The sequence below is a fragment of the Arthrobacter sp. 10T425 genome, assembly GCF_056393985.1.
The window spans coordinates 1-226,788 of record NZ_JBFTGZ010000002.1 but is presented as its reverse complement, the minus strand read 5'-3'; the positions used below and the strand labels follow the sequence as shown (position 1 = coordinate 226,788).

General features: G+C 68.0%; 206 protein-coding genes, 1 tRNA gene and 1 pseudogene (1 of these 208 only partly in view). 96 read left to right on the top strand and 112 right to left on the bottom strand.

The window, feature by feature from the left end; all coding sequences use genetic code 11:
- From adhP to AC1DDH_RS03270, 4 genes are all read right to left on the bottom strand, one after another.
- On the bottom strand, positions 1-974 hold the 5' portion of the coding sequence (gene adhP, locus AC1DDH_RS03285) for an alcohol dehydrogenase AdhP (protein ID WP_476954905.1). It extends 37 nt beyond the left edge of the window; only the first 974 of its 1,011 coding nucleotides appear in the window; the start codon lies at positions 972-974; its stop codon lies beyond the left edge, outside the window.
- A gap of 163 nt (positions 975-1,137) precedes the next feature.
- On the bottom strand, positions 1,138-2,661 hold the full coding sequence (gene exaC, locus AC1DDH_RS03280; protein WP_230008636.1) for an acetaldehyde dehydrogenase ExaC: 1,524 nt from the start codon (positions 2,659-2,661) through the stop codon (positions 1,138-1,140).
- 144 nt (positions 2,662-2,805) lie between these two features.
- Complete coding sequence (locus AC1DDH_RS03275) at positions 2,806-4,185, bottom strand: GAF domain-containing protein (RefSeq protein ID WP_476851253.1); 1,380 nt, start codon at positions 4,183-4,185, stop codon at positions 2,806-2,808.
- Between the two features lie 115 nt (positions 4,186-4,300).
- A complete protein-coding gene (locus tag AC1DDH_RS03270) occupies positions 4,301-5,746 on the bottom strand; it encodes an FAD-dependent oxidoreductase (RefSeq protein ID WP_230007477.1) in 1,446 nt (481 codons plus the stop codon).
- Positions 5,747-5,897: 151 nt separating this feature from the next.
- Here AC1DDH_RS03270 and rarD point away from each other — a divergent pair, with 151 nt between their 5' ends.
- From rarD to AC1DDH_RS03250, 4 genes are all read left to right on the top strand, one after another.
- On the top strand, positions 5,898-6,902 hold the full coding sequence (gene rarD, locus AC1DDH_RS03265) for an EamA family transporter RarD (protein ID WP_476859354.1): 1,005 nt from the start codon (positions 5,898-5,900) through the stop codon (positions 6,900-6,902).
- A 93-nt stretch (positions 6,903-6,995) separates the two neighbouring features.
- Entirely contained in the window at positions 6,996-7,400 is a 405-nt protein-coding gene (locus AC1DDH_RS03260) for a DUF7793 family protein (protein ID WP_476954842.1), read from the top strand.
- Positions 7,387-8,919 carry a putative bifunctional diguanylate cyclase/phosphodiesterase gene (locus tag AC1DDH_RS03255; protein ID WP_223913729.1) on the top strand — a complete coding sequence of 511 codons (1,533 nt, stop codon included), beginning with the start codon at positions 7,387-7,389 and terminating at the stop codon, positions 8,917-8,919. Before AC1DDH_RS03260 ends, AC1DDH_RS03255 begins: the two co-directional genes overlap by 14 nt.
- A gap of 59 nt (positions 8,920-8,978) precedes the next feature.
- Positions 8,979-9,800, top strand: coding sequence for a class I SAM-dependent methyltransferase (locus AC1DDH_RS03250; protein WP_476954841.1), 822 nt, complete (start codon positions 8,979-8,981; stop codon positions 9,798-9,800).
- Here the strand turns inward: AC1DDH_RS03250 and AC1DDH_RS03245 are convergent.
- Entirely contained in the window at positions 9,767-10,639 is an 873-nt protein-coding gene (locus tag AC1DDH_RS03245) for a universal stress protein (protein ID WP_223913727.1), read from the bottom strand. The two genes, AC1DDH_RS03250 and AC1DDH_RS03245, sit on opposite strands and share 34 nt — an antisense overlap.
- 192 nt (positions 10,640-10,831) lie before the next feature.
- Between AC1DDH_RS03245 and AC1DDH_RS03240 the strand changes: the two genes are divergently transcribed.
- On the top strand, positions 10,832-11,590 hold the full coding sequence (locus AC1DDH_RS03240; RefSeq protein ID WP_476954840.1) for an AMIN-like domain-containing (lipo)protein: 759 nt from the start codon (positions 10,832-10,834) through the stop codon (positions 11,588-11,590).
- Positions 11,591-11,754: 164 nt separating this feature from the next.
- On the opposite strand, the gene gabT is transcribed toward AC1DDH_RS03240, so the two are convergent.
- On the bottom strand, positions 11,755-13,119 hold the full coding sequence (gene gabT, locus AC1DDH_RS03235; RefSeq protein ID WP_223913725.1) for a 4-aminobutyrate--2-oxoglutarate transaminase: 1,365 nt from the start codon (positions 13,117-13,119) through the stop codon (positions 11,755-11,757).
- Positions 13,120-13,196: 77 nt separating this feature from the next.
- Positions 13,197-14,627: a gamma-aminobutyraldehyde dehydrogenase gene (locus AC1DDH_RS03230; RefSeq protein ID WP_476855624.1), complete on the bottom strand. Its 1,431-nt coding sequence runs from the start codon at positions 14,625-14,627 to the stop codon at positions 13,197-13,199.
- A gap of 146 nt (positions 14,628-14,773) precedes the next feature.
- Between AC1DDH_RS03230 and AC1DDH_RS03225 the strand changes: the two genes are divergently transcribed.
- The 5 genes from AC1DDH_RS03225 (at position 14,774) to AC1DDH_RS03205 (ending at position 22,362) form a co-directional block, all read left to right on the top strand.
- Positions 14,774-16,216, top strand: a complete 1,443-nt coding sequence (locus tag AC1DDH_RS03225; protein WP_079550035.1) for a PucR family transcriptional regulator — start codon at positions 14,774-14,776, stop codon at positions 16,214-16,216.
- Positions 16,217-16,384: 168 nt separating this feature from the next.
- Positions 16,385-17,677, top strand: a complete 1,293-nt coding sequence (locus tag AC1DDH_RS03220; RefSeq protein WP_476954839.1) for an MFS transporter — start codon at positions 16,385-16,387, stop codon at positions 17,675-17,677.
- Positions 17,674-18,354 (top strand): FadR/GntR family transcriptional regulator, encoded by a 681-nt coding sequence (locus AC1DDH_RS03215; RefSeq protein ID WP_476947147.1) that lies wholly within the window; start codon positions 17,674-17,676, stop codon positions 18,352-18,354. The genes AC1DDH_RS03220 and AC1DDH_RS03215 overlap by 4 nt, the downstream gene beginning before the upstream one ends.
- 341 nt (positions 18,355-18,695) lie before the next feature.
- Positions 18,696-19,565 (top strand): polyphosphate kinase 2, encoded by an 870-nt coding sequence (gene ppk2, locus AC1DDH_RS03210; RefSeq protein WP_476954838.1) that lies wholly within the window; start codon positions 18,696-18,698, stop codon positions 19,563-19,565.
- 28 nt (positions 19,566-19,593) lie between these two features.
- Entirely contained in the window at positions 19,594-22,362 is a 2,769-nt protein-coding gene (locus tag AC1DDH_RS03205; protein ID WP_476954837.1) for a cation-translocating P-type ATPase, read from the top strand.
- Positions 22,363-22,456: 94 nt separating this feature from the next.
- Here the strand turns inward: AC1DDH_RS03205 and AC1DDH_RS03200 are convergent, their stop codons facing one another.
- Positions 22,457-22,993 (bottom strand): hypothetical protein, encoded by a 537-nt coding sequence (locus AC1DDH_RS03200; protein WP_476851241.1) that lies wholly within the window; start codon positions 22,991-22,993, stop codon positions 22,457-22,459.
- A 257-nt stretch (positions 22,994-23,250) separates the two neighbouring features.
- Between AC1DDH_RS03200 and AC1DDH_RS03195 the strand changes: the two genes are divergently transcribed.
- Both AC1DDH_RS03195 and AC1DDH_RS03190 read left to right on the top strand, forming a co-directional pair.
- Positions 23,251-24,090 (top strand): DUF1206 domain-containing protein, encoded by an 840-nt coding sequence (locus tag AC1DDH_RS03195; RefSeq protein ID WP_476859347.1) that lies wholly within the window; start codon positions 23,251-23,253, stop codon positions 24,088-24,090.
- 113 nt (positions 24,091-24,203) lie between these two features.
- Positions 24,204-24,785: a hypothetical protein gene (locus AC1DDH_RS03190; RefSeq protein ID WP_476954836.1), complete on the top strand. Its 582-nt coding sequence runs from the start codon at positions 24,204-24,206 to the stop codon at positions 24,783-24,785.
- Between the two features lie 25 nt (positions 24,786-24,810).
- Here AC1DDH_RS03190 and AC1DDH_RS03185 read toward each other — a convergent pair whose 3' ends face one another.
- The 12 genes from AC1DDH_RS03185 to AC1DDH_RS03130 all read right to left on the bottom strand — a co-directional run bounded on the left by AC1DDH_RS03185 (position 24,811) and on the right by AC1DDH_RS03130 (position 38,589).
- Positions 24,811-25,812, bottom strand: coding sequence for a DNA topoisomerase IB (locus AC1DDH_RS03185; RefSeq protein WP_476855618.1), 1,002 nt, complete (start codon positions 25,810-25,812; stop codon positions 24,811-24,813).
- A gap of 185 nt (positions 25,813-25,997) precedes the next feature.
- Positions 25,998-27,473, bottom strand: coding sequence for an FAD-dependent oxidoreductase (locus tag AC1DDH_RS03180; protein WP_223913717.1), 1,476 nt, complete (start codon positions 27,471-27,473; stop codon positions 25,998-26,000).
- A gap of 88 nt (positions 27,474-27,561) precedes the next feature.
- On the bottom strand, positions 27,562-28,848 hold the full coding sequence (gene cobA, locus AC1DDH_RS03175; RefSeq protein ID WP_476954835.1) for a uroporphyrinogen-III C-methyltransferase: 1,287 nt from the start codon (positions 28,846-28,848) through the stop codon (positions 27,562-27,564).
- A 123-nt stretch (positions 28,849-28,971) separates the two neighbouring features.
- Positions 28,972-29,268 carry a putative quinol monooxygenase gene (locus tag AC1DDH_RS03170; protein WP_476851235.1) on the bottom strand — a complete coding sequence of 99 codons (297 nt, stop codon included), beginning with the start codon at positions 29,266-29,268 and terminating at the stop codon, positions 28,972-28,974.
- Between the two features lie 200 nt (positions 29,269-29,468).
- Complete coding sequence (locus tag AC1DDH_RS03165) at positions 29,469-30,407, bottom strand: ABC transporter permease (protein WP_476954834.1); 939 nt, start codon at positions 30,405-30,407, stop codon at positions 29,469-29,471.
- Positions 30,397-31,122, bottom strand: a complete 726-nt coding sequence (locus AC1DDH_RS03160) for an ABC transporter ATP-binding protein (RefSeq protein ID WP_018775157.1) — start codon at positions 31,120-31,122, stop codon at positions 30,397-30,399. Before AC1DDH_RS03160 ends, AC1DDH_RS03165 begins: the two co-directional genes overlap by 11 nt.
- A 44-nt stretch (positions 31,123-31,166) precedes the next feature.
- Positions 31,167-32,342, bottom strand: a complete 1,176-nt coding sequence (locus tag AC1DDH_RS03155; protein ID WP_476851234.1) for an ABC transporter substrate-binding protein — start codon at positions 32,340-32,342, stop codon at positions 31,167-31,169.
- A gap of 284 nt (positions 32,343-32,626) precedes the next feature.
- Positions 32,627-34,066: a sulfate adenylyltransferase subunit 1 gene (locus AC1DDH_RS03150; protein WP_476954833.1), complete on the bottom strand. Its 1,440-nt coding sequence runs from the start codon at positions 34,064-34,066 to the stop codon at positions 32,627-32,629.
- Positions 34,066-35,133: a sulfate adenylyltransferase subunit CysD gene (cysD, locus tag AC1DDH_RS03145; RefSeq protein ID WP_476954832.1), complete on the bottom strand. Its 1,068-nt coding sequence runs from the start codon at positions 35,131-35,133 to the stop codon at positions 34,066-34,068. Before cysD ends, AC1DDH_RS03150 begins: the two co-directional genes overlap by 1 nt.
- Positions 35,130-35,915: a phosphoadenylyl-sulfate reductase gene (locus AC1DDH_RS03140; protein ID WP_476954904.1), complete on the bottom strand. Its 786-nt coding sequence runs from the start codon at positions 35,913-35,915 to the stop codon at positions 35,130-35,132. The genes cysD and AC1DDH_RS03140 overlap by 4 nt, the downstream gene beginning before the upstream one ends.
- A gap of 50 nt (positions 35,916-35,965) precedes the next feature.
- A complete protein-coding gene (locus tag AC1DDH_RS03135) occupies positions 35,966-37,711 on the bottom strand; it encodes a nitrite/sulfite reductase (RefSeq protein ID WP_028276668.1) in 1,746 nt (581 codons plus the stop codon).
- 131 nt (positions 37,712-37,842) lie between these two features.
- Complete coding sequence (locus tag AC1DDH_RS03130; protein WP_230007832.1) at positions 37,843-38,589, bottom strand: sirohydrochlorin chelatase; 747 nt, start codon at positions 38,587-38,589, stop codon at positions 37,843-37,845.
- Positions 38,590-38,650: 61 nt separating this feature from the next.
- On the opposite strand from AC1DDH_RS03130, the gene AC1DDH_RS03125 reads away from it, so the two are divergent.
- Both AC1DDH_RS03125 and AC1DDH_RS03120 read left to right on the top strand, forming a co-directional pair.
- The gene (locus tag AC1DDH_RS03125) at positions 38,651-39,316 is read left to right on the top strand and encodes a trimeric intracellular cation channel family protein (RefSeq protein ID WP_476954831.1); all 666 of its coding nucleotides are present in this window, start codon (positions 38,651-38,653) and stop codon (positions 39,314-39,316) included.
- A gap of 20 nt (positions 39,317-39,336) precedes the next feature.
- Positions 39,337-39,765, top strand: coding sequence for a hypothetical protein (locus AC1DDH_RS03120; RefSeq protein ID WP_243181967.1), 429 nt, complete (start codon positions 39,337-39,339; stop codon positions 39,763-39,765).
- Positions 39,766-39,938: 173 nt separating this feature from the next.
- On the opposite strand, the gene AC1DDH_RS03115 is transcribed toward AC1DDH_RS03120, so the two are convergent.
- The 4 genes from AC1DDH_RS03115 to AC1DDH_RS03100 form a co-directional block, all read right to left on the bottom strand.
- Positions 39,939-40,634: an endonuclease domain-containing protein gene (locus tag AC1DDH_RS03115; protein ID WP_476954830.1), complete on the bottom strand. Its 696-nt coding sequence runs from the start codon at positions 40,632-40,634 to the stop codon at positions 39,939-39,941.
- A gap of 635 nt (positions 40,635-41,269) precedes the next feature.
- Entirely contained in the window at positions 41,270-42,370 is a 1,101-nt protein-coding gene (locus tag AC1DDH_RS03110; protein WP_230007829.1) for a polyprenyl synthetase family protein, read from the bottom strand.
- A 9-nt stretch (positions 42,371-42,379) separates the two neighbouring features.
- Positions 42,380-43,774 carry a geranylgeranyl reductase family protein gene (locus tag AC1DDH_RS03105; RefSeq protein WP_476887309.1) on the bottom strand — a complete coding sequence of 465 codons (1,395 nt, stop codon included), beginning with the start codon at positions 43,772-43,774 and terminating at the stop codon, positions 42,380-42,382.
- A 12-nt stretch (positions 43,775-43,786) separates the two neighbouring features.
- On the bottom strand, positions 43,787-44,578 hold the full coding sequence (locus AC1DDH_RS03100) for a demethylmenaquinone methyltransferase (RefSeq protein WP_476954829.1): 792 nt from the start codon (positions 44,576-44,578) through the stop codon (positions 43,787-43,789).
- A 153-nt stretch (positions 44,579-44,731) separates the two neighbouring features.
- Here AC1DDH_RS03100 and AC1DDH_RS03095 point away from each other — a divergent pair, with 153 nt between their 5' ends.
- The 4 genes from AC1DDH_RS03095 (at position 44,732) to AC1DDH_RS03080 (ending at position 49,140) form a co-directional block, all read left to right on the top strand.
- A complete protein-coding gene (locus AC1DDH_RS03095; RefSeq protein WP_476954828.1) occupies positions 44,732-46,138 on the top strand; it encodes an isochorismate synthase in 1,407 nt (468 codons plus the stop codon).
- A gap of 268 nt (positions 46,139-46,406) precedes the next feature.
- Positions 46,407-47,360 (top strand): ABC transporter substrate-binding protein, encoded by a 954-nt coding sequence (locus AC1DDH_RS03090; protein ID WP_476954827.1) that lies wholly within the window; start codon positions 46,407-46,409, stop codon positions 47,358-47,360.
- 35 nt (positions 47,361-47,395) lie between these two features.
- Positions 47,396-48,367, top strand: coding sequence for an amino acid ABC transporter permease (locus AC1DDH_RS03085; protein WP_476851222.1), 972 nt, complete (start codon positions 47,396-47,398; stop codon positions 48,365-48,367).
- Positions 48,364-49,140: an amino acid ABC transporter ATP-binding protein gene (locus AC1DDH_RS03080; RefSeq protein ID WP_028276658.1), complete on the top strand. Its 777-nt coding sequence runs from the start codon at positions 48,364-48,366 to the stop codon at positions 49,138-49,140. Before AC1DDH_RS03085 ends, AC1DDH_RS03080 begins: the two co-directional genes overlap by 4 nt.
- Positions 49,141-49,221: 81 nt before the next feature.
- On the opposite strand, the gene menD is transcribed toward AC1DDH_RS03080, so the two are convergent.
- From menD to AC1DDH_RS03060, 4 genes are all read right to left on the bottom strand, one after another.
- Positions 49,222-50,955 carry a 2-succinyl-5-enolpyruvyl-6-hydroxy-3-cyclohexene-1-carboxylic-acid synthase gene (menD, locus tag AC1DDH_RS03075; RefSeq protein ID WP_476954826.1) on the bottom strand — a complete coding sequence of 578 codons (1,734 nt, stop codon included), beginning with the start codon at positions 50,953-50,955 and terminating at the stop codon, positions 49,222-49,224.
- The gene (gene argS, locus AC1DDH_RS03070) at positions 50,952-52,787 is read right to left on the bottom strand and encodes an arginine--tRNA ligase (protein ID WP_476859329.1); all 1,836 of its coding nucleotides are present in this window, start codon (positions 52,785-52,787) and stop codon (positions 50,952-50,954) included. Before argS ends, menD begins: the two co-directional genes overlap by 4 nt.
- A 186-nt stretch (positions 52,788-52,973) precedes the next feature.
- A complete protein-coding gene (locus AC1DDH_RS03065; RefSeq protein ID WP_476954825.1) occupies positions 52,974-55,070 on the bottom strand; it encodes a PhoX family protein in 2,097 nt (698 codons plus the stop codon).
- A 158-nt stretch (positions 55,071-55,228) separates the two neighbouring features.
- Positions 55,229-56,266, bottom strand: coding sequence for an o-succinylbenzoate synthase (locus tag AC1DDH_RS03060; protein ID WP_476954824.1), 1,038 nt, complete (start codon positions 56,264-56,266; stop codon positions 55,229-55,231).
- A gap of 360 nt (positions 56,267-56,626) precedes the next feature.
- Between AC1DDH_RS03060 and AC1DDH_RS03055 the strand changes: the two genes are divergently transcribed.
- The gene (locus AC1DDH_RS03055) at positions 56,627-57,685 is read left to right on the top strand and encodes a phosphatase PAP2 family protein (protein WP_476954823.1); all 1,059 of its coding nucleotides are present in this window, start codon (positions 56,627-56,629) and stop codon (positions 57,683-57,685) included.
- A gap of 60 nt (positions 57,686-57,745) precedes the next feature.
- Here the strand turns inward: AC1DDH_RS03055 and AC1DDH_RS03050 are convergent, their stop codons facing one another.
- From AC1DDH_RS03050 to AC1DDH_RS03030, 5 genes are all read right to left on the bottom strand, one after another.
- Positions 57,746-58,252 (bottom strand): hypothetical protein, encoded by a 507-nt coding sequence (locus tag AC1DDH_RS03050; protein WP_476855601.1) that lies wholly within the window; start codon positions 58,250-58,252, stop codon positions 57,746-57,748.
- A 228-nt stretch (positions 58,253-58,480) separates the two neighbouring features.
- On the bottom strand, positions 58,481-59,695 hold the full coding sequence (locus AC1DDH_RS03045) for an MFS transporter (RefSeq protein ID WP_476954822.1): 1,215 nt from the start codon (positions 59,693-59,695) through the stop codon (positions 58,481-58,483).
- A gap of 38 nt (positions 59,696-59,733) precedes the next feature.
- Positions 59,734-60,471 (bottom strand): GAF and ANTAR domain-containing protein, encoded by a 738-nt coding sequence (locus AC1DDH_RS03040; RefSeq protein ID WP_476954821.1) that lies wholly within the window; start codon positions 60,469-60,471, stop codon positions 59,734-59,736.
- 36 nt (positions 60,472-60,507) lie between these two features.
- Complete coding sequence (locus tag AC1DDH_RS03035; RefSeq protein ID WP_476855598.1) at positions 60,508-61,794, bottom strand: MinD/ParA family ATP-binding protein; 1,287 nt, start codon at positions 61,792-61,794, stop codon at positions 60,508-60,510.
- A gap of 117 nt (positions 61,795-61,911) precedes the next feature.
- A complete protein-coding gene (locus AC1DDH_RS03030; RefSeq protein ID WP_459385497.1) occupies positions 61,912-62,727 on the bottom strand; it encodes an MBL fold metallo-hydrolase in 816 nt (271 codons plus the stop codon).
- A gap of 231 nt (positions 62,728-62,958) precedes the next feature.
- Between AC1DDH_RS03030 and AC1DDH_RS03025 the strand changes: the two genes are divergently transcribed.
- On the top strand, positions 62,959-63,594 hold the full coding sequence (locus AC1DDH_RS03025) for a TMEM175 family protein (protein WP_476954820.1): 636 nt from the start codon (positions 62,959-62,961) through the stop codon (positions 63,592-63,594).
- A gap of 49 nt (positions 63,595-63,643) precedes the next feature.
- Here AC1DDH_RS03025 and AC1DDH_RS03020 read toward each other — a convergent pair whose 3' ends face one another.
- The 3 genes from AC1DDH_RS03020 to pdhA are packed head-to-tail and all read right to left on the bottom strand — an operon-like array spanning position 63,644 to position 67,568.
- Complete coding sequence (locus AC1DDH_RS03020) at positions 63,644-65,227, bottom strand: dihydrolipoamide acetyltransferase family protein (protein ID WP_476954819.1); 1,584 nt, start codon at positions 65,225-65,227, stop codon at positions 63,644-63,646.
- A gap of 2 nt (positions 65,228-65,229) precedes the next feature.
- Positions 65,230-66,342, bottom strand: coding sequence for an alpha-ketoacid dehydrogenase subunit beta (locus AC1DDH_RS03015; RefSeq protein ID WP_476954818.1), 1,113 nt, complete (start codon positions 66,340-66,342; stop codon positions 65,230-65,232).
- Complete coding sequence (gene pdhA, locus AC1DDH_RS03010) at positions 66,339-67,568, bottom strand: pyruvate dehydrogenase (acetyl-transferring) E1 component subunit alpha (protein ID WP_476887298.1); 1,230 nt, start codon at positions 67,566-67,568, stop codon at positions 66,339-66,341. The genes AC1DDH_RS03015 and pdhA overlap by 4 nt, the downstream gene beginning before the upstream one ends.
- 159 nt (positions 67,569-67,727) lie before the next feature.
- Between pdhA and AC1DDH_RS03005 the strand changes: the two genes are divergently transcribed.
- Positions 67,728-68,192: an Lrp/AsnC family transcriptional regulator gene (locus tag AC1DDH_RS03005; protein WP_026537452.1), complete on the top strand. Its 465-nt coding sequence runs from the start codon at positions 67,728-67,730 to the stop codon at positions 68,190-68,192.
- Here AC1DDH_RS03005 and galU read toward each other — a convergent pair.
- The 7 genes from galU to paaA all read right to left on the bottom strand — a co-directional run bounded on the left by galU (position 68,189) and on the right by paaA (position 74,078).
- A complete protein-coding gene (gene galU / locus AC1DDH_RS03000; protein WP_476870391.1) occupies positions 68,189-69,079 on the bottom strand; it encodes a UTP--glucose-1-phosphate uridylyltransferase GalU in 891 nt (296 codons plus the stop codon). The genes AC1DDH_RS03005 and galU overlap by 4 nt on opposite strands.
- Before the next feature lie 98 nt (positions 69,080-69,177).
- Positions 69,178-69,957 carry an enoyl-CoA hydratase/isomerase family protein gene (locus tag AC1DDH_RS02995; protein ID WP_476870390.1) on the bottom strand — a complete coding sequence of 260 codons (780 nt, stop codon included), beginning with the start codon at positions 69,955-69,957 and terminating at the stop codon, positions 69,178-69,180.
- A gap of 41 nt (positions 69,958-69,998) precedes the next feature.
- Complete coding sequence (gene paaE, locus AC1DDH_RS02990; protein ID WP_476870389.1) at positions 69,999-71,225, bottom strand: 1,2-phenylacetyl-CoA epoxidase subunit PaaE; 1,227 nt, start codon at positions 71,223-71,225, stop codon at positions 69,999-70,001.
- 15 nt (positions 71,226-71,240) lie between these two features.
- Positions 71,241-71,825 carry a 1,2-phenylacetyl-CoA epoxidase subunit PaaD gene (gene paaD, locus AC1DDH_RS02985; RefSeq protein WP_476859407.1) on the bottom strand — a complete coding sequence of 195 codons (585 nt, stop codon included), beginning with the start codon at positions 71,823-71,825 and terminating at the stop codon, positions 71,241-71,243.
- Positions 71,826-71,836: 11 nt separating this feature from the next.
- Positions 71,837-72,733, bottom strand: a complete 897-nt coding sequence (paaC, locus tag AC1DDH_RS02980; RefSeq protein ID WP_476947260.1) for a 1,2-phenylacetyl-CoA epoxidase subunit PaaC — start codon at positions 72,731-72,733, stop codon at positions 71,837-71,839.
- 20 nt (positions 72,734-72,753) lie between these two features.
- A complete protein-coding gene (paaB, locus tag AC1DDH_RS02975; protein WP_079554945.1) occupies positions 72,754-73,056 on the bottom strand; it encodes a 1,2-phenylacetyl-CoA epoxidase subunit PaaB in 303 nt (100 codons plus the stop codon).
- Entirely contained in the window at positions 73,053-74,078 is a 1,026-nt protein-coding gene (paaA, locus tag AC1DDH_RS02970) for a 1,2-phenylacetyl-CoA epoxidase subunit PaaA (RefSeq protein WP_476859315.1), read from the bottom strand. Before paaA ends, paaB begins: the two co-directional genes overlap by 4 nt.
- A gap of 104 nt (positions 74,079-74,182) precedes the next feature.
- Here paaA and arfB point away from each other — a divergent pair, with 104 nt between their 5' ends.
- Positions 74,183-74,605 (top strand): alternative ribosome rescue aminoacyl-tRNA hydrolase ArfB, encoded by a 423-nt coding sequence (gene arfB / locus AC1DDH_RS02965; protein ID WP_476855587.1) that lies wholly within the window; start codon positions 74,183-74,185, stop codon positions 74,603-74,605.
- A 126-nt stretch (positions 74,606-74,731) separates the two neighbouring features.
- Positions 74,732-75,355 carry an arsenate reductase/protein-tyrosine-phosphatase family protein gene (locus tag AC1DDH_RS02960; RefSeq protein ID WP_476954817.1) on the top strand — a complete coding sequence of 208 codons (624 nt, stop codon included), beginning with the start codon at positions 74,732-74,734 and terminating at the stop codon, positions 75,353-75,355.
- Between the two features lie 53 nt (positions 75,356-75,408).
- On the opposite strand, the gene AC1DDH_RS02955 is transcribed toward AC1DDH_RS02960, so the two are convergent.
- A complete protein-coding gene (locus AC1DDH_RS02955) occupies positions 75,409-75,735 on the bottom strand; it encodes a hypothetical protein (RefSeq protein ID WP_028277742.1) in 327 nt (108 codons plus the stop codon).
- Positions 75,736-76,112: 377 nt separating this feature from the next.
- On the opposite strand from AC1DDH_RS02955, the gene AC1DDH_RS02950 reads away from it, so the two are divergent.
- The 6 genes from AC1DDH_RS02950 to AC1DDH_RS02925 all read left to right on the top strand — a co-directional run bounded on the left by AC1DDH_RS02950 (position 76,113) and on the right by AC1DDH_RS02925 (position 85,133).
- On the top strand, positions 76,113-77,108 hold the full coding sequence (locus tag AC1DDH_RS02950; protein ID WP_476954816.1) for an LCP family protein: 996 nt from the start codon (positions 76,113-76,115) through the stop codon (positions 77,106-77,108).
- Positions 77,109-77,182: 74 nt separating this feature from the next.
- Positions 77,183-78,280 carry an LCP family protein gene (locus AC1DDH_RS02945; RefSeq protein WP_476947128.1) on the top strand — a complete coding sequence of 366 codons (1,098 nt, stop codon included), beginning with the start codon at positions 77,183-77,185 and terminating at the stop codon, positions 78,278-78,280.
- A gap of 27 nt (positions 78,281-78,307) precedes the next feature.
- Positions 78,308-80,524, top strand: a complete 2,217-nt coding sequence (locus tag AC1DDH_RS02940; RefSeq protein ID WP_476954815.1) for a S9 family peptidase — start codon at positions 78,308-78,310, stop codon at positions 80,522-80,524.
- 245 nt (positions 80,525-80,769) lie between these two features.
- Positions 80,770-81,552 (top strand): peptidoglycan-binding protein, encoded by a 783-nt coding sequence (locus AC1DDH_RS02935; RefSeq protein ID WP_476954814.1) that lies wholly within the window; start codon positions 80,770-80,772, stop codon positions 81,550-81,552.
- A gap of 7 nt (positions 81,553-81,559) precedes the next feature.
- Positions 81,560-84,121 carry a hypothetical protein gene (locus tag AC1DDH_RS02930; RefSeq protein WP_476954813.1) on the top strand — a complete coding sequence of 854 codons (2,562 nt, stop codon included), beginning with the start codon at positions 81,560-81,562 and terminating at the stop codon, positions 84,119-84,121.
- A gap of 385 nt (positions 84,122-84,506) precedes the next feature.
- Positions 84,507-85,133: a dihydrofolate reductase family protein gene (locus AC1DDH_RS02925; protein WP_476954812.1), complete on the top strand. Its 627-nt coding sequence runs from the start codon at positions 84,507-84,509 to the stop codon at positions 85,131-85,133.
- A 162-nt stretch (positions 85,134-85,295) separates the two neighbouring features.
- Here the strand turns inward: AC1DDH_RS02925 and AC1DDH_RS02920 are convergent, their stop codons facing one another.
- On the bottom strand, positions 85,296-85,859 hold the full coding sequence (locus tag AC1DDH_RS02920; RefSeq protein ID WP_223913678.1) for a GNAT family N-acetyltransferase: 564 nt from the start codon (positions 85,857-85,859) through the stop codon (positions 85,296-85,298).
- A gap of 60 nt (positions 85,860-85,919) precedes the next feature.
- On the bottom strand, positions 85,920-87,089 hold the full coding sequence (locus AC1DDH_RS02915; RefSeq protein WP_476954811.1) for an acetate kinase: 1,170 nt from the start codon (positions 87,087-87,089) through the stop codon (positions 85,920-85,922).
- Between the two features lie 205 nt (positions 87,090-87,294).
- Between AC1DDH_RS02915 and AC1DDH_RS02910 the strand changes: the two genes are divergently transcribed.
- Positions 87,295-87,573: a hypothetical protein gene (locus AC1DDH_RS02910; RefSeq protein WP_476954810.1), complete on the top strand. Its 279-nt coding sequence runs from the start codon at positions 87,295-87,297 to the stop codon at positions 87,571-87,573.
- A gap of 44 nt (positions 87,574-87,617) precedes the next feature.
- Here the strand turns inward: AC1DDH_RS02910 and pta are convergent, their stop codons facing one another.
- Entirely contained in the window at positions 87,618-89,729 is a 2,112-nt protein-coding gene (gene pta / locus AC1DDH_RS02905) for a phosphate acetyltransferase (RefSeq protein ID WP_476954809.1), read from the bottom strand.
- 91 nt (positions 89,730-89,820) lie between these two features.
- Here pta and AC1DDH_RS02900 point away from each other — a divergent pair, with 91 nt between their 5' ends.
- The 7 genes from AC1DDH_RS02900 (at position 89,821) to gad (ending at position 97,032) form a co-directional block, all read left to right on the top strand.
- A complete protein-coding gene (locus tag AC1DDH_RS02900) occupies positions 89,821-90,372 on the top strand; it encodes a hotdog fold thioesterase (RefSeq protein ID WP_476870379.1) in 552 nt (183 codons plus the stop codon).
- A 16-nt stretch (positions 90,373-90,388) separates the two neighbouring features.
- On the top strand, positions 90,389-91,717 hold the full coding sequence (paaK, locus tag AC1DDH_RS02895; protein WP_476870378.1) for a phenylacetate--CoA ligase PaaK: 1,329 nt from the start codon (positions 90,389-90,391) through the stop codon (positions 91,715-91,717).
- A gap of 31 nt (positions 91,718-91,748) precedes the next feature.
- Positions 91,749-92,354, top strand: a complete 606-nt coding sequence (locus tag AC1DDH_RS02890; protein WP_028276376.1) for a TetR/AcrR family transcriptional regulator — start codon at positions 91,749-91,751, stop codon at positions 92,352-92,354.
- 69 nt (positions 92,355-92,423) lie between these two features.
- Positions 92,424-93,284, top strand: a complete 861-nt coding sequence (locus AC1DDH_RS02885; protein ID WP_476954808.1) for a DUF427 domain-containing protein — start codon at positions 92,424-92,426, stop codon at positions 93,282-93,284.
- A gap of 266 nt (positions 93,285-93,550) precedes the next feature.
- On the top strand, positions 93,551-94,927 hold the full coding sequence (locus tag AC1DDH_RS02880) for a chloride channel protein (protein ID WP_476954807.1): 1,377 nt from the start codon (positions 93,551-93,553) through the stop codon (positions 94,925-94,927).
- Entirely contained in the window at positions 94,920-95,621 is a 702-nt protein-coding gene (locus tag AC1DDH_RS02875; RefSeq protein ID WP_476954806.1) for a hypothetical protein, read from the top strand. Before AC1DDH_RS02880 ends, AC1DDH_RS02875 begins: the two co-directional genes overlap by 8 nt.
- Before the next feature lie 31 nt (positions 95,622-95,652).
- Positions 95,653-97,032 (top strand): glutamate decarboxylase, encoded by a 1,380-nt coding sequence (gene gad, locus AC1DDH_RS02870; protein WP_476855571.1) that lies wholly within the window; start codon positions 95,653-95,655, stop codon positions 97,030-97,032.
- A gap of 41 nt (positions 97,033-97,073) precedes the next feature.
- On the opposite strand, the gene AC1DDH_RS02865 is transcribed toward gad, so the two are convergent.
- A complete protein-coding gene (locus AC1DDH_RS02865) occupies positions 97,074-97,955 on the bottom strand; it encodes a helix-turn-helix transcriptional regulator (RefSeq protein WP_476850185.1) in 882 nt (293 codons plus the stop codon).
- 297 nt (positions 97,956-98,252) lie between these two features.
- On the opposite strand from AC1DDH_RS02865, the gene AC1DDH_RS02860 reads away from it, so the two are divergent.
- The 4 genes from AC1DDH_RS02860 to AC1DDH_RS02845 all read left to right on the top strand — a co-directional run bounded on the left by AC1DDH_RS02860 (position 98,253) and on the right by AC1DDH_RS02845 (position 100,996).
- Positions 98,253-99,134 carry an aldo/keto reductase gene (locus AC1DDH_RS02860; RefSeq protein WP_476954805.1) on the top strand — a complete coding sequence of 294 codons (882 nt, stop codon included), beginning with the start codon at positions 98,253-98,255 and terminating at the stop codon, positions 99,132-99,134.
- Between the two features lie 18 nt (positions 99,135-99,152).
- Positions 99,153-100,181: an aldo/keto reductase gene (locus tag AC1DDH_RS02855; RefSeq protein ID WP_476947120.1), complete on the top strand. Its 1,029-nt coding sequence runs from the start codon at positions 99,153-99,155 to the stop codon at positions 100,179-100,181.
- Positions 100,182-100,253: 72 nt separating this feature from the next.
- Complete coding sequence (locus AC1DDH_RS02850) at positions 100,254-100,586, top strand: carboxymuconolactone decarboxylase family protein (protein ID WP_476850188.1); 333 nt, start codon at positions 100,254-100,256, stop codon at positions 100,584-100,586.
- 8 nt (positions 100,587-100,594) lie between these two features.
- Positions 100,595-100,996 (top strand): (R)-mandelonitrile lyase, encoded by a 402-nt coding sequence (locus AC1DDH_RS02845; protein WP_476870370.1) that lies wholly within the window; start codon positions 100,595-100,597, stop codon positions 100,994-100,996.
- Between the two features lie 182 nt (positions 100,997-101,178).
- Here AC1DDH_RS02845 and AC1DDH_RS02840 read toward each other — a convergent pair whose 3' ends face one another.
- Together AC1DDH_RS02840 and paaZ are read right to left on the bottom strand one after the other, a co-directional pair.
- Positions 101,179-101,586, bottom strand: coding sequence for a VOC family protein (locus AC1DDH_RS02840; RefSeq protein WP_476855566.1), 408 nt, complete (start codon positions 101,584-101,586; stop codon positions 101,179-101,181).
- A 189-nt stretch (positions 101,587-101,775) separates the two neighbouring features.
- Positions 101,776-103,878 (bottom strand): phenylacetic acid degradation bifunctional protein PaaZ, encoded by a 2,103-nt coding sequence (gene paaZ / locus AC1DDH_RS02835; RefSeq protein WP_476954804.1) that lies wholly within the window; start codon positions 103,876-103,878, stop codon positions 101,776-101,778.
- Between the two features lie 165 nt (positions 103,879-104,043).
- Between paaZ and AC1DDH_RS02830 the strand changes: the two genes are divergently transcribed.
- Together AC1DDH_RS02830 and AC1DDH_RS02825 are read left to right on the top strand one after the other, a co-directional pair.
- A complete protein-coding gene (locus AC1DDH_RS02830; protein ID WP_476859296.1) occupies positions 104,044-104,460 on the top strand; it encodes a PaaI family thioesterase in 417 nt (138 codons plus the stop codon).
- A gap of 234 nt (positions 104,461-104,694) precedes the next feature.
- Complete coding sequence (locus AC1DDH_RS02825; RefSeq protein WP_476954803.1) at positions 104,695-105,984, top strand: globin domain-containing protein; 1,290 nt, start codon at positions 104,695-104,697, stop codon at positions 105,982-105,984.
- A 109-nt stretch (positions 105,985-106,093) separates the two neighbouring features.
- On the opposite strand, the gene AC1DDH_RS02820 is transcribed toward AC1DDH_RS02825, so the two are convergent.
- On the bottom strand, positions 106,094-108,637 hold the full coding sequence (locus AC1DDH_RS02820) for a hypothetical protein (protein WP_476954802.1): 2,544 nt from the start codon (positions 108,635-108,637) through the stop codon (positions 106,094-106,096).
- Between AC1DDH_RS02820 and AC1DDH_RS02815 the strand changes: the two genes are divergently transcribed.
- A complete protein-coding gene (locus AC1DDH_RS02815) occupies positions 108,636-109,013 on the top strand; it encodes a hypothetical protein (protein WP_476954801.1) in 378 nt (125 codons plus the stop codon). The two genes, AC1DDH_RS02820 and AC1DDH_RS02815, sit on opposite strands and share 2 nt — an antisense overlap.
- Before the next feature lie 11 nt (positions 109,014-109,024).
- Here the strand turns inward: AC1DDH_RS02815 and AC1DDH_RS02810 are convergent, their stop codons facing one another.
- Positions 109,025-109,762 (bottom strand): tyrosine-protein phosphatase, encoded by a 738-nt coding sequence (locus AC1DDH_RS02810; RefSeq protein ID WP_476954800.1) that lies wholly within the window; start codon positions 109,760-109,762, stop codon positions 109,025-109,027.
- Positions 109,763-109,915: 153 nt separating this feature from the next.
- Between AC1DDH_RS02810 and AC1DDH_RS02805 the strand changes: the two genes are divergently transcribed.
- Complete coding sequence (locus AC1DDH_RS02805; protein ID WP_476954799.1) at positions 109,916-110,752, top strand: SGNH/GDSL hydrolase family protein; 837 nt, start codon at positions 109,916-109,918, stop codon at positions 110,750-110,752.
- Here AC1DDH_RS02805 and AC1DDH_RS02800 read toward each other — a convergent pair.
- The 6 genes from AC1DDH_RS02800 to AC1DDH_RS02775 form a co-directional block, all read right to left on the bottom strand.
- Positions 110,749-111,372 carry a GNAT family N-acetyltransferase gene (locus AC1DDH_RS02800; RefSeq protein WP_476872906.1) on the bottom strand — a complete coding sequence of 208 codons (624 nt, stop codon included), beginning with the start codon at positions 111,370-111,372 and terminating at the stop codon, positions 110,749-110,751. The genes AC1DDH_RS02805 and AC1DDH_RS02800 overlap by 4 nt on opposite strands.
- 32 nt (positions 111,373-111,404) lie before the next feature.
- Entirely contained in the window at positions 111,405-112,277 is an 873-nt protein-coding gene (locus AC1DDH_RS02795) for a 3-hydroxyacyl-CoA dehydrogenase family protein (RefSeq protein ID WP_476870365.1), read from the bottom strand.
- A 2-nt stretch (positions 112,278-112,279) separates the two neighbouring features.
- Complete coding sequence (locus AC1DDH_RS02790) at positions 112,280-113,089, bottom strand: enoyl-CoA hydratase/isomerase family protein (RefSeq protein ID WP_230012431.1); 810 nt, start codon at positions 113,087-113,089, stop codon at positions 112,280-112,282.
- A complete protein-coding gene (locus tag AC1DDH_RS02785; RefSeq protein WP_476954798.1) occupies positions 113,089-114,300 on the bottom strand; it encodes a thiolase family protein in 1,212 nt (403 codons plus the stop codon). Before AC1DDH_RS02785 ends, AC1DDH_RS02790 begins: the two co-directional genes overlap by 1 nt.
- Positions 114,301-114,409: 109 nt before the next feature.
- Positions 114,410-115,087, bottom strand: a complete 678-nt coding sequence (locus tag AC1DDH_RS02780) for a pentapeptide repeat-containing protein (RefSeq protein ID WP_476954797.1) — start codon at positions 115,085-115,087, stop codon at positions 114,410-114,412.
- Positions 115,087-115,560 (bottom strand): SRPBCC family protein, encoded by a 474-nt coding sequence (locus AC1DDH_RS02775; protein WP_223913648.1) that lies wholly within the window; start codon positions 115,558-115,560, stop codon positions 115,087-115,089. Before AC1DDH_RS02775 ends, AC1DDH_RS02780 begins: the two co-directional genes overlap by 1 nt.
- A 175-nt stretch (positions 115,561-115,735) precedes the next feature.
- On the opposite strand from AC1DDH_RS02775, the gene AC1DDH_RS02770 reads away from it, so the two are divergent.
- The 3 genes from AC1DDH_RS02770 (at position 115,736) to AC1DDH_RS02760 (ending at position 117,734) form a co-directional block, all read left to right on the top strand.
- The gene (locus tag AC1DDH_RS02770; protein WP_043435744.1) at positions 115,736-115,912 is read left to right on the top strand and encodes a CsbD family protein; all 177 of its coding nucleotides are present in this window, start codon (positions 115,736-115,738) and stop codon (positions 115,910-115,912) included.
- A 102-nt stretch (positions 115,913-116,014) separates the two neighbouring features.
- Positions 116,015-116,788 carry a dienelactone hydrolase family protein gene (locus AC1DDH_RS02765; RefSeq protein WP_476954796.1) on the top strand — a complete coding sequence of 258 codons (774 nt, stop codon included), beginning with the start codon at positions 116,015-116,017 and terminating at the stop codon, positions 116,786-116,788.
- Between the two features lie 88 nt (positions 116,789-116,876).
- Positions 116,877-117,734 carry a prephenate dehydratase gene (locus AC1DDH_RS02760; protein ID WP_223913646.1) on the top strand — a complete coding sequence of 286 codons (858 nt, stop codon included), beginning with the start codon at positions 116,877-116,879 and terminating at the stop codon, positions 117,732-117,734.
- Between the two features lie 45 nt (positions 117,735-117,779).
- On the opposite strand, the gene AC1DDH_RS02755 is transcribed toward AC1DDH_RS02760, so the two are convergent.
- Complete coding sequence (locus tag AC1DDH_RS02755; protein WP_476855554.1) at positions 117,780-119,693, bottom strand: FAD-binding monooxygenase; 1,914 nt, start codon at positions 119,691-119,693, stop codon at positions 117,780-117,782.
- Between the two features lie 249 nt (positions 119,694-119,942).
- Here AC1DDH_RS02755 and AC1DDH_RS02750 point away from each other — a divergent pair, with 249 nt between their 5' ends.
- Genes AC1DDH_RS02750 through AC1DDH_RS02725 form a run of 6 tightly spaced genes read left to right on the top strand, consistent with a single transcriptional unit; the run spans position 119,943 to position 126,455 of the window.
- A complete protein-coding gene (locus AC1DDH_RS02750) occupies positions 119,943-121,448 on the top strand; it encodes a fumarylacetoacetate hydrolase family protein (protein ID WP_476954795.1) in 1,506 nt (501 codons plus the stop codon).
- Positions 121,441-122,142: a GntR family transcriptional regulator gene (locus tag AC1DDH_RS02745; protein ID WP_026537409.1), complete on the top strand. Its 702-nt coding sequence runs from the start codon at positions 121,441-121,443 to the stop codon at positions 122,140-122,142. Before AC1DDH_RS02750 ends, AC1DDH_RS02745 begins: the two co-directional genes overlap by 8 nt.
- A 56-nt stretch (positions 122,143-122,198) precedes the next feature.
- Positions 122,199-123,713: a 5-carboxymethyl-2-hydroxymuconate semialdehyde dehydrogenase gene (gene hpaE / locus AC1DDH_RS02740; protein ID WP_476954794.1), complete on the top strand. Its 1,515-nt coding sequence runs from the start codon at positions 122,199-122,201 to the stop codon at positions 123,711-123,713.
- A 48-nt stretch (positions 123,714-123,761) separates the two neighbouring features.
- The gene (gene hpaD, locus AC1DDH_RS02735; RefSeq protein ID WP_028276400.1) at positions 123,762-124,850 is read left to right on the top strand and encodes a 3,4-dihydroxyphenylacetate 2,3-dioxygenase; all 1,089 of its coding nucleotides are present in this window, start codon (positions 123,762-123,764) and stop codon (positions 124,848-124,850) included.
- Between the two features lies 1 nt (position 124,851).
- Positions 124,852-125,637, top strand: coding sequence for a 2-oxo-hept-4-ene-1,7-dioate hydratase (gene hpaH / locus AC1DDH_RS02730; RefSeq protein WP_476954793.1), 786 nt, complete (start codon positions 124,852-124,854; stop codon positions 125,635-125,637).
- Positions 125,622-126,455 (top strand): aldolase/citrate lyase family protein, encoded by an 834-nt coding sequence (locus AC1DDH_RS02725; RefSeq protein ID WP_476954792.1) that lies wholly within the window; start codon positions 125,622-125,624, stop codon positions 126,453-126,455. Before hpaH ends, AC1DDH_RS02725 begins: the two co-directional genes overlap by 16 nt.
- Positions 126,456-126,560: 105 nt before the next feature.
- Here the strand turns inward: AC1DDH_RS02725 and AC1DDH_RS02720 are convergent, their stop codons facing one another.
- Positions 126,561-128,018: an amino acid permease gene (locus tag AC1DDH_RS02720; RefSeq protein WP_476954791.1), complete on the bottom strand. Its 1,458-nt coding sequence runs from the start codon at positions 128,016-128,018 to the stop codon at positions 126,561-126,563.
- Between the two features lie 269 nt (positions 128,019-128,287).
- Positions 128,288-129,970: an ABC-F family ATP-binding cassette domain-containing protein gene (locus AC1DDH_RS02715; protein ID WP_476954790.1), complete on the bottom strand. Its 1,683-nt coding sequence runs from the start codon at positions 129,968-129,970 to the stop codon at positions 128,288-128,290.
- 186 nt (positions 129,971-130,156) lie between these two features.
- On the opposite strand from AC1DDH_RS02715, the gene AC1DDH_RS02710 reads away from it, so the two are divergent.
- From AC1DDH_RS02710 to AC1DDH_RS02685, 6 genes are all read left to right on the top strand, one after another.
- A complete protein-coding gene (locus tag AC1DDH_RS02710) occupies positions 130,157-130,918 on the top strand; it encodes a CPBP family intramembrane glutamic endopeptidase (protein ID WP_223913638.1) in 762 nt (253 codons plus the stop codon).
- A gap of 178 nt (positions 130,919-131,096) precedes the next feature.
- Positions 131,097-132,326: a S1C family serine protease gene (locus AC1DDH_RS02705; RefSeq protein ID WP_476850209.1), complete on the top strand. Its 1,230-nt coding sequence runs from the start codon at positions 131,097-131,099 to the stop codon at positions 132,324-132,326.
- A 39-nt stretch (positions 132,327-132,365) separates the two neighbouring features.
- On the top strand, positions 132,366-132,806 hold the full coding sequence (locus tag AC1DDH_RS02700; protein WP_476870353.1) for a VOC family protein: 441 nt from the start codon (positions 132,366-132,368) through the stop codon (positions 132,804-132,806).
- 21 nt (positions 132,807-132,827) lie between these two features.
- Entirely contained in the window at positions 132,828-133,796 is a 969-nt protein-coding gene (locus tag AC1DDH_RS02695; RefSeq protein WP_476954789.1) for a 1,4-dihydroxy-2-naphthoyl-CoA synthase, read from the top strand.
- A gap of 23 nt (positions 133,797-133,819) precedes the next feature.
- Entirely contained in the window at positions 133,820-134,965 is a 1,146-nt protein-coding gene (locus tag AC1DDH_RS02690; RefSeq protein ID WP_476954903.1) for an AMP-binding protein, read from the top strand.
- Positions 134,966-135,038: 73 nt separating this feature from the next.
- Positions 135,039-135,920, top strand: coding sequence for a 1,4-dihydroxy-2-naphthoate polyprenyltransferase (locus AC1DDH_RS02685; protein ID WP_028276409.1), 882 nt, complete (start codon positions 135,039-135,041; stop codon positions 135,918-135,920).
- Between the two features lie 194 nt (positions 135,921-136,114).
- On the opposite strand, the gene AC1DDH_RS02680 is transcribed toward AC1DDH_RS02685, so the two are convergent.
- Complete coding sequence (locus AC1DDH_RS02680) at positions 136,115-136,438, bottom strand: DUF4229 domain-containing protein (RefSeq protein WP_476855547.1); 324 nt, start codon at positions 136,436-136,438, stop codon at positions 136,115-136,117.
- Between the two features lie 129 nt (positions 136,439-136,567).
- Here AC1DDH_RS02680 and AC1DDH_RS02675 point away from each other — a divergent pair, with 129 nt between their 5' ends.
- Positions 136,568-136,996 carry a PLD nuclease N-terminal domain-containing protein gene (locus tag AC1DDH_RS02675; RefSeq protein ID WP_476855546.1) on the top strand — a complete coding sequence of 143 codons (429 nt, stop codon included), beginning with the start codon at positions 136,568-136,570 and terminating at the stop codon, positions 136,994-136,996.
- Positions 136,997-137,403: 407 nt separating this feature from the next.
- Entirely contained in the window at positions 137,404-138,393 is a 990-nt protein-coding gene (locus AC1DDH_RS02670) for a hypothetical protein (protein WP_476954788.1), read from the top strand.
- Between the two features lie 876 nt (positions 138,394-139,269).
- Here AC1DDH_RS02670 and ccsB read toward each other — a convergent pair.
- Genes ccsB through AC1DDH_RS02645 form a run of 5 tightly spaced genes read right to left on the bottom strand, consistent with a single transcriptional unit; the run spans position 139,270 to position 144,231 of the window.
- Positions 139,270-140,388 (bottom strand): c-type cytochrome biogenesis protein CcsB, encoded by a 1,119-nt coding sequence (ccsB, locus tag AC1DDH_RS02665; RefSeq protein ID WP_476855544.1) that lies wholly within the window; start codon positions 140,386-140,388, stop codon positions 139,270-139,272.
- On the bottom strand, positions 140,388-142,175 hold the full coding sequence (gene resB, locus AC1DDH_RS02660; protein WP_476954787.1) for a cytochrome c biogenesis protein ResB: 1,788 nt from the start codon (positions 142,173-142,175) through the stop codon (positions 140,388-140,390). The genes ccsB and resB overlap by 1 nt, the downstream gene beginning before the upstream one ends.
- Positions 142,175-142,930 carry a cytochrome c biogenesis CcdA family protein gene (locus AC1DDH_RS02655; RefSeq protein WP_028278104.1) on the bottom strand — a complete coding sequence of 252 codons (756 nt, stop codon included), beginning with the start codon at positions 142,928-142,930 and terminating at the stop codon, positions 142,175-142,177. Before AC1DDH_RS02655 ends, resB begins: the two co-directional genes overlap by 1 nt.
- Before the next feature lie 12 nt (positions 142,931-142,942).
- Complete coding sequence (locus tag AC1DDH_RS02650; protein WP_476850216.1) at positions 142,943-143,563, bottom strand: TlpA family protein disulfide reductase; 621 nt, start codon at positions 143,561-143,563, stop codon at positions 142,943-142,945.
- Positions 143,564-143,565: 2 nt separating this feature from the next.
- Complete coding sequence (locus AC1DDH_RS02645) at positions 143,566-144,231, bottom strand: histidine phosphatase family protein (protein ID WP_243182124.1); 666 nt, start codon at positions 144,229-144,231, stop codon at positions 143,566-143,568.
- A gap of 213 nt (positions 144,232-144,444) precedes the next feature.
- Here AC1DDH_RS02645 and AC1DDH_RS02640 point away from each other — a divergent pair, with 213 nt between their 5' ends.
- From AC1DDH_RS02640 to AC1DDH_RS02630, 3 genes are all read left to right on the top strand, one after another.
- The gene (locus AC1DDH_RS02640) at positions 144,445-144,993 is read left to right on the top strand and encodes a YceI family protein (protein WP_028278101.1); all 549 of its coding nucleotides are present in this window, start codon (positions 144,445-144,447) and stop codon (positions 144,991-144,993) included.
- 218 nt (positions 144,994-145,211) lie between these two features.
- Positions 145,212-145,907, top strand: coding sequence for a hypothetical protein (locus AC1DDH_RS02635; protein WP_476954786.1), 696 nt, complete (start codon positions 145,212-145,214; stop codon positions 145,905-145,907).
- A 212-nt stretch (positions 145,908-146,119) separates the two neighbouring features.
- The gene (locus AC1DDH_RS02630; RefSeq protein ID WP_476954785.1) at positions 146,120-147,076 is read left to right on the top strand and encodes a Yip1 family protein; all 957 of its coding nucleotides are present in this window, start codon (positions 146,120-146,122) and stop codon (positions 147,074-147,076) included.
- Between the two features lie 65 nt (positions 147,077-147,141).
- Here the strand turns inward: AC1DDH_RS02630 and AC1DDH_RS02625 are convergent, their stop codons facing one another.
- Positions 147,142-147,837 (bottom strand): redox-sensing transcriptional repressor Rex, encoded by a 696-nt coding sequence (locus AC1DDH_RS02625; protein ID WP_476954784.1) that lies wholly within the window; start codon positions 147,835-147,837, stop codon positions 147,142-147,144.
- 74 nt (positions 147,838-147,911) lie between these two features.
- Positions 147,912-148,184 (bottom strand): glutaredoxin family protein, encoded by a 273-nt coding sequence (locus AC1DDH_RS02620; protein WP_476954783.1) that lies wholly within the window; start codon positions 148,182-148,184, stop codon positions 147,912-147,914.
- 129 nt (positions 148,185-148,313) lie between these two features.
- Between AC1DDH_RS02620 and AC1DDH_RS02615 the strand changes: the two genes are divergently transcribed.
- Entirely contained in the window at positions 148,314-149,132 is an 819-nt protein-coding gene (locus AC1DDH_RS02615; protein WP_476954782.1) for an HAD family hydrolase, read from the top strand.
- 225 nt (positions 149,133-149,357) lie between these two features.
- Here the strand turns inward: AC1DDH_RS02615 and AC1DDH_RS02610 are convergent, their stop codons facing one another.
- The 3 genes from AC1DDH_RS02610 to AC1DDH_RS02600 all read right to left on the bottom strand — a co-directional run bounded on the left by AC1DDH_RS02610 (position 149,358) and on the right by AC1DDH_RS02600 (position 151,198).
- Positions 149,358-149,456: a 30S ribosomal protein bS22 gene (locus tag AC1DDH_RS02610; protein WP_003792170.1), complete on the bottom strand. Its 99-nt coding sequence runs from the start codon at positions 149,454-149,456 to the stop codon at positions 149,358-149,360.
- A gap of 205 nt (positions 149,457-149,661) precedes the next feature.
- The gene (locus AC1DDH_RS02605; protein ID WP_018775046.1) at positions 149,662-149,883 is read right to left on the bottom strand and encodes a helix-turn-helix domain-containing protein; all 222 of its coding nucleotides are present in this window, start codon (positions 149,881-149,883) and stop codon (positions 149,662-149,664) included.
- Positions 149,884-150,082: 199 nt separating this feature from the next.
- Entirely contained in the window at positions 150,083-151,198 is a 1,116-nt protein-coding gene (locus AC1DDH_RS02600) for a 3-deoxy-7-phosphoheptulonate synthase (RefSeq protein WP_476954781.1), read from the bottom strand.
- A 396-nt stretch (positions 151,199-151,594) separates the two neighbouring features.
- Between AC1DDH_RS02600 and AC1DDH_RS02595 the strand changes: the two genes are divergently transcribed.
- Positions 151,595-152,941 (top strand): alpha-hydroxy acid oxidase, encoded by a 1,347-nt coding sequence (locus AC1DDH_RS02595; RefSeq protein WP_476954780.1) that lies wholly within the window; start codon positions 151,595-151,597, stop codon positions 152,939-152,941.
- 103 nt (positions 152,942-153,044) lie between these two features.
- On the opposite strand, the gene AC1DDH_RS02590 is transcribed toward AC1DDH_RS02595, so the two are convergent.
- Positions 153,045-153,608, bottom strand: coding sequence for an ArsR/SmtB family transcription factor (locus AC1DDH_RS02590; RefSeq protein WP_476954779.1), 564 nt, complete (start codon positions 153,606-153,608; stop codon positions 153,045-153,047).
- 81 nt (positions 153,609-153,689) lie between these two features.
- Complete coding sequence (locus tag AC1DDH_RS02585; protein ID WP_476855537.1) at positions 153,690-154,913, bottom strand: acetoin utilization protein AcuC; 1,224 nt, start codon at positions 154,911-154,913, stop codon at positions 153,690-153,692.
- A gap of 118 nt (positions 154,914-155,031) precedes the next feature.
- On the opposite strand from AC1DDH_RS02585, the gene AC1DDH_RS02580 reads away from it, so the two are divergent.
- The gene (locus AC1DDH_RS02580) at positions 155,032-156,462 is read left to right on the top strand and encodes a TrkH family potassium uptake protein (RefSeq protein ID WP_476954778.1); all 1,431 of its coding nucleotides are present in this window, start codon (positions 155,032-155,034) and stop codon (positions 156,460-156,462) included.
- A 40-nt stretch (positions 156,463-156,502) separates the two neighbouring features.
- Entirely contained in the window at positions 156,503-157,141 is a 639-nt protein-coding gene (locus AC1DDH_RS02575) for a potassium channel family protein (protein WP_374208249.1), read from the top strand.
- 85 nt (positions 157,142-157,226) lie between these two features.
- Here the strand turns inward: AC1DDH_RS02575 and proC are convergent, their stop codons facing one another.
- The 7 genes from proC to AC1DDH_RS02540 form a co-directional block, all read right to left on the bottom strand.
- Positions 157,227-158,060: a pyrroline-5-carboxylate reductase gene (gene proC / locus AC1DDH_RS02570; RefSeq protein WP_476850224.1), complete on the bottom strand. Its 834-nt coding sequence runs from the start codon at positions 158,058-158,060 to the stop codon at positions 157,227-157,229.
- A gap of 488 nt (positions 158,061-158,548) precedes the next feature.
- The gene (locus tag AC1DDH_RS02565) at positions 158,549-159,850 is read right to left on the bottom strand and encodes an RNA polymerase sigma factor (RefSeq protein WP_476954777.1); all 1,302 of its coding nucleotides are present in this window, start codon (positions 159,848-159,850) and stop codon (positions 158,549-158,551) included.
- Positions 159,851-159,871: 21 nt separating this feature from the next.
- Positions 159,872-160,213, bottom strand: coding sequence for a YciI family protein (locus tag AC1DDH_RS02560; protein WP_028277719.1), 342 nt, complete (start codon positions 160,211-160,213; stop codon positions 159,872-159,874).
- A gap of 114 nt (positions 160,214-160,327) precedes the next feature.
- Positions 160,328-161,332: a Ppx/GppA family phosphatase gene (locus AC1DDH_RS02555; RefSeq protein WP_476850226.1), complete on the bottom strand. Its 1,005-nt coding sequence runs from the start codon at positions 161,330-161,332 to the stop codon at positions 160,328-160,330.
- Positions 161,333-161,424: 92 nt separating this feature from the next.
- Entirely contained in the window at positions 161,425-161,868 is a 444-nt protein-coding gene (locus AC1DDH_RS02550) for an SseB family protein (protein ID WP_028277718.1), read from the bottom strand.
- 115 nt (positions 161,869-161,983) lie between these two features.
- Positions 161,984-164,722 (bottom strand): type I DNA topoisomerase, encoded by a 2,739-nt coding sequence (topA, locus tag AC1DDH_RS02545; RefSeq protein ID WP_476855534.1) that lies wholly within the window; start codon positions 164,720-164,722, stop codon positions 161,984-161,986.
- Between the two features lie 236 nt (positions 164,723-164,958).
- Positions 164,959-165,660 carry an ArsR/SmtB family transcription factor gene (locus tag AC1DDH_RS02540; protein WP_476855533.1) on the bottom strand — a complete coding sequence of 234 codons (702 nt, stop codon included), beginning with the start codon at positions 165,658-165,660 and terminating at the stop codon, positions 164,959-164,961.
- Between the two features lie 79 nt (positions 165,661-165,739).
- Here AC1DDH_RS02540 and AC1DDH_RS02535 point away from each other — a divergent pair.
- Positions 165,740-167,005, top strand: a pseudogene (locus AC1DDH_RS02535) (MFS transporter); the annotation flags it as partial.
- Positions 167,006-167,116: 111 nt separating this feature from the next.
- Here AC1DDH_RS02535 and AC1DDH_RS02530 read toward each other — a convergent pair.
- Together AC1DDH_RS02530 and AC1DDH_RS02525 are read right to left on the bottom strand one after the other, a co-directional pair.
- Positions 167,117-168,796, bottom strand: a complete 1,680-nt coding sequence (locus AC1DDH_RS02530; RefSeq protein ID WP_476954776.1) for a DUF7059 domain-containing protein — start codon at positions 168,794-168,796, stop codon at positions 167,117-167,119.
- A 91-nt stretch (positions 168,797-168,887) separates the two neighbouring features.
- On the bottom strand, positions 168,888-169,667 hold the full coding sequence (locus tag AC1DDH_RS02525) for a MerR family transcriptional regulator (RefSeq protein WP_476954775.1): 780 nt from the start codon (positions 169,665-169,667) through the stop codon (positions 168,888-168,890).
- A gap of 192 nt (positions 169,668-169,859) precedes the next feature.
- Between AC1DDH_RS02525 and AC1DDH_RS02520 the strand changes: the two genes are divergently transcribed.
- Positions 169,860-170,318, top strand: coding sequence for a hypothetical protein (locus AC1DDH_RS02520; protein ID WP_223913613.1), 459 nt, complete (start codon positions 169,860-169,862; stop codon positions 170,316-170,318).
- A gap of 110 nt (positions 170,319-170,428) precedes the next feature.
- On the top strand, positions 170,429-170,974 hold the full coding sequence (locus AC1DDH_RS02515; protein ID WP_476872256.1) for a DUF6023 family protein: 546 nt from the start codon (positions 170,429-170,431) through the stop codon (positions 170,972-170,974).
- A 34-nt stretch (positions 170,975-171,008) separates the two neighbouring features.
- Here AC1DDH_RS02515 and trhO read toward each other — a convergent pair whose 3' ends face one another.
- Positions 171,009-171,902, bottom strand: coding sequence for an oxygen-dependent tRNA uridine(34) hydroxylase TrhO (trhO, locus tag AC1DDH_RS02510; protein ID WP_028277710.1), 894 nt, complete (start codon positions 171,900-171,902; stop codon positions 171,009-171,011).
- A 117-nt stretch (positions 171,903-172,019) separates the two neighbouring features.
- Here trhO and AC1DDH_RS02505 point away from each other — a divergent pair, with 117 nt between their 5' ends.
- Together AC1DDH_RS02505 and AC1DDH_RS02500 are read left to right on the top strand one after the other, a co-directional pair.
- A complete protein-coding gene (locus tag AC1DDH_RS02505; protein ID WP_223913610.1) occupies positions 172,020-172,712 on the top strand; it encodes a GNAT family N-acetyltransferase in 693 nt (230 codons plus the stop codon).
- Between the two features lie 162 nt (positions 172,713-172,874).
- Complete coding sequence (locus AC1DDH_RS02500; RefSeq protein ID WP_476855528.1) at positions 172,875-175,301, top strand: DEAD/DEAH box helicase; 2,427 nt, start codon at positions 172,875-172,877, stop codon at positions 175,299-175,301.
- A gap of 155 nt (positions 175,302-175,456) precedes the next feature.
- Here AC1DDH_RS02500 and AC1DDH_RS02495 read toward each other — a convergent pair whose 3' ends face one another.
- The 8 genes from AC1DDH_RS02495 to ssd all read right to left on the bottom strand — a co-directional run bounded on the left by AC1DDH_RS02495 (position 175,457) and on the right by ssd (position 182,993).
- Positions 175,457-175,933 (bottom strand): Rv3654c family TadE-like protein, encoded by a 477-nt coding sequence (locus AC1DDH_RS02495; protein WP_476954902.1) that lies wholly within the window; start codon positions 175,931-175,933, stop codon positions 175,457-175,459.
- Positions 175,933-176,403, bottom strand: coding sequence for a TadE family type IV pilus minor pilin (locus AC1DDH_RS02490; RefSeq protein WP_476859265.1), 471 nt, complete (start codon positions 176,401-176,403; stop codon positions 175,933-175,935). The genes AC1DDH_RS02495 and AC1DDH_RS02490 overlap by 1 nt, the downstream gene beginning before the upstream one ends.
- A complete protein-coding gene (locus AC1DDH_RS02485; RefSeq protein ID WP_476850273.1) occupies positions 176,400-176,726 on the bottom strand; it encodes a DUF4244 domain-containing protein in 327 nt (108 codons plus the stop codon). Before AC1DDH_RS02485 ends, AC1DDH_RS02490 begins: the two co-directional genes overlap by 4 nt.
- 250 nt (positions 176,727-176,976) lie before the next feature.
- Positions 176,977-178,683 carry a hypothetical protein gene (locus AC1DDH_RS02480; RefSeq protein WP_476954774.1) on the bottom strand — a complete coding sequence of 569 codons (1,707 nt, stop codon included), beginning with the start codon at positions 178,681-178,683 and terminating at the stop codon, positions 176,977-176,979.
- Positions 178,684-179,022: 339 nt separating this feature from the next.
- Complete coding sequence (locus tag AC1DDH_RS02475) at positions 179,023-179,634, bottom strand: type II secretion system F family protein (protein ID WP_476954773.1); 612 nt, start codon at positions 179,632-179,634, stop codon at positions 179,023-179,025.
- 16 nt (positions 179,635-179,650) lie between these two features.
- On the bottom strand, positions 179,651-180,385 hold the full coding sequence (locus tag AC1DDH_RS02470; RefSeq protein ID WP_476954772.1) for a hypothetical protein: 735 nt from the start codon (positions 180,383-180,385) through the stop codon (positions 179,651-179,653).
- A gap of 161 nt (positions 180,386-180,546) precedes the next feature.
- Positions 180,547-181,887 (bottom strand): TadA family conjugal transfer-associated ATPase, encoded by a 1,341-nt coding sequence (locus tag AC1DDH_RS02465; RefSeq protein ID WP_476954771.1) that lies wholly within the window; start codon positions 181,885-181,887, stop codon positions 180,547-180,549.
- Positions 181,884-182,993, bottom strand: coding sequence for a septum site-determining protein Ssd (gene ssd, locus AC1DDH_RS02460; RefSeq protein WP_476887251.1), 1,110 nt, complete (start codon positions 182,991-182,993; stop codon positions 181,884-181,886). The genes AC1DDH_RS02465 and ssd overlap by 4 nt, the downstream gene beginning before the upstream one ends.
- Before the next feature lie 134 nt (positions 182,994-183,127).
- On the opposite strand from ssd, the gene AC1DDH_RS02455 reads away from it, so the two are divergent.
- Both AC1DDH_RS02455 and AC1DDH_RS02450 read left to right on the top strand, forming a co-directional pair.
- Positions 183,128-184,870 carry a bifunctional 3'-5' exonuclease/DNA polymerase gene (locus tag AC1DDH_RS02455; protein WP_476850243.1) on the top strand — a complete coding sequence of 581 codons (1,743 nt, stop codon included), beginning with the start codon at positions 183,128-183,130 and terminating at the stop codon, positions 184,868-184,870.
- Positions 184,871-184,950: 80 nt separating this feature from the next.
- Positions 184,951-185,274 carry a YegP family protein gene (locus AC1DDH_RS02450; protein ID WP_308288883.1) on the top strand — a complete coding sequence of 108 codons (324 nt, stop codon included), beginning with the start codon at positions 184,951-184,953 and terminating at the stop codon, positions 185,272-185,274.
- Between the two features lie 85 nt (positions 185,275-185,359).
- On the opposite strand, the gene AC1DDH_RS02445 is transcribed toward AC1DDH_RS02450, so the two are convergent.
- The 3 genes from AC1DDH_RS02445 to AC1DDH_RS02435 form a co-directional block, all read right to left on the bottom strand.
- Positions 185,360-186,040, bottom strand: coding sequence for an NUDIX hydrolase (locus tag AC1DDH_RS02445; protein ID WP_476954770.1), 681 nt, complete (start codon positions 186,038-186,040; stop codon positions 185,360-185,362).
- Positions 186,037-186,807, bottom strand: coding sequence for an endonuclease III (gene nth / locus AC1DDH_RS02440; protein ID WP_230008030.1), 771 nt, complete (start codon positions 186,805-186,807; stop codon positions 186,037-186,039). Before nth ends, AC1DDH_RS02445 begins: the two co-directional genes overlap by 4 nt.
- A gap of 96 nt (positions 186,808-186,903) precedes the next feature.
- A complete protein-coding gene (locus AC1DDH_RS02435) occupies positions 186,904-188,376 on the bottom strand; it encodes a hypothetical protein (RefSeq protein WP_476872249.1) in 1,473 nt (490 codons plus the stop codon).
- Positions 188,377-188,807: 431 nt separating this feature from the next.
- Here AC1DDH_RS02435 and acs point away from each other — a divergent pair, with 431 nt between their 5' ends.
- The 3 genes from acs to AC1DDH_RS02420 all read left to right on the top strand — a co-directional run bounded on the left by acs (position 188,808) and on the right by AC1DDH_RS02420 (position 192,707).
- Positions 188,808-190,838, top strand: coding sequence for an acetate--CoA ligase (gene acs / locus AC1DDH_RS02430; RefSeq protein WP_476872248.1), 2,031 nt, complete (start codon positions 188,808-188,810; stop codon positions 190,836-190,838).
- Between the two features lie 202 nt (positions 190,839-191,040).
- Positions 191,041-191,517 carry a type II 3-dehydroquinate dehydratase gene (aroQ, locus tag AC1DDH_RS02425; protein ID WP_230009056.1) on the top strand — a complete coding sequence of 159 codons (477 nt, stop codon included), beginning with the start codon at positions 191,041-191,043 and terminating at the stop codon, positions 191,515-191,517.
- Positions 191,518-191,519: 2 nt separating this feature from the next.
- Complete coding sequence (locus AC1DDH_RS02420) at positions 191,520-192,707, top strand: DUF2332 domain-containing protein (protein WP_476954769.1); 1,188 nt, start codon at positions 191,520-191,522, stop codon at positions 192,705-192,707.
- Positions 192,708-192,758: 51 nt separating this feature from the next.
- Here the strand turns inward: AC1DDH_RS02420 and AC1DDH_RS02415 are convergent, their stop codons facing one another.
- Complete coding sequence (locus tag AC1DDH_RS02415; RefSeq protein ID WP_476850249.1) at positions 192,759-193,943, bottom strand: MarP family serine protease; 1,185 nt, start codon at positions 193,941-193,943, stop codon at positions 192,759-192,761.
- Between the two features lie 215 nt (positions 193,944-194,158).
- Between AC1DDH_RS02415 and AC1DDH_RS02410 the strand changes: the two genes are divergently transcribed.
- The gene (locus tag AC1DDH_RS02410) at positions 194,159-194,836 is read left to right on the top strand and encodes a Crp/Fnr family transcriptional regulator (protein ID WP_011693220.1); all 678 of its coding nucleotides are present in this window, start codon (positions 194,159-194,161) and stop codon (positions 194,834-194,836) included.
- 390 nt (positions 194,837-195,226) lie between these two features.
- On the opposite strand, the gene AC1DDH_RS02405 is transcribed toward AC1DDH_RS02410, so the two are convergent.
- The 3 genes from AC1DDH_RS02405 to AC1DDH_RS02395 are packed head-to-tail and all read right to left on the bottom strand — an operon-like array spanning position 195,227 to position 196,903.
- Positions 195,227-196,138: an NUDIX hydrolase gene (locus AC1DDH_RS02405; RefSeq protein WP_476954768.1), complete on the bottom strand. Its 912-nt coding sequence runs from the start codon at positions 196,136-196,138 to the stop codon at positions 195,227-195,229.
- A 16-nt stretch (positions 196,139-196,154) separates the two neighbouring features.
- Complete coding sequence (locus AC1DDH_RS02400) at positions 196,155-196,745, bottom strand: RidA family protein (protein ID WP_230008409.1); 591 nt, start codon at positions 196,743-196,745, stop codon at positions 196,155-196,157.
- A gap of 2 nt (positions 196,746-196,747) precedes the next feature.
- A complete protein-coding gene (locus tag AC1DDH_RS02395; protein WP_003797879.1) occupies positions 196,748-196,903 on the bottom strand; it encodes a DUF4177 domain-containing protein in 156 nt (51 codons plus the stop codon).
- Positions 196,904-196,940: 37 nt separating this feature from the next.
- On the opposite strand from AC1DDH_RS02395, the gene AC1DDH_RS02390 reads away from it, so the two are divergent.
- From AC1DDH_RS02390 to AC1DDH_RS02370, 5 genes are all read left to right on the top strand, one after another.
- The gene (locus AC1DDH_RS02390) at positions 196,941-199,232 is read left to right on the top strand and encodes a transglycosylase domain-containing protein (protein WP_476887245.1); all 2,292 of its coding nucleotides are present in this window, start codon (positions 196,941-196,943) and stop codon (positions 199,230-199,232) included.
- Between the two features lie 3 nt (positions 199,233-199,235).
- Positions 199,236-200,183 (top strand): metallophosphoesterase, encoded by a 948-nt coding sequence (locus AC1DDH_RS02385; RefSeq protein WP_476954767.1) that lies wholly within the window; start codon positions 199,236-199,238, stop codon positions 200,181-200,183.
- Positions 200,184-200,530: 347 nt separating this feature from the next.
- Positions 200,531-202,354 carry an ABC transporter ATP-binding protein gene (locus AC1DDH_RS02380; RefSeq protein WP_476887244.1) on the top strand — a complete coding sequence of 608 codons (1,824 nt, stop codon included), beginning with the start codon at positions 200,531-200,533 and terminating at the stop codon, positions 202,352-202,354.
- Complete coding sequence (locus tag AC1DDH_RS02375; RefSeq protein ID WP_476954766.1) at positions 202,351-204,276, top strand: ABC transporter ATP-binding protein; 1,926 nt, start codon at positions 202,351-202,353, stop codon at positions 204,274-204,276. The genes AC1DDH_RS02380 and AC1DDH_RS02375 overlap by 4 nt, the downstream gene beginning before the upstream one ends.
- Positions 204,277-204,404: 128 nt before the next feature.
- Positions 204,405-204,481 (top strand) — tRNA-Pro (locus AC1DDH_RS02370).
- Positions 204,482-204,704: 223 nt separating this feature from the next.
- Here the strand turns inward: AC1DDH_RS02370 and AC1DDH_RS02365 are convergent.
- Positions 204,705-204,923, bottom strand: coding sequence for a hypothetical protein (locus AC1DDH_RS02365; protein WP_018776166.1), 219 nt, complete (start codon positions 204,921-204,923; stop codon positions 204,705-204,707).
- A 131-nt stretch (positions 204,924-205,054) separates the two neighbouring features.
- On the opposite strand from AC1DDH_RS02365, the gene AC1DDH_RS02360 reads away from it, so the two are divergent.
- A complete protein-coding gene (locus AC1DDH_RS02360) occupies positions 205,055-206,320 on the top strand; it encodes a helix-turn-helix domain-containing protein (RefSeq protein WP_459385576.1) in 1,266 nt (421 codons plus the stop codon).
- Positions 206,321-206,353: 33 nt separating this feature from the next.
- Here AC1DDH_RS02360 and AC1DDH_RS02355 read toward each other — a convergent pair whose 3' ends face one another.
- A complete protein-coding gene (locus tag AC1DDH_RS02355) occupies positions 206,354-207,367 on the bottom strand; it encodes a phosphoribosylaminoimidazolesuccinocarboxamide synthase (RefSeq protein WP_476954765.1) in 1,014 nt (337 codons plus the stop codon).
- Entirely contained in the window at positions 207,364-208,674 is a 1,311-nt protein-coding gene (gene purD, locus AC1DDH_RS02350) for a phosphoribosylamine--glycine ligase (RefSeq protein WP_476855508.1), read from the bottom strand. Before purD ends, AC1DDH_RS02355 begins: the two co-directional genes overlap by 4 nt.
- A 714-nt stretch (positions 208,675-209,388) precedes the next feature.
- Here purD and AC1DDH_RS02345 point away from each other — a divergent pair.
- From AC1DDH_RS02345 to AC1DDH_RS02335, 3 genes are read left to right on the top strand one after another with little or no spacing between them, the layout of a single operon-like run.
- Positions 209,389-210,978, top strand: coding sequence for a molybdopterin-dependent oxidoreductase (locus tag AC1DDH_RS02345; protein ID WP_476954764.1), 1,590 nt, complete (start codon positions 209,389-209,391; stop codon positions 210,976-210,978).
- 36 nt (positions 210,979-211,014) lie between these two features.
- On the top strand, positions 211,015-212,031 hold the full coding sequence (locus AC1DDH_RS02340) for an asparaginase (protein ID WP_079555582.1): 1,017 nt from the start codon (positions 211,015-211,017) through the stop codon (positions 212,029-212,031).
- 13 nt (positions 212,032-212,044) lie between these two features.
- On the top strand, positions 212,045-212,464 hold the full coding sequence (locus tag AC1DDH_RS02335; protein ID WP_476954763.1) for a sterol carrier family protein: 420 nt from the start codon (positions 212,045-212,047) through the stop codon (positions 212,462-212,464).
- A 70-nt stretch (positions 212,465-212,534) separates the two neighbouring features.
- Here AC1DDH_RS02335 and AC1DDH_RS02330 read toward each other — a convergent pair whose 3' ends face one another.
- From AC1DDH_RS02330 to AC1DDH_RS02315, 4 genes are all read right to left on the bottom strand, one after another.
- A complete protein-coding gene (locus tag AC1DDH_RS02330) occupies positions 212,535-213,296 on the bottom strand; it encodes an SDR family oxidoreductase (RefSeq protein WP_476850259.1) in 762 nt (253 codons plus the stop codon).
- A gap of 175 nt (positions 213,297-213,471) precedes the next feature.
- Positions 213,472-213,789: a hypothetical protein gene (locus tag AC1DDH_RS02325; RefSeq protein ID WP_476850260.1), complete on the bottom strand. Its 318-nt coding sequence runs from the start codon at positions 213,787-213,789 to the stop codon at positions 213,472-213,474.
- 62 nt (positions 213,790-213,851) lie between these two features.
- Positions 213,852-214,157, bottom strand: a complete 306-nt coding sequence (locus AC1DDH_RS02320) for a hypothetical protein (RefSeq protein WP_223913587.1) — start codon at positions 214,155-214,157, stop codon at positions 213,852-213,854.
- A gap of 154 nt (positions 214,158-214,311) precedes the next feature.
- Positions 214,312-216,099 (bottom strand): glycoside hydrolase family 15 protein, encoded by a 1,788-nt coding sequence (locus AC1DDH_RS02315; RefSeq protein ID WP_476850261.1) that lies wholly within the window; start codon positions 216,097-216,099, stop codon positions 214,312-214,314.
- Between the two features lie 90 nt (positions 216,100-216,189).
- Here AC1DDH_RS02315 and AC1DDH_RS02310 point away from each other — a divergent pair, with 90 nt between their 5' ends.
- Positions 216,190-216,930 (top strand): DUF72 domain-containing protein, encoded by a 741-nt coding sequence (locus AC1DDH_RS02310; protein ID WP_476954762.1) that lies wholly within the window; start codon positions 216,190-216,192, stop codon positions 216,928-216,930.
- A 91-nt stretch (positions 216,931-217,021) separates the two neighbouring features.
- Positions 217,022-218,089 carry an App1 family protein gene (locus AC1DDH_RS02305; RefSeq protein WP_230010202.1) on the top strand — a complete coding sequence of 356 codons (1,068 nt, stop codon included), beginning with the start codon at positions 217,022-217,024 and terminating at the stop codon, positions 218,087-218,089.
- 21 nt (positions 218,090-218,110) lie between these two features.
- On the opposite strand, the gene AC1DDH_RS02300 is transcribed toward AC1DDH_RS02305, so the two are convergent.
- A complete protein-coding gene (locus tag AC1DDH_RS02300) occupies positions 218,111-219,649 on the bottom strand; it encodes a GH1 family beta-glucosidase (protein WP_476954761.1) in 1,539 nt (512 codons plus the stop codon).
- Positions 219,650-219,772: 123 nt separating this feature from the next.
- Between AC1DDH_RS02300 and AC1DDH_RS02295 the strand changes: the two genes are divergently transcribed.
- Complete coding sequence (locus AC1DDH_RS02295; protein ID WP_230007698.1) at positions 219,773-220,321, top strand: TspO/MBR family protein; 549 nt, start codon at positions 219,773-219,775, stop codon at positions 220,319-220,321.
- 26 nt (positions 220,322-220,347) lie between these two features.
- Here AC1DDH_RS02295 and AC1DDH_RS02290 read toward each other — a convergent pair whose 3' ends face one another.
- The 3 genes from AC1DDH_RS02290 to AC1DDH_RS02280 all read right to left on the bottom strand — a co-directional run bounded on the left by AC1DDH_RS02290 (position 220,348) and on the right by AC1DDH_RS02280 (position 221,696).
- Complete coding sequence (locus tag AC1DDH_RS02290) at positions 220,348-220,737, bottom strand: hypothetical protein (protein WP_230007693.1); 390 nt, start codon at positions 220,735-220,737, stop codon at positions 220,348-220,350.
- 93 nt (positions 220,738-220,830) lie between these two features.
- Positions 220,831-221,196, bottom strand: coding sequence for a J domain-containing protein (locus tag AC1DDH_RS02285; protein WP_476954760.1), 366 nt, complete (start codon positions 221,194-221,196; stop codon positions 220,831-220,833).
- A gap of 71 nt (positions 221,197-221,267) precedes the next feature.
- The gene (locus AC1DDH_RS02280; protein WP_290370254.1) at positions 221,268-221,696 is read right to left on the bottom strand and encodes an Hsp20/alpha crystallin family protein; all 429 of its coding nucleotides are present in this window, start codon (positions 221,694-221,696) and stop codon (positions 221,268-221,270) included.
- 137 nt (positions 221,697-221,833) lie between these two features.
- Here AC1DDH_RS02280 and AC1DDH_RS02275 point away from each other — a divergent pair, with 137 nt between their 5' ends.
- Entirely contained in the window at positions 221,834-222,121 is a 288-nt protein-coding gene (locus AC1DDH_RS02275) for a MerR family transcriptional regulator (protein ID WP_230007695.1), read from the top strand.
- A gap of 6 nt (positions 222,122-222,127) precedes the next feature.
- Here the strand turns inward: AC1DDH_RS02275 and AC1DDH_RS02270 are convergent, their stop codons facing one another.
- On the bottom strand, positions 222,128-222,910 hold the full coding sequence (locus AC1DDH_RS02270) for a phosphatase PAP2 family protein (protein ID WP_230007696.1): 783 nt from the start codon (positions 222,908-222,910) through the stop codon (positions 222,128-222,130).
- A gap of 235 nt (positions 222,911-223,145) precedes the next feature.
- Between AC1DDH_RS02270 and AC1DDH_RS02265 the strand changes: the two genes are divergently transcribed.
- The 3 genes from AC1DDH_RS02265 (at position 223,146) to AC1DDH_RS02255 (ending at position 226,379) form a co-directional block, all read left to right on the top strand.
- Positions 223,146-224,804: a purine-cytosine permease family protein gene (locus AC1DDH_RS02265; protein WP_476954759.1), complete on the top strand. Its 1,659-nt coding sequence runs from the start codon at positions 223,146-223,148 to the stop codon at positions 224,802-224,804.
- A complete protein-coding gene (locus AC1DDH_RS02260) occupies positions 224,801-225,967 on the top strand; it encodes a cyclase family protein (protein ID WP_476872233.1) in 1,167 nt (388 codons plus the stop codon). The genes AC1DDH_RS02265 and AC1DDH_RS02260 overlap by 4 nt, the downstream gene beginning before the upstream one ends.
- A gap of 202 nt (positions 225,968-226,169) precedes the next feature.
- Positions 226,170-226,379: a hypothetical protein gene (locus AC1DDH_RS02255; RefSeq protein WP_028276129.1), complete on the top strand. Its 210-nt coding sequence runs from the start codon at positions 226,170-226,172 to the stop codon at positions 226,377-226,379.
- Between the two features lie 136 nt (positions 226,380-226,515).
- On the opposite strand, the gene AC1DDH_RS02250 is transcribed toward AC1DDH_RS02255, so the two are convergent.
- Positions 226,516-226,788: enolase C-terminal domain-like protein (locus AC1DDH_RS02250; RefSeq protein WP_476872833.1), on the bottom strand; the 273-nt coding region annotated here is incomplete at its 5' end.

The window sequence follows — 226,788 nt, the reverse complement described above, 5'->3', positions numbered from 1 at the left end:
TGCTTCATCTCGTCAAGAACGGCGTTGACCTCGGAGAGTTCCCTCGTGGAGACCGTGGGGTGGATCTTGCCCTGGGCGTAGAACTCGAGCGCTTCCTCCAGGTCCTGCCGGGTGCCCACGATGGAGCCGCGGACCGTCAGTCCCTTGAGCACAATCTCGAAGATCGGCGCCGGGAAGTCCCCCGGCGGCAGGCCGTTGAACACGATCGTTCCGCCGCGCCGCGCCATCCCGATGGCCTGCCCGAATGCTGACGGGTGCACTGCCGTGACCAGGACTCCATGGCATCCTCCGGTTTCGCGCTGGATGACTTCGGCCGGGTCTTCGTGCAGGGCATTGACCGTCAGCTCGGCGCCGTGCTTCTTGGCCAGGGCCAGCTTGTCATCGGCGATGTCCACCGCCGCGACCCGCAGGCCCATCGCCACGGCGTACTGGACGGCGATGTGGCCGAGGCCGCCGATGCCGGAGATGGTGACCCACTGGCCCGGCCGGGCCTCGGTCATCTTCAGGCCCTTGTAGACGGTCACGCCGGCGCAAAGCACCGGAGCCACCTCGACGGGGTCCGAGCCGGCCGGGATCCTGGCCGCGAAGCGGCTGTCGACCAGCATGTACTCGCCAAAGGAACCGTCCACGCTGTAGCCGGCGTTCTGCTGGGCCTCGCACAGGGTCTCCCAGCCGGCGCGGCAGTACTGGCAGTCGCCGCAGGCTGACCAGAGCCACGCGTTGCCGACGAGGTCGCCGATGGCCAGGTCCGTGACGCCCTCACCGAGGGCGACGACCTCGCCGACGCCTTCGTGGCCGGGAATGAACGGCGGTGACGGCTTGACCGGCCAGTCGCCCTCCGCGGCGTGCAGGTCGGTGTGGCAGACGCCGGTGGTCAGCACCTTGACCAGTGCCTCACCGCGGCCCGGCACGGGAACGGGGAGGGTCTGGATCTGGAGGTCCTTGCCGAATTCGGTAACTACCGCGGCTTGCATTGTCGTCGTCGTCATTGTCGTCGTCATGGCGAAATCCTTGCGTCATCAAACTTGGGTGTGGCTAAAGGGCGTGTGCAGTGAGCCGGCGTCCCTCCGTGTAGGTGCACAAGTGGTGCGGGCGGGGCGGATCATGCGCGATCCGCCCCGCCCGGGTCAGTGCGGCTTAGAAGAAGCCGAGCTTGTTCTCGTTGTAGCTGACCAGGAGGTTCTTGGTCTGCTGGTAGTGGTCCAGCATCATCGAGTGGTTCTCGCGGCCGATGCCGGAGGACTTGTACCCGCCGAACGCGGCCCCTGCCGGGTAGGCGTGGTAGTTGTTGACCCACACTCGGCCGGCCTGGATCTCGCGGCCGGCGCGGTAGGCGACGTTGCCGTTGCGGGACCAGACGCCGGCACCGAGGCCGTACAGGGTGTCGTTGGCGATGCCCATGGCGTCGTTGTAGTCGCTGAAGCGGGTCACGGAAACAACCGGGCCGAAGATTTCCTCCTGGAAGATCCGCATCTTGTTGTGGCCCTCGAAAATGGTGGGCTGGACGTAGTAGCCGCCGGCCAGGTCTCCGGGCATTTCGGCCCGGGCACCGCCGGTGAGCACCTTGGCGCCCTCCTGCTTTCCGATGTCAATGTAGGAGAGGATCTTTTCCAGCTGGTCGTTGGAGGCCTGGGCACCGAGCTGGGTTTCGGTGTCCAGCGGGTTGCCCTGGATGATTTTCTCCACCCGGGCCACGGCGTCGGCCATGAAGGATTCGTAGATGTCTTCCTGGATCAGGGCGCGCGACGGGCAGGTGCAGACTTCACCCTGGTTGAAGGCGAAGAGCGTGAAGCCCTCCTGGGCCTTGTCGTAGAACGCGTCGTTGGTGTCCGCGACGTCGTTGAAGAAGATGTTCGGGCTCTTGCCGCCAAGCTCCAGCGTGACCGGAATCAGGTTCTGGCTGGCGTACTGGCTGATCAGGCGGCCCGTGGAGGTTTCGCCGGTGAAGGCGATCTTGCGGATGCGGGGGCTGGAGGCCAGTGGCTTGCCGGCCTCGACGCCGAAGCCGTTGACCACGTTGAGGACACCGGCCGGCAGCAGGTCGCCGATGAGTTCCATCAGCACCAGGATCGAAGACGGCGTCTGCTCGGCCGGCTTCAGGACGACGGCGTTGCCGGCGGCGAGGGCCGGGGCGAGCTTCCAGACGGCCATGAGGATCGGGAAGTTCCAGGGGATGATCTGGCCGACGACGCCGAGCGGCTCGTGGTAGTGGTAAGCGGTGGTGTCGTCGTCGAGCTGGGACAGCCGGCCCTCCTGGGCGCGGACGGCGGAGGCGAAGTAGCGGAAATGGTCGGCGGCGAGCGGAATGTCGGCGTTGAGGGTCTCGCGGATCGGCTTGCCGTTGTCCCAGGACTCGGCGACGGCGAGCATCTCGGTGTTCTCATCGATCCGGTCGGCAATCTTGTTCAGGATCGCGGCACGCTCGGCCACGGAGGTCTTGCCCCAGGACGGTGCAATCTTGTGGGCGGCATCCAGCGCCAGTTCGATGTCCTCGGCGGTGCCGCGGGCCACCTCGCAGAAAGCCTTGCCGGTCACCGGGGTGATGTTCTCGAAGTACTGTCCCTTGACCGGCGCAACCCACTCGCCACCGATCCAGTTTTCGTAGCGGTCCTTGAAGGTGACCTTCGAGCCCTCGGTTCCGGGCTGGGCGTAAACAGTCATTGCTAGCTCCTTTGCTGTGCAAGATGGGGGGCTGCAAGGCGCTTCCGGCCCCCGTTGCACCCAGCGTAGGCGCGTGAAGGTTGCAGTCAGGTTGCAACCGGAGTGAGCCAGGTCACTGCGGGGCATTCCGGCGGTCCGCGACGGTCAGGCGCTTAGCTCGCGGTCCAGCCGTTCCAGATCGGCGACGACGGCGGCGCGCTTGGGCGAGCGCGGCGCCAGCAGCTTCAGCGCGGCGATGCGGACGTCGACGTCGTCCTTTGCTTCGGGCAGCGCGGCGTATTTCAGGAGCGATTCCGCGCTGCCGTCCGTCAGCAGGGCCTCGCGCATCAGCGCGGAGACCCTGGCCCGCAGCTCCACGATGCCGGGGGCCTCGGAGCGGGGCAGCACGGCGCCGCGGTAGATTTCCAGCGCTATCCGGTGGGCGCCGCGCTGCAGGCAGTCCAGCACCTGTCCGGCGTCGGGGACCAGGTCCAGCGGCAGCCGGTAGGGGCGTGATTGCGGCACGGCATCGGGGTTGAGCTGCTGAAGTACCTTGCGCAGCCGCACCATCTCGGCGCGCAGCGTCATGGTGGAGGCGTCCCCGGGGTACAGGAGGGCGCAAAGCTCCTCGGCATTCAGCCCCGCCGGGTGGGTGCTGAGCAGGGCCAGGATCTCGCTGTGCCGGGCGGACATGGCCACGGTGCGGCCGTCAATGCTGAGCAGGGCCTGGTCGCGGCCGAGCAACTGGAGGCTGTTGCGGTAGAGGCTGCTGGCGCCCGGTCCCCCGGCCGTTTTCGGCGTCGAGTTCCGCCGCCTGGACGGCGAGGACTGGCCGGCGGCGGCCAGCTGCAGCCGCTCGACCCGCAGATGCGCCTGGGCCGCGGCGACCGTCGCCTCTACCAGCGACAACGTATGCGGGGCCACGGCCGACTCCGTGCCGGTGATGTCCACAACCCCCAGCAGGGCGCCGGAATCCGGATCGTGGAACGGCACCGCCGTACAGCTCCACGGATGCACGGAGCGCTTGTAGTGCTCGGCGCCGGAGATCTGGATTCCCCGGCCCAGGGCCAGCGCGGTGCCGGGGGCGCTGGTGCCGACCGTCGCCTCGGACCAGTCGGCGCCCGGGACGAACATCATGCCCTCGGCCCGGCGCTGCAGGGCGGCGTCCCCTTCCACCCAGAGGAGCCTGCCGACCTCGTCACCCACGGCTACCAGCATTCCGCTGTCGTGGCTGGGCAGGACCAGGAGCTTGTGGATCACGGGCATGATGGCGGCCAGGGGGTGCTGGCGGCGGTATTCTTCGAGTTCCTCGCGGTCCATGGCCAGCGGCGCCTCGGGGTTGTCCGGGTTGGCCTGCAGCCGGACGGAGCGCTGCCACGATTCCTGAATCAGGGTGCTGATCCCGGGCAACTGCAGGCCCTCGGAGAACGCCATTCCACGGGAATCCAGCTGCTCATGGCCCGCGCTGGCATATTGCTGGCGCAGCGCTGCGGTGACTCCGCCTGCCGGCGGCAACAGTGCTGCGGGATGGACCAGTTTCCTCATTGAACTCCCACCGGACGGGCTCGACGGCGTGCCGAAGGCCGCCTCGTCCGGCCCAGTCTAGTTCCGCGCGGGGCGTTTGGAAACGCACCGGCCTGCCGCCTCAGGCTGTCACAGCCTAGCCGCGGGAAATCTCGATCATGTCCTCGCGCGGCACCACCTTGATGCGCTCCCGTTCGATGCCGTTGGCGGACTCCGCCGCGGACCACTCGGCGCCGAGGGCGAGCTCGTGGGCATCGAGCTTGATCCACCCTTCCCACGTGGTGTACTCGATGCCGCGCTCCTGGAGCAGGTCGATGATGGCCTGCGGGTCCGGGTTCTGCGCCGGCGGCAGCGTCAGCCGGTCCTCCAGCAGGAAGCCGATGGTCTCCAGCGCGTCGCCCTTGGTGTGGCCGATCAGCCCGACGGGGCCGCGCTTGATCCAGCCCGTGGCGTAGATTCCGGGCACGGGGTTGCCCTCGGCGTCGAGCACGCGGCCGCCTTCGTTCGGGACGACGCCGCGGCGGGCATCGTATTCCAGCTCATCCAGCGGCGAACCGTGGTAGCCGATCGCGCGGTAGACGGCCTGGACCGGGTAGTCGAGGAACTCACCGGTGCCCTTGACGTTCCCGGTGCCGTCCAGCTGCATGCGTTCGAACTTGATGCCGGCGACCTTGCCGGGGTTCGCGGCGTCGTCTGTTGTTCCATAGATTTCGACGGGGCTGTGCAGGAAGTGCAGGTGCAGCCGGCGCGAGGACGGTTCCTCGGCCTCGGCGTGCTCCTCGACGAGCCAGTTCGTGAGGGTGTTGACCATGGTCCGGATCTGGTTGTTGCTGCGAATGGCCTCGTCCGAGGCCTCGTCGAATTCGAAGTCCTCTGGATACAGGACGATGTCCACGTCCTTGGCGTGACTGAGTTCGCGCAGCTCCAGCGGCGTGAACTTCACCTGGGCCGGGCCGCGGCGGCCAAACACGTGGACGTCGGTGACCGGCGAATCCTTGAGCGCCCGGTAGACGTTGTCCGGGATTTCGGTGACCAGGAGTTCATCGGCGTGCTTGACCAGCATGCGGGCCACGTCGAGGGCCACATTCCCGTTGCCGATCACCGCAATCTCCTTGGCCTCCAGCGGCCAGTCCCGCGGCACATCCGGGTGGCCGTCGTACCAGGAGACGAAGTCGGCCCCGCCGAAGGATCCCTCCAGGCCGATCCCGGGAATATCCAGGTCCGCGTCCTTGATGGCGCCGGTGGAGAAGATGACGGCGTCGTAGAACGCGCGGAAGTCATGCAGCGTCAGGTCCCGGCCATAGGTGACGTTGCCGAGGAACCGGATGTCGCCGCGGTCCAGGACCTTGTGGAGCGCGTTGACAATGCCCTTGATCCGCGGATGGTCGGGAGCCACTCCGTAGCGGATGAGGCCGTAGGGCGCCGGATACGCCTCAAAGAGGTCGATGCTGACCTGGAAGTCGCCGTCCTTGACCTCATTGGACTTCGTCAGGATGTCCGCGGCGTAGACACCGGCCGGGCCGGCGCCAACAATCGCGACACGGAGGGGACGGGAGGATGTGGATTCGGCCGAGTTGGACACCGGGAGCCCTTCTGAGTCTTAGGGACAGCGCCAGTAGACACAGCGCACAGGCCCCCATTCTAAATGTGACCGGCCCGGTCGCGCTCCGATTGGCAGGAATAGGCGCCGCGCAGGTGGTGTTATTGGTCTTGTGTCTAAGCCCGAAGGATCATTGTCCCCCGCCCCATTGACAGCGCCGGCCGGCCCGGCCGCTGGGGCGGGGCCGGCGCCGGCCCGGCCGGGCGGACCGGCACCGGTGGACAAGGACACGACGGCGGGAATCCTGTTCGGTATCGGCGCCTACGGGCTCTGGGGGTTGCTGCCCCTGTACTTCTACGTCCTGCATCCGGCCGGCGCGGTCGAAATCGTCGCCAACCGGGTGGTCTGGTCCCTCCTGTTCTGCGTCCTGCTCATCACCGTCACACGGTCCTGGCGGGTGCTGGCTGCTGCTTTCCGGGACCGCACGGTGATTGGGCCGCTGTCCATCGCCGCTGCCCTGATCGCGGTGAACTGGCTGACGTACACCTACGGCGTGACCACCGGCCAAGCCGTCGAGGCCTCCCTGGGCTACTTCATCAACCCGCTGGTCTCCGTATTGCTGGGGGTCTTCGTCCTGAAGGAGAAGCTGCGGCCGCTGCAGTGGGCCGCCGTCGGCATCGGCTTCGTGGCCGTCGGGGTGCTGACGGTCTCCTACGGCAAGCTCCCCTGGATAGCACTGACGCTCGCGCTGAGCTTTGGCCTGTACGGATTCGTCAAGAAGCGCGTGGGCCCGCGGGCGGAGGCGATCACAAGCCTCACTGTGGAGACGATCGTCCTGGCGCCTGTAGCTGCGGCCACCATGATCTTCCTCGCGGTCAGCGGGTCGGCAACTCTGGCCGGAAACGGTGCGGGCCATTTCTGGCTGCTGGTGGCGTCGGGCGTCATCACCGCGGTGCCCCTGCTGTTCTTCGGCGCGTCCGCCCGCCGTCTGCCGATGACCACGATCGGGCTGCTGCAGTACTTCGCGCCCGTCCTGCAGTTCATCGTGGCGCTCGTCGTGTTCAAGGAAACCATGACACCTGACCGGTGGGCCGGTTTCGGCGTCGTCTGGCTGGCGCTGCTGGTACTGACCGTGGACATGCTGCACACGGCCCGGAAGAACTCCGTGACCCGGAAACGGGCCCGCGCCGCCGCCTAGCACTACCGGCCCCGGCGGGTTGGCGGCCCGCTTACCCCTGCCGCCGTGCGTTAGTGTCATCATGAAGGGGACATGTCGGGGCGAAATTGAGGATTGCTGGTGCCACAAGAGGATCGTGAAACTCAGGGCGGGCGCGACATCTCGTCCGTGGACTTCGACAGCAACGGCATCTTGCGCCTTCAGTGGGCCCGCGGCGTGGTGATTGATGCCCCCAACGCCCAGCTGGCCATGGATCGTGTCAATGAGTTGTGCGGCGGCCGGCCCACGCCGCTGCTGATCGACATGGCCACCACGGAGTCCGTCAGCCGGGCCGCCCGGGCCGTGTTCGCCAAGCACTGCGACGCCTCGGCAATCGCGCTCCTCGGCTCCTCCGCCGTGGACCGGGTCCTCGCCAACTTCTTCCTCGGCGTCAATTCCGCGCCGGTTCCGACACGCTTTTTCACCAACGGTGAAGAGGCGGTCCGCTGGCTGACCTCGCAGGGCCATGACGGGGCGTGATGATGACCGCCGCCTCGAGGACCTCGTGGACGGCATCGTCGTACTGTCCTCGGGCGATCTGTCGAACCGGCTGCCGGTCTCACCGGCCCGGGACGGGATAGACGCAGTCACCACCGGCATCAACCTCCTGGCCGAAGAGCTTCAGAGCATGTACGAGGACCTGGAAGTCCGGGTCGCCGAGCGGACCGCGCTCCTGGAGGCGGCCAAAGCCGAACTCCGGCGCGTCATCAACACCGATGAGCTGACCGGCCTGGCCAGCCGCTCGCTGCTGCAGGAAAAAGTGGCCGAAGCCGTTGCCGGGGCCGGCACGGGACGCCAGCCGGCCCTGATCCTGATGGACCTTGATTCCTTCCGGCTCATCAACGACAGCCTCGGCCACGCCGCCGGGGACGCCGTGCTGCGCGAGACGGCCCTGCGGCTTAGCGCCGCGGCCGGACCGGGCCACTTGATCGCGCGCCTCAGCGGCGATGAATTCGCGGTGCTCGTCGCGGACCAGGACACGGAGTCCGTGCTGCAGACCGCTGCCCGGCTCGGCGAATCACTGAAGGACAGAATCGTTGCCGGCGGTGTGGCGGTCGCCCTCACGGCCGGCACCGGTGTCCGGCTGGGGGAACCGGGCCTGCGAAGCGAGGAACTCATCCGCGATGCCGACATCGCCATGCACGAGGCCAAGAAACGCGGCAGGGACACCCTCCTGGTGTTTTCCGCGGCCATGCACGAGGCCGCCAAGCAGCGGGTCCACCAGGTGGCGGAGCTGCGGACGGCACTGGCGATGGACCAGCTCGAGCTGGAGTACCAGCCCATCATGGACCTGCGCACCGGAGCGATCGCCGGCGCCGAGGCCCTGATCCGCTGGCGCCACCCCGCCTTGGGCCTGCTGGGGCCGGATACCTTCCTCGACGCCGCCGACGAGGCCGGGCTCACCGTGGAAATCGGCCACTGGGTGCTCCGGAACGCCATCGCACAGACCGGCCGCTGGAAGTCAGATCCGGGGCTTTCCGCGGACTTCAGCACGCACATCAACCTCTCCCCCGCGGACCTGCACCACGTCGATCTGGCACCCTACGTCGAAGGCCTGCTGGCCCAGCACGGCGTCGAGCCCCGCCATATCTCGATCGAAATCACCGAAACCGCGATCATGCGCGGCGGCCCCGAGGTGGCCGCCACCATGCAGTCACTCAATGACCTCGGCGTCCGGATCGAGATCGACGACTTCGGCACCGGCTATTCCTCCATCAGCTACCTGCGCACGCTCCCCGCCGCGCAGGCGAAGATCGATAAGTCCCTGCTCGACGGGCTGACCACGGACCGGCAGCAGGAAACCTTCGTCGCCGCCATCCTGCAGCTGATCCATTCGGCCGGGCTGGGCGCCGTCGCCGAAGGCATCGAGGACAGGGAGCAAGCCAACAGGCTGCGGCAGCTGAACTGCGAATTCGGCCAGGGGTATTTCTTCAGCCGCCCGCTCCCGGTAGCGGACATGACGGACCTGCTCGGGCACAGAGACGGCGCGGTCGCGTGAGCGTTCCGGCGGGCAGACGCAAAACAGAAACACGCAAGACAGGAAAACGCGTGCACAGGGTGGCAGACACTGTCCGGCTCGCAGCCAGGGTTGCCGCGCTCTCCCTGCACCGTCCCAGCCGCCCGGACCGGCGCTGGGATGCCTTCTGGCGCGGCGTGTCCCAGGGGTCCCTCCGGGAACCGGTCATCTGGGACGCCGCCCCGGGCGCCGGGAACGAAGAGATCCGGCACCACCTGCAGGTGATGGCCGGCGCGATGGACACCAGCCTTCCGGTGATCGATCTCGGCTGCGGGAACGGCACCATCACACGGCGACTCACCGCCATCTTCGCCTCGGTCCTCGGCGTCGACGTCTCACCCCAGGCCGTGGCAGCCGCGCATTCCGCGCAGCCGCAGGTCGCGGGCCTCAGTTTCCGGAGCCTGGATGCCACGCAACCGGCCGCGGCGGCTGCGCTGGCGCGCGAACTCGGCGACGCCAACGTCTTTGTCCGCGGCGTGCTCCATGTCCTCAGCCGGCGTCGGCAGGCACGCCTCGCAGGCTCCATCGAAGCGCTCCTGGGCACCCGGGGCAGGATCTACCTCGTCGAAACGAACGTCCCGGGCGGCGCCCTGAGCTACCTGAGGGAACTCGGCGCCACCGGCAAGCGGATCCCGGGACCGCTCCGCCAGGCCATTGCCTCGTTGCCGAAACCGGGCCACTTCGGTGCCGGGCAACGCTCCCGCGTGTTTCCCCCGGACTGCTGGACCCTCATCGCGGAGGGACCCACCGTCCTGAAGACGGTGCCGATGGAGGCCGGTGGACCGCCCAGCAACATTCCCGCGTATTGGGCGGTCCTGGCCCCGGGGCCTCAGACCTCCGGGAAGGCATCCACCCGCTGGTAGTCGCGCGGGACCACGACCATGGGAACGGGGAGCGCCCGCAGCACCTTGAAAGCCGTGCTGCCAATGAACAGTTTGTGCTTCTCCGCCAGGCGGGAGGACCCGACGATCATGACCTCGCCGTCGTCCCATTCCAGGTCATCGATCGCTTCCTCGATCGTGCGGCCGTGGGCGACCTCCACGCTGACGTGGTGGCCCTCCGGCAGGCGGTGCGCGGCGGCAGCGAGGACGGTGTTGGCGTGGATGTGGGCGGCGTTGACGTTCTCCCCGCCGTCCCCCTCGACGTCCAGTTCCACGAGGGAAACCAGCCGAAGCGGCACCCCGCGGCGCTCGGCGGATTCGATCGCGACGTCGATCGCCGCCTCCGCTCCGACGCGCTGGCCCACCGCGAGGGTCAGACGCGTGATGGCTTCGGTATGGCGGTAGCCGCGCGGCGCCAGTGCCACCGGAACCGGGGCAGCGTGCAGCAGGGCGTTGGCCACGTTGCCCACGGTATGGCGCTTGAACAGGCCGCTGCTGGCGGCACCCACCACGATCAACCCTGCCCTGTACTCGAGTGCGGCCTCAATGAGGCCGGCCGCGAACGATTCTGCCTGTCGGACATGGAAGTGCGCCTCCAGCCCCTCAGGGACCAGTTCCATTCCCTGGCGTTCCGCTGAGCGGATCTGCTGCTCCGCGGCGCTGACCTGGTTTCCTTCCGGATTCATCGCCACATAGGGCGTGTGCCGATCCACCACATAGACCAAGTCGAGATGCGCTCCCTGCGCGCGGGCCATGGCTGAGGCCAGGGCAACGGCGTCCGCACCACGTTCGGTGGGTGTATAGCCGACTACGTATCGCATGTATGAACCCCTTTTGGGTCTGGGGCAGATGCCAGCTGCGCCCCGGGGGTTCCGGGCGACGTCGGCCGGTCTGCGTTCCTGCAGTGGATAGGAACGACTCTAGTCCAGCGGAACCTCAAAAAGGTGGTGACTTATTACCCTGACCAGCACAATCTTCCGGACCTACGCTGGAATGGTCGAGGGGAGCGCACCATGGACGCCATTCGCAACGGACGGACGCGGGCCGCGGGACTGGGAACCCTGACGCTCCTGCTGGTCCTGACTGCCTGCACGCCGCCTGCCCCGCAGCCTTCCGCCGGCAGCCAGCCGCCGTCGCAGTCCCCGACCGCCAGCCCGTCGCCGTCGGCAACCGGGGATGCCGACGAAACGGCACCGCCGCAACCAGGCGACAAGGTGATCTCCTCCACGGTCACCCACGACTGGTCCGTGCCGGGGCCAACCACCCCGTTCCACACGGACCACAAGAACCCTGTGCCGATCGCGCCCCCGCCGGCGGCACCGCTGCCGACGCTGGCCGCCATCGGCGCGGGCCAGCACCCCTCCGACGCGCCGCCGTACGACCAGTTGAGCTTCCGGTTCACCGGTGGCTTCCCCAGCTACGACGTCGAAATGGTCCCCGAACTCGTCGCCGACGGCAGCGGCCTGCCCATCCCGATGCCGGGCACGGGAACCCTCCTCGAGGTGACCTTCCGCGGGGCCCAGTCACACACCGCGGACGGCACGGCCAGCACCGTGACCAGTGCGCCGCCGCCGGCAATCGGATACCAGGCGCTCACCAGCTACGCGCCGGCCGGGGACTTCGAGGGCGTGCTGAGCTACGGGATCGGCGTCGGCCGTCCGGTGGGCACGATTCCGGAAACGAAGGTGCGGGTCACTGAGGTGGAGAAGATCGAGCAGGGCCAGCACCTGTACGTGGTGGCGATCCAGCTGGACGCGACCGCCTGGAAGTAGGACCGGATGCAGGGCCCGGATGCAGGGCCGGACAAGCCAGGGCCGGAAACAGCGGAGGAGCCACGGACAAGGTGTCCGCGGCTCCTCCGCTGTGTCGCCCGTTTTCGGGTAGCACCGGCTCGCCGGGAAAGGATCGCCTTCCCGGCAGCTCATTGGGCCTTGGGCTAGGCGTTGGCCTTAATGGCCGCGGCCAGGACCCCGAGGCCGTCCAGCAGCAGCTCGTCGCTGATGACCAGCGGCGGCAGCAGCCGGATGACGTTGCCGTAGGTGCCGCAGGTGAGGATGATGACACCCTCCTTGAGGCAGGCTGCGGCGACGGCCTTGGTCAGCTCCGGGTTCGGCTCCTTGGAACCGGCCTGGACGAGTTCAATGGCCAGCATGGCGCCGCGGCCGCGGACGTCACCGATCACCGAACCGTCAGCAAGCTCAGCGGCGAGTTCGCGCAGCTTGCCGAGGGCGATCTCTTCAATGTGCTTGGCGCGGCCGTTGAGGTCGTACTGCTCCATCGAGCCGATCGACGCCAGCGCTGCTGCGCACGCCACCGGGTTGCCGCCGTAGGTGCCGCCGAGGCCGCCCGGGTGGACGGCGTCGAGGAGATCGGCGCGGCCCGTGATGGCGGAGAGCGGCATGCCGCCGGCGATGCCCTTGGCCATGGTGATGATGTCCGGGACAACACCTTCGTGGTTCACGGCGAACCATTCACCGGTGCGGCAGAAGCCGGACTGGACCTCATCGGCGATGAACACGATGCCCTTGTCCTTGGCCCAGTCCGCCAGCGCGGGCAGGAACCCGTCGGCGGGGACAATGAAGCCGCCTTCGCCCTGGATCGGTTCGATGATGATCGCGGCAACCTGCTCGCCGCCAATCTGCTTCTCGATCATGGTGATGGCGCGCTTGGCGGCCTCGGCACCGGTGATTTCCGGGTTTTCCTCGCGGAACGGGTAGCTCATCGGCATGCGGTAGACCTCGGGCGCGAACGGGCCGAAGTTGGTCTTGTACGGCATGGCCTTGGCGGTCAGCGCCATGGTCAGGTTGGTGCGGCCGTGGTAGGCGTGGTCGAATGCGACGACGGCGTCCCGGCCGGTGGCAAGGCGGGCCACCTTGACGGCGTTTTCGACCGCCTCGGCGCCGGAGTTGAACAGCACCGTGCGCTTTTCGTGGTCGCCCGGGGTGAGGCGGTTCAGCTGCTCGGCGACGGCGACATAGCCCTCGTACGGCGTGACCATGAAGCAGGTGTGGGTGAAGTGCTCCACGGCTTCCTTCACGGCGCCGACGACGGCGGGGTCCGAGGCGCCGACGCTCGTCACGGCGATGCCGGAGCCGAGGTCAATGAAGGAGTTGCCGTCGACGTCGTGGATGATGCCGCCGTCGGCGTCGGCCACGAAGACCGGGACGCTGGACGCGACGCCGGCGGCGACGACCGCCTTGCGGCGTTCGGTCAGGGCGACGGACTTGGGGCCCGGGAAGTCGGCCTGGACGCGGCGCTTCTGCTCGAGCCGGTAGGTGATGTCATGTGCGGTGGTGGTCATGGGAAGGCCTTCCTAAGCGTGCGGTTGAGGCGCGCGAGTTATGCGTCAGGTTGAGTTAGCAGCGTTATGCGTCGGCGTTATGCGTCGAGCGCACTCATGACGTGCTTGATGCGGGTGTAGTCCTCCACGCCGTACATGGACAGGTCCTTGCCGTAGCCGGACTGCTTGAAGCCACCGTGCGGCATTTCGGCGGTGAGGAGAATGTGGGTGTTGATCCAGACTGCGCCGAAGTCGAGGTCGCGGCTCAGGCGCATGGCGGTTCCGTGGTTCGTCGTCCAGACGCTCGAGGCCAGGGCGTAGTCGACGTCGTTGGCCAGTTCCACGGCCTCGTCCTCGGTGCTGAACTTCTGCACCGTGATGACCGGGCCGAACGTTTCCTTCTGGACGATGTCATCGCTCTGCTTGGCGCCGGTGACGATGGTGGGCTCGAAGAAGAAGCCCTTCTCGCCCGCGCGGTGGCCGCCGGTCTCGATCTTGCAGTTGGCCGGCAGGTGCTCGACAACTGAGGTGACCGCGTTGAAGTGGTTGACGTTGTTCAGCGGGCCGAAGTAGTTGTCTTCGTCGTTCTGCGAGCCGGTGTGCAGGGTCTTGGTGTGCTCCACCATGGCGGCGACGACGTCGTCGTGCACCGAATCCTGAACCAGGACGCGCGTGATGGCCGTGCAGTCCTGGCCGGCGTTGAAGAAGGCGAACTCGGCGATCGCCGCGGCGCTCTTCTTGATGTCGGCGTCGGCGAACACAATGGCCGGGGCCTTGCCGCCGAGTTCCAGGTGGGCGCGCTTGAGTCCCTTGGCGGCACCCGAGGCGACAGCGATGCCGGCGCGGACGGAACCGGTGATGGAGACCAGGCCGGGGACCTTGTGCTCGACCATCATGGCGCCGGTTTCGCCGGTGCCCAGAACAACGTTCAGGACGCCGGCCGGGAAGATCGCACCGGCGAGCCGGGCCAGCACCAGGGTGGACTCGGGGGTGGTGTCCGAGGGCTTGAGGACCACGGTGTTGCCGGCGGCCAGGGCAGGCCCGATCTTCCAGATGGCCATGAGGAACGGGTAGTTCCAGGGGGCTACCTGCGCAACGACGCCGATCGGCTCGCGGCGCACGTAGGAGGTGTGGCCTTCGAAGTACTCGCCGGCGGACTTGCCTTCCATGATGCGGGCGGCGCCTGCGAAGAAGCGCAGCTGGTCGGCGCCCGCGGCCACTTCCTCGGAGGCGATCAGGGAGCGGACCTGGCCGGTGTTGCGGTGCTGGGCCTCCACGAGCTCGTCGCTGTTGGCCTCGACGGCATCCGCCAGCTTGAGCAGCATGAGCTGCCGCTGCCCGGGCGTGGTGTGCTTCCAGGTCTTGAACGCGTTCTTGGCTGCCGTCATGGCGGCGTCGACGTCGGCCTGCACCGAGATCGGCGCCTGCGCCACCACGTCACCGTTGGTGGGGTTCACGATGGGCAGCAATCCTGTGCCGGCGGGGGTGACAAACTCGCCGTTGATGAAGTTCTGCAAGGTTTGAACCACGGTGTACAACCTCTTTCTTACTGCCAATGACGGATGTGTGACTGGTCACGAGCCTATGCCAGCAGGTCAAGGCAGGGAATAGGCACCTGCACACCATCCCCGCAGAACTTTAGTGCGCTTGACCAGCACCCGGCTATCCTGAATCCATGGCCATTTCACTCGCAGCCCTACTGGGAGTTCCGTCCCTGAATCTCACCAAGGCCGGACTCGCCGAAACCACCTGGCACCAGGACATTCTTTGGGTGGCCGTCACCGAACAGGAGGATCCGCAGCGGTTCCTCAATGGCGGCGAACTGATCCTGACGACCGGTATGCGGCTCAAAAGTGCCGCGGAGCAGCGCCGGTTTGTGCGTCAGGTCCAGCGGGCAGGCGCGGTGGGCATCGGGTTCGGGGTCGGCCTGACGCACGACGCCGTTCCGCCGGCCCTGATCGCCGAAGCGAACCGGTGGGGGCTGCCGGTGGTGGAAGTGCCCTACGAGACACCGTTCATCGCGATCGGAAAGCTCGTGGCCGACGCCCAGTCCGCGGACCACCTGGTCAAGCTTGAGCGGCTCATCGCCGGGCACCAGATCCTGGCCCGCGCCCTGCTGACGGGCGGCGGCCTGGCCGAGCTCCTGAAACACCTGGGGTCGATGCTGCGCACCGAGATCGTCCTGACCCAGTTCACCGCCCAGCTGTACAACAGTGTTGCGGGCCACCCGGCGCCCAAGGCCGAGGGCTGGGCGTCCTATCCCATCCCCACGGGACGCCGCGATGCCTGCACCCTGTGGGTGAAGCAGCCGTTCGAGGACACGGGCATCGTGGGCTACGCCCAAAACCTGATCAGCGTTGAGCTCAACAACATGGTCAAGCAACGGCAGGCGCAGCGGGCGCTGGCGGGCCAGGTCCTCGACGACGTTATCCACGGGACGCTGGAGGCGTCCGAAGCCACCCGCCGTCTGGCCGGCGTCGGCATCAACAGCACCCGCAAGAACGTGGTCCTGCTCGCCGAATCGGCCGCCCACCAGAAGCAGCTGGGCAGCTCTTCGCTGCCCCAGCCGCTGGCCGCGGCTGTCGGCTCCGTCGTCGGGAAGGACCTCGTGGTGGTGGTGGCCGACGACGGCAGCGGCGCGAGCGCCCTTGCCCGCAGCCTCAGCGACCACCTCGCCGAGGCCGGGATCCATGCCACGATCGGCATAGGCGGGGCGTACACCAAGCCCAACGGCCTGCGCTGGAGCTATTTCGAGGCCCGTGACGCGGCCAGCCACGGGCTGCCGGTCAACGAGCCCGAGCGGCTGAGTCTGACCTCGCTGCTGCTCGCGAGCGAGGACGTTCCGCTGGCGGACATGGCCAACGAATCACTGAACCCGCTGCGGGCCTTCGACGCGGCGCACGGCGCCGAACTCATGGCCACGCTGGAAAGCTACCTCGGCAACAACGGCTCGGTGGCGGCCGTCGCCGAGGAACTGACGCTGCACCGCAATACGGTCCGCTACCGGCTGGCGCAGATCACCGAACTCACCGGATACGACCCCGCGCAGACAGCGGACCGGGTGCAGCTCTGGCTCGCGCTCGCGGTGCAGCGGCTCAGCGCCCGGCATCCGCGCTGACGGCGCTGACCGCGCTTCCAGTCCGGCCCGCAGGCAACGCGGGGTCACTTAGCGCCCATTGAGCGGCCCGGGATGGGCGCTAAGTGACCCCGCGTTGCTTTCTGTCACCTGCAGAGATATTCGCCACTAAAGGCTGAGACTCAAACATCAAACGTCTAACCTTTAGCTATGGCTAGCAGCACGGCGGTTTCCGCACTTTCCCAGACAGCTCCACCCGGCGCGGTCCGCCCGCGGGGCGTGATCGTGGCCGGCGTCGTGGCGCTCGTGCTCATTGGGCTCAACCTGCGTGCCGGCATCACCGGCGCCGCCGCGCTTTTCCACGACCTGCAGGCTGTCCTGGGCTACGGCCCGCTGATCGCAGCGCTGCTCCCCTCGATCCCCACGCTGTGCTTCGCGGTGGCCGGCGCTGCCACGTCCTGGCTCACCCGGCAGCTGGGGCTGGAAAAAGCCATCCTGCTCTCCCTCGTGATGCTGGCGGCCGGGCTGCTGCTCCGCGGCGTCCCGTCCACCGGGATGCTGTTGGCCGGCACCGTGGCGGGGATGTCCGGGCTGGCCATCTGCAACGTGGCCATGCCCTCTTTCATCCGCGTGCACTTCGCGGACCGCACGTCCCTCATGACCGCCGTCTACACGCTGACCATGACCACAGGCGCCACTGCCACCGCCGTGCTGATCGTTCCGGTGGCCCAGGCCCTGGGCTCGCCGTCGGCGGGCGTCGGCGCGATCGGATTCCTGGCCCTGGGGGCGTGCCTCGGCTTCCTCCCGATCGCGGTGCACGCTCACCGCAACGCATCCCCCGGCAAGGCCGCCCGGGTTTCCCCGTGGCCCCTGCTGCGGACCCGCACCGGCGCGATGATCACGCTGGGCTTCACAGTGCAGGCGCTCCTGGCCTACGCCGTCCTCAGCTGGTTCCCCTACATGCTGGCCACGACGGGGCTCTCCGCGTCCGACAGCGGGCTGATGTTCGGGCTCATGCAGCTCGTCTCCGTCCCCGCCGGCATGGTGCTGGTGGCCATCGGATCACGCCCCCGGATGCTTCGGACCGCGTTCTATCTGGCCACCGTGACCATGGCCCTCGGCGTCCTCTCGATGCTGGTCGTGCCGACGGACTGGGCTCCTTTGACCGCGGTGCTGCTGGGATTCGGACTCGGCATTTTCCCGCTGGTCATGGTGATGATCAGCCGCAGCGGCCGCAGCACGTCCGAGACCACCGCGCTGTCCACCGTGGCCCAGTCCGCCGGGTATCTGCTGGCGACGCTCGGCCCGTTCGGCATGGGCCTGCTGCACAGCGCCACCAATTCCTGGACGTTGCCGTTGGCCCTGCTGCTGGCCGTGGCCCTCGGCCAGATCGCGGTGGGCCACCTGCTCTCGGCCGGACCGAAGGAGCTGCGGGCCAAGGAACTGGCAGCCAAAAAGCTGCGGGCCACCGCCCCGCACGCCCCGGAAGGAACCCGGCGATGACACTCACAGCTTCGCACCGGCCACCGCTGGCGGAGGAAGTCACTGCCAAGCTGCGGGCCCTGATCCACTCGGGCGAGTGGCCGCTGCAGCAGCGCATTCCGGCCGAACCTGAGCTGATGGCCGCCTTTGGGGTCTCCCGTGGCACCCTGCGTGAGGCCATCAAAGCGCTGGCCCACAGCGGAATGCTCGACGTCCGCCGCGGGGACGGCACGTATGTCCGCGCCACGAGCGAGATCGCAGGCGCCACGCAGCGGATGTATGAGGACCACTCCCAGGAGCACATCCTCGAGGTCCGGGTCGGGCTGGACACCCAGGCGGCCAGGCTCGCTGCACGCCATGCGACAGCCGACGACCTCACCGCCCTGCGCGGTTTGCTCACTGCCCGCCGTGCCGCCTGGCTCGCCGAGGACTACGCCGCGTGGGCCCGGGCAGACTGGGACTTCCATGCGCGCGTGGCGGAGGCGTCCGCCAACCCGCTGCTGCATGAGCTGTATGTCAGTTTCGGCAGCGTATTCCACAACGACCTGCTCCGCCAGCAGCGTCGGGGAGGCTTCAACGGCCTGCCGCACGAGGGCCACGACGAACTCGTGGCCGCAATTGCCGCCCGCGACGAGGCGGCCGCCGTCGAAAGCGTCACCCGGAACCTGAATTCCTGCGCGGAATGGCTCCAGGACTAACCCAAGGCTTTCCCAAGGTGCGCGGAAGATGCTCTGTCTCAGTGGCGGCCGCCACCCGCGCACCGGCCTAGCGGCCAGGCGGGTTTCCGTCATCATCGGCGCCAGCGCCGAGCCCGGACGGCCGGCCCCTGCGCCCAGCAGCAGGGGCCGGCTCGGCCGAGACACCCGGTTCCGCCGCTGCCCATTAGGGTCTTAGTGCCGTAGACCGGACCCGAGCCGCGGTCAACACTAAGAATGGCAGGACGCCGCACGAGGGTGCCCGCGACAAGTGCAGCCGCGCCCCAGTCCCGGGCCGGGGTGCCGGTCTCGTTGGATGACAGTCTCGCCGGTGTCGCAGTGTTGTGGTTTACCTCAGCAAGTACGTCGCGAGGAGGTCGATGGTGGGCAAGAAGAAGAAAAAGTCCAAGGGCTCCGACGCAGAGGACGGGCGCGCCGGGAAGAAGATGCCGCGCAAGAAGTACGAAGCGGAGATGGAGGTCCTGCAGGGTGAACTGGTCGCCATGCAGGAGTGGGTGAAGTCCACCGGAGCCAAAATCTGCATCGTCTTCGAAGGCCGCGACACGGCCGGCAAGGGCGGCACGATCAAGCGCATCGTCGAGCGGGTGAGCCCCCGGGTGTTCCGCGTGGTCGCGCTCCCCACACCGACCGAGCGGGAGAAGTCGCAGATGTACCTCCAGCGCTACATGTCTCACTTCCCGGCGGCGGGCGAGGTGGTCATCTTCGATCGCAGCTGGTACAACCGTGCGGGCGTCGAGCGGGTGATGGGTTTCTGCACACCGGAACAGACCCAGAGGTTCCTCGACATGACCCCGATGGTGGAGAAGGCGATGGTCGACTCCGGGATCATCCTGCTCAAGTACTGGCTCGAGGTCAGTGCGGACGAGCAGACCAGGCGGCTCGAGAGCCGCATGGACGACCCCCGCAAGACCTGGAAACTCTCTCCGATGGACCTGAAGTCCTACAAACGGTGGTACGACTATTCCCGGGCCCGGGACGCCATGTTCGAGGCGACCGACACCGCTTGGGCACCGTGGTACGTCGCGCACAATGACATCAAGAAGCGCGGCCGGCTCAACGTCATCAGCCATATTCTCAGCCAGGTGCCCTACGAGCCGTACCCGGGGCTCGACGTCGAGCTCCCCAAGCGCCAGAAGGCCCGCGATTACACCGAACCGGCACTGGCCGTGCGGCACATCCCCACCCCGTTCTAAGCAGCGCCCCGGCGATGAGGAGGAAGTCATGAGCGACGATCCCGGAGCAGTAGCTGGGGTGGCCCCGGCGGAGGCTGACGCGAGCTGGTACGCGCTGGCACCGGCTGAAGTGGCGGCCGAGCTGAAGGTGGATCCGGCTGGCGGGTTGAGCACGGGAGAGGCGCAGCAGCGGCTGCAGGAGTACGGCCCGAACGCCCTCGCCGCCGCTAAGCAGGAGCCTGTGTGGAAACGGTTCTTCAAGCACTATCAGGACTACATGCAGATCGTCCTTGTGGTCGCCGCCCTGGTCAGCTTGCTGATTGCGGAATACGGAACCGCCATTGGGCTTGCCCTGCTGACGCTGTTCAACGCGTGGCTGGGGTACCACCAGGAGGGCAAGGCCGAAGAAGCCGCCGCCTCCCTGGGGCAGATGATGAAGGCTATGGCCAAGGTGCGCCGCGACGGTGACGTTGTGGAGCTCCCCGCCGAACAGATCGTCCCCGGCGACATCGTGGTGGTCGATGCCGGTGACCGTGTCCCCGCCGACGGCCGGATCATCCTGGCGGCAACCCTCCAGATCGAGGAGGGCGCCCTGACCGGGGAGAGCGTCGCCGTCGAGAAGGACACCGAGACCATCGGCCGGCACGACGTCGGCATCGGCGACCGCCTGAACATGGCGTTCATGAACACGAACGTGACGCGGGGCCACGGCGAAATCCTCGTCACCACCACCGGCATGGGCTCGGAGGTCGGCCACATCGCCCACATGCTGTCCGGGCAGAAAGTGGAGAAGACCCCGCTCACCAAGCAGGTGGACCGGCTCACCATCTTCATCATTATCGCGGCCCTCTTCGCGTTTATCGCCATCGTCGTGATGGGCCTGGCCTCCGGCGAGTCCTTCGCGGTGCTCTTCGGAATCGGTGTGGCGCTGGCAGTCGGCTCCATCCCGGACGCGCTGCCCGCCGTCGTCACCACCATCCTGTCCGTCGGGTCGGTCAATATGGCCAAGAAGAACGCCATCATGAAGGTCCTCCCTGCGGTCGAGACCCTGGGCTCCACCTCGGCCATCAACTCGGACAAGACCGGCACCCTGACCCTGAACCAGATGACGGTCCGCGAGATCACCACAGTGCAGCACCACTACACCGTCAGCGGTGAGGGCTACAGTTTCGACGGCCAGATCCAACGGACCACGGGGGACGCCGAACGGGACCTGGACTACGTGATGTTCTCCTGCGCCCTGTGCAACGACTCCGATATCAACGACGGCGAGGTGGTCGGGGACCCCACCGAGGCGGCGCTCTACGTGCTCGCGCAGAAAGGCGGCGTGGACGTCAGGGAATTCCGCCGGAACAACCCGCGCGTGGCGTCGGTACCGTTCGATTCCGACTACAAGTTCATGGCCACGTTCCACCGGATGCCGGGGGCCGATGGCAGGCCCGTGATCCGGGCCTACGTGAAGGGGGCACCCGACGTCCTCCTGAGCAGGTCCTCGTTCGGCCGGATGCCGGGCGGCCACGCCGAGCGCCTCACTGACGAAATGCGGGGCAAGGTGCTTGCCGAGAACGAACGCATCGCCAGCCAGGGCAGGCGGGTGCTCGCCCTGGCGCAGCGCGAGTTCGACCCGGCGACGTTCCAGCCTTCGGGCGACCTGATGGCGCTGATGCAGGATCTGGAGATTTCGGCGCTGATCGGCGAGGTTGACCCGCCGCGCGCCGAGGCGGTGGCCGCCATCGCCAAAGCAAAGCACGCCGGCATCCGGGTCCGGATGATCACCGGCGACCACGCCGTCACCGCTGCGGCGATCGCCGACGAACTGGGCATCAGGGGCCGCGCGGTGACCGGGGCCGAGTTCGCGGCGATGAGCGACGCGGAGGCCGACAGCCAGGTGGACGGGATCGGCGTGATCGCCCGCGTCGCCCCCGAACACAAGGTACGGCTGGTCGAGGTGCTCAAGCGCAAGGGCAACATCGTAGCCATGACCGGCGACGGCGTGAACGACGCGCCGGCCATCGCGGCCGCCGACATCGGGATCGCGATGGGCATCACCGGCACCGACGTCGCCAAGGGCGCGGCCAAGATGATCCTGGCCGACGACAACTTTGCCACCATCGTGGCGGCGGTCGAAGAGGGCCGGCTCGTGTACGACAACCTGCAGAAGTTCATCCGGATCCAGGTCGCCAACCTGTTCATGTTCATTCTGGCGTTCATCGGATCCTCGGCCTTCGCCATAGCCGGCACGGCCCTGCTCAGCCCGGCCCAGGTGCTGTGGATCCACATGGCGATCGTCGCCCCGATTGGGGCGGTGATGGGCCTGGATCTCGCGACGCCGGGCATCATGGACCGCAAACCACGGCCCTTCAACCAGCCGATCCTCGTCCGGTCGATGATGGTGCGCCTGTTCGTCGTCGGGCTTTTCATGGCGGCCGCGACGCTGATCCTCGTGCAGATCGGCAAAACCACCTACGGTTCACTGGAGGTCGGCCAGACCATGGCTGTGGTGGGGCTGGGGCTGATGAACATCTTCGTGGCGCTCAATCTGCGTTACCCGACCGAGAGCGCCTTCGGGCCCGCCACGGTGTCCAACCCGAAGCTGCTCTGGGCGTTCGCGTGGGCCGTCCTCGGCTCGATGCTGATCACCCAGATGAAGGTGATGCAGGACCTGTTCGGCACGCTGCCGCTTACCGGCCAGCAGTGGCTGCTCTGCCTGGTGCCGGGCGTGGTGCTGCTGTTCCTCGGTGAAATCTTCAAGATCATCCTGCGGGCCCGGCAATCGAAGGGCCGGGCCGCAGTCCCGGCTCCCCCCGTTCCGGCGTGAGAGTGCTGTTCCGGCGAGAGTGCGACTGCCAATGTTGAGGGCCGGAACGCGATGTTCCGGCCCTCAACAGTGGCGCATACCGGCTGTGCCGGGGCTAGCGGACGAGGCCCTTCAGTACGTTCTTAGGCCGCTGCATCTCGCCGTGCTTGGCGCCGAGCACGATCACCCAGCCGGCGAACACGGGGATGGTCCACTGCAGGATCTTCAGCTGCTGCTGCGCGGAACGGAGTTCCTCGGAGGCACCCGGCTTCGGCTCGGTGGCACCCTTGGCGCCCTCGGCGGCCAGCTTGTCCACCTTGGCTCCCTGCAGGCCCGCGTACAGGGTCACAGCGGCACCGGCGAGGGTGACGACGGACTTGTAGACGCTCAGGCGCGTGACGCCGTCCTGCTTGGCCATCCGGCCCTTGTTCTCCCACATGACGGCGAGGCCCGAAAGAAAATGCGCCCCAAACGCCGCCGCCTGGTACGGCGCCCACTTCTTCCAACCCAGGCTTGAGAGGCGGGTACGTTCCGCAGGGTCCTTGGCAGCAGCCGTGGCACCGTTGAGCCCAATGGCGCCCATCAGGGAACCGCCGAACCAGGCGGCTGCCGTCAGGTCGTGAATGGATCGGGCAACAAGATTACCTGCCATGTTGAGCTTCCTATCATCTGTCTTCGAATCCGAATCGCAGGGGGCAGCAAGGCTGCCGGTCCGCGGCATGTCCACGAGCGGGGCCATGACCCGGCTATGGTAAGCACACTTACCAAAAACGCGGTAGTCCAAGCGGCTGCTACTTCGCCCCGCGTAGAATCGGCGCCATAGCCACACCGCCGTAAGGCATAACACCGGCACACCGCCGTAGGCACAACACCGTTCCACCGGACCAGATGAGGAATAGCCGCAGCACCATGGCAGAAGAAGAGTCCGGGATCGAAGCCGCCATCGGCGACGCCGTCGACACCGCGGAGGCGGCGTCGAACAGCACCGCGCTCGACGTCGTCGCACGTTCCGGATTCGCGGTGATGGCACTGCTTCATATCGTGATCGGGGCCATCGCCGTCGCCCTGGTCCTGGGCGCGCCGGGTCAGGCCGAACCCACCGGCGCCATCGAACAACTCGCTGCCAACCCCTGGGGTCCGGCGGTGATGTGGGCGGCCTGCATCGCCTGCGCGGGCCTCGCGCTCTGGCAGCTGAGCGAGGCGACGCTCCGGGGCCGCCACCTGCCGCGCCGGGAGCAGCTGGGCAAACTCATTTCCTCCGGCTTCCTCGCCATAGCGTACGGGAGCGTCGGGCTGAGCTTCGCGGGCTTCGGGCTCGGCCAGCGCGGCGATTCGGGCGACTCGACCCGGGATTTCAGCACGGCCCTGATCCAGTCACCGTTGGGGGTTCCGGCCCTGGTCGGCCTCGGGCTCACCATCATGGGAATCGGCGTGTATTTCATCGTCAAGGGCTTCGGGAAGAAGTTCAAGGAGGAACTGCAGCATTTCGAAGGGACCCGCCGCGGCAAACTGATCAGCGTGCTTGGCGTCACCGGGCACGTCTCGAAAGGGCTGGCGCTGATCCTGACCGGGCTGCTCTTCGTCGTGGCCGCGGCGACCAACAACCCCGGTTCATCCACCGGCCTGGACGGCAGCCTCAAGGCGCTCCGGGACCACCCCTTCGGCCCGTACCTGCTCCTGGCGATCGGGGCCGGCTTCATTGCCTACGGCGTGTTCGCGCTGGTCCGGGCGCGTTTCGGCCGGATGTAGCCGCCGCCCTGGGTGGGGATTTTCTTGTTTGGCATCTGCCCGCGGGACTATCGTGGAGCTACCCCGGGCCGGGCTGGGACGGCCACCGGCGGCAGGTCTCGCAGAGGTATGGCATGAGCTACGTTCCGGTGAGCAGACGCACCCTCCGACGGCACCGTGAATCTGAGCGGTCCACGCGGCGGCTCGTAGCCGCCCTGTCCGCCGCGGCCGCCGCGGCCTGGCTGCTCTCGGTCACGTTGTCCACCGCGGTCCATGTCGACACCTATGTCCACCACATCGCCGTCGTGCTGCACGTGCTGTCGATGGTGATGGCCTTTGGCGCCGTCGTCCTGGTGGACTGGCACGGCTTCCTGTGGCTGATCGGCAGACGGGACCTGGCCGAAACCATCAGGCTCGACGGCGCGGCGACACCGCTGATCTGGGGCGGCCTGGCCGGCATGCTGGCCACGGGCGTGTTCCTGAACCCGCACCTGAGCAACCCGATGACCGACCTCAAGCTCGCCGCCGTCCTTGTGCTCAGCCTTAACGGGATCATGCTCATTCCGCTCATGCGGCGGCTGGCCAGGCTGACGCCCGATGCCTCGTTCAAGGACCTGACCGCCGGGCAACGGGTCCATCTGCTGCTGTGCCTGGTGATCTCGCAGCTGTGCTGGTGGACGGCGATTGTCATCGGGTTCATCAACGCCGAGTTCTGAGGTGCCGCCGGGCCGCGCCCGGGAACTAGCCGGCGGCCTTCCGCAGCGGCACCACGTCGCCTTCCTGGTACAGCAGGGCGCGGATCTCGGACTCGGCGGAATCCAGCCGCCTCGGGTCGATCGTTTCCCCGGCCGCGAAGTGGTCCAGCAGCCGGGGATCCACGTAGCTTTTCCGGGCAATCGACGGTGTGTTGCCCAGGACCGCGGCCGCGTCCTGCATGGCCTGGCTCACCGCACTCTTCCGGGCCGAGACTTTCGCCTGCGGGCCGCTCTGCGCCAGGCTGACCGCTGCCGCCGCCGTCCCCCGCAGGGTGCGGAAATCCTTCGCGGTGAAGTCCTCCCCCGTGCGCTCCTTGACGTACTCGTTGATGTCCGCGCTCGACACCGGATGCCAGCTGCGGCCGTCCTTGTAGGCCAGCAGGCGGGCGTTGCCGCCGCGGCGCTTGAGCTGGCGCACGACGGCGGCGAGGTCGGCGTCGTCAATCCGCGACTCCCAGGTCTTGCCGCTCTTGGCCGGGAAGCTGAGCCGGAGTTCGTCCTTGCGCACCTTGACGTGGGCGCAGAGCAGGGTGGCGAGGCCATGGCTGCCGTTTTCATTGGTGTAGCGCTCCGAGCCGACGCGCAATGATCCGCTGTCGAGCATCCGAAAGGCGGCCGCCAGCACGCGTTCCCGCGTCAGCCCCTCGGAGCGCAGGTCCATGGTCACCAGGCGGCGTGCGGTCGGCAGGGTCTCAGCCAGCTGGAGCGAACGGTCGAACTTCAGCCGGTCCTTCCGTTCCCGCCAGCTCGGATGGTAGATGTACTGCCGCCGGCCCACCGCGTCCACTCCCGTGGCCTGGATGTGCCCGTTGTCGTACGGGGCGATCCAGACGTCGGTCCAGGCCGGCGGGATCCCGATGCCCTCGAGCCGTTCCCGCACGGGGCCCGGCGGCAGGGTGGAGCCGTCCAGGTCCTTGTAACTGAACCCGGTCCCGGCGGGGACCCTGCGGTATCCGCGGCCGGACGCGTTGCTGTGGCGGAGCCTCATTGGCCGGCCCTGGGCGAGTGTTCATCCATGACGGTAAGCCTACTGACTACCGCCCAGGTTTCCACGTAAATCAAACAACGCGGGGTCACTTAGCGCCCATAATCCCTTTCCGGGATGGGCGGGAAGTGACCCCGCGCTGGTCTGCGTCGTTGCTCTGTGTTGCTCTGTGTTGCTATGTGTTGAGGCTAGACCTCGACGGCGGCGCCGCGGGAGATCTCCACCATGTCCTCGCGGGGCACCACCTTGATGCGCTCGCGCTGGACGGCGACGCCGTGCGACCCGCCGGCAGCGGTGGCCTTTTCACCGAGGGCGCGCTCGTGCTCGTCCAGGGCCAGCCAGCCTTCCCAGCTGGTGTACTCGACGCCGCGGCCCGCCAGGAGCTCGACGATCGCCTCGGGGGCGGGCGCCGCGGCCAGCGGCAGGTTTTCGCGGTCCTCAAGCAGGTAGGTCACGGTTTCGAGGGCGTCACCCTTGGTGTGGCCGATCAGTCCCACCGGACCGCGCTTGATCCAGCCGGTCGCGTAGATCCCCGGCACGTGGGTGCCGGCGGCGTCCAGGACCCGACCGCCGTCGTTCGGGACGACTCCCTTGCTGTGGTCGAACTCGACCTCGGGGAGGGCGGAACCGAAGTAGCCGATGGCGCGGTACACGGCCTGGACCGGGTACTCGACAAACTCGCCCGTGCCGCGGGCGTTGCCGGTGCCGTCCAGTTCGGTGCGCTCGAACTTTATCCCGGCGACGCGGCCGGGCGCGTCGGCGCCGTCTGTTGTTTCTGCGTAGATCTCGACCGGGCTGTGCAGGAAGTGCAGGTGCAGCCGGCGGGACGCGGTGAGCTCGGAGAGGTCCTCGGGCTGTTCGGCGATCCAGTTGGTGAGCGTGCCCACCATGGTCTTGGTCTGGTTGTTGCTCTGGATCTGCCGGTCCGATTCGGCGTCGAACTCGAAGTCCTCGGCGTAGAGGATGATGTCCACGTCCTTGGAGTGGGAGAGTTCGCGCAGTTCCAGGGGCGTGAACTTGACCTGGGCGGGCCCGCGCCGGCCGAACACGTGCACGTCCGTGACCGGCGAGGACTTCAGCCCGGTGTAGACGTTGTCCGGGATTTCGGAGACAAGGAGGTCGTCGGCGTGCTTGGACAGCATGCGGGCCACGTCGAGGGCCACGTTGCCGTTGCCGATCACGGCGATTTCCTTGGCCTCCAGCGGCCATTCGCGGGACACGTCGGGGTGCCCGTCGTACCAGGACACGAAGTCGGCGCCGCCGTAGGAGCCCTCGAGCTCGATGCCGGGGATGTTCAGGTCCGCATCCTTGATGGCGCCGGTGGCGAAGATGACGGCGTCGTAGTGGGTGCGGAGGTCATCGATGGACAAGTCCGTGCCGTAGTCCACATTGCCGAAGAACCGGATGTCGCCGCGGTCCAGGACCTTGTGCAGGGCGTTCACGATGCCCTTGATGCGGGGGTGGTCGGGGGCCACGCCGTAGCGGATCAGACCGTAGGGTGCCGGGTAGCGGTCGAAGAGGTCGATGCTGACGGTGAGCTCGCCGCTCTTGACGGCCTCGCTCTTGGTCAGGATGTCCGCGGCGTAGACGCCGGCGGGACCGGAGCCGACGACGGCGACGCGCAGCGGGCGGGCGGCGGTTCCTACGGGGGTGCTAGTTGACACGGCTGTGTTCCTTTTTTCTTCTGCATCCGTTGCTCCACAAACGCCCTTTGGGGCTTGATAACGGCAGTTGTGGAGCAATCGACGGGTGTTAGGGGGTCAGTACGCGGGTCTTGGTGGTGCGGGGAGCGTTCGGGGAGGTGGTGCTGTAGTCCGCGGTCTTGAAGTGCGACGGCGCGAACGGGCTGACACGGACCACGTCGCCGATCACGATCACGGCGGGATTCGCTACGCCTGCGGCCTCCGCCTGGTCCGCGATGGTCCCGAGGGTTCCGATGGTCACCCGCTGGTTTGGCAGGTATCCATTCTCTACGATGCCAACAGGCGTCTGAAGAGGCAAACCGGCGCGGGCCAGGGAGGCTGCGGAATCGCGCAGCTGGCCCACCCCCATGAGCAGGATCACAGTGTGGTCGGCACGGGCCGGGACTTCCGAGAGTTCCTCATGGCCGGTGACCACACTGAAGCCTTTGGCCAGCCCGCGGTGCGTGACCGGGATGCCGGCGGCGGCGGGGACGGAAATGGCCGACGTGACGCCGGAAACCACTTCGACCTCGACGCCGTGCTGCCGGCAGAATTCGGCTTCCTCGCCGCCGCGGCCCAGCACGTAGGGGTCGCCGCCCTTGAGCCGGACCACGCGGTGGCCCTGCAGGGCTTCCTCGACCAGGATCCGGTTGATTTCAGACTGCGGTACCGGGTGGTGGCCGGGGGTCTTGCCGACCTCCACAACGCGGACGTCGGGGGCCAGTTCGGCCAGGAGTTCACGCGGGCCGAGCCGGTCCGCCACCACGACGTCGGCCTGGCCAAGGAGCCGGCGGCCGCGGACGGTGATGAGTCCGGTGTCGCCGGGACCGCCGCCGACTAGGGCCACGGATCCGGGAGTTGCCCCCGTGCCGGAAACTCGGTGCCGGCGCAGCGGCAGGTCTCCGGTGGCCAGGGCGGTGGCGACGGCGTCGCGCAGGGCCATGGCGCGGCGCGGGTCTCCGCCGGCGTTGACGGCGATCTTGACGTCGTCCACCACGGCGACGGCGGGCGTCCAGGCGGCGGAGGCTTCGTGGTCGGAGGCGTTGACGCACCAGATGCGCTGCGCCTCGGCGTCGGCGGAGACCTGCGCGTCCACGGCGGCGTCGCCGGTGGCGGTCTGGACGAACCAGACGCCGTCGACGTCGGAGCGGCGGTACTGGCGGGGCTCCCAGTTCAGGAGGCCGGCGTCGGCAAGTTCAGCCAGCGCCGGGCAGGCGGCCGGTGCCACGACGGTGACGCGGGCTCCGGCGTCGAGCAGCCCCTTGGTGCGCCGGGCGGCCACCGGGCCGGCGCCGACCACCAGCACGGGACGGCCGAGGAGGCGCAGGGCCGTGGGGTAAATGTCCTGAATTGCCATGCATCGACGATAGGGCGGCGTCACATAGCGGAACAACGGTGCGGCAACACCAGTTCACGCAAGGTAACGCCGCGTCACATAATGGCAATCGCCGCTCCTGATCTGCGGCGGCCGGGGGCACCCCTATTTCACGGCGATGAGTTCGATCAGCTTGATGTCGGGATCCTTGGCGAGCATGGCGGGACCGTGTTCGCCGAGGGCGGCGGGGATGGCGCCGCTGAGGTGGGCCTGCCGGTCCTCCTCGGTGTCGAAGGTGTCGAAGATACCGAAGGTGTTCTCGTTGACCCGGAAGGCATACCAGGTGCGCGTTCCGGGCTCGTTGAGCACGATTTCGCGCCCTCCGTTCAGGAAGTCCCAGACGTCCTGTTCCTTCCCCGCTTTGGCTTCGACCAGGGCCAGCACGCCAAATTTTGCCGCCACAGCGACCTCCTAGGAATCGGGCTTTGCATCAGCCGTGGAAGGGGCCGCAACCCGGCCTCTAGGCGTGAGTGTAGGCCCGTGCCTGTACCCGGGCAAGGAGCCATCGAAAAAGCAACGCGGAGTCACCTACGGCCCATAAACCAATGGATTATGGGCCGTAGGTGACTCCGCGTTGCTTTGGAGGAGCTGGGGGGGCTGGCCTAGCGGGTGCTGCCGGCCAGAAGGCCGCGGCGGCGGAGCAGCCGCTTTTCAATCGGTGCGAACACGAGCAGCTCGATCAGGATTCCGACGACGAGGATCAGCAGGATGGCGGACATGACGATGGTCATGTCGGACAGGACGCGGCCCTGGTCCAGCATGGAGCCCAGACCGAAGCCGATGGTGCCGCCGACGGCGATGATTTCCGCCGCCATGAGCGAGCGCCAGGAGAACGCCCAGCCCTGTTTGAGGCCGCCGAGGTACCCGGGCAGGGCCGCCGGCAGGATGATCTGCAGGGCCAGCTGGAGCCGGGACGCACCCAGGACCTTTCCGACGCTGCGGTACTGCGGCGGAATCTGGTCCACACCGGAGATCAGGCCGTTGATGATCGAGGGAATCGCACCCATGAACACCACGAAATACACGGTGGCATCCGTGATCCCAAACCAGAGAATAGCGGCCGGCACCCAGGCCACCGACGGCAGGACCTGCAGCCCGGAGATCAGCGGCCCGAAGGCGCGCCGCAGCGGTGCCACCTGGGCCAGCACGAGACCCACCGGCGTCGCGATCACCACGCTGATCAGGAAGCCCACGACGCCGCGCTGCAGCGAGGTCCAGACGGCCTCTTGAAGCTTGCCCTCCCCCCACAGGGTTCCGACCTGGCCGATGACATCCAGGGGGCCGGGCACGACGTCGCGCCGCTTGAAGCCGACGGAGACGTACAACTGCCAGAGGATGATCAGCACCGCGAGCGCGGCCACCGGCAACAGGATCCGGCTCCAGTCGATGCGGACCTTGCGGATGGCGTCTGACTGCAGGGAGTCGAGGCCCGCTTCGAGCTCGCGGAGGTCTTCCTTGCCGGTGGAGGAACGGGTCAGGGCGGCGTGGACCTTGCGGGTCTCCACCGGCGCTTCCGCCACGGGAAGATGGTTACTTGGCATGGCGGCGGATCTCCTCGCGTAGCCGGGCGGTGATTTCGCCGGTGAGCTGGCCGGCCAGTCCGGCGTCCGTGCGGTGCTCTTCGCTGACGTGCCATTCCCGCACCACGCGGCCGGGCCGGGAGGACAGCAGCAGCACGCGCTGGCCAAGCCGGACGGCCTCGCGGACGTTGTGGGTGACAAAGACGATGGTCCGGCCTGTTTCCTTCCAGATCCGTTCCAGCTCGTCATGGAGCAGGTCCCGCGTGATGGCGTCCAGGGCCGCGAACGGCTCGTCCATGAGCAGCAGCTGGCGGTCCTGGGCCAGCGACCGGGCCAGGGAGACGCGCTGGCGCATCCCGCCGGAGAGCTCGTGGGGCCGTTTGTCCCCCGCACCGCCCAGGTGCACCAGGTCCAGCAGCTCCCCCGCCCGGACCCGGCGGTCGGCTTTCCCGACGCCGCGCAGCTTCAGGGCCAGCTCGATGTTCTCCCGCGCGGTCAGCCAGGGAAACAGTGCCGCGTCCTGGAACATGAAGGCGGCGCCGTCGCTGGGCACTTCCAGGGCGCCCGACGTCGGGGCCTCCAGTCCCGCCATGATGTTGAGCAGGGTGGACTTGCCGCAGCCGGAGGCACCGAGCAGGGCGACAAACTCGCCCTGCCCGATGGTGGCGTTGACGTCGTCCAGCACCGGGGCGCCGGCGCCGAAGCGCTTGCCCAGGTGTTCCAGTACGACTGGCATGGTCTGGTCCTTACTGTTGTGGCGGATGGCTGGGGGCCCGGGCGCTAGTCCTTGCCGAGCCCCTCGGCGGAGATCTTCTTGCCGGCACTCTCGCTCAGAACGCTGTTGAGCGCCGTGAGGTCGAAGATGCCGTTGATGTCGGCCTGCTTCGTGGTGCCGGCGTCGACGCCGTCCTGGAGCAGCTTCTTGTACGTCCCAGCGAGCGGGTCGGTGGTGAAGAGAATGTTCTTCAGGGACCGGTCGATGACGTCGGCCGACAACGCCTTGCCTGCGGCAGCCTTGAGTCCGTCGTTGAGGACGGTGGCTTTCTCGGCGGCGGGCGCCGCGTTGAGCCAGTCCACGGATTCGACATGGCCCTTCAGCAACGCCTGCACCGTGGCAGGGTGCTCGGCCGCGAACGTCTTGTTGACGATCAGGACGGTGGTGACGAACTCGCCCTTCTCCCACAGGTCCTTCTCGTCGACCAGGACCTTCGCGCCGGCCTGGAGCACCAGGCGGGAGGCCCAGGGCTCAGGCAGCCACGCGCCGTCGAGCTTGCCGTCCTGAAACAGCTTGAGGGTCTGGGCGTTCTCGGTCGGGTTGATCGAGACGTCGCCGCTGCCGTCCGTGGAGGTCTTGAACCCCTGCTTGCCGAGCCAGGCGCGGAGGGCCACGTCCTGGGTGCCGCCGAGCTGCGGCGACGCGAGCGTCTTGCCCTTGAGGTCGGCCGCCGAGTTGATGCCGGGTTTGACCACCAGTTGCGCTCCGCCGGCCGCGGCGCCGGCGATGATGCTGATGGACTGGCCGTTGCTCTTGACGTAGGAGTTGATGGCCGGGTTGGGGCCGATGTAGGTGGCGTCGATGGCGCCGGCGTTCAGGGCCTCGATCGCGGCCGGGCCGGCGTTGAACACCTGTGTGCTGAGCTTGGTCGCCCCGAGGTCCTTGGCGATGAACCCCTTGTTGACACCCACCAGGGCCGGAGCGTGGGTGATGTTGCCAAAGTAGCCGAGCCTGAGTTCCGTGGCCGGGCCGGCGTCCGCCGTTGCCGCTGCGGGGGCGGTTTCGGGGCTGCGGGACAGCGAGGATGCAACTGCTGCGCCTGCGCCGATCAGGAGCACGAGGCCCGCAACCAGGGCGATCTCCAAGGTGCGCTTGCGTTTGGGTTTGCCGGTCTCGCCGGCGACGATCCGGGTGGTGCCGGGCTGTGTGCCGGGCCCGGGGTTTTCGGGGGTGTGTGACATGGGTGAAGTCCTGTTCTGGGGTGTGTGCGGAAGGGCCGGGCGGATGGTCAGCGCCGGCGACATCGCCCCTGGAAGTCCCTGCGGGGGAGGCCGGGGAACCGTTCCTGTGTCTTCATTCATTCACCATAGGTGAGTGTCATATTCGGGGTTCAACGGCCCGGAAACCGGGGGTCACGCGGGTTCACGCAGCGTCACATTCGGCCCCAAAAGACGGCAGCTTGTTTCCCGGATTGCCGCCCATGGCGACCGACCGGGGAACAAGCTGCGCCCATGTGACACGTGGCCTAGATCGAGTAGCGCTCGTCCTCGTGGTCGCCCGGGTGGTCGTTGACCAGGCCCGCTGCGAGGGTGTTGCCGTCGAGCGGGTCGATCACGAGGAACGCCCCGGTGCGGCGGTGGTGCAGGTAGTTCTCCAGCGGCAGCGCAGCGGCGAGCCGGAGCTGCGCGTGCCCGATGTCGTTGAGCTCCAGGGTGGTGGTCGGCTCCAGGCCGAAGCTGGCGAGGTCGAGCCTGCCTGTCACGTTCCGCACCAGGGCCTGGACCGTGCGGGTGCCGTGCTTGACCAGGACCTTGGAGCCCTCCCGGAGCGGCTTGGGCGAGAGCCAGCACAGGGCGGCGTAGAGGTCTGCACTGCTTTCACGCACCGTCCCGGCCGCCGCGATCGTGTCACCGCGGGCGACGTCGAACTCATCGGCCAGGCGCAGCGCCACGGACTGCGGTGCGGCCGCCTCGGCGAGCTCGCGGCCCGCGAAGTCGATCCCGGTGATGGTGGTGGTGCGCGGGGCCTGGCCCGGGGTCAGGATGCTGACCTGATCCCCCAGTTTCACGGAGCCTTCGGTGATCTGGCCGGCGTAGGCACGGTAGTCGCGGTAGGCCTCGGGATCGAGGCCGCCGGCGATGGCGTCCGGAGCCAGCGCGCCCTGCGGCCGGACCACCAGCTGGACCGGGAAACGGAAGCTTTCGAGGTGGCTTTCGAGTTCGTCGGCGGCCGGCAGCGTCTCCAGGACCTCCAGGAGCGCCGGGCCGTCGTACCACGGTGTCCGGTCCGAGCGGTCCACCACGTTGTCGCCGTCGAGGGCGGAGACGGGGACGACGAAGAGATCGGAGACCCCGCCTGCATTTGAATCGTCACGGCCGAGCCCGAGTTCGCGCCCGACCTGCTGGACGTCCGCCTCGATCCCGCGGAACACGTCCTCGCTGAAATCCACAAGGTCGATCTTGTTCACGGCGACGATCACGTGTGCCACGCGCAGCAGCTGCAGCACGGACAGGTGCCGGCGGGTCTGCTCGAGGACACCCTTGCGGGCGTCGATGAGCACGACGACGGCGTCCGCGGTGGACGCACCGGTCACCGTGTTCTTGGTGTACTGCACGTGCCCGGGGCAGTCCGCGAGGATGAAGCTGCGCCGGTCCGTGGCGAAGTAGCGGTAGGCGACATCGATCGTGATGCCCTGCTCGCGCTCCGCGCGCAGGCCGTCGGTCAGCAGGGCGAGATCGATCGCTTTTGTGCCGGTGGCCCCTTCACCGCCGAACCCGCGGTCCGCCGAGGTGCGGGCGACGGCGTCGAGCTGGTCGGCGAGGATCGCCTTCGAGTCGTGCAGGAGCCGGCCCACCAGTGTGGACTTGCCGTCGTCGACGGAGCCTGCGGTGGCGAAGCGGAACAGCGTGGTGGGCAGCGCCGCGGCAACGAGGTCCGGGCCCGGGAGAAACGTTTCCGTGCTCATTAGAAATAGCCGTCCTTCTTGCGGTCTTCCATGGCGGCCTCGGAGATGCGGTCGTCGGCCCGGGTGGCGCCACGTTCGGTGATGGTCGAGGCGGCAACCTCAATGACGACGTCGCGCACCGTGGCGGCGGCCGATTCCACGGCGCCGGTGCAGGACATGTCGCCGACGGTCCGGTAGCGGACGGTCTTGGTGATGACTTCCTCGTGATCGCGCGGCTGGGAGACCTCGCCGACGGCGCGCCACATGCCGTCGCGGGCGAAGACTTCGCGGCGGTGGGCGTAGTACAGGCCCGGCAGCTCGATGTTCTCGCGCTCGATGTAGCGCCACACGTCCAGTTCGGTCCAGTTGCTGATGGGGAACGCGCGGACGTGCTGGCCCACCGTGTGCCGGCCGTTGTAGAGGTTCCACAGTTCGGGGCGCTGGTTGCGGGGGTCCCACTGGCCGAACTCGTCGCGCAGGCTCAGGATCCGCTCCTTGGCCCGGGCCTTGTCCTCGTCGCGGCGGCCGCCGCCGAAGACGGCGTCGAACTTGTTGCGCTGGATCGCATCCAGCAGCGGGACGGTCTGCAGCGGGTTCCGGGTCCCGTCCGCACGCTCGGCCAGCTCACCGGAGTCGATGAACTCCTGGACGGAGCCAACGACGAGCTTCAGGCCCAGCCGTTCCACAGTGCGGTCGCGGAAGTCGATGACCTCGGGAAAGTTGTGGCCGGTGTCCACGTGCAGCACCGGGAAGGGCACCTTGCCGGGCCAGAAGGCCTTCGTGGCCAGGTGCAGCATCACCACGGAATCCTTGCCGCCGGAGAAGAGCAGCGCAGGCTTCTCGAACTCGGCGACGACCTCGCGGATGATGTGGATGGCCTCGGACTCGAGGGTGTCGAGGCTCGAGAGGCGTGAACCTGCGACGCCGATTGCCGCCCCCGCCCCTGCGCCGCGCGGCTGATCTTCGATCAGCCCAGCGCGCGGCTCCGACAGGCCCGATGCCACTCCCTGGGCGGCAATCGCCGTCTCAGCTGCGTCGTTGTCCAGCACCGACAGCTCCAGGTCCTCGTTGGTGATTTGAGTTCTCATACGTGTAGTCCGCATTCTGTCTTGTCGGTTCCTGCCCAGCGTCCGGCGCGGGGGTCGTCGCCGGGCGCCACCTTGCGGGTGCAGGGCTGGCAGCCAATGGACGGGTAGCCCTGTGAAAGCAGCGGGTTGACGGGAAGAAGGTTGTCGTCGGAGTACTGCACCAGCTGGTCGAAAGTCCAGGCCGCCACCGGGTTGACCTTGACCAGGCCATTGGCCTCGTCCCAGGTGACCAGCGGCGTGTTGGTGCGGGTGGGCGCCTCGTCGCGGCGGACCCCGGTGAACCAGAGCTCGTAGCCGGCCAGGGTGCGGCGCAACGGCGCCACTTTGCGCAGGGCGCAGCACTGCGCGGGGTCGCGGGCGAAGAGGTCCTTGCCCAGGAGCCGGTCCTGCTGCTCCACGGTGCTCTCCGGCAGCACGTCCACGACGTTGACGCGCAGGTTGGCCGCGACCTCGTCGCGCGTCGCGTGCGTCTCCGGGAAGTGGTAGCCGGTCTCCAGGAACAGGACGTCGACGCCGGAGAGCTGGTCCGCGACCAGCGCCGGGAGGACCGCATCCGCCATGGAGCAGGCGACGGCGACAGTCGGCAGCTCGAAATTGCGGGCCACCCAGGCAATGACGTCGCGGGCCGGGGCGTCCCAGCCGAGCTCGGCGGCGCCGGCCTCGGCGAGGGCCTTGAGCTCGTCGTGGGAGCGGAGTGCGACGGGGCCGTTGGCAGGCGATGCCGCCCCCGCCCCTTCGCCGCGCTGCTGATCTTCGATCAGCTCAGCGCGCGGCTCCGACAGGCCCGATGCCACTCCCTGGGCGGCACCGCCTGTCAGCGGCTGAATGTTCGTCACTGCAGATCACCTTCCTCCGCGGCGAAGGCCCACTCGGCGAAGCTCTGGCCCTCGGAGCGGTCGGCGACGAACTTGCGGACCACGCGTTCCACGTAGTCGGGCAGTTCCCCGGCAGTGACCTTGAGGCCGCGGACGGTGCGGCCCAGGCCTGCCTCCTCGCGGCTGTCGGACGCGAGCCCGCCGCCGAGGTGGACCTGGAAGCCCGGGGTGGGGTCGCCGTCGGGCGTTGGCAGCATCATGCCTTTGAGGCCGATGTCCGCCGTCTGGATCCGGGCGCAGGAGTTGGGGCAGCCGTTAATGTGCAGGGACAGCGCCTGGGGCAGCTGCTTGCTCTCGGCGAGGTCGGCGAGCCGGCGCTCCAGCTCGGCAACCGCCGTCGCCGCGGTCACCTTCGTTTCCACGATGGCGAGCTTGCAGAACTCGATGCCGGTGCAGGCGATGGTGCCGCGCCGGAACACGGACGGGCGGGCGGACAGGCCCAGCGCGTCGAGCTCGGCCACGAGCGGGTCCACCTCATCCTTGGGCACGTCGAGGACCACGAGTTTCTGGTGCGGGGTGGTGCGCAGGCGCTGCGAGCCGCGGGCCTCCAGGGTGTCCGCGAGCTTGACCAGCTGGCTGCCGGAGAGGCGGCCGGCCAGCGGGGTGGCGCCGATGAAGAACTTGCCGTCCTTTTGTTCGTGCACGCCAATGTGGTCGCCGGGCGTGGAGGGCTTCGGTGCGGCCGGGCCGTCGGCGAGCTTGTAGCCGAGGTATTCGTCTTCGAGGACCTGGCGGAACTTCACCGGCCCCCAGTCGGCCAGCAGGAACTTCAGCCGGGCCTTGGTGCGCATGCGCCGGTAGCCGTAATCGCGGAAGATGCTGGTGACGCCGAGCCACACGTCGGCGGCCTGGTCCGGCCGGACGAAAGCGCCGAGGCGCTTGCCCAGCATGGGGTTGGTGGAGAGCGCGCCGCCCACCCAGAGGTCGTAGCCGATGCCGAGTTCGGGGTGGACCAGGCCCACCAGGGCGACGTCGTTGATCTCGTGCACCACGTCCTGGCTGGGGTGGCCGGTGATGGCGGTCTTGAATTTGCGCGGCAGGTTGGCCAGTTCCGGGTCGCCGATGAACCGCTCGGCGAGTTCCTGGATCAGCGGTGTGGGATCGATGATCTCGTCCTTGGCGATGCCCGCCACCGGCGAGCCGAGGATGACGCGGGGCACATCGCCGCAGGCTTCCGTGGTGGACAGCCCCACGCCTTCGAGCCGGCGCCAGATTTCGGGCATGTCTTCGACCCGGATCCAGTGCAGCTGGATGTTCTGGCGGTCCGTGAGGTCCGCCGAGTCGCGGGCGAAGTCCACGGAGATCTGGCCGATGACGCGCAGCTGACCGGTGGTGAGCGCACCGCCGTCGATCCTGACCCGGAGCATGAAGTACTTGTCTTCTAGCTCGTGCGGCTCAAGCGTGGCGGTCTTGCCGCCGTCGATCCCGGGTTTGCGCTGGGTGTAAAGCCCCCACCAGCGGAAGCGGCCGTGCAGGTCGGTGCCGTCGATCGAGTCGAAGCCGTGCTTGGAGTAGACGGACTCAATACGCTCGCGGACGTTGAGGCCGTTGTCTTCCTGTTTCCAGGTCTCGTTGGCGTTCAGCGGCGTGGTGCCGTCCACTTTCCACTGGCCGTGCGGCTTTGCGGCCGGGCGGGGAGGGCGCTTGGTGCGGCCGGCGGCAGCCTCGTCCGTGGACGCTCCGGCTAGAGCTGTATCAGTCATGCATCGACTGTAGGGGCGGCCGTAATCCCGTCACAAAGGGTCAGAAACGGGGAGTCACCTAGGGCAACATTTCGTCACGAACCGCCGAAAACTCTTGAAGTCGCCCTGCGGCTGTGCATCTGCGCGGACCGTCAGGGCCGGGGCTGCGGGGCCCCGGCCAGCGCCGCGTCGTAGCGTTCCAGGGCAATTTCGGCAAGGACCGGGGAGGGCAGCAGCGGCGCCGTCACCAGGTCCGCGCCGGCCTTGGCCAGCTGGTCATGGAAGAAGCCGGGCGCCAGGAGATACGAGGCGATGACGACGCGACCGCCAAGGTCCACCGCTCCGGCCGACTCCCCCGCGCCGGCACCGCCGGCGGCCTCCTCGCGGAGCATGGCGACGGCGTCGGGAACCGAGGGTTTGGCGGAGGCGCCGTAGGCGGCCACGATCCGGTTGGAACGCAGGGCACGGAGCTGCTCCGTGAGTTCCTCGACATTCTGTGCGGCGCTGGGATCGGAGGACCCGGCGGCGGCGAGGACCACGGCGTCGTTGTCCGTTACCCCGGCCTCGCGCAGCCGCGCATCGAGCAGCGCTGCGAGCCGCGGATCCGGCCCCAGCGGCGCCGCGGCCAAGGTGTCCGGCCGGCTCTTCACGGCGCGGGCGATGTCCACCTTAACGTGGTATCCGACGCTGAGCAGCAGCGGAACCACGACGGCGGTCACCCCCGCCGGGAGGCCCGTCACGACGGCCGGCAGGTCCGGGTCCTGCACGTCGACGTAGGCCTCGCGGACGTCCAGCCCGGGACGGAGCCCCGCGATGCCGTCCCTGAGCGCGTTGACCTCCGCGGCCCCGTGCGGGCTCGACGTGCCGTGGGCGCAGGCGATCAGGATGGGGGTATTCATAGCCGTTAGCGTAACCTTGGAGCCGCCCTATCCGCCCCCTTGCAATCGACCGGGACGCTTCATGACCTTCTCCTTCAGCCTTGTCCTGGTCTGGCTTGACCTCGCCGGCGTGTTCTTCTTTGCGGTCTCCGGCTCATTGCTCGCGGCGCGGAAGCAGTTCGACATCATCGGCTCGCTGCTCCTGGCCTCGGTGGTGAGCCTGGGCGGCGGCGTCATCCGCGACATCATCATCAACGCGGGCCCGCCCGCCGCGTTCACCAACCCGGCGTACCTGGCACCGCCCCTGTTTGCCACGGTGCTGGTGTATTTCCTGTTCTCCAGCGTCCAGCGCTTCACGTCGCTGCTGATCCTGTTCGACGCCGGCGGGCTGGCCCTGTTCTGCATCACCGGCACACTGAAGGCCCTGGCCGCCGGGATGAATCCCGTGGCCGCCGTCCTGCTGGGTGTGACGACGGCGGTGGGTGGCGGCCTGCTGCGGGATATCACCGCCAACGAGGTCCCGCAGCTCTTCGACCCCAGGGATCTGTACGCGCTGCCGGCGTTCGCCGGGTCGGCGTCGACCGTGATCCTGTCCCTCACGGAGACCTTCACCGCGGTGAGCGCCTGCGCCGTCGCCGGGGTGGTCTTCGCCTTCCGGGTCACGGCCTGGCGGCGCCACTGGTACGTTCCGCTGGCGGTCCGCGGCTGGCACCGGCTGGGCCTGGACACCGCGGAAAACGACCGCTGAGGATTAGCTAGGATAAGACCATGACTGACATGTTCCTCGAGAAATTCCGCGCGCTTGTCCCGAAGTATCTCGAAGACGAATGGCAGGAAGAAGATGGCCTCCCGGCCGAGGAGCTCGACGCCGCCCTGGCCGAACACCAATTCCAGGTCCCGATGGTCCTGCGCGAGTTTTACCTGGCAGTCGGCGGCTGCGAGGACATCATGGAGGCCTACCACTACTTCTGGGACCCCGAAGAGCTCGAAGTCGATGACGAGGGCTTCCTCATGTTCCTCGAGGATGAGGAAGAGCAGTTCACCTGGGGCTTCCGCGTCGGGGACCTCAGCATCCCGGATCCCATCGTGTACCGCCGCAACAACGCCCGCGGCCAGTGGAAGAGCGAGGAAGGGACCTTCTCCGAATTCGTCTTCGACATGTTCGAGTGGGCCTTCAACGACGAGGACGAAGACTAGGCTCCACGGCCTCTCCTCCCATCTCCGGCCGACCTCACCCCTCTCTCCTGCGGCCGCCGATTCTCCCCTCTCTCCTGCGGCCGCCGACTCTCCCCTTGTTTGGCGTCCCCCACCGGCGTGTCCGGCGGAACCGCCGGCATTCTGTGGCAACGGGATTCCATACGTGGGGAAATTCAGCGGATGACCCTGCCGCGCAGCACCTGCCACACCTCATCGATCACCTTCTGCGGGTTGTAAACGACGTCGTGATATCCGTACCGGAGGACGGCGTAGCCGGTCAGGATGCTGGCGTTGTTCCGGCCTCGGTCCTTCTTGACCTGCGCGCGCTCAAGATGGGTGCTCCCGTCGATCTCCACGATCAGGAATCCTTCAAGCAGGAAGTCCACGACGCCGATCCCCGGCAGGTGCACCTGCGTCTGGGTGTAGATTCCCTGGCTCCGGAAGAGCAGCCTGGCAACGACCTCGATCGCCGAATCCGCCGTGCCGTCAACCAGCTCCAGGACTGCACGGGCGGCCCCGTTCCGGTTTCCCGGCAGCCGCTGGCGCAGATAGTCCAGCGAGGTGCGGCCCTGCAGCAGGGCACTTTCCACCATGACCGCCGCATCCACCGGGGGCAGGCAGCGCAGCGCGTGGAGCAGAGCGTCGGTGAGTCCGGCCACGGGGCGCGGGTATTCCGTCGGGACCAGGCTGCCGCGGTGGATGACCATTCCGGGCGCTGCGCCGTGCGCGCACAGCAGGTGCAGCCGTGCGGGCTCGTGGAGGCGCCATATGCCGTGGAACGGCGCGGCGGAGGCGCAGGTGAGCATGCCGTTCGCGAGCACGGCGGCCACGAAGTCCGCCCGCGCCCCCGGGCAGCGCCACCACCCCATGGCGGAGGCGGCGAATATCCCCCGCAGCCACGGCAGCGCGGATCCTGTTCGACGTAAAACCTGCCTGCAGCAGCGTGGCCGTGCGGGCAACCGAGCCGGCGTATTCCAGATATCCCGTAACGTCCATGGGGCAAGCACACACGCGGCATGACAGCCCCGGGGGCCACAACATCGGTTATGTGGACAACTCCGCACCATCTGCGCCGCTGGTATTCCCCGCTTTTGACCATGTCCGACGGCGTGTCCCGCCAGCGGCCGGCGTGTCCCGAAGCTGTCCGGCCAAAGGTGGGGAAACTCAGCGCGACAACGTCCGGCAATGAATCGAAATCTTATGACAAGAAATTTACAGATAGGTCTGGACGCTATGACATAACTGTCATAGAGTTGTTTCTGGGTTCACCAAATGCCTCCGGTGGATCTGATGCGAACGGAGAAATGGCCCCGGTTCGGCGCAACGGAAGACTCGGACGTTGTGAGGAACCGGGGCCATTCCGTTTAAGCCGGAAGCCAGGTTAATCGTCAGGCTGCACCCAGCCGGAAGAACCGGCCGGGGAGTGACTCCGGCCCGGCTGTACCGCCGGGCCCGGCCTAGCTGGTGTGGCCGGAGGCGGGCCCAGCGGCTGGAGGCCGGGGACCTAGCTGCTGCGGTCCACTACGGCGTGGGCGAAGCTGGTCAGCGAGGCCTTTACGACGCCTTCGGGCAGCGGGGCAAGGGCGGCAATGGCCTCATCGGCCCAGGTGCGTGCCACCACCCAGGACTGTGCAGTGACGGGGTGCTCCCGGAGTCCGGCCACGGCGGCGGCCAGGGCCTCATCCGAGCTGAGGTCACCGTCTATCAGCGTCAGCAGTTCGACGGCGGCCTGGTCGCCGTCGCGGGCCGCGTTGCGCAGCAGCAGCACGGGCAGGGTGGGCACGCCTTCGCGCAGGTCGGTTCCCGGCGACTTGCCGGACTTGACCTTGATCCCGGTGACGTCGATGACGTCGTCGGCGAGCTGGAAGGCAACGCCCACCTTCTCGCCGTACTCGACCAGGATCGGCTCGTAGGCTTCGTCGGCGCCGGAGAAGATCGCGCCCAGCTGCCCGGAGGCGGCCACGAGCGAGCCGGTTTTGTCCGCGATGACGGAGAGGTAGTGCGCCAAGGGGTCCTCGTCCGGGCGCGGTCCCACGGTCTCGTGCAGCTGGCCCAGGCAGAGCCGTTCAAAGGTGCGGGCCTGGATGCCAAGCGCCCGGGACCCGAGTTCTGAGACCAGGATGGAGGCGCGCGCAAAGATCAGGTCGCCGGTCAGGACCGCGACGGAGTTGCCCCAGACCTCGTGGGCCGTCGGCGCCCCCCGGCGGAACGGCGCGGAGTCCATGACGTCGTCGTGGTAGAGGGTGGCGAGGTGCGTCAGTTCGACGACGACGGCGGCCTGCACCACTGCGGGCAGGGAGGCGTCGCCAAGGTGGGCGCACAGCAGGGTCAGCAGCGGGCGGATCCGCTTGCCGCCGGCTTCCACGAGGTGGCGCGACGTTGCGTCAGCCAGGGGATCGGAGTTGGCAATGGCTTCGCGCAGCTTCTTCTCGACGCGCGCCAGGTTGGTGGTGAGCGCCGGGCCCAGCTCGGCGTCGCCCGCGATGGCCGAGAAGCCTGCCGGCAGTTGGAGGCCGGTGGCGATCGCGGTGGTGTTGAGGCTGGGTTCAGCGCTCGGCAGGCCGTGTCCGGCGTGCGTCCAGCTTTGGTCTGCAGAGTTGGTCACGGGTTAACCCTAACTTTTTGTTGCGGAAACCGCGGAGTTGGCGCCGGAGTGCGGAACGCTGTCCGTGGTGGACGCGGCCTTGTTGGACGTTGCCTGATTGGACGTGGCCTGATTGGACGTGGCGGGAACCAGGGATTCCAGGACCCGGATGACCCGGTCCTCGAAGCCCTTGGCGGCGGGATCGGTAAGGTTGGCCAGCATCCGCACCACGAAACGCATGAGCACGGGGACAGGCATACCGGTCCGGAGGGCCAGTTTCATGACGGCCGGCTTGCCGATCAGGGCGGCGAACGCCCGTCCCAGTGTGAAGTGTGAGCCCCACTGCTGGCGCACGTAGTCGGCGTACCGGGCAAGGTGCGCGTCGGCGGCCCTGGAAGCCTCCGTCCCGGTCCCCCAGCCGGCGGACGCCGACCGGGCAGCCGCGTCGGCGATGAATTCGGCCGCGAAGCGGGCGGACTCCATGGCGTAGGAGATGCCCTCGCCGTTGAACGGGGAGACCATGCCGCCGGCGTCGCCGAGGAGCAGCAGGCCCGGAGAATAGTGCGGGGTGCGGTTGAAGCCCATGGGCAGCGCGGCACCACGGATTTCGCCCACCTGGTTGTCCGGGGTGAAGCCCCAGTCTTCGGGCATGCCGGCGGTCCATTCGCGCAGCACCTGCTTGTAGTCCAGCTTGCCGAAGTCCTTCGAGGAGTTCAGGATGCCCAGGCCCACGTTGGAGGTGCCGTCGCCGACGCCGAACACCCAGCCGTAGCCGGGCAGGAGCTTGCCGTCGCGGCCGGGAAGCTCGAGCCAGCCTTCCATCCAGTCGTCGTCGTGCCGCGGCGAGGTGAAGTAGGTCCGCACGGCCACGCCGAGCGGCCGGTCGTCGCGCTTGCCGATGCCCAGTGAGACGGCGGTGCGCGTCGAGTTCCCGTCGGCGGCGAGGACGACGTCGGCGCTGAAGTCGCGCGTCTCGCCGGTCTTGCGCCCGGAGTTGTCCAGCAGTGCTGCGCGCACGCCGGTGACCCGGCCATCCTCGGAGCGCAGCGCCTCGGTGACGCTGTGGCGTTCCAGCACGACGGCGCCCGCGGACTGGGCATGCCGGGCGAGCTGTTCGTCGAAGCCGAGCCGGGTCCGGATCAGCCCGTACTGCGGGAAGTCGGCAACCTCCGGCCAGGGCAGTTCGATCGTGCGGCCGCCGGCGATCAGGCGCAGGCCCTTGTTCCGCCGCCAGCCGTCGGCTTCGGGGTGGGCGAGGCCCAGCTTCTGGATCTCGCGGACCGCGCGCGGGGTGAGTCCGTCGCCGCAGACTTTCTCGCGGGGAAAGCTGGTTTTCTCCAGCACCGTGACGTCAATGCCGGCTTTGGCAAGGTAGTAGGCGGCGGTGGATCCGGCCGGGCCCGCCCCGACGATCAGTACATTCACAGCAGGGATCGGCTATCGGCCGGGCCGGGTGATGTTGCGGCGCAGCTTGGCCACGGGTCCGGTGTGGGCGGCCACCGCCGCAGCGCCTGCGGCAGGGCCGTTCGAGGGGTCTGCCGGTTTCTGGGCCCGGTGCACGGCGACAATGCCGCCGCTGAGGTTGCGGTAGGTGACGGATTCCCAGCCGGCCTCCTGCAGCCAGGCCGCAAGGTGGTCCTGGTCCGGCCAGGCGCGGATGGACTCGGCGAGGTAGACGTAGGCGTCGGGGTTGGAGGAGGCCTTGACGGCGATGGCCGGCAGGGCCCGCATGAGGTATTCGGTGTACATGGTGCGCCACAGCGGCACCACTGGCTGGGAGAACTCCGCGATGACCAGCCGGCCGCCGGGCTTGGTGACCCGCAGCATCTCGGCCAGGGCCTTCTTCGGCTCGTTGACGTTGCGCAGGCCAAAGGAGATCGTGCTGGCGTCGAAGGTGTTGTCCGCGAACGGCAGGCGGGTGGCATCCCCGGCGATGAAGTCGATGTCAGGGCGGCGGCGCTTGCCGACCTTGAGCATGCCGAGGGAGAAATCGCAGGCGATGACGTTGATGCCTGCGTCGGCGTACGGCTCGCTGGAGGTGCCGGTGCCGGCGGCGAGGTCCAGGACGTGCTGGCCGGCCGATACGCCCATGGCCTCCACCACCACCTTGCGCCAACGCCGCGTCTGCCCCAAGGACAGGACATCGTTGACGACGTCGTATTTGGGGGCGACGTCGTCAAACATCGTGGCTACTTCGTCCGGACGCTTATCCAAGGATGCTCGGTTCACCCTGACATTGTCTCAAATGATCGGCGCTCCCACGAACGGGCCGCCAATTGACGCGGCTTTCACCTGCGGCAACGGCCCCGGCGGCCCCGCACAGGCCCGGCCGGCCCGTGTATATCCACCCAATGGGCGATCACGGGCTAGTGTTATGCCATCATGACGAGCACGTTCCGCACCTTGACAGTCCCCCTCGATGCCGAAACTTTCCCCGGGGGCCTGCCGTCGTTTCTGGTCCGGGACGATGTCCTCTGCTGGACCCGCCGCGAGGCCGGTCTCGTGGGCTTCGGCGAGATAGCCCGTTTCACCGCCACCGGGCCCGAGCGCTTCCTGGAAGCGGACATCTGGTGGCGCCACCAGGTCCTGGAGGCAGACATCCAGGACAGTGTGGGCTGCCCCGGCACCGGACCGGTCGCCTTCGGCTCCTTCGCCTTCTCCAAGGCCTCCGCCCATGAGTCCCGGCTGCTGGTCCCGGAAATCGTCGTCGGGCTCCGTGACGGCCAGGCCTGGCTGACTCAGCTCACGTTCGACGACGGCGACCTCACCGAATCCGGTGCCCGCGCCGCCCTGGACCGCTGGCTTCACAGCACCAGCACCAATCCCGGCTCAAATCCCCGAGCCAGCGCCAATCCCGGGACCAGCGTGACCGTGGTGGATGACCGGGTGCCGGCACCCGCGCAGGCCGGTGGCGCCGTCGTACGTCCTTTGCCATTGGCCGCAGGGGCAACGTTGCACACCGGCTCGCTCAGCGAGGAAGACTGGATGGCCGCCGTTGCCGCCGGCGTCGCGGAGATCCGGACCGGCGCCCTGGAAAAGCTGGTGCTGGCGCGGGACGTCGTGGCCACCGTCCCCACCGGCGTCAAGGCCGCCGAGGTGCTGCGCGAACTGTCGGCCCGGTACCGCGAATGCTGGACGTATGGGGTGGACGGGCTGGTGGGGGCCACTCCGGAAATGCTGATCCAGGTGGAGGGCCGCACCGCGCAGGCGCGCGTCCTGGCCGGCACCCTGGACCGCCGCGACGCCGATGGCATGGCGGGCTCGCCGCTGGAATTCGCCGAACGGGTGCTGGCCGGCTCCGAGAAGCAACGGCACGAACACGACATCGCAATCCAGTCCCTGACCACGCAGCTGGCCCCGTTTTCCGAGGCCATGAACGCGCACAGCGAGCCCTTCATCCTCGAACTGCCCAATGTGTGGCATCTGGCCTCGGACGTCAAGGCTGAGCTGGCTGAGGTGGAAGGCCACGTCCCCACGTGCCTGGCCTTGATCAACGCGCTGCATCCCACCGCCGCCGTCTGCGGTACCCCCACCACCGTGGCCGGGGCGCTCATCCGCAAGCTCGAGCACCTGGACCGCGGCCCGTACGCCGGGCCGGTCGGCTGGCTCGACGCGGCCGGCAACGGCGAGTGGGGCATCGCCCTGCGTGGCGCCGTCATCGAATCCCCGCACACGGTCCGGCTCTATGCGGGCTGCGGCGTGGTGGACGGCTCGGTTCCCGAGACTGAGCTCGCCGAGACGTGGGCGAAGTTCCGGCCGATGCTGGAGTCGCTCGGCATCAGCAGCTAGTGTGCGGGGCTCGCGAGGCCCAAGATGCGGGTGGGGCCCGTGACGCCGGCCGGGCCGGCGAATCGGCCGTCGGACTTGCACCGCAGGAACTGGCGAAACGGACAGGAATCCGGGATCACAGACAGATCGGGCATTAAAGATATTGCATTCGGGTCTGGTTTAGTTATCCAATAGTGAAACTTAGTTTTCTGTGACGTACATCTCTTGTTCGGCGATACACTATAAATCGGCCTCGTTACGCATCCCTCCGGCAACAAAAGGTAAGAAAATGCAGATCTCCCCTTCGCTCCTGAGCAACCCCGCAATGAAGGTCGCCACGGTGCTCGCCGTCGGCGCATTGGCCTTGACGGCCTGCACGAACGCCTCCGAGACCGGCCCCTCCGGCGCGGCTTCCGCTTCGGGCAGCGCCGCGGCCAGCTTTGACCCCAGCACGGTCCAGAAGGACGACGCCCTGGCGGCCATGTTGCCCGAGTCGATCAAGTCAAAGGGCACCCTGACCGTGGGCTCGGATACCTCCTACGCCCCCGCGGAATTCCTCGGCACCGACGGCCAGACCCCCGTGGGCTACGACGTCGACATCGCCAAGGCGATCGGCGCGGCGCTGGGCCTGAAGGTCCAGGTCCAGACGGCCGAATTCACCGGCATCCTTCCGGCTCTCGGCCCGAAGTACGACCTCGGGGTCTCTTCCTTCACGATCAACCCGGAGCGGCTTGCCGCGGTGAACATGGTCAGCTACTACCAGGCAGGTACCGGCTGGGCCGTTCAGAAGGGCAACCCCAAGAAGATCTCCCTCGATGACCTCTGTGGCAAGTCCATCGGCGTGCAGACCGGCACCATCCAGGAAGATCCGGACCTCTCGGACCGCAACAAGAAGTGCACCGCCGAGGGCAAGCAGCCCATTAACATCGTGACCCTCAAGACCCAGACGGACATCACCACCCGACTGGTCAACGGCAGCATCGATGCCATGGCCGCCGACTCCCCCATCATCGGCTACGCACTGACCCAGACCAACGGCCAGCTCGAGAAGCTCGGCGAAGTCTACGATTCTGCTCCCCAGGGCATCGCCGTCGCCAAGTCGGACACGGCCCTGGCGGACGTCGTCCAGAAGACCATGACCAAACTGATGGAAGACGGTTCCTACAAGAAGATCCTTGAGGGCTGGGGCGTCACCGACGGTGCCATCACCAAGTCCGAGGTCAACCCGGCGGCGGCGTCTTGAGCCTCCCCACAACCGGATCCGCAGCAGGGGCAGAGATGGACAGCCATCAGGACCCTCACGCCGCACCGGTACTGAACAATGCAGTACCGGTACGGCACCCCGGCCGCTGGATCAGCGCCATCATCATCGTCGGCTTCCTGCTTGCCTTCCTGCAGAGCCTGTTCACGAACCCCAACTTCCGCTGGGACGTCGTCGGCACCTACATCCTGGACACCAAGGTGGTCCAGGGCGTCGTCTGGACCCTGTTCCTGACATTTGCGTCCATGGTCCTGGCCATCGTCCTGGCCATCCTCCTGGCGTTCATGCGGCAGTCCGACAACCCGGTGTTCCGCTGGTCCAGCTGGACCTGGGTCTGGTTCTTCCGCGGCACCCCGATCTACACCCAGCTGCTGTTCTGGGGGCTCGCCACGGTTCTCTATCCGACGATCGTCCTCGGCATCCCGTTTGGTCCTGCAACCTTCACCTGGGTGACCTCGGACCCCACCCACGGCCTGATCCCGGCCATCCTGGGCCTGGGCCTGAATGAGTCCGCGTATCTCGCAGAGATTTTCCGGGCCGGCCTGAAGTCCGTGGACCAGGGCCAAAGTGAGGCTGCCGAGGCCCTGGGCATGACGAAGGGCAAGATCATGCGGCGGATCATCCTGCCGCAGGCCATGCGCGTCATCGTGCCGCCCACCGGCAACGAGACAATCGGCATGCTGAAGACCACGTCGCTGGTCCTGGCGGTGCCGTTCACACTGGACCTGACCTTCGCGACCAACGCCCTGGCCAACCGGATTTACCTTCCCATTCCGCTCCTGATTGTCGCCGCCTTCTGGTACCTCGTCATCACCAGCATCCTGATGGTGGGCCAGCACTTCATTGAGGCGCACTACGGCAAGGGCGTGGACAACCGGGTTCCGGCAGCGATCAACCCCGCCGCCGCCAAGGCGTCCGCAGCCGTGGCCCCCAGCGCCGGGGCCGAGCCGGACCTCAAGATGGACTTCCCCGAGGAGGAGGCGAAATGACGATCACCACAGAGCAGCCCCTGGTCAAGATCGAGGGCCTTCACAAGTACTACGGCACACACCACGTGCTGCGCGGCATCGACCTGACCGTCAACCAGGGCGAGGTGTCGGTGGTGATCGGCCCGTCCGGTTCGGGCAAGTCCACCATGCTGCGCTGCGTGAACCTGCTGGAGACCATCAGTGCCGGGCGCATTTCGGTGGGCGGCGACCTGATCGGCTACCGCGAGGTCAAGGGCAGGCTCCATGACCTGAAGACCAAGGAAATCGCCGCCCAGCGCCGCGAGATCGGCATGGTGTTCCAGCGCTTCAACCTGTTCCCGCACAAGACGGCGCTGCAGAACATCATGGAGGCCCCGGTCCAGGTCAAGGGCCAGTCGAAGGCAGTGGCGCGGAAGCGGGCCCTGGAGCTGCTGGACCGGGTGGGGCTCGGCGACCGCGCCGGACACTACCCGTCCCAGCTCTCCGGCGGCCAGCAGCAGCGCGTCGCGATTGCCCGGGCCCTGGCCATGGACCCCGAGCTCATGCTGTTCGATGAGCCCACGTCCGCGCTCGACCCGGAGCTCGTGGGCGATGTCCTGAACGTGATGAAGGACCTCGCCAAGTCGGGCATGACCATGATCGTGGTGACCCACGAGATCGGCTTTGCCCGGGAGGTCGGCGACCGCCTGACCTTCATGGACGGCGGCATCGTCGTGGAGTCGGGCGACCCGCGGGAGGTCCTGGCCAATCCCCAGCACCCCCGCACCAAGGAGTTCCTCAGCCGCGTGCTGTAATTCCGGCATTCCGCACCGATTTAGGGCAGCCGCTACGTGGATCCACGTAGCGGCTGTCCTTTTTCGTAGCGGAAACGTGCGCTACGTCTGCGGGAGGCCCTCTACGGCCGTGGCCACCGCGGCCCGGATGGCGCGGTGCAGTTCCCCGAGCCGGTGCCGGTCCGTGCGCACCTCGATGATGCTGCGACCCTCCGGCGGGCCGGACAGCGCCTCGGCGAGTTCCGCCGTCGTGCCGACCTGGCGGTGCGGGATGCCGTATGCCGCCGCCAGGGCGGCGAGGTCCACCCGCTGCGGGGTGGCGAAGAGGCGTTCGACGGCGTCGCCGTAGCGCCCCGCCGCGGCGACAGTGCCGTGCTCCAGGAGCCCGAAAATGGCACCGCCGGCGTCATTGAGCACCACGATCCGCAGCTGCGGTTCGGCCTCGCCGGCCCCGAGCAGGAGTCCCCCGGCGTCGTGCAGGAACGTCACGTCCCCCATGAACACGGTGGTTTCCTGGCCGCCGCCGAGCGCGATCCCGGTGGCGGTGGACGTGGTGCCGTCGATCCCGGCCAGACCCCGGTTGGCGAACATGGTGGCCTGGGGTTCCGCGGGCGGCGCCCCGGCGAGGTCGACGTCGCGGATCCCGTTCGAGGAGCCCAGGACCAGCTGCCCGCGGGCGTGTTTCCAGACTTCGGCGCCCACCGACGGGCCGGTCGCGGCCGGGGATGCAGCCAGGATCAGGTCCACGGCGTGCTGCGCAGCGGCTCCTGCCAGCAGCCACGCATCGAGCCATGCGGCAGATCCGCGCCCGGCGAAGTCCGCCAGGTCCGCCAGGGTTTCCAGCGGCAGTTCGGTGCGGCGGCCGGGTTCGTACCAGGCCACCGGAACCGGCTGGTACAGGGCCGACGGGACATCCGCCCGCTCCAGCAGCGCGCTCACCGGCCGGGAGAGCGTCGGCCGGCCGAAGAGGACCACGCGTTCGATCGGCTGTGCCGCGTCCGCGCCGAAGTGCTCGATCAGCAGCCGGTAGGGGCCCACCGCGTTGGGGCCGAAGCGGGCGTTGGAAGACGGCTCGGCCAGCAGCGGCAGGCCGTGCGCGCGCGCGAAAGCCTCGGCGACCGGGCCGGCGTCGTGCCCGGCCAGCACCACGGTGCGCCGTTCCGGCAGCGCCGTCGACGCGGCCGGAAAGTCCAGGGCCAGGGGGTTCCGGGCGGCCCGGTAGATGCCGTGACCGGCGGCCGCGGGCAGCCCGTCGCCCACGGCCGGGACCAGCGGGTCGCGGAAGGCGAGGTTCAGCTGCACCGGCCCGGGCGGGGCGTCCTCGAAAGCTCCGGTGGCGGCACTGAGGGCCGTTTCGACGGCGCGCTGCGGATCGCTGCCCGCGGGCACGTCGACAGCGAAGCGGACGTGGTCGCCAAAGAGGTCCAGCTGCACGGTGGTCTGGTTGGCGCCGGTCCCCCGCAGCTCCTCGGGCCGGTCGGCGGAGATGACCACGAGCGGCACCGCGGCATGGTTGGCCTCCATGACGGCCGGGAGGAGGTTGCCGACGGCGGTCCCGGACGTGGTCAGGACGGCGGCGGGCGCACCGGCGGACAGGGCCAGGCCCAGGGCGGTGAAGCCGGCGGACCTTTCGTCGATCCGGACCAGCAGCTCCACCCGTCCGGCGGCTTCGGCCTCGGCCAGGGCGTAGGCCATGGGCGCCGATCGCGATCCCGGGGACACCACCAACTGGCGCACACCGGCGGCGAGCAACGTGTCGACGGCGATGCGCGCAGCCTCCACCGCGGTCAGGCCGCCAGGAGCGGATGAGCCGGCAGCGGAATCCGCCGGACTCACATGTTCTCCGGCGTTTCGATGCCCAGCAGTTCCAGGCCGCCGGAGAGGCGGCGCAGAGCCAGCGCGCACAGGGCCAGCCGCGAGTCCCGGACGGATTCCTCGGCTTTGAGCACCGGGCACTGGTCGTAGAACGTGGTGAAGAGCTGTGCTAGCTCAAAGAGGTAGCCGCAGAGCCGGTGCGGCTCCAGCGCGTCCCGCACCTTGTTCAGCGTTGCGTCGAACTCCAGCAGGTGCAGGGCCAGCGCGCGTTCTGCGGGTTCGACGACGGCGATCGCCGTGGCGGGGCCGCCGGATGCTTCGGCTGCCGGAGTGCCGGCCGCCGGAGTTCCCGCGGCGCCGGCTGACGGCGAGCCGCCGTCGCCGGTGATTTCTTCCAGTACCCCGGCTTTGCGCAGGATGGAGCGGATCCGCGCCGCAGCGTACTGCACGTAGGGTCCGGTGTTGCCGCTGAGGGCGAGCATGCGGTCGAAGTCGAAGACATACTCGGTGTCGTGGCCGGTGGAGAGGTCGGCGTACTTGACGGCACCGATGCCCACCTGGCGGGCGGTCACGGCGCGCTCCGCCTCGCTGAGCTCGGGCCGGCTCGCGTCGATGACGGCGCGGGCACGGTCCACGGCCTCTTCGAGCAGGGCCATGAGCTTCACCGGGGCACCGGAACGGGATTTGAGGATCTTTCCGTCCTCGCCAAGCACGTTGCCGATCTGCACGTGCACGGCCTCGACCGTCTCCGGAAGCCAGCCGGCGTCCCGGGCACTGGCCATGACCATGCGCAGGTGGACGTTCTGCGGGGCGCCCACGACGTAGAGGATCCGGTTGGCCGCCAGGTCGCGGACCCGGTAGCGGATGGTGGCGAGGTCCGTGGTGCCGTAGCCGTAGCCGCCGTCGGACTTGCGGATAATCAGCGGCAGCGGCTGCCCGTCGCGGCCGGTAAATCCTGCGGGGAAGGTGCACAGGGCGCCGTCGCTGATCCGGGCCAGGCCGCGTTCCTCGAGTTCCTGGCACAGCTGTGCCAGATGCGCGTCGTAGGAGCTTTCTCCGGCGATGTGGTCATCGGTAAGGCTGATGCCGAGGGTGGAGTAGATGGCGTTGAAGTAGCGCTTGGACTGGGCGACCAGCCGCTGCCAGACGGCGAAGGTCTCCTGGTCGCCGCCCTGCAGGGCAACGACGCGGAGCCGGGCCCGGGTGGCGAAGCCGTCCTCGTCGGTGGCGGAGGCATCGAACTTGGCCCGGGCGGCCTGGTAGAACGCGCTGGGGTCCTCCACCAGCAGCGCCGCCTCCGGGGAGTCCTCGCCGATCTCCAGCCAGTGTTCGATCAGCATCCCGAACGGGGTGCCCCAGTCACCGATATGGTTCTGCCGGATCACGGTGTCGCCGAGGGCTTCGAGCACCTTGACGAGGCTGTCCCCCACCACGGTGGTGCGCAGGTGGCCGACGTGCATTTCCTTGGCGACATTCGGGGAGGAATAGTCGACGACGACGCGCTGCGGTGTCGCGGCGGGCGTGACGGCCGTGGCCGGGGACGCGGCCTGGACCGACTCCGCATTGAGCAGCTCCTCGATCCAGGTGCCGTCAAAGCTCAGGTTGATGAAGCCGGGCCCCGAGATTTCCACACTGGTGCAGATGCCGTCCAGGTTCAGGGCGTCCACGATCCGGGCGGCGGCGTCCCGCGGCGGCAGACCGGCCTTTTTGGCCAGGGCCATGGCGGCGTTGATCTGGATGTCGGCGAACTGGGAGGGCCTGACCACCGGATCCGTCTGCCGGAACTCTTCGCCAAACGCGGTGGCAATTGCAGCCTGGACTCTGGGGACAACCAATTCGGCCGGATTATTCACAGTCCCAAATTATCAGTTCGGCAAAAACCCGACGCTCCCTCACGTCCCGCCGCCAAAAACCCGACGCTCCCTCACGTCCCGCCGCCAAAATAAGGGAACTGAGGGAGCGTGGGAAGGAAACCTGCCAAACGTGAGGGAGCGTGGGAAGGAAACCTGCCAAACGTGAGGGAGCGTGGCGGGAGGAAGCTAGCCGCCGGCGCGGAACACCTGGACCACGGATGGACGCGGGGCGCGCACCTGGCCGGGCTTCGGTGTGGCGCCGGCCGCGACGTAGTCCGGGAAGTACGAGTGCTGTTCGGCGAAGGTGCCTTCCTCGCCCGGGTGCTGAACGGCAACAAAGACGGTTCGCTCCTCGTCGTGGATGACCGGGCCGCAGGTCTCGGCGTCGCGCGGGACGGCGAGGAACTGCTCCACCTTGCCGCGTTCGGCACCGTCCAGGGTCACTTTGAAGAGCCCGTCGGCGTAGCCGATGCTGGAGGGCGCGCCGTCGGTGGAGATCCAGAGGTTGCCCACGGAATCGAAGGCCACGTTGTCCGGGCAGGAGATCGGTGAGACCTGGCTGGCAGGGAACCCGGCGAAGTAGGTGGCGGAGTTCGTGGCCGGATCGCCGCAGACCATCAGCAGGTTCCAGCCAAACGTTGTAGAGCCCTGGTCCCCGGTCTCGGTGATTTCGACGATGTGGCCGTCGCGGTTGAGGGTACGGGGGTTGACCTCGGTGGCACCTTCCTTGCCGGGCTTGCCGCGGTCCGCGTTGTTGGTGCAGACCACGTAGACCTTGCCGGTGTGCGGGCTGGGCTGGACGTCCTCGCAGCGGTCCATCTTGGTGGGGCCCACCTTGTCGGCGGCGAGGCGGGTGTACACCAGTACCTCTTCCACGGACATCCCGGCCACCTTGGACTGTCCGCCCACCACGAGGGGCAGCCAAACACCGGCGCCGTCGAAGGCGCCGTCGGCCGGAAGCTTGCCCGCGCCGTCGAACCCGTCGGCAGGGGAATTGCCGGTGAACTTCGCGACGTACAGGTCGCCTTCTGAGAGCAGCGTGAGGTTGTTCCTGCGGTCCTCCGCCGTCTTTCCGGGCCGGTAGGTGCCGGCCGAAACGAACTTGTACAGGTAGTCGAAGCGCTCGTCGTCGCCCATGTAGGCCACCACGTGACCGGACTTGGCGACGATCACGTTGGCGCCCTCGTGCTTGAAGCGGCCCATCGCGGAGTGCTTGCGGGGCGTGGAGGAGGGATCGAAGGGATCCACTTCCACGATCCAGCCGAAGCGGTTGGCCTCGTTCTGATATCCGGGGTTGCGGGTGTCGAAGCGCGGGTCATCGAGTTCCCACTGGCGGGCGGTGGGCTTGCTGGTCAGGCCGTAGCGCTTGTCGGCGTCGGAGGTTCCGGGCGCGGCGAAGTAGCCGTTGAAGTTTTCCTCTCCGGAGAGGATCGTGCCCCACGGGGTGGTGCCGCCGGAGCAGTTGCCCAGGGTGCCCTGGATGGCCCGGCCGGAGGGGTCGGCGGCGGTCTTCAGCAGCGGGGACCCGGCGGCGGGGCCGTCGAGCTCGTAGGTGGTGTCGGTCAGGAAGCGGCGGTTCAGCCCGGCGCCCCGGACGTAGCTCCAGGGCTTGTTCTTGTTCGCACGCTCCAACTCGACCACCGTGAGGCCGTGGGCTGCACGGCCGATCGCGCGGGCCTCGGCGGCGTCGAATCCGGCCGGCAGCATGATGGACTCGTTGGTGTATTCGTGGTTGGTGAAGAGCACGGCCCGGCGGTCCTTGGAGTCTTCGATCGGCAGGATGTCGGTGTAGTCGTTGTTGTAGCCGAACTGGCGGGCCTGCGCCGCAGCGCTCTGGCGGTCCAGGTCGAAGGCCGGCGAGTCGTTGAAGAGCGGGTCGCCCCAGCGGATGACCGGCTGCCAGGTGAACCCGGCCGGGACGGTCAGCTTGTCCACGCTGGCGTCCACCGGAGCGATGGCGGTGAACTGCAGCTTGGATTTTCCAAACCCGTCCTTGGCCGCGGCGGCGAGGCCCGGGCCGCCGTCGGCCACTGCCGTGTCGGCGGACGTCACGGCGTTGCCGAGGACGACGGCGAGCGCGCCGGCGGCGCCGAAGCCCAGCGCGGCGCGGCGGGACATGGTGGCGGAGGCGATGTCCCGGAAGTAGCTGTTGGTGCTGGTGTTGCAGACCTCGCCCGAGCAGGCGTTGTCGCACTTCAGCGCGCAGGTGACGGGGCTTCGCTTGCCTTTGGTGTGGCCGAGCATGGGGAGCAGGGAAAATTTGCGTCCGGAGGTGACAGACATGGAGAGACCTTCCATGGGGTGAGTTGCGGTCGCGCCCACCCTTCCAGCCGCTGGCTACCGAGAGGCGTCTGTCAGATGAAGTCCCGGTGAATGCTTCGCCGTGCCGCCGAACCCATCGGTTGCTCCGTAATCGCCGTTTTCGAGGTCCTGAAGGGCCGTTACGGAGCAGTCGATGCGGCCAGTACGGCATGCACCCGCCGCAGCCGGTCCAGCCACCAGTCCCGGCGTTCCGGCGAGGCGGCGTGTTCGGCCAGCAGCTCGGGTGCCGGGCGGACGTCACGCAGGGCGATCGCGCCGTCGTCGGGTACCAGCGGATCGTGAGTGACATCGGCGGCGAGCAGGGACACCGTGCCCAGGCCGCAGGCATACGGCAGCTCGGGCAGGGCGGCGGCCAGGGCCAGTCCGGCCCGGATCCCCACCGAGGTGTCCAGCGCCGAACTCACGACGGCGGGCAGCCCGGCCTGCGCCACGATCCGCAGGGCGCGCCGCACTCCCCCGAGCGGGGCCACCTTGACCACGATCAGGTCCGCGGCGCCGGCCCGCGCCACTTTGAGGGGGTCGTACTCCTTGCGCACGCTCTCATCCGCGGCGATCAGCACGGGGACGCCGGCGGCCCGGAGCTGCCGCCTGACCTCGGCGAGGCCCTCGATCTCGGGCACGGGCTGTTCGGCATATTCGAGCCCGACGGCGGCGAGCCGGGTCAGTGCCGCCACGGCCTCCGGCACGTCCCAGCCGCCGTTCGCGTCCACCCGGATCGCGGCGTCCGGCAGCGCCGCCCGGACGGCCGCCACCCGGGCGTCGTCGTCGTCCAGGCTCTGGCCGCGCTCCGCGACCTTGACTTTGACCGCGTCCACCCGGCCGAAGCGGGCCAGAATCTCGGGCACCCGGTGTGCCGGCACGGCAGGAACCGTGGCGTTGACCGGGATGCTGTCCCGCAGCGGTGCGGGGAACCCTTCCCAGCCGGCCTCGATCGCGGCCGTAAGCCAGCGGGAGGCCTCGGGGTCGCCGTATTCGGGAAAGGGACAGAATTCGCCCCAGCCCAGCGGCCCGCGGAGCAGCAGGGCCTCCCGCTGCAGGATACCCCGGAATTTCACGCGCATCGGCAGGCTCACAACATGGGCGCCGGCCAGGAGTTCGTCGAGGCCGGGCAGGCGCGCGGCGGGACGTGCCGGGGGGTCCATGGGGAGGGCAGGCATGGAGCCACTGTACTGGGAATGCACTGCGGGGAATGCACTGGGAGGAATGTACAGCGGAGCTTTCCCGGACACCGGTCTCGGACGCGGGGCACAAGAACGCGGCACCGGGAACCCGGCATGGATCCTTGATTGGGCCGGCGTCGACTGGGGGTGAGTCCCTGGTCCAGGAAACTCGTCTCCGCCGGCCCCGCTCAAGGAGCGCCGTGCCGGGGACAAGCCGCGGCAGCACACACCCGACTCTACAAATCCCGGCCCGGCGGCGCACCAGTAGTGAGTACTCGTTAATTGACGGGCACTACCCTCCGCGCCGCGCGCCGGCCCTTCAGCTGGCGCGCAGGGTTCTATGGGACTCTTAATGGCATGACTTTTCGGCATGAACGCACCCCTTGGGACCCGTCTGCCCCGGTCTATGAAACAGAGGCCCAGGAAACACAGGTTGCGGAAACACAAGTCCTCCCGGCGAGTGCGCCCGAGACGCCAGAGCGCAGCACGCGGGACCGCACAACACCGGATCCGCAGGCGCGGTGGTCCCCCGGCAAGGCCACGGCAGCCTTGTTCGTGCTGGCCACGGTTGCCTGCATCGCTGCGCTGGCCGTCACCTATGTCTTCTTTGTCCGTACCACCACGGGCCAGTTCATTGACGAATCGGCCCTCGTGGAAGCCGTGGCGCTCAGCGGGACCGCGGGCAAGGCCGCCACCAAGCTGTTGGACTGGCTGCCGGCGCTCTCCGTGGTGATCGCGTCGGTTGTGGTCGTGTTCGTCACCATCCTGCGGCGCCGCTGGTCTGCGGCGGTGATTGCGATTGCGGCGTGTGTGGGCGCCAACCTTGCCACCCAGATCCTGAAGGACTGGCTTCCGGTCCGGCCGTACCGCGGGGTTGAGACGCTGGAGCTGAATTCGCTGCCCTCGGGCCACACCACCATGGCGGCCTCGGCCGCCGCCGCCGTGTTCCTCATGGTTTCGCCGCGCTGGCGGCCGCTGGCCGGCTATCTGGGCGGCAGCTTCGCCGTCGCCACGGGCGTGTCCACGCTGATCAACCAGTGGCACCGGCCCGCCGATGTGATGGCGGCCTTCCTGGTGGTCGGGGCTTTCATGATCCCGGCCGGCTGGCTGATCATCCGCCGGGGCCCGGGCTGGAACGTCTGGAACGGCTACAACGAACACTGGGCCTCGGCCAGGGTATGGGTGGCGCTTCCCGTCCTCACCGGTCTCGCCGCGGCCGGGGTGGCGGCCGTCGCCTTGCTGAGCATCGGCCCGGGCGGCCAGGAGGTCAGCACCACCAGCTACTTTTGGGCCGGCACGTCCCTGATCGTCATTGCCGGCTACCTCGCAACGGTGGCCGGCGTGTGGCTGTTCGGCCTGGCCGCCCGGCAGCCGGACCCACGACGGCGGGACAGGCCCCTGCACCAGGAACGGTAGCGCGGCGCACGTAGGCCCGGGAACAACAGCGCGCCCGGGCCTAAGCAGATCCTGCGATAGCTACTTGAGACGTGCGCAGATGTCCACGGCTTTGCCTCCGCTGGAGTCCACGGAGAGCACGTTCACGGTCGCCGGCGAGTCAATGGTGAGCTTCAACTGTCCGGTGTACTGGAAGGCCCCGGCCCCGGGCGCATCTGTCGGAAAGAAGATAAACCCAAAGTGGCCTGCGGCGCTGAACGTCCAAGTTTTTCCGTCCGGATTTTGGGTGAATTTGGCCACTGTTCCGGCCGTGTTTACCCTGTACGTCTTCCCGTTGCTCAAGTTGGTATAGGTCAGTATGACTCCCTTGCCAACCTGAAAGAAGTTGCCGTTTTTGAAGTCAATCCGTGTAATCTTTCCGCCGGTGCCGGAGACGCCCAGATCAAAGCCGCACGCTAGGTCGGCCGGAACAACAAAATCCGGCGGGTTGGGCGGACGTGTGACAGTTGCACCCGCGGGCGAAGCAGCAAATAGCAGAGCCGCTGTTGCGGCCAAGGGCGCGAACCAGCGGGACTGTTTTCCTAACATGAGCATCTCCTCATTTTTTTGCGTCGAAACGCATCACCCATCCGGGCGGAGACCATGCGCTGCAAATAATCACGGGCGGACCCTGACTGCGGCACTCGTGCCGCCCCACGAAGGGCCGGTCTCGATGCACCGGCGCGGTTCCCCGACCTTACTGAGCCCACGCAGGCGTCGCCCGAGTAGTCGCTACCTGTTAATCACTGCCTGCTTGGGCGCCGGCGCCCCGGCCGGTCAGTAGTTCCGGCGGTGCTTGAGCCGGGGAATGGTCACGGCGAACACGGCCGCGGCGGCGAAGCCGATCACACCGGTCGCGGCCACGCCGGCCCCCAGGGACGCGGCGGCGGTGACGGCGGAGAGCAACACGGGGCCGCCGGTCGCGCCGGCGTCGGCCATGAAGCGCCAAATGCCCAGGAACTGGCCGCGGCCGTTGTCCGGCGAGAAGTCGGCCCCGAGCGTCATGTTCAGGCCCGAGCTGATCCCGTTGCCGAAGCCGATCAGGAGTGCCGCCAGCATGAGCGAGACGAAGCCCGTGCTGAGCGGAATCAGCACCATGGCCGTCCCCATGATCAGTGTGGACGGCACGGCCACCCATTGCCGGCCCTTGCGGTCCATCAGCTTTCCCGCCGGATAGAACACCAGCATGTCGATCGCCCCGGAGATCCCGTAGATCAGCGAGGCCTGGGTGGGGTCCAGGCCCAGGTGATCGGCCCACAGCGGGATGACCACCTGACGCGAGGCGCGCAGCCCGCTCAGCAGCAGCACCCCGGCCCCCACGCTCAGGAAGACGCCGGCGTGGGACACCGCGACGCTGCGCAAGGTGGGCTGTTGCACCGGAAGGCCGTCGGCCGGTTGCGGCTTCGCCTCGAGGTCGGGGATGGTGACCGACACGGCCGCCGCGGCGGCCATCGCCACGACGCCGGCCCAGTAGGCCCCGCTGATGCCGGCAAACTGCATCACGGCGGCGCCAACGAACGGGCCGATGAAGATCCCGATCCGGTTGACGCCGCCGAGGGTGGACAGGGCCCGGGCCCGGAGCATGACCGGCACGGCCTCGGTCAGGTATTTTTGCCGGGCCAGGCTGAATACGCTGGCGGCCATGCCGACCACCACCATCGCCGTCGCCAGCACCCAGAGGCCGCCGGAAAACAGCGGAGCGACCGCCGCCGCGGCGAGGGCGAATGCGCTGGCGGCCGCGGCCCCCACAATCGCCCAGCGTTCCCCGAATTTCAGCGTGATCAGTGACGCCGGCAGGTTGAAGAACCACGATCCGAGGCCGATCAGCGTCACAATCAGCGCGGCCCCGGCCACGGAGGCGCCAAGATCACGGGCGGACAGGGCGACCACGGGCAGGATCGCGCCCTCCCCCAGGCTGAACATGAGGGCCGGCCCGAACGCGGGAACGGCGATGCTGCGGAGGCTGAAGGGCGCGAGGCGTGTGGTGGTCATCCCCTTCATCCTAGGCACCCGCCGCGGCCGTCCCTGCCCTACGCGTCGAAGTGGGTGCGGACTTCCTCGCTGGTGAGGTGCCGGAGCACGTCCTCGGCGACCTCCCGGAGCTTTTGGTTCCGGTTGCTGGAGACCTTGGTGAGGATGGCCATGGCCTGGTCCTGGGAGCAGCGGTTCTGGGCCATGATCACGCCGCACGCCAGATCGATGGAAGTGCGGTGTTCCATGGCCGCCTGGAGATCTTCGGCCCGGGATTGGAAGGTTCCGAGCCGCACGGCCAGCCGGAGGGCGCGGCCGGCGAGGTCGGCGAATCCGGCCGCCTCCGCAATGATGTCGTCCGTGAACAGCCCGGTGTCCGCCCCGAAGAAGTTCAGGGCCGCGGCGGCGTCGTCGCCGATTTCCAGCGGAACGCCCAGCGTGCTGCGGCACCCGTTGGCGGCAAGTTGCCGCTGGTAGTCGGGCCAGCGGGGATCGGCGTCGACATCCGCCAGCAGGACCACGGACCTGGTCCGCAGCGCCTCGATGCAGGGGCCGTCGCCGAGGGTCTGTTCGATGCGGTCCAGGGTGACCGCCCGCGGGCTGCTGCCCGCGACCGTCATGGTCCGCTTGCGGCGCTGCAGGGTCACGCCGCAATCAATCTCGGCGCCGGTCGTACGGCTCAGCGTGGCGGCCGAGAACTCCGCAAGGCGGCCCAGGAAGTCCTCGACGTTGTCGGTACCCAAAAGCAGGTCCTGGAGGTGGCGGGCGGCGTCGACCCCGAGCGAGTTGTTGGCCATGCTCAAATGTACCGCGGAGGTCGGCACGGGTCGCGCTTAGACGTATCCGTCGACGATTGCCGCGGCGATCTCCCGGTACGCGCGCCGCGTTTCGGGGCGAAGCACATCAAGGGTGACGAGGTCGCCGTCGGCCACCCCGCGGTCGTGCGGAACCGCGATCAACTGGCGGCAGATGCCGGACAGGTGTTCCTCGATGGCGTCCTTGTCCACCCGGGTGGACACCTCGTCCTTGTCCGTGATGACCACGACGGCGTTGCGGGCCAGGTCTTCGTAGCCGTGGCTGGCCAGCCAGTGAAGCGTGCTGCGGGCCCGCTTGGCGCCGCTGACGGCATAGCCGGCCGCGATGATCAGGTTGTCCGCCGACTGCAGGATGCCGCTCATGGCATTGTGGGTCACGCCCGTGCCGCAGTCGATCAGCGCCACGGAGTAGTAGGCGGAGATGAGCTTGCGGATCCGCAGGTATTCCTCGGCCGTCAGCGAATCTGAGACCTCGGGGTCCTGCTCGCCGGCAATGAGGTGGAGCCTGCCGGCGTGGTGCATGTAGCGGGCCAGGGCGGTGAGGGAATCGACTGACTCGATGTTCCTGAGCAGGTCCGTGATGGTGCGCGGGCTCTGCTGCTGGTAGATCCCCTCGCCGAGGGCCCGCTCGACGAGATCGCCGGAATCGGGGTTGGCGTCGATGGCGCACGGAGGATCGCCGCGGAACTCGGCCAGGGTCAGTCCGACGCCGACCGTCGTGGAGGTCTTCCCGATGCCGCCCTTGAGGCTCAGGACGGCCGTGTTGTAGCTGCCCTGGAGCTGCCGGGAGATGCGCCGGGCCAGTTCGTCTTCCTCACGCTGCCTGGCGCTCGGGCCAAGGTTCAGGCCGCCGCCGGTCAGGTTGTAGAGGGCACCGCGGAAACCGCCGACGGGCCGGGGCTTCTGCTCGCGGACAAAAAGACCCGGTGAGCTGATGAAGTCGGGCAGCGGGGCGTCGGCCAGGGCCGCGGCTTTGCTGGCCGAACGGGTGGAACGGGTGGGCTGGGCGGGCACGGCAGGTGCGGCCTCGGGGGCAGGCGGCTTCAGCACGGGATCCTTGGACGGTTTGGCAGGCTGCGGGCGCGCCGGCGCGTCAGCGGCAGCGGCGGCCTCCGCCCAGGAACTGCTGGGGGCTGTTGGGCGCTGTTCGGCCTGGTTGCTCGAAATGATGGGCATGGTTCCTGTCCAGGCGTCGGAGTCGTCGCCGCGGCGGCGGTCTCTCCGACGCGGGAGTTGGGCCTGCTCTGCAGCTGTTTCAGCTTCAGCGAGGGCGTTGGCGGTCTTGTTTTCGACCGGTTCTGGCATGTTCGTTCCCCCCAGGGATCACAGCGCAGACCGCTGCAGTGCTCGATTGACATCGTTCAAGGAACAAGTCTAGGGGCAGTAATGAGCACACTTACCATTACCGCCAATTTCCCGGCCCTAGCGGTGGGCCCGCGTGTCCTGCAGGCGCTTGATGAACCAGCGCGACTGTTCGGGGCCGTACGGCAGGATCGGGATGGCCTTGGTGGCGTCGTCCGGGGTTTCCCGGGTGGCCTGGATCGCCTGCCGGACCGCGGTGGTCATGGTGTTGGCCATGGTCTTGACGAACTGGTCCGAGCACGGTTCGCCGTGGCCGGGAATCAGGAATTCGTAGCGGTGCCGCAGCGCGGAGAGGTGCCGGAGGGCATCGGCCCAGTCTTCCGGGAATGAGTCCTCGAAGGACGGGTGGGAACCCTGTTCGACGAGGTCGCCGGCGAAGAGGGTGCTTGCCGTGCCGACCAGGAGGTCGCCGTCGGTGTGTCCGCGGCCCAGATAGAACAAGGTGGCGGTCTGCCCGCCAAGATCCACCAGGACCGGCTGGTCCTTCACGATGGCGTTGGGAACCACCAACTCAGCGTCGGAGCCCTGACCGGCCGCCATTTCGGGTTCCGCGGAGGCCACCAGCCGGCGCTGCTCGTCACCGTTCTCCTCGATTTCCGCGGCGCAGTTCTCGTGAGCCCAGAACTCCGTGACGCCCTCACTGGCGAAGACTGCGTTGCCGAAGAAGTGGTCATAGTGGGCGTGCGTGTTGACCACGACGAGCGGCAGCCCGGTCTTTTCCCGCACGGCAGCCAGGATCTCGCGGCCCTGTCGGGGCCCGCCGCCGGTGTCGATCACCATGGCGCGTTCGGTGCCGACCACCAGACCCGTGTTGAGCAGGGAACCTTGAGTTGTCAGTACGTAGTTGTCCGGACCGACCTCGAGCCATCGTGACATTGAATCTCCGTATTTCCGACGCTTTTCCGGCATTGTTGGTCCAGCGTTGTTGGTGCTGTACAGGCCTCGATTCTACCCGCGCTGGCTGGCATTTCCCTTCAGGGCATGCCCGTCCGGTCCCTGTGGCGGGTATGCCCGGACCCCTCGTCGTGGCCCGCGCGGCGGTGTAGCCTGTGGGCTACTTCCCTCGATGAGCCAGGTGCTCCACCGAACGAATGGGGGTGGCTCCCGTTGAAATCCGGCACGTCCCTGGAGCGGATGGTGTTCTTCAGCGATGCCGTCTTCGCCATCGCCCTGACCCTCCTGGCCCTGGACCTGAAACTGCCTGAAGGAATTCCCGCGGACCAGGTGGACGACGCCCTGGTTGCTGCCCTGCCGCAGCTGCTGGCGTACGCCCTGTCCTTTGTCATCATCGCCAAGACGTGGATGTCCCACCACTCCGACTTTGCCCTGATCCGCCACTTCAATGCGAACCTGGCCTGGCTGAATCTTGCCCTCTTGTTCTTCATCGCCATGCTGCCCGGTCCGACGTCGATCCTCAGCGACTACGGGGACGACCCCACCCCGTGGCCCAGCGTCCTGTACGCCGCCAACATTGCCGCTGTCTATTTGATGCTGGCGGCCATCTGGGGCTATGCGAAGCATGCGGGGCTCATGGACCGCGAGATGGCCGCCCACGTCCACCGCCGGATCTTTTATGCGCGGATTGCCGTGGCGCTGGTCTTCCTGCTCTCAATTCCCGCGGCGTTCGTCCTCAAGGCCTACACGCCGTTCGCGTGGCTGCTGCTCCTGCCGGCGTCGTGGCTGGCACGGTGGCTTTCGGCGCGGCCGGGGACCGCAGGGGCCGCCGGGGCCGCACAAGAGTGATTGCGCGGCCCCTGTCCCCTCACCCGGGATGCAGATCCCCGGTTAAGTCTCACATGTCCGCGAGTGCCGACCCCGGGTTCTCGATCGCGTCCGCGACGTAGCGCAGGAAGCCGCCAGCCGCTCCACCGTCGCACACCCGGTGGTCGAACGTGAGCGTCAGCTCGGTGACCTTGCGGACCGCGAGCTCGCCGTTGACCACCCAGGGCTTGTCGATGATCCGCCCGACGCCGAGGATCCCCACCTCGGGGTGGTTGATGATCGCGGCGGAACCGTCAACCCCGAACACGCCGTAGTTGTTCAGCGTGAACGTGCCGCTGCCCAGTTCCGCCGGGGTCGCTTTGCCCTCGCGCACGACGGCGGTGAGGCGGCGGATTTCGGCGTCCAGTTCGCGGGCGCTGAGCTTGTCCGCGTTCCGCACCGACGGCACCATCAGTCCGCGGTCGGTCTGTGCCGCGAACCCGAGGTTGACGCCGTCGAAGGCCACAATCTCCTGCATCGCCCCACCCGCCGCATCCTCCGTGGTCACGATCCGGGTGTTGAGCTCCGGGAACTTCTTGAGCCCGGCAGTGACAAACCGTGCGATGAAGGCCAGCAGGCCCGGGGTGTTGTGCGGGTCCGCCTTTTTCAGCGCGGCACGCATCTCCACCAGCGCAGTGGCGTCCACGTCCACCCACACCGTGGCTTCCGGGATCTCGGAGCGGCTGCGCGACATGTTTGCCGCGACGGCCTTCCGCACTCCCCTGACCGCCGTGCGTCCGGAAATGCCCAGACCGGTGCGCGCGTCGGTGCCGGAACCCGCGGCAGGCGCGGCCGGCGCGGCAGACTCCGCAGCAGCCGGACGTTCAACCACCGGCGACGGCTTGATGACGGCCTCAACATCGCGCCGCATGATGAGCCCGCTGGCCCCCGAGCCCTGGAGTTCCCCCACATCAACCCCATGATCGCGCGCCATCCGGCGAACCAGCGGAGAAATAACGGCCCCCAGTTTCCCGGGAACCCGGGTGCGCAGCAGTACCAGGTCATCGGCAGCCTTCTCGGCAGCCGAAACCCCGGAAACCGGCTCGGCCCCCGCAGCCCGCTTAGGAGCCCGGGTCCGCCGGGCAACCCCATGCCCGCCCGGAGTCCCATAACCAATCAGGACATTGCCGGACCCGGCCTTCTCCTCCTCGCGATAAGCCTCAGCCGCAACAGCAGCAGCAGGCGAGTCAGCAACAACGGCCGGCGCCTTGCCCGCAGACCCAGCCGACGCAGGCGATGCCGCCCCGGGAGTGGCATCGGGCCTGTCGGAGCCGGACGGCATGCTGCTTGCAGCAATGCCGTCCGGCGAAGGGGCGGGGGCGGCATCGCCTGTGGCGGCGCCACCAGAGGAAACGGAGGAAACAGCAACACCAACCGGCATCACAGAGATCAGCGGCTTGCCGACGTCGAGCGTCTGGCCGGGTTCGCCGTGCAGCACGGCCACGGTGCCGGCGTACGGGGAGGGCACCTCCACCATGGACTTGGCGGTCTCCACCTCGGCGATCGGCTGGTCCACGCGGATCTCGTCGCCCACGGCCACGAGCCAGTTCACGAGCTCGGCTTCGGTGAGGCCTTCACCCAGGTCCGGCAGGAGGAATACTTTCGGTTCGCTCATGGTCAGTCTTCCCACTGGAGGTCGTCAACGGCGTCGAGGATGCGGTCCACGCCGGGCAGGTAGTAGTGCTCGAGCTTCGGCGCCGGGTAGGGCACGTCGAAGCCGGTGACGCGGCGGATCGGTGCGGCCAGGTGGTGGAAGCAGCGTTCCTGGACCCGGGCGACGATTTCCGAGGCCACGGACGCGAAGCCGTGGGCTTCGGCGATCACCACGGCGCGGCCTGTCTTGCGGACCGAGGCGCAGACTGTCTCATCATCGAACGGCACGATCGAGCGGACGTCGATCACTTCCAGCGAGCGGCCTTCCTCGGCGGCGGCGGCTGCCGCGGCGAGCGCCGTCGGGACGGACGGACCGTAGGCGATCAGCGTGGCGTCGGTGCCGGGGCGGGCGACGGCGGCCCGGCCCTCGGAGGACCTGCCGCGCTCGGTGTTCGCGGCGTGCTCGGCGCGCAGCGCGTCCAGGTCCACCTGGTCCTTGGACCAGTACAGCTTCTTGGGCTCCATGAACATGACGGGGTCATCGGAGTCGATGGCTTCACGAAGCATCCGGTAGCCGTCGGCCACGGTGGCCGGGGTGAAGACCTTCAGGCCGGCGGTGTGCGCGTAGTAGGCCTCGGACGAGTCGCAGTGGTGCTCCACTCCCCCGATGCCGCCGGCGTACGGGACCCGGATGACCATGGGCAGCTTCACGGCGCCCTTGGTGCGGTTGTGCATCTTGGCGACGTGGCTGACGATCTGTTCGAAGGCCGGGTACGCGAACGCGTCGAACTGCATTTCGATGACCGGGCGCATGCCGTTCATCGAAATGCCGACGGCCATGCCGACGATGCCGGATTCGGCCAGCGGGGTGTCGAAGCAGCGGCTCGTGCCGAAGGTCTTGGTGAGCCCGTCCGTGATGCGGAAGACGCCGCCGAGCATGCCGACGTCCTCGCCGAAGACCAGGACCGAGGGGTCCGCGTGCATGGCGTCCGCCATCGCGGTGTTCAGGGCCTTGGCCAGGGTGATGGTCTGCGGGCCGGCCTGCTCGGCCGCAACAGCAGCCTTGGCGGCGGCGCGGGCGGTCGCGGCGCTGACGTTGCCGTTCGCCTCGGAGGAGGTGGTGATGGTGGGGCTCATTTCCCGGCCTCCCTTGAGGTGGATGCGGATGCGGCGTCCCGGGCCAGTTCGTCGGCGAGCATGGCGGACTGTTCTTTCAGCTGTGGTGTGGGGGTGGAGAAGACGTACTTGAAGAGATCCTGCGGTTCCACCGGAACCTCTTCGCTGAGGCCTTCGCGCAGCTGCGTGGCTACCGCCTCCGCCTTGTCGGCGATCACGGCGGCGCGGTCGTCGTCCAGCAGGCCGCGGTCCGTCAGGTAGGTCTGCATCCGGCTCAGCGGGTCCTTCGCCACCCATTCGGCGACCTCGCTGTCCTGCCGGTAGCGGGTGGCGTCATCGGCGTTGGTGTGCGCCTGCATCCGGTAGGTGTGCGCCTCCACCAGCAGCGGGCCGGAACCTTCCCGGGCGAGCTTGACGGCCCGGCCGAGCACGGCGAGCAGGGCCACGATGTCGTTGCCGTCCACGCGTTCGCCGGCCATGCCGTAGCCCACGGCCTTGTGGGCCAGGGAGGGCGCAACGGACTGGTGCGCCAGCGGCACGGAGATCGCATACTGGTTGTTCTGGACGAAGAAGACCACTGGCAGGTGGAAGACGGCGGCGAAGTTCAGGGCCTCGTGGAAATCGCCTTCGCTCGTGGCGCCGTCGCCGCACATGGCCAGGACCACGGTGTCCTCGCCGCGCAGCTTGGCGGCGTGGGCAACGCCGACGCCGTGCAGCAACTGGGTGGTCAGCGGGGTGCACTGGATGCCGACCTTGTTCTTGGCGGGGTCGTAACCGCCGTGCCAGTCGCCGCGGAAGAGCGTCATCGTCTGGACCGGATCCACGCCCCGGGCCATGACGGCCACGGAGTCGCGGTAGGTGGGGAACAGCCAGTCACCCTCGGCAAGGCACAGTGCGGCGGCAACCTGGCACGCCTCCTGGCCGTGGCTCGAGGGGTAGACGGCCATGCGGCCCTGCCGGACCAGCGCGGAGTTCTGGTCATTGACGCGGCGGCCGATGACGAGCTGCTCGTAGGCGGCCATGAGTTCGGTCTCGCTGGGCAGGCTGTACTCGTGCCCCGGCTGGGTACCCTGTTCCGTGTGGGGATTCAGGGTTCCGTCCGGGCCCACCATCTGGATCTGGTGGCGTGCGGGCAGCATGTAGTCCTCAACGGTGATACCGAACTTGCTCACGGCATCACCGGCTGGATCTTGTTGCGCGGCCTGCTGCGCAGCTGGCTGCGCAGCGTGGTCTGCGGAGATCGTCATTGGTCCGTCCTTCTGTAGCCACTAATCTTTCCCAGTATGCCGCCAGCTGATGTTTCGTATCCACCTCTCCCGTGAATCGTGGAGATGTCCACAAATTTGCCCTAGTCTGGAAGACAAATCGTAAGTGTGAGCTGGATTACCGGCGGGGGTCGTAGACGAATGGCAGAGCTCGAATCAGAGCAGGTGGCGGTACCGCTGGACGATGTGGACCGGAACATCATCGCGGAGCTGACCCGGGACGGCCGGATGTCGGTGACACAGGTGGCCGAGAACGTCCACATTTCCCGCGCCCACGCCTACACCCGGATCGCCCGGCTCACGGGCGAAGGCGTCCTGACCAAGTTCACCGCCCTGGTGGATCCCATCAAAGCCGGGTTGAAGTCGTCTGCCTACGTCACGCTGAAAGTGCGCCAGCATTCCTGGCGCGAGTTGCGCGAACTCCTGCGCGCGATCCCCGAGGTCCATCACATCGCTCTGGTCGGCGGGGACTTCGATGTCATCCTGCTGGTGCGCGCTGTGGACAACATCGACCTTCGCCGGGTGATCTTCGATCAGCTGCAGTCCATGCCCGGAGTCCTGGACACCCAGACGTTCCTGGTGTTCGAGGACCTGGACACCCGCTAACTGACGAACGCTTTCATCCAGGCCCGGAGCTCTTCGCCGAATTCCACCCGGTCGGCTGCGATCGAGATGACCGCCTTGAGGTAGCTCAGTTTGTCTCCGGTGTCGTACCGGCGGCCCCGGAAGACCACCCCGTAGACGCCTCCGCCCTCGCAGTCGGACACGGCAAGGGTCTGCAGCGCGTCCGTGAGCTGGATTTCGCCGCCGCGGCCGGGCGGGGTGTCCTCCAGGACATCGAAAATCTCCGGATGCAGGATGTACCGGCCGATCACGGCCAGGTTGGACGGGGCCTCGGCGGCGGCGGGCTTCTCCACGAGCCGGTTGACCCGCACATGGTCCTCGCCCGGCACCGCCGAAACGTCGGCGCAGCCGTAGGCACTGATTTCCGCCGGATCCACCTCGATCAGGGCCACAACGGAGCCGCCAGTCCGGGCCTGGACATCCATCATGGATGTCAGCAGCTCGTCCCGCTCGTCGATCAGGTCATCGCCCAGCAGGACGGCGAACGGTTCGTACCCGACATGCTGGCGGGCGCAGAGGACGGCATGACCGAGCCCCTTGGGGTCGCCCTGGCGCACGTAGTGCAGCGGGCCCAGGCGGGAAGCGTGGCGGACGGCCTCCAGCCTGTCGAAATCACCCTTGAGTTCGAGGGCGTGCTCCAGCGAGGGCTCGCGGTCAAAGTGGTCCTCCAGCGCCCGCTTCTGGCGCCCGGTCACCATGAGCAGATCCGTCAGCCCGGCCCGGACGGCTTCTTCCACCACGTACTGGATGGCCGGCTGGTCGACCACGGGCAGCATTTCCTTTGGCATCGCCTTAGTTGCCGGCAGGAACCGCGTTCCCAGTCCCGCCGCGGGTATGACAGCCTTATTTACAGATTTCCCCAGAGTCATAACCGAACATTACAAGCGGGTTCCGGAAATGAGAATGCTTCGAAGCAAAGACGAGTACCCGGGAAATGCGTTTCCGGGACCCCCGACCAGGCCGGCCTTCAGCCCTTGAAAACCGGGCTGCGCTTCTCCTGGAAGGCCCGGAAACCCTCGGCGTAGTCCTCGCTCTTGCACAGCCGTGCCTGTTCTGCGTTTTCCTCTTCCATGGCCTCCCACAGCCCCAGCCGCTGGTCCCGGATGTGCGCGACGAGTTCTTTGCTGGCCCGGAACGCACCCGTGGCACCAGTGGCAACGTTGGCCACGATGGCGCGGGTATTCTCCAGCAGTTCCGCCGCGGGCATGGCCCGGCTGAAGAGGCCCTGCGCCACGGCGTCGGCGCCGCTCATGAGCTCGGCGGTGTAGATCAGGTCCAGGGTCCGGTGCATGCCGAGGCGCTCGGTGAAATACCAGTGCCCGCCCGAATCGAGGGTGGCGCCGAGCTTGGCGAACGGTGAGCCGACCTTGGCATTCTCTGCCACGTAGACCACATCCGTGGCCAGCAGCAGCCCCAGCCCCACGCCGAGGCAGGCGCCCTGGGCGGCGGCGAACGTGGGCGCGGGGAAGGCGCTCATTTTCTTCAGCAGCGGCTGGACGAGCCCGCCGAGGTAGGCCTGCGCGTCATCGCTCTCCGGTGTAACGCCGGCAATGTCACGGCCGGCGCAAAAGGCCCGGCCTTCGCCGCGGAGCAGCAGCGCCCGGACGTCGCCGCGCGCGGCGGCGTCAGCGGCGTCGTCGTACGCCCGGGACAAATCCGCGAGTGCCTGCTCGTCGAGGGAGTTCAGCTTGTGCGGGGCGTCGAGTACGACCTCGGCGACGCCGTCGGCAATGGAGAGGGAAATCATGGGGCTCCTTGGATTCGAAAAGGCCTGGACGTCGAAAAACCTTAGACGTCGAAGTCGACCGTGACTTCCGGTGTGGTGGGGTGGGACTGGCAGGTCAGGACGTAGCCCTTGTCGAGTTCATCCTGCTCCAGGGCGTAGTTCTCGTCCATGGTGACGTTGCCGCTGACCACCTTGGCCCGGCAGGTGCCGCAGACGCCGCCGGCGCAGGCGAACGGCACATCGGGGCGGACCCGGAGCGCGGCGTTGAGGATGGACTCGCGGGCATGGGTGGGGCTGGCCACTTCGCCCTGCAGCCCGTCCAGCTTGAACGTGATCTTGTAGGTTTCCTTGGATTCGTCCGTGACCACGGGCCGGCCGATGTTGCCCTCGGGGCGCTCCGGCTTGCCGGAAGTGAACAGTTCGAAGCGGACATGCTCCGGGGCGACGCCGCGCGCGGCGAGGGTGTCCCGGCAGAGCTGGACGAGTTCGAACGGGCCGCAGAGGAACCATTCGTCGACGTCGTCGGCGTGGATCGCTGTGCCCAGCAGCGCCTGCAGCTTCTCGGCGTCGATCCTGCCGCTGAGCAGCGGCGCGATCCGCTGTTCACGCGAGAGCACGTGGTGCAGCGCCAGCCGGGCGGGGTATCTGTCCTTCAGGTCCGCGAGTTCTTCCAGGAACATCACGTCCATCGCGGCCTTGTTGGCGTAGACGAGGTCGAAGCGGGTTTCCGGGTGGGCCGCCAGCAGGGTGCGGGCGATGGCGATCACCGGGGTGATGCCGGAGCCGGCGGCAATCGCCACGAAAGATCCGGGCTCCCCCGCCAACTCTTCCGGATGGTTCATGGAATTCATGACATTCTGTTCCACGGACTTGCCGTCGCGTCCGTGCTTGGAGACAAAGGCTCCCATGGGGCTCATGACGTCGAGGACGTCGCCGGCCTTGAGTTCGGCATTGGCCCACGTGGAGAACAGGCCGCCGAGGTCTTTCTTGATGGCCACGCGGATTTCGCTGCTGCCGTCCGCGAAACTGCGCGGTTCGGCGCAGATCGAGTAGCTGCGGCGGATCTCGTGCGGCTGGCCGTCGGCGTCGGGCAGGGTGGTGCGCAACGCGACGTACTGGCCCGGCAGGTAGTCGAACTGGCCGGCGAGCTCGGCCGGGACCCCGAACGTCACCTCGATGGCGTCGTCGGTGAGACGGCGGACTTCGTCCACCGTCAGGGTGTGGAAGGACGCACGACGGCGGCCGGTGGCTGCGGCCGACTCCGCGGCGGTCTGGCGGACAACCTTCATGGAAGCACCTGTTCCTTACAAGACTTTGAAGTAGTCGAACGGTTCCTTGCAGTCCTGGCACACGTAGAGGGCCTTGCAGGATGTGGAACCGAAGCGGGTGAGTTCTTTGGTGTTCAGAGATGAGCACTGGGGGCATTTGACGGCGAGCGAGAGCCGGACCGGGCCGGCGTGCCGGGCTGCTTTTCCGTCAACAGCCGCCCGGCCGGACGGCGGGGCTATCCCGTACTGTTCCAGCTTGGCCTTGCCGTCGGCACTCATCCAGTCAGTGGTCCAGGCCGGCGAGAGGACTAGTTCGACCCGGACGCTCGGGTACCCCGCGCGGTGGAAAGCCGTGGTGAGGTCATCCCGGATGGCGTCCATGGCGGGGCAGCCGGAGTACGTCGGGGTGATGATGACCTGGACGGCGGGAACCATCCCGCCGTCGTCAGTGCTTGGTTCCGTCGAGACCTGGACATCGCGCAGGATGCCGAGGTCCGCGATGGTGAGGACCGGGATTTCGGGGTCGCACACGGTGGCAGCGACCGCCCAGGCCTTCTCCCGGGCAGTATTGCCCTTGGCGGCGTTGCGGCGCTCGGCGGTTTCCGGATCGGAGACAAACATTTCCATGGTCCCTACCAGTTGGCTCCGGGGTACTCGCGGGCGAGCACCTGCATCTCGGCGAGGATGTAGCCGAGGTGTTCGGAGTGCAGGCCGCGGCGGCCCCCGCCCGGTGATGGCTGGACGTTGGGGACCTCGAGCTCGGCTTCGACCAGGATCTCGCCGGTGAGCCGGTCGAAGTCCTCGCGCAGGCTCGACGGCTGCGGCGCGGCGCCGGCTTCGCTGAGGCGTCCGGTGAGTTCGTCGTCGCGGAACAACTCATCGACGAAGGGCCAGACGACTTTGAACGCCTGGATCATGCGCCGGCGCGATTCGTCCGTGCCGAGGGCCAGGCGCAGCACCCACTGGGCACTGTGGTCCCGGTGGTAGTCAACTTCCTTGACCGCCTTGGCGGCGATGCCGGCCAGGGTGGAGTCGGTGGAGGACGTCAGCCGGCGGTAGAGCTCGAACTGATAGTAGCTGACCACGAACTGCCGGGCGATGGTGACGGCGAAGTCTCCGTTCGGCTGCTCGAAGAGCGCCGCGGAGCGGAACTCGTGCTCGCGGCGGAAGTAGGCGAGATCGTCTTCGCTGCGCCCATCCAGGCCGCCGGCATAACTGAGGAAGGACCGGGCATGGCCCAGTTCGTCCAGGGCGATGTTGCCGAGGGCGACGTCCTCTTCGAGCTCCGGCGCGCGGGAGATCCAGTGACCCAGGCGCTGGGCCAGGATCAGTGCGTCGTCACCCAGGCGCAGGGCGAACTCGGCAGCGTCCTCGCTCGGCTTCGCGGAGCCGCGGTTGACGGCGAGAGCGATGTCTTCCGGACGGAGGGCGTTGCCAGGGGTGATGCGGGTGGCGCTCGCGGTGCCGTCACCGCTGGCGCCCGCACCGGATACGCCGACGGAGATGTCGCCGTGGCCGCTGTCGTGCATGTCTGTTTCGGGAGTGGTGCTCACAGGTGCTTCACGCCCTCGCTCTTGGTGTAGTACGTGGCGTGGCGGTAGTCCTTGCCCTGGGGGGATTCAAAGAAGGAACCCTTGGAATCGGGGTCGCTGGAGGCGATGGCCTCGGCCGGGACCACCCAGATGGATACCCCTTCGTTGCGGCGGGTGTAGAGGTCCCGGGCGTTGCGCAGGGCCATGGCCGCGTCGGGCGCGTGCAGCGATCCTGCATGGACGTGGGACAGGCCGCGGCTGGAGCGGACGAATACTTCCCAGATGGGCCAGACGTTTCCTGCGTGGGGTTCGGTTGTCATGCTGCGGATTCCTTCTGCTTGCGGCTCTGCTTCTCGGCGTAGGCGGCGGCGGCTTCGCGCACCCAGGCGCCGTTCTGGTGTGCCTCGCGGCGCCGTTCCAGGCGCTGGGCGTTGCAGGGGCCGCGGCCGGCCAGGACTTCATGGAATTCATCCCAGTCCAGCGGCCCGTGCTCCCACTTCTTGGTTTCCTCGTTGAACCGGATGTCCTTGTCCGGAAGCGTCAGGCCGAGGACCTTGACCTGCTCCATCATCATGCCGACAAACCGGTTGCGGAGCTCGTCATTGCTGAACCGCTTGATGTTCCAGGCCATGGACTGCTTGGAGTTGGGCGAATCGTCGTCCGGCGGGCCGAACATCATCAGGGCGGGGGCGTACCAGCGGTTGACCGCTTCCTGTGCCATCTGCTTCTGCTCGGGGGTGCCGTTGGAGAGTTCCAGCAGGATCTCGAAGCCCTGGCGCTGGTGGAAGGACTCTTCCTTGCAGACCCGCACCATGGCCCGGCCGTAGGGGCCGAAGGAGGCGCGGCAGAGCGGCACCTGGTTGGCGATCGCGGCGCCGTCGACCATCCATCCGATGGCACCCATGTCGGCCCAGGTGCGGGCGGGGTAGTTGAAGATGGAGGAGTACTTGGCCTTGCCGTCCATCAGGTCCTGCATCATCTGATCGCGCGGCTGGCCGAGGGTTTCAGCAGCGGAATACAGGTAGAGACCGTGGCCGGCCTCGTCCTGGACCTTGGCCATGAGGATGGCCTTACGCTTCAGGCTCGGGGCGCGGGAGATCCAGTTGGCTTCGGGCTGCATGCCGATGATCTCCGAGTGCGCGTGCTGCGAGATCTGGCGCAGGAGCGTTTTGCGGTAGGCCGGGGGCATCCAGTCACGCGGCTCGATCCGGGAATCTTCCGCCATTACCTTGTCGAAGTATGCCTGGCCCTCGGCATCGAGCCGGGCCGCGTCCTCGGGGCTCAGTTCATGCCGTGCCTGCGATGGCTCGGCGGGCACTGACTGCAGGGTCTGCGATGCCATGGTTGCTCCTAATGATTTCGGATAAATAATTACCGACCGTTCGTTCAGGATATGCGGAAGGCCGGAGATGCGTCAAGGACAGGAATCCGTGTAACGCTGGTTGCATGGATCTGGAGGTGTCGGCCGCGCTCACCATTCCCGCGTCGGAACTCCGCTGGCGGTTCTCGCGCTCGTCCGGGCCAGGCGGCCAGCACGTCAACACCTCGGACAGCCGCGTCGAACTCTCGTGGAACGTCGCGGCCTCGACGGCGCTCTCGGATGGTCAACGGCTGATACTGGCCACCCGCCTTGAACGGCGCCTCATCGCCGGAGTGATCACCGTGACCGCCGCCGAGCAGCGCTCCCAGCTGCGCAACCGCGAGATCGCCCTGGCCAAGCTCGCCGGCCTCGTGGCAGAGGGTCTTGCCCCCGAGGCCGCCCGCCGCCGGGCGACCAAACCCACCCGCGGCTCGAACCGTCGACGCCTCGCCGCAAAGGAACAGCGGGCAGCGACGAAACAGCAACGACGGCGGCCGTCCGCCGAATAGCGCCGTACAGTCATCCAGCCGTCGGGCCAGTCATCCAGCCAGCGGGAAACGCGCTCCCGTGCCCGGGGGAAGATAAGCTCGAACATTACGTCGCCGCTAAGCATCACGAAACGGAAAATGGAAGCCTTGGAGTCGTCCCCACCCATTCGGATCCTGACCGTCTGTACAGGGAACATCTGCCGTTCCCCCGTCGCAGAACGCCTGCTCCAGGCAGGACTTGACCGGATGAAACCCGGCGCCTTCGAGGTAGAGAGTGCCGGCACCCGGGCCATGGTGGGCGAGCCCGTCCAGCCCAGCTCAGCGGACATCATCCGGAGCTATGGCGGAACACCGGACGGCTTTGCCGCCCGGCAGTTGACGCCGACGATCCTGCGCCACACCGATCTGGTCCTGACCATGGCCGCACATCACCGCGGCGAAGCACTGCAGATGGATGCCTCCCTGCTCCGGCGCACGTTCACCATCCGCGAGTTCGCGCGCATGCTGAGGGTCTTGGAACAGCGCGGCAGCACCCAGCGGGATGGCACGGCGGATCCGGCGGTGGACCTGAGAAGCTTTTGGCGCGAATTGCCCGCCCGGGCCGCTGCCGTCCGGCACCTGACACTTGCCCAGGACGCTTCAGAGGACGACGTCGTGGATCCCTACGGGCGCGGCGAGGGAATGTACCGGCAGATGGAGTACGAGCTCGCGCCCGCGCTCCTCACCATCCTGCGTTTCGCACGCACCGCAACTGAGTTCCACAACGGTTGAGTGGCCGCAAGAGCCGGGCACTCCCGGAGGGGTTTTCGTTCGACGGCCCGGAGCTATGCCGCCAACCTCCTGGCCCGGGGAACCGCCATCGGTTCCACCGGCGCCACGATGCTGAGCTGGCATTCGGACTGAAGCGGATCAATGGCGGCGGGCAGGTGGTGGGAGGCTGAGCACTCCCGCAGCTGCTCCAGGGCTGCCGGCTCCACCACGGCGTGGCTGACATCCAACACCAGATGGAGTCCTTCTCTCAGGTGGTTCGCCCGCTTGACCACCACGTACAGGGCCTGGAGGCTTCTTGCCGTCACATGTCCCTGCGCTGCTACTTCTGCCTGACCGCAATCGAGGTCGAGCCTGACAAGAACCCGGAGTTTGTGGTTCAAACGATTCCCCTGTTCGTGCATTTACTGCTTTGGCCGCGACGCTGCGACCGGTTTGGCCGCGACGCTGCGACCGCCCCCAGCCTAGGCAGGGAGTGTGACGCAGGCAACAGTGCGCTTCATATCCGGGGAACCCCGCGTTATCTAGTGCCTTCTTGGCCCAAAACTGTTGTTGCCGCGCCCGGTGTACTGTAAAGAAGGCCGCCACCGGGCCCACTTTCCGGCACCTGGCCCCCGGCGCAGCCAGCCTGAGTGCAGCCAGCCTGAGTAGCGACAGATAGATTCCGGGCACCGTCCCGACTGACCAAGAGGAATACATGACGCACCCCTTCGACAGCGCAGACCAAGTCCCCGCGGCCGGATCCAGGGAACGGCGGCCCGTGAGGAAACACCGGGGCCGCAAGGTGCTGATCGCCGTCGCCGTAGTCGTGGCGCTCGTCGCGGTGGTGGCTGGCGGCTACCTCTTCAACCTGGCACGGACCTTCGACTCCGGCACGAGCAAGATTGAGCAGGCCTTCCCCGACGAGTCCACGCGTCCGCAGAAGACCAACACCGCGATGAATATCCTGGTGATGGGCAGCGACAGCCGCGGCGCCACCGAGGCTGATGCCGCGGGCGGAACGCCCACGAACCAGCGCGCGGACACGCTGATGCTCATGCACATCCCGGCGGACCGCAAGAACATCTACACGATGTCCATCATGCGCGACCTCTGGGTGGACATCCCCGGGCACGGCGAGGCGAAAATCAACTCGGCACTGGCCCTTGGCGGTACGCCGCTGATGGTGCAGACCATCGAGTCGATCTTCCACCAGCGCATCGATCACGTGGCGATGATCGACTTCGAGGGCTTCAAGGGCCTCACCGACGCGCTGGGCGGAGTAACTGTGAACATCAAGGTGCCGTTCAGCTCCACCGCGCTGCCGGGCCAGTCCTTCGCCCCGGGCCAGCACACCTTCGACGGAACCCAAGCCCTGGCCTTCGTGCGCGAACGCCACGCCTACGCCGACGGCGACTACCAGCGGGTCCGCAACCAGCAGGAGTTCCTGCGGGCCATCATCAAGAAATCGACTGCCGGCCAGACGCTGAGCAACCCGATCACCATCAACAACATGGTCGGTGCCGTCTCGCCGTTCGTCACGGTCGACAAGACCTTTGATTCGGGAGCCGTGGCAGGGCTGGGGCTCGAGCTCAAGGACATCCGGGCGCAGAACACCGTCATGTTCACCCTGCCGACCGGGGGCATCGGAACGTCCACGGACGGCCAGTCGATCGTGCTGGCCGACCCGGACGCCATCCAAAAGATCTCCGCGGCGATGGCCTCTGACACCCTGGGCGAATACGTCGCGACGAACAAGTTCGAGAACGGGAACTGACTCCCGTCAACTGAGGGGCCAGGAGAGGCCCTTGGACCCTTAGCCCGCGGCAGCAGCGGTGCTAGCGTCCGTTCATGGGGAACGCTCCGGAGCCAGCAGCCGCGGCTTCCGCGGCGTCCCCTCCCCCGTCCCCGGCGGCAGGCCGCCGTCGTCCGATTATTCTGCTCCTAGGGGCGCTGCTCGCGGTCGTCGTGGCCGTCGCGGCCTACGTCCTCACCGTGCAGCGGCCCGGGAGCCCCGCTCCGGCCGGAGCCACGGCACCGGCCGCCGCCCCGGCGGCCGCGACGGCGACGGCGGCCAGCCCCACCCCGGCGCCCACCCCCACGCCCACCCCGGAACCACCCGCCGTCGCCCTCAACATCCTGCTGATCGGGAGCGACAGCCGGGTGAATGAGCGGGCGGCGGCGGCCCGCGGCACCACCTCCGACCAGCGCGGCGACGCTCTTGTGCTGATCCACCTCCCGGCGGACCGGAAGAGCGTCTACGGCATCTCGATCATGCGCGATCTTTGGGTGGACATCCCCGGCCACGGAACCTCGAAGGTGAATGCCGCGCTGGAACTGGGCGGACTGCCGCTGATGACGCGGACGGTGGAGGCGCTGCTGGGTGCGCACATCGACCACACGGTGATGCTGGATTTTCAAGGGTTCGCGGCCATGACGGACGCGCTCGGCGGTGTCGACGTCAACATCAAACAGTCATTCACCGCCACCGCAGATGACAAGGTGCACTTTCCGGCGGGCGTGAACCACCTCAACGGGCTGCAGGCCCTGGCCTTTGTCCGCGAGCGCCATGCCTTCGCCGATGGCGATTACCAGCGGGTCCGGAACCAGCAGACGTTCTTGAAAGCCATGATGGCCAAGTTGGCTTCCGAAGGCGGTCTGGCGGACCGCGGCACCGTCCGCAAACTCATCAAGACGGTGCTGCCGCACGTGACCCTGGACGCAAGCTTCACCCTGGAGTCGCTGGAAAACCTCGCCTTCGGCCTGCGGAGCACGCCGCCGGGACGTGGCGTGTTCTTCACCCTGCCGACCGCCGGCACCGGGACCAGCCGGGACGGCCAGTCGATTGTCCTGAAGGACCCTGCCGCGACCGCAGCGCTCTCCGCCGCACTGCGCTCGGGAACGCTCGCCGGCTACGTGGCGGCCAACAATCTGCAGAACGGCAATTGAGGCGCCGCTCTTCGGTAGATTGGGTCCATGACCCAGACTCCCGCCCAGCCGTCCCCGCAGCCTCCCGTCGCCCGGAAAGTTCCCTCGGTGCGCACCCATCACGGCGACGCGTTCGAGGACAACTACGAGTGGCTCCGCGACAAGGAGTCCGCAGAGGTCGTGGACCTGCTCAAGGCTGAAAACTCCTACCAGGAGTCCGTGACCGCGCACCAGGAGCCGCTGCGCGAGGCAATCTTCCAGGAAATCAAGGGCCGCACCCAGGAAACTGACCTTTCCGTCCCGAACCGCAAGGACGGCTGGTGGTATTTCACCCGCTCGGTCGAGGGCAAGGAGTACGGCATCCACTGCCGCGTGCGCGGCCAGGACACCGGGGACCGCGTCGCGGACTGGACTCCCCCGGCCGTGGAGGCCGGCGTCGTCATCCCCGGCGAGGAGGTCCTGCTCGATGGCAACCTCGAGGCCGAGGGCAAGCCGTTCTTCGCCGTGGGCGGGGCTGCCACGACCATCGACGGCACCCTCTACGCCTACGCCGTGGACAACGCCGGCGACGAGCGCTTCACCCTGCGCATCAAGGACCTCCGCACCGGCGACTTGCTGCCGGATGTGATCGAGAACGTCTTCTACGGCATCTCCTTCTCCCCCGACGGCAGCCGGATCTTCTATACCGTGGTGGACGATTCGTGGCGGCCGTACCAGGTCAAGTCCCACGTGCTCGGCACACCCGTCGGCGAGGACACGGTCATCTACCAGGAGGACGACGTCGCCATGTGGCTCGGCTTCGAGCTCTCTGCCGACCGGCGGCACCTGGTGCTCAGCATCGGCTGCTCCGAGTTCAGCGAGACCCGCCTGCTGCGCTTTGATGACCCCGACGCCGGCCTGCGCACCGTGATCTCCCGCGACGAGCGCATCCTCTACGAGGCCGAGCCGTTCCTGCTGGCGGACGCCACGGGACGGGGCCGGGAGCGGATCCTGCTCACGCACAACAAGGACGCCATCAATTCCATGGTCTCGCTGGTGGACCCGGCCGAGCTCGCAAAGCCGCTCGCCGAGCAGCACTGGGATACCGTCGTCGCCCATTCCGACCAGGTCCGGGTCAACGGCGCCGGCGTCACGTCGACCCACGCGGTGGTCTCCGTGCGCAAGGACACCATTGAACGGGTCCAGGTCCTGCCCCTGGCCGGACTGGGCACCCCGGAGCAGGGCGCCGCCGTGGAGCCTGCGTTCGCCGAAGAGCTGTATACCGCCGGCGTCGCGGGCTCCGACTACGAGGCGCCCGTCATCCGGATGGGCTACACCTCCTACTTCACCCCGTCGCGGGTCTACGACTTTGTACTGCCCACCCCGGAGCTCCCGGCCGGTGAACTCCTGCTGCGCAAGGAGAGCCCGGTGCTGGGCGGCTACACGCCGTCGGACTACGTCGCCACCCGGGAATGGGCGGTGGCGTCCGACGGGACCCGGATTCCGCTCTCGGTCCTCCGCCATGCCTCCGTCCGGCAGGATTCGACGGCGGCCGGCCTGGTGTACGGCTACGGCTCCTACGAAATGAGCATGGATCCGGGCTTCGGGATCCCCCGGTTGTCCCTGCTGGACCGGGGCATCGTGTTTGTGATCGCCCACATCCGGGGCGGCGGCGAGCTGGGCCGGCACTGGTACGACGACGGCAAGAAGCTGCACAAGAAAAACACGTTCACCGACTTCATTGCGGCCACGGACTGGCTCGCCGGTTCCGGCTGGGTGGACCCGGCACGGATCGCGGCGATGGGCGGCTCCGCCGGCGGCCTGCTCATGGGCGCGGTCGCCAACCTGGCGCCGGAAAAGTACGCGGCGATCGTTGCCGCCGTCCCGTTCGTGGACGCATTGACCACCATCCTGGACCCCGACCTGCCGCTCTCGGCGCTGGAGTGGGAGGAATGGGGCAACCCAATCACCGACCCGGACGTGTACGCGTACATGAAGTCGTACACGCCCTACGAGAATGTCCGTGCCGTGGCGTACCCGAAGATCGCCGCGGTCACCTCGTTTAATGACACGCGGGTGCTGTACGTGGAGCCCGCCAAATGGGTCCAGCGGCTGCGCGAGGTGAACACCGGCAGCGAACCCGTCGTCCTGAAAATCGAGATGGAAGGCGGCCACGGCGGCGCGTCGGGCCGGTACGTGCAGTGGCGCGAACGGGCCTGGGACTACGCGTTCGTCGCCGATTCCCTCGGCGCCACCGAACTGCTGCCCGGAGCCGGACTGAAGTAAGAACTCCATCGGTTGCTCCGTAGGCGCCCTTTTAGACCTCCATGAGGGCAGGTACGGAGCAATCGATGCGTTTTCCGGCCGGTCAGCAGACTTTCCGGCATTAATCCGGGAGCCCGCTACCGATATTTGGTCATCATGCTTACTATTTACTGGCATGATGGGCACTTCGACGTGGAAACCGTCCGCTGGGGGCGGGGCGTCGTAGGGCTTTGACCGGGCACAGGGTGCCGGAGATGGAGTTTGTTATGAGCGTTGAGCAGGGAATGACCCCGTTGACTGATGATGAGCTGATGGCGCAGGGCGGCACGGCTCTCCCGGACAAGGAAGTCGCCTCCGTCCTGGACCTGAACGCCGACCTGAACCTGGGGATCAGCGCCGCGGCGCCGATCGACCTCGGCGTCGCGGCCAACGCCAACGTGGCCGCCCCGATTGACGCGGGCGCGTCGGCTAACGTGCTCTCTGTCGGGTCTGAATCCCAGGCCCTCGCCGACCAGGGCACCATCATCAACCAGGGCGTCACGGGTGATGCCACGGCAGACTCCACCCAGGACAGTGTCATCGACCAGGGCACCGGTACGGATGCCGGGACCACAGCAGATTCTGCCGCAGCGCCTGCTGCCACCGATCCGGCCACGCCTGCTGCCACGGCCGATCTCGGCGGCGCTGTACCCGCCGGCACGGTACCCGCCGATGCCACCGGCGTCTTGCCGGATGGCACGGCCCCGGACCTGGGCGGTGCGCTGCCGACTGACGTGGGAGCCGCTGCCGGCGCCGCGGGTGCCCTCAACGGCAACCTGCTCAACGTCGATGTGAACCTGGACGCCAACGCTGGCATCGCGGCACCGATCAACGGTGCGGTGGCCGCCAACGCCAACGTGGCCGCGCCGATCGACGCTGCCGTCGGCGCCAACATCGGCTCCATCGACAGCAACGCGTTCGCCGTCGCCCAGCAGGATGCCATCATCAACCAGGACATCCATGGTGACGCTACGGCGTCGGCTGACCAGCAGTCCGACCTGAAGCAGTAGCACCTAGATGAGCACTGTGCACGGAGGGCCGTCCGGGCAGGACGGCCCTCCGGCCCTGCCTGCCACCGGCGGCGCCACATCCGCCGCCACATCGCCCGGCTCCGGCACCGACTCCGGAGCCGGTGCACGCGGCGACGCTGCCGGCCCGGCGGCGTCAGCGACGGTCGGCCTGCACCCGGTTCCGGTGCGGGCCGCCGGCGTCCAGCTGATCGGCGAGGCGAAGGGGTCCGGTTACAAGGAAGCCCCGTCCCTCGTGCGCCGTTCCGACGGCCAGACCATCCAGCTCACCCGGCTGCTGTACCTGGTGCTCGAGGCGATCGACGGCGAGCGGGGCCTGGAAGAAATCGCCGGGCACGCCAGTGACACTTTCGGACGGCTCGTCAGTGCCGAGAACGTCCGCACCCTGATCACTTCCCAGCTGCTCCCCCTCGGCCTCCTGCAGCTGGCGGACGGCTCCGAGCCCGCGGTAAAGAAATCGAACCCGCTGCTGGGGATGCGCTTCCGGTACTCGGTGACCGATCCGGACCGCACCCGGAAGATCACCGCGCCGTTCGCCACGCTGTTCAACCCCTTGATCGTGGTGGCCGTGACCGCGGCCTTCCTGGCCACGTGCTGGTGGGTGCTGATGGTCAAGGGTCTGGCATCGGCAACGCATGAGGCCTTCGCCAACCCCGGCCTGGTGCTTCTGATCCTGGTGGTCACGGTGCTCTCGGCCGGCTTCCACGAGTTCGGCCACGCCGCCGCCGCCCGCCGCGGCGGGGCCACCCCCGGCGCCATGGGGACCGGCCTGTATCTGATGTGGCCGGCCTTCTATACCGACGTCACGGATTCCTACCGGCTGGGGCGCGGCGGCCGGCTGCGCACGGACCTCGGCGGACTGTACTTCAACGCCATCGTGGCGGTCGCGATCATGGGTATCTGGTGGGCCACCGGCTTCGATGCGCTGCTGCTGGTGGTGGTTACCCAGATCCTGCAGATGGTCCGGCAGCTGATGCCGCTGGTCCGCTTCGACGGCTACCATATCCTGGCCGACGCTACCGGTGTCCCGGACCTGTTCCAGCGCATCAAGCCCACGCTGCTGGCCCTGGTGCCGTGGCGGAAGACAGATCCCGAAGCCGGGCTCCTGAAGCCCTGGGCGCGGGCCGTGGTCACCATCTGGGTGCTGGTCACGGTCCCCCTGCTGCTCTTCAGCATGGCCACCATGGTGCTCACCCTGCCGCGCGTCCTGGGCACCGCCTGGGACAACGGCCTGAAACAGCAGGCCATGCTGTCCCACAGCGTCGCCACCGGGGACGTCGCCGACGCCGCCGTGCGGGTGATCGCGATCGCCTGCCTGGCGCTGCCGGTGCTGGGCATCTTCTACATCCTGCTGCGCCTGGTCCGCCAGCTGGCCACCGGCCTGTGGCGCAAGACCCGCGGCAAGGCCCTCCAGCGTGCCACCGCCATCCTTGCGATCGCGGCGGTGGCGGCGGGCCTCGCCTGGGCCTGGTGGCCGGGAGCTGACACCTACCGCCCGGTCCAGCCCTACGAGCGCGGCACCCTGGCCGACGCCACCACCGCCGTCTTCCCGGCCTCCGCCGCGTCCCGGATGGCCGAGGGCCAGGCGGGAACGACCGTTGCCTTGTGGCCGGAGGGCGCCCGGCGGCCCACACGCGAGGACCCGCAGCTGAGCATGGTCCTGGTGCCCCGGCAGTCCGGCACGGCCAGCACGGCCGGCCCCGCGGCGGCGCCGGCTGCCCCTTCCTGGGTCTTCCCCTTCGACAAGCCGGCCGCTCCGGAGGACGACGGCAACCAGTCGCTCGCGGTCAACACCACTGACGGTTCCGTGGTCTACGACGTCGCCTTCGCCCTGGTCTGGGCCGAGGACGGTGACACCGTGGACACCAGGAATGAGGCGTACGCCTTTGCCAGCTGCGCGGACTGCGCCGCCGTGGCGGTGGGCTTCCAGGTGGTCCTGATTGTGGGACAGACCGATGTGATCGTTCCGGAAAATCTCTCAGCGTCGGCGAACTACAACTGCGTCCGGTGCCTGACCTACGCCCTGGCCAGCCAACTTGTCCTGACCCTGGATGGGCCCCTGAGCAGCGACGGCATGACCAGGCTCAACGAGCTGTGGCAGGAGATCGCCGCCTACGGCAAGGACCTGCGGAACCAGCCGCTCTCGGAGATCCAGGGCCGGCTCAGCGCGTACAAGGAACAGATCATGGCGGTCATCAAGGCCGATCCGAGCGCCACCCCGGCCGGGTCCGCCGGCACAGCGCCAACTCCGGGCGCCACGACCGGCGCAACCTCCGGCGCCACGCCCGGCGCAACCTCCGGCGCCACGCCTGGTGCCGGTACCGCTGCCACGCCCGGTACGACGTCGGGAGCCACTGCCGAAACCACCCCCGGCAGCACGCAGGCCCCGGCCCCGGGAACCACGGCGCCGAGTGACGGCACGACGTCGTCCGGTCCCGCCCCGGGCTCCGGTGCCACGGAGCCGGCAGGGCAGCAACTGACGCAACCCGCGGCTCCCGCACCGGGCACGGTCTCACCGGCGCCGGTATCCACCGCGCCGCCGGCACCCTAAGTCGGGAACCCGAATCGGGTTCGGCCTGGGCCCGAATTGGTTCCGAATGGACGCAGATGGCCGGAATGAGGACTTCATTCCGGCCATCTGCGTCAGTTCGGCGTCCCGACAGACCGCCACCCCGTCAGGTCGGCCTTCCCTTAGATTTGCGCGTCCCTTAGATTGGGGCTTCGCTGCGCCTTCGGCCGCCGGGTACCTGCTGCCGGGCCTTCCATTCATCCGCGGGGATGGTGTACACCATTTCCGTGGCCCGTTCGTCCTTGTTGTGCCACTTGCCACCTGCCGTGATTCCAGGCCCAGCCCGGGCCGGTGAACCCGGCACCCAGGCCCCAGCACCCCGGCCCCAGCACCCGGCACCCAGCACCCAGCACGGAGAGGCAACACGATGAGACTAACGCTGACAGAGTTCCTCACATTGGACGGCGTGGCGCAGGGTCCTGGATCGCCCGAGGAGGATACCAGCGACGGCTTCTCACAAGGAGGTTGGTTCGTCCCCTATCTTGACGAGGAATTCATCCAGCAGGCGGCGGACTGGCTGGGTGAGGCGGATGCGTTGCTGTTCGGCCGCCGCACCTACGTCAACTTTGCGAGGGACTGGCCGAGAATCACGGACCCTGATGATCCGTTCTCTGAGAAGATGAACGGTTTGCCGAAGTACGTGGCCTCGCAGAGCCTGGCGCAGGCTGGTTGGGCGCCCACGACCATCCTGTCCGGGGACGTCCCCGCACGGGTCGCTGAGTTGAAGAGGCAGCCCGGCCGGGAGTTGCAGATCCACGGGAGTGCCCGGCTGGCCCAGTCGCTGCTGGCGAAGGGGCTGATCGACGAACTGAGGCTGGTGATCGCCCCTGTGGTGGTGGGTAACGGCAGGCAACTGTTTCCGGCCGGAGGCGCCCCGGCGGGCCTGCGTCTGGTCCGCCATGAGGCGACGCCGGGCGGACTCGCGATTCTTGTCTATGAGTCGGCAGGGCTCCCGACGTACGGGACCTATGAGCCTGGTTCGTCCGGCACCTGAGGCCCGTGGGTGAGCTTGCGGCCGATGGTTGAGTCGGCGGCTAAACTGCACCCTCCTTCGTCACCGCTGCCCTCGTCTCCACGGCATCCCTGCCGGCCGGGCGGGGAAGACAGCCCTCAAGATACTCAGGCGGAGTTGACCGGGTTCAAGCGCCGGGCCAGGTCAGCGGGCCTTCCACTCGTCCGCGAGCATGGCGTACACCACTTCCGTGGCCCATTCGCCCTTGTAATGCCATTTGTCCACCTGCCGTGATTCCAGGCGCATGCCGAGCCGTTCACAAAGCGCCGCCGAGGCTGTGTTCAGGGCATCGAGCTTGGCGTCGATGCGGTGGAATCCGAGGTCTTCAAACCCGAGCTTCAGCAGTGCCCGGGCAGCCTCGCTCGCGATGCCCCGTCCCCGCGCCTCCGGGGCCAGGCTCCAGCCGATCTCGGCCTGCCCGCACCCCTCCAGCCACTTCAGCACCACCTCGCCGAGGAGGCCGGGCGAATCCTGGGCCTCAATGGCCAAGGCCACCCAGTCGCCCTCCTTCTCGAACTCGAAGTTGGCGTACCGTCCCACCGTTTCCATCGACTGGGTGTAGCTCTTGGCCTCGCGGGGCAGGAACCGGGCGGTTTCCGGGAGCGAGTGGTAGGCATGGAAGGCATCGAGGTCGGCGGCTGCAAAACGCCGCAGCACCAGCCGCTCGGTGCGGATGGGCAGCGGAGGCAGTGGCTTGGGTTCATTCATGTCCCCAACGCTACCCATCCGTTGCTCCGGAAGCGCCGTTTTGCGCGGCCAACAGGGCGGCTATGGAGCAACGGATGCCTGCGCGACGGCGGCGGCCGTTGCCTCCGCGATCGCCCGTTCCTCGTCAGTGGGGACCACAAGGACCGGCAGGGCCGACGTCGGGGTGGAAATGACGCGGGGTTCCCTGGACCGTTCCCGGTTCAGCCCGGCGTCGAGTTCGACGCCGAGGGCACCGAGCCGCTGCGCCACCAGGTTCCGGAACTGGTGCGAGTTCTCGCCGATTCCGGCCGTGAAGACAAGAGCCTTCGCGCCGCCCACGGCCACGTGGTAGCCGCCGATGTACTTCGCGAGCCGGTAGGACGCGACCGCCAGGGCCATGGCCGCCTTGGCATTGCCGGCTTCCGCGGCCTCCACCACGGAGCGCATGTCGTTGTTGCCGGCCAGGCCTTTGAGCCCGGACTGCCGGTTCAGCATCGAATCCAGGTCCTCGGGTGACCATCCGTTCCGGCCGAGGAAGACCAGGATGGACGGATCGAGGTCGCCGGAGCGGGTGCCCATGACGAGGCCCTCGAGGGGCGTGAATCCCATGGACGTGTCGATTGACTGGCCGCCGCGGATCGCGGTGACCGAGGCGCCGTTCCCCAGGTGGGCGATCACGGCGTCGAACTCCTCGACCGGAACATCCAGCAGCGCCGCCGCCCGGTGCGCAACGTATTCGTGCGAGGTGCCGTGGAAGCCGTAGCGGCGGATCCCGTGGTTCGTGTAGAGCTCGTCCGGCACCGCATAGCGCCAGGCGTGCTCGGGCAGGGTGCGGTGGAAGGCGGTGTCGAACACGGCCACCTGCGGCAGTTCGGGCCACTTCTTCGAGATCGCGCGGATGCCGAGGACGTTGGCGGGGTTGTGCAGCGGGGCGAGCGGGTTCAGCCGCTCAATGGCCCGGGTGATCTCGTTGTTGACCAGCACCGGCTCGGCGAAGCGCTCCCCGCCGTGCACCACGCGGTGGCCGACGGCATCCAGCACGCGGTCCCCCAAGGCGTCGTGGATGGCGGCGTCCACCTGCTCCAGCGCCTCGGCGTGGTCGCGCGGGCCCTCGATCTGGCCGTCGCCCTCACCGCCGGCACCCATGCCGATCTTCTCGACCAGGCCTTCGGTGAGCACGCTGCCGGCCTCGACGTCGCGCACCTGATACTTGAGCGAAGACGAGCCGGAGTTGATGACGAGCACGAGCATGGGGCCTCCTAAGCCTTGGCTTCGACGCTACCCGAGGGTGCGCCGGGACTGGCATCACGCCGGAGCCTGGCCGAGCGCTCCGTGGGATCCACTATAAATTGCCGGACCAAATTGCCGGAACGCCAGTGGCGCCCATCCGTTGCGAAAGCCGGGCCGGGCGCCTAGAGTCGGCGGACCAACTGGACAACTCACGAAGGGGATTTCCATGACTGACGACGCGACCCAGCCGGAGGGCACCGAACCAGCGGGCACCGAACCAGCGGGCACCAAACCCGCCAGCGGTTCCGGTAAACCGGATCCCACCGGCGTCGTCGGCGCGAACCCGGCCCTGGACGACACAGGAAACCCCAAGGCCGCCGAGGTCGGCGAAGCGCCCGAGGCCCCCGAGAATCTGGAGGACCTGGATCTCACGCCGGCGGGCCTGGCCGATGAGCCCGCCAAGGAGGAAGACCCCGAAAGTCCGGCGAAGCCGGAAAACAGCTGACGGAAAACAGCTGACCTGGAAAACAGCCGAGCCGGAACAGCTGACTATGCGCGGGCAGCCGCAGGTTCCGGCTCGGTAGCGGGCTCCACGGACTGCGCCTGCACGGCGGTGATGGCCACCGTGTTCACGATGTCCTCGACGGTGCACCCGCGGGAGAGGTCGTTAACCGGCTTCCGGAGCCCCTGCAGGACCGGCCCGACGGCGACCGCACCCGAGGACTGCTGCACCGCCTTGTAGGTGTTGTTGCCGGTGTTCAGGTCCGGGAAGATGAACACGGTCGCCTGCCCTGCCACGGACGAGCCCGGCATCTTGGACGCGGCGATCGCGGCGTCGACGGCGGCGTCGTACTGGATGGGGCCTTCAACGGCCAGATCCGGGCGGCGGTCCTTCACGACTTCGGTGGCCTGCCGGACTTTGTCCACTGCTTCCCCGGTCCCGGATCCGCCGGTGGAGTAGGACAGCATGGCCACCCGCGGCTCCACGCCGAACTGGGCTGCGGTCTCGGCCGAGGCCAGCGCGATATCCGCCAGCTGCTCCGCGTTCGGGTCAGGGTTGACCGCGCAGTCGCCGTAGACCAGCACCCGGTCCGGCATCAGCATCAGGAACACCGAGGAGACGATCTTGACGCCGTCCCGCGTCTTGACGAACTCCAGCGCGGGCCGGATGGTGTGGGCCGTGGTGTGCGCGGCGCCGGACACCATGCCGTCCACCACGCCGAGCTGCACCATCATGGTGCCGAAGTAGCTGCAGTCGAGCATGACTTCCAGCGCCCGGGCCAGGTCCACGCCCTTGTGCGCCCGCAGCTCCGCGTACTTCTGGGCAAACTGCTGGCGCAGCTCCGACGTCGCGGGGTCCACGATGCTCATGCCGGAGAGGTCGATGCCCTGGGTGGACGCCAGCTCCCGGACCGCCGACTCATTGCCCAGGATCGTGAGGTCGCAGACGTCCCGCCGGTGCAGAATTTCGGCGGCCCGCAGGATCCGCACGTCGTTCCCCTCGGGCAGGACAATGTGCCGGCGCTGCAGCCGGGCCCGCTCAATGAGGTCGTGCAGGAACCGCAGCGGCGTCATCCGCTCCAGCCGCGGCAGGTGCAGCCGCTCCACCAGCTCGGCCTCGTCCACGCGCTTAGCCCACAGCCCCACGGCCGAGGCCACCTTGCGGCGGTGCCCCGACCAGATCTCGCTGCGGACCTCGGACACCCGTTTGGCGGTGGTGTAGGTATCGTCCGGGGCCGCGAACACGGGGAATGGCGCCTGCGCCAGCAGCGAGTAGATGTTGGGGTCCGGGGCCAGGCCGCCGGTGAGGATGAGCGCCGACGGCACCGGAAACTCCGGCGAGAACGACGACGCGAGGCACGCGACCATCACGTCCGCACGGTCACCCGGGACGATCACGAGGGCGCCGTCGTCGAGCACGTGCAGGAAGTTGGCCACATTCATCGCCGCCACCTTGATGGAATGGACGTCGCGTTCCATGTCCTGCCGGCCGGCCACCTGGCGGATCCCAAGGGCCGAGGCCACCTCCCCGGTGGTGGGCCGTGCGATGTCCTCCAGTTCGGGGAAGACGTAGACGGGGCGGCCGGACGCGCCGGGCTTCACGGCGGCGACGATCCCGTCCACGTCCTCCGGGTCGGCGCGGTTCACCATGATGGCCAGGAGGCTGCAGTGTTCCGCCGCCAGCTCCTTGCGGGCAACCTCGACGGCGTCGGCAGCCTCCGCGACGGTCCGCCCCTTCGCGCCCACCACGGCGACGATCGAGGCGGCCAGGTTGTTCGCGAGGCGAGCGTTGAGGTCGAATTCGACGGCGGCATCCTGGCCGGTGAGGTCCGTCCCCTCCACAATCACCACGTCGCAGTGGCGGGACATTTCGGCGAAGATCTCCACGCAGCGGGCGTCGATCTCGGCCCTGTTGCCCTCGGCCAGCAGCCCGCGGACCTCGGCAAACGTCAGGCCGCCGCGGCAGCGCTGGTCATCAAGATCGAACCGGGCCTTCATCAGCGCCACCATCGGGTCCGCCGCGGCGTCGTTGCCGTGAACCACAGGCTTGAAGAATCCGATCCGGTCCGCGTGCCGGTGGAGGGTGTCCGCCAACCCCAGCGCTATGAGGGACTTGCCGGAGCCCGGGGTGGTCGCGCTGACGTAAATTCCTTTGGCCATGTGTCCCAGCATACTTACACCCCTTGACAGCGGGCACCCACATGGGATTACCTAATGAACATTCGGTAAATAAAGCTGGAGGCAACGACGCATGGCTGAACTGACGGTTTCCGGGGCCACCCACCCCATCCTGAAAGACGACTACGCCTCGGAATGGATGGGCATCGAAGTTCTGGCGCTGGACGACGGGCATGCCACGATCCGCATGACGCTCCGGCAGGAAATGCTCAACGGCTTCGGCATGGCCCACGGCGGAATGATCTTCGCCTTCGGCGACACCGCCTTCGCCCTCGCCTGCAACCCGGCCAGCCCGAAACCCGGCGAAGCCGGGATCGACAGCGGCAACATCACGGTTGCTGCCGGCGTCGACATCAACTTCCTGAAGCCCGCCTTCCGCGGACAGGTGCTGACCGCCGTCGCGAACCGCCGCGCCAGCACCGGACGCAGCGGGCTGTACGACATCCAGATCTACGCCGCCGACCCTGGCGCGGGTGCGCCCGGAACACCGCAGCCGGCACCGGCCGGCGCGGCCCCCGCAGCAACCCTTCCAGGCCAGCTCCCCACCGATACCGCTACCGACGCCCCTACGTGGGAACTCATCGCCGAGTTCCGCGGCCGCAGCCGCACCATCTCCAAGAAATAGAAACAGGGAACCACTGATGACCCAAGAAACTGCCGCCGCCACTACCGACGCTGTCCTGGACCGCGAGGAGACCATCTCCCGCGACGAGCTCGAGGCGCTCCAGCTCAGCCGCCTGCAGCACACGGTGGCCTACGCCTATGACCGCGTCCCCCTGTACAAGCGCAAGTTCGACGAGGCCGGCGTCCACCCGACGGACCTGCGTGAACTCTCCGACCTCGGCAAGTTCCCCTTCACCACCAAGGAGGACCTCCGCCTCGAGTACCCCTTCGGCATGTTCGCCGTGCCGCAGAACGAGGTAGCGCGGATCCATGCCAGCTCCGGCACCACGGGCCGCGCCACCGTGGTGGGCTACACGAAGAAGGACCTCGCCGACTGGGCCAAGCTTGTGGCCCGCTCGCTGCGCGCCTCCGGCGTCCGGCCCGGCATGAAGGTGCACAACGCTTACGGCTATGGCCTGTTCACCGGCGGCATGGGCGCCCACGCCGGCGCCGAGGCCCTCGGCTGCACCGTCATCCCGATCTCCGGCGGCCAGACCGAGCGCCAGATCACCCTCATCCAGGACTTCAAGCCCGACGCCATCCTGGCCACCCCCACCTACCTGCTGACCATCGCCGACGCCATGATCAAGCAGGGCATCGACCCGGCCTCCACGTCGCTGAAGTACGCCGTCCTGGGCGCCGAGCCGTGGACCGAGGAAATGCGGCACGAGCTCGAGACCACCATGAACCTCAAGGCCTGCGACATCTACGGCCTCTCCGAGGTCATGGGCCCGGGCGTCGCCGGCGAAGCCGTGGAAACGCAGGACGGCAGCCACATCTGGGAGGACCACTTCCGGCCCGAAATCATCGACGCCTTCGACCCCACCGTAGTGCTGGGCGACGGCGAACCGGGCGAGCTGGTGTTCACCTCGCTCACCAAGGAGGCGCTGCCGATCATCCGGTACCGCACCAAGGACCTCACGCGGCTCCTGCCCGGCACCGCACGGCCGGCACACCGCCGCATGGGCCGCATCACCGGCCGCAGCGACGACATGATCATCCTGCGCGGGGTGAACCTGTTCCCGTCCCAGATCGAGGAGATCGCCCTGCGCATCCCCGAGCTCAGCCCGCACTTCCAGCTGGAGCTGACCCGGCCCGAGGGACTGCGCATGGACCAGCTGACCGTCAAGATCGAGCGCCGCGACACCGTCACCGTCGAGGGCGCCACGGCCGCCGCCAAGGTCCTGCAGCAGCAGATCAAGATCCACGTCGGCTCCTCCTGCACCGTCGACGTCGTCGACCCCGGCTCGCTGGAGCGGTCCAACGGCAAACTACGCCGGATCTACGACATGCGCCCCAAGGGCTGAGCGAGCACCAGATCGTGAGAAACTAGCCACTATGCCCAGCACAGCAACCACCACCAAGCGCGGCCGCCCCGGCTATGACCAGCAGTCGGTGCTGGTCATCGCCGTCGACGTCTTCAACCGCCACGGCTACGATGCCACCTCGATGGGTATCCTTGCTGAGAACCTGGGCATCTCCAAGTCCGCGATCTACCACCACGTCCCGTCCAAGGGCGACCTGCTGAAGCTCGCCCTGGACCACGCCCTGGGCGGGCTCGAGGCGATCCTGGACCAGCCCGGGGCAACCTCCGGTTCGGCCGATGCCCGGCTGGAGTTCGTGGTCCGCCAGACCATCTCGGTGCTGGTGGAGCGGCTGCCCTTCGTGACGCTGCTGCTGCGCCTGCGCGGGAACACGGAGATCGAGCGGGATGCGTTGGAACGGCGCCGCACCTTCGACCACAAGGTCGCCGCATTGATTTCCGAGGCCCGGGATGAGGGCTCGCTCCGCCAGGACATTGACCCCCGCACCGTCACCCGGCTGCTGTTCGGCACCATCAACTCGATCGTCGAGTGGTACAAGCCGGGCGGCTCGCTGTCCCCGGAGAAGCTGGCCGACGACGTCATCACCATGGCGTTCCACGGCCTTCACGTCCCCCGCTGACCGCCTGCCGGCCGGCGGGTGGCCGGGTCAGTCGTTGACGGCGGGATAACGGACGCCCACCCTGTAGTCATGGCCACGAAGATATCTGACGTCCTCTTCAGCACGTTCCCCGATTTGCGTTACCAGCCCACCGCGAAAAGGGTCCGTGCCATGGTGGGCGGGCGTGCCGTCGTCGACACTCTGGGTGCGCTCTTGGTGTGGGAGCCCAAACGCATCACCCCCGTCTACGCCGTTTCCGAAGGCGACCTCCGTGCCCAATTGGCGCCGCCGGGGCAGCAGGCGGGCGACGTCCCGGAACACGGCTTCCGAGTGAGCCGGGAGGGGCCGCGGGCGCTGGATCCGCGCACGGCGTTCGGCAGGCACACGGCGGCCGGTGAGGAGCTCGACGTCGTCACTCCCCATGCGAGGCTGCCCCGCGCTGCCTTCCGGCCGGCGGACCCCGACCTCGCCGGCTACGTGGTGCTGGATTTCAACGCTTTCGACTGGCTCGAGGACGACGAGGAGATCATCGGCCACCCACGTGATCCGTTCCACCGTGTGGACATCCGGGCGTCCTCGCTCACCGTTGAGGTAGGGCTCGACGGCGTAACGCTCGCCACGACGAACGGCGCGCAACTGCTCTACGAAACCATGCTGCCGGTGCGCTACTACATTCCGCCGTCGGATGTCCGGCTGGATCTGATGCAAGAGAGCCCCAAACGGACCATCTGCCCGTACAAGGGCCAGGCGAGCTACTGGAGCTACCCTGGCTCCGAGCAGGGCAGGAACGTCGCGTGGAGCTATGACCGGCGGTTCCGCGACGCCGCCCAAATCCACGGACTTGTCAGTTTCTTCAATGAGCGAGCGGACATCACGGTGGACGGCGTCCGGCAGGAGCGCCCGGTCACGCCATGGTCACGCCCGGACGGAGCGGGGGCACCCGGGGTGTGACCGCAACGCTTTGGTTCTCTTTCACCCGCATTGGGTGACGACTGCCCCCTTGGAAGGGTTTAGCTTGGAGAACATCTGAAAGACCACCTCTATCGCTTGTGAGACCTCGCTAAAGGCTCCCGCCGTCTGGCGGAAGGAGGAGGGATGATGTTCTGCTCGTTGATCATCGGTGACCCGCGGTGTTGCCGGCCGGGCACGCCGCCCCGACCTGGAAGAAAGACATTCGGGGTCACCCGGATCGTCACAGTCGCGCCGGGTTGCCGGGAATGAGCGAGCCTGCCGCATCGCCGCCCAGTTTCGATCCGGCCGTCGTCATTCGTTCCAGGGCGTACATCTCTGCGCTCGTGCTGGCTGCGGTCTTGGGCGTTCCCATCTCGGTCATTGCGTACGGCTTTCTCGCTTTGGTCGCGGTTGTCCAGCAGTACGTCTTCGTCGGCCTGCCTGAACAAGTCCTCGGGGGTCCCGCTCCTGCCTGGTGGCCGGTTCCGTGGTTGGTGCTGTGTGGGCTGTTGACGGCGTCGACCATCCGGTATCTGCCGGGAACCGGGGGCCACTCACCGGCTTTCGGCTTCAAGACGGGCGGCGGTCCGCCCAGCGGCCGGGAGCTCGTGGGCATTATTCTCGCGGCACTGACCACGCTCAGCCTGGGTGCGGTGCTCGGGCCGGAGGGTCCGCTGATCGCGATCGGTGGCGGCCTCGGGGCGTTGGCGGTGCACCTGGCGAAGAAGGACGCTCCGCCGATGGCCCTGACGATCATGGCGTCGGCTGGCAGCTTCGCAGCGATCAGTACCCTGCTCGGATCCCCCGTGCTCGGTGCATTCCTGATCATGGAGGCCGCCGGGATCGGGGGAATGACGCTGAGCCTGATGGCCCTGCCCGGACTGCTCGCGTCCGGCGTCGGGGCGCTGGTGTTCGTCGGCCTGGACGGCTGGACCGGGCTGGGCAGCTTCTCGCTGGCGCTGCCCGTCGTACCGCCTGCTGTGCCGCCGACCCTGGCGACGCTGGGCTGGGCGGTGATCATGGGCGTCGTCGGCGCGCTGTTGGGATGGTTGATCCGCTGGGTCGGGCTCTCGCTTCGTCCGCTCGTGCACCTGAACCGGATGTTGGTGACCTCCGGGCTCGGCCTGCTGATCGGTCTTGCCGCAATGGCCTACCAGTTGATCTATGGGAACAGCTTCACGCAGGTCTTGTTTTCGGGGCAGGACGCCCTTCCGGATCTGGTCGAACACGCCACGGACTACTCGCTTGCGGCGCTCCTCCTGCTGATCGTTTGTAAGGCCTTGGCCTACGGGCTCTCCCTGAGCGCTTTTCGTGGTGGGCCCGTGTTCCCTTCGATGTTCATCGGTGCGGCGCTCGGTATTGCCGCGAGCGGGTTGCCCGGAATGAATCTCGCGGCAGGACTCGGCATGGGCATGGGAGCCATGTGCGCAGCCATGCTGCGGCTGCCGTTGACGTCGACCCTGCTGGCCACGCTGCTCCTGGGAGTGGACGGTGTGGCGGTAACACCGCAGGTGGTGGTGGCTGTGGCGGTGGCCTTCGTGATCTCCAACGTGCTCCCGGTCCCGGGCCCGAAAGGGCCCGTGGCGTCTGACGCTGGCGGCAAGGTCCACCATCGGGCTGCCTCGAGGGCCGACAATGACTGAGATCCCGAGCGCGGGCCGTTTGACCGTACGGGACCGGTGGACCGCCTGGTTGTTCATCATTGGCTCGAGTCTGTTCGCCCTGGGAGCGGTGCCGCTATACGCCGAGGCCGTGGGATTGCGCTTGTGTGCAGCCACGTTCTTCGTCGGTTCGCTGTTCTTCACCTGTGCGGCGTTCCTGCAGTACCGCGAAGCCGTTGACGCGCTCCCGGCCGTGGGTGCCACGCGGCGCCATTCGTTTTGGGTATGGGCGCCACGGAATCTCGGCTGGCTTGCTGGCGCGGTTCAACTTGCCGGCACGCTGTGGTTCAACTGGAGTACGGCAAACGCAATGCGGGTCAATCTCAGTGCGGCGCTGACCGAGCAGCAAGTGTGGCGACCCGACGCTTTGGGGTCAGTCGCCTTCCTCGTTTCAAGCGGGGTGGCGTTGCGGGATGCCGGCCGCGGCGCCATTGCCGGCCGGCCCAGGACTCGAACGTGGAAGATCGGCGTGATCAACGTGGCCGGCTCCGTTGCGTTCGGCATCTCGGCTGTCGCGGCGTTTGTCATACCGTCGAGCGGCGATGTCTGGAACGCCGAGCTGTCCAATCTCGGCACATTTGTGGGAGGCCTGTGCTTTCTCACCGGCGCGATTCTGATGCTGAGTCCAGAATCCACCGACGCCTCGACTCCTGCAAGCCGTGGAGCTCATCCGTAACCCCCTTTCAACAGCCTCTTTAGGAGAAGTGATGTCAATAAATTCCCAGCCGGCGGACGCCGACGTGGCACTGTTCGGCAACCGATTTGTCACCCAGGAGGTTCCGAGCCGGGAGTTCCCGGAGACCGGCATTCCTGCTGAGGACGCTTTGCGGCTGGTGTCGGAGGACCTGGCGCTGGAGGGTGATCCGGCCCGCAACCTGGCGACCTTCGTAACGACATGGATGGAGCCGCAGGCCCAGCAGATCATCGCAGCGAACCTGCACCGCAATTTCATCGACCACGCCGAATATCCCCGCACGGCCGAAATCGAGCAGCGCTGCATTCGGATGCTCGCAGACCTTTTCCACGCTCCCGGCGAGACGACGGGCGCCCGGACCCAGGGATCCTCCGAGGCGATCATGCTCGGCGGCCTGTCCCTGAAGTGGAACTGGCGCAAACGCCGCGAGGCCGCCGGCGCATCGACGTCGAGCCCTAACCTGGTGTTCGGCGGCGACGTGCATGTTGTGTGGGAGAAGTTCTGCCGCTACTTCGACGTCGAGCCGCGGATCGTGCCCCTGCAGCCGGGGAAGTACACGATCGGCCCGGAGGACGTGCAGGCCCATATCGATGAGAACACCATCGGCGTCGCAGCCGTGCTGGGCACTACGTTCACCGGGCACAAAGACGACATCGTCGGCATCAACGACCTGCTGGTCCGGATCAAGGGTGAGCGGGGCCTTGATGTGCCGCTGCACGTGGACGGGGCCAGTGGGGGGTTTGTCTGGCCCTTCCTGTACCCGGACTCCGAGTGGGACTTCCGGCTCGAGCAGGTCCGCTCGATCAATGTCTCCGGGCACAAGTTCGGACTGGTCTATCCCGGCATCGGCTGGCTGATCTTCCGGGAGAAGGCCGACCTGGCCAAGGACCTTGTTTTTGAGGAGAACTACCTCGGCAAGACCGACTCGACGTTCACCCTGAACTTCTCCACCGGCTCGTCGATGGTTCTCGCCCAGTACTACAACTTCGTGCGCTATGGCCGCGCCGGCTACACCTACATCATGCAGAACATGCAGACCAACGCCCGCGCCCTCGCCGAGAAGTTGGAGGCCATGGGCCGGTTCGAGATCATCGGCCCCGACGAGGAGCAGCTTCCCCTGGTTGCGTTCCGGCTCGCCGGCGACCCCGGTTACGACGAGTTCGACATTGCCTGGCAGCTCTCGGCCGAACGCGGCTGGATGGTGCCGGCCTACACACTGCCGCCGAACGCCCAGGACGTGACGATCATGCGTGCGCTGGTCAAGGAAACGATGAGCCGCGAGCACGTCGACACGCTCGCCCGGGATATCGAGGAGGCGTGCTCAACACTGGCGAAGAAGGGCGGCGCGCACGAATCCGAACGAAAGAAGATCGTCACCGGACCCGGGCATTGACCTGGTGGCCCCCACAATGAGCACGGTGGAGGAACGGTCGGTCATTCCTTCTCCCTGACTGCGGCCGCTGCCGTTTCGCGCTGGGTGGCGGCCCAGCTGGCGAGGACTTTCAGGGCGTCCTCGGAGGGTGTCCCGGGATCTGCCGTGTAGACGTTGATGCGCAATCCTGGGTCCGCGGGCAGTTCCAGTGCCTCGAAGCTCAGGTCCAGGTCCCCCACGATCGGGTGGTGGAGCCGTTTGCGGCCGGTGCGGTGGTACTTCACGTCGTGCCTCGCCCACCGGGTGCGGAACTCCTCGCTGCGGGTCGAAAGCTCTCCGATCAGGTCCGTGAGGTCCCTGTCGTAGGGGTTTTTCCCGGCGGTGGACCTCAGGACCGCGACGATGTCGTCCGCGCTGCGTTCCCAATCGGCGAAGAACTCCCGCGCTTTCGGGTTCAGGAAGGTGAACCGTGCACTGTTCGGCGGAGTCACCTGCTCAGCCATCATGTCCAGGTAGAGTGCACGGCCGAGTTCGTTGGCGGCAAGGACATCCCCGCGGTCGTTGCGGACCCAGGCCGGCGCCGTCGTGATCGCATCAATGACGCGTTGCACGCTCGGCCGCACCGTCTGCGGGCTGCGCTTTCGCCGCACCCGGGGAGCGGCCGTGGCCGCGCGGGCCAGGTCAAAAAGGTGGGCCGTCTCGGCGTCGTCAAGCTTCAGTGCACGGCAGAGGGCTTCAAGGACGCTGTCCGAGGCGCCGGAGAGGTTTCCGCGCTCAAGGCGTATGTAGTAATCGATGCTCATCCCGGCGAGCATCGCGACTTCCTCGCGGCGCAGCCCGGTAACGCGGCGGTTTCCGCCGTAGACCGGGAGGCCGGCCTCCTCCGGCGTGATCCTGGCACGGCGGGAGGTCAGGAACTTCCGCACGTCGTCGCTGTGTGTCATGGCCTCCACGCTACCCGCGGCCAATGCGACGAGGGAGGCACTGGCATTACCCGGAACGACCGTGACTCCCCGCCATTGGGAAATCACGGTTCCATGGAAAACATGAATCCTGCACCCGCAACTACTGCCCACCCGGCGGCGATCCTGGCGATCATCCTCGCCAGCTACCTGACACCGCTCGGGGCCGCACCCGCACCCCTGGCCGAGGCCGCCCGCTGACCTGTCTACATCCGAAAAGGGGGTACTCACGTGCCCTCCCACAATCCCGCACACCTGAATACCGTGAAAGGCATGCACATGGAACTTACTCTCAATAACGGCGTCACGATGCCCGCCCTCGGACTGGGCGTCTTCCAAAGCCCGCCGGAGCAAACGACGGCGGCCGTCGAAGCGGCGCTGGCGGCCGGCTACCGGCACATCGACACTGCCGCGGCGTACGGCAACGAGCGGGAGGTCGGTGAGGGCATCCTCAACTCGGGCCTGGACCGTTCCGACGTGTTCATCGAGACCAAAGTCTGGGTCAGTGACTACGGCTACGACCAGACGCTGCACGCCTGGGAAAAGGCGACAGGCAAGCTCGGCGTCGACTACCTGGACCTGTTCATCCTGCATCAGCCCGCCCCCGACCGCTTCGAAAGAACCGTCGGCGCGTACAAGGCCCTGGAGACCCTGCTTGCTGACGGGCGCGTCCGGGCGATCGGTGTCAGCAACTTCATGCCGCACCACCTGGAGCAACTGCTGGCGGCCACAGACGTCGTCCCGGCGGTGAACCAGATTGAGCTGCACCCGTACTTCGCCCAGCCGGCCGTCCAGGCAACGGACACCGAACACGGCATCCTTACCCAGGCGTGGTCACCGATCGGCGGCATCACTTTTTACCCCGGATGGGGCGAGAAGCGCAGGAACGTGATGGAAGACCCGACGATCGCCGGCATCGGACAAACACACGGAAAGAGCCCCGCCCAGGTCGTGATCCGCTGGCACCTGCAGCAGGGCCGCTCAGCCATCCCGAAGTCGACCAACCCCGCACGCATCGCCGGGAACTTCGACGTCTTCGACTTCGAACTCGGCGCCGACGAACTCGCCGCCATCGACGCCCTCGACACCGGCGTTCGCAACGGACCGGACCCCGACGAGGCCCGCGAAGAGCGTTTCGCCATGGTCATCCCCGAAGCCTGAGACAGAGAGAAGCCACCCATGAAATATCGCCCCCTTGGCCGCACAGGCGTGCAGGTCAGTCCCCTCTGCCTCGGCGCGATGATGTTCGGCCCCTGGGGCAACAACGACACCGCGGACTCCATTCGAATCATCCACCGCGCCCTCGACGCGGGCATCAACTTCATCGACACCGCCGATGTCTACTCCGGCGGGGCATCCGAGGAAATCGTCGGGCAGGCACTGGAGGGCCGGCGTGAGGACGTGTTCCTCGCCACGAAGTTCTTCATGCCCATGAGCGAAGACGATCCCAACCAGCGGGGTGGATCCCGCCGCTGGATCATGCGGGCGGTGGAAGACTCCCTACGCCGCTTGAACACCGACTACATCGACCTCTACCAGGTGCACCGGCCCAGCCCGGATACCGACGTCGAGGAGACTCTCGGCGCCCTCACTGATCTGGTCCGCCAGGGGAAGGTGCGGTACATCGGCTCCTCGTCGTATTCCGGGTCGCAGATCGTGGAAGCCCAGTGGGCATCCCGGGAACGCAACCTGGAGCGGTTTGTCACCGAGCAGCCGCCGTACTCGATCCTGGTCCGCGGCATCGAGGAGGACCTCCTTCCCACGGTGCAGCGCCACGGCATGGGAACCCTCACCTACAGCCCGCTCAGCGGCGGCTGGCTCTCCGGGCGCTGGCGTAAAAACGCAGCCTCCGTGCCCACCTCAACCGCGCGTCCGAACGCCCGGTTCGACATGACGAGCCCGGCCAACCAGCGCAAGCTCGACATCGTCGAAGAACTCGCCCAGCTGGCCGAACAAGCCGGATTGACGCTCATCGAACTGGCCATCGCCTTCGCGATCAACCACCCCGGCGTCACAGCCGCCATCGTCGGACCCCGCACCATGGAACAGCTCGAGTCCTACCTGCCCGCCGCGGACATCACCTTGGCCAGCGACGTGCTGAACCGCATCGACCAGCTCGTCGCACCCGGCGTTACCGTCAACCCCGACGACAACAGCTACGGCACCAACGAACTCACGCCCCTGGCGCGGCGACGGAAGCAACTGTGACCGCCGAGGCGCCTGAAGCCCTGCATGAAGCTCTGTGCAGCAGTTCGAGCTTCCACTGAAAGAAGGAACATCATGACTGACCAACCCCAACAGATCGGCGGCGGCCGGAACATGTTCGGAGACTTCGCCCCGAAGCTCGCCGAGCTCACCGACGACGTCCTGTTCGCGGACGTCTGGAACCGCCCGGAGCTTCCGGCCCGTGACCGCAGCCTTATCACCGTCGCCGTTCTCACCGCCGGCGGCAACACCGAACAGCTCGGCTTCCACCTTGGTCGCGCCATTGAGAACGGCGTCACCCGGGAAGAACTCATCGAAGCCATCACCCATGTCACGCTCTACGCAGGCTGGCCCAAGGGCATGGCCGCCATGGGCGTCGCCAAGCGGCTCTTCACCGAGAGCAAGTAAGGATCACCATGAACATCGAACCCACTGTCCCCACTGCGAAGAACCCGCCGGCCCGGTTCGCCGGCGACGTCTGGCTCGATCCGATCGCGCTCCCGCACGAGCCGGATCAGACGATGGTGGTCGCGACCGTCCGTTTCGCGCCCGGAGCCCGCACCGCCTGGCACTCCCACGAACACGGCCAGTACCTCCGCGTCACCCAGGGAGTTGGCCGGTTCGGAACCCGGGACGGGAAGATCGTCGAAGTCCACCCCGGCCAGACGCTCTACACGCCGCCCGGCGAGGAGCACTGGCACGCGGCCGCCCCTGGCTGCTTCATGGAACATATCGCGATGCTCCAGAACGGCGAGGACGCAGCGACGACCACCACGTGGGGCGAGCACATCACCGACGACGAGTACAACGGAAGCTGACCAGCCCGCGAACCAATTGCAGGGACGCAGCTGAGGACATTCCCTCTCGTGAACCTGGGCCTGGACCTGGGCCTGGGCCTGGGCGCCACCGGAAGGCGGCGAGGCTCCCTGGATGGCCGCGGGCAACAGAAAAGGGCGCCCCGCTGAGCCGGAGCGCCCGAAAACCCGCCGTTGCCAGCCGTTTAGAGCTGGTAATCAGCTGCCGTGGTGATGTTCTCGTGCACGCACAGAATATTGTGCTCGGAGTCCATGAACCAGGCGCACTTCTCTGAATCAGTTGTACAAATATGGTTCTCGGTCTTGAGGTCCGGGCGATCGTAGTCCTGGAACATGACGCCCTTGGCTTCCATTTCCTGGACCGTGCGCTCGATCTCGCTGACTTCGAAGCTCAGGGTGGTGTGCTCTGAATGCATTCCATCCTTGACTGGCATCAGCTGCAGCATTGGGCCGCCTTCTGAGCCGAACAATTCGCTTCCGTCATCTGCCACGCCACGGTGCGGGAGCCCCAAAGTGTCCGCGTAGAAATGCCGGGCACGCGCTGCATCATCAACTGGCAGGACTGTTGTGGCTTTATTGAGTACTAGGGTCATTTCGCCACCTCCTACGAGCAAGATTTTACGCCGGAGCGGGATGGAAAGAGCCCGCCAATTGCTCCCTGCACGGCGAAGCCCGCCCCTGTCCCTCCCCGGTTGCCCTATCACTTGTGGCGGTCATTTCGACCTTTTGGCAGCCACAAGTGATAGCGCAACGGGAGGTAAGGCGGGAGTGAGCGGGACGGGCTACTTCTCTACGAGGGTCAGGACGTCGTAGGTCGCGACGATTTCGTCGTTCTGGTTGGTCAGGACGGCGTCCCAGGCCACCTCGCCGTACTCGTCGGTCTCGCGCGGGGTGATCTTCTTGGCCGTCAGGGTCACGCGGATGGAATCGCCCGCGGCCACGGGGGTGATGAACCGCAGGTTCTCCAGGCCGTAGTTGGCCAGGACCGGTCCCGGTGCGGGCTCCACGAACAGGCCGGCTGCCCAGCTGAGCAGGAGGTAGCCGTGCGCCACGATGCCCGGGAAGAAGGGATTGGCCGCGGCGGCTTCCTGGTTGGTGTGGGCGTAGAAGGTGTCGCCGGTGGAGTTCGCGAACTTGGTGATTTCCTCCAGCGAGACCTCGCGCAGCTCCGAGCGGATGGCGTCGCCGATGTGCAGGGTGGCGAGGGATTTCCGGAACGGGTGCTGGCCCTCGGTCTCGAGCGTGAAGTTGCGGTCCGCTCCGGTGTGCCAGAGCCCTGTGACGGCGGTGAGCATGTTCGGCGAGCCCTGGATGGCGGTGCGCTGCATGTGGTGCATCACCGAGCGGATGCCGCCGAGCTCTTCGCCGCCGCCGGCGCGGCCGGGACCGCCGTGGACCAGGTGCGGGACCGGGGAGCCGTGGCCGGTGGAGCTGCGGGCGTCCTCGCGGTTGAGCATGAGCACGCGGCCGTGGTGGGCCGCGATGCCGGTGACCAGCTGCTGGGCCACGGCGGGATCGTTCGTGCAGACCGTGGCGACCAGCGAGCCGCCGCCGCGGGCGGCGAGGCGGACGGCGTCGGCCAGGTCGGTGTAGCCGATCACCGAGGACACCGGGCCGAAGGCCTCCAGCGAGTGGACCTCCTCGGCTTCCGGGTTGGCCCAGCTCAGCAGGACCGGGGACATGAAGGCGCCGCCGTCGACGACGCCGATGCTGCCGTCCGCGCTGGTGACCTTGGGCGCGTCGAGCGTGCCGTAGGCGAGCTCCCCGCCGGCGTCGAGCATGGACTGTACGGCGGCGCGCACGTCGGCGAGCTGCTCAAGGGAGGCCAGGGCGCCCATGGTGACGCCCTCGGCGCGGGGATCACCGAGCACGACGCGTTCGCGGATGCGGTCCCCCACGGCGGCGGTGACGTCGGCGACGAGTTCCTGCGGCACGATCGCGCGGCGGATCGAGGTGCATTTCTGGCCGGCCTTGGCGGTCATCTCGGTGACGAGGGACTTGATGAAGGCGTCGAATTCCGGTGTGCCCTTGACCGCATCCGGGCCCAGGATCGCGGCATTCAGGGAGTCGGTCTCGGACGTGAAGCGGACCCCGCCCTTGACCACATTGGGGTGCGACTTGAGCGTGTTGGCGGTCGACGCGGAGCCGGTGAAGGCCACGAGGTCGCGGTAGTCCAGGTGGTCCAGCAGCGTACGGACCGAGCCGGAAATCAGCTGTAGCGAGCCGGTGGGCAGGATGCCGGATTCGTCGATCGCCTTGACCACGGCGGCGGCCACGTACCCGGTGGGGGTGGCGGGCTTGACGATGGTGGGGACGCCGGCGAGGAAGGCCGGGGCAAGCTTTTCCAGCATGCCCCAGACAGGGAAGTTGAAGGCGTTAATCTGCACGGCGACGCCGGGGATGCGGGTGTAGATGTGCTCACCGGCGAACGAGCCGTCGCGGGACAGCACCTCCATGGGGCCATCCACCACCACCTGGGAGTTGGGCAGCTCCCGGCGGCCCTTGGACCCGAAGGTGAACAGGACGCCGATGCCGCCGTCGATGTCGATCATGGAGTCGATCTTGGTGGCGCCGGTCTGCGCCGAGAGCGCGTAGAACTCCTCGCGGCGGCCATTGAGGTACTGCGCCAGTTCCTTGAGCTTGAGCGCGCGCTGGTGGAAGGTCAGTGTGCCAAGTTCCGCCTGGCCGGTGGTGCGGCCATAATCCACGACGGCGGCGAGGTCGAGCCCCTCGGTGCTCACCTTCGCCAGGAGCTCGCCGGTGCTGGCGTCCAGTACCGGCGCCGCGCCGGCGGCGGCGGCGTCGTCGGGAGTCCACCAGGAACCCCGGATGAAACTGGGAACGATCTCGACAGTGTCTACTGTGGGTGCGGCTGTGGTGGTCATCGTTGACGGGTCCTTCCAACGGGGGAGCAAGATCAACACGGCCGGAACATTACTGACCGTCCGTTCGGTAATATGATCTACAGTACATGAATGAGGCCTGCCGCACACTAGCCGCGGCGGCACCGACCGTCCGGGACCCGGCCGGCCGGCAACAAAGGAGACGCTATGACGCCCGAGACCGGCCGCACCGAGTTGTGGAAAATCACCCTGGGGGAACTCGACGAGAAGATGGGCGTGAAGATCGTCGAGGAGTCCGTGGACCGCGTGGTGGCGACCATGCCGGTGGAGGGCAACCGGCAGTCGTTCGGGCTCCTGCACGGCGGCGCCTCACTGGCCGTGGGCGAGGCCGTGGGGTCCTGGGCCGCCGTCATCCACGCCAGCACCCTGGGCAAGACGGCGGTGGGCGTCGACGTCTCGGCCACGCACCACAAGTCGGCCCGCGAGGGACTGATCACGATCACGGCCACCCCCATCCATCTGGGCGGCACCCTGACCACCCACGAGGTGCTGATCACGAACGAGACCGGCCAGCGAATCTGCACGCTGCGGATCACCAACCTGCTGCTGGACCGCAAGGCCTGACTTCTGCCCCGAACCCTCGGGGTCGCCGGAGACCTGCGGGGTCGCTGTAACGTTCCGGCGACCCGGGAGCTTTCCGGCTAACTCGGGCCCAGGGCGGGAGGCCGTCTACACCGGACCCCACTCCCGATGTAGGGCCGATCGGCCCGGAAGGCGCGGTGCCGCGGCTGTTAGCTTGGAAGTGCTGAGTCGCCCGGCACCGCCGGGTATCACCGGTCTCACCGGAAGGGATCCACCATGCTCTCAGACACCTCACTTCCCGTCATTCAGGCAACGCTGCCCGTAGTCGGCGAGCACATCGAGGAGATCGCCAAGCGCTTCTACAAACATATGTTCGAGGCGCAGCCGGATCTTCTGGACGGGCTCTTCAACCGGGGAAACCAGGCGGACGGCCGCCAGCAGCAGGCGCTCGCCGGATCCATCGCGGCCTTCGCCGGCATGCTCGTGGAGAAACCGGACCAGGTGCCGGACCATCTGCTCTCCCGGGTGGCCCACAAACACGTCTCGCTGGGACTAAGCCCGGACCAGTACCAGATTGTCCACGACCACCTCATGTGGGCGATCGTGGATGTTCTGGGCGATGCCGTCACTCCCGAGGTCGCCGCCGCCTGGGACGAGGTCTACTGGCTGATGGCGAACCTGCTCATCAACAAGGAGCGCGGGCTGTACAACGCAGTGCACCTCTCCCCCGAGACCATTTGGCGGACGTGGCGGGTGGTGCAGCGGATCCAGGAGACCGCCGACGTCGTCTCGTTCGTCGTCGAGCGGACCGACGAGCGGGACGTCAAGCCGTCCCTGCCCGGGCAGTACGTGACCCTCAAGATGACCATGCCCGACGGCGTACAGCAGCCCCGGCAGTACAGCCTGACCAAGGCCGACGACGGGCAGCACCGGCAGTTCGCCGTCAAGAGGGTCCACGGACTTACGACTCCCGACGGCGAGATGTCCAGTCTGCTCCACAATGACGTCCAGGTAGGCGACGAGGTGGTGCTCTCAGCTCCGTTCGGCGACGTTGTGCTGGAGTACACGGACCGGCCCCTGGTCATGGCCAGCGCGGGAATCGGCATCACGCCCATGGCCGGGATGCTCTCCCACCTCGTGCAGTCCGGTTCACGACGCCAGGTGATGCTGCTGCATGCCGATGACAGCGAGGCATCGTTCCCGCTCCGCGCGCAGGTCAGGGAAGATCTCGCGAAACTCGCGGACGGGACCCTGAAGACGTGGTTCTTGGCTCCCGCGGGGACAGCGGGGACAGCGGGGACCGGCGGGGCGGGCGAAACGGGCGGGGCGTCCGCGGTGGCCGAAACCGGCGAGGCGGGCGGTACCGGCGAGGCGGGCGGTTCCGTGTTCTCCGGTTTCATGGACGTCGGCGACGTCGAACTCCCGGACGACGCCGAGTACTACCTCTGCGGTCCCCTGCCGTTCCTGAAGTCGGTTCGGAGCGCCTTGATTGCCGGTGGCGTCCCCGCCAAGGACATTCAGTACGAGGTTTTCGGCCCGGATCTCTGGCTGGCTGACTTCCAGTAACGCGCGGCTCGCTGTCCCGAACGCGCGGATTCGCCCAAAGCTTGCGGGGTCGCCGTAGCCTTACGGCGACCCCGCGGCTTTCCGGCGAGCCCGGGCTTGGAGGCCCCGGCTAACGCACCGCCCGGCGCCGGCCGAACGCCACGAAGGCCGCGCCGAGCAGCAGGACTCCGGCGCCGAGACCCGCTAAGGGCAGGAGCCCGCCGGCGCCCGTGCTCGCCAGCTGGCCTGAGGTGCCCGGCGTGTTGCCTGGCGCCGTGTTGCCTGGTGCCGTGTTGTCCGGTGATGCGCTGCCCGCTGCCGCGCCGCCCACAATGACGGAGGTGTCCGACGGCGGGGCGGGAGCTTGCGCCGGTTTGACCGGTCCGGCGGGAGCCCCGGCAGGGTTGGCGGGCTGTTGCGGGACCGCCGGGTGGCCAGGCGTTGCCGTCTGCACGGATCCCGGTGTCCCGGCGGGCGGCCCGGTCGGAGTGCCCCCGGAAACGGGCGTGGCCTCGACGCTGAACGCCACGGCTGCCGGCGGCGATGCGACGCCGTCAATGGTTTGCGTCACGGTCAAGGTGTGCGCTCCGGCATCCAGTTCCGCGGGGAACGTGACACTCCACCGGGCACTGCCGGCCAAGGTCTGCGCGGTCCCGGGCTCGAGCGCGGCATTGCCCGCTCCGGAACCGGAACCGGCCTGCACGGAGTCCACGGCCACCCCGTCCACAGCCACGGCCACGCCGGCACCTCGAAGGGCTGTGCCGGAGATGGTGGCTGGCAGGGCGTCCTGGCGCAGGTGCTGGCCGTCCCTGAGGTTCGACACCGCCGGAGCCGGCGGAATGACGGTATAGGTGCGGGTCGCCGCGGGACTGTCCATTTCTCCGGGGGCCGTGAGCACTGCCGTGACCGAAATTTTTCCGAAGACCGGCTGATCGGCCACGTTGATGCGCCAGCGGCCGTCTGCGTCGACGAGCCCGGTCCCGGTGAAGTCGCCGGAGAGCCGCACCGTGCCTCCGGCTTCTCCGGTGCCCTCGATGGCTGTGAGTCCCGGGCCCTCCGGCTGGCCGTCCACAGGTGAGGTGATGGCCGGAGCCGCGAGCCGGGAGACGTCGACGGACAGGGCGACTGCGCCGGAGCCGCTGAAGCCGTTCACGGTTTCAGCCGAGAACGTGAAGGGCCCGGCCAACGACGGTGCGGGGAACTGCCAGTTTCCCGACGCATCGACCGGCATTTCCAAGGGCTGGCCGTCCTTCTGGCCGGATGTCTGGCCAGGTTTCTGGTTCAGGACGGTGATGCGGACCTTGGAATTCGGAGCCACCACGGAGGCCGGACCGGCATCGATGTGCCCGGTAATCGGCCCACCGGCTGTGACGGTTCCGTTGGAGGCCGCAGCGAGCGCCGGCTTGGCCAGGAACAGTTGCAGCTGGACACCGCCGGGGACCTGGCCCATGGCATCCTCGAGGCTGGTCGCGATGGCCCGAGTCTGGACGCCCTCGTCGGTACTTTCCGCCCCCGTGTGCAGCCCGACAGCGAAGTTCCCGCTGATCCACGGGCCGCCGGAGTCCCCGCCGCCGGAGGTGACGGACGTCGAGTCGAAGCCGCGCACCGCCCGGAGATCGTTGTCATAGTCCGGCGGCAGTGAATTTGGCCCGGGGATGGCCCAGATGCCGATCGAGTCCACCGTGCCGCACCTCCACCCGGTGGTCCGGCCGGACCGGCACACGGGCTGGCCCTGGAAAGGAGCCACGGTTCCCACGATCTTCACGGACGTCGGCCCCGGATCGGCAGGATTGTCCCAACGGGTGACGGCGGGCAGGAGGTCCAGGCCGCTCCTGATGCCCTGGAGGACGGAGATGTCCGTGCCGACGCTGGCGCCGTCCGTCGCTATCCTGGAATTTCCGGGGCCGCCGAATTGGCTGAACCCGAATGCGCCCAGGATCCCGGCGGCCGCGCCCGAACCTGCACCCCCGGCCGCTGGCGCGCCCCCCGGATTTTCGATCGCGGCCCGCTTCGCGGAGCCGTCACCGGCGCAGTGCCCGGCGGTCAGGACCAGAGGCTCGCCCGCGGGGCTGAAGGCCCCGAACCCGGCCGAACACAGCGTGCGTCCGTCAACGATGTAGCCCTGGCCGCCAAAGTAGTCTTCCTCGGTGGTGATCCGGGATCCTTGTTCCAGCGTCACGTTGGCGTAGCGGGCCACGAATTCGGCCGCGGACATCTTCGGCACCGTGCCCGGGGCTTTCGCCGGCTGCACACCGGCGCCAGCGGCGGGAACAGCGGCGGCGGGAAGGGCGTCGGCAGCCGGAACGGACTGCGCCGTGTTGGTGCCGCCGGTGCGGATGACAAAGTGGCCGTCTGTGTAGGTGACGGCCTGCAGCCCGGCGGCCCCGACCTCGCGGACGTAGGCCTCGAACAGTTGCTGGGTGCTGGAGGCAACCACCTCCGCGGCCGACGGGACAGCGGCGGCGGCCGCGGGGGCGGCAAGCAGGAAGTCAGCCGGGCCGGACTGGTTCAGTTCGGCCACGCGGGCCCGGAGCTCGGCGCCGCTGCCTTCAACCGCGATCTTGCCGCCGGCGAGGCTGATCCCCACATAGCCGGGAAGCGCACGCAGGGAGGGCGCGGCGTCGGCGGCCCGCCGGGCAAGTGCACCGGCGGCGTCGAATTCCGCGAGGGTCATGCCAAGGTCCCGCCGCACGGCCTCGGCGAGGCCGGCATCGCTGATCGGCGTCGCGGACGGCACCGGAGAAGAACCAGCCAAAGGCGCGTCAGCCGGCGACGGCACCGGTACCGGGACCGCCGTCGAGATCGCAGACGCAGCCGGCGCTGGAACCGCCGTCGAGACCGGCACCGGCATCGGGACCGCCGTCGAAACCGGCGTCGCCATCGCCGACGCAGCGGGCGCCGGGTCGTCGGGGACTGGGGCGTTGGCTTCGGCCATCGCCGGGACCGCGGTCAGCGCAAAGGCAGGCACGGTACCGGCAAGCGCAATCGCGAGGGCCGCGGCGGCCCGCACCATCGGCTGGAACTTCGGAGTCTTCACTGGCCTACCCTAACTGCGCCCACCCTATCGGCCGAGCTTTCCGAGGATGGCCGCGAGTTCCGGGGTCGTCACGCCGTGGCGGAAGAGGTAGTCCGCAGTGTTGAGGGACCGGACAAATTGCAGCAGGCTCTGGCCCCGGGATTCCAGCAGGGGCGCCAGCACATTCTCGGGCAGGAAACGCTCGTGGGGATGCGGGACTGCGGCGTGCCGGAGGTGCTCGTTGATGCCCCGCATGGAGCGCTGGTAGCCGCTCACAATGGCCTCTTCGCCGTCACCGGCGAGGTCCTGGAGCATGGCTGCGATCATGCCGCTCCGGTCCCGCCCCGCGGAGCAATGGATGACCACACCGCCTTCCGCGGCGGCCACCGCCTTGAAGACCCGGGACAGCAGGTGCGGGAACAGCCTGGCGTTGTCCGCATAACAGGCGGGGTCGTTCAGGTAAGGCACGCAGAGCTCGCGGAATTCGCGGTTGTCCGGGTCTTCGGTGGGTGCCAGCACGACGTCGAAACCGGCCAGGGCCCCAGCCCGCACCGGCGGATCGGTCTCCCGGCGCCGGATTTCGGCTTCGTTGCGGAGGTCGATGACGGTCCGGATGCCCCGGCGGTGCACCTGCCGCCAGCCGGTCTCGGTGAGCCACTCCCGCCGTCCCATGCGGAACACGTCCCCGGCCACGTGCCACGCGTTGACGGCCCCATCCCACTCCACGGTTCCGGGCACCGCCTGCCCCTTGGCTTGGCCCAGGGGCGCTGCAGGAATCATCATCCAGAAAGCTAAGCACACGCACCGGCGCGATCCGCGGCAGGATTCACAAACGTTATACACAATGGGACCATTGGCATGGTGCGGGGTTTACGCTTCGCAACACGTTTTTCACGGCACGGGCGCTGAACCCAGGGTGCCACTGAGGAGAACACCATGGGACGTCTGAAACTTCGACGCCGGCGGACGGCTCTGGCGGCCGGTCTCGCCGCCCTGGCCATGGCGGCCGGTGTGGCGGCGGTACCGGCGGAGGCGGCGGACAGGACCCGGTACGTCGCGCTCGGAGACTCCTATGCCGCCGGGCTGGGGGCGGGGCCGTACCTGGATGATTGCTACCGCAGCGAGAACAGCTATTCCGAACTCGCTGCCCACACGAAGACCATCAAACTCGTCGCCAACGCGGCCTGCAGCGGCAAGACGACCCAGGACGTCGTCAACACCCAGCTCAGGCGGCTGAGCAGGACCACCGGGCTCGTCACCATCACTGCCGGCGGCAACAACCTCCGGTTTGCGGAAATCCTCGCCTCCTGCGGCGCCGCCATGGTCAATCCCGCTGCGGGTCCGCTGTGCGATGCCGCCAGTGCCTACGCCGAGGGCCAGATCTCCAGCCATCGACTGTCCGGCGACGTGACAGCGATGATCCAGCGCGTGAAGGCTGCCGCCCCCAACGCCAAGGTTGTCGTGACGGGCTACCCCTACCTCTACGATCCTGTCGCGCCCGGCCAGGCTGATTCGATGTCCCGGTTCATCTACAAGGCCACGGTCCTGGCGGACGGCTTGAACGGCTCCATCGCCGCCGCCGCCCGGGCCACCGGAGCGGAGTACGTCGATGTCCGGGCCGCTTTTGCCGGTCACGGCGTGAACTCTGCGGCTCCGTGGATCAATTTCAGCCGTACGGCCCTGGCCAGTCCCGAAAACTTCCACCCGAACGCCCGGGGCTACGAGGCGTACTTCGCATCGCTTAACGGGGCCAAGGCCTACTCGGCACGCTAGCGCCGCTTGGCCAGCCGGGATTCGAGGGCGTTCCGGACCATCGGCCATTCATGTTCCAGGATGGAATACACGACGGTGTCCCGCAGCGCCCCGTCGGCGCTGCGCGTGTGGCTGCGGAGCACGCCGTCCTGTTTGGCCCCCAGCCGCGTGATCGCCTCGCGGGACTGGTGGTTGAGCCAGTGCGTCCGGAACTCGACGGCGGGGCAGCCCAGCGTCTCGAAGGCGTGCCGCAGCAGCAGCAACTTGGAGTCCGGATTGCTGCCGGTGCCATGCACGGACGCCGCGTTCCAGGTGGAGCCGATCTCCACCCGGGGCGTGGCGGCGTCGATGTTCATGTAGGTGGTCATGCCGATCACCCGGCCCGGTCCGCCGGTAGCGGGGTCGAGCAGCCGCGTGGTGAAGGGCAGCATGGCGCCGCTGTCCTGCAGGGCCAGTCGACGCTCAATCTCGGCGGCCATGTGCTGCGGTGTGGGCACGCTGGTGTACCAGAGGTGCCACAGCTCGCCGTCGCGTGCCGCCTCGACAAGGCCGTCATGGTGGTCCTGGCTCAGCGGCTCAAGGACGACGTACTTGCCGGTCAGGGTGATGGGCGCGATCGCGGGGCGGTCCAGGGAGGTCACCGCACCATCCTAGGGGCACGGACGAATGCCGGTCACTTGGTCCAGTCGAAGAAGCCCTTGCCGGACTTGCGGCCCAGTTCGCCGCGGGCCACCTTGTCGCGGAGGATCTGCGGCGGAGCGAAACGGTCACCCAGCGTGGACTGCAGGTACTCCGCGATGCCGAGGCGCACGTCCAGGCCCACTATGTCGGTGGTCCGCAGCGGTCCCGTGGGGTGCTTGTAGCCCAGCACCATGGCGTTGTCGATGTCTTCCGCGGTGGCCACGCCCTCTTCCACCATGCGCATCGCTTCGAGGGCGATCGCGACGCCCAGCCTGGAGGAGGCGAAGCCGGGCGCGTCGTTGACCACGACGGCGGTCTTGCCGAGCGCCTCCACCCATCCGCGGGCGGCCTGGGCCAGGGCGTCGGAAGTCTGCTCGCCGAGGACCACTTCGATGAGCGTCGACGCCGGCACCGGGTTGAAGAAGTGCAGGCCCAGGAAGTTCTGCGGCCGCTTCAGTTCGCGGGCCAGACCGTTGACGGAGAGCGAGGACGTGTTGGAGGCGAGGTAGGCGCCGTCGGCGAGCCGTTCCTCGATGCCGCGCAGCGCGGTGATCTTCAGGTCCCAGTCCTCCGGAACGGCCTCGACCACCAGCTGCCGGCCGGCGAAGTCGTCGTAGTCCACGGTGACCGCGAGCCGGGAAACGATCTCGTCCAGGTTGCCGTCCACGGCGCCGCGCTCAATGCTCTTGGCGGCGGCGGACTCGACCCGCTCCCGGGCGGCCTCGGCCGACGCCTCGTCGCGCTCGACGACCACGACGTTGGCTCCGTTGATCAGGAAGGCGTGGGCGATGCCTGCGCCCATGCGGCCGCCACCGAGGACTCCCACTGCTGTCGGAAGGTTGGCGGGGAGTACGGAGTTGCCCATGTCTATTTCTGCTTCCCGGAATCTTTGGCGGACTTTTTCTCTGTTTTCTTGGCTGATTTCTTATCCAAGAAAGTCTGCATGCGGTCGAACTTGGCTTGGGATTCGAAGAGGATCCCCTGTGCCAGCTGGTCAATGAGGGGATGCGCCTCGGCCGGGGCGTGGAACACGGATTTGGTGATCCGGACGGCGAGCGGGTCCTGTGTGGCGATCCGGTCGGCGAGGCTGTGGGCCGCGGCCATCAGCCCGGCCGGTTCATGGATTTCGGTGATGAGATTGACGGCCAGGGCACGGTCTGCGCGCAGCACGGCACCGGCGAGCAGCATTTCCTTGGCGACGGGCTCCCCCACGAGTTCCTTGAGGCGCCAGCTGGCACCGGCGGCGGCCAGGATGCCGAGCCCGGTTTCGGGATTTCCGATCCTGACGGACGGGGTGCCGATCCGGAAGTCCGCGGCGTACGCCAGTTCGGCGCCGCCGCCGAGGCAGAAGCCATCCAGGGCTGCGATGACGGGCATCGGCAGCTTGGCGATCCGGACGAAAATGGTGGAGTTGATGCCCTGCAGGGCATCGTCGCGGCGCCGCTCGCGCAGCTGCCCGATGTCGGCGCCGGAGGCGAAAACCCCCTTGGAGCCGGCGATGATGAGGACTTTGGGGTGCCGCTCGAGATGGGCGCAGACGGTGTGGAGTTCATCGACCATCTGCTGGTCGATCGCGTTGCGGACCTCGGGGCGGTTGAGCACCACCACCACGCGGTCCTCGCGCTCTTCGACCAGGAGCGTGCCGAAGCCAGCCGGGTCGAGGGCCGGGGCCGCCACTAGACGCGCTCCAGCAGCATGGCCGTGCCCTGGCCGACGCCGATGCACATGGTGGCAAGGCCGATTTTGGCGTTTTCGCGCTCCATCCGGCCCAGCAGTGTGATGGCGATCCGGGAACCGGAGGACCCCAGCGGGTGGCCCAGGGAGATCGCACCGCCGTCGCGGTTTACGATCTCCGGGTCGAGGCCGAGCCGGCGCATGCTGGCCAGGGACTGGGTCGCGAACGCCTCGTTGAGCTCGACGGCGCCGAGGTCATCGACGCTGAGCCCGGAACGGGCGAGCACCTTCTGGGTGGCCGGAACCGGCCCGATGCCCATGATTTCGGGCTCGCAGCCGGCTGAGGCGCCGTCGATGATGCGGGCGCGGGCCGTGAGGCCAAGCTTCTGGATCGCGGCCTCCGAGGCAACGATGATGGCGGAGGCGCCGTCGTTGAGGGTGGAGGAGTTGCCGGCGGTGACGATCGAGCCGCCCTTGACTACCGGCCGGAGCCCGGCGAGGACGTCCATGGTGGTGCCGGCGCGGGGGCCCTCATCGGTGTCCACCACGGTCTCGCCCTTGCGGGTCTTGACGGTCACGGGGACGATTTCCTCCGCGAAGCGGCCGGCGGCGATGGCGGCCAGGGCGCGTTCGTGGGAGCGGACGGCGAAGGCGTCGGCGTCCTCCCGCGAGATGCCGTCAACCCGCCCCACCTCTTCTGCCGTCTCCGGCATGGAGTAGGTCATTTTGCCGTCCCTGGACAGCTCGCCCTTGGTGAACTGGGGGTTGACGAAACGCCAGCCGATGGAGGTGTCGAAGATTTCGCCCGGTTTGGCGAAGGCGGTCCGGGGTTTTTCCTGGACCCAGGGGGCGCGGCTCATGGATTCGATGCCTCCCGCGATCACGATGTCCGCGGCGCCGGACTTGATCATGTGGCTGGCCATAATGATGGCGCTGAGCCCGGAGGCGCAGAGCCGGTTCACGGTGATGCCGGAGATGTGCAGCGGCAGCCCGGCAAGGAGGGTGGCCATGCGGGCCACGTTGCGGTTCTCTTCGCCGGCGCCGTTGGCGTTGCCGAGGATGACCTCGTCGATGGTGTCCGGATCGACGCCGGCGCGGGCCACAGCCTCGCGGACTACCAGTGCGGCCAGGTCATCGGGGCGGACTGCGGAGAGGGCGCCGCCGTAGCGGCCCACGGGAGTGCGGGCGCCGCCAACAAGAAAAGCCTCGACCATGAGAACATCCTTCACCAAGAAAGCGGGGCCGGCAGCAGAGTAATTTACCGACCGTTCGTTCTATAAAGATTACACGGCGGGGCAAGGGGGTCAACCGGATGCCGCCGGATTACGCGACGACGACGCCCAGATGAGCCGCGAGCAATGGAGCGAGCAGGGTGAGCTGGTGATCGTCGACGACGAGGCCGGACAGACTGCCCAGACCGCTGATGGTGCGGAAGTCGGTGCTCCGGAGGTCGAAGTCCTTGAGCCGGGCTCCGGTGAAATCGAGGGTGCCGATCGTGCAGTTCTTCAAGGCGACCCGGGTGGCGGTGCAGGAGCCCAGATCCAGCTCGTTAATGATGCAGTCGCTGATCTGCACGTCCGTGAGCTTGGACCCGCGCAGGTTCACGTAGTCGAGTTTGCCGCCGTCGATCCGCACGGACTGCCAGCCGCTTTCATAGAGCTCCGCCGATCCCCAGCGGGGGTTGCCGATCTCGACATCCCGCAGGCTGGTCCGGGCCGCCATCAGCACCGGGGCGTACGTCTCGGCCAGGATGCAGTCACGGAAAGTCGCGCCCCGCAGCTGCGTCTCATTGAAGGACACCCCGGTGAATTCGCACTCGGCAAAGTCCGTACCGCCCAGGTCCAGACCGTCTGCCGACGCGCGGCTGTAGCGGACGCCGTCGTACCGAACACCCCGCCGGAACTCCGGGGCAGGGTCGTCCTGCAGATCCCCGGGACGGACCGGCGCGAGCCGGGGGGCGGCGACCTTGGGGGTTTTCTCAGCCGCAGTGCGCCGGACCATCACTGGCACTCGGCCTTGGCCGCGATGTCCGCCAGGTCTTTTGCAAGCGCCTTGCGGGTGATGCGCATCCCGAGCGGACCGAACACGGTGAGCATGATCCTGCTGAACCGGGTCGGTTTGATGACTTCGGCGCCAAAGGTCAGCGTAAGGTCGGTTCCCCCGCCGCGCTCCGCGAGCGCGAACCTGGTGGTGTAGTCGGCGCCGCCCTGGAGGGCCTTCACGGTGGTGCTGCCGCCCCGGCCGTTCGACGGCGCCTCGGACTGGGCAACCCACATCTCCACCGTTTCCGCGCGCCCCATCATGGTGCGGGTCTCCTTCCAGCGGGTACCCACGGCATAGGGTCCGTCGGTGAGCATCTGGATCGAATCGACGCCGGAGAGGGTCGCGGCAGATCCGGGAATGTCCGACACCACCGCCCAGACCGCGTCCGCCGGAGCATTGATGTGCTGCGTGAGAGTGGTCTTGTGGTCCATGACCTCGAGCCTAGCCCGCGGGCCGGGGGGATTTCATCCTTTCGCGAACCGCCCCGCCGCTGCCGCGGACGACGCTGCGGAGAATTACCCCGCGAGACCCCTTGAATTAGTAAGCATGCTTTGTGTTAGGCTGATCGGACAGTATTTTCAACCGGAACGAAAGGTGGCCAACACCATGGGTGTCGGAGACAAGATTCAGAACGAAGCAGAGCACCTCGGCGGCAAGGCCAAGGAAACTGCCGGAAACGCCACTGGCAACGACCAGCTGCGCGCCGAGGGCCAGAAGGACCAGGTTGTAGCCGACGCGAAGAAGGTCGGCGAAAACGTCAAGGACGCCTTCAAGAAGGACTAGTCTTTAGGACGTTGGCGGCGCCGGATTTTCCTTTGGGGGATCTCCGGCGCCGCTTTTTTGCGCCCGTGCAAGAATGGCCCCACAGCCGACGGAGGGGTCAGCATGGCACGGACACACGCAGGACGCGGCAAGCCCGCCACCCGGGATCTCAGCAATACCGACCTAGGCCGGTCCGGCGCCGCCGCTGGCGGTTCGCCGGCGCTGCGCGGCTACCTGGCGACGCCGCAGGGCGAGGGGCCGTTTCCCGCGGTCCTGATGGTCCATGAGGCGTTTGGCCTGGACGACATCACCGTCCGCCACGCCGACCGGATGGCGGCGGCCGGCTACCTGACATTGGCCATAGACCTGTACAGCGACGGCGGGGCGCCCCGCTGCCTCGTCGCCACCATGCGCGCGCTGTCCGCGGGCGAGGGCCGGGCCTTCACCGATCTGGCCGCCGCCCGGGACTGGCTGCGCGAAACCGGCCGGACCACCGGCAAGATCGGCGTCATCGGCTTCTGCATGGGCGGCGGCTTCGCCCTGCTGCTGGCCAATGACGGCTTCGACGCCGCCGCCGTCAACTACGGACGGCGCCCGAAAGACCCCGGGGAGGCCCTCGCCGGCGCCTGCCCGATCGTGGCCAACTTCGGCGGCCGGGACCGCACCCTGCCCGGCGAAGCGGCGAAACTCGCGGCTCTGCTCGACGGGCTGGGCGTGGAGAACGACGTGAAGGAGTTCCCGCACGCCGGGCACGCCTTCCTCAATGATGTGGAGACCGGGCCGAAGGTGCTGCGGCCGCTCATGCGGGTCATGGGCATCGGCCCGGATCCGGAATCGGCCCCGGAAGCCTGGCAGCGGATCGAGGACCACTTCGCCAAGCATCTGAACCCCAGCTGAGTCGCAGCAGGGACCGTTTTTGGTTCTCAAACGGCCCTGCCGCGACTTACTTGGGTGAACGGGCGCCCGGCGTGAAACCATACGGAGCATGGCCCAGAAGATTGCGTACCAGGGTGAACCGGGCGCCAACTCCAATATTGCGTGCATGCAGATGTTCCCCGAACTGGAGAGCGTTCCCTGCGCGAGTTTCGAAGACGCCTTTGAACTGGTGGCCGTCGGCACCGCCGACCTGGCCATGATTCCGATCGAAAACTCCATTGCCGGCAGGGTGGCCGATATCCATGTGCTGCTGCCCCAGTCCGGGCTGCAGATCGTCGGCGAGTATTTTCTGCCCATCCACTTCGACCTGCTGGGCATCCCGGGCAGCACCATCGAGGCAGCCACCGAGGTCCACAGCCACCTCCACGCGTTGGGGCAGTGCCGGCGTCTGATCCGCTCCGCCAGCCTGCGCCCCGTGATCGCCGGCGATACTGCCGGGTCCGCCCGGGAAGTGCGCGACTGGAACGATCCCACCAAACTCTCGCTTGCTCCTCCACTCGCGGCTCAACTCTATGGCCTGGAGGTGCTCGCCTCCGCCGTCGAGGATGACCCCTCCAACACCACGCGGTTCGTGGTTCTGGCACGGGAAAAGCCTCTGCCGGCCCGGGACATCCTGTCCGGACCGGCCGTCACCAGCTTTGTATTCCGTGTCCGGAATGTCCCCTCAGCCCTCTACAAGGCGCTGGGAGGATTCGCCACGAACGGGGTAAACATGACGCGGCTGGAAAGCTACATGGTAGGCAATGAATTTGCGGCCACGATGTTCATGGCCGACGTCGAGGGGCACCCCGAGGATTTGCCGCTCAGACTGGCGCTGGAGGAACTGGAGTTCTTCACCACAGAGGTACGCATCCTTGGCGTCTACCCCGCCGCGGAATACAGGTCCAGGCAGGCAGCCGGCCTCTGACCGCCAGCCCGGACAAACCTTGCGAAGAAGGCCAACTCCACGCGGTCACACCGCCGCGGGCCGCCCTGCCCGCAACAGGGGTGCGAAGAACGCGGCAAGCTCCGCCGTCGCCGTCAGCGGCAGGACGGTGGCCACGTACTGGTCCGGGCGCACCACCACGATGACGCCGCCGCGGTCGATGCCGCGCAACTCAAAGATGTCCGCCGCCGGGTCGGTGCCGTAGACCTTTTCGAGGTAGGGGAGCTTGAACGGCCCCACCTCCGGTTTGAACACCGCGGGGACGTTGCCGATGTCGATGCCAGTGTGATCCTGCTGGTAGATCACCTTCACGTCGAACCAGGCGTCACGGTCGGCCCCCGCGGGGGTGGCGGCGAGCGGCGAGTCCGGCGCGCTGGCCAGCCACGCGGCGAGGTCCGCGGCGGGCGACGGGGCCCCCGCCTGTTGTGCTGGCGCCGCCTGGTCCGCGAAGACGTAGATGCGCCAGCGGCCGTCCGCCGTGGCCTGGTGGCCGAGCTGGACCGGGTTGGTGTCGCAGACCCGCACAACCGGCGCGGACTTGAAGCGCTTGCCGACGGGAAAGCCGGTGGCCAGCTGCTGGTGCGTGGCCTCGGCGACGACCATCGACGGCGAGTACTCGGTCATGAAGCCGGCAGGGAACTCGGCGGTGCGCACGTAGAAGTCCTCGAGCTCGGAGGGGTTTTCAAACTCCTCGGGCTTCTTCGCCATGAGCGTCGACCACACCTTGTCGAAGTCGATCAGGTTCTTCGCGACCACCTGCCGCTCGGCCGAGTACGTGGACAGCAGGCTCTCCGGGCTGCGTCCCTCCAGCACGTGGCCGAGCTTCCAGCCGATATTGAAGCCGTCCTGCATGGAGACGTTCATGCCCTGGCCGGCCTTGGCGCTGTGCGTGTGGCAAGCGTCGCCGGTGATGAACACCCGCGGCGTGCGGGTGCCCAGCTCCTCCGGGAGGACGTCGTCGAACCTGTCGGTGAGGCGGTGGCCCACCTCGTACACGCTGTGCCAGGCCACGTTGCGCACGTCAAGCGTGTAGGGGTGGATGATCGCGTTGGCCTTGGCGATGATCTGCTCGATGGTGGTCTTGCGGACCGCACCGCGGTCGTCCGCGGCGACCTCGCCGAGATCGACATACATGCGGAAGAGATGCCCGCCCTCGCGCGGGATCAGCAGGATGCTGCCGCCGTCGTGGGACTGGATGGCGCATTTGAGCCGGATGTCGGGGAAATCCGTGGAGGCGAGCACGTCCATGACGCCCCACGCGTGGTTGGCCTGGTCGCCCGCCATGGTGCAGCCGATCGAGTCGCGCACCTTGCTGCGGGCGCCGTCCGCGCCCACCACGTACTTGGCCCGCACGATGCGCTCCCGGCCCTCGTCAGGACCGGCGGTGTGCGCCAGCGTCACGGCGACCGGGTACTCGCCCTCGCCGGTGACCTCCAGGCCGCGGAACTCCAGCCCGTAGTCCGGGCTCATGCGGCTCGGGGACATGGCCATGAACTCGGCGAAGTAGTCGAGCACGCGGGCCTGGTTGACGATGAGATGCGGGAACTCGCTGATCCCGCCCGGGTCATCGAGGGTGCGCGCGCTGCGGACGATGTTCGAGGGGTCCGCGGGATCCGGCTTCCAGAACGCCATCTCCGTGATGCGGTACGCCTCGGCGATGATCCGCTCGGCGAAACCGAAGGCCTGGAAGGTCTCGACGCTGCGGGCCTGGATGCCGTCGGCCTGGCCGATCGCGAGCCGGCCCGGCCGGCGTTCCACGATCCGGGTGGTGACGCCCGGGAACTGGGACAGCTGGGCTGCGGCGAGCATGCCGGCGGGGCCGGAGCCCACGATCAGCACATCTACCTCGTCGGGAAGGCGTGTGGGCCGGTCGATGCCGGCGCCGGCGGCCGGCTGGACCCGCGGGTCACCGGATACGTAGCCGTGGTGGTGGAAATGCACGGGCTTTCCTCACTTCGTTGTGTGGCGGCCTGTCAACGGCCTAGCGTGTTCGATATTAGAACGTGACGTTCGATAATAGAATTTCGGTCCCTGATCCAAAACTGTACGTCAGATATGACGCAGGTTACAAGTGTCCCCAAAGGCCCCGGCAAATGCCCCGGCAAACATCCCCGCGCAAGGGGTTGACGCTCCCCGGCTTCCGGGCCATAGTGTTTCGTATACGATTTCGTACTCGATGAGGAGTAACACTTGGAACAGGTCACCGACCACATCCTGGCCGCGGCCCGCAAGGTCATCGCGGTGCATATCAACTACCCCAGCCGGGCAGCCCAGCGCGGCCGCACACCCGAGCAGCCCTCCTACTTCCTGAAGCCGTCCTCGTCGCTGGCTCTCGGTTCTGCATCAGCGCCTTCAACCGTGGAGCGCCCGGCCGGCTGCGAACTCCTCGGCTACGAGGGCGAGATCGCCCTGATCATCGGCAAGACCGCCCGCCGCGTGGGCTTCGAGGACGCGTGGAGCCATGTCGAATGGGTCACCGCCAGCAACGACCTCGGCGTCTACGACCTCCGCTACGCGGACAAGGGCTCCAACCTCCGCTCCAAGGGCGGCGACGGCTTCACACCCGTGGGCCCGGGCCTGATCGCGGCAGACGCCGTCGACCCCGCCAAACTGCGGATCCGCACGTGGCACAACGGTGAACTGGTCCAGGACGACACCACCGTGGACCTGCTCTTCCCGTTCGCCCGGCTCGTGGCCGACCTGTCCCAGCTGCTCACCCTCGAAGAGGGCGACATCATCCTCACCGGCACCCCTGCCGGGGCGTCGGTGGCCACGCCGGGCGACGTCGTCGAGGTGGAAGTCAGCGCGACGACGGGAGGCGCCGCCGGCGGCGGGCTCACCACCGGCCGGCTGGTCACCCGGGTGGAGGAAGGCACGACGCCGTTCGCGGCCTTCGGCGCCCGGCCCAAGACCGATGATCTCCAGCGGGAGGAAGCCTACGGTTCCCGTGAAGCGGCCGGCCTCGCCGCCGCCCAGCTGTCAGGGATGCCGGGCCTGTCCCCGGAACTGAAGGCCAAACTGGAGTCCGTCTGCACGGCCACCCTGTCCTCCCAGCTACGCAAGCGCGGCCTGAACAACGTCAGCATCGACGGCCTGTCCTCCACCCGCCCGGAGCGGCGGATCGTGGGCCTGGCCCGGACCCTGCGCTACGTGCCCAACCGCGAGGACCTGTTCACGACCCACGGCGGCGGCTTCAACGCGCAGAAGAAGGCCATCGATTCCGTCAACGAGGGCGAGATCCTGGTGATGGAAGCCCGCGGCGAAAAGGGCACCGGCACGATCGGCGACATCCTGGCCCTGCGCGCCCAGGTCCGCGGCGCCGCCGCCATAATCACCGACGGCGGCGTGCGCGACTTCACCGCCGTGGCCGCCATGGACATGCCTACGTACTATGCCAACCCGCACCCGGCCGTCCTGGGCCGCCGGCACATCCCGTGGGACACGGACATCACCATCGCCTGTGGCGGCACCACCGTGCAGCCCGGGGACATCATCGTCGCGGACGCCGACGGGATCCTGGTGATCCCGCCGGCCCTCGCCGACGAGCTCGCGGACGCCTCCATCGCGCAGGAACGCGAGGAAACCTTCATCGCCGAGATGGTGCAGCAGGGCCACAGCGTGGACGGTCTCTACCCGCTCAACGCCGCCTGGCGGACCCGGTACCAGGAATGGGAAGCAGGCAAGGCCCATGACTGAGACAGCCAGGGCCGCAGCCACGCCGGCCGCGACCTCCGGCAGCAAATCCGAGCAGGCCTATGCGGCCGTCAAGGCCCGGATCGTGGACGGGACCTACTCCCCCGGCTACCGGCTGGTGCTGGCCAAGATCGCCGAGGACCTGGGCGTCAGCGTGGTGCCGGTCCGCGAAGCGATCCGCCGGCTCGAGGCCGAGGGCCTGGTCAAGTTCGAGCGGAATGTCGGCGCCACTGTGTCCGGGATCGACCCCACCGAATACCTCTACACGATGCAGACCCTCAGCATCGTTGAGGGCGCCGCAACGGCACTCTCGGCCCCGCTGATCGGGGCGGCGGACGTGGCCCGCGCCCGGGCAGTCAACGCCGAGATGCGCGAATGCCTGCAGCACTTCGACCCCGTCCGGTTCACCCGGCTGAACCAGGACTTCCACAGCGTCCTGTTCGAGCACTGCCCCAACCCGCACATCCTGGACCTCGTCCACCGGGGCTGGAACCGGCTGGCGTCACTGCGCTCCTCCACGTTCCGCTTCGTCCCGGGCCGGGCCCACGAATCTGTCGACGAGCACGAGGCGCTGCTGCAGCTCATCGAATCCGGCGCCAGCCCGGATGACATCGAAAAGGCCGCCCGCCGCCACCGCAGCGCCACCCTGGACGCGTACCTCGCCCAAACCAACGCGGGGTCACTTAGCGCCCATTAAGGCGCCCGGCATGGGCCGTAAGTGACCCCGCGTTGCACTATCAGTAAGGAAAAACAATGACGTTTACTGCCGCAGAAACCACCGCCCACTACGTTCCGCAGGGCCTTCCCAACCACATCCAGCACTACATCAACGGCGAATTCGTTGATTCGGTGGGCGGGGCGACCTTCGATGTCCTGGACCCGGTGTCCAACACCAACTACGCCACCGCCGCCGCCGGCCAGAAGGAAGACATCGACCTCGCCGTCGCCGCGGCCCGCGAGGCGTTCACCAACGGCCCGTGGCCGAAGATGAAGCCCCGTGAGAGGGCCCGGGTCCTGAACAGGATCGCCGACGCCGTCGAAGCCCAGGAGGCCCGCCTGGCCGAGCTCGAAACCTTCGACACCGGCCTGCCCATCACCCAGGCCAAGGGCCAGGCGCTGCGCGCGGCCGAGAACTTCCGCTTCTTCGCGGACCTGATCGTGGCCCAGTTCGACGACGCCATGAAGGTCCCCGGCGCCCAGATCAACTACGTCAACCGCAAGCCGATCGGCGTCGCCGGGCTCATCACGCCGTGGAACACCCCGTTCATGCTCGAGTCCTGGAAACTCGCCCCGGCCCTGGCCACCGGCAACACCGTGGTCCTCAAGCCGGCCGAATTCACCCCGCTCTCGGCCTCGCTCTGGGCGACGATCTTCAAGGACGCCGGGCTCCCCGACGGCGTGTTCAACCTGGTCAACGGCCTCGGTGAGGAAGCCGGCGACGCCCTGGTCAAGCACCCGGATGTGCCGCTGATCTCCTTCACCGGCGAAACCACCACCGGCCAGACCATCTTCCGCAACGCCGCGGCCAACCTCAAGGGCCTCTCCATGGAGCTCGGCGGCAAGTCACCGTGCGTCGTGTTCGCCGACGCCGACCTTGAGGCCGCGATCGACTCCGCCCTGTTCGGCGTCTTCTCGCTCAACGGCGAGCGCTGCACCGCCGGCTCCCGAATCCTGGTGGAGCGCGCCGTGTACGAGGAATTCTGCGACAAGTACGCCGCCCGGGCCAGGAACATCGTGGTCGGTGACCCGCACGACCCCAAGACCGAGGTCGGCGCGCTGGTCCACCCCGAGCACTACGCCAAGGTGGCCTCCTACGTGGAGATCGGCAAGTCCGAGGGCCGGCTGCTGGCCGGCGGCGGCCGCCCTGACCACCTGCCCGAGGGCAACTACATCGCACCCACGGTGTTCGCCGACGTCGCCCCGGACGCGCGGATCTTCCAGGAGGAGATCTTCGGCCCCGTCGTCGCCATCACCCCGTTCGATACCGACGAGGAAGCCCTCGCCCTGGCGAACAACACCAGGTACGGGCTCGCGGCGTACATCTGGACCCAGAACCTGACCCGCGCGCACAACTTCTCCCAAAACGTCGAGGCCGGCATGGTCTGGCTCAACAGCCACAACGTCCGCGACCTCCGCACCCCCTTCGGCGGCGTCAAGGCCTCCGGCCTGGGTCACGAGGGCGGGTACCGCTCGATCGACTTCTACACCGACCAGCAGGCTGTCCACATCACCCTGGGCACCGTTCATACGCCCAAATTCGGCGCCTAAGTTTCCCGCCGGCGCCACCCAGACCCCTTTCAAAGAAGAGAGAGCACCATGACCAACTTCGTCCCCACCCCCACTGTCCCGGCCCCGGACATCGTCCGCTGCGCCTACCTGGAACTCGTGGTCACGGACCTCGCCAAGTCCCGCCAGTTCTATGTGGACCTGCTGGGCCTGCACGTCACCGAGGAAGACGAGAACACCATCTACCTGCGCTCCCTCGAGGAGTTCATCCACCACAACCTGGTGCTGCGCAAGGGGCCCGTGGCCGCTGCGGCCGCCTTCGCCTACCGGGTGAAGTCGCCGGCCGAGGTGGACGCGGCCGAGGCCTATTACAAGGAACTGGGCTGCCGCACCGAGCGCCGCAAGGAAGGCTTCACCAAGGGCATCGGCGACGCCGTCCGCGTCGAGGATCCGCTGGGCTTCCCCTACGAATTCTTCTACGAGACCGAACACGTCGAGCGCCTTACCCAGCGCTACGACCTCTACTCCGCCGGCGAACTGGTCCGGCTGGACCACTTCAACCAGGTCACCCCGGACGTCCCGCGCGGCCGGGCGTACCTCGAGGACCTGGGCTTCCGCGTCTCCGAGGACATCAAGGACTCCGACGGCGTCACGTACGCCGCGTGGATGCACCGCAAGCAGACCGTGCACGACACCGCCCTGACCGGCGGCAACGGCCCGCGGCTGCACCACATTGCCTTCGCCACGCACGAGAAGCACAACATCATCCAGATCTGCGACAAGATGGGCGCCCTGCGCATCTCGGACCGGATCGAACGCGGCCCTGGCAGGCACGGCGTCTCCAACGCCTTCTACCTCTACATCCTGGACCCGGACGGCCACCGCATCGAGATCTACACCCAGGACTACTACACCGGCGACCCGGACAACCCCACCATCACCTGGGACGTTCACGACAACCAGCGCCGCGACTGGTGGGGCAACCCCGTGGTCCCCTCCTGGTACACCGAGGCCTCCCTGGTCCTGGACCTCGACGGCAACCCGCAGCCCGTGATCGTCCGTGAGGAAAAGAGCGAGATGGCCGTGACCGTGGGCGCCGACGGCTTCTCCTACACCCGCAAGGAAGAGGACGGCTCCGCCGGAGAAGCGACGGGCTTCAAGCTCGGGGCGCAGGTTTAGCGTGCTTGATCCCGCGACGATCGAGGCCATCGCAGACGAACTGCTGGAAGCCGGCCGCAGCCGTACTCCGGTCCCCCGCCTGACCACCCGTTACCCGGGGATGACGGTGGAGGACTCCTACGCAGTCCAGCGGCTGTGGCGGCGCCGCAACGAGGACGCCGGACGGACCCTCGTGGGCCGCAAGATCGGCCTCACGTCCAAGGCGATGCAGGCCGCCACCGGCATCACCGAGCCGGACTACGGCGCGATCTTCGATGACATGGTGCTGGAAACCGGCTGCTCCGTGGACTGGGACCGGTACACCCATCCCCGGGTGGAGGTGGAGCTCGCGTTCGTGTTGAAGAAGGACCTCGCCGGTCCCGGCTGCACCATCTTCGACGTCCTGAACGCCACGGACTACGTGGTCCCGGCCCTGGAGATCCTGGACTCCCGGATCGAAATGGAGGGACGGACCATCGTGGACACCATCGCGGACAACGCGGCGATGGGCGCCATGGTGATCGGCGGCAACCCCGTCCGCCCGGACGCCGTGGACCTGCGCTGGGTCTCCGCCATCCTCTACAAGAACCAGACCGTGGAGGAAACCGGCGTCGCGGCAGGAGTCCTGGACCACCCGGCCAACGGCGTGCACTGGCTGGCCAACAAGATTGCCGCCCACGGCGATGGCATGAAAGCCGGCGACATCATCCTCGCCGGCTCCTTCACCCGGCCCCTCTGGGTCTACAAGGGTGACACCGTGCACGCCGACTACGGACCCCTGGGGAGCATCACATGCCGCTTCGAGTAGAACCCGACGCAACCTTCAAGCACGCCCTGCGCAACCAAACCGGCGCTGCCGGCCGGCCGCTGGCCGGGATGTGGGTGTGTTCGGGCAGTCCCCTGGTAGCCGAGCTTTGCGCCGGGTCCGGGCTGGACTGGCTCCTGATCGACGCCGAGCACAGCCCCAACGGACTCGAATCCATCCTGGCCCAGCTGCAGGCCGTCCACGGCTACCCGGTCCATCCGGTGGTCCGTCCGCCGGTGAACGACACCGTGCTCATCAAGCAGTACCTGGACCTGGGCGTCCAGAACCTGCTGATCCCCATGGTGAACTCGGCAGCCGAGGCGGAGGCCGCGGTAGCGGCCACCCGGTACCCGCCCGAGGGCGTGCGCGGCGTGGGCTCTGCCCTGGCGCGCGCCGCCCGCTGGAACCGGATCCCCGACTATCTCGCCCGCGCCTCCGAGACCGTCAGCGTCACGGTCCAGATTGAATCCGAAGCCGCGGTTGCCGCTGTGGAGAACATCCTGGCGGTGGAGGGCGTGGACGCGATCTTCCTGGGGCCCTCCGACCTCGCCGCCTCCATGGGCCTGTTGGGCCAGCAGGAACACCCACGGGTGCGCGCCGCCGTCGAACGCTGCCTTGCCGCCGCCACAGCGGCCGGGAAGCCTGCCGGCGTGAACGCCTTCAACCCGGCAACGGCCCGCGGCTACCTGGCCGCCGGCGCGGCGTTCGTTCTGGTGGGGGCCGATGTGTCCATCCTGGCCCGCGGCTCCGAGGCCCTTGCCGCCGACTACGTCCCACCGGATGCGGTGGCTGAGCCCGAGGGCACCCCCGCCAGCTACTGAGGGCCCTCCGCATTAAGCGCAGTTAAACGCGACGGCGGCAGCCACCTTTTCCAGGTGGCTGCCGCCGTAGCATTTCTGCGTGCCGCGCGTCGGGACCGGTGGGTCCTAGCTGTAGAGCTCGCTCTTGGGCGCGTTGTTCTTGACCTTCTGCCAGCCCAGCCACAGCACCAGGGCGAAGAACGGGACGGTCGCCAGGGTCCACAGGCCCAGGTGGAAGACCTCGCCGGTCTTGCTGGTCATGGTGTCGAAGCCGATCAGCACGGTGATGGCCAGCAGCGCGACCAGCCCGGCCCAGCTGGTCCACGGCGAGCCCGGCATGGGCAGGCTGGAGACGCGGCCCTTCTGGTGGCGCAGCGCGATCTGGCTGGCGAAGATGGCGCCCCACGTGAAGATCACGCCGATCGAGGCGGTGTTCAGCGCGAGGTCGAAGGCGTGCGAGCCGCCGAGCCAGATGTTCAGCAGGATGCCCACGAGGTAGAAGGCGGCGATCGCCAGGATGGCCGCGTACGGCACGTGGCGCTTGGACATCCTGGTGAGCCACTGCGGGGCGTGCCCGTTGTTGGCCATGGTGCGGAAGACACGGCCGATCGAGTACAGGCCCGAGTTGCAGGAGGACAGTGCGGCGGTGATGACGATCATGTTCATCACGTCGCCCACCCAGCCGAGGCCCATCTGGCCAAACACGGTGACGAACGGGGACACGCCGGCCTTGTACTGGTCCGAGGGCAGCAGCATGGCCAGCAGCAGCACGGAACCGACGTAGAACACCACAATGCGCAGTACGACGGCGCGGATTGCCTTGGGCACTTCGCGCTTGGCGTTTTCCATCTCACCGGCGGTGATGCCGACGAGTTCGATGCCGTTGTAGGCGAAGATCACGGCGTTGAGCACGAGGACCATCACCAGGGCGCCCTTGGGGAACATCCCGCCGTCGTCGGCGAAGAGGTTGGCGACTGAGGCGTGGCCCGTGCCGACCTTGGCGTTGGTGACCACCATGAAGGTGCCCACGGCCAGGAAGATCAGGATGGCGCCGACCTTAAGGCAGGACGCCCAGAATTCAAACTCGCCGAACGCCTTGACGCTGAGCAGGTTGACGGCCACGAGCAGCGCGAGGGCGGCAATCGCGGAGGCTTCCACCGGCACGTTGGGGAAGAAGAACTGGAAGTACAGGCCGATCGCGATCAGTTCGGCGATCCCGGTCATGCCCCAGTTGATGAAGTACATCCAGCCGGAGAGGAAGGCGCCCTTCTTGCCGAACATTTCGCCGGCGTAGCTGACGAAGGAGCCCGAGGTCTGGCGGTACATGATGAGCTCGCCCAGCGCCCGCATGAGCAGGTAGGCGATCACGCCGGCGATGGCGTAGGAGAAGATCAGCGCCGGGCCCGTGGAGGCCAGGCGTCCGCCGGCGCCCATGAACAGGCCGACGCCGATTGCGCCGCCCATCGAGATCATCGTCACGTGGCGCCCGCTCAGGGTCTTCTTATAGCCCTCGGCGCTGAGGGTCGAGTCGACGGCGGTTTCCGCGGGCGCGCTCTGGAGTTCTGTGGGGGTAATTGATGGCACAACGGTTCCTTGTAGGTCGGATTATGGCCGGGACGGGACCGGGATTCGGTTACATTCCATTCGGGTTTCGGCCCGGTGGGACAGCAAGATGTACCGAACCTCACAAGGAGTCAAACCCTCGCGCGGCTCATCCATCGTACTGGAATTCCCGGACCGGCCGTGACGCGGGCAACAGCAGTCGGGCGCTATGCCTAATTAATGACACCAAATCTGCCAAATAGCAGAATAATGTTCTATTTTGTCCGCGCAGGCTCCGGCGAATCGTTCTGCTACGCCAGGGCGCCGTCCCGAATCGAGTACCGGAGCCAGTTACCGGCGCCGTTTCCGTGCCCGGTTTCCTGCCTGGCGCCGTGCCTTGTTTCTCGGCTCGTCCCTCGCCTAGCGCAGGTGCTGAACCACTCACCCAGCGCGCGGTCGTGGCTGACCATGACCAGTGTCCCTGCGAACTCGGACAGGGCCGCTTCAAGCTGTTCCACCAGCACGGGCGCCAGGTGGTTGGTGGGCTCGTCCACCAGCATCGTCCCGAAGCCGCCCAGCAGGAGCCGGGCCAGCGCCAGCCGGCGTTGCTGCCCCGCGGAAAGGCTGCCCACCGGCACGTGGAATTCGCTGGTCCGGAAGAGCCCCAGGCGCAGCAGCGCCTCGGCGTGCTCATCGATATTGCCGCCCAGGCCCGCGGCAAAGGCGGGCAGGAGCCGCAGTCCCGGGCGCTGCGGGAGTTCCAACTCCTGCTGCAGATAACCGATCCGGCCGTGCCTCACCACTTTGCCCTGGGCCGGTTCCAACGTGCCGGCGAGGACGGAGAGCAGCGTGGACTTCCCGGCACCGTTGGGGCCCGTAATGAGGATCTTCTGGCCGGCTTCCACCCGGAAATCCGTGGGTTCCAGCCGGCCGGGCACCGCGACCCCCTTCGCCTCGAGCGCCGGGCCTTCGGCCACGTCCGCCCGCAGGTCCGTTGCCAGTTTCAGGGGTACTGGGGGACGGTCAATGGGGTTTGCCTCCAGCCGGCCCAGACGCTCCCGGGCGTTGCGGACCTTGCTGGTGGCCGCCTTCTGCCACGTGCCGGCCTTGAAGTCGAACCCCATCTTGTCGCCGTCGCGCTGGCGGGCGTAGCCCATCTTGCCGGCAACCGTGTCCGCCTGGAGCCGTTCGGCCGCCATCGCGTCCAGCCACCCGTGGTACTGCTGTGCCCAGCGCTGGCGCTCGGCAGCCTTCTCCCGCAGGTAGCCTTCGTAACCGTTGCCATACCGGTTGACCGACCGGCGCTCGGCATCGACCTCAATCACGGTTGAGGCCACTTTGCGCAGCAGCACGCGGTCGTGGGAGACGACCACCACAGTGCCGCGGTGCGCGGCCAGCCGCGCCTCCAGCCAGGCCGTGCCGGACGCGTCCAGGTGGTTGGTGGGTTCGTCCAGGAGCAAAATGTCCGCGGGATCGGCGAGAACGCAGGCCAGTGCCACCCGTTCCTGTTCCCCGCCGGAGAGCGAGCCCAGCGTCCGCATCCGGTCCAGCCCGCCCAGGCCGAGCCTGTCCAGCGCCGCTTCCACCCGGGATTCCGCGGCGTAGCCTTCCCGGAGCTGGTACTGCGTCTGCAGGTTTCCGTAGTGCTCCAGTTCGTCAGCTTCCGCGCCGGCCAGCCCGTCCTCCAGGCGGTCCAGCTCGGCCTCCAGCGCGCGGAGCGATTCCAGTGCGGCGTCGATCGCGTCGCTGACAGTGAACAGCTCCGGCAGGCCGTGGGTCTGGGCAAGGTAGCCCACGGGGCCGTGGCTGACGGACGTGCCCTCGTCCGGGGCCTCGAATCCGGCCAGGATCCGCAGCAGTGTGGATTTGCCCGCGCCGTTTTCGCCGACGATCGCCACATGTTCACCGGCCGTGATGGCAACGTCGACGCCGGCAAAGAGCTGGCGGTCCCCATAGCCGTGGGATACGCCCGAAAGGCGGAGATGTTCGCTCAAGGATTCCTCGCAGTAGGTGCCAGCCTGCCCGACGGCGGCTTGCGTCCTCAGTATGGCACCGCCGGCCGTCACTGGGCACTGAGGCCCTGGGGCACTGAGGCGGGTGCCGCCGTCGGGCGTCAGGTCTGCGATGGCGCCGGGGATCAGCTGGACCGCGTCCTCCTGCCTCGGCACTAGGCTGGGGGCATGGGCACAGCTCTCCGTACACCACCCGCGCCGCAGCCGGAGCTTTACCGGTTCTCCCGGCTGGATTTCATCACTGTTGGACTCTATGTTGCCGTGGCCGGTCTATTCGCCGTGGCGGGCAGCCTGCTGGAGCCGCTGCTGCTGCAGATATCGCCCAATCCTGCGGTGGCGTCCTACGCGGTGAACCTGATCTTCTACGCAACGGTCGGCGTCCTTGCCCTGACCGCCGCGCGGCATGTTGCGGTCCGTGATCTCCGCGTCCTTGCCACAAGGCCCTGGTTCACGGCCCTCATGGTGCCGCTGACCGTCGTGGCGATGCTCATTCTCACCGCGGTTCTCGTGGCCCTCAGCGGACCGGTGCAGACCTCCGCCAACCAGGCGGGCCTTCAGGCGCTCATGCAGCAGGTCCCGGTCTGGCTCATGGTCCCCCTGCTGGTGTTGGTCGGCCCGTTCGTCGAGGAGTACATTTTCCGCCATTTGCTGATCGGCAAACTGAGCCGCCGGGTCAACCTCTGGGTCTGCTGCATCATGTCCGTGGTCCTCTTCGCGGCCCTGCACATCGTGGGCCAGGAGCAAATGACCCTGCAGGTGCTGATGCCGTACCTTGCCATGGGCGCCGTCCTGGTGTTCGTGTACGTCTGGACCGGGAAGAACGTGATGTTCTCCTACTTCGTCCACGCCTCCAAGAACCTCCTGGCGGTCATCTTCATCTACGCCATTCCGCCCGAGGTGCTCGAACAGCTGCAGCAAGTGCAGGGGTAACCGAAGCAAGGCGGCGGCGCATGGCACCCGGCTCCCCTCTGGTTGTTCGCCGGCGCATGCGTTATCTTGAGGGCACTTCGCGATGGTTTGGGAGGGCTGGAGCGGCAACCTTGTATTGGGGAGGACTGCCATGAAAGCCCACGCCCACCGAATGTTCGCACTCCCGGCAGCTGCGGCGATGACGACACTTCTCGCGCTGAGCGGCTGCGTGTCCCTTCCTGGCGCCGCACCGACTGCACCGGCTGCACCGGCCACCCCAACGGCCACGTCTGCAGCGCCGGCGACCCCGCCGCCAACCAGCCAGGCGGCCGTCACGGCACCAGACCCGGTCGCTACCGGAAGCCGACAGCCGGGCGGGTGGGCCGGCACCGTCGCGAGTGTCCGCTCCGGAGTAGCAAAGATCAACGTCACGCTGTGCGACGCAGGCGGCGTCGGTACCGGTTTCCTCATCGAGAATGACCTCATCGTCACCGCCGCACACGTCGTGAAGGACCAAGCCGCCATCAGCATCAGCCTCGGAACAGAGATCTCGAGCGCGCAGGTACTCGGTATTGATGAGGCGGCCGACCTTGCTCTTTTGCGCACCGCCCGCCCGGTCAGCGGCCACATCTTCGACTTCGTCAGCGCTCCCCCGGCACTGGGCGAAGACGTGGCGGCGCTGGGCTTTCCCCTGGACGCCGACCTGACCTTCACCGCGGGACGCGTCAGCGGACTGAACCGGGAGCAGACAATCGGCACAAGGACGGTCAGCAACCTGATCCAGACCGACGCCGCCATCAATCCTGGAAACAGCGGCGGCCCGCTGCTGACCATGGACGGCAAGGTGGCAGGAGTCGTGAGCTCCAAGCGGGCCTGGGTTTTCGGTGCAGGCAGCGAAGGCAACTACAGTGCCGAAGGCACGGCCTTCGCTGTGGATGCCCGCAAGGCTGTCCTCGCCGTCGAGAGCTGGAAGAACCGCACCACTTCGCTGTCCCCGACAAGCTGCGGCCTGCCGGCACCGGCAGACACCAGCGCGATAGACGTTACGGTGAATTCCGATCACCCGCAGGCCGCCAACATCACCCAGAGCCTGGTATTTCATGGCCAGTCCATCAACCGCGGCGCATACGACCTCGCGTTCGCCATACTGACACCCGAGATGCAGGACCGGATGGGTGGACTCGAGACATGGCGGGAGGGGCTCGGCTCGTCTTTCTGGCGCACGCTGGAGGTCGAGGACGTATCCGCTGCCGGACCCGATCTCACGGCGTCCGTCCGGCTGAGGACCGTTCAGGACGCGCAGCACGGGCCCGACGGGCAGTCCTGCTCGGAATGGAAGCTCGACTACCTGATGACCTGGGATGGATCGATCTGGCGGATCGCGGACTCCCTTACGCCGCAAGGGCCTCCGGTGCCTTGCGGCGCCTGAACCCTACCGCCGCGAGCCGCGACGTCGTAGGTTCTTCCCATGACACTGAAAATCCAGATAGTCGTCGACTGCAAAAACCCGCACGAGCTCGCCGACTGGTGGGCCGAAACCCTGGAATGGGCCGTGGAGCCGCAGGATGAGGTTTTCATCCACTCCATGATCGAGCAGGGCTTCGCGACGGAGGCGGAGACCACCACGCACCGGGGCAAGCTCGTGTGGCGCGAGGGTGCCGCGATCCGGCCGCCCGAGGAACTCGACGCCAAGGCGCCCGCCCACCGCGTTTTGTTCCAGATTGTCCCGGAGGAAAAGACGGTCAAGAACCGGGTCCATTGGGACGTGCGGCTCGCGGGAGGGGACAAGGACGCCGTGCGGGCCGCCCTTGAAGCGCGCGGCGCCACGTTCCTCTGGTCTGCCAGTCAGGGACCGCATTCCTGGCACACCATGGCGGACCCGGAAGGCAACGAGTTCTGCATCAGCTGACGCGATTACTAGACTCGGACTGTGAGCAACGAAATCCCCGCCAAGGTATCCGACGTCTTTGACCCCTCCCGGTGGCGCACCGTGTCCGGTTTCGACGACTTCCAGGACATGACCTACCACCGGCAGGTGGAGCGCTCCACCGACGGGGAGGTGGTCCGGGACCTGCCCACCGTCCGCATCGCCTTCGACCGCCCCGAGGTCCGCAATGCCTTCCGGCCCGGCACCGTGGACGAGCTCTACCGCGCCATGGACCATGCCCGGATGACCCCGGACGTGGCCACCGTCCTGCTCACCGGCAACGGCCCCTCCCCCAAGGACGGCGGGCACTCGTTCTGCTCGGGCGGGGACCAGAGGATCCGCGGCCGCGACGGGTACCGGTACGTAGTACAAAACTCAGCTGACGGCGAGACCAAGGAATCCATCGATCCCGCCCGCGCCGGCCGGCTGCACATCCTGGAAGTCCAGCGGCTCATGCGCACCATGCCTAAGGTAGTCATCGCCGTCGTCAACGGCTGGGCAGCCGGCGGCGGGCACTCCCTCCACGTGGTCTCGGACCTCACCATCGCCTCCCGCGAGCACGGCAAGTTCAAGCAGACCGACGCCACCGTGGGAAGCTTCGACGCCGGCTACGGCTCGGCCCTCCTGGCCCGCCAGATCGGCCAGAAGTCCGCCCGGGAAATCTTCTTCCTGGCCCGTGAATATTCGGCCGAGGACATGGTCCGGATGGGCGCCGTGAACGAGGCCGTGGACCATGGACGCCTCGAGGAGGTCGCCCTGGAGTACGCCGCTGACATTGCCCGGCAGTCCCCGCAGGCCATCCGCATGCTCAAGTTCGCGTTCAACCTCGCCGACGACGGCCTGGCCGGCCAGCAGGTCTTCGCCGGCGAGGCGACCCGTCTGGCGTACATGACGGACGAGGCCGTGGAGGGCAAGGAAGCCTTCCTCGAGAAGCGCGATCCCGACTGGTCCGCTTTCCCGTACTACTTCTAAGGCGCGCTGTGACTTCCGGAGCCATGAACATCGAGCCTGCGCTCAAGGCGCTGGCTGCTGCCCTCCACGGCGAGGGACCCGCCGTCGAACTCTCCGCCGGGCCGGACGGCTCGCCGGTGCTGGGGTTCCCTGACACGGCCGGCATCGAGGACGCGGCCGTCGTGGTCCGGACCTCCGGGTCCACCGGCACGCCGAAGGCGACCGTCCTGACCGTCGATGCCCTGGCGGCCTCGTCTGTGGCGACCGCCTTTGCGCTCAAGGGCGAGGGCCAGTGGCTGCTGGCCCTTCCCGTCCAGTATGTGGCCGGCGTCCAGGTGCTGGTCCGCTCGCTTTTTGCCGGGACCCGCCCGTGGGCCATGGACCTCTCCGGCGGCTTCACGCCGGAGGCCTTCACCGCCGCGGCGCTGGAGCTCACGGACAAGCTCCGCTTCACCTCGCTGGTGCCCACCCAGCTCCAGCGCCTGCTGGACGCACCCTCCGCCGAGACGCTGGCGGTGCTGCGGCGCTTCAACGCCATCCTGCTCGGCGGCGGACCCGCGTCCGCGGAGCTGCTCGACGCGGCCCGGGACGCCGGCGTGCGGGTGGTGACTACCTACGGCTCGTCCGAGACCTGCGGCGGGTGCGTGTACGACGGCTTCCCGCTCGAGGACGTCCTGGTCAGGGTGGAGGACGACGGCCGCATCCTGCTGGGCGGGGCAACCATTGCCGCCGGCTATCTTCAGGCCCCAGAGCTCTCGGCAGCGGCGTTCATCGAAGCGGACGGCGTCCGCTGGTACCGGACCAATGACCTCGGCGAACTGGACGCCGACGGCCGGCTCACCGTGCTCGGCCGGGCCGACGACGTCGTCATCACCGGCGGCGTCAAAGTTTCCGCCGCCCATGTCCAGGCTGAGCTGGAAAAGCTCGACGGCGTGCGGGCGGCTTTTGTCGCCGGTGTGCCGTCCGCGGAGTGGGGCCACGCCCTGGCCGCGTACGTCGCAGTGGCCGACAGTTCCCCGGAAGGGCTGGCGGCGTTCGCCGACCGCCGGAACCAGACCTGGGCACCGTCGCTGGGCGCACTGGCCCCGAAAACCGTGCTGCCCGCCGCGGAACTGCTCATGCTGCCCAACGGGAAACCGGACCGGCTGGGCATGACGGTCCGGCTGGACGCCCTCCATCAGGGAAAATAGACAAGCGCTTCCGGCTTCCGGCCGGCAACTCAAACCACCAACGAGCATTCAACCAACCAACGAGGTACTGACCGTGGCCACAGCCGCACAATGGATCCAAGGCGCCCGACTGCGCACCCTGCCGGCCGCAATCGCACCGGTGCTGATCGGCAGCGCAGCCGCCTACGAGATGGATTCGTTCATCCTGCTGAACGCCGTGCTGGCCGCCCTGGTCGCCCTGCTCCTGCAGATCGGCGTCAACTACGCCAACGACTACTCGGACGGGATCCGGGGCACGGATGAGGACCGGGTGGGTCCGCTCCGGCTGGTGGGCTCGGGGGCGGCCAGTCCGGAGCACGTCAAACGGGCCGCGTTCGCAGCCTTCGGGCTGGCGATGCTGTTCGGCCTGATCCTCGTGATCATCACGCAGGCCTGGTGGCTGATCCTGGTCGGCGTCGGCTGCGTGCTGGCCGCCTGGGGTTATACCGGCGGCAAGAACCCGTACGGCTATCTCGGCCTGGGCGACGTCTTCGTGTTTGTGTTCTTCGGCCTCGTCGCAACGCTGGGCACCACGTACACGCAGGCGGGGCAGTTGAGCCTGGCCGCGATCATTGGGGCGATCGGCACGGGGCTGATCGCGTGCGCCCTGCTGATGGCCAACAACGTCCGCGACATCCCGACCGACAGGAAGGCGGGGAAGAAGACCCTGGCCGTGCGGCTCGGGGACAAGCATGCGCGCGAAAGCTATGTGCTGATGCTGGCCGTCGCGATCCTGCTGGTCATCGTCCTGGCCCCCGCCCGGCCCTGGATGCTGATCGTGCTCCTGCTGATCCCCGCCAGCCTCATGCCGTCCTGGCTGATGATCGCCGGGCGGCGCCGCAAGAGCCTGATCCCGGTCCTGAAGCAGACCGGACTAATCAACCTCGGCTTCGCCGCGCTGTTTTCAATCGGACTCGTCCTTAGCCACGGCTTCTAAGCCGGGGGCTTCTAAGCCGCGGACTCAGGGCCGCGGGCTTCCCGGGGCTTCCAGGGCTTCAGGGGCTTCCAGGGCTTCAGGGGCTTCCAGAGCTTCAGGGGCTTCAGGGGCTTCCAGGGCTTCAGGGGACCAGCCCAGGGGCTCAGGGCCGCGGTTTCCCGGGGCTTCCAGGGCTTCAGTGGACCAACCCGGGCTCAGGCCCCCGGTTGCCGGGAATCTTTGGGGCGGTCGTCCGTGCGGACGGCAATGTCGGGGTTCTCGTCCACGAGGCGGTCTTCGGCCTCGGCGTCGGCCACCTCTCCTGCGCCGCGCATCGGCTTGGCCTTGCCCGAGAACCGGTGGTGGAGCGTTGCGGTGGCCGCGTCGCGCTGCTTCTGGAAGAACAGGAAGCTGACGGCGAAGGACATCATTCCGGCGCACAGGGCGGCCAGGAGCACCCCCAGCTGCAGGTAGAGAAAGAGCGCAAACAAGGGCGCAAACAGCGCCAGTCGAATAAGGGTGTATTTGAGGAAAGCCACGCCTCAAGTTTAGCCGCCAGGACGGCGCGCTGCTTCGGCCATCCCGCTCCCCTCGTCCGCGGTGCCGGCAGCCTGCACCCGGGCATAGTGACCGGCGCCGTCGAGGCGCCCGACGGCTAGACTGAAGGTATGCTCCGTGTAGTGGTTCCGATCGTCATACTGGCCGTGTTTGTCTATGGACTGGTGGACCTCATCCGCACTGACGCGCGGCTGACCAGGGGCATCTCCAAGACCGCCTGGATTTTCGTGCAGGTCCTCCTCCCCGTGGTCGGCGCCACGCTGTGGTTTCTCATGGGACGCCCCCGCGCCACGGACACCGCACCGGTCGCCTACAGCCACCCGGTAGCGCCAGATGACGACCCCGAGTTCCTGCGCAACCTTGAGATCCGCCACCGCAACCAGGCCGAGGCCGACAGGCTCAAGAAGCTCAAGGAAGAACTCGACGCCAAGGACCGCAAGAACGACTCCGGCAACGCGGAAGCCGGCGGCAGCGAAGGCGCCGGCGGTGCCCACGAACCCGGCGACGCCGGAACGCCCGGCACCGACGAGGTCAAGTAACAATCACGTAGCAGTCCAGTAGCACCGTTCCGGGCATCCATCTGCGGCCGTTCGCCGCAGATGGCCGGAATCCCACGCTCCAAGCGGCCGCCTCCGGCAAACGGCCGCCACGCATCCGCGCCCGCCCCTGCTGCCCACACCGCCTCGGGCCATCGTGTCCCCGCACCGGGCCAAGACGCCCCTTCCCATCTCCGGCGGTCCCCCGTCCCGCCGTCATCCCGGGCATCCATCTGCGGCCGTTCGCCGCAGATGGCCGGAATCCCACGCTCCAAGCGGCCACCTCCGGCAAACGGCCGCCACGCATCCGCGCCCGTGCCTGGCTGCCCACACCGCCCACTTCTCCCCCACACCCTGCCCGCGCTGTGGATAACCTCCAAGCCCCATCGGCGCGGGCGCAGAATGCCCGTATGCGCCCGCCCAGTGAGCTCCCCCCGCATCTTCGAAACCAGCCCTTCACCGTGGCCGAGGCCCGCACTGCCGGGGTGGGGCGACGACGGACCCGGGCCAGGGATCTCGTCAGCCCCTGTTACGGGGTGCGCGCGACCGCCGCCACCCCGGACAGTTTGGTGAAACGTGTGCATGCCCTGACGGCCGTGACGGGCGCAATCGTGAGCCACCTGTCAGCGGCAGTGCTGTGGGGATTTCCCCTGCCGCAGGCCTTGGAGAACCTGGCTGTCATCCATCTGACGAGTCGGCCGGGCCAGCGGGCGGTGCGGCATAAGAATGTGGTGGGCCATCAGCAGGCACTCGAACCGGAGGAGATCGTAGCTGGGGTGAGGGTTAGCTGCACCTCCCCACTGCGGACGTGGTTCGATCTCGCAGGCATACTAGGCCTCGATGACTTGGTGATCGCCGGGGACTTCCTGCTGCGGCGGAGAAATCCATTGACCACGATCCAGGAGCTGGACGCGTTTCTGGCCGGGAAGCAAGGCAGAGCGGGCTACCGGCGGGCTATGCAGGCCCGGTCCCTGATACGCGCCGACACGGACTCCCCCAAGGAGACCGAACTCCGGCTGCTCCTGATTCGGCATGGCCTGCCCGAACCCGCAATCAACGTGCCCATGTTCGATGAGACCGGCGGTTGGATCCAGGACCCGGATCTCGCCTACGAAGAAGAAAAGATCGCGATTCAGTACGACGGCGGGCATCACGCCAGTCCGGCCCAGCGTCGCAGCGACATCTTCCGGGATGAGAACGCCAGGGACGCCGGGTGGCGCGTGGTCGTATTGACCCAATGGCACTTGACCCCGCCCGGCCCTGGGATGGAGCCGGCCGCGGTTACCCGGGTGCGTGCGGCGCTGTTGGAGCGCGGCTGGACTCCCGGCCCGGGCCCGAAGCCCGGGCAACGTCACAGTGCCCGCCCCCAGGCGCACCGATCTGACACGAATGGCCGCTAAGCGCAGCGGCTTAGCGGCCATCTGTGGCGAACCGACGGAGCGCGGGCCCGCGCAGCCACCTCCGGGCCCGCGCCCAGACGCGCCGTCCCAAGCTCGCGGCCGAGGCAGACCACCCTGAGACCCCCATGCCATGCGCACTGCCCCAACCCCCGTGCGGCGCACCGACCTGACACGAATGGCCGCTAAGCGCATCGGCTTAGCGGCCATCTGTGGCAAATCGAGAGAGCGCGGGCCCACACAGCCCCCTCCGGGCCCGCGCCCAGACGCGCCGTACCAAGCTCGCGGCCGAGGCAGACGCACCCTGGCACCCTCATGCCATGCCACACCGCCCAACCCCCGTGCAGCGCACCGATCTGACGCGAATGGCCGCTAAGCGCATCGGCTTAGCGGCCATCTGTGGCAAATCGAGAGAGCGCGGGCCCACACAGCTCCCTCCGGGCCCGCGCCCAGACGCGCCGTCCCAAGCTCGCGGACGAGGCAGACGCACCCTGGCACCGTCATGCCATGCCGCACCGCCCAACCCCCGTGCAGCGTACCGATCTGACGCGAATGGCCGCTAAGCGCATCGGCTTAGCGGCCATCTGTGGCAAAACGAGAGAGCGCGGGCCCACACAGCTCCCTCCGGGCCCGCGCCCAGACGCGCCGTCCCAAGCTCGCGGCCGAGGCAGACGCACCCTGGCACCCTCATGCCATGCCGCACCGCCCAACCCCCGTGCAGCGTACCGATCTGACGCGAATGGCCGCTAAGCGCATCGGCTTAGCGGCCATCTGTGGCAAAACGAGAGAGCGCGGGCCCACACAGTCCCGGAAGGACCCGGAAGCACCCGGCCCGGGTGCGGTTATGGACCGGGGTGCGGTTATGGACCGGGGTGCGGCTTACAGTCCCGAGTAGGAGTGCAGGCCGTTGAAGAACTGGTTCACGATCGTGAAGTTGAAGACCACGCACAGGTAGCCGACGATCGACAGCCACGCAGCACGGGTTCCGGTCCAGCCGCGGGTGGCGCGGGCGTGCAGGTATCCGGCGTAGACGACCCAGATCACGAACGTCCAGACTTCCTTCGTGTCCCAGCCCCAGAACCGGCCCCAGGCTTTCTCCGCCCAGATGGCGCCGAACATGAGCGTAAACGTCCAGCCGACGAACGCGATCGCGTTGATGCGGTAGGACAGGTTCTCCAGGCTCAGGGCGTTCGGGACCAGGCGCATGAACCCGAGCTTGTCGGCTCCGCCAGCGGCGATGGTCTTCTGCCGGTGCGACTGCACGAGCTGCAGCGCGGACATTGCGAAGGTCAGGGTGAACAGGGCCGAGGACATTACCGCGATGGAAACGTGGATGATCAGCCAGTAGCTCTGGAGCGCCGGCACGAGGTGGCCCACGGGGGTCCAGAAGGCGATGGAGGCGGCAACCAGCATGATGATGGCCAGGCCGATCACGAACGTGCCCAGGAAGCGCAGGTCGCGGCGGATCAGCACCAGCAGGAAGACGGCCACGGCCACGAACGCGCCCGTGGTGAGGAATTCGTACATGTTGCCCCACGGCACCCGGCCGGCACCGAGCGCGCGGGTGATCACGCCGGCCGCATGAATCGCGGCGCCGAGGACGGTCAGCGCGACGGCGACGCGGGCGGGGGCACGCCGCTCGCCGGCGTAGCGCATGCTGCCGTCGGCGGTCTGGCCCGCGCCTGCGGCGGTGCCGGGGCGGGAGGTGGCCGACGTCGGACGCTCGGCACGGCCTGCCGGGCCGCTGACGTCAGCATCGGAGCGGGCGGCGTCGGCTCCGGCGGCCCCCGCACCGACGCCGACGGGAACGCGCGCGGCATTGGCCTCGGCCGCCGCGCCGGAGAGCTCCGCGGCCTTGAGATCCACCGCGCGCAGCGTCTTGCTGCTCTTGGCCAGGTCCCAGGCGAAGGCGATGAACGCCACCGTGTACGTGCCGGCGGCCAGCAGCATGAACAGCTCGCTGTACTGGCCCATGGTTTCGTTGATCGAGAACGGCATTACTGATCCTTCTTCGACTCGGAAGAGCCGGCTGTTGACTGGATGAAGTCTTCTGCGGGTTTTTCAGAAGCGGCGTGCATGCCGCTGGCACCGGTGCTGCCTGTTGCCGTGCTGGCCTTATCCGCCCGGTCATTATCCGCTGTTGCGCTGGGAGCGGGCTGGGAGCCGGTCGTTGCCTCATCGCCCAACAGCCAATCGTCGGAAAGGAGTTTCCGGATTGCCGCGGCCTCCCCGGCCAGGCGGTGGTCCTCACCGCGGGCCAGGAGACCGTACTCCACCATGGTGCGGCCGTCCTCGTGGGTGCCGGTGCGGACCCAGACACGGCGGCGGTTCACATAGAGCGAGGTCACAAGCCCGGCCACGGCCAGGAGCGCGAAGATCAGGGCGTACAGCTGGCCGGGGTTGTGGTGGATGTCCACGCCGATGTAGCGCTTGACGCCGTCGAAGCTGATGGAACCCTTGCCGTTCGGCAGCGTGTAGCTGCTCCCGGGCGCCAGGACGATGCCCTTGGTGTCCAGGTTGCGGGCGTTGAGCGGCGTCAGTTTCTTGACGTCGAGCTCGAAGACGTTCTGCGGGGAGCCCGCGTCCAGGCCGAGGTCGCCGAAGTAGGAATTCAGGGTCAGCTGCGGGTTGATGAGCTCCGGATCACCGCTGAAGGACACGCCCTTGTCGGTGACAAACGCCGTCGGCAGGAAGAACCCGGCGAAGGCGAGCTGTTCGGGTTTGGCGTCCGGAACCTTGATCACCACGGAGGAGTAGTAGTTCTCGCCCTGGAGCTTGGCCACCACGGGTCCTTGCATGGCAACATTGCCCGCGCCGTCGCGAATCGTGACGACGGGAGCGTAGCCGTTCCCGGTGAGGTACACGCTGGTGCCGCCGAGGCTGAGGGGGTCGTTGACCTTGAGCACCTCCTTCTTGGCGGGTGCGTCCGGGTTTTCCTTCGTGGTCACGGCGGCGGTGAAGTCGATGGGCTGACCGAACTTGCCCTTCGATTCACGGTCGAAGGTGATGTCGAACTTGTCCAGCTGGACCGAATAGGGCTGCAGCTGGCTGCTCTGGAAATTGGTACCGGGGGTGAACTGGTCGTAGCCGACGAGGGTGTTGACGAACGTGTCGCCCTCCACCAGGATGCGCTGCCCGCTGTAGCCGAAGAGGCCGCCGGCCGCCACCGAAACCAGCACTCCGATCAGCGCGGTGTGAAAGACGAGGTTGCCGACTTCCTTCAGGAAGCCGCGCTCGGCGCCCAAGGACGGGCGGGCGCCGCCGCGGTCCCGCACGTCGACGCGGTAGCCGCGCTTTTTCAGCAGCTCGGCGGCGTCGGTGATGGCGGCCGACGCCGGGATCCCGGCGTCGGCCGGAATCACCAGGGTGCCGTATTCGGGGAGCCTGGACAGGCGGGCGGGGGTGCGCGGGGGCTGGGAGCGCATCGCTTTGTAGTGCGCGATGGCGCGCGGGATCACGCAGCCAATCAGCGAGACGAACAGCAGGATGTAGATCGCGGAAAACCAGGCAGAGGAGTAGACGTCGTAGAGCTGCACCGAGTCCAGGATCGAGCCGTAGTCCGGGTGGTCCTTGATGTACTGCGTGACGATCGCCGGGTTGGCCGGGCGCTGCGGAAACAGCGAGCCGGGCACGGCGGCGACGGCCAGCAGCAAGAGCAGGAACAGGGCTGTGCGCATGCTGGTCAGCTGCGTCCACGCCCACCGGAGCATGCCCAACGGACCCAGCGTGGGCAGGACGGCCTCGGGCTTCGGGGACTTCTTCTTTTCGTTCACGCGCTCGCTCATCAGATTGGCAAATTCACATCGGTTTGGAACCAGTACTGCAACCCGGAGACCCAGGTGCCCCACACACCGCTCGCCATCAGGATCCCAAGCAGGATCAGGATGCCGCCGCCGGTGCGCTGGATGGCGAGCCGGTGGTTGCGGAAGAAGGACATCACGCCAATGCCGCGGCGCACGGCCAGGGCGATCAGCAGGAACGGGATTCCCAGCCCAAGGCTGTAGACGAACGCCAGGAACGCCCCCTTGGCCGCCGAGGAGCCGCCGGAGAGGCTAAGCAGCTGGACGGCCGAATACGTCGGACCGATGCACGGTGCCCAGCCCAGCCCGAAGGTGATGCCCAGCAAGGGCGCGCCCCAGAGACCGGCCGGGGGTTTGGCATGGATCTTGGCATCGCGCTGGAGCCAGCCGAAGCCGCCCATGAACACCACGCCCATGACGATCACCAGGACGCCCAGCAGCTGGGTGATCCACATGTTCTGCGAGCCCGTGATGAAGCTGCCCAGCTGCCCGAAGGCGCCGCCGAGCAGCACGAAGATCACGGAGAAGCCCAGGACGAACAGCCCGATGCCGGCCAGCATGCGCCCGCGCCTTTGCTTCTGCAGGTCGACGCCGGTCAGTCCCGTGACGTAGCCCAGGTATCCGGGCACCAGCGGGAGGACGCAGGGCGAGAGGAAGGAGACCAGTCCGGCCAGCAGCGCGACGGGAATGGCAAGCAGCAGCGATCCGTTCAGGATGGCTTCGGCGAAGGGGCTGTTCACGGTGGGGCCGCGCTACTCGGCCACGGCGGCGGCGATGAGGGACTTCAGGGTGCCCTGCTGGATTTCGCCCAGGACCCGGGAGGCGACGCGGCCCTGCTTGTCCAGCACGAGGGTGGTGGGCACGGCGCCGGGCGGCACGAGGCCGGAGACGGCCAGCAGCACGGCGCCGTCCTTGTCATTGAAGCTCGGGTACGTCAGGTTGAAGGTCTTGTCGAACGCGTCGGCCGTGGCCTTCTCATCGCGCAGGTTGACGCCGAAGAACTGTACGCCCTTGGTCTTGAATTCCTGGTTCAGCGCCTCGAGGGAGGGCGCCTCGACCCGGCAGGGGGCGCAGGCGGCAAACCAGAAGTTCAGCACGGTGACCTTGCCCGGGAAGTCCGCCGACGTGACGGCCGTGCCGTCGAACAGCGTCCCCTTGAGCGCCACGGGACTCTTGCGGTCCGCGACGGCGAACTCGGTGACGGACCCGTCGCCGGCCACGTAGTTCTTGTTGTCCCCGGCCTTGGCCTGTTTGGCGAGGGCGTCGTCCTGGGCGCAGCCGGACAGCCCGAACACCGCGGCCAGCGCGGCCCCGCCGGCGGTCAGGACGCTGCGGCGGGACAAAGGCATGTATTCGCGGCGGTTCGCGGCCATGGTCAGGCTCCCGGGGTGCTGGCGGCACCGGGCAGCAGGGCGGCAGCGGGCTCGCTGTAGTCGACGCGCACGAGGCCGCCGGCGTCGTCGAACACCAGGGACGTCAGGGACGTCAGGGTGCATTCGCGCTTGCGCGGGTCGTGCCACAACGGCCGGCCTTCGGCGCTGAGCCGCGTGGCCCAGATGGGCAGCTGGTGGCTGACAAGGATGGCTTCGGCCCCGTTGCCGCCCAGCTCGATGGCACGGACACGTGCGTCCTGGACGGCCGCGATGACCCGCGCGGCCTGCTCCTTGTACGGCTCACCCCAGGAGGGCCGCAACGGGTTGTACAGCCGGGCCCAGTGTTTGGGACGCAGCAGCTCCGCCTTCGAGACGCGAAGGCCCTCAAAGTAGTTGGCGGCCTCGATGATGCGGGATTCGGTGGCAATCTCCAGGCCCAGGGCGTCGGCGATCGGCTGCGCCGTCTCCTGCGCGCGGGTCAGTGGGGACGCGGCGAGGTGGACGATCCTGGCCCCTTGCGCGGACCGCTCCCTGAAGTGTTCCGCCAGGGTGCGGGCCATCTCCCGGCCGAGTTCGGAGAGGTGGAATTCCGGCAGCCTGCCGTACAGGACACCATCGGGATTGTGGACCTCGCCGTGGCGGAGCAAATGAACAGTGGCTTGGGGCATGTCTACCAGTTTCTCAAAAATGCCGGTCGATCTGAAATCTTCTACGGGAGGTAGAACTGATGAGTTTGGAAAAATGTTCCCCGGAGTTGGAATAAAAGATGCAAATGCATGTTTATACTGGGTGAAGCAGTTAGTTGAGATTTCAACCAATGATGCTTCAACTAGCGATCAGACGAACCACCGCAGTACCAACCCGACTCAAGGAGAACCACCATGGCACTTCCCGCAAACGTCACCACCGGCACCTGGACCCTCGACCCGTCGCACAGCGAGATCGGCTTCACCGTCCGCCACGCCGGCATCAGCAAGGTCCGCGGTCAGTTCACCGACGCCGCCGCCACCCTGGACCTCGCCGAGAACGTCACCGACTCCAAGGTCAACGCCTCGATCAAGACCGCAAGCTTCGACTCCGGTGACGCCAACCGCGACGGCCACGTCCGCGGCGAAGATTTCTTCGACGTCGAGACGTTCCCGGAGATCTCCTTTGTATCCAACACCATCGTCCCCAAGGGCGACGCCTACGAGCTCCAGGGCGACCTCACCATCAAGGGCATCACCCGCCCCGTGGCCCTCGAGACCGAATTCAACGGCGTGGCCGTCGATCCCTTCGGCAACACCCGCGCCGGCCTCAGCGCCGAAACCACCATCAGCCGCAAGGACTTCGGGCTGACCTGGAACGCCGTCCTCGAAGCCGGCGGCGTGCTGGTCAGCGACAAGGTTGCCATCAACCTGGAACTGGCCTTCATCGCTCCCGCAGCGTAGCCAGCATCCAGTACGGTCGCGGCCCGGTCACTCCCGTCCGCGCCTGAGGGCCGACGCCGGTCAGCCGGCTCCAGCGCCCCGCTTCATTTTCGCGATGAAGCGGGGCGCTGTTGTTTTTCGCCGCTGCTGCCTGCCCCTCTTGGGCGTCGCCGTCGGGCACCGCGACGCGGCTGCAGACTCCCTAGATAACAGGGAAACGGCGGTCTACAGTGAGAGCCATGAGCAACCCGAGTGATGTACCTCCGCAGCAGCCGGGCGCCCAGCCGCCGGCGTCGGGCAGCGTCCCGCCCGCCGGCCCACCGCAGCTTCCCGCCAACCCGCCGCCCCCTCCCGGGTACCAGGCACCGCCTCCCGGGTACCAGGCACCGCCTCCCGGGTACCAGGCACCGCCGCCGGGGTACCAGGGCCAGCCGGCGTCGGCCGGCGGATTCCGCTTCGAGATGCCCACCGACCGCCCCAGGAACTTCGGCGATGCACTGCCTGCCGGCGGGCTCTCCGGCATGTTCAAGGTCGCTGCAATGCCCACCGAGCTGAAGGTCTCCTACTGGATCTGGCTGATCGGCGGGCTCCTGGGCCTCCTCGGTGGAGTCATCGGGTTGTTCGGGTCCTTCGTCCTGGTCGCCTTCGCGCCGGCGATCGGGCTCCTGGTGCTGCTGCTCGTGATCGTGGCGCTCGCACTGGCAACCGCTCAGATCATCCTTGCCATGAAGATGAAGGAAGGCCGGGAATGGGCCCGCTTCGCCCTCACCATCCTTGCCGGCATCTCCCTGGTGCTGACACTCATCAGTTCCGGCATCGCCGACGGCCGGGCGGGCGGAGGCCTGCCGGGCTTCCTCATCAGCCTCGTGGCGACCGTGCTCATGTGGCTGCCGAATGCACAGGCCTGGTTTGCCGCCAACCGGGGCCGAATCTAGGCCTGCCGCCGCACAGGGCACCCGCGGATTCGTGGCAGCGCCAGGGCTCCCCCGCCGCCACGCACCGGCCATCGAAAGAGGCTTGAGAATACCTCTCCGGAATGATCCACACGGCGGCCGGGCCGCGGTACGGTTGAGCTAAACCATGCTGGGGGCAGGGCAGGATCTCTGATCCCGGTGGCCGATTCGATCGACACGCAAAGGACCGCTTCATGAGCAATCCCCCAGTCCAGCCCCCGCCTCGCAACGGCTCCGAGCCGGGCGGGGAATCCACTCCGGCGCCGCAGGCACCGCAGTACGGCCAGAACGCCCCGCAGGCACCGCAGACACCGCAGTACGGCCAGCAGACACCCCCCGCCTACGGCCAGAACGCCCCGCAGACACCGCAGTACGGCGAGCAGACACCCCCCGCCTACGGCCAGAACGCCCCCCAGACGCCGCAGTACGGCGAGCAGACACCCCCCGCCTACGGCCAGAACGCCCCCCAGGCACCGCAGTACGGCCAGCAGACACCCCCCGCCTACGGCCAGAACGCCCCCCAGGCGCCGCAGTACGGCCAGCAGACACCCCCCGCCTACGGCCAGAACGCCCCCCAGACGCCGCAGTACGGCCAGCAGACACCCCCCGCCTACGGCCAGAACGCCCCGCAGTCGCCGTACGGCCAGTCCCCCTACGCCCAGTACCCGTCCCAACAGCCGCAGGCTCCGGGCGCGGTTCCCCAGTTGGTCAATACGTCGTTCTGGCTGATCATCGCAGCCGGAGCCTTGTGGGTCATCTCCATGCTGGTATCCCTGGGAACCCTGGACACCCCTGCCGTCAGGGACATGTTCGAGCAGCAGATGGCAGCGAGCGGCACGAGCGTCGACTTCGAATCCATTAAGGGTGTCCTGATCGGCACCATCGTGGTGTTTGCCGCCATCAGCGCCGGGCTGTACGCCCTCGTGGCATTCAATGTCCGCAAGGGCAAGAACTGGGCCCGCATCCTGGGCACCGTGTTCGCGGCCTTGTCGGTCTTCAACATCATCCCGCTCAGCCTCGCCACCCTGGCGGCACTCGTGGGCATTGCGGCTATCGTGCTGCTTTACCTGCCCGCGGCAGCGCCGTATTTCCAGAAGCGGCAGCCCTTTGCCAACCCCTATGGACAGCCCGGAGCCCCCTTCGGGAAGTAGCTTCGCCAGGAACCACCCAGCGGGGTACCACTCAGCGGGCGCGGGAACCGGAGGGCTGGCCGATCTTAGTCGGCGTCTTCCGGGCCCTGCGCCCTCTGTGCGTGGTAGGCCAGAATCTGCAGTTCCGTTGCCATGTCCACCTTGCGGAGGTTGACTCCCGGGGGGACCTGCAGCATCACCGGCGCGAAGCTGAGGATGCTCCGCACGCCGGCGGCTATCACCCGGTCGCAGACGTCCTGGGCCACCGCCGCGGGCAAGGCGAGGACCACCATGTTGGCACCGGTACGCTGCAGTACCGGCTCAAGGTCGGCGGCGTCGCTGACCCGCAGCCACCCGACTTCACTGCCCACCACCATCTGGTCGGCGTCGAAAATCGCCACAATGTCAAAGCCTCGAGACTCGAATCCGCCGTACCGGGCCAGGGCTTTGCCGAGGTTGCCCGCACCGACGATCGCGACTTTCCAGTCGTGTGTCAGCCCGAGGGCAGCGGCGATGTTGCGGTTAAGGTACTGGACCTCATAACCGACACCCCGGGTTCCGTAGGAGCCGACATAGGAGAGGTCCTTGCGCAGCGTCGAGGAGCTGACTCCGGAGGCCTCGGCCAGCGACTCGGACGAGACGCGGTCCACCCCGTCAGCCAGCAGCGTGGTCAGGGCGCGCAGATAGATGGTCAGCCGGGCCACGGCCGCGGGCGGAATCTGTTTGGCCGCAGTCCCGGCTCCCCCGGGGACAGGCCCGGGAGATGAATCCAGCGAAGTCACTATCTGCTCCATTGCGTCGCGTTGTGCTTCCCACTCTAGAGCCCCCGCGCATCATGCAACAAAGCACCCCGCCGTCAGGAGGGCTGGTCGAGGATCCGTTGCAGGGTCCGGGTCAGGCGGGTCTCGTCGATCTTCCAGAAATCCCGCTGGACGCCGTCGACCAGCACCACCGGGATCTCCTCGGCGAAGCGTTCCCGCAGCCCGGCGTCGTCGTCCACCGATTTTTCCGACCAATCTAGTCCGAGCGCAGCGGTGACCCGGCCGACGGCGGCGCGCGCCTCTGTGCACAGGTGACAGTCGGCCTTGGTGATCAGAACTACATCAGGTAAGTGTGCGGGTTTGGCCATGCATCAACCGTAGCCCGGCGGCCACTTCGGCGTCGACGCGGAGCAGTCCGCCCGGGTTTGGGGCCGTCCTGCCGTCGCGTCGCGCGTCCCGCGGGCGGCCGGGGGCCCGTCATTGACTAGACTCGTGGCATGCCCGAGGAGAAATACGTCATTGTGGCCAATGAGCCTGCTGCATCGACGCAGCACGGCGAGGCCGCATTTTTCGACGTCGACAACACCCTCATGAAGGGCGCAAGCCTTTTCCATGTCGCCCGCAAGCTTTACCAGCGTGGCGCCTTCACCCTGCCGCAGGCTGCCGGGTTCGCCTGGAAGCAGTTCATGTTCGTGCTGCGCGGCGAAAACATGGATGACGTCCATGCAGTCCGCGATTCCGCCCTGACGCTGGCCGCCGGCATCACGGCCAAGGACATCGAGGCGTTGGGCGAAGAGGTCTACGACGAGATGATTGAGTCGCGGATCTGGCCGGGGGCAAAGGCCTTGGCCGAGCAGCATCTCCGGGTCGGGCGCAAGGTATGGCTCGTCACGGCGACGCCGATCGAGGTGGCCACTGTCATTGCCGCCCGGCTGGGCCTGACCGGGGCGCTGGGCACAGTGGGCGAGATCATGGACGGCTCGTACACGGGACGGCTTGTGGGCGAGATCCTCCATGGACCGGCCAAAGCGGTCGCAGTCCAGCAAATTGCCGAGGAGCAGGGCCTGGACCTGAGCCGCTGCTGGGCGTACAGCGATTCCCACAACGACATCCCGCTGCTGAGCATGGTGGGGCACCCCGTTGCCATCAATCCCGACTCCAAGCTGCGCCGCTACGCCCGCGAGCACAACTGGCCGGTCTACGACTTCCGTGCCGGCCGGCGCGCCGCCACTCTGGGCTTCAAGGCCGCAACGGTCGGAGGGGCCATCTACGGCCTGTGGCGGGGGTTCTCCCGTTTCCGCGGCCCCGGCCGTTAGGCCGCCCGCGGCTTCCGCTGCGGATTCGGACAGGCGTGGCGCGGATCCGGGCCGCCGTCCTCTGATTCCGCAGCCCGCGTCCGAAGCCGGTGCGAATTTACGCGCCACCTCCTCGGCGTCTCCCCGGTTCGCCCCGGCTGGCCCCAACGCAAATCAACCGCCGAAGGCAAGAAAAATGCCCGTCGCCTGGAAGGCAACGGGCATTTCATGCATTTCGAAGTATTGCTACTTCTTATTGCGACGCTGGTGGCGCGTCTTGCGAAGCAGCTTGCGGTGCTTCTTCTTGGCCATACGCTTGCGACGCTTCTTAATAACTGAACCCACGAAAGTTCCTTACCGGCTAGATGCAGTACCTGCCTGTTGGGAAGGGTCCGCGGGCTAAGCAGCAGACTGAAACAACTGACAGGTTCTTACAATGACGTAAAACGTTCCTTAACAGGGTACCGCCTCTGCGAGGCACCCCACGACCGCGGGCCCCGTGCGGGACCCAAAGCAGTCGATTCACGCTGTGATTGTTGCCGCTGACTGATCAGCCAGTTCCGGCGTGGCCGTCATTCCGGTCGACGACGGCACCCTTGAGGTACTGCTCGACGGCGTTTTCCGGCACGCGGTAGGAGCGGCCGAACCGCACGGCCGGCATCTCCCCCGAATGCACAAGACGGTACACAGTCATTTTCGATACCCGCATAAGTTCCGCGACTTCGGCCACGGTCAAAAAACGGGCCTTGGAGAAGTTGGCCTCCGTAGACATTTCCCTATTCCTTTGCTCAAGCGAACGGCAGCCCCACCTGTTGACATGGCGGTGTGCCGATGCTGAGCCATCAAACAACCATGTGTTAGCAACACTAGTTGCTCATGGTGCCAAAGTGAAAGACTTCCTCAGGAATCCCCACACGATTTCCGCAGGAATCTCGAAAATCCCGCGGCACGCTCCTTCTCCTGCTCCTCCCTCAGGCACGGGTCCGCCGCGTGCGGGCCGAGGCGGCCAGCTGGCCCAGTACCGACGCCGTCACGTCCCAGTCCATGCAGGCATCAGTGACGCTCTGGCCGTAGACCAGCCCGTCCCGTCCGGAGCCGGTAACGGCGTTGACATCAAGGTTCTGGGCCCCGCCCACCAGGAAGCTCTCGAGCATGACGCCGGCGATGGCCCCGGCGGCGGCTCCGGCATTTTCCAGCTGCGCACCGATTTCGAGGGCGACCTCGGCCTGGCGGTGGTGGTTTTTGCCGCTGTTGGCGTGGCTGGCGTCGACGATCAGACGGGGGTTGAGCTGCTTCGCGGCGAGTTTCGCTGAGGCCGCTTCAACATCGGCGGCTGAGTAGTTGGGGCCCTTGCGTCCGCCGCGGAGGATGACGTGGGTGTCCGGGTTGCCGGCGGTAGCCACAAGCGCCGCCCGGCCGTCGTCGTCGATCCCGAGGAACGCCTGGGCGGCAGCGGCGGCGCTGCACGCGTCCAGCGCCACCTGGAGATCGCCGTCGGTCCCGTTCTTGAAGCCGATCGGCATCGACAGCCCGGAGGCCAACTGGCGGTGGATCTGGCTCTCCGTGGTGCGGGCGCCGATCGCGCCCCAGGCGACCAGGTCCGCGACGTACTGGGGGCTGATTGGCTCAAGGAACTCGGTGGCGGTGGGCAGGCCGAGGGCGGTGACCTGGCGCAGGAAGGACCGGGCCGCGCGCAGGCCCGCGGCGATGTCGTGGCTGCCGTCCAGCCGGGGGTCGTTGATCAGGCCCTTCCAGCCCACCGTGGTGCGCGGCTTCTCGAAGTAGGTGCGCATGACGATCAGCAGGTCTTCGCGGTGCTTCTCTGCCTGGCTGACCAGCCGGCGGGCGTATTCCAGGCCCGCCTTGGGGTCGTGGATGGAGCAGGGGCCCACGATGACGAGCAGCCTGTCGTCCACACCGTCCATGATTGCCCGGACCTCGTCCCGGCCCCGCCCGACCACCTCGGCCAGGCGGGCCTCCAGGGGCAGTTCCGCCATGAGGTCCTGCGGGGTGGGCAGCGGGGTGAACTCGCTGACGCGCAGGTTCGAGGTGGAGTGTTGGGGGCCGGTGGCTGCTTCGATGCTCATATTCGGGTCCTGTTCCGGGTGCGGAGCGGGCCCTGGTCAGAACCCGCCGAAGATATGGCGAAGGGCAGAGAATAATCTCTGCCCTGTTGGCTCTGAAGGAAAGTTGGATGCGTGTCAGTTAGACGCGGGCCCCTCCAGAGCCAACGAAAAATACGCATACCAACGGTTAGTCATAGCGTTGACCATAGCCCCGGAGCCGCGGCCGGAGCAAACGCCGGACGTAACAATCCGCGGCGGCCAGTTCCGGGCGGCCAGGACCAGGTCCGTGGTCGCCGGGCAGGCACGTCGCGGCGGTGTTCGCCGGCACTGCCGCGAAATGACATCTCGACGCACACCGGCACCACCTAGAGTGTGAGGAAACCCAGCACAGCATCCGATCCGCAAATGGAGGCAGCCATGACGCACACCGTCCCGCCCGGCAACCCCGAGGCTCCGACCACTCCCGCGGCCACGGCCCCTGGCCCTGCGGTCTCCGCATCCGGGCACCACACAGCCGCGGCCGCCGGCGGGCTCCCTGCCGCGTTGAAGCGCCGCGTGCCCAAGTACGCCGACCTTGCTCCCCTGATGCAGTTCAAGAAGCCGGAATTCAGCGGGGCCGCCAGGCTGCGCCGTGCCAGCACCATCTGGGACCTGCGGGACATGGCCAAGCGCCGCACACCCCAGGCGCCCTTCGACTACACGGACGGCGCCGCCGAGGCCGAAATCTCCCTCCGCCGCGCCCGCCAGGCGTTCCTGGACATCGAATTCCGGCCCGGGGTCCTGCGGGACGTCTCCAGCATCGACCTCAGCACCGTCATCCTGGGCGGGCCGTCCCGGCTCCCGGTGGGGATCGCGCCCACCGGCTTCACCCGGATGATGCAGTCCGAGGGCGAATACGCCGGTTCCCAGGCCGCCGCAGCCGCCGGCATTCCGTACACCCTCTCCACCATGGGCACGGCGTCCCTGGAGGACGTGGCCGCCGCCGCACCCACGGGCCGCAACTGGTTCCAGCTGTACCTGTGGACGGACCGGGAGCGTTCGCTGGAACTGATCCAGCGTGCCGCCGCGGCGGGCAACGACACCCTCATGGTCACGGTGGACACCGCCGTCGCCGGCGCCAGGCTCCGCGACGTCCGCAACGGCATGACCATCCCGCCCGCCCTGACACTCAAGACCGTCCTGGATGCGTCCTACCGGCCCGCGTGGTGGTTCAACTTCCTCACCCACGAGCCGCTGACCTTCGCGTCGCTGTCCCGCTACACGGGCACGGTCGCGGACCTCATCAACTCCATGTTCGATCCCACCCTGACCTTTGCCGACCTCGACTGGCTGCGCGAGACGTGGAAGGGCAAGCTCGTGGTCAAGGGCATCCAGACGGTCGACGACGCCCGCAAGGTGGTGGACCATGGCGCGGACGGGATTGTGCTCTCCAACCACGGCGGCCGCCAGCTGGACCGGGCACCGATCCCGTTCCACCTGCTCCCCGAGGTCTCCGCGGCACTAAAGGCCGACCACAGCGACGCAGCGATCATCCTGGACACCGGCATCATGAACGGCGCGGACATCATCGCCGCCCTCGCCCTGGGCGCCGACTTCACGCTGATCGGCCGTGCCTACCTGTACGGGCTCATGGCCGGCGGTCGGGCCGGTGTGGACCGTGCCCTCCAAATCCTGGAGAAGGACATGGAACGCACCATGGCCCTGCTGGGCGTCAGCCGGGTCGCGGACCTCACCCCCGAGCACGTGCGGATCCTCCGCACCTAGCACCTCTGACAAGCCCCTGGCGCCCGAAAGATCGGCCAGGTGCCTTTGGGCGGAGCGGATGGCCGCGCGCATACCCAGGGCGGCATACGCGGGGCAGGAAAGCCTACTTCTTGCGGCCGAACTTGGGCAGGTTGGCCAGGAGATCGGCGGCCCTGGTGGCGGCCCGGCCCACGGTCCGCCCGATCTGCTGGGGCATCTTGTCTTCCCCCGCCGTTCCCACCGGGATGACGACGGCGGGGCTCAGCGGGCTGCCGGCAGGGCGGCCCGCCAGTGCTGCGGCGGGTTGCGCGGCGACCGGTTGTGGGACGGCTGGTTGCGGAACAGCGGCGGCGGCCAGACCTTCCGGGACGGCTGCGGGGCCGGCTTCGGGGTGGAGGGCGGCGGCCGCGGCCGCCGTCGCGGCGGGGCCGACGTCGAACGCCTGCAGCCAGGTCGCGATCCCGGTGAGCGGCTTGGGGTTGAGCGTGTAATACCGCTTCTGGCCCTGGGCGCGCATGCTCACCAGGTCCGCTTCCCGCAGGACTTTGAGATGCTTGGAAATGGTGGGCTGGCTTGCTTCAAGCTCCTGGACCAGTTCCCCCACCGCTTTGTCCCCCTTGCGGAGGGCTATCAGAATGTCACGCCTGGTTGCCTCAGCAATGACGGCAAATACGTCGTCTGTCACCATGCCCTCCACACTAGCGACATATACGCCAGATGGCATCCACGAATTGTTGCGTTGGTGCAAGCCCCCAAGCCCGGCCCGGATTCAGTCGAACCAGGGGTCCAGTCCGTGCAGGGGAAACACTTCCTTGCGGGTGGCCATGATGGTGCGGTCCACCTCGTCGTTGGGGTCGAAACCCACTTCCCAGGACCGCCACCAGAGGTCCACGTCGTCGCCCATCGTCTCGGGGGGCTCCACGCCGAACCTGGCGCCATATTTGTCTTTGACGTAGTTGCGCCAATCCTCCGGAACCGGGGTGCGCAGCGGCACCGGGCGGCCGGCGGCGATGGCTATGAGGTGGCTCCAGGACCGCGGCACCACGCTGACCACGTTGTAGCCGCCGCCCCCGGTGGAAATCCACCGGTTCTCGCAGTAGCGTGCGGCGAGGTTTCCTATCGCCGTGGCGGCCTCGCGCTGGCCGTCCACGCTGATGTTCAGGTGGGTGAGCGGGTCAAGCCGGTGCGAGTCGCAGCCGTGCTGGCTGACGATCACTTCCGGTTCGAACGCGCCAATGAGCTGGGGCACGACGGCGTGAAAGGCCCGCAGCCACCCGGCGTCGACGGTGCCGGCCGGGAGGGCGACGTTCACGGCGCTGCCCTGCGCGTTCGGTCCGCCGATCTCGTTGGCAAACCCGGTGCCCGGGAAGAGGGTCAGTCCGGATTCGTGCAGCGAAATGGTCAGGACGCGCGGATCGTCCCAGAAGATGCTTTGCGTGCCGTCGCCGTGGTGCGCATCGACGTCGACGTAGGCCACCCGCCGGACGCCGCCGTCGAGCAGCCGCTGGACCGCGAGGGCGGCGTCGTTGTAGATGCAAAAACCGCTCGCGCGGTCCCGGGAGGCGTGGTGCATCCCGCCGCCGAAGTTCACGGCCCGCACGGCGCTGCCGTCCAGGACAGCTGCGGCCGCCAGCAGGGAGCCGCCGGCCAGCCGGGCACTGGCTTCGTGCATGCCGGCAAAGGCGGGGTCATCCTCGGTTCCGAGACCCCTGGCGTGGTCGGACGTGTCCGGGTTTGCGCTCACGCGCCGCACGGCAGCCACAAACTCCGGGCTGTGAACCGCGCCCAGCTCCGCGTCGGTGGCGACGTCCGGAGCCGCTACCGTGACGTGGTCCAGATCCAGCAGTCCAAGGCTGCCGGCCAGCTTCGCTGTGAGCTCCATGCGCTCCGGCGCCATCGGGTGGGAGTGGCCAAAGTTGTAGGCAGTCATGGCTGGGGCCCACACCACCGTCGTTGGCAGCGCGGTCTGAGCGAGTCCGGGCAGGAATGTCATCAATCACAGGCTACCCGAGCCGTCCCCGGCTTCCCGCGCGCGCACGGGCGTTCCCCCGGCCATTACCCGGTGTTTAGTGGTTTACTACTTGGGGAAGAAGTTTCAACCGAGGAAGAACATGACGCAAAGCCAGTCGAGGTCCACGAGCCCGGCCAGCTGGCAGCCAGGCATGCCGGAGCGGGAAGGCCTGTGGATCTTCACACGCCTGCGCGACTTCATTGACAACATCGCGAACAGCTCACCCGCCCGCCTGGCGCTCTCGGCGTTCGGCGTCGTGATTCTGGTCTTCACCGCTTTGCTCTCGCTGCCCATGGCTTCCGCGACGGGACAAGTCACACCACTGCATCAGGCGTTCTTCACCGCGGCGTCCGCTGTCTGCGTCACGGGACTGACCGTGGTCTCCACGGCTGTGCACTGGTCCTTCTTCGGCCAGCTCGTAATCCTGGTCGGCATTTTCGTGGGCGGCCTGGGCACCTTGACCCTCGCGTCGCTGCTGGCGCTCATGGTCAGCAAGAGACTCGGTGTCCGCGGCAAGCTGATCGCCCAGGAGGCCATGAATGCCGGCCGGCTTGGCGAAGTCGGTACGCTGCTCCGGATCGTGATTGTGACCTCCGTGGTGATCGAGGCCGCCCTGGCCGTGACCCTGATCCCCCGCTTCCTGGTCCTCGGGGAGGGCTTCCCGCAGGCCGTCTGGCACGGGGTCTTCTATGCCATTTCATCGTTCAACAACGCCGGGTTCACGCCGCATTCGGACGGAATCGTGCCGTACGAAACCGATCTCTGGATCCTTGTCCCGTTGATGCTCGGGGTATTCCTGGGCAGCCTGGGCTTCCCTGTGGTCATGGTGCTGCACCAGAACGGGTTCCGGTGGAAGAAATGGAACCTCCACACCAAGCTGACCATCCAGGTGTCCTTCATTCTCCTGGCCGCCGGCACGGTCCTCTGGGGCTTCCTGGAGTGGGACAACCTGCGCACCATCGGGGACATGGACCTCGGCGACAAGATCACGCATGCGCTCTTTGCCTCAGTCATGTTGCGCTCCGGCGGCTTCAACCTCGTGGACCAGAACCACATGGAGTCCACCACCATGTTGCTCTCCGATGCCCTCATGTTCGCCGGCGGAGGTTCCGCATCCACGGCCGGCGGCATCAAGGTCACCACCATCGCCGTGATGTTCCTGGCGATCACCGCCGAGGCCCGCGGCGACGCGGACGTGAAGATCTACGGCCGCACCATCCCCGAGGGCACCATGCGCGTGGCCATCTCGGTGATCGTCGCCGGCGCCACCCTCGTCTCGGTCTCGGCCCTCCTGCTCCTGCATATCAGCCATGCATCCCTGGACCGGGTCCTGTTTGAAACCATTTCCGCCTTCGCCACCGTGGGCCTCAGCACCAACCTCAGTGCAGAGTTGCCGCCGGAGGGGGTCTACGTCCTCGCTTTGCTCATGTTCGCCGGGCGCGTCGGGACGGTCACCCTTGCCGCCGGCCTGGCCCTGCGCCAGCGCAGCCAGCTGTACCACTACCCGGAAGAGAGACCGATCATTGGCTAGTTCCTCAGGCGCCGTCAACCGCCCCGCCCACAACGCCCCCGTGCTGGTGATCGGGCTGGGCCGTTTTGGTGCATCCACCGCAGAACAGCTGGTCAAGCAGGGCCGGGAGGTCCTGGCCATTGAACGCGACCGCGCCCTCGTCCAGAAGTGGGCGAGCGTCCTGACGCACGTGGTGGAAGCCGACGCCACCAACATCGATGCCCTCCGCCAGCTCGGCGCCCAGGAATTCAGTTCCGCCGTCGTGGGCGTGGGCACCTCGATCGAATCCTCCGTGCTGATCACGGTGAACCTCGTGGACCTGGGAATCGAACACCTCTGGGTCAAGGCGATCACGCCCTCGCACGGCAAGATCCTCACCCGCATCGGCGCCAACCACGTCATCTACCCGGAGGCCGACGCCGGCGTCCGCGCCGCGCACCTGGTCTCCGGGCGCATGCTGGACTTCATCGAGTTTGACGACGACTTCGCGATCGTCAAGATGTACCCGCCGCGCGAGACCGTGGGCTTCACCCTGGACGAGTCCAAAGTCCGGTCCAAGTACGGCGTCACGATTGTGGGCGTGAAGTCCCCGGGCGAGGACTTCACCTACGCGCGGCCGGAAACCAAGGTTTCTTCGCGGGACATGCTCATCGTTTCGGGCCACGTGGACCTGCTCGAACGGTTCGCTGCCCGCCCCTAGGCCGCAACCGGAGCCTGCCCGCCCCTAGGCCGCAACCGGAGCCTGCGGCTCCAGGGCTGCGGCTCCAGGGCCTGCCCGGGCCGGCTCAGGCGAGCTGTCGGGTGATTTCTGCGGCGCGCTCAGCCGCCGCGCGGGCGCCGTCGGCAATGATGGCCGGCAGTCCGCGCTCGTCAAAGGTGGCGATGGCCCGTTCCGTGGTGCCGTTCGGGCTCGTGACCGCCTTGCGCAATGCGGCAGGATCCGCGCCGGGCTCGGCCAGCATGAAGCCCGCCCCGGCGACGGTCTCGCGGGCCAGCAACAGCGACAGCTCCGGGTCCAGGCCCAGCCGTGCCCCGGCCTCGGCCATGGCCTCCGCCAGGTAGAAGGCGTAGGCCGGGCCCGAGCCGCTGATCGCGGAGAGGGCGTCCACCTGCTCTTCCGGGATCTCCACGACCGTGCCGGCGGCGGCGAGGATGTCCTTGGCGCGCTGGAGCTGCCCGGCGGAGCAGCTGGTCCCGGGCGAGACGGAGACGACGCCGCGGCCCAGCTTCGCCGGCGTGTTCGGCATCGTGCGGATGACGGGCTGGCCGGCCGGCAGCGCCGCCTCCAGCTGCTCCAGTGACACGGCGGCCGCAACGCTGATGACGATCGTGCCCGGCGAAAGGGACCCGCTGATTTCCCGGGCCAGGTCCGCGATCCCCACGGGTTTGACGCCCAGGATCACGACGGCGGAGCCGGTGGCGGCCTGTTTATTGTTGTCCGGCTCTTCTTCGCCCGCAATGGCGGTGATCCCGGGGTGGCGCTGGGCCAGCTCGGCCGCGCGCCCGGCCCGGCGGACGGTTGCGACAATGTCGCCCGGGTCGACGCCGCCGTCGATCAGCCCCGCCATAATTGCCTCGTTCATTGACCCACAGCCCAGGAATGCGATTCGGTTGCTCATGTCCCCATCATTGCAGTCTGACGTGATTCCCAGCCAGCTCCCACCTTCAGCGCAGTCAGCGCACAACTTTGGAACCTAACGTTGTAACTACCTCATTGAGGGTGCGAGTGATGCAGCAGGCATGCGGATGCCTGCGCGGCACCGGTGGTTGCAGCGGGTTTTCCCATTTTCCCGCAGCGGACCGCCGGTGCCTTTGCCGTTTAAAGCCCCCGCGGCGGAGCCGGCCACCATCCCGGGGACGCCGTCGGATTGCCAGCGAACACACAGGGAAAACTCGCTGCGCACCCATGATCGGCCATTACCTTGGAAAGTGCCTCAACAGGTGCGAGTGATGATAGCCGGTTCCCCCGGAGCCGGCGGTGCGCCGGGCGATTTGCAGCAGAGTTCCCCCAAGTCCTGCTCCAGATCGCCCGGCCCTACTCTTTTAACCGGCGCGAACGGGCCCGCCACGGGGCGCGGCCCGGCCCAGGTTTCCAACCGTCTGCTTTCTAACCGTCTGCGGCCCCGCCGAACACCGGGCTGCGGAGCTTGCCTTCCAGGAACCGGCGTTCCGCGGCGCTGCCGGCAAGCGCCAGCGCCCGCCTGTAGCCTTCGGCGGCCTCCGGATAGCGGCGCAGCCGCACCAGGAAGTCGGCGCGGACGGCGTGGAAGAGGTAGTAGGTGTCCAGTCCCAGGCCCTCGACCGCCGCCAGCCCGGCAACGGGCCCGTGGAGCTCTGCCAGGGCCACGGCGCGGTTCAGCGCCACGACAGGACCCGGCGCGACGGCCAGAAGCTGGTCATACAACTGCAGGATCTGCGCCCAGTCGGTGTCCCCGGCGGCCGCGGCGTCGCTGTGGACGGCGTTGATCGCCGCCTGGAGCTGATACGGTCCCGGCCGGTTCCGGCGCAGGCACCGGCGCACCAGCTCACGGCCTTCGTCGGCCAGGGCGCTGTCCCAGTGCCCCCGGTCCTGGGCCGCGAGTAGCACCAGTCCCCCGTCGGGCGTGAATCGCGCCGCGCGGCGGGACTCGATGAGCAGCATCAGCGCCAGCAGTCCCGCCGCTTCCGGCTCGTCCGGCATCAGCGACGCCAACAGCCTGCCGAGCCGGATGGCTTCCGTGCAGAGCTCCGTACGTTCCGGGCCGTCGGCGGGGCCCGCGGTGTAGCCCTCGTTGAAGATGAGGTAGACCACCGCCAGCACCGATTGCAGCCGTTCGGGCAGGTCGGCGCCCTGCGGGACCCGGTATGGGACCTTGGCATCCCGGATTTTCGCTTTGGCCCGGACCAGCCGCTGCGCCATGGTCGCTTCCGGGACCAGGAAGGCCCTGGCGATTTCCGCCGTCGTCAATCCACCCAGAAGCCGCAGCGTCAGCGCCACCTGGGCGGACCCGGCCAGGGCAGGATGGCAGCACGTGAAAATCAGCCGCAAAGTATCGTCGTCCACGTCCTCGACCCCTGACTGCTCCGCCAGGAACTGCTCTTCGGCGGCCGGCGCGGGTCCGGCCCCGGACCGCGCCGCCGCGAGCAGGGCCGCCTGTGCGTGCTTGTCCTCGCGTGAGGCTTCCCGCCGCAGCCGGTCAATCGCCCGGTGCCGTGCCGTCGTGATGATCCAGCCAGCCGGGCTGGGCGGGATACCGGCCGAGGGCCAGTGCTGGACCGCCGCGGCAAAAGCATCCTGGACGGCGTCCTCGGCAATATCGATGTTCCCGAACGTCCGCATCAGAACGGCTACGGCGCGGCCGTACTCGCGCCGGAACACCCGGGCGATGTCCGCCTCGGTCGCTGCCTCATGTCCACGGCGCTCACCCACACCAGCACCCCCGACCGGCGGCTAGTGCTGGAACGGACGGACTTCGACGGGAAGTGTGGTGGCGCCGGCCAGCTTCCTTGCCCAGCCAAGGGCCGCGTCCAGATCCTCGGCCTCGATCACGGTGAATCCGCCGAGGTGCTCCTTGCCTTCGGTGAACGGCCCGTCGGTCACCAGGATCTCGCCACCGTTGGGCCGCAGGACTGTCGCGGACTCCGCCGGGTGGAGACCCGCGGCGAACACCCAGGCCCCCGCCGCCTGCATTTCATGGTTCAGGGCCGCCAGGTCACGCATGATGGGTTCGAGGAACTCAGGGTCCGGGGCAGGGCCGTCCGGCTGGTAAATGCTGAGCAGGTACTGCGTCATTTCGGGTGCCTCCTTGTCGAATCGGCCGGCGCCGTGCCGGCCTCTCAGCACTTACACGATCAAGGACGCTCCGGATCGACACAGTCTCGACACCCGCCGCTGGCCCAAGCCGTCTCAGAGAGCCTTTTCCGGCGACTGAAGCCGCGCCGGCGGTTGCTCTGCCACATGCGGCGGGGGATCGATCGGCCCCTCAAACACCAGCTGGTCCAGGCGGCGGAGGATGAGTCCTTCACGCAGGGCCCACGGGCAGGTCACCATGCTGTCGAACTTGAACATTTCCAGTGCCGCTTCCGCGACGAGGGCGCCGGCGAGGACCTGCGGCGCGCGGGCCTCGGAGACGCCGGGCAGGTGGAGCCTGTCCCCTATCTCCATGGCCGAGATCCGCTGCGCCCAGAGCCCGAGGTCGAGGGCCAGCAGCTCCCGCTTGACGTAGGGCCCGGCGCCGCTCGGGGCGGCCCCGGCAATCCTGGCGAGGGACCGGAAAGTTTTGGACGTGCCCGCGACGAGGTTGGGCGGGCCCAGCTTCTCGAATTTGCGCACCGCGGGTTTGAGCGTGGAGCGGATGTAGCGGCGCAGCTCCTTGATGCTCTTGGCCGAGGGCGGGTCCTCGGGCAGCCAGTCGCGCGTCAGCCGGCTGGCGCCGAGCGGAACGGACATCGCCAGCTCGGGCAGCTCGTCCTGTCCGAGGGCCATCTCGAAGGAGCCGCCGCCGATGTCCAGGTTCAGGATGGGCCCGGCACCCCAGCCGTACCAGCGCCGGACGGCGAAGAAGGTCATGGACGCCTCTTCGCTGCCCGTGAGCTCCCGGAGGGTGACGGTGGTTTCATGTTTGACGCGGGCCAGGACGTCAGCGCCGTTGGTGGCCTCGCGGATGGCCGAGGTGCAGAACGCGAGGAGGTCGTCGGCTTTGTGCTTGGCCGCGAATTCCCACGCCTCGAGGACGAACTCGACCAGTTCATGCTGCCCGTCGTCGTCGATGTTGCCGTCGTCGTCGAGGTACTGCACGAGCGACAGCCGCCGCTTATGCGAGGCGTAGGGGACCGGGCGGGCGCCGGGATGGGCGTCGACCAGCAGGAGATGGACAGTGTTGGACCCGATGTCGAGGACGCCTAGACGCATGCTGCCATTATTCCCCCCACGGAGCGGCCGGCCTAGCTGCGACGGCGGTATTCGCGAAGAATACCGCCGTCGCAGTCTGGCCGAATACGGGCCTAAGCCGGATCGGCAGTGCCGTCAGCGGGCTCGTCCGTCGGCTTGAAGTCGCGGCGGATGTTGGCCACGCCCTCCGGGTCGATTTCAAAACCGTAGGCGGCGCCGGGGTTGATCACCATGCCGAGCTCGGCGCCGAGGTTACCGATGATCGCGGCGCCCTGCGTGCCCAGCACGTTCGGGGCGGCGGCGAGATACTGCTCGGTGACGCGGCTCGGGTGCGAGAAAACGGCCAGAACGGGCTTGCCGGAGGAGTTGGCGAGGACCAGCGGCTCCACCTGCGAGTCGGGGCCCTCGAGGGCGTCGGAGCTGACCACATAGACCTCGTTGTTGAGGAAGGCCAGGATCACGTCCACCGGGTTGGCGTCCGGCTGCTCCCCCCGGGCGAGCTGCTCCTCGAGTTCGTTCAGCGGCTGGTTGTCCAGGTGTGCGGGCTGTTCAGTCATATTCCTACTCGATCACGTCCACGGCCCGTCCGCAAACGCGAAATCGTCGGAAACCTGCGGATTCGCCGGTATTTTCCGGCGAATCGGCAGGTTTCCGGCGATTTCGGCGTGCTGCCTACTTCTTGGCCGGGGCCTTCCGTGCGGGCGCCTTGCGGGCCGTCGTCGTGCGCTTGACCGGGCCCTTGGCCCGCTTCTCCGCGAGGAGTTCGACGGCGCGTTCCCGGGTCAGCTCCTCGATCGAGGTGGTGCGCGGCACGGTGATGTTGGTGATGCCGTCGGTGATGTACGGGCCGAACCGGCCTTCCTTCACCACGATGTTCTTCTCCGAGACCGGGTCCGGTCCGAATTCGGCCAGCGGCGGCACGGCGGCACGGGCGCCGCGCTGCTTGGGCTGCGAGTAGATCTCCAGCGCCGCCTCGAGCGTGATCGTGAAGATCTCCTCTTCGGAGCCGATGGAGCGGGAGTCCGTGCCCTTCTTCAGGTACGGGCCGAACCGGCCGTTCTGCACAGTGATCGGGTTGCCGTCGGCGTCCTGGCCAAGCACGCGGGGCAGGCTCATGAGCTGCAGCGCCTCGTCCAGCGTGATGGTGTCCACGCTCATGGACGCGAACAGGGACCCGGTGCGCGGCTTGGCCTTGACGGGCTTCTTCGGCGGCTTGGGCTTGCCGTTCTTGTAGTACTCAACGGGCTGGTTGGCCAGCTGTTCCTCGGTCATCTCCGGGATGATCTCGGTGACGTAGGCGCCGTAGCGGCCGTTCTTGGCCACGATCGTGTGCCCGGTGTGCGGGTCCGCGCCGAGGACGCGCTCCTCCGGGGCAGCGGTCTCCATGAGTTCAACGGCTTTGGCGGCCGTGAGCTCGTCCGGGGCCAGGTCCTCGGGGACGTTGGCGCGGGCCGCCTCAACCACTTCGCCGGTCTCGGGATCCACAGTCGCGGTGGAGCTTTCCAGGTACGGGCCGAACTTGCCGACCCGGAGGGTGATCGCGTCCGTGATGGGGATGGAGTTGATCTCACGGGCATCGATCTCGCCGAGGTTGTTCACGATGCTCAGCAGGCCGGGCTCGGAGTCCTCACCGAAGTAGAAGTGCTTGAGCCACGCGGGTCCGGCCGCCTGGCCGTTGGCGATCTTGTCCAGGTCCGCTTCCATGTCGGCCGTGAACTCGTAGTCCACGTAGTCGTGGAAGTGCTGTTCGAGGAGCCGGATCACGGAGAACGCGATCCAGCTCGGGACCAGCGCGGAGCCCTGCTTCCGGACGTAGCCGCGGTCCTGGATCGTAGAGATGGTGGAGGCATAGGTCGACGGGCGGCCAATGCCCTTCTTTTCCAGCTCCGCAGTCAGCGAGGCTTCGGTGTAGCGCGGCGGCGGCGAGGTTTCGTGGCCGACGGCGACAATGTCGCTGGCAGTGAGCGCGTCGTCCTTGGCCACGTTGGGCAGCCGGCGTGCTTCCTCGGACTCGTCGTCGCCGCGGCTTTCGTCCTTGCCTTCTTCGTAGGCGGCGAGGAAGCCGGGGAAGGTGATGACGGTGCCCGACGCCGAGAACTCGGCGTCGCGGCGGTCGGCCGGGTCACCAACGGTGACGGCGCCGAGACGGATCGTGGCGGTGGAGCCCTTGGCATCAGCCATCTGCGAGGCGACCGTGCGCTTCCAGATGAGCTCGTAGAGGCGGAATTCGTCGCCGGAGAGCTGCTGGGCCACCTGGGCCGGGGTGCGGAAGGAGTCGCCGGCGGGACGGATGGCCTCGTGGGCTTCCTGCGCGTTCGCTGCCTTGCCGCTGTAGACCCGCGGCGACTGCGGCACGTACTCGGGGCCGTACAGCTCGGAGGCCTGGCGCCGGGCGGCCGTGACGGCCTCGTTGCTCAGCGCGGACGAGTCCGTACGCATATAGGTGATGTAGCCGTTTTCGTAGAGCCGCTGGGCCACCTGCATCGTGCTCTTCGAGGAGAAGCGCAGCTTGCGGCCGGCCTCCTGCTGCAGGGTGGAGGTGGTGAACGGTGCCGCCGGGCGGCGGGTGTACGGCTTGGTGTCGACGGAGCGGACGCGGAAGTCGGCGTCCTGCAGCCCCGCCGCGAGCGAGGTGGCGAGTTCCTCGTTGAGGTGGACGGCGTTGCGGGAGGTGAGCTCGCCGTTGTCGTTGAAGTCCCGGCCGCTGGCGACCTTGGCGCCGTCGACGGCGGCGAGCTTGGCTTTGAAGGAGCCGGCGCCGGCGCCGAACTGGCCGGTGAGGTCCCAGTAGGAGGCGGCCTTGAAGGCCATCCGCTCGCGTTCGCGGTCCACCACCATGCGGGTGACGACGGACTGCACACGGCCGGCGGAGAGGCCACGGGCCACCTTGCGCCACAGCACCGGGGAGATCTCATAACCGTAGAGCCGGTCCAGGACGCGCCGGGTCTCCTGGGCGTCCACCAGGTCCTGGTCGACATCGCGCAGGTTGTCCATGGCGCGGTGGATGGCTTCCTTGGTGATTTCACCGAAGGTCATCCGGTAGACGGGAACCTTGGGCTTGAGCACTTCCAGCAGGTGCCACGCGATGGCCTCGCCCTCGCGGTCCCCATCGGTTGCGAGATAGAGAGCGTCGGCGTCTTTGAGCTGCGCCTTGAGCTCGGCGACCTTCTTCTTCTTGTCCGAGGACACCACGTAGTAAGGCTTGAAGTCGTTGTCGATGTCGACGGCGAACTTGCCCAGCGGGGTCTTCTTCAGTTCCGCGGGGAGCTCCGAGGGCTGCGGGAGGTCGCGGATGTGACCGATGGAGGCCTCCACAATGAAGCCTTCGCCGAGGTACTTGGCGATGGTCTTGCTCTTGGCGGGAGACTCCACAATCACGAGTTTCTTGCCGGTTTTGGCCTTGCTTGGCACGGTGCTCCTACAGAAAAAGGTGGCTCGGGCAGATGCGCCCATACCCGCCTAGTTCACCATATTTTGCAGAATCCCGCGCATCCGGCCGGAAATGACGGCCCGGCGGATGCGGCTTCCGGCCGCAATAGGGCCACGTGCCGGCCGGCCCCTGAGCGCACTCCGGATGCGGTTCAGCGCCGTGCCCGCGACCGGTTCAGGCCTTCCCGGCGGCGGGCTCAGCCCTCCCCGGCGGCGGCTCAGCCCTTGCCGGCGGCGGGCTTGACGGGGGCGGGTTTTGCGGCGGCGGGTTTTGCGGCGGCCGCCGGGCCGCGGTCGTCCGGAATCATCGACCACATCGTGGCCATGCGTTCGGCACCTTCGGGCAGGTGGTCCGGATCCTCCAGTTCGTAGTCCCGCAGCAGGTCGAAGATCCGCCGCGTCAGTTCGGCCCGCTGGTCCGGCGTCAGGTACAGCAGATTGCTGGCCAGTACTACCGAGGACGGCCCGTCGGCGGTGTCGCCGCTCTCGCGCCGGGCGTTGCGGGCCGTGGCGTAGGCACGGACCCGGCGGCGGTAGGCGTCGAGCTCGAGGTCCAGGACGGCGAGCTCGGGGCTGGCCACTCCCCCCAGCGAGTGGATGGTGAAATCTGTACCGGCGGCCTGCCAGCGCCGCTCCCGGGCATCCCCCGCGGTGGCGGCGGGAATCACGATGCCCCACTTCTGCAGTGCCCGCAGGTGGTAGCTCATGGCACTGGGAGTCAGCCCGGTCTGCGCGGCAAGCTCGGTGGCCGTCCGGCTCACCTGCGTGGAATACAGCTCGGAAATGACCTCCAGCCGGGCGGCGTGGGCCAAGGCACGGATCGCCTTCGGGTCGGTGATTTCCACTTGCTTCTCCGGACGGTGCCGGCGCCTGGTGGCCGGCGGAGCCATTGACTCCGCCGTCGGGGTTTCTGCGTTCACTCCTCCAGTGTATCCAGCCCCGCCAAACTATGAAAGAAATGCTTGACATTTGTTTTGCCGCCGGACTAGGTTCCTTTTTATGAAACATACACTTCATAAATTGCCGGCATCCGCAGCCGGCGTGCCGCCCCTGTGGCGCAACCGCGACTTCCTGATTGCCGGCACCGCCCGGTTCGTGGCGACGGCGGGGATGGGCGCCGTCGTCGTCAGCGTGATGCTGCATCTGCAGAACGCGGCCGCCGCCGGCGAAACTCCTGTCGCCGGGCCCTGGCTCGTGGCCGCGTACCTGCTGTGCTCAGCGCTGCCGCTGGTCCTCCTGGCCCCGTGGGCCGGCCGGCTCGCCGACACCATGGATTCGCGCACGCTGGCGACGGCGAGTTCGGCGGTCAGCGCCGCCGCCGTCGCCGGCATGGGGCTTGGCATGCAGTACCTGGAGAACTATCTGCCCGTGCTGTTTGCCATGACGTTCCTGCTCGACGCGGCCCAGTCCGTGGCCAGCCCCACCTGGCAGGCCCTGCTGCCGCGGATCGTCGGAGAGGACCGCACCCCCCGGGCCATGGGGACCATGCAGGCGACCATCATGATCGCGGGGATGGCAGGACCCGCCGCGGGCGGCCTGCTCAGCGGCTGGGGCGGGACCGGGCTGGTGTTCACCGTGGCCAGCGGCTGCTACGTCGCCATGGGGCTGGGCGCGCTGCTGATCCGGACCCGTCGCGGCACGGCGGCCGAACGTGCCGGCCAGGCGAAGCCCGCGCTGCTGGACGGGCTGCGCCTGATCCGCCGGGACAGCCTGGTCTGGGCCCTGGTCCTGGGGGCGATGTTCTTCATCGTCGTCGGCGAAGCCACCAACGTGCTCGAGGTGTTCCTGGCCCGCAACGAGCTTGGCGCCACCGAAATCCAGTACGGCCTCCTGTCCGCAGCCTTCGGCCTCGGCATGGCGGCCGGGGCCGCGATGGCCGGCAGGATCAGGACGCCGCGGGTCCGCCTGCGCGTGCTGCTGACCGCCATGACCGGAGCCTCGGCGTGCCTGGTCCTCACCGGGATGGTCCCGAGCGTGGAACTGCTTTTTGCGGCCTACACAGGGACGGGAGTGGCCTGCGGCGTCCTGAACGCCTGTTTCGGGGCCATCGCGATCCTGCGGATTCCGGAAAGCGGGCGCGGCCAGGCGATGGCGATTGTCGGCGGGATGACGCGTGCCGTCTCCATTGGCGCGCTGGCCCTGGGCGGTCTCCTGGGCGCCCTGGTGCCGGTCCGCGTCAGCTTCGTGCTCACCGGCGCCGTCGGGGCCCTGGTGGCCCTCGCCCTCACGGCGTACGTCCTGCCGCGGTTCGGCCGGGAGGACTCCGCCGCCAACACTCCAGCGGCGGCCAAGGCGGCGGCCGGGGCAGCGGCGTACGCGGCGTTGCCGGCCAAGGCCGCGGCCGAACCGTTGTTGGCGGGCACGGCCGCGACGGTATCAGGCAGGCAGCAGGAAGCCGTCGCGGACGAGGTTCCCGACTTCCTCGAGCAGGCCGGCGCGGAACTCCGCGCTGCCAAACCCCTCGTAGCCGCCCAGCAGCGCCTCGAGGGCGCCGATGATCTGACCGACGGACAGGTCGCCGTCGCACGCTGAGACCAGGCCCGCCAGCTCGGTACTGAGCAGGTTGGTGCGGCGCAGCCCGGCACCCTGCCGCAGCAGGATGACGCCGGGGTGTTCCGCACCGGGGCGCTGGTGCCGTTCTTCGGTGACGTCCTCCGCGACCAGCAGGTGGGCGGCGGCCAGATCATGGCCGGCCAGCCAGTCGGCACGCTCGACGGCGGCGCCCAGGTGTGGCCCTACCGGCTGCTCGATCGGGTAGGTGATCTCCTCGAAGCGCGACAGGACCCGCCCGGCGCCGTCGGCAGGCCTTCGCAGCCAGATCATGCCGAAGCCGATTCCGGCCACATTGCGCGAGGCGAAGTCGTCCAGGTAGGCCGCGTACGAGTCCTCGTAGAGCCGGCGGTCGCGGCTTTCCGAGGCGTCCTGCAGCCAGGTCTCGGCGTACTGCTCGGGGCCCACCTGCTCGCGCTGGATGAACCAGACGTCGGTGGCCGGGCCGACCCAGCTCTGGGGCCGGTCGGCCCAGCCGGCGCCGGCCGTGATCTCCCAGTTGCCCAGAAGCTGGGCCGTTCCGCCCGGGGCAAGGACCGAGGGCAGCACACGGACCAGCGAGGACACAATCTCGTCCCCCGGCAGGCCGCCGTCGCGGTACGTGAACTGGTCCGTGGCGGTCTCGCCCAGGCTGCGGGGGGTGATGACGAAGGGCGGGTTGGAGACCACCAGCTCGAACTCCTGCCCCGCGACGGGGTCCAGCAGGGATCCGAGCCTCAGGCTGACGCGGGCGTCAAGGTCGGCCGGGTCCAGGTGCAGCTCGGCGGCGTTGAGCAGCAGGTTGAACCGGGTAAACGCCAAGGCGCGTTCGGAGATGTCCGTGGCTGTCACGTGCTCGGCGTGGTGCAGCAGGTGGAAGGTCTGGATCCCGCAGCCGGTGCCGAGATCGAGGGCCTTGGCAACATGGCGGCGGGCGGTGACCTGGACCAGGGTGGTGGAGGCCTGCCCAATCCCCAGGACATGGTCGTGACGAAGAACGCCGGCGCGCTGGTGGGCCGCGAGGTCGCTGGCCACCCAGAGGTCTGCTCCGCCGGCGCTGGTCCCGTCTTCCCCCACTGTCGGGTCCCAGCCGTACGGCCTGAGGTCCACCCTGGCCTGGACCAGGTCCCCGCCCGCAGGCTCCACGAGCCCAAGTTCCACCAGCCCCTTGGTACGGATGCCGGGGAGGGCGGCGTCGAGCGTCGCCGCGGGCTGCGGCTCGGACAGAAGCCAGAGACGCACGACGACGGCGAGCGCCGCCGCCGCCGGCTCCCCGAGGGAACGCCCGGTGACGATCAGGGCCGGGATGAGCTGGTCCCGGCCCAGGGCCGAGTGCGCGGCCTCGCCGAGCAGCTCCGCAACCCCGTCCACGGTGTAGCCAATCGCACGCAGGTCCGCGGCCAGGGCCTCGAGGAGGCCGGCGAGGTCGCTGCGCGGAGCGTCCGGGGTGTTGCCGGCCGTGAACGGGGCTGCGGGAGCCTGCGTTGAACGGGAGGGTGCGGCGGGGCCTTGCGCTGAGGAAGTCACCGGACAAGTTTAGTCCGGGGGCCGGGCCCGGGGGTGGGACCTGGGTTGGCCCCGTCAGCGCCGGGGCTGGGCTTGGGGCGTGCGGGTCCGGCTAGAGCTCGTTCTCGGCATAGATTTTCAGCGCGTCCCGGACGAAGGCGGCGCCGTCCTCACCGCCGTAGTTGGCGGCGAACCTGGGATCGGCCACGTACATCTCGCCGAGCCCCGTCACGTACCCCTTGATGCCACCACCTGCCGCCGGGCTGCCGCCCGCTGCGGGTGACGCCGGCGTGCCGGGGATTCCCCTGAGCCATTCGACGTGGCGCCGGGCCAGGTCCTGCGCCTGCGCGCTGTCCGCCGGGGCTCCCGACGCCGCAGCAGCCGTCCACTCGGCACCGAGCTGCCGGGACTGTTCCGTCCAGGCAGCCTTCTCCCCGGCCCCCATGCTGCGCCACCAGGCGTCGGACTTTGCATAGGCGTCCTTGCCCCACCGCTGCTGGACTTCCTCCTGGTACTTGGTGTGGTCGAAACCGTCGAACATTTCCTCCGCCATGATCTTTCCTCCCGTTTGCAATGCCTCAATGGTGTGACGGACCGCGGCAATCTGCCGCCCCAGCCTGTCCTGTTCCTGCAGCAGCCACGCCAGGTGCCGGCCCAGTGCATGATCCGCGTCCGCCTCGTTGCCGAGCACGTCCGCGATCGCCGGCAGCCCGAGCCCCAGGTCGCGCAGGAGCAGGATCCGCTGCAGACGGACCAGGGATTCCTGGCCGTAGTACCGGTAGCCGTTGTTGCCGGTGCGGCTCGGCCTGAGCAGGCCAATGTCGTCGTAGTGACGCAAAGTCCGGCCGGTGGTGCCGGCCAATTTCGCGACCTGCTGAACGGACCAGTCCATGCCTCCACCCTTCTGCTCCTTCGAGGCCCGCGTTCCTCGGACCCCCCGCTGTTACCGTGCCGACCGGCTGCTGCCGGCCGTCGCTTCGACTCTAAACTTTGACGCAGCGTCAAAGTCAAGGGCCCGCAGGGATAGGGCGCCCGGGACGTCGGCGCGGCCGGAGGGGAGCCTGCGAGACGGTAAGTTTGAGGCATGGTTTTCCCTTCCTCCCACGTCCCGGCCGCCCGCCTGGCAAGGCGGACGCTCAGCGGCGTGGCCGCCGCCGTCGTCGTACTGGCTGCAGCGGCATGTTCCCCGGCCGGTTCGATTGAGGGCGCCGATGTCCCGGCGTGGAAGGCCACCGCGCTGCCCTCCGCCCCGGGAACAGTGCTGGAGGATGCCGGAAAAATCCTGAACCGGGATCCGATCGTCCGGACCGCGTCCGGCGTTCCCGCCGGCACCTACACCTTGACCATGACCTGCGACGGCGGCGGGAAGGCGTTCTTCGCCGTCAGCCTGGACGGCAGCCAGCTCGCCGAAGCCGGAGCCGCCTGCAACGGCAGCCGCGAAACCGCCCGCATCAAAGTGCCCGCCGCGGGCAAGGTCACGCTCAGCACGTCCAGTGTGGATGCCCCGCTTCTCTACGCGTACCACCTGGCGTCGTCCGAGTAGCACCCGCCGCAGCCCGGTTCGTGGCGTCCGGCCCGGCGCCCCCTGAAGGCCTGTCCGACCCGGACCTTTGGCCTCTGGCGTTTGATTCCGGGCCGCCCTAATCTCAGGGTATGCCAACTGTGCCGGCGAGCAGGGTGCCGCGACGGCGCACCCCGGCGGCCGCCGTGGTGCTTTCAGTTGCGGTATTTCTCGGGGCAGCCCTGTCCGGCTGCGCCTATGAATACAGCGCCGACCACTGGGACGATGAATCGACCTCCGCTGCCCCGCCGCCGACCACTGACGCCGCCCTGCCCCAGGACCCCCATCTCAACGAGCCGGTGACGGGCGAGGAACTGGATGACTGGGTCGATGCCGTACTGCCCGACGCCGAGGGGCAGGTCTTCCAGACGGGTTTCGGGACGCTGGAGGCGGACGAGGAGCGCAAGGAGACTACAGCCCAGCTGCCCAAGGGTACTTACGCCCTGACCCTGGCCTGCCGGAGCACCCGCCGCGTGTCCTTTTCCATCGAGAACGGTGAGAACGAACTCGTGGACCTGAGCCTCCGGTGCGGGACGTCCAGGGTGAACGTGGTGCAACTGGCCGCAGATGCGTCGCTCTCCATCAAAGTGGATGCGAACGCACCGGCAAACTTTGCGTACCGGGTGAGCCGCATCTGAGGGTTCCCGGCCGGCCGAATGTCCGGCTCGCGCCTCAGGCGGCGCAGCCCTCGGGGCACCGCAGGGTATCGGGGCTCGCGGCGCACCCGGCGCAATAGAGCGTCAGGGTCCGGCAGGACGGATTCGAGCAGTTTTCGAACTTGCTCGTGGGTGCCGAGCAGCGGACGCACTCGCCGATCGTCTTGGCGTCCCCGCTGAACTCGACGTGCATGCGCTTGTCGAACACATACAGTGAGCCCTCCCACAGGCCCTGGTCCTTGAAGGCCTCGCCGTAGCGGACAATGCCGCCGTCGAGCTGGTAGACCTCCTTGAACCCGCGGTTCACCATGAGGCTCGACAGCACCTCGCAGCGGATGCCGCCGGTGCAGTAGGTGACAACCGGTTTGTCCTTGAGGGCGTCGTATTTGCCGGAGTCGAGTTCCTTGATGAAGTCGTGGGTGGTGGCGACATCGGGAACGACGGCGTCCTTGAACTTGCCGATCTGGGCCTCGAACCCGTTCCGGCCGTCGAAGAACACGACTTCGTCGCCCTGCTGTTTCTTGGCTTCAATGAGTTCGTGGAGTTCCTCGGGTTTGAGGTGGGTTCCGCCGCCCACCACTCCGCCGGCGTCGACTTTGAGTTCGCCCGGGGCGCCGAAGGAGACGATTTCGTCCCGCACCTTGACGCTGAGCCGCGGGAAGTCCGCCGCGCCGCCATCGGACCACTTCACGTCGATGCCCTGGAAGCCCTTGTACTCGCGCGTGGTTTTGACGTACTGCTTCACGGCGTTCAGTTCTCCGCCGACCGTGGCGTTGATGCCGTCCTTGGAAAGGATGATGCGGCCGGTTAGTCCGAGTTTTTCGCACAGGGCGCGCTGCCAGAGCCGGACGGCGTCCGGGTCAGGCAGGGGGGTGAATCCGTAAAAGAGGACAATCCTGTTCAAAGCCACGCTTTTAAGGGTACTTGCTGGGGCGGGCGGCCGGGCGACAGTCACAATTGGATAAGCAAGCGGCTTCCCCCGACCCGGCCCCTGTTGCTTGTGGCACTGCTGGAATACGCTCATCACATGAGTCTTGACGCCATGGTTGAAGACACCACTCACCTGCTGGAAATCTGGGTTGCCGGATGGGCCGGCTGCCGCGGATATGAGACGCGCAGGGAGGGCAGGTTCCCCGCGGCCTTTCGCGGTGACACCACCCACGAATGGGAGTACTTCGCCTACGATCCGTCCGACGCGGAGTTCGAGGCGCTGGCGGCAAAGACGGCCGAAGCGCCGGCCCGGGTCCTCACCATCCTCACCAACGATGTGGCCCGATTCACCATACTGGGGCAGCGGAATGGGCTGCATGTCACCTCGGCCTCCCAAACCATGATGATCGTGGACATGGAGACCCAGGATTCGGAGGACCCCTGGCTTTCGGATGACGACCTCAGGCTCGAGACGTCCCGGACCGACGGCGTCCACCACGCGGTGGTCAGCGCCGGCGAGGACGTCGCCGCGAGCGGACGCGTGTTTGTGGTGGGACATACCGCCATCTTCGACAACATCGTGACGTCAGAGGCTTACCAGCGGCGGGGGCTGGGCAGCTTCATCATGAAGGCCCTGGCAGCCCAGGCGTTCGAACACGACGTCGACTCCGGGCTGCTGCTCGCCTCGCTGGACGGCCAAAAACTCTATTCGCACCTCGGCTGGCGCGAGGTGTGCCACGTCCTGATGTTGTCGACGTCCGACGAAGGGGCCGACCTGTCCGTGGGCTGAGGCGCCGCGAGCGCCGGCCGTCCGGCGGGCCTGCGCCCGGGGCAACGCGTTTGCCGGGCAGCCGCGCCGAAGCCACCGCGCGAAGCCGCAGCGCCTGCCGGGCTGCGTGCCGGGCTGAGTGCCGGGCATGGGCGATTTGAGGGCGGATGAAAGAATATGTGAGTGAACCCGCATGAGTCCCTGATTCCGTTGCTGGGCCGAGGTCCGGACCCGGAACAGCTGCGTCATGTGCGGACGATCCCCGCCCGCCAGGCCGTCAATGCGCCGTGGCCACAGTGGTCGCACCCGGATCTCGTGGCAGCCTACGGTTCCCTGGGCATCCACGAGCCCTACCTTCACCAGGTCCGGGCCGCCGAACTGGCCCACGGCGGAGAGAACGTGGTCATCGCCACCGGCACCGCGTCCGGCAAGTCCCTGGCGTATCAGCTGCCGGCCCTGGACGCGATCCACCGTTCCGAGCTCAGGGTCCTGTCCGATCCCGGGAAAATCCACGACGACGGGGCCGTGACCCTCTACCTGTCCCCGACCAAGGCGCTCGCCGCCGACCAGCTCGCAGCGATCAGGGCACTGAAGCTCCCCACAGTCCGGGCCGAAACCTACGACGGCGACACCGATCCCGCGTCCAGGCGCTGGATCCGGGACCACGCGAACTTCATCCTCGCCAACCCGGACATGCTGCACTTCGGCATTCTCCCGAACCATGCCTGGTGGGCCAGGTTCTTCCGGCGCCTCCGCTACGTGATCGTGGACGAAGCCCACAGCTACCGCGGCGTCTTCGGCTCCCATGTGGCAAACCTCATGCGCCGGCTGCGTCGGATCTGTGCCTACTACAGCCCGGGCGGCTCGCATCCCGGACCGGTGTTCATCGCGGCGTCCGCCACGGCGTCTGAACCCGGGCAGTCCTTCGGCCGGCTGATCGGCGCGCCCGTGCGGGCCGTTTCCGAAGACAGTTCGCCCCACGGGTCTACGACGGTGGCGTTTTGGGAGCCGGCACTGACCGAACTCCGGGGCGAAAACGGTGCCAAGGAGCGCCGGACTGCAGTCGCCGAGACCGCCGACCTGCTGGCCAACCTGGTGTCCTCCCGGACCAGGACCATTGCGTTCATCAAGTCCAGGCGCGGGGCAGAGTCGATTTCCTCCATCGCCAAACGCCTCCTCGACGAGGTGGATCCCAGCCTGCCCCAGCGTGTGGCCGCGTACCGCTCGGGCTATCTGCCGGAGGAGCGGCGGGCCCTGGAAAAGGCGCTGCGCTCCGGTGAACTGTTGGGCGTCTCGAGCACGTCCGCGCTGGAGCTGGGCATTGACATTTCCGGTCTCGATGCAGTCCTGGTCGCAGGCTGGCCGGGCACCCGCGCGTCGTTGTTCCAGCAGATCGGCCGCGCGGGCCGCGCCGGCCAGGACGCGATCGCGGCCTTCGTGGCCAGCGACGACCCGCTGGACACCTACTTGGTGAACCACCCCGAGGCGATTTTCGACGTGTCGGTGGAGGCCACGGTCTTCGATCCCTCCAATCCATACGTTCTGGGCCCCCACCTGTGCGCCGCCGCCGCGGAACTGCCCCTCGGGTTCGCCGAACTGGAGCTCTTCGGGGCCACCGCTGAGAAGCTGCTGGACCGCCTGGTCCTGCAGGGCTACCTGCGCAAACGGCCGGCAGGATGGTTTTGGACCCATCCGCAAAATGCCGCAGCCATGGTGAACCTCCGGGCCGACGGCGGAGGTCCGGTGAGCATAGTGGACGCGGAGACGGGCTCCTTGCTCGGCACCATGGATTCGCCGCAGACCCATTACCAGGCCCACACAGGGGCCATCTATGTCCACCAGGGCGACAGCTACGTGGTCGAAGACCTGAATGAGGACGATCACTGTGTGGTGGTGCGGCGGGCGAACCCGGACTACTACACGACCGCCCGGGACGTGACCCAGATCGAGGTCCTTGAAACGCAACGCACCACCCAATGGGGCGATGTGGCCGTGCATTTCGGCGATGTGAAAGTGACAACACAGGTGGTCTCCTTCCAGCGCAAGGCGTTAATTTCGAACGAGATCCTCGGCGAAGAACCCTTGGAATTGGGCGCCAGGGACCTGTTTACCAAGGCGGTCTGGTTTGTCATGGACAACCGCTCGCTGACCGGCGCTGGGCTGATCGAGGCACAGTTCCCCGGAGCGCTGCATGCTGCCGAGCACGCGGCCATCGGACTCCTTCCGCTGGTGGCCTCCAGCGACCGCTGGGACATCGGCGGAGTGTCCACGGCCATCCACGCCGATACCGGAGTGCCCACCATCTTTGTCTACGACGGCCATCCCGGCGGGGCCGGCTTCGCCGAACGCGGATACGACAAGGCGAGGTTGTGGCTGACCGCCACGCGCGACGCCATCAAGGCCTGCGAATGCGAGTCCGGCTGCCCCTCCTGCGTCCAGTCACCCAAGTGCGGCAACAAGAACAACCCGCTCGACAAGGACGCTGCCGTCACACTGATCGATGTGCTGCTCCAAGACGCCACCGACCTCATGCACGCCGGCAATCCCGGAACAACGGCCGCCGCGGCCGGGACCCCGGACGATCAGCCCGCCCAGCCGCTCCGCGCCTGACCACGTCTCAGCGGCCGGTTCGTGGGCGGCGGCCGGCAGGTTCGGAGCCGGGGCGGCAGGGCGGTACGTTCGTGTGAGCCGGGCGGCGGCAGGGCTGCACGCCAGGCCGCAGACGGATTCGCAGCTTCTGGCGACGGCCGGAGTTGGTGCATCTTTCACGGTGCCTGCCCGTTCCCGGCCGCAGGGGGCGGTCCGGCCCTGGCCAGTCCCGTGGCCGCCCCGAGGAACGGTCCGGCGCTGAACTCGGTGCGCACCTGAACGGTGTCGTCCGGTCCTTCGGCACAGGCAGCCAGAGTGGCGTTGTTCTTCAGCGCGACCTCTCTAGCCACAGCGCAGGGCTCGCCGGACGTGATGCCCCGCGCGGCATCCGCCGCAGCCAGCGCCGCCAGATCGGCGGCCGCCGCAGCCCTCGATGCCGCGACGGCCGATTCGGCCAAAAGCAGCAGCAGGGCCAACGCCATGATGACCACCAGCCCGAGTCCCAGGGCCAGGACGGTCCCCGACCCCCGATCTGAAGACGTACACCGGTGCCGGGCGTGGGCGGGTTTCGGGCTCCGGGGTCGCGGCCCGCGGGCACGGACACGGACACGGACAGGTGCAAGTGCAGGCGCAGGCGCAGGCGCAGGCGACATCATGTGCCGCCTTGCCACGGGGAACGGGAGACGCCTTTCAGTTCGGGCTCGTCCAGCCCGGGCCGTTGTGCCGCGCCGGGAGCCTCCGCACGCGCCCACGCGCTGGCGCTGAGGGCCCAGGGAACCAGGGAGCCAACGGCCCCGGGGACCCGGCCGGAAACGGTGACCCTGTGCCACTCGCCGTCGTGCGTCACCTCGGAGTCCGCCGCGTCGCCGGCGAGACGGCGGACAATCTCACCGACTTCGCCTGCCGCGGCTCCCCTCGCCACCGCCCGGGCACCGCCGCGGGCCGCTTCCTCAACCCGCAGCTGCATCACCCCGGCCGCCGAACCCGCGAGCAGCACGGAGAGCAGGAGAACGACCGAGGGCAGCGCGACGGCGAACTCAGCAGTGACGGCCCCGCGGCACTCCCCCGTCGGCGGCGGCTCCCCCCGGCCGCCGCTCCCCCGGGCGCGCCAGAGTCCGTTCATGGCAACGTGAGCGCCGTCCGGATGAGGTTCAGGAGGAACCCGCGGACCTCATCGCTGCGCATGATGAACACGAGGACCCCGGCGAAACCCACGGCGGCCAGGGTTGCGATGGCATATTCAGCGGTAGCCATTCCCGCCTGCGCGGCCGGCGGCCCTGTGCGGCCCCGCGGTTGAACGGGAACAACCGAGCTGGCGCCGGGGTAGATCTCATAGACCTCCGCAACGCCGCCCTCCCCTGCTTCAATGCGACGTGCAGCGGGAGTGTCCTGATTTGTTGACATCTGCTTTCCTTCCACGGGACACCGGCGTGATCGCCGGCTGATTCGACTCTCCCGGCTTGCACGTCGCGCCATAAGCCCCGATGGCAGCTAAGTGGAAAACGTGCCCGAAGATGCCGTCGTGGCGGCCTGTGGAGGAGAAGTGTCTGGCCCATTCCGGGCGGCCAACGGCCGCCAAACGCAAAGCCCTGGTCCGCCGGCGTTTCGCCCGGGCCAAGACAAGGCTGAACCCGAGGGGCTGCGGTCCGCACTGCGACGACAGCCCCTCGGGTTCAGTTGGTGGTCACCCGCGTTCCTAAGGCAGGAAGTATCCCGCGAGGTCGGCGATGAGGTGTGAGGATCCGGAGGACCGGTTGAACAACGTCACCTTTCCGTCTGAGCCGACGGGGACCGAGACCAGGTTCGGCACAGTCTGTCCGGCGGAGAAGTTCAGGTTGGACGCGTCCGGACGGGTGGAACCGGAGGGGTAGGCGGTGATGTAGCCGATGGACTGGGGCGACACGACCGTCAGGTTGAAGACAGCCGCCAGGACGCTCGAGGGGATGCCGTTGGCGCCGGCAATCTGGAAGGACACCGTGGAGTCCGGGCGAACAGCCGTTGCGTTTCGGGTGTCGAGGATCCTGGATGGACCCGTGGCCTTGAACGCACCGGTGGCTGACGGCGTGCCGCCGAGGTAGTAGCCGGCAACGTCTGCGATCAGGTGCGAACGTCCGAACGAACGATTGAGCAGTGTGACTTTTCCGTCTGGACCGATGGGGACCGTGACCAGGTTCGGCACTGTCTGTCCGGCGTTGAAGTTGAGGTTAGACGCGTCCGGACGCGCCGAGCCCGAAGCATAGGCCGTAATGTAGCCGATCCTAGTTGGCTCGGTCACTGTGAGGTTGAAGACCACAGCAGCGGCAGTTGCCGGTATGCCGTTGGTCCCCGCAACCTGCAGGGACACGGTGGAATCCCCTGCAAGCGCCGTCGTGGACCGGGTGTCCAGCAGCCGCTTTGGCGCGAGGCTTTGGAAGGCACCCGGCGTCGCTGGCGTCCCCGTGACGTAGTAGCCGGTGACATCGGCGATGAGGTGGGTTGTGCCGGAGGATCTGTTGAACAGCGCCACTTTTCCGTCCGCACCCACCTTGACCGTTACCAGGTTGGGCACGTTTTGGTTGGCACGGAAGTTCACATTGGATGCATCCGGCTTTGTTGTCCCGGAGGGGTAGGCGGTGATGTAACCAATGGATTTTGCTTCAGTGACGGTCAGGTTGAAGACGACCGCCGCGACATTTGCCGGGATCCCATTAGCCCCTGCAACCTGGAAGGAGACGGCCTTATCGGCACCCACCGGCACCGTTTTCCGGGTGTCGAGGAACCGTTGTGGGGCAATCGGGGCAAACGTTCCGGGCAGCTGGGCGGCCGCCTTTCCGGCCTTGATAACGACGTCGTCAATGAAGCTGTCGCCTGCCTGCCGCCGGTGTTCGGCACCGAGTTGCATCTTGGTGACCGCGGTAAAGCCCGTGGCGATCTGCTTGCTGGAATACAGGAGTTTGCCGTCGAAGATCACCTCGACCGTGGAGGAGGCCCCATTTGCGACGACGTGCGTGACGATATGGTGCCAGGTGCCGAGAGGGACATTGACTTTCATCGGGGTGTATCGGAGGGTTCCGTCGGGCGCCGCGACCCGCAGCCACATCGGGCCGACGCCGCCGTTGGATCGGTAGACGTCTATGAACCGGGTAGTCCCGTTGAAGAAGCGGAAGTACGGGACGTTGTTGCCGGCGACGCCCTCTTTGGTGATGTTGAACCAGCCGTCGGCGTAGACCTCATTGTTTCCGGCAGGAAGTGGTGCGGAAAAATTGGCCACCGACCCGGCATCCGTGGTGACGTGAACAAAGGCTGAGCAGCGGCCCGAGTGCTGCTGGGCCGAGGAGACATCGGCAGTGCCTGTCCCCGCGGTGAATGCGGCGGCGAAGCCTGCGGTGGTGAGGCTTCCGGACTCGAAGTTCGTGGCAATCACCGTTGTGCCAGGGTATTGGTTGGTCGGTTGGGGTGCTCCCGGCTGACAGGTCGGTACGGCGGCGGACGCCGGACTGGCACCGACCGCCAAACCGGTCAACACTAGTAGGTTGAGCGCTGCAATCACGCCCGCTTTATACAGTCGAATCATTGATCTGCCCCCCTGGCATGGCTCCCAGTTAGTACGAGACCCCAGATACTCCGGGATTCGAGGCGCCAAGGAGGTGCTGTGAGAAGCCGACGCACGAGACCGCTCATACTCCGACGGTGCCTGCCCCAAAGGTATCCCCCAGCAACTTGAATAAACCTTGGGCCCGGGGTGATCCCCGGGCTGCCGGCATCACGCCCGAAGCAGCCCCAGGAGCACGGGCACGATGCCGAGGCAGACGAAAGCCGGCAGGGAGCACAGGCCCAGCGGCACCACGAGCTTCACCCCGAGCGCGGCCGCGCGCTGCTCGGCGGCCCTGTTGCGTTCACGGCGGAGCCGGGCCGCCTGGGCATAGAGGAGCGCTGAGGAGGGGGCGCCGGTAAGCGCGGCGAAGGAAAGAGCGTCGCGCAGGGCCTGAAGTTGGGGCGCCCGGGCACCGGAGCTGCGCCATGCCGTGCCCCAGTCCGCACCGATTGCGAGGGCTGACACAACCGGCCGAAGCTGCAGCCCGAGTTCCGGTGGCATGAGGGCGGCCACGAGGTCGAGGGACCGGCCAAGTCCGGCTCCCGCATCCAGCATGGCACCGATCAGTTCCAGCATCATGGCGGTGTCCCGCAGGCCCGGGAGGCCGTGACGTCCGTGCCGGCCGGCGTCGTGGACCGTCGGGCGCCGGCCGGCCCCGCCGGCAGGGGCCCGAAGCTGGCGCCGGAGCCGCCGGCGGACACGGCCCGGGCGGGCGAGGACGACTGCGGCTGCCCCGGCAAGGCTCGCTGCCATCACGAATCCGGCAAGTTCGGGCCTCACTGCGACCACCGCGGCGTCACGTTGGTGCTTCCGCCGCGGCGCGGACGAGCCTTGCGGACCACAACCGGCCGACGGCGGTCAGCGCCACGCCTGCGGCCAACGCCGCGAGGCCCCAGGGAGTTCCCAGCAGTGTCGCCACCGGGTCCACGCCGAGCAGCAGGCCGAGACCCAGGCCCGACAGCGGCAGCCAGGTCAGCAGACGAACGGTCGCGCGGGGGCCCGCCAAGGCCGTCTGCCGCGCTGCCTCGGCGTCGTCCTCCGTTTCAAGGTGGGCGGCAAAGCGCGCCAGGACATCGGCCAGGGGGCAACCGCTGGCTTCAGCGGTGTCAAAGCATGCGGCGAGCTCGCCCCACACACGCACGTCGCGGCGGGCCAGGATGCCGACGGCACCCGTGGTGACCGTGACGACGGCGCCCGCACCGGCAGTGAGCGCGGAGACCTCGCGGCGGATGGCCGCGGCCACGGAAGACCCGCGCCGGGCGGCGGCACGCGCGGCTGCGAGGATCCTGCGGGACTCCGGGCCGAGGACCGTGCCGGCGCCGTTTGCGGTGCGGGGCTGGCCGGCGCTGTGAACTGCGGCCTGGGCCGCCGGCCCGTCCCGCGCGGTGTCACCGCCGTACAGGGCCCACAGTTCATCCCACAGCCGGGCGGGGATGCGCCCTCCCTTCAGCAGCGCGGCCAACTGCTGGACCAGGACTGTCATGGGGACGGGCCCGGCATCGGCGGATCCCCTGCCGCGCCAACGGGTCATGCCCCCGACAGCCCGTCCTGGACGGGATCCCGGGGAACCGTAGGCCGCGGGAGCTCGCGTGCCCGCGGCGTGCAAGGCCCTGCGGGTACGATGGCCGGCCGCGCGCGGGGTGGGAAATGCCAGCCACACGGCCAGGACCAAAACGACGATGAGGAAGACGGTCATCGCTGCGTCCAGGGCTGGAGGGATTCGCGGCCGGAACCCGGCGGCCGTCCTGCCGGCAGCGCCGCCTGCAGTTCGGAGGGGTCCGCCCCGGCCAACCCGGGATCCAGGCCGAGACGGCGCGCCAGCAGCGGCCAGGCTCCGCCGAAGCGGAGCTCGCCCTGTTGGATCTCCAGTGCGGCGGCGACAAGGAGGCCCGAGTCTAGGACCTCCATGATTCCAACGCTCGCCACCTGGCGGCCCGATTCGGTCCGCTCGACGTGCACGACGACGTCGATCGCGCTGGCGACCTGCAGCCGTACCGCGTCCTGGCCCATGCCGGCGAGCGCGCCGAGGGCCGCCAGCCGGGCAGGCACAGCCGCCGCCTCATTGGCGTGGATGGTCCCGCCGCCTCCGGTGTGTCCGGTGTTCATCGCGGAGAGCAGCTCGCGGACCTCGGCGCCGCGGCATTCGCCCACCACCAGCCGGTCCGGCCGCATCCTGAGGGCCTGGCGGACCAGTTCGCCCAAGTCGACGGCGCCACCGCCTTCCAGGTTTCCGTGCCGGGATTCCAGCGAGACGACGTGCGGGTGGACGGGATTCAGTTCTGCGGCGTCCTCAATCAGGACGAGTCTCTCCCCCGGGTGGCACAATCCCAGCAGTGTCGCCAGTAACGTGGTTTTCCCCGAACCGGTGGCCCCGCTGATGAGGAAGCTCAGCCTGGCCGCCACCATGCGTTCGAGCACGGACTGGACCAGGCTCCCGGGCGTCCCGGCCCCGAACATGCCGGCGCGCTTCAGCTCGGGCATGGAGAAGACCGTGGCCCGGCGGATCCGCACGCTCAGGAGGGTCCCGGCCGTGGAAATGGGCGGCAGCACCGCGTGCACCCGGTAGCCGCCGTCGAGCCGGACATCGACGCACGGCGAACCGTCGTCCAGGCGGCGGCCACCGGCTGCCACCAGCCTCGCGGCGAGGGCCCGGATCTGCGGTTCCCCGGAAAAGACGACCGGCGCCTTTTCCAGACCGCGGCCGCGGTCCAACCAGACCGAGTCCGGCCCGTTGACAAAGATGTCTGTCACGGCGGGATCACGGGTGAGCGGTTGCAGGGGGCCCAGGCCGTTCAATTCCGCGCTGATGCTCTCCACTGCGGCCAGGGCGCCGGCCGTGCCGAGCAGCCGCCCGCTCGCCTGGACCGCAGCCGCCACCCTTGAGGGGGTCACCGGGGAGGCATCGGCCATGACGGACTCGCGCACGGACTCCAGCAGCGTCTGGTCGAGAAATCCCTGCGAGCGGCGGCGGCCCGGTGCCCGCCGGGCCGGACGTTCCGGTCCGGCCGGTTCTACGGCCGCGTGGGCACTCATGAGCCGTCTCCGCCGTTCAGCTCAAGGAGTCCGGCCGCGAACCGGCGGACGGCGCGCTGCCGGCCGGTTTCGAGAAGGCGGCCGAGTTCCGTTGCCCCGGCCAGATCCTTGATGTCCGGCATGATGCCCTGAAGGACAAGCCCCACGGAGCCGGCGATCAGCGGCGCATCCAAAGCGGCGCCGCGACTGGCCCGGACCACGAGCGCGGTGTCCACGGGTGGAAGCTCCTGCAGCAGCCAGGCCGTGGCGACGGCGGCCCGCAGCCGGGCGGGCGCCACGACGATGATCCGGTCGCATTCGCCGGCGAAGGCCCGCAGGGCCTCCCGTTCCCGGCCGATATCCAGCACCACCAATTCGCAGCCGCGGCGTGCGGCGTCAAGAACCGCGGCCACGGTGGTCGCGTCCACCCCGGCGGCTTTGTCACGGGTTCCCGGCCACGACAGGAAGGAGAATCCGCCGGCGACCGGCAGCGACTCCTCCAGCTGGGCGGGGTCGATACTGCCGCTCACCCCGGCCAGATCCGGCCAGCGGAGCCCGTGGGTTTCCTCGGCGGCCAGCGCAAGTTCCAGGCCTCCGCCCCGGGGGTCGCCGTCGATCAGCAGCACCCGGATCCCGGCCCCGGCGGCGGCCTGCGCGATCCAGATGGCGGCGGTCGTGGCCCCGGCACCGCCGCAGCCGCCGGTGAGACCCAGCACCAGGCCGCCGGCTTCCGGGGCGCGGGACCGGCTCAGGTATTCCGCCAGCCAGGCGGCCGCGTCCGGCAACACCGCGACGCGTTCGGCCCCGACGGCGGCGGCCAGATGCCATAACCCTTCTCCGTCACCTTCGAGGCCGAGCATCACGGCAGGGGTCCTCCGCCGGGGCGGCAACCCGCGGATGTCGCTGCCCACCAGCACGGCGGCCGCGGCGTCCCAGAACGGCGCGGCCTCGGCAACGTCCTGCACCGTCCGCAGCTGGCCCCCGGCTGCTGCGACGATGCGTTCCACCTCGCTGCGCAGCACATCGGCGCCGGTTACGAGCAGGATTTCCGCGGAATCCCCGGGGGTCCAGGGCTCATGCGCCCACGGTGGCGGTGAGCCTGGGCCACGGTCCTGGTGCCTGTTCATGCTGCCACTGTGCCCGGGCCGGGACCGCAGCGGAACCGCCGTCGTGGGCTATGTGGACAAGTCCGGCGTCTTTCCTGCACCGCGGCCGGGGACCGAGCACAGACCACGTCCCGGAGCAGGGCAGAATTGATCCTATGTATCTGCTGCTCGCTGCCCACGCCGACGGCGCGGCACTGCAGCAGCTCACGGCCGATGGCGCCCCCGAACCCTCCAATCCGGAACCCCGTGTGGTCAGGGCCGGCGACCTCGCCGGAATTGTGCGCGAGTTTGAGGAGCGGCACCCGCGCTGGATCTGGCACCGTACGCAGGACTGGTATCCCGCGTTGCTGCGCGCCGGGGTGGAACTCGAGCGCTGCTACGACCTCACCTTGTGCGGTTCGATCCTGGCCCACTCGGAGTTCACCGCCCACACCGGCTACGCGCAGGCGGCGGAGAAGCTGACCCAGGACGACGAGCTGAACCAGCCCCCGCGGGGGCTGCAGCCTCCTGCCCCGCCGCCGGAACAAGGGGCCTTGTTTGATGCCCCGGCCTCCGGCCGGCGTCCCGGCCAATCCCTTGAGGCTCTCCGCGCCGAGTACGCCGCGCAGCAGGAGGCCCTTCGCCAGGCGGGACCTGCGCCCGGAACGGCCTCCGGCACGGTCGTCGTCCCTGACGCCGGCCGGCGCCAACGGCTCCAGCTGCTGCTCGCGGCGGAATCCGCCGGAGCCATGATCGCCGCCGAAATGCAGCACACCGGCGTCCCGTGGCGGGAGGAACTCCACGAGCAGATTCTCGCAGAACACCTCGGACCCCGCCCGGCTCCCGGTCAGCGTCCGGCCAAACTCGAATCGCTCACGGCCGAACTGAGGCTGCTGCTGAAGTCGCCCGCGCTGAACCCGGACTCGCCGCAGGAGCTCATGCGCGCCCTGCACCGCAACGGCATCGAAGTTAAAACCACCCGCCAATGGGAGCTGAAAGAATCCAGCCACCCCGTGATCGTGCCGCTGCTGGCCTACAAGAAACTGGCCCGTCTCCACGCGGCCAACGGCTGGGCGTGGCTTGATACCTGGGTGAAGGACGGCAGGTTCCAGCCTGAGTACGTGGTGGGCGGCGTGGTCTCGGGCCGGTGGGCGTCGCGGGGCGGCGGGGCGCTGCAAATCCCGCGCCAGGTCCGCGGCGCGGTCCACGCCGATCCCGGCCACAAACTGATCGTTGCCGACGCCTCGCAGCTGGAGCCGCGCGTGCTCGTGGCGCTGGCCCAGGATTCCAAAATGGCCGAAGCCGCCCGGGACAAGGACCTCTACGCCGGCATTGCCGCCCAAGGCTTCGGCGGCGACCGGGCGAAGGCGAAGGTGGCCCTCCTTGGAGCAATCTACGGGGCGACCACGGGCGAGTCCGGCCGGCTGATGCCCCAGCTGGCCCGCACCTACCCCCGCGCCGTGGGCTTCGTCGAGCAGGCTGCCCGCGACGGCGAAGCCGGCAGGACCGTGACTTCGCGCCTGGGCCGGAGCAGCCCGCCGCCGTCGGAGCGCTGGCTGCAGAGCCAGCACTCCACCACCGCGGAAGAGCAGCGCCGGGCGGACTCGATCGCACGCTCGCGCGGCCGCTTCACCCGGAACTTTGTGGTCCAGGGCTCGGCCGCTGACTGGGCGGCATGCTGGCTCGCGGAACTGCGACGGAGGCTTCGCGCCATACGGTCGGACGGCGCAGCCGCCGGCGAACTGGTGTTCTTCCTCCACGACGAGGTGATGGTCCACTGTCCCGAATCCGCCGTCGGGGATTGCATCAAGGCGATCGAGGACTCCGCAAATGCCGCGAAGGAGCTCTTGTTCGGCCGCATTCCGGTCGAATTTCCGGTCAGCGTGGCCGTCGTCGATTCGTACGACAATGCCAAATGAGTGACCGAAGTCACCGCCTGTAACGTACCCGTCGGTAGCGTTGTGTGCGCTCCGTCACCGGGCTACCCTCGGAAAGGCCGGTGAATTTCCCGTACGATCCGCCGGCTATTGCAACGACGCAAGGATATTGGGGAGGCACAGGTTTGGCTGGCATTTTTGAGATCGCGCAAGCTGGCGACAAGGCTTATTTCTTCAGGTTGACGGCGGCGGATGGCACGGTAGTGGCCGTGTCCCCGCTCTTCAGCTCCATCAAGAGCGCGGCGGCGGGCATCAACGCCGTGCGCGAGAACGCCGCGACCGGCCTGGTTGTGGATCATTCCGGCGCTCACCGGCGGGTCGCCTCCAGCAGGTCGGGAGGACGGGCGATGGCTCCCCTGGCAGGCAGCCCGGTGGCTGCCGGCTAGATGGCTGCAACCCCGTTGCTGCCCGGCAGGCAGCCCGGCGGCTGACAGCCAGCGGACCGGCCGGCAGGCCGGCGCCGTGCGGCCTTCACACATCAATCCCGTAGAGCCGCGCGCGGTCCCACGGCACGGCCCAGCCCAGCTGTTCAAAAAGCTGGTTCAGGATCATCCCGGTAAAACCCCAGACCACGACGCCGTTGACGGTGAATGCTGGGCTCTGGAATGTCTGGCCGGCCCGGCTGACCGTGGCCATCACCCTGTTGTCCGGGTCCAGCAGGTCCCTGACCGGGACCCGGAACACCTGCGCGGATTCACCGTAGTCAACCACCCGGACCGGCGACTGGGCAGCCCACCAGGCCAGGACCGGCGTCACCAGGAAATTGCCCCGGGGCAGGGCCAGTTCAGGCATCACGCCGAGTACGTCCACCCCCGCAGGGTTCAGGCCAGTCTCCTCCTCCGCCTCGCGGAGGGCCGCGTCCACCACGGACTCACCCGGATCGATGCCGCCGCCGGGAAACGCCACCTGCCCGGGATGGTCGTCCAGCGTTTGGGCCCGCTGCAGCAGCAGCACGTCCAAATCGGCCGGAGCCAGCAACTTCTCGGACACAGCGGGGACGTTGTCGAGCGCACCAAAGAGCATCAGCACCGCCGCCCTACGGACCCGCTCGCCGGGTTCGACGGCGAGTTCCCGCCAGCGCGGATCCGGGGCCGGCGCCGTGCCCGCCTCCACCGCGGCAACGAGCTCGACGAGGTCCTGGCGCGCGGTCACGGCTGTTTCCTCTGCGATTCCATCCGGATTTCCGCGGCGCGGTGAGTCTCGGCCAGCAGCCGGGCCAGCAGTTGCTCCTGGCCCGGGGCGAGTTCGTACTTCAGCAATTTCTTTGACTTCTCCGGGTCGGTTTCCCCCATGCCGTAGCTGGGGCACCAATTGGCCACCGCGCAGGCGCCGCACGCCGGCTTCCGGGAATGGCAGACGCGGCGGCCGTGAAAGACGACGCGGTGCGAGAGCATGGTCCAGTCCTTCGGCTCGAACAGTTCAGCGACGTCCGACTCGATCCGGACCGGATCATCCGACTCGGTCCAGCCAAAGCGCCGGGCCAGCCGGCCGAAGTGGGTGTCCACCGTGATGCCCGGGATGCCGAAGGCATTGCCCAGCACGACGTTCGCGGTTTTCCGCCCGACGCCGGGCAGCGTCACCAGGTCCGCGAGCCGGCCCGGCACCTCGCCGTCGTACTCGTCCACCAGCCGGGTGCACAGCGCCAGGAGATTTCTGGCCTTGGCGCGAAAGAAGCCGGTGGGCTTGATGATGGCCTCCAGCTCGGCCGGATCCGCCTCCGCCATCCGCCGCGCATCCGGGTAGCGCGCGAACAGCAGGGGCGTGATCTGGTTGACCAGCACGTCCGTGGTCTGCGCGGACAGCACCGTGGCTATCACGAGCTCGAACGGCGTGCGGAAGTCCAGCTCCGCGTGGGCGTAGGGGTACTGCTCCGCGAGTTCCCGGTTGATCCGGCGCGCGCGGCGCTTGAGCGCCAGCATTGACTCCCCCGACGCCCGCGGCGCACCCGGCTTGGCGCTCCCCGGGATCGGGGTGCCGGGTTCCGAGCTGCCGGATTCCGTGGTCACGGCGGCGGACTAACCGCGTTCGATGTTGCTGAGGTCCCGCAAAACGCCGAGCCGGCCGTCGGTGTGCTGGACCAGGAACTCGTTGCCGCGGTCCTCCAGGGCAAGGACCCAGCCGCCGGGTTCAATGACGAACGCCGGGGCACCGGTGCGCACATCGACGGCGGTGCGGGGCTGCGCGACGGCGAACCAGAAGGCCTCGTGCACGGGGTGGACATCATCCTCCGCGGGCCGGCTGGCGGGATCAACGGTCGCGCCGATGGGTTCCTGCGGCCGGGCCTGTTCCTGCGGCCGGACCTGGGGGTTGACCGTAGTGGGGGCACTGCCGCCGGTGGCGGCCGGCACGCCGGCGGCCTGGGTCTGTTCCCCGGCCTGGGTCTGTTCCGCGGCGGGAGCGGTCTGTGCAGCCGCACCAGCGGCACCAGCGGCGGCGGCACCGGCTGCAGCAGGGACGCCCGCGGTCCGGGTCTTGTCCGCGGCGGACGAAGCAGACTCCGGAGCCGGGGCCTGCGTCGGGGCCGCCGATGAATCCGTAGATGCCGGGGCAGCCGCGCCGGCGGCTGGCACCACGCCCGAGATCTGGGTCTCCGGTGCGCCGGGGGCCGCAGCGCTGGGGGCCGCGGCGGACGCCGCACCCGCCGAAGATGCCCCGGCAGGTGTGGTTGCCGCCGGCGTGGCCGTCTGGCTGCCGGTGGCCGGACGCTTGGCCCAGCCCGCGGCCTCCCCGGAAGCGGCTTGGCCGGACGCAACCCGGCCGGAAGCGGCCGCGCCGGACGCAACCTGGCCGGATGCGGCCGCCAGAGAGGCGCCCGCCCCGGCTGCGCCTGCACCCGCAGCGTCCTTGGTCAATTTGGATTCCTTCGGTTGCTTCGGTTGCTTCGGCGCCTTCGGTGCGCGGGGCTTTCGCACCGGGACAACAGCTTCGCGGGCAACCACGTGGGCAGGCGCGTCCTCCCGGCCCAGGAAGTCGCCGGCAAAGAACGGGATCCAGCGGCCCAGCACCGTGGCGGCGAAGAGCCCCAAAGCGCCCAGGAGCGCGATCAGCATGCTCGGCACGAACGCCCCGGCGGCGGCGAGGAAAAAGAAGGCCAGCGTGAAGGACGCTACAACGGACGCGAACTGGTCGATCGACAGGGATCCGATCCGGATCCTGGTCGACGGGCTGAGGCGGCGGGCCACAAACAACGCGGTGACAATGAGGGGCAGCACGATGCCCAGGCCCAGGAAGAAGAGGCTGCCCAGGTTCCAGAGGTTGTAGGCGAAGGCAAACATCGGAATCAGTGAGGCGATGAAAAGAAGCAGCGTGGAGCCGAAAACGGTGAGGTCACGGATGGTGAACGGGCCGAGGACGGCTTCGTTCTTCTTCCCGATCTTTTTGTCCACCGTGAAGCGTGGCGCATCCCCGAACCCGGCGGGCCCCGGCTGCGCCGTTCCACCCTGGTTCTGGGCGGGCGCCCGGAGCTGCCCGTTGTCTTGCTCGTTCATTCCGTATCTCCTTAGCATGGCGGCGCCCTGGACAGCGCCGTCTAACGGCAGGCAAGGACAGGACCGCCAGCGGTCCTGTCGCCTCCATCGGATGTCACAACTTCATCTCAGCCTAGCCAAGTGAATGGCCGATCACTAGCTGACAAGCCGTGGGCGGACGCAGCAGAATTCCCCAGATTTCCGAATCCCGGACGCTTGCCCCGGCCCGCCGTCCGGCGCCGGGGACAGACCACTCGGCGCTTAACGAACACCGCTCACGGTGCTGTTTGTGACGGGGCGCACGTTTGGTCGGAACCAAGTATTAGTGTTGATTCCAGACAGCGCTAGCGGCACTGCCGCCGTCTGCCGCCGCCCGACGTCGCGCATGCGGCCCGGCGCGACGGTGGCGAGCACGGCCGCGCAGCCCGGATCGATGAATGATGAGGTTCACCATGTCCCAGCAGACACCCGGCTCCACGGCCACTCAGACGCCCCAGGGCGATGCGTTCGAAAACCTGTCCCAGGAGAACCGCCGTTTCGCGCCGTCCGCCGAGTTCGCCGCGAATGCAGTGGTCACCGCCGCCGATTACGCAGAGGCCGACGCCGACCGTCCCGCCTTCTGGGCGAAGCAGGCCCGGGAGCTGCTGAGCTGGTCCAAGGACTTCACCCAGGCGCTGGACTGGTCCGACCCGCCGTTCGCGAAGTGGTTCGTCGGTGGCGAGGTCAACGCCGCCTACAACGCCCTGGACCGGCACGTCGAGGCCGGCAACGGGGACCGGGTGGCGATCTACTTCGAGGGTGAGCCGGGAGATACCCGCACCTACACCTACGCGCAGCTGACCGAGGAGGTGAAGAAGGCCGCGAACGCGTTCGAGTCCCTCGGCGTGGCCAAGGGCGACCGCGTCGCCGTGTACCTGCCCATGATCCCCGAGGCCGTCATCACCCTGCTGGCCTGCGCCCGGATCGGCGCGATCCACTCCGTGGTCTTCGGCGGCTTCTCCGCCGAAGCCCTGCGCTCCCGGATCGACGACGCCGAGGCCAAGCTCGTGGTCACGGCCGACGGCACCTACCGCCGCGGCAAGCCCAGCGCGCTGAAGCCGGCCGTCGACGAGGCGTTGTCCCACGAGGGAGACGGCACCGGACATACCGTGCAGAACGTCGTGGTGGTCAAGCGCAACGGCCAGGCCGTGGACTGGCACGAGGGCCGGGACCACTGGTGGGCGGACACCGTCGGCGCCGCGTCCCCCACACACACCGCCGTCGGGCACGACTCCGAACACCCGCTCTTCATCCTCTACACCTCCGGCACGACGGGCAAGCCCAAGGGCATCCTGCACAGCACCGGCGGCTACCTCACCCAGGGCGCCTACACGCACAAGGCGGTCTTCGACCTCCACCCGGAGACCGACGTCTACTGGTGCACCGCCGACGTCGGCTGGATCACCGGGCACTCCTACGTCGCCTACGCCCCGCTCATCAACGGCGCCACCCAGGTCATGTATGAGGGCACGCCGGATTCCCCGCACCAGGGCCGCTGGTGGGAAATCGTGGAGAAGTACAAGGTCTCCATCCTCTACACCGCCCCCACCGCGATCCGCACCTTCATGAAGTGGGGCAAGGACATCCCGGCCAAGTCCGACCTCTCCTCGATCCGGGTCCTCGGTTCCGTCGGCGAACCCATCAACCCCGAGGCCTGGATGTGGTACCGCGAGGTCATCGGCGGCAACGCCGGCAAGAACGGCGAGCGGAAGGAAAACCCCGCACCGATCGTGGACACCTGGTGGCAGACCGAGACCGGGGCGCAGATGATCGCCCCGCTGCCCGGCGTCACGGCCACCAAGCCCGGCTCGGCCCAGGTCCCGCTGCCGGGCATCGCCGTGGACGTCGTGGACGAACTCGGCGAATCCGTACCCAACGGCCACGGCGGCTTTCTCGTAATCCGCGAACCGTGGCCCGCCATGCTGCGCGGGATCTGGGGCGACCCGGAGCGGTTCAAGGAAACGTACTGGTCCCGCTTCGAGACCATGTACTTCGCCGGCGACGGCGCCAAGAAAGACGAGGACGGCGACATCTGGCTGCTGGGCCGTGTGGATGATGTGATGAATATTTCCGGCCACCGCCTCTCCACCGCCGAAATCGAGTCCGCACTCGTGTCCCACCCCGCGGTGGCGGAAGCCGCCGTCGTCGGAGCCGCGGACGAGACCACCGGACAGGCCGTCGTCGCCTTCGTGATCCTGCGCGCCGACGCCGTGGACACCGGCGACGCGATCGTCCAGGAACTCCGCAACCACGTGGGCAAGGAAATCGGCCCGATCGCCAAACCCAAAACCATCCTCGTGGTCCCGGAACTGCCCAAAACCCGCTCCGGCAAGATCATGCGCCGCCTGCTCAAGGACGTCGCCGAAGGCCGCGAAGTCGGCGACGCGACCACCCTGGCAGACAACACCGTCATGGCCCAGATCGCGCAGTCGCTGAAGAAATAGCCGGCTCGTTCCGATAAGGGTTCGTCGGCTGTGTTTGGCTGGCCTGTTTGTCCGGCGGCGGCGCCGCCCACCGTGGTGGGCCGCGCCGCCGTCGTCGTTGGTCCTGTCTGTCGACGCGGCCGCGGCGGGAACATCCGCAGCAGCGAAGAATGCGGCAGTAACGAACGGCGCGCGCGGGCCGCGGCGCGATAGATTTGCAGACATGACTGAAGCCACCTCCGCCACCGTTGCCGGCCGCGGCACCATCCTGGTTCTCAACGGACCCAATTTGAACCTGCTTGGCACCCGCGAGCCCGAGAAATACGGGACGGCGACGCTGGCCGACGTCGAACAGCTCGCCAAAGACGCCGGTGCCGCGCACGGCCTGGACGTCGAGTGCTTCCAGTCCAACCATGAAGGGGCCCTCGTGGACGCCATCCACGCCGCCCGCGGGAAGGCGGTGGGAATCGTGCTCAACGCCGGCGCCTACACGCACACGTCCGTGGCCATCCGGGACGCCATTTCCGCTGTTGCCCTGCCGACGGTCGAGGTGCACATCACCAATGTTCACGCCCGCGAGCCTTTCCGGCACCATTCCTACCTTTCGGACATCAGCAAGGCCGTGATCGCCGGCGCCGGGATCCTGGGCTACCGCTTCGCGGTGGAATACCTCGCCGGGCTGCACGCGGCCGGGGACTGAGCATGTCCCCCGCCGAACCCGCGGCGGCGGAAGCATCCGGGGAACCGTCCGCAGCTCCGGCCCCTGCCACGGGCACCGCCTCGGACACAGCACCGGGCGCGGCTACGGCTACGGACACGGACACAGACACAGACACAGACACAGCGCAGTGGTACCGGCACTTCGGCACGGTCGACGCCCCCGGCTCCTCCCCCTGCTATGCCGCGTGGTCCGTGGGGATCGCCGGGGACGCCGAGGTGATCCGGCGGATTGATCAGTGGCCGCACAACAAGCGCCAGCCGCTGCTGATCCTCGCCGCGGCCCGGTTCCTCGGCGCGCAGATCAGCCCTTACCGCGATTTCCGGAGGTTCCTGGACCATCACTGGGACGCGGTCTCGGAAATCGTGCTGTCCCGGTCCACGCAGACGAACGAGGCCGGCCGCTGCGCCACCCTGCTGCCCTCACTCGCGCAGATATCCGCGGCAGAGAACCGGCCGCTGGCCCTCATCGAGGTGGGCGCCTCGGCGGGGCTGGCACTGTTCCCTGACCGCTACGGTTACGAGTTTGTCGACACCGGGGCGGGGGCACCGGATGAGTCGGCGGCGGACCCGGCGGCGGCGGAAGCAAGGACGACGCGGCTGGTTCCGGATGGCGCCCGGCCTGCCACGTTTCCGGTCTTGCGCTGCCTGACCTCGGGCCCGGTGCCGCTGCCGGCGGAAATCCCCCGGGTGGCATGGCGTGCCGGGATCGACCTCAACCCCCTGGACGTGCGCGACCCGGCCGACGTCGCCTGGCTCGAAGCCCTCGTCTGGCCGGAGCAGGAGTTCCGGCTTGAACGGCTGCGCCAGGCGATCGCCATTGCCAGGGAACGGCCGCCGCTGCTGGTGGCCGGCGACCTCAACGAACAACTTGTGGAACTCGCCGGCCGCGCCCCGGCCGACGCCGCCCTGGTGGTATTCCACAGCGCCGTCATGGCGTACCTGGATGCCGGCGGCCGCTCCCGGTTCCGGCGCACCATGGCGGATCTTGCCGCGGAGCGGGGCTGCCACTGGCTCTCGAACGAAGGCCACACGGTGGTGGTGCAGGCAGACGGGTCCAGCGTGGTCCCGGAAATGGATGACGCCCGGCTTCGCGGCCGGTTCCTGCTGCTGCAGGACGGCCAGCCGGCAGCCATCACGGGCCCGCACGGGCAGAGCCTGGAGTGGCTCTAACCTGCGTGCGGCTCGGGCCTGACTGTGGCTAGTGCCTGCGCGGCAGCCCTGCTATTTCTTGATGCACTGTCCGGACGAAACGGCGCTGCCCAGACCCGGCGCCTGCGCCGCCACGGGGCTCAGGTCATTCATGGTGATCGCAAATCCGAGCGAAGACTCGGTTGTGGCCTTGGCAAAGACCACCCCCGCCACCTGCCCGTCCATGGTCAGGAGCGGACCCCCGGAGTTGCCCGGCTGCACGTCGCCGGCCAGCCGGTAGACGTCCTCGGGCGACGCATTCTTGCCATAGATGTCCGGGACCAGCACGGTGGCGATGTCCTGCACCGTGGCCGGTTTGGACTGGAAAGGCCCGCCGTGCGGATAGCCGGCAAAGGCCGCAGCGCTGCCGGACGGCAGGTCGGCAGCCAGCGCCAGGGGTTCCGAGCGCAGACCGTCAACGGCCACGACGGCGAGGTCGTGCTGGGAGTCAAAGTACACAACGCGCCCAGGCAGTGCGCGGCCACCGGGCGTTTCCACCACTGGTTCGTCGACCCCGGCGACCACATGGGCGTTGGTCACCACGCGCCCGGGGGCGACCACGAAGCCTGTTCCGGTCTGGTTTTGGCCGCACTGGTAGGCGGTTCCGGCGATCTTGAGCACTGACGCGGCGGCCTTGTTCAGCGCCGGCGTGTCGGTGCTGGTGTCCGGAACGGCAACGGGCTGGCTCTGGCCGAAGCCGTCCAGCAGCGTGGGGATTCCCTCGCCGATCACGGCGGAACGCAGCTGCGCCATTGATGCCTTGACCGGCATCGGCGTCACGCCGTCGATGAACCTGATGACTTTGGATTCCGCGAGCTGCTGGGACACGAACGGCACACCCAGGGCCCCGATGCTGAACGCCAGCATCGACATCACAAGGGCGGACACCACCACGTTCACGCCCCCGCCCACGAGGCGGTCCGCCGCCCGCAGGGGGCTGAACGGGACCACGCTGCGGATTCGCCGCCCGATCATGGTGCCGAGGCCGTTGCCCACGATCATCAGAAGGACCGCCGTGGCGACGATCGCCGTCAGGCGCCAGCCGCTGTCCTCCACGAGGCCGCTGACGATGGGCACGGAGACGAAGGCGGCGACGGCGCCTGCCGCGAATCCCGCGATGCCTCCGAGCGTCACAAGGAAGCCGTTGCGAAGACCGTGGATCAGGTAGGACAAGAGCGCCACAACCAACAGCAGGTCCAAAATGGTCAAGCCAAACACCGGGGCTCCTCACAGACAGTTCAGCGACGATTCTACCGGTGTAAGCTGAACGTTTGCCGACCGGCCGCCAGCCTGCACAGGGATCTGCGCGGACTTCCCGAGCCGTTCGCTTTCGGCCCCTTCGGGCGTTTCCGTGCCAACTACGTCACAGAAGCTCCAAAATTCTGAAAGAATGGCTGAAGCGCCCCAGCCGACACAGCTAGTCAGGAGATTTCATGGATATCGAGGTATTGCGCCGCGCACCCCTTTTCGCCACGCTCGACGACGAGGCGTTCCGTCTGCTGACGGACGAACTTACCGAGGTGGACCTTTCACGCGGTGCCTCGGTATTCCGGGAAGGCGACCAGGGTGACCAGCTTTACTTCATCGTCTCCGGCAAGGTGAAGCTCGGCCGCACGTCGCCGGACGGCCGCGAATCACTGCTGGCCATCCTCGGCCCGGGCGAACTTTTCGGCGAAATGGCGCTGTTCGACCCCAGCCCGCGCACGGCCACGGCAACTGCCGTTTCCGAGACGCGTCTCGCCGGCCTGAAGAACGAGAGCCTCAACGCGCTGCTGCGCACCCGCCCCGAGGTCTCGGCCCAGCTGCTGCAGGCCTTGGCACGCCGCCTGCGCCGCACCAACGATTCCCTTTCCGACCTCGTCTTCTCCGACGTGCCGGGCCGTGTGGCCAAGGCGCTGCTGGATCTGGCCGACCGCTTCGGCCGCCCGGCGACCGACGGCGTCCTGGTCGCCCACGAACTGACGCAGGAGGAGCTCGCACAGCTGGTTGGCGCCTCCCGTGAAACGGTCAACAAGGCCCTCGCAGAATTCGTGCAGCGCGGCTGGCTGCGACTGGAAGCGCGCGCCGTCGTCATCCTTGACATGCAGCGCCTGCGCCAGCGTTCCCGCTAGGGATCCCCAGCAGCAACCACGAAGGCCGGCCCCGGAAACGGGACCGGCCTTCTGCCGTTAATCTTCTGCCGTTAATTCGCGGTGGCGGTTTCGGGCTGGTTGTCCGCGGGACATGTCCACTGGTGCGGATCGGGGCGGAGCATGTCCCCGGGCCGCACCCGGCATCAAGGGACATGTCCAGCCCCGGCTGCAACGACTGGACATAATGCCACTATGTCCACCTGTCAGGTCCACCGGAGGGCATGTCCCGGGCCGGCACGAAGGGACATGTCCAGCGCTCAGGAGCAGGGCGGGCCACGTCCCGGGAATCGCCCGGCCCCCCGCCCGGGCCAAGCCCTAACAGGCTGCCCGCATGGAGCCAGCCTTCCGTGGCGTCGGCGCTCCCCGGGCCTAGCGTTCCCGCTGCGGTTCGCCGGCGATCGTTTTGGCCGCTTCGACTTCAAGCATGAGACGGCCGTCTTCCTCGACCAGCTTCGGCTGGTAGACGTGGGCCTTCCGCTTGTAGCTGAGGTAGGCGATGCAGCCGTTGGCCTTGGCCATTTTCTCCAGCATGATCTCCGAGCCAGGGACCAGGAGTTCGCCCAGGGTCCGGCTGACGGTGTTCTCCTGCCCCACCTCGTCACCCAGAACGGTGCTGTCCCGCTCGCTCACGACTTTCCGGACGCACACCCAGCGGCCCCAGACGCCCTTGCTGGCCAGCAGCGAGGGCTGCTGGTTCACTGGCACGGTGGCGGCGAAGTACCGGGTGTTGAACCGGCGGTGCGCGAAGTCGGGGCTCAGCCAGTTCACCAGGGGTTTGAGCAGGTCAGTGCGCAGCGAGAGCCCGCGCTTGGCGAGCAGGTCGGTGAAGGATTTCTCCTGCTCGGCCACGGCTTCGCGGGCGCGCATCCAGTCGGCGCTGGAGGTCAGCTCCACCGTGGTGGACAGGTCAGGGCCGGCCAGCAGGATGCCGGTCTCCTCAAACAGTTCACGGATGGCACCGACGACGTGTCGGCGCGCCAGCCCGACGTCGGACGTCCCCATCTGCTCAGCCCAGTGCTGGGGTGAGGGGCCCAGCCAGCCGACGGCGTCGTCGTCGGTGGATTCCAGCGATCCGCCGGGGAAGGCGAGGACACCGAGCGGGGAGGACCCCGTCCGGTAGCCGAGCCAGGTCTCCAGGCCCGTGGGCGAATCCCGCAGCAGGATCACGGAGGAGGCCAAACGGGGCGCGCGGGGCGTCCGCTCACCGTGTTCAATCCAGCTGCGGGCTGCTCCCTCAAGATCCGGGGGCAGGACGAACAGGCGGCGTTCTAACTGAGGCAACGAAGTAACCGGTCTACTAGGCGAATTCAGCGATCAGTTCGACTTCGACGGGCGAGTCGAGCGGCAGAACAGATACGCCGACGGCGGAACGTGCGTGCTGGCCGGCGTCGCCGAGGACCTGGCCCAGCAGCTCCGAGGCGCCGTTGATGACACCGGGCTGGCCGGTGAAGGAAGGGTCGGAGGATACAAATCCGACAACCTTGACGATCCGCGTGATGCGGTCGAGGTCGCCGATCACACTCTTGACGGCGGCCAGGGCGTTGACGGCGCAGACGGCAGCGTAGGCCTTCGCGTCCTCCGGGGACACCGTGGATTCGTCGGAGGCGCCCGCCGAACCGGTGGAAACCTTTCCGGTGGCCTCAAGCTTGCCGTTGATGAACGGCAGCTGCCCGGAGGTGTAGACGTGGTTGCCGGAAATCACGGCCGGAACATACGCCGCGACCGGAGCAGCGACGTCGGGGAGCGTCAGGCCCAGCTCCGCGAGGCGCTGTTCGACGGCGGACGACGCGCCCGCGCCGGCCGTGGGGCTCGCTGCGCCGGCCGTGTTTTCGGAGATGTTTTCCGCGCCCGCCGGCGTGGCCGGAACGGCTTCTGAGGGGGTGTTCATGGCTACTGCTTCTCCCGCTTCAGGTAGGCAACCAGGCCGTTTCCATCGGGTCCCGGAACAACCTGGACGAGCTCCCAGCCGTCGTCGCCCCACTGGTCCAGGATCTGCTTTGTGGCGTGAATAATGAGCGGAATCGTGGCGTACTCCCATTTGGTCATGACATAAAGCCTAGTCGTTGCCGGTAAAGTGGAAAACATGGCGACTGGCAAGAACCCTTTATTCGACACGGCCACCACCCTCGGAAAGATCTTTCTTTTCCTGGGCGTGAGCGCTATTTGCGGTGTCCTGGTGGCGGGCCTCCTGGTCCCCGCGGCGGCCGTCTCGGGCAGTGCGGCGAGCGGTTCGATCCAGTTTTTTGACACGCTCCCCGCTGAGCTGAAGGTCGATCCGCCGAGCCAGTCGACCACGATCCTGGCGTCCGACGGCAGCCCGATCGCGAACCTCTACGCGGAAAACCGCACCCGTGTTTCGCTGGACCAGATGTCTCCGCACATCAAGGACGCGATCATCGCCATCGAGGACAGCCGCTTCTATGAGCACGGCGGTGTGGACACCACCGGCATCCTGCGCGCGCTCGTGAGCACCGCCCGCGGCAACAAGCAGGGCGCGTCCACGATCACGCAGCAGTACGTCAACAACGTCATCAACTCCTCGCTGGAGGCCGAGGGCAAGGGCGACGAGGTCCTGCTCAATGGCGTCAACAAGGGCGTCGGGGACAAGCTCCGTGAAATGAAGCTGGCCATCGCGCTGGAGAAGAAGTTCACCAAGGAGCAGATCCTCGAGGGCTACCTGAACATCGTGTTCTTCAACCGGGACGCCTACGGCATCGAGGCCGCGTCCAAGTTCTTCTTCAGCACCACGGCCAAGGACCTGACCCTGCCGCAGGCGGCCCTGCTGGCCGGCGTCGTGAACAGCCCCTCCTACTACGACCCGATCACCAATCCGGAGAACGCCAAGGTCCGTCGCGACCTCGTGCTCCACGCGATGCTGACGCAGGGCAAGATCAAGCAGGCCGACTACGATGCCGCGGTGGCGACGCCGGTGCAGACCAAGGTCACCCAGCCCCGCCAGGGCTGTGCGTATTCACAGACGGCGCCGTACTTCTGCGACTACGTGCTCCACCTGCTCCTGAACAACCCGGCCTACGGGGCCGACGCGGCCGAGCGTGAGCGGAAGATCTTCCGCGGCGGCCTGACCATCAAGACCACGCTGGATCCGAAGGCCCAGTCCGTGGCGCAGGCCCAGGTGGACGGGTCGGCCGGCGCGAACCCGGATAAGTGGGGCGCTTCGCTGGTGTCCGTGCAGCCGGGATCCGGCAAGATCGTCTCCATGGCCCAGAACACCGTCTGGTTCCCGGCCGACGGCAAGTTCGACCAGACCCAGAACTTCAACGTGGACGTGCAGGATGCCAAGGGCAATGACCTCAACGGCCTCGGCGGCTTCCAGCCCGGATCCACGATGAAGCCGTTCACGTTCGCGGAGTGGCTCAACGAGGGCAAGTCGATGAGCACCCAGCTCAACGGCGCCGTGCGGCGATACCCGCCCGGCTTCCCGTGGAAGAACACCTGCCCCACACCGACGACCGACTCGTACGACGACACGGCCGGCACCCACGACCTGCAGAACGCGGACGAGAACCATTACAAGTACATGTCGGTCCTTGACGGCCTGGCGAACTCCATCAACACCATCACGTTCGCCTCTGCCGCCCAGGTGGACCTCTGCGGGATCCAGAAGATCGTGGACGCCGTCGGTATCCACGAAGGCCTGCCGAGCCCGAACGGCGACGATCCCAACCCCAAGGTTCCGATGACCCGGTTGAGCAGCCTGATCGGCGCACGCCAGACGGCGCCGCTGACCATGGCCAGCGCATTCGCCACCTTCGCCAACAACGGCAAGTACTGCGAACCGATGGCCATCGAGTCGGTGACGGACGCGACCGGCGCCCAGCTGCCGGCCCAGTCACCCAACTGCAGGGACGCGATCAAGCCCGAGGTGGCCCACGGCGTCGCGTACGCCATGCAGGAAGTGCTCAACCGCGGCTCGGGCTCGCTGATCCAGCCCCGGATTTCGACCCGGACCACGTTCCCCATCGCGGCGAAGACCGGCACCAACGACAACAACAGCTCCACCTGGGTGGCGGGCTACACCAGCGGCCTGGCAACGGCCACGTGGTTTGGCGATCCCCTGGGCAACCAGCAGCGCGCCGGGCAGAACGTCACGATCAACGGCAACTTCTACAAGGGCATCGACGGTTACATGATCGCCGGGCCGCAGTTCTCGAACTACATGGCCCAGGTGGCACCGGCCTACGGCACCGATCCGTTCCCGGCCCCGCCGTCGGACATGCTGTACTCCCCGGCCCCGGTCCCGGACCCGATAACAGTGCCGCGGACCACCATTCCGACCGGCAAGAGCACCGAGCCGGCCACGCAACCGTCCGCCGACCCGACACCGGCACCGACGAAGTCCTCCGGCAAGAAGTAGCCGATGACCCTGGGCAATGATCTGGCGAGCCGCGTTCGAAGCATCGGACGCGGCTTTGCCGTGACCGCCGCGATCGGGACGGCGGCGGGGGCGGCCGCTACCGGCTACGGGCTGTGGGAGAAGAACCAGTTTGTGGTCAGGGAGGAAACCCTCCCCATCCTGCCGGCCGGGTTCGGCCCGTTCCGGATACTGCACCTGTCCGATATCCACTTCGTTCCGGGCCAGCACCGGAAGGCGCAGTGGCTGTCCTCCCTGGCGCAGTTACGGCCGGACCTCGTGGTGAACACGGGCGACAACCTCAGCCATGCCAAGGGCGTAGACCCCCTCGTAGCGGCCCTGCGACCCCTGCTGGAATTTCCCGGTGTGTTTGTCCCCGGCTCGAACGACTACTTCGGCCCGAGCCTGAAGAACCCGGCGTCATATTTGCTCGGGCCCTCGGGCGAGCGCAAACGCCCGGAAAGGCTCGACTGGCCCCGGCTGCGTGCCGAGTTCGGCATGTCCGGCTGGGTGGACCTGACCAACCGCTGCCAGTCGGTCGTGCTCAAGGGCATGCGCTTCGATTTCTCCGGCGTTGACGATCCGCACCTGCGCCTCGAACGGTACGCGGGCTGGCCGCGCGGGACCAAGGGCCGGGACGCCGACCCGCACCTGCGAATCGCCGTCGCGCACGCACCCTACCAGCGCGTCCTCGACCACTTCACCGAAACCGGCGCCCACCTCCTCCTGGCCGGCCACACCCACGGCGGCCAGATCTGCGTCCCGGGCTACGGGGCCCTGGTCACCAACTGCGACCTGCCCACCTGGCGGGCCCGGGGGCTGCACACCTGGGAGAGCAACGGGAGGACGACGCCGGTAAACGTCTCGGGCGGCATCGGCACGTCCCGCTTCGCCCCTGTCCGCATTGCCTGCCGGCCCGAAGCCGTTCTGCTCACGCTGACCTCCCGCGCCTAGGCCTGGCCGCGGCCAGTGCTGCCCGCCCTCCGGCCTGGCCGGTGGACATGCCCTCCCCTGGCGCCCGAGCCCACGGGACATGCCCTCCCCTGGTCGCGGGCACTGGGCATAGGCCCACAATGCCCACCCGCTGCGGCCACCACCGGACATGTCCCACCGGGCCCGGCACCACCGGACATGTCCCGCGGTCACCCGCCGCCCGCACCTATTGCGGATCGCAATGACTGGGCGAGATGCTGGGAGCGCTGAACAACGTGTGAATCCGGTCACCCGATGGCCTAGGGTAGTTGCTACAGGAAACTACATTCAACGGTGCGATCTATGCACGGGCGTCTTAAGAAGCAGGCATGGCCAAGCAGAGCTCATTCTTCACCTCCATCAGCCGTCTCTACCCGCACGTCAGGCCAATCCTGCCCCGGCTGGTCATGGGCCTGCTCTGCGCGCTGCTGGCCAGCGTCATGGCACTGGCCATCCCGCAGGTGCTGCGCGTGCTGGTCAACGAGTCCCTGACCCCCGGCGGCAGCGCGGAAGCCGTCTGGACTGCCTCGCTCCTCATCCTGGTCCTGGGCATCGCCGAGGCGGGCCTCGTGGCCCTGCGCCGGCAGTTCGTCATCAATCCCGCCACCACCGTCGAGACCCGGATGCGGGTCTCGCTCTACGGGCATCTGCAGGACCTCACAGTTTCCTTCCATGACCGCTGGGGCTCCGGTCAGCTGCTGTCCCGGGCCATGACGGACCTGAACTTCCTGCGCCGCTGGATGGCCTTCGGCGCCATCATGCTGGTGGTCACGACGCTCACCGTGGTGATCGGCGTCGCGGTGATGTTTGCCATGAGCTGGCAGCTGGCCCTGATCTTCCTGGCCGCCGCCGTGCCGATCATGATCTACGGATTCCGCTTCCGCACCCGCTTCAGCAAGGTGGCCCGGCGCAGCCAGGACCAGGCCGGGGACCTCGCCACCACGGTCGAGGAATCCGTGCACGGCATCCGCGTCCTGAAGGCCTTCGGCCGCAGCCGGGAGGCGCTGGAGAACTTCAACGAACAGGCCGAGGAACTCCGGCAGACCGAGATCGCCAAGGCCAAGCACCTGGCCACGTTCAGCCTGGTGGTGACGCTCCTGCCCGAACTCGCGCTCGGCGCCGGCCTCGTCGTCGGCATCCTGCTGGCCTCCACGGACCAGCTCTCCATCGGGTCCCTGGTGGCCTTCTTCGCCACCGCCGCCGTGGTCGCCGCGCCGGTCGAGTTCTGCGGCATGCTGCTGGCGATGGCCCTCACCGCGAAGTCCGCGGTGGACCGGCACTTCGAGGTCATGGACGCGCAGAACACGATCACCAGCCCGGACCAGCCCCGCCGCCCGGCCGGCCTCAAGGGTGCCCTCAGCTTCCGCAATGCCTCGTTCGCGTTCGAGGACGCCCCGGACAAGCCGATCCTCAAGAACATCACCCTGGACATCCGCCCCGGCGAAACCATGGCCCTCGTGGGCATCACGGGCGGCGGCAAGAGCGCCCTGCTCCAGCTGGTCCCCCGCCTCTACGACGTCACCGGCGGTGCCATCACCATCGACGGAGTGGACCTGCGCGAGTTCGCGGTGGAGGACCTGCGCACCGTGGTCTCCGTGGCGTTCGAGGACACCACGCTGTTCTCCAGCTCCGTCCGGGACAACGTCCTGCTCGGCGCGCCCGACGCCGGATCGGCGGAGGGCCGCGACGCGGCCCTGGAGGAAGCCCTCGACGTCGCCCAGGCCCACTTCGCCTATTCCCTGCCGGACGGCGTCGATACCCTGATCGGCGAGGAGGGCCTCAGCCTCTCCGGCGGCCAGCGCCAGCGCATCGCCCTGGCCCGGGCCATCGCCGCGAAACCGGCCGTGCTGGTCCTGGACGACCCGCTCTCGGCGCTGGATGTGAACACCGAGGTCCTCGTCGAGGCCCGGCTGCGCAAGGTCCTCACGGACACCACCACGCTGATCGTGGCCCACAGGCCTTCCACGGTGGCGCTGGCCGACCGGGTGGCCCTGCTCGAGGACGGCCGGATCGCCGCCGTCGGAACCCATGCGGAACTGCTCGCCAAGAACAGCCATTACCGCTACGTGATCGCCAGCCTGGACCCGGAACCGCGGGACCTGGATTCAGAATTGTCCGCCCTCGAGGACCAGTCCGAGGAGATTTCCCGATGAGCAGCGCAACGTTCGGCACCGCCAATGAGGACAACGCGCACCTCACCAGGAACGAAAGCAAGGCCGTCCGGCGGCGCTCCCTGACCCTCCTGGGCTCCCTGATCCGCCCCGTCCGCGCCCGGTTCTGGCTGACGATCGGCGCCGTCGTGCTGTCCCAGGCCGCCCGCGTGGCCGGGCCGGCCCTGATCGCCTTCGGTATCGACCACGCCCTGCCCGCCGTGCGCGCCGGCGACAACCTTCCCCTGGTGCTGACCGGCGTCGCCTACCTTGCCGCGGCCGTCGTGGCGGCCGGCCTGACCGCCCTGTACGTGACCTCGACGGCGCGGCTCAGCCAGGCGATGCTGCTGGACCTCCGCGTCCGGGTCTTCCGCCACACGCAGCGGCTGAGCCTGGAATTCCACGAGAAATACACCTCGGGGCGCATCATCGCCCGGCAGACCTCGGACCTGGAGGCCCTGCGCGAACTCCTGGATTCCGGCGTGAGCTCGCTGGCCTCGGGAATGCTGTTCATGGCGTTTACCGCCGTGACGGTGTTCGCCCTGGACTGGCGCAGCGGCGTGCTGGTTCTGGCCGCCGGCGTGCCGATGTATTTCCTGGCCCGCTGGTACCAGAAGCACTCCCAGATCGCCTTCCGCGAATCCCGGGTGGTCTCGGCCCGGCTGATCGTGCACTTCGTGGAGACCATGACCGGGATCCGCGCCGTGAAGGCCTTCCGGAAGGAACGCGAGAATGCCGCGGGCTACTCCGAACTGTCGGAGGACTACCGCCGCGCGACCGTCCGTTCCATCAACCTCAACGGCATCTTCCAGCCGGGGCTGGTGCTGATCGGGAACGTGTGCGTGGCCCTCGTGCTGCTCACCGGCGGCTTCCGGGTCCTCAGCGGCGACCTGGAGGTCGGCGTGCTCCTGGCCCTGATCCTGTCCGCCAAGCGCTTCTTCCAGCCGGTGGACCAGATGACCATGTTCTACAACTCCTTCCAAAGCGCCCAGGCGGCCCTGGAAAAGGTCTCGGGCCTGCTCGAGGAGGTCCCCACTGTCAGACCGCCGAAAACACCCGCGGCCCTGCACCAGGCGCAGGGCAGCATCGATTTCAACGGCGTCGAATTCCGCTACGGCGACGGCCCGGTGGTCATCCCGAGGCTGGACCTGCACATCCCCGCCGGGCAGACGGTCGCGCTCGTCGGGCAGACCGGCGCCGGCAAATCAACGCTCGCGAAGCTGATTGCCCGCTTCTACGACGTCTCCGCCGGGTCCCTGACCCTCGACGGCGTGGACCTGCGCCAGCTCAGCACCGAGGACCTGCGCCGGAACGTCGTCATGGTCACCCAGGAGGCCTTCCTGTTCAGCGGCTCCGTGGCGGACAACATCGCCCTGGGCCGGCCCGAAGCCTCGCGTGCGGAGATCGAGGACGCGGCCCGGGCGGTGGGGGCGCACGCCTTCATCATGGAACTGCCGGACGGCTACGACACCGACGTCAACAAGCGCGGCGGCCGCGTCTCCGCCGGGCAGCGCCAGCTGATCAGCTTCGCCCGCGCGTTCCTGGCCCGCCCGGCCGTGCTGATCCTGGACGAGGCTACGTCCTCGCTGGACATCCCGTCGGAGCGCATGGTCCAGCAGGGCCTCGCGGGACTCCTGCGCGGGACGCGGGAGGCCGGCACCCGGGAGGCCGGCCAGCGGCCGTCCGGTGGACAGGCGGGCGGCGGACAGCCCGTTGCAGACTCGGCCCCCGGCCCGGACTCGGCCCCCGGCGCCGGGCGGACAGCGCTGATCATTGCCCACCGGCTCTCCACCGTGGAGACGGCGGACCGGGTGCTGGTGGTGCACGACGGACTCGTCGTGGAGGACGGCACCCCGGAGCAGCTGATCGGCGACGGCGGCGCCTTCGCCCGGCTCCACGGCGCCTGGAAAGACTCGCTGGTCTGAACAGCGTCTGCCGGGACCGGTCGGCGTCCGGGCCGGGACGACGGCGGGACACGTCCCGGCCGGCGCCCGATTTCACATCCGGGGCCATGATCGGATACTCTTGTGAAGTTGCTTTTGAAGCAACGGATCGGGATGTGGCGCAGCTTGGTAGCGCGCGTCGTTCGGGACGACGAGGTCGCAGGTTCAAATCCTGTCATCCCGACCAAACACAAAGAGGGCCCTCCACATGGAGGGTCCTCTTTTGCATGTCCGGTGGTAGGGCCGGCACGATTTCATGACACCGGCACCGGCGATCGTCCCGGCCAGGGCCCGGCCCCTGCCCCCCGGACACAACGCAGCCCCGGGAGGAAATCTCCCGGGGCTGTGCCGGATATCCGTGCCGCAGGCAGCCGGCCGTTGCTGCGCCGGGCCTGCCGTATCGGGGCTTGTTACATCGGGTCGGGCCAGTTGCCGACGTTTAGCGAGTGGGTCATGGGGTCGGGCCAGTTGCCCACCGCCTGGGCGGTGCGCATGGGATCGGGCCAGTTGCCGACGGCGGCAACGTCTGAGACATCGGTAAGTGAAGCAGCGGACAGCACGGCCGGGGCCGCGGCGGAGAATGCCAGTGCGCCCGCCAAAACGGCGCCGGCTGCAATCTTCTTCAACATAAGTTTCCTCAATATGGGTTGGGGTTCCTTAACCAAGTCAGCACTACCCTTGTTGACACACATTGTAAAATGGTTTCTACAGAGACTGTCAAGCATTTAGTACAAAGAATGTCCGGAATTAGGAGGTATCCGTGGGGAACGGATTTGGGGAGAAGCTCCGCGCGGAACGGCTCGAACGGGGCCTGACGCAGGCGGAGTTGGGCCGTGACCTGTACTCCCCCAGCTACATTTCTCTGCTGGAAACCGGACGCCGCGAGCCGACCGCCGATGTCATCGAGGAGCTTGCCCGCCGGCTTGAACTGGCCCCCAAGGCGCTTGAGGCCTGGAGCCAGCCGGTGTCCGTCAGCGACGCCGAATACGTGCTCGCGGGATTGTATGCCCGGCAGGCCTGGGACCTCCGGGACTACCCCGTGGCCGCCACCCACGCCGCCGCCGCCGCCAAGATCGCCCTGGAGGCCAAGAACACCAGCGCGTGGTGGAACATGACCTATATGCAGGCCGAGTGCCTGATCAAGCAGGGCCTCTGGCAGGAGTGCAAGGACGTGGTCCAGAATCTCCTGGAGCACCCGATGGCCGCGGAGTCTGCCGGGCTCGGCGTCCGGGCCCAGCAGATGCTCGCCGCAGCCTCGCAGGGCCAGGGGCAGCTGACCGCCGCCGTCGAGCATGCGCAGGAAGCGGTGCGGCTCTGCGCACAGCTGCCCAAAGGCTCCACCATGATCATCGGCGCCCTCCGCGCCCTGATTGGTGCCCTGGCCGAGAGCGGCCGGCTCGATGAGGCCTGGGAGTACTGCCAGGCCATGAACGACCAGATGGACGACCACTCGATGTCCCAGCTCGCCGGCGAGGTGGCCTGGGTGATCGGCAACGTGGCCTTCATGCGCCACGACTATCCCGAGGGGATCAAGTACCACGAGCGGGCCGGCCGGCTGCTCTCCCCGGCCAACGACATCGACCTGTGGGCCCGGTTCAACAAGGCCTCCGCCGCCGTCCGCCTGTCCTCGGGAATCGTCGAACCCGAGACGCTCTCATCGATCGAGCGCGCCGAACTGGCCCTGTCGATTGTCGGCGGCAACAAGACCGACCAGCTGGAGGTCGCCTTCATCCGGGCCCGCTGGCTCTACCTCACGGGCGACATCGTGGCCGCCGTCCAGAAGCTGCGCGAGATCCATGCCGAGCGGGAGGCTCTGGCCCGGCACACGGCCGGCGAGGTCTCCCTGCTGCTGGGGAAGGCGCTCAAGGCTGCCGGGGAGGCCGCGGAGGCGCTGGTGTACCTCGAGGAAGCCCAGAAGGAGTTCAGCGCGGCGGGCGCCTCGGACCGGGTCCAGCAGGCGCTGGACGCCGTGCTCGAGATCAAGCTCGCCCAGCGCCGGGCCGAGGCCGCTTCCGCGGAAGCCTAGCCCCGGCCGGACCGGGCCAGGCGAACGGCCCGGCTAGGCGAACGTCCGGCCGGTGAGCTTCTCGTAGGCCTCCACGTAGCGGCTGCGGGTGCGCGCCACAACGTCGGCCGGAAGGACGGGCGGGGGCGTGTCCGAGGCCTTGTCCCAGCCCGACTCCGGCGAGGTCAGCCAGTCGCGCACATACTGCTTGTCATAGGACGGCTGCGCCTGCCCGGGCCGGTACGTGGCCGCATCCCAAAACCGTGAGGAATCCGGGGTCAGCACCTCGTCGCCGAGCGTGATGACGCCGGTCGCCGCGTCGAGGCCGAACTCCACCTTGGTGTCCGCCAGGATGATGCCGCGGCCGCGCGCGATTTCCTCGGCCTTGGTATAGATCTCCAGGGTCAGCCTGCTCAGGTCCGCCGCGACGTCCGCACCCACGAAGCCGACGACGGCGTCATAAGTGATGTTCTCGTCGTGCTCACCCACCTCGGCCTTGGCCGACGGCGTGAAGATCGCCTCCTGCAGCCGTGACCCGTCAACCAGGCCGGCGGGCAGCGGGATGCTGCACACTGTGCCCGACGCGCGGTACTCCGCGAGCCCGGTGCCGGTGAGGTAGCCGCGGGCGATGCATTCGACCGGGAACATGTCCAGCTTCTTGCAGATCATTGCCCGGCCCTCGACGGCGGCGGGGACACCGTCGTCGGCCGTGGAAGCGAGGACGTGGTGCGCGACCTCGAGCTGGTCGAACCACCACAGGCTCAGCTGGGTCAGGATGCGGCCCTTGTCCGGGATCTCGCTGGCCAGTACGTGGTCGAACGCACTGATCCGGTCGCTGGCCACCACCAGGACACAATCCTGGCCGAAGCGTTCCGCGAGCGCCGGGTCCGCGGGGACGTAGAGGTCGCGGACCTTGCCGGAGTAGACGTGCCGCCAGCCGGGCAGGTCCTGCGTGGCGGTGTCGAGCCCGCCCTTGGGCCGGGTCTCAGGCGTGGTCTCAGGCGGGGTCTCAGGCGTGGTCTCGGACTGGGTGCCGGGCGTCGGCGCTGCGGATTCGGTCACGTTCATGCCTTCGCTTTCGACGCGGCCGCGGTTCCCGGCCCGGCTACCCGGATCTGGCCGCGGGCGGCCTTGCCGCCGATGTCGGTGCGGAACTGGCTGCCGTCCAGCTGGACGAGCTCGACGCCGTCGTACGCCCGCTCCCGGGCCTCCACGAGGTCCGTGCCCAGCGCCACCACGGCCAGGACGCGGCCGCCGGCGGAGACGACCTTGCCTTCGCCGTCGAGCTTGGTCCCGGCGTGGATCACGTGGACGCCGTCCAGGGCGTCGACCTTCTTCAGGCCCCGGATGCGGTCGCCCGTCCGCGGGGTGTCGGGGTAGTTTTCGGCGGCCACGACGACGGCGACGGCCGTGTCCTTGGACCAGCGCAGCGGCTGCACCTTGTCCAGCTCGCCCTTGGCCGCTGCCATGAGCAGCCCGCCGAGGGGCGTCTTGAGCCGGGCGAGGACGGCCTGGGTTTCGGGATCGCCGAACCGGACGTTGAATTCGATGACCCGCGTGCCGCGCGAGGTCAGGGCGAGGCCGACGAAGAGGACGCCGACAAACGGGGTGCCGCGGTGCGCCATCTGGTTGACCGTGGGCTGGGCGACGCGGTCGATCACTTCCTGCACGAGGCCTTCGGGGGCCCACTCCAGCGGTGTGTACGCGCCCATGCCGCCGGTGTTGGGGCCCTCGTCGTTGTCGAAGATGCGCTTGAAGTCCTGCGCCGGGGACAGGGCCACGGTGTTGGTGCCGTCGCAAAGGACGAACACGGAGACCTCGGGTCCGTCCAGGAACTCCTCGATCACCACGGTGCCGCCCGCGTCGAAGCAGGTCTGGGCATGCGCGAGGGCCTCGTCCCGGTTGGAGGTGACCACGACGCCCTTGCCGGCCGCGAGCCCGTCGTCCTTGACGACGTACGGGGCGCCGAAGGTATCGAGGGCGTCGGCGGCTTCCCCGGCGTTGGAGGCAACGCGGGCCATTGCGGTGGGCACGCCGGCCTCGGCCATGACTTCCTTGGCGAATGCCTTGGACGCTTCCAGCTGGGCCGCGGCCTTGCTGGGGCCGAAGACCGGGACGCCGGCGGCGCGGACGGCGTCGGACACGCCGGCGGCGAGGGGCGCCTCCGGACCGACCACCACCAGGTCAACGGTGAGCTTGAGGGCCAACGCCGCGACGGCGTCGGGATCGTTCGCGTCGATCGCATATGTGGGGACCAGCGCGCTGATGCCGGCGTTGCCCGGGGCCGCGTGGACCTCGGAAACGTTCGGGTCTGCAAGCAAGGATCGGACAATGGCGTGTTCGCGGCCGCCGGGGCCGATGACAAGTACCTTCACAGTCTCCAAGGGTACGTGGTGCACCCCGCAGGCTCCTAAGCTGTGTCGGCCGCCGGACATGCTCAATTTTCGCGGCGGCGCCTCGCGGGCGCCGGGCAATCCGCGGCTCGGCGCTCCCGGCGCAGGGCGGCAATCCTGAGTCCGGCAGTCCCGGGCACCAGCAATCCTGAGCTCAGCAGCGCCGGGGACCGGGGACAACCCGCGGGACATGCCCAGTCCCGGCCGCGGCCACTGGGCATAATGCCACCATGCCCATGCCTGGCTCCCGAGGCTGGACATGTCCCGTGGTGCCGGAGAGCATGCCCCTGCCGGGGTGCCAAGGCTGGACATGTCCTACTGGGTCCGGGGAGCATGTTGCACGCGCCAAGTTACGACCGGACATGTCCCCGGCCGCCTGGCACAGACCCAGGCACCAGCCGCGGGACCGCATCTGAGTCCGCAGCGCGGCACCCACGGGGCCGGGCAATCCGGGGGACATGCCCAGTCCCGGCCGCGGCCACTGGGCATAATGCCACCATGCCCATGCCTGGCTCCCAGGACTGGACATGTCCCGTGGTGCCGGAAAACATGCCCACGCCCGGGTCCCAAGACTGGACATGTCCCGGGGACCGCGGGCATGTCCACGCCAGGGTCCGGCAGGAGGGCATGCGCACACGCCCGGAACCAGGTCCGGCGCCGGACAATCCGCGGGGCGCGCGGCTACGAATGGCATGTATGAACAAACCCAGCATGAAGCCCAGCAAGCGGTCCCGCGGCGCCACAGCCCTGGCCGCGGTGGCCGGAGTGGCTGCGGCCACCGTCGTCCTGTCCGTCGCGGAACTGATCGGGGCGTTCTTCACCCCACGGGCGACGCCCCTGATTGCGCTGGGATCGACGTTCATCGACTTCACGCCGCTGTGGATGAAGAACTTCGCCGTTGAAACGTTCGGCACCAACGACAAGGCCGCATTATTCGTCGGCATGGCGGTCACGATCCTGCTCCTGGCGTGCGTGCTCGGCATCGTGGCGTACCGGACATGGGCCCTGGGTGTGGCCGGGGTGGTGCTGATGGGCGCCGTGATCGTCGGCAGCGTGGTGACGCGGGCCAGCGTCAAGCCGATCGATGCCATTCCCTCCCTGATCGGCACCGTCGCCGGGCTGGTGGTGCTGCGGCTCCTGATCACCCGGCTGTGGCGGATGCAGGAATGGCCGGACCGGGCAGCGGACGTCGCCGCGAAGGAACCCGAGCGCCCGGCGACCACGCGGCGCGGGTTCTTCGCCGCCGCCGGCATCACCGCGGCCGCCTCGGCCGTCGCCGCCACCGGCGGACGCCTGCTGAGCGCGGCCCGCAGCAACGTGGCCGCGGCCCGCGAGTCGCTGCAGCTGCCCGCGCCCGCCAAGGCCGCCGCCGCGGTCCCGGCCGGGGTCCAGTCCAAGGCGCCCGGCGTCACGCCGTGGCTGACCCCGAACAAGGACTTCTACCGGATCGACACGGCGCTGAGCGTGCCGGAGATCAACGTCCAGGACTGGGAACTGCGCATCCACGGCCTCGTGGAACAAGAGGTCCGGCTCACCTTCCAGGACCTGCTCGACGCCCAGCTCATCGAATCCCATGTGTCCCTGACCTGCGTGTCCAACCCGGTCGGCGGCAATCTGGCCGGCAACGCCAAGTGGCTGGGCATGCCCATCCGCGACGCCCTGAAGCTGGCCCGCCCCACACAGGGCGCGGACATGGTGCTTTCCACCTCGGCTGACGGCTTCAGCGCCTCGACGCCCCTGGAAGTCCTCCAGGACGACCGCGACGCGATGCTGGCGATCGGCATGAACGGCGAGGCGCTCCCGCTCGAGCACGGCTACCCGGTGCGGATGGTGGTTCCCGGCCTGTACGGCTTCGTCTCCGCCACCAAGTGGGTGGTGGACCTGGAGGTGACCCGGTTCGCGGACAGCAAGGCGTACTGGACCCAGCGGGGCTGGTCCGAACGCGGCCCGATCAAGACCATGGCGCGGGTCGAGGTGCCCAAGTCCTTCGCCAAGGTCCCCGCCGGAAAGATCGCCATCGGCGGCACCGCGTGGGCCCAGACCCGCGGGATCACCAAGGTCGAGGTGCAGATCGACAGCGGGCCCTGGACCGAGGCGGTACTCTCCGACGAGGCCTCCCTCATCACGTGGCGGCAGTGGTCCCTGGACTGGGATGCCACGCCGGGCCCGCACTACATCAAGGTACGCGCCACGGACGGCAAGGGCGAGGTCCAGACGGACAAGCGGGCGGATCCGGTTCCGGACGGCGCCTCCGGCTGGCAGTCGGTGATGGTGACCGTGGAATAACCGGGGTATCAGCACCGGGCACCATAGACTTGCAGCATGGCTTTGAACCCGCATGCAACATTCACAGTCGACTCCGCCGTCGAACTGGCAGTCATCGAACGCAGCGGCTTCGTGGAGTCCCGCCACATCGGCTCGGCCGTGGTGCTGGCCGCGGACGGGACGGTAGTGATCGAGCTCGGCGATGTGAACGCCCCGATCTTTGCCCGGTCCACGCTCAAACCGTTGCAGGCCCTGGCCTCGATGCAGTCCGGCGTACCCCTGCGGGGCGCCCAGGTGGCCATCGCGTGCGGCAGCCACGTCGGATCCCTGGATCACATGGACGTGGTCGAGGGCATGCTCAAGGCGGCCGGGGCCAAGGAAGACCAGCTGCAGTGCCCGGCCGACTGGCCCCAGGATGAGACCGCCCGGAACTGGCTCGTCCAGACCGAGCGGGGCAAGTCCCGGCTGGCCTTCAACTGTTCGGGCAAACACGCCGCGTTCCTTTGGGCGTGCACGGAGAACGGCTGGGACAAGAACAGCTACCTCGAACCCAACCACCCGCTGCAGCAGCGCATCCGCTCCGTGATCGAGGAGTACTGCGGCGAACGCATCACCCACCTGGGCATCGACGGCTGCGGCGCGCCGGTTGCCGCCGTCTCCCTGATCGGCCTGGCCCGGGCCTACTCGAAGCTGGCCAAGGCCCCGGGCGACAAGAACTCGAACGCGCGGGCAGCCACCATTGCCACGTCCATGCTGGACTACCCGTGGGCCGTCCAGGGGCGAGGGCAGGCCAACACAATCGTCATGGACGAACTCGGCATCCTGGCCAAGATCGGCGCCGAGGGCGTCCTGGTCATGGCCACCCGCCAGGGCGTCTCGGTTGCCATCAAGATGCTCGACGGCAACATCCGGGCCACCACACTGGTCGGGCTGACGCTCCTCGCGGCCTCCGGCGCCGTCGAAATCCCTGAAGTGTCCAGCGTCCTGGACAAGGTGGTGGACCCGGTACTGGGCGGGGGACGCCCGGTAGGCAAGATCCGGCTCGGGCGGGCCGTCGCGGCACTGCTGGACTAGGAGACTCGGGAAAGTGGCTGTATCGCGCCGTCGAATCGCCATGGACGAGGGCCGCGCGGCACTCGCCGCGTGGCAGGAAGCCACCGCGCCCGCACCGGGCCCGAACGTGCCGGCCGCCGGGGTCCCGGGCTCTGGAGGACCCGGCGCCGTCCCGCGCACCACGATCGCGACGGCGGTGCGATACTGCCTGGAAGAAGTCACCGCGCGGGCGCCCGGGAACTCCGTGGAGGTGCGCGTCCCGCCGTTCGGCGTCACCCAGTGTGTGGAGGGCCCGCGGCACACGCGCGGCACCCCGCCAAACGTCATCGAGTGCGACGCCGACACCTGGCTGGCGATGGTCAGCGGACGATTGAGCTGGGCCGACGCCGTCGCCGCCGGCCGTGTTGCCGCCTCGGGACTGCGCGCGGACCTGTCCGCCCTCCTGCCCCTCTAGGTCACCCGGCGGCGTCCCTCAGGACCCACCAGCCGGGGCCCGCGCCCGCAGTCGTGCCCCCAGCCGCGCCTCAGCCGCGCCCGATGAACGGCATGCCCGCAGCTGTCACCACGAGGGATCCCACGTTGGCCGACGCCGGCATCCCGGCCATCAGCAGCACGGCCCGGGCGGCGTCCTGCACCGCAAAGGTCGGCTCGGCCCGCAGGCTGCCGTCTGCCTGGGCGGTCCCGGAACCGACGCCGATCTCCTCCATGAGTTCCGTCGCCGCGTTGCCGATATCGATTTGTCCGCAGCTGATGCCGAAGCCCCGGCCGTCCAGGTCAATGCTTTTAGTCAGCCCGGTGATGGCGTGCTTGGTCACCGTGTAGGCCACCGTCCGCGGCCGGGGCGAATGCGCCGCGACCGAACCGTTGTTGATGATCCGTCCGCCCTGGGGCGACTGGGCCTTCATGGCCCGGACGGCGGCACCGGCGCAAAGGAGGGACCCCGTGAGGTTCACGGCGACGGTCGCGTCCCAGTCCTCCACGGTGATCTCGTCCACCGCGGCGGCGGGGCCGAACACGCCGGCGTTGTTGAAGAGCACGTCCACGCGCTCCCACTGCCCCAGCGCGGCGGCGAAAAGCCGTTCGACGTCGGCGGGGACGGTGACATCGCACGGGACCGCGAGCGCCTGGCGGTGGCCGGCCGCGGTCTCTCGGAGCGGTTCTTCCCGCCGCCCCGCCAGGACCACCCGGTAGCCCTCGGCCAGCATGAGCCTAGCCACTGCGCGGCCGATGCCGGAACCGGCTCCGGTGACAACGGCGACCCTTCCGGGGGTGTGGTGCTGGCTCATGAGGTCCTCCTCGACGGTTAGGCGCTGCCCGGCCAGCGTACCGCCGAGACGGCACATCACGGCAGTGTTTCGCGTCCGGAACGCCGCGAGCTGTCTCCTCGGGGGCGTCGGCTGGCGGCTGGCGGCTGGCGGCGCTTCAGCCCGGCCGCGGGGCGGACGGCCGAGCGGCAGCCGCCTAGCGGGAGTCGTCGCCGCGGTCCCGGGCCTGCCGGCCCGTGCGGTAGCCGGACCAGAACGCCAGCAGGAGCAACCCGATGCTGATCAGCGCGACCCCTGCCCAGATCCACGGGCCCATGACCATGAGCCCCTGCAGCACAACGGGCCCCGTGGCCACCGGAGCATACGCTACCCAGCCAAAGTCCTCCTGCGTCACCGGCTGGGCAAGAAGGGCCAGCCCGGCGAGCAGCATGGCCGCGGCAGTGAGCGGCACCGCCACACGGCCCAGCAGATTCTTCCGGGCACGGCCGGTGTTCCGATTCCCCCGCGGCTTCATGGCCATACTGTAACCGTTCGGCGCGGCGAACCGGCTGGGAAACGGCCTACTCGATTATCAGGTCAGGTACGGGCCTGCGCCCTCTTGCCCGCCAGCGAGCCCCCCAAGGTGGAGTTTGAGCGCCCGGCACCGCCGCGCCGCCCCCTGATCACCCGGGCGGACGATCCGGGCACGGCGGCCCGGCCATCGGCGCTGCGGTCCCTGATCAGGCCGGTTCCGGCGATTTCCCTTGCCTGGGCGACGCCGGCAACGGCGGCTTTCTTGGTGGGAAACGTCACTGAGACTGCCATCAGTTGCCCTGCCCCGTCCATCATCCGAATGCGGTAGCCGCCCTCGGGCGCGTCCACGAGCTCAAAATATCCCGCCATTTGCAACACTCCTAGTTCCCTCGTATCCCCCGCCGGGATATTAGTAAGTGTACTTATTTTACGGTGCGGGGAAAGTGCTGAAGGTCCCGCCCTTCGTCCGCCGGCGGTCGCCGCGGCGGGGCCGCGGGGGCCACTGCGGTCGCCGCGGCGGGGATCACGGAAGCGGGGTGTCGCTGCGGCGGACGCCGTCTTCATGCAGTTCCAGCGCGCTCATGACGAGGGCGAAGTGGCTAAAGGCCTGCGGCGTGTTGCCCAGCTGCCGGCCGGTCTCGACGCCCCACTCCTCGCTGAGGAGCCCGACGTCGTTGCGCAGCGCCAGCAGGCGCTCGAACAGCTCCCGGGCCTCATGGCGCCGGCCAGCCCCGATCAGGGCCTCGACCAGCCAGAAGGAGCATGCCAGGAACACCCCCTCCTCGCCGGGCAGCCCGTCATCGCTCTGTGCCGGCAGGTAGCGTCGCAGGAAGCCGTCGTGCGTCAACTCGCGCTGGACCGCATCGATGGTTCCGATGATGCGCGGATCATCCGGCGGGAGGAACCCCACCCGGGGCAGCAGCAGGAGGCTCGCATCCAGCTCCGGCCGCCCGTAGGACTGCACGAATGTGTTGCGGTCGGCGTCGAACCCGTTGGCCATGACCTCGGCGTGGATGGCGTCACGCAGCTCCTCCCAACGGTCCGCCGGGCCGGTCAGGCCGAAGTCCCGGACGCCCTTGACCATGCGGTCCGCCGCCACCCAGGCCATCACCTTGGAGTGCGTGAAATGGCGTTGCGGGCCGCGCATTTCCCACAGCCCGTTGTCCGGCTGGCGCCAGGCCGTCTCCAGATGTTCCATGAGGGCCACCTGGACGTCCCAGGCGTCGTCGGTGTGCTTGAGCAGGGAGTTCCGGGTCAGGGACAGGCAATCGAGGACCTCGCCCCAGACGTCGAGCTGCAGCTGGCCGGCCGCACCGTTACCGGTCCGCACCGGAGCGGAGTTTTCGTAGCCCTTCAGCCACGGCAGTTCGAGCTCCGGCATCCGGCGTTCGCCGTGGAGCCCGTACATGATCTGCAGATCCGCCGGGTCCCCGGCGATGGCGCGGAGCAGCCAGTCGCGCCACGCGCCGGCCTCCTCCGTGTAGCCCGCGGCCAGCAGCGCCTGCAGCGTGAGCGTGGCGTCGCGGAGCCAGCAGAAGCGGTAGTCCCAGTTCCGGGTACCGCCGATCTCCTCCGGCAGGGACGTCGTGACGGCGGCCACGATCCCGCCGGTCGGGGCAAACGTCAGGGCCTTGAGCGTGATCAGCGAGCGCTGGACGGCGTCGCGGTAGCGCCCGGTGACCGTGCACTTCGCCGACCAGCGAAGCCAGAACTCCTCGGTCGACGCCAGGACCGTTTCCGGGTTCACCGACCGCGGCCGGCCGAGGTGGCTGGGGCTCCAGGTCAGCACGAAGGGCACACGCTCCCCGGCCTTGACCGTGAAGTCGCTGACGGTATGCATCCGCTCACCGCGCAGGGGCGCCTCGGTCACCAGGTAGGCGGCATCAGGCCCGGCGACGGCGTGGATCCCGAGCTCGTCGTGGCGGACCCACGGCACAATATGGCCGTAGTCGAACCGGAGCGCCAGTTCGCCGCGCATCCGCACCGTGCCGCGGACACCGACCACGATCCGCACGATATCCGCCACCTCGTCGCGGGGCGGCATGAAGTCAATGATCCTGACCTTGCCCTCGGGCAAATCCCACTCGGTTTCCAGGATCAGCGTGCCCTTGCGGTAGCGGCGGCGCGTGCATTCCCCGCCGCCCGCCGGCGCCAGGAGCCACCGGCCGGCCGCGGGGGAATCGAGGAGGGCGCTGAAGCAGGCCGGCGAGTCGAAGCGCGGCAGGCACAGCCAGTCGATGGAGCCTTCGGTGCTGATCAGGGCAGCGGTGTGCAGATCGCCGACCATTGCGTAATCCTCGATGCGTACCATGACACTTACAGTGCCACACCGCCGTCGCCCCCGGCACGGTGGAGGGAGCATGGCGGAGGGAGCATGGCGTCGGGTGGAAGGGGAAGGGGCATGGCAGGGCACGTGGCCGCTGTGCGGATCGGCACATCCGGCTGGAGCTATGACCACTGGGACGGGGTCCTCTATCCGCCGGGCCTGCCGGCCCGGGACAGGCTGGCACATTACGCGGCCCGCTTCGACACCGTGGAATTGAATGCCAGCTTCTACCGCTGGCCGAAAGAGGGCTCATTCGCCAGCTGGCGCCGCCGCCTGCCCGACGGTTTCGCCCTGTCCGTCAAGGCGCCCCGCGGCCTGACGCACGCCAAGAAGCTTTACGCCCCCGAGGTCTGGGCGGACCGGATCACCCGGTGCTGGCACGAACTCGGCGACAAGCGGGCCGTGCTGCTCGTCCAGCTGCCCCCGGGCTTAGCGCGCGACGACGCCCGGCTGGACTACTTCCTGGCGGCTCTGCCCGGCTGGATCCGCGTCTGTGTGGAGTTCCGCCACCCCAGCTGGGACGACGACGCCGTGTACGCCCTGCTGGAACGTCACGGCGCGGCCTACTGCATCATGAGCGGCGCCGGGCTCCCGTGCGTCCTGCGCGCCACCGCGGCGTTCGTCTATATCCGGCTGCACGGCCCCGACCACGACGTCCTGTACGGCGGATCCTATTCCGATGACGACCTGCGCTGGTGGGCGGACCGGATCCGCGAGTGGCAGGCCGGCGGCAAAGACGTCTACGCGTACTTCAACAACGACGGCGGCGGCAACGCCGTCCGCAACGCCGCCACACTGCGCGGGCTGCTGGGTTAGCCGCCACGCTGGTAATCCGGCGTGGCGCGGGCCCGCGTCCGGGGACCCCCGCCGGCACAGCCGGAGCCCGGCACTGTGGGAGAGTGGAGGCATGGAATTGGCCTCGCAACCAGCGCAGCAGCTGCCCGTGTCCGGCAACAGGGCCTTCCGGCTCGCCCACTGGGTGTCGGACACCGTCAACGGGTTCCGGCTCAAGACGGCCCGGCGCTGGAAGTTCAGCCCGCAGACAGTCGCCTATCAGGGCTACGGCTCGACCGAGTGGGTCAGGGTACTGGGCCGCGTGGTCCTCACCAGCCGGCCGGTGCCCGGCGGCAAAGCGGAACGGCTGGCCCTGAACGGCAACCAGAACTTCCGCGGCTGGCGGGCGTTCACGAGCGTCCCGGTCCAGTTCACCGAGGTGGAGATCCAGATCGGCGGCGTCACCACCCGCGTGCATGCGGACCGCGGCGGTCTGGTGGACACCCTGGTTCACGTGGCGTTGACCCCGGGCTGGCATACGGCCGTGCTGCGCGCCGAGGGAACGGAACCGGTCGAGGCCAGGATTTTCGTGATCTCGCCGGACACCAGGCTCGGCATCGTCTCGGACATTGACGACACCATCATGGTCACCGCCCTCCCCCGGCCCTTCCTGGCGCTGTGGAACACCTTCGTCCTGAACGAACGGGCCCGGATGGCGACACCCGGCATGGCCGTCCTGCTGGATCGGCTCAAGGTGGAGCACCCGGAGGCGCCGGTGATCTATCTGTCCACCGGACCGTGGAACGCAGCTCCCACCCTGGCCCGTTTCATCGCCCGGAACCTCTATCCCTCGGGCGCGCTGCTGCTCACGGACTGGGGGCTGACGCACGACCGCTGGTTCCGCAGCGGCCAGGAACACAAACGGCGGAACCTTGAGCTGCTGGCCCAGGAGTTCCCGAACATGCGCTGGCTGCTGTTCGGCGACAACGGCCAGCACGATGAAGAGATTTACTCCGGCTTCGCGCAGAAGCACCCGGACCAGGTGGCCGCGATCGGCATCCGGCAGCTCTCGGCCAGTGAGGCCGTCTTCGCCGGCGGCCACTCCGACACCGGAGACCACTCGGAGTCCTCCGTCCCGTGGTTCTATTCGCCCGACGGCGCGGGGCTCGCCAAGGGCCTGCAGGACTTGGATCTGCTCTAGGTTGACCCGGCTTGAGGGGCGTCAGCTCGCCGGGTGCGGCTCTCCGACGTCGGCGGTTTCGTCCTGCCCGCCGGCGCCGCCGGGCTGCGCTGCGCTGCCGGGCTCTCCGGCGGACGCCGCGCTTCGGGCCGCAATGACCTCCTGGAGCCAGTAGTAGGAGGCCTTCGGCGTGCGGACCTGGGTATCGAAATCGACGTGCACCAGACCGAACGGCTGCTTGTAGCCGGCGGACCACTCGAAGTTGTCCATGAAGGACCACACATAGTAGCCGCGAAGGTCGACGGCCTCGGCGGCGCCGCCGGGACGTGTCGCTTCCAGGGCCGTGCCGATGTGGTCTGCAAGGTAACGCAGGCGCCGTTCGTCCGGGATTATCCGTTGGTCCGCCCCGACAGGCTGGACCACGACGTCCTCGAAACTGGCCCCGCCCTCGGTGATGAAGACCGGGGGCAGATCCGGGTAGCGGTCGGCCATCTCGGCCAGGGCGACGGACATGTATTCGGGCTTGACCGGCCAGCCGTAGGCCGTGGTCTCGGTGTCCGGGAACTGCGCGATGTGGAAGGGCGCACCGGGTGTCCCACTGAGGTCGTCCCCCATGGCCTCGGCCATGCCGGGCGGCACGGCCCCCTCACCCGGACCCGCCCCGACAAGGGTGGGCATGTAGTAGTTCAGGCCGTAAAAATCCAGGGGCTGGGAAATCAGCTCCATGTCTTCACTGGACGGGCTGAAGGACGACGAAAAGAAGGTGGCGGCCCGGATGACATCCGGGTATTTGCCGAGCAGCACCGGATCGGCGTAGAGCCGGTTCTGCGCCACATCCATGAGTCCGGCACTGACCTTGTCCAGCGGGTTCGCGGTGGCCGGGACCATCGGTGAGTAAACGTTGGTGATGCCGATGTCGCCCGGCACCTTGGCGGCACGCAGCGCCTGGAGCGCCAGGCCGTGGCCCAGCAGTTGGTGGTGCACGCTGGGGAGGGCCTTGAGCATGAGGGCCTCCCCGGGCGCGTGCATGCCCAAGGCGTAGCCGTTGGTGGTGACTGTGGCGGGCTCGTTGACAGTCACCCAGCGCCTCACGCGGTCCCCGAAGGCAGCCGCGGCGATGGCGGCGAAGTCCCCCAGCCGGTAGGCCGTGTCACGGTTCATCCAGCCGCCGGCCTCATCCAGGGGCAATGGGGTGTCCCAGTGGTAGAGCGTGGCCATGGGGGAAATGCCGTTGGCGAGCAACAGGTCGATCAGCCGGTCGTAGAAGTCCAGCCCGGCAGGGTTCGCGGGCCCGCTCCCGCCGGGCTGGATCCTGGACCAGGACAGCGAAAACCGGTACGAGTCGATCCCCAGCTCCTTCATCAGAGCCACGTCCTCGGGCATCCGGTGGTAGTGGTCGCAGGAAACGGCCGGGCTCTGGTCCTCCACGATCGAACCCGGCTTCGCGGCGAAGACATCCCATCCGGAAGGGCCGCGGCCGTCTTCATCGAGTGCACCCTCGATCTGGAAGGCGGAGGTCGCCACACCCAGGGTGAAGCCGGGCGGAAGAAGGGAAGCCAGATCCTTGGCGGAAGCGTTCATCGACGGGGACCTCTATGTAGTTTCGGTGGTTGGTTGACTGATTTTAGGCTCCCCCGGGGGTGAGCGCCACGACCCTGGCCGTTTGACGGACGCGATGCCAACGGCCACTGTTGATCGGTGCACGTGAAAATTGAACAAGGCGTCAACCGCCGGCCGCCATCGGCGCCGCCCAGCCCCGGCCGGCAGACGGCAGCCCTCCTTTGCTTCCTGGCGGTCTCCCATGGGGTGTCCTTCGTGGCGTCGCTGGTCATTATCGGCAACGCCGGCGGCTGGTACGCGGCGGCAGAGAAGGCTCCGTGGACTCCGCCGGGCTGGGCCTTCGGAGCGGTCTGGACGGTGCTCTACACGACAATGGCAGTGGCGGCGTGGCTCGTCTGGCGCCGGGAAACAGGACTTCGCTCCGGGCGCGGCCGGGGGGCCATGACCGTCTACGCCATCCTGCTGCTCGTCAACCTCGCCTGGGCGCCCCTGTTCTTCGGCATGTACCCCATGGCCGGCGGGGCCGCGCTCTGGCTGGCCCTGCTGCTCATCGCCGTCCATGCGGTGGCCGCCGCCGTCACGGTGGTCCGGTTCGGCCTGATCAGCCGGGCAGCGGGCCTGCTCATGCTGCCGTACCTCTCCTGGATCGTGTTCTCGCTGAGCCTGAACGCCTATGCCGCCGCCAGCAACTGATCCTGGCATCTGCTGGTCCCTGCCGTTCAGAACAGCGACGTCTCCGGCCCGAACAGGAAGACTTTGGCGTGCTCCACGGCCTTGCGGAAGGCATCGTTCCGCAGCGTCACGAGCTGCTCAGCCTCATCCAGCGAGGGTTCCAGATACTCCGTGAAGCCGGGCCTCAGCACCCAGATATCACCCGCGGGCGGCAGGTAGAACACGCCGAAGGACCGGTGCTGGCTGTCTTCATCTGTCCAGACCGGGACCACCGCCAGCGCCGCACCCGTGTCGATGTTGATCCATTGCGCACGGGGCAACGGGGCCTCATGCGCCTCCGGGTCCAGGAACGGCGCCGTTCCCTCGCCCCAGCGCGCTTCGAAGCGCTCGTGGAACACCGGCATAAGGTGCGAATCGTAGCGGCGCCATGCGCTCATGGCTGGTCTCCTCCTCAGTGGATGGGGCTGCTGGATGTAACTGCTGGGTGGGTTCCTGCCCGGGTCAGCGGCCTGGCCAGGAGAGTTTCCCCGTCACGGCCCGGGTTCCCAGCGGACGGGGAGCACGCGCACAAGGGGATCCCGACGCCGGATGATGCGCACCGGGATGTCGCGGCTGCCGTGGCCGGCATGGTCGTTCCGGTGCTGGAAATTGTCGTCCTCGACGGCGGGACGCCAGCCGCCGGCGTCGTACTCCGCCCGGCTCCTGGCGTCCCGCAGCACGGCGAAAGCGTGCAGAATGGCGCCGACATCGGGAGGATCGACGTCAGACTGGCCGACGTCGGGATGGTGCCGGCGCATCAGCGCCCGGAAGGCGCGGCCAATCTCCTGCCGGCCCGCCTCCGGCGAGACGTGCAATAGCGCGTAGTAGCCTCGGGGATCAGGGTTCCTGCCGGGCATGATCGGCCTCCGTTACATGCAGCCGGAGCCGGAGCCGGAGCGACGCTGCGGGCGCCGCGCCGGCCCGGGGGCTACTTCCCGATCTCCTGCATCTTGTCCTGCGAACGGGTGACTTCAATCTTCCGCGGCTTGGCCGCCTCCGCCACCGGGATGCGGAGCGTCAGGACGCCGTCGGCGTAGTTCGCCTTGACGTTCTCCGTATCCAGGGTGTCGCCGAGGATCAGCTGGCGGCTGAACACTCCACGGGGACGCTCCGAGACCATCAGTTCCACGTCGGGCTGCGCCGGATCGCGCCGTTCCGCCCGGACCGTCAGGACATTGCGCTCAATGTCGAGCCCGATCGAGTCGACATTGACCCCCGGAAGATCGAAGGCGACGACGAATACGCCGTCTTCCTGCCATGCGTCCATGGGCATGGGCGCGGGGCGTGCCACCGTCCCGAACACCTGCTGGGCAAGCCGGTCGAAGTCACGGAACGGGTCCGTCCGAATCAACATCATTTCCCACTCCTTCAGCGAGACTTGATCTCCATTCCTTCTACAACCCACCTCAACTTTTCTGTGGTGATGGGTATAGATTTTTTATAGCACCGGTGAAACACTGATGCAAGGGAATTTTCCGGAACGGGAGGAAGACCATGGCGGACCGAGGCGTGAATTCAGGCCTGTACGCCATCTCGGTCGTGGCGCAGCTGGTGGGCACGGGGCAGCAGAATATCCGGCTCTACGAGCGCCGGGGGCTCCTCGCGCCGGACCGCACCGCGGGTGGCACCCGGCAGTACAGCGACGCAGACCTTGTGGTGCTGCGGCGGATCGGCCAACTCCTGGCAGAAGGGCTTAACCTGGCCGGCGTGGCCAAGGTGATGGAACTCGAGGCCGCCAACGCCCGGCTGCGGGCCGAACTCAAGCGGGCGCGCAGCCGCTGACGGCGCTCAGTCCTGGCTGGTGTCGGCGGTGGAGAGCGTCCCGGTGACCTGTTCGCCCGGAATCCGCGCCGTCCGCCAGGTGTCCAGCGCAATGACGCCGCCCAGGATCACGAGCGAGATCGAGAAGGCGCCCAGGGCATCGGTCATCCAGTGGTAGCCGAGGTACAGGCGGCTGACGGCGGCGAAGAAGATGCCGATCCCCGCCACGATGAAGGCGATAACAGCGGACATGGGGTTCTTCCGGCGCGAAAAGACCAGGTACGTGGTCACCAGCAGGAAGTCGCACGCGCCCAGGACGTGGCCGGACGGAAACGAGAACGTGGAGTCTGCGCCGAAGAGCATGAGGTCGATCGGAGGCCGGTGGCGTTCGACGATGTGGCCGATAATCTGCGCCAGAATGACGCCGGTCAGCATGGCACCGGCCAGGAGCATCGGCCGCCAGGCATGCTTGGCGATCAGGCCCCAGGCCACCGTCACGATCAGGACGATGATTGGCAGGCCGATGGGGCCGAAGATGATCGCCAGGATGATCATGATGATGGTGGTGGGTTCCGCGCGCAGGGTCAGGAGCCAGGTCCGCACGGGCTCATCCGCCGCCGAGATGCCGGCGTGCTGCAGGACTCCGGCGAGGATTACCACGAACAGCACGGCGCCCGCGATCATCAGCACGACGGCGGTCCGGTAGAGATTCCGGCGCGCCGTCACGCTCATGAAGCGCTCCTCCACGACGAACTTTTCGTGGAAGGTCCGCCACCGTCCCTGGGGTTTGCCTGCTTGAGCCTGTGCCATGTCGCTGTGCCGCCTTTGCGCCGTGTTGTGGATGGTCCCCGTTGAAGATTATCCCTGTTATTTACCGGGCGGCGGGCACATGGGCCGCCCGGGCTTCCCGCGGGATGGTCCCGGGCCGGCGGCCGGTTGCGTAACCCGCCGGCCGGACAGGGCAGGGCCTTGCTGTGAGCCGCTTCACAGTGTAGCCTCCAACACAACTTGTGATGCCTATAAAGCAACTCTTTAGGAATCAATGATGAGCTGGATGGAGAACAACATGGTCGAGGAAAAGCCTGACGGCGCCGGCGCAAGGCGGAACCGCGGCAAGGTCACCGACGTGGAGACCTACGGCATTGAGCGGATCCCCGAAAAGGACCGCAATGCCAGCGCCTTTGACTTGTTCAGGGTTTCGTTCGGCGGAGCCAACACCTTTGCCACCGCCTTCCTGGGCGCATTTCCGATCCTGTTCGGCCTGTCGTTCTGGCAGGGGCTCGCCGCGACGGTGACGGGCCTGGTTGTCGGCGCCCTCCTGCTGGCGCCCATGGCCGTCTTCGGCCCCACGAACGGAACCAACAACGCGGTGTCCTCCTCCGCCCACCTGGGCGTGCACGGCCGGGTGGTCGGATCATTCCTGTCACTGCTGACCGCGCTGGCATTTTTCTCCATCTCGGTCTGGAGCTCCGGCGATGCCCTGGTCGGCGGGCTGAACCGGCTCGTTGGCCTGCCGCAGGACATGGGCTCGTTCGCCGTCGCCTACGGCCTCTTCGGTGGACTCGTTCTGGTGGTCTGCGTCTACGGGTTCAAGTTCATGCTGCTCGTGAACAAGATTGCCGTCACCGCGGCCACCCTGCTGTTCGTTGTCGGGTTCATCGCCTTCGCGGGCGACCTCAACCTGAACTTCGAGGGTGCCTTCGGCACCGGATTCGACGGCGTCGGCGTCGCAGGGTTCATCCCGGCGTTCATTGGCGCGGCACTGATCGTCATGTCCAACCCCATCTCCTTCGGCGCGTTCCTGGGCGACTGGGCGCGCTACATCCCCACCGCCACCCCGAAGCGCAAAGTCATGGGCGCGGCGCTGCTGGCCCAGCTGGCCACCCTGATTCCGTTCGTCTTTGGCCTGGCCACGGCGTCCATCATCGCCACCAAGGCGCCGGAATTCATGGACCCGGCGGCGCCGAACTACGTCGGCGGCCTGCTGGCCGTCTCCCCGGCCTGGTACTTCATCCCGCTCTGCGCCATCGCCCTGATCGGCGGCATGTCCACCGGGGCGTCCTCGCTGTACGGGACCGGCCTTGACTTCAGCAGCGTCTTCCCGAGGTTCAACCGGGTCCAGGCCACCCTGTTCATCGGGGTCCTGGCGATCGCCTTCATCTTCGCCGGCCGCTTCGCCTTCAACCTCGTCCAGAGCATTTCCACGTTCGCCACCCTGATCGTGACCTGCACCGCGCCCTGGATGGTGGTGATGATCATCGGTTTCATCACCCGCCGCGGCTGGTACGACGCCGACGCCCTCCAGGTGTTCAACCGGCGCCAGACCGGCGGACGGTACTGGTTCAACCACGGCTGGAACCTGCGCGGCATGACGGCTTGGCTGGTCAGCGCCGCCGCCGGGCTGAGCATGGTGAACATGCCCGGCCAGTTCCAGGGGCCCCTGGGCAACCTGGCCGGCGGCGTGGACATCAGTCTGCCGGCATCGCTCGGGCTTGCAGCCGTCCTCTACCTCGGGCTGCTGTGGATCTTCCCGGAGCCGCGCGGAGTGTTCCCGGCCGCCGGGCCGCGCTGGATCCCCTCGAAGGACACCCCGGTGCCGCCGGTCATCGATGCGGCTGGAAACACCGTCGCTGCCGGAACACCGGAGGCAGCCGCGCCGGACTTGCACGGCGACTTCGACACGGAACTGGTGGGCCAGCGGTGACGTGGTTCGATCTCAGCGTTCCGCTGCGCACCGGAATGCCTGTCTATCCCGGCGACCCGGAGGTCCGGATCGCATCGGCACTGACCGTGGAGGCCGACGGCGCCAACGTGCTCTCGCTCGGGCTGGGCTCCCATTCGGGTACCCACGCCGACGCACCCCTGCATGTGGGCGACGGCTGGGCAGCTTTGGACGAATTGCCGTTGTCCCTTTTCGGCGGCGTCGCCGAAATCGTGGATGTCCGGGACGTGGCCCGCGGCGGCGCCATCACCGCCGCGCACCTGGCGGGGATCGCCCCGGCGGGCTCCGCCGGAAATCCTGCGGAACCTGGAAATCCGGACAATCCCGATAAGATCCTCCTGCTGCACACCGGCTGCGCAGCAGCGTGGGGAACGGAGGAGTACCTCAAGCACCCATGGCTGGAGGCTGCGGCGGCGCAACTGATCGTGGACCGCGGCTACCGCGCCGTAGGCCTGGATGCCCTCAGCGTGGATCCAACCTCCCCCGGCGCCACGCACGGCGACCAGCAGGGCAACCAGCACGGCAACCCGGCCGGCGGCGGCTTCCCCGCCCACGACATCCTGGCCGGGAACGGCTGCATCATCGTGGAAAACCTCACCGGACTGGAGCAGGTCCAGCGGGCCACAGACGCAGGATCCGACGTCGAGCTCTTCCTCTTTCCCCTCAATATCCCCGGGGCCGACGGCGCCCCGATCCGGGCCGTGGCCCGGCCGCTGCCGGCTGCGGTGCTGCAGCCGGCAGCGCCCCGCGCCCTCAGCCGCGAAGAGGTCCAGGAGGCAGCCGACCGCCTGGTCGCCGCCTTCGCCGCCACGGACACCGAGGCCTACTTTGCGGCCTTCAGCCCGGAGGCGACCTTCATCTTCCATCCGGAAGCCCAGCGCCTTGGGTCCCGCTCCGCCTACCGCACCCTTTGGGACAGCTGGCTCGCCGGTGGTTGGCGTGTGCTCGAATGCCGGAGCAGCCAGCAGGATATCCAGCTCCTCGGGGCTACCGCGGTGTTTTCGCACCGCGTGGCCACGACGGTCCGGGTTGACCGGGACGGTGGCCGCGATACGAGCGATGAACGGGAGACCATCATCTTCTCCCGCGCCTCCGACGGCGGCATTGTTTGCGTCCACGAGCATCTTTCGGCCTGCCCGCAGTGATGCCGGGTGATTAGACTCACTGGGACCACCCGGGCCTGGGTGGATCTGCAGGTCAGCCGCCCGGGCCGCAATCTGCGGGCATTTGGCGTCCGCACGGGCCACGCGCACATGCGGCGTGGTGATTTGACGGGCCAATAAATATGACGTTACTGTTCCTGAATCCATTGGGGCCGACTAGAAGCACTCCAAGAAAGACAGAGCGATGACCACCATTACCGAGCCCATTGAGATCCAGGTCGACAACCGGCGCGTGCTCGACGACCGACTCAACGACGCCGTCCGCGGGCTGCAGCAGCTCGCCATGACAACCGGGACGCACGGCATTTTGCTCACGCGGCACAAGCCGGGCCACTACACCGCGGCCCTCTCCGACCAGGTCCCCTTCGGCATGACCCGGGAACAGGTTCACTAAGCAACCAGCAAACCGGACGCTGAGAGCCGGACTCAAAAGAGCCAGGTCCCGGGCGGCTGAGCATCGACTCGCCGCCCGGGACCTTTTTGGTGTTTCAGGCACTGCCATCCGTCAGTGCCAGTTACCGGTCGTCGGGTTACCAGTCATGGACGGTGCCGTCGACGAGGCGGTTGTAGGGCAGGTAGGCCTGCTGGTAGGGGAACGCGGCGGCGGCTTCTTCGTTGAATTCCACGCCGATGCCGGGCGCCTCGCCCGGGTGCAGGTAGCCGTCGACGAAGGTCATGGATTGTTCGAAGACCTCGTTGGTCGCATCCGAGTGCTGCATGTATTCCTGGATGCCGTAGTTGTGGATCGCCAGGCCCACGTGCAGCTGCGCGGCGAACCCGACCGGGGAGATGTCGGTGGGGCC

Bases quoted from the DNA above. Each gene is read 5' to 3' on its own strand.
- exaC (WP_230008636.1), bottom strand. From the start codon at position 2,661: ATGACTGTTTACGCCCAGCCCGGAACCGAGGGCTCGAAGGTCACCTTC.
- AC1DDH_RS03275 (WP_476851253.1), bottom strand. From the start codon at position 4,185: ATGAGGAAACTGGTCCATCCCGCAGCACTGTTGCCGCCGGCAGGCGGA.
- AC1DDH_RS03255 (WP_223913729.1), top strand. From the start codon at position 7,387: ATGACGGGGCGTGATGATGACCGCCGCCTCGAGGACCTCGTGGACGGC.
- AC1DDH_RS03245 (WP_223913727.1), bottom strand. From the start codon at position 10,639: ATGCGATACGTAGTCGGCTATACACCCACCGAACGTGGTGCGGACGCC.
- AC1DDH_RS03240 (WP_476954840.1), top strand. From the start codon at position 10,832: ATGGACGCCATTCGCAACGGACGGACGCGGGCCGCGGGACTGGGAACC.
- gabT (WP_223913725.1), bottom strand. From the start codon at position 13,119: ATGACCACCACCGCACATGACATCACCTACCGGCTCGAGCAGAAGCGC.
- AC1DDH_RS03225 (WP_079550035.1), top strand. From the start codon at position 14,774: ATGGCCATTTCACTCGCAGCCCTACTGGGAGTTCCGTCCCTGAATCTC.
- AC1DDH_RS03220 (WP_476954839.1), top strand. From the start codon at position 16,385: ATGGCTAGCAGCACGGCGGTTTCCGCACTTTCCCAGACAGCTCCACCC.
- AC1DDH_RS03215 (WP_476947147.1), top strand. From the start codon at position 17,674: ATGACACTCACAGCTTCGCACCGGCCACCGCTGGCGGAGGAAGTCACT.
- AC1DDH_RS03205 (WP_476954837.1), top strand. From the start codon at position 19,594: ATGAGCGACGATCCCGGAGCAGTAGCTGGGGTGGCCCCGGCGGAGGCT.
- AC1DDH_RS03200 (WP_476851241.1), bottom strand. From the start codon at position 22,993: ATGGCAGGTAATCTTGTTGCCCGATCCATTCACGACCTGACGGCAGCC.
- AC1DDH_RS03195 (WP_476859347.1), top strand. From the start codon at position 23,251: ATGGCAGAAGAAGAGTCCGGGATCGAAGCCGCCATCGGCGACGCCGTC.
- AC1DDH_RS03190 (WP_476954836.1), top strand. From the start codon at position 24,204: ATGAGCTACGTTCCGGTGAGCAGACGCACCCTCCGACGGCACCGTGAA.
- AC1DDH_RS03185 (WP_476855618.1), bottom strand. From the start codon at position 25,812: ATGAGGCTCCGCCACAGCAACGCGTCCGGCCGCGGATACCGCAGGGTC.
- cobA (WP_476954835.1), bottom strand. From the start codon at position 28,848: ATGGCAATTCAGGACATTTACCCCACGGCCCTGCGCCTCCTCGGCCGT.
- AC1DDH_RS03165 (WP_476954834.1), bottom strand. From the start codon at position 30,407: ATGCCAAGTAACCATCTTCCCGTGGCGGAAGCGCCGGTGGAGACCCGC.
- AC1DDH_RS03160 (WP_018775157.1), bottom strand. From the start codon at position 31,122: ATGCCAGTCGTACTGGAACACCTGGGCAAGCGCTTCGGCGCCGGCGCC.
- AC1DDH_RS03155 (WP_476851234.1), bottom strand. From the start codon at position 32,342: ATGTCACACACCCCCGAAAACCCCGGGCCCGGCACACAGCCCGGCACC.
- AC1DDH_RS03150 (WP_476954833.1), bottom strand. From the start codon at position 34,066: ATGAGCACGGAAACGTTTCTCCCGGGCCCGGACCTCGTTGCCGCGGCG.
- cysD (WP_476954832.1), bottom strand. From the start codon at position 35,133: ATGAGAACTCAAATCACCAACGAGGACCTGGAGCTGTCGGTGCTGGAC.
- AC1DDH_RS03135 (WP_028276668.1), bottom strand. From the start codon at position 37,711: ATGACTGATACAGCTCTAGCCGGAGCGTCCACGGACGAGGCTGCCGCC.
- AC1DDH_RS03130 (WP_230007832.1), bottom strand. From the start codon at position 38,589: ATGAATACCCCCATCCTGATCGCCTGCGCCCACGGCACGTCGAGCCCG.
- AC1DDH_RS03125 (WP_476954831.1), top strand. From the start codon at position 38,651: ATGACCTTCTCCTTCAGCCTTGTCCTGGTCTGGCTTGACCTCGCCGGC.
- AC1DDH_RS03120 (WP_243181967.1), top strand. From the start codon at position 39,337: ATGACTGACATGTTCCTCGAGAAATTCCGCGCGCTTGTCCCGAAGTAT.
- AC1DDH_RS03115 (WP_476954830.1), bottom strand. From the start codon at position 40,634: ATGGGGTGGTGGCGCTGCCCGGGGGCGCGGGCGGACTTCGTGGCCGCC.
- AC1DDH_RS03095 (WP_476954828.1), top strand. From the start codon at position 44,732: ATGACGAGCACGTTCCGCACCTTGACAGTCCCCCTCGATGCCGAAACT.
- AC1DDH_RS03090 (WP_476954827.1), top strand. From the start codon at position 46,407: ATGCAGATCTCCCCTTCGCTCCTGAGCAACCCCGCAATGAAGGTCGCC.
- AC1DDH_RS03085 (WP_476851222.1), top strand. From the start codon at position 47,396: ATGGACAGCCATCAGGACCCTCACGCCGCACCGGTACTGAACAATGCA.
- AC1DDH_RS03080 (WP_028276658.1), top strand. From the start codon at position 48,364: ATGACGATCACCACAGAGCAGCCCCTGGTCAAGATCGAGGGCCTTCAC.
- AC1DDH_RS03065 (WP_476954825.1), bottom strand. From the start codon at position 55,070: ATGTCTGTCACCTCCGGACGCAAATTTTCCCTGCTCCCCATGCTCGGC.
- AC1DDH_RS03060 (WP_476954824.1), bottom strand. From the start codon at position 56,266: ATGCCTGCCCTCCCCATGGACCCCCCGGCACGTCCCGCCGCGCGCCTG.
- AC1DDH_RS03055 (WP_476954823.1), top strand. From the start codon at position 56,627: ATGACTTTTCGGCATGAACGCACCCCTTGGGACCCGTCTGCCCCGGTC.
- AC1DDH_RS03050 (WP_476855601.1), bottom strand. From the start codon at position 58,252: ATGTTAGGAAAACAGTCCCGCTGGTTCGCGCCCTTGGCCGCAACAGCG.
- AC1DDH_RS03045 (WP_476954822.1), bottom strand. From the start codon at position 59,695: ATGACCACCACACGCCTCGCGCCCTTCAGCCTCCGCAGCATCGCCGTT.
- AC1DDH_RS03040 (WP_476954821.1), bottom strand. From the start codon at position 60,471: ATGGCCAACAACTCGCTCGGGGTCGACGCCGCCCGCCACCTCCAGGAC.
- AC1DDH_RS03035 (WP_476855598.1), bottom strand. From the start codon at position 61,794: ATGCCAGAACCGGTCGAAAACAAGACCGCCAACGCCCTCGCTGAAGCT.
- AC1DDH_RS03030 (WP_459385497.1), bottom strand. From the start codon at position 62,727: ATGTCACGATGGCTCGAGGTCGGTCCGGACAACTACGTACTGACAACT.
- AC1DDH_RS03020 (WP_476954819.1), bottom strand. From the start codon at position 65,227: ATGAGCGAACCGAAAGTATTCCTCCTGCCGGACCTGGGTGAAGGCCTC.
- AC1DDH_RS03015 (WP_476954818.1), bottom strand. From the start codon at position 66,342: ATGAGCCCCACCATCACCACCTCCTCCGAGGCGAACGGCAACGTCAGC.
- pdhA (WP_476887298.1), bottom strand. From the start codon at position 67,568: ATGACGATCTCCGCAGACCACGCTGCGCAGCCAGCTGCGCAGCAGGCC.
- AC1DDH_RS03005 (WP_026537452.1), top strand. From the start codon at position 67,728: ATGGCAGAGCTCGAATCAGAGCAGGTGGCGGTACCGCTGGACGATGTG.
- galU (WP_476870391.1), bottom strand. From the start codon at position 69,079: ATGACTCTGGGGAAATCTGTAAATAAGGCTGTCATACCCGCGGCGGGA.
- AC1DDH_RS02995 (WP_476870390.1), bottom strand. From the start codon at position 69,957: ATGATTTCCCTCTCCATTGCCGACGGCGTCGCCGAGGTCGTACTCGAC.
- paaE (WP_476870389.1), bottom strand. From the start codon at position 71,225: ATGAAGGTTGTCCGCCAGACCGCCGCGGAGTCGGCCGCAGCCACCGGC.
- paaD (WP_476859407.1), bottom strand. From the start codon at position 71,825: ATGTTTGTCTCCGATCCGGAAACCGCCGAGCGCCGCAACGCCGCCAAG.
- paaC (WP_476947260.1), bottom strand. From the start codon at position 72,733: ATGCACGACAGCGGCCACGGCGACATCTCCGTCGGCGTATCCGGTGCG.
- paaB (WP_079554945.1), bottom strand. From the start codon at position 73,056: ATGACAACCGAACCCCACGCAGGAAACGTCTGGCCCATCTGGGAAGTA.
- paaA (WP_476859315.1), bottom strand. From the start codon at position 74,078: ATGGCATCGCAGACCCTGCAGTCAGTGCCCGCCGAGCCATCGCAGGCA.
- arfB (WP_476855587.1), top strand. From the start codon at position 74,183: ATGGATCTGGAGGTGTCGGCCGCGCTCACCATTCCCGCGTCGGAACTC.
- AC1DDH_RS02945 (WP_476947128.1), top strand. From the start codon at position 77,183: ATGGGGAACGCTCCGGAGCCAGCAGCCGCGGCTTCCGCGGCGTCCCCT.
- AC1DDH_RS02940 (WP_476954815.1), top strand. From the start codon at position 78,308: ATGACCCAGACTCCCGCCCAGCCGTCCCCGCAGCCTCCCGTCGCCCGG.
- AC1DDH_RS02935 (WP_476954814.1), top strand. From the start codon at position 80,770: ATGAGCGTTGAGCAGGGAATGACCCCGTTGACTGATGATGAGCTGATG.
- AC1DDH_RS02930 (WP_476954813.1), top strand. From the start codon at position 81,560: ATGAGCACTGTGCACGGAGGGCCGTCCGGGCAGGACGGCCCTCCGGCC.
- AC1DDH_RS02925 (WP_476954812.1), top strand. From the start codon at position 84,507: ATGAGACTAACGCTGACAGAGTTCCTCACATTGGACGGCGTGGCGCAG.
- AC1DDH_RS02920 (WP_223913678.1), bottom strand. From the start codon at position 85,859: ATGAATGAACCCAAGCCACTGCCTCCGCTGCCCATCCGCACCGAGCGG.
- AC1DDH_RS02915 (WP_476954811.1), bottom strand. From the start codon at position 87,089: ATGCTCGTGCTCGTCATCAACTCCGGCTCGTCTTCGCTCAAGTATCAG.
- AC1DDH_RS02910 (WP_476954810.1), top strand. From the start codon at position 87,295: ATGACTGACGACGCGACCCAGCCGGAGGGCACCGAACCAGCGGGCACC.
- pta (WP_476954809.1), bottom strand. From the start codon at position 89,729: ATGGCCAAAGGAATTTACGTCAGCGCGACCACCCCGGGCTCCGGCAAG.
- AC1DDH_RS02900 (WP_476870379.1), top strand. From the start codon at position 89,821: ATGGCTGAACTGACGGTTTCCGGGGCCACCCACCCCATCCTGAAAGAC.
- paaK (WP_476870378.1), top strand. From the start codon at position 90,389: ATGACCCAAGAAACTGCCGCCGCCACTACCGACGCTGTCCTGGACCGC.
- AC1DDH_RS02890 (WP_028276376.1), top strand. From the start codon at position 91,749: ATGCCCAGCACAGCAACCACCACCAAGCGCGGCCGCCCCGGCTATGAC.
- AC1DDH_RS02885 (WP_476954808.1), top strand. From the start codon at position 92,424: ATGGCCACGAAGATATCTGACGTCCTCTTCAGCACGTTCCCCGATTTG.
- AC1DDH_RS02880 (WP_476954807.1), top strand. From the start codon at position 93,551: ATGAGCGAGCCTGCCGCATCGCCGCCCAGTTTCGATCCGGCCGTCGTC.
- AC1DDH_RS02875 (WP_476954806.1), top strand. From the start codon at position 94,920: ATGACTGAGATCCCGAGCGCGGGCCGTTTGACCGTACGGGACCGGTGG.
- gad (WP_476855571.1), top strand. From the start codon at position 95,653: ATGTCAATAAATTCCCAGCCGGCGGACGCCGACGTGGCACTGTTCGGC.
- AC1DDH_RS02865 (WP_476850185.1), bottom strand. From the start codon at position 97,955: ATGACACACAGCGACGACGTGCGGAAGTTCCTGACCTCCCGCCGTGCC.
- AC1DDH_RS02860 (WP_476954805.1), top strand. From the start codon at position 98,253: ATGGAACTTACTCTCAATAACGGCGTCACGATGCCCGCCCTCGGACTG.
- AC1DDH_RS02855 (WP_476947120.1), top strand. From the start codon at position 99,153: ATGAAATATCGCCCCCTTGGCCGCACAGGCGTGCAGGTCAGTCCCCTC.
- AC1DDH_RS02850 (WP_476850188.1), top strand. From the start codon at position 100,254: ATGACTGACCAACCCCAACAGATCGGCGGCGGCCGGAACATGTTCGGA.
- AC1DDH_RS02845 (WP_476870370.1), top strand. From the start codon at position 100,595: ATGAACATCGAACCCACTGTCCCCACTGCGAAGAACCCGCCGGCCCGG.
- AC1DDH_RS02840 (WP_476855566.1), bottom strand. From the start codon at position 101,586: ATGACCCTAGTACTCAATAAAGCCACAACAGTCCTGCCAGTTGATGAT.
- paaZ (WP_476954804.1), bottom strand. From the start codon at position 103,878: ATGACCACCACAGCCGCACCCACAGTAGACACTGTCGAGATCGTTCCC.
- AC1DDH_RS02830 (WP_476859296.1), top strand. From the start codon at position 104,044: ATGACGCCCGAGACCGGCCGCACCGAGTTGTGGAAAATCACCCTGGGG.
- AC1DDH_RS02825 (WP_476954803.1), top strand. From the start codon at position 104,695: ATGCTCTCAGACACCTCACTTCCCGTCATTCAGGCAACGCTGCCCGTA.
- AC1DDH_RS02815 (WP_476954801.1), top strand. From the start codon at position 108,636: ATGCCAAGGTCCCGCCGCACGGCCTCGGCGAGGCCGGCATCGCTGATC.
- AC1DDH_RS02820 (WP_476954802.1), bottom strand. From the start codon at position 108,637: ATGACCCTCGCGGAATTCGACGCCGCCGGTGCACTTGCCCGGCGGGCC.
- AC1DDH_RS02810 (WP_476954800.1), bottom strand. From the start codon at position 109,762: ATGATGATTCCTGCAGCGCCCCTGGGCCAAGCCAAGGGGCAGGCGGTG.
- AC1DDH_RS02805 (WP_476954799.1), top strand. From the start codon at position 109,916: ATGGGACGTCTGAAACTTCGACGCCGGCGGACGGCTCTGGCGGCCGGT.
- AC1DDH_RS02795 (WP_476870365.1), bottom strand. From the start codon at position 112,277: ATGGGCAACTCCGTACTCCCCGCCAACCTTCCGACAGCAGTGGGAGTC.
- AC1DDH_RS02785 (WP_476954798.1), bottom strand. From the start codon at position 114,300: ATGGTCGAGGCTTTTCTTGTTGGCGGCGCCCGCACTCCCGTGGGCCGC.
- AC1DDH_RS02780 (WP_476954797.1), bottom strand. From the start codon at position 115,087: ATGGTCCGGCGCACTGCGGCTGAGAAAACCCCCAAGGTCGCCGCCCCC.
- AC1DDH_RS02775 (WP_223913648.1), bottom strand. From the start codon at position 115,560: ATGGACCACAAGACCACTCTCACGCAGCACATCAATGCTCCGGCGGAC.
- AC1DDH_RS02770 (WP_043435744.1), top strand. From the start codon at position 115,736: ATGGGTGTCGGAGACAAGATTCAGAACGAAGCAGAGCACCTCGGCGGC.
- AC1DDH_RS02765 (WP_476954796.1), top strand. From the start codon at position 116,015: ATGGCACGGACACACGCAGGACGCGGCAAGCCCGCCACCCGGGATCTC.
- AC1DDH_RS02760 (WP_223913646.1), top strand. From the start codon at position 116,877: ATGGCCCAGAAGATTGCGTACCAGGGTGAACCGGGCGCCAACTCCAAT.
- AC1DDH_RS02745 (WP_026537409.1), top strand. From the start codon at position 121,441: ATGACTGAGACAGCCAGGGCCGCAGCCACGCCGGCCGCGACCTCCGGC.
- hpaE (WP_476954794.1), top strand. From the start codon at position 122,199: ATGACGTTTACTGCCGCAGAAACCACCGCCCACTACGTTCCGCAGGGC.
- hpaD (WP_028276400.1), top strand. From the start codon at position 123,762: ATGACCAACTTCGTCCCCACCCCCACTGTCCCGGCCCCGGACATCGTC.
- AC1DDH_RS02725 (WP_476954792.1), top strand. From the start codon at position 125,622: ATGCCGCTTCGAGTAGAACCCGACGCAACCTTCAAGCACGCCCTGCGC.
- AC1DDH_RS02710 (WP_223913638.1), top strand. From the start codon at position 130,157: ATGGGCACAGCTCTCCGTACACCACCCGCGCCGCAGCCGGAGCTTTAC.
- AC1DDH_RS02705 (WP_476850209.1), top strand. From the start codon at position 131,097: ATGACGACACTTCTCGCGCTGAGCGGCTGCGTGTCCCTTCCTGGCGCC.
- AC1DDH_RS02700 (WP_476870353.1), top strand. From the start codon at position 132,366: ATGACACTGAAAATCCAGATAGTCGTCGACTGCAAAAACCCGCACGAG.
- AC1DDH_RS02690 (WP_476954903.1), top strand. From the start codon at position 133,820: ATGAACATCGAGCCTGCGCTCAAGGCGCTGGCTGCTGCCCTCCACGGC.
- AC1DDH_RS02675 (WP_476855546.1), top strand. From the start codon at position 136,568: ATGCTCCGTGTAGTGGTTCCGATCGTCATACTGGCCGTGTTTGTCTAT.
- AC1DDH_RS02670 (WP_476954788.1), top strand. From the start codon at position 137,404: ATGCGCCCGCCCAGTGAGCTCCCCCCGCATCTTCGAAACCAGCCCTTC.
- ccsB (WP_476855544.1), bottom strand. From the start codon at position 140,388: ATGCCGTTCTCGATCAACGAAACCATGGGCCAGTACAGCGAGCTGTTC.
- resB (WP_476954787.1), bottom strand. From the start codon at position 142,175: ATGAGCGAGCGCGTGAACGAAAAGAAGAAGTCCCCGAAGCCCGAGGCC.
- AC1DDH_RS02650 (WP_476850216.1), bottom strand. From the start codon at position 143,563: ATGGCCGCGAACCGCCGCGAATACATGCCTTTGTCCCGCCGCAGCGTC.
- AC1DDH_RS02645 (WP_243182124.1), bottom strand. From the start codon at position 144,231: ATGCCCCAAGCCACTGTTCATTTGCTCCGCCACGGCGAGGTCCACAAT.
- AC1DDH_RS02640 (WP_028278101.1), top strand. From the start codon at position 144,445: ATGGCACTTCCCGCAAACGTCACCACCGGCACCTGGACCCTCGACCCG.
- AC1DDH_RS02635 (WP_476954786.1), top strand. From the start codon at position 145,212: ATGAGCAACCCGAGTGATGTACCTCCGCAGCAGCCGGGCGCCCAGCCG.
- AC1DDH_RS02630 (WP_476954785.1), top strand. From the start codon at position 146,120: ATGAGCAATCCCCCAGTCCAGCCCCCGCCTCGCAACGGCTCCGAGCCG.
- AC1DDH_RS02620 (WP_476954783.1), bottom strand. From the start codon at position 148,184: ATGGCCAAACCCGCACACTTACCTGATGTAGTTCTGATCACCAAGGCC.
- AC1DDH_RS02615 (WP_476954782.1), top strand. From the start codon at position 148,314: ATGCCCGAGGAGAAATACGTCATTGTGGCCAATGAGCCTGCTGCATCG.
- AC1DDH_RS02605 (WP_018775046.1), bottom strand. From the start codon at position 149,883: ATGTCTACGGAGGCCAACTTCTCCAAGGCCCGTTTTTTGACCGTGGCC.
- AC1DDH_RS02600 (WP_476954781.1), bottom strand. From the start codon at position 151,198: ATGAGCATCGAAGCAGCCACCGGCCCCCAACACTCCACCTCGAACCTG.
- AC1DDH_RS02595 (WP_476954780.1), top strand. From the start codon at position 151,595: ATGACGCACACCGTCCCGCCCGGCAACCCCGAGGCTCCGACCACTCCC.
- AC1DDH_RS02590 (WP_476954779.1), bottom strand. From the start codon at position 153,608: ATGGTGACAGACGACGTATTTGCCGTCATTGCTGAGGCAACCAGGCGT.
- AC1DDH_RS02585 (WP_476855537.1), bottom strand. From the start codon at position 154,913: ATGACATTCCTGCCCGGACTCGCTCAGACCGCGCTGCCAACGACGGTG.
- AC1DDH_RS02580 (WP_476954778.1), top strand. From the start codon at position 155,032: ATGACGCAAAGCCAGTCGAGGTCCACGAGCCCGGCCAGCTGGCAGCCA.
- proC (WP_476850224.1), bottom strand. From the start codon at position 158,060: ATGAGCAACCGAATCGCATTCCTGGGCTGTGGGTCAATGAACGAGGCA.
- AC1DDH_RS02560 (WP_028277719.1), bottom strand. From the start codon at position 160,213: ATGACGCAGTACCTGCTCAGCATTTACCAGCCGGACGGCCCTGCCCCG.
- AC1DDH_RS02555 (WP_476850226.1), bottom strand. From the start codon at position 161,332: ATGCGTCTAGGCGTCCTCGACATCGGGTCCAACACTGTCCATCTCCTG.
- AC1DDH_RS02550 (WP_028277718.1), bottom strand. From the start codon at position 161,868: ATGACTGAACAGCCCGCACACCTGGACAACCAGCCGCTGAACGAACTC.
- AC1DDH_RS02525 (WP_476954775.1), bottom strand. From the start codon at position 169,667: ATGGACTGGTCCGTTCAGCAGGTCGCGAAATTGGCCGGCACCACCGGC.
- AC1DDH_RS02520 (WP_223913613.1), top strand. From the start codon at position 169,860: ATGGTTTTCCCTTCCTCCCACGTCCCGGCCGCCCGCCTGGCAAGGCGG.
- AC1DDH_RS02515 (WP_476872256.1), top strand. From the start codon at position 170,429: ATGCCAACTGTGCCGGCGAGCAGGGTGCCGCGACGGCGCACCCCGGCG.
- AC1DDH_RS02505 (WP_223913610.1), top strand. From the start codon at position 172,020: ATGAGTCTTGACGCCATGGTTGAAGACACCACTCACCTGCTGGAAATC.
- AC1DDH_RS02495 (WP_476954902.1), bottom strand. From the start codon at position 175,933: ATGTCGCCTGCGCCTGCGCCTGCGCCTGCACTTGCACCTGTCCGTGTC.
- AC1DDH_RS02490 (WP_476859265.1), bottom strand. From the start codon at position 176,403: ATGAACGGACTCTGGCGCGCCCGGGGGAGCGGCGGCCGGGGGGAGCCG.
- AC1DDH_RS02470 (WP_476954772.1), bottom strand. From the start codon at position 180,385: ATGACCCGTTGGCGCGGCAGGGGATCCGCCGATGCCGGGCCCGTCCCC.
- AC1DDH_RS02465 (WP_476954771.1), bottom strand. From the start codon at position 181,887: ATGAGTGCCCACGCGGCCGTAGAACCGGCCGGACCGGAACGTCCGGCC.
- ssd (WP_476887251.1), bottom strand. From the start codon at position 182,993: ATGAACAGGCACCAGGACCGTGGCCCAGGCTCACCGCCACCGTGGGCG.
- AC1DDH_RS02455 (WP_476850243.1), top strand. From the start codon at position 183,128: ATGTATCTGCTGCTCGCTGCCCACGCCGACGGCGCGGCACTGCAGCAG.
- nth (WP_230008030.1), bottom strand. From the start codon at position 186,807: ATGCTGGCGCTCAAGCGCCGCGCGCGCCGGATCAACCGGGAACTCGCG.
- AC1DDH_RS02435 (WP_476872249.1), bottom strand. From the start codon at position 188,376: ATGAACGAGCAAGACAACGGGCAGCTCCGGGCGCCCGCCCAGAACCAG.
- acs (WP_476872248.1), top strand. From the start codon at position 188,808: ATGTCCCAGCAGACACCCGGCTCCACGGCCACTCAGACGCCCCAGGGC.
- aroQ (WP_230009056.1), top strand. From the start codon at position 191,041: ATGACTGAAGCCACCTCCGCCACCGTTGCCGGCCGCGGCACCATCCTG.
- AC1DDH_RS02420 (WP_476954769.1), top strand. From the start codon at position 191,520: ATGTCCCCCGCCGAACCCGCGGCGGCGGAAGCATCCGGGGAACCGTCC.
- AC1DDH_RS02410 (WP_011693220.1), top strand. From the start codon at position 194,159: ATGGATATCGAGGTATTGCGCCGCGCACCCCTTTTCGCCACGCTCGAC.
- AC1DDH_RS02400 (WP_230008409.1), bottom strand. From the start codon at position 196,745: ATGAACACCCCCTCAGAAGCCGTTCCGGCCACGCCGGCGGGCGCGGAA.
- AC1DDH_RS02395 (WP_003797879.1), bottom strand. From the start codon at position 196,903: ATGACCAAATGGGAGTACGCCACGATTCCGCTCATTATTCACGCCACA.
- AC1DDH_RS02390 (WP_476887245.1), top strand. From the start codon at position 196,941: ATGGCGACTGGCAAGAACCCTTTATTCGACACGGCCACCACCCTCGGA.
- AC1DDH_RS02385 (WP_476954767.1), top strand. From the start codon at position 199,236: ATGACCCTGGGCAATGATCTGGCGAGCCGCGTTCGAAGCATCGGACGC.
- AC1DDH_RS02380 (WP_476887244.1), top strand. From the start codon at position 200,531: ATGGCCAAGCAGAGCTCATTCTTCACCTCCATCAGCCGTCTCTACCCG.
- AC1DDH_RS02375 (WP_476954766.1), top strand. From the start codon at position 202,351: ATGAGCAGCGCAACGTTCGGCACCGCCAATGAGGACAACGCGCACCTC.
- AC1DDH_RS02365 (WP_018776166.1), bottom strand. From the start codon at position 204,923: ATGTTGAAGAAGATTGCAGCCGGCGCCGTTTTGGCGGGCGCACTGGCA.
- AC1DDH_RS02355 (WP_476954765.1), bottom strand. From the start codon at position 207,367: ATGAACGTGACCGAATCCGCAGCGCCGACGCCCGGCACCCAGTCCGAG.
- AC1DDH_RS02345 (WP_476954764.1), top strand. From the start codon at position 209,389: ATGAACAAACCCAGCATGAAGCCCAGCAAGCGGTCCCGCGGCGCCACA.
- AC1DDH_RS02340 (WP_079555582.1), top strand. From the start codon at position 211,015: ATGGCTTTGAACCCGCATGCAACATTCACAGTCGACTCCGCCGTCGAA.
- AC1DDH_RS02330 (WP_476850259.1), bottom strand. From the start codon at position 213,296: ATGAGCCAGCACCACACCCCCGGAAGGGTCGCCGTTGTCACCGGAGCC.
- AC1DDH_RS02325 (WP_476850260.1), bottom strand. From the start codon at position 213,789: ATGAAGCCGCGGGGGAATCGGAACACCGGCCGTGCCCGGAAGAATCTG.
- AC1DDH_RS02320 (WP_223913587.1), bottom strand. From the start codon at position 214,157: ATGGCGGGATATTTTGAGCTCGTGGACGCGCCCGAGGGCGGCTACCGC.
- AC1DDH_RS02315 (WP_476850261.1), bottom strand. From the start codon at position 216,099: ATGGTACGCATCGAGGATTACGCAATGGTCGGCGATCTGCACACCGCT.
- AC1DDH_RS02310 (WP_476954762.1), top strand. From the start codon at position 216,190: ATGGCAGGGCACGTGGCCGCTGTGCGGATCGGCACATCCGGCTGGAGC.
- AC1DDH_RS02305 (WP_230010202.1), top strand. From the start codon at position 217,022: ATGGAATTGGCCTCGCAACCAGCGCAGCAGCTGCCCGTGTCCGGCAAC.
- AC1DDH_RS02300 (WP_476954761.1), bottom strand. From the start codon at position 219,649: ATGAACGCTTCCGCCAAGGATCTGGCTTCCCTTCTTCCGCCCGGCTTC.
- AC1DDH_RS02290 (WP_230007693.1), bottom strand. From the start codon at position 220,737: ATGAGCGCATGGCGCCGCTACGATTCGCACCTTATGCCGGTGTTCCAC.
- AC1DDH_RS02285 (WP_476954760.1), bottom strand. From the start codon at position 221,196: ATGCCCGGCAGGAACCCTGATCCCCGAGGCTACTACGCGCTATTGCAC.
- AC1DDH_RS02280 (WP_290370254.1), bottom strand. From the start codon at position 221,696: ATGATGTTGATTCGGACGGACCCGTTCCGTGACTTCGACCGGCTTGCC.
- AC1DDH_RS02275 (WP_230007695.1), top strand. From the start codon at position 221,834: ATGGCGGACCGAGGCGTGAATTCAGGCCTGTACGCCATCTCGGTCGTG.
- AC1DDH_RS02270 (WP_230007696.1), bottom strand. From the start codon at position 222,910: ATGGCACAGGCTCAAGCAGGCAAACCCCAGGGACGGTGGCGGACCTTC.
- AC1DDH_RS02265 (WP_476954759.1), top strand. From the start codon at position 223,146: ATGAGCTGGATGGAGAACAACATGGTCGAGGAAAAGCCTGACGGCGCC.
- AC1DDH_RS02255 (WP_028276129.1), top strand. From the start codon at position 226,170: ATGACCACCATTACCGAGCCCATTGAGATCCAGGTCGACAACCGGCGC.